This window comes from Enterobacter cloacae complex sp. IR53030 (genome assembly GCF_049238365.1).
GTDB classification, from domain to species: Bacteria; Pseudomonadota; Gammaproteobacteria; order Enterobacterales; family Enterobacteriaceae; genus Enterobacter; species Enterobacter kobei.
The window spans coordinates 1-230,686 of record NZ_JBMKHA010000002.1 but is presented as its reverse complement, the minus strand read 5'-3'; the positions used below and the strand labels follow the sequence as shown (position 1 = coordinate 230,686).

Sequence of the window (230,686 nt, the reverse complement as noted above, 5' to 3'; positions counted from 1 at the left end):
GCGCGTGATCCGACACGGTAGCACCGGCGAACACCACGCTGTTCTCGTCATAGATCCAGCAATCCCCATTCTGTGACAGGGCGCGCGCGTCATCAATCCAGCCACCTTTCGTACCGGCCGTGACATCGTTAAAATCTGCCGTGGCGATGATCTGCCGTAAGGTTGTCGTGTGGGTTGTTTCGCCGCTTTTCCATTGCCAGAGGCGGGTTTCATCGCTGAGCCGGTACTTTTTCATCGTGTGATCCCTGATAAGCGTCTTCACTAAACGTAGCAAACTTTTGGTTTTTCGTTGTGCTGGCATCCGTTGCGGAAACCCCTTAAAATGGCATTTAAAATACATTTTAAAAATTAAAATTAATGGATAAATTCAATCCCCCACAGAAAGTGCTTAACTTGCCCGCTGGGTATTTTGGCATGGTGCTTGGCATCATTGGCATGGGTTTCGCTTGGCGATACGCCAGCACGCTCTGGCCGGTGACACAGTGGCCGGGTGATGCGCTGGTGGCCCTTGCCGTTACGTGCTGGTTTTTGCTGACGGTGGCCTTTATCATCCGCGCGATCCGTTTCCCGCGCAGCGTGCTGGCAGAGATGAGGCATCCGGTGATGAGTAGCTTTGTCAGTCTTTTTCCGGCGACGACGATGCTGGTCGCCATCGGTTTTGTGCCCTGGTGCCGCCCGATTTCAGTCGTGCTTTTTGGCGTGGGGGTGGTGACACAGCTGTCTTATTCCGCCTGGCAAAGCGCGGGACTCTGGCGCGGCAACCATCCGCAAGAAGCTACGACGCCGGGTTTATATTTGCCAACCGTGGCGAATAATTTTATTAGCGCCATGGCGTGCGGCGCCCTGGGGTTTAACGACGCCGGTTTCGTGTTCCTGGGGGCGGGTGTCTTCTCCTGGCTCAGCCTGGAGCCGGTTATACTTCAGCGCCTTCGCAGTGCCGGAGAACTTCCGACCGCGCAGCGCACCTCTTTGGGGATTCAGCTTGCGCCCGCGCTGGTGGCCTGTAGCGCCTGGTTTAGCGTTAACGGCGGTGAAGCCGACACCTTTGCCAAAATGTTGTTCGGTTATGGCCTGTTGCAACTGCTGTTTATGCTGCGTCTGTTGCCCTGGTACGTATCCCAGCCGTTTAATGCTTCTTTCTGGAGTTTCTCCTTTGGTATATCCGCACTGGCAACCACCGGGCTGCATCTGGGGCACAGCAGCCCGTCGGGCTTTTTCCACGTGATTGCCGTACCGCTTTTTATCTTCACCAACGTCATCATTGGGATCCTGTTGGTCCGTACTTTTATTCTGCTGCTTCAGGGCAAACTTCTGCTGCGCACTGAAAAAGCACTGCTTATGCAATCTGAGGAAAAATAATGTCCGTCGATGAAAATTACTTCACAGAGAAATATGGTTTAACCCGTACACACTCAGAGGTGGTGTACAGCGCGGGGATCGTGAAACCGGGTAAAACCCTGGATCTGGGCTGTGGCAATGGCCGTAACAGCCTTTATCTGGCGGCCAACGGGTACGAGGTCACTGCCTGGGATAAAAATCCGATGAGCATCGATAATATCGAGCGCATCAAAGCGGCAGAAGGCATTGAGAATCTTCACTCGGCCATCAAGGATCTCAACAACCTGAGCATTGACGGCGAGTATGACTTTATTCTGTCCACCGTGGTGCTGATGTTCCTGGAGGCAAAAACCATTCCGGGTCTTATCGCCAATATGCAGCGTTGCACCAAACCTGGCGGTTATAACCTGATCGTTGCCGCGATGGACACGGCGGATTATCCGTGCACCGTCGGCTTCCCGTTTGCGTTTAAAAGCGGTGAACTGAGCAACTACTATGAAGGCTGGGAGTTGCTCAAATACAACGAAGAGGTTGGCGAACTGCACCGCACCGATGAACACGGCAACCGCATCAAGCTGCGCTTTGCTACGATGCTGGCGCGCAAGCCTGCTTAACGCGCGGCCAGCAGGCAGAGTTGCAGGGCAGTGTGGTAAGACGCCTCGAACGACGACAGCGGCAAGAATTCAAACTTCGAATGGAAGTTATGCGCGCCGGTGAAGAAGTTCGGGGTGAGCAACCCTTTTGCCGAGAGCGCTGCGCCGTCTGTACCGCCGCGCATCGGCGTCGGTTTTGGGGTGATACCCAGTGATTCCATCGCCGCAAACATCAGATCGATGGCACGCCTGTCTTCGCCAATTGCATTGCTGATATTGCTGTAAGTCTCTTCAATGTGATAGTCCACTTTTGCCGTCGGATACCGGGCGGCGATCCGTGCGGTGACATCAGCAATCTGCTGCTTGCGGGAAGCAAAGTTGTCCTTGTCAAAGTCCCGAATATTGGCCTTCAGAACGGCCTCGTTCTGCCCGGCCTGAATGCCGTTAAACCAGATGTAGCCTTCACGGCCCTCCGTGCACTCTGGCGTTTGCTGGCGGTCAAACTGGCTGATAAAGTCGGTCGCCATTAATAACGGGTTTACCAGCACCCCTTTAGCAGACATCGGGTGCGCCGTTACGCCGGTAAAGCGGATCTCAGCGGCTGCCGCATTAAAATTCTCATAGACAATCTCCCCCAGCTCGCAGCAGTCGATGGTCCAGGCAAAGTCGACGTCAAAGCGTTTCAGATCTAACGCTTTTGCCCCCTTAAGGCCAGTCTCTTCGTCGGGTACAAACGCGACCACAATGTCGCCATGTTTATGCTCAGAGGTCAGGTTTTCCAGCACGGTCATGACCACGGTCACCGCTGCTTTATTATCTGCGCCTAATACGCTGGTACCGTCGCTGAAAATAATCTCTTCATTCGGGTAAGACAGAATTTCCGGATGCTCACTTACCCGTAGCCAGATCCCTTTCTCTTTATTCAGACAGAGATCTTCACCGGTAAAAGTTAATATTTGTGGATGAATATCCGGCGATAATCCCACGTCCACGGTATCAATGTGAGTAATAAATCCAATGCGCGGTGCGCCGGGTACATTACCTTTTTTAACCGCCGTTACCGTGGCGAATTCGTCGATCACAATGTCGTCTAAACCCAGCTGTGCCAGCTCCTGCGCCAGCTCTCGTGCCATCTCGTGCTGCCCCGGTGTTGAGGGTAAGGTTTTGACGCTGGGATCGCTCTGACTGGTGATGGCGAGATAACGGAAAAAGCGATGTGTTAATTGTCTGGAAAGCGGCGTGCCCATAGTGTTTTCTTCCTTATTTATTTTGCGGGTGTTTGCCACATCACTTTAATGTTATTTATGAAATGGCAAAAGAATTAATTAGCCGTCGAATTAAAAAGACAGGAATAAATGATGACAAGCAAACGCACAACATTAATGCTGGCACTTGCTGCGCTTACGGTCAGTTCCTCCGTTGCCGCGAAAACGCTGGTGTATTGCTCCGAAGGGTCACCGGAAAATTTTAATCCTCAGTTATATACCTCAGGCACCAGCGTGGATGCCAGCGCCGTACCGGTCTATAACCGGCTGGTCGATTTCAAACCCGGCACCACAGAACTGGTGCCGAGCCTGGCAGAGCGCTGGGAGGTGAGCGATGACGGTAAGGTTTACACCTTCCATCTGCGCCAGGGCGTGAAATTTCAGAGCAATAAATCCTTCACGCCGACCCGGGATTTTAACGCCGATGACGTGATCTTCTCGTTTATGCGCCAGAAAGACGTCAATCATCCTTATCACAACGTCTCTAACGGCAGCTACTCCAACTTTGAAAGCCTGGAGTTTGGCAGCCTGATAACCGCCATTGATAAAGTCGATGACCACACCGTGCGCTTTACCCTGGCACACCCGGAAGCGCCGTTTGTCGCCGATCTGGCCTGGTATTTTGCCTCGATTCTCTCTGCCGAGTATGCCGATGCGATGCTGAAAGCAGGCACGCCGGAGAAGGTGGATATGGAGCCGATCGGCACCGGGCCGTTTAAGCTGGCGCAGTATCAAAAAGATTCCCGCATCCTGTTCACGGCGTTTGCCGACTACTGGCAGGGCAAATCAAAGCTGGACCGGCTGGTGTTTACCATCACGCCGGATGCCTCCGTACGTTCTGCCAAAATTGAAAAGAACGAGTGTCAGGTAATGCCGTTCCCGAACCCGGCGGACCTGCCGCGCATGAAAGCCAATAAAAATATTAACCTGATGAGCAAAGCCGGGTTGAATACCGGTTTCCTGGCGTTTAATACGCAAAAACCGCCGCTGGATAATGTGAACGTCCGCCGGGCGCTGGCGATGGCCATCAATAAGCCCGCCATTATCGACGCGGTGTTCCACGGCACCGGAACCGTCGCGAAAAATCTGTTGCCGCCCGGCGTCTGGAGCGCCAACAGCGAGCTAAAGGATTACGCGTACGATCCTGAAAAAGCAAAAGCGTTGCTGAAAGAGGCGGGTCTTGCTAACGGCGTGAGCATTGACCTGTGGGCGATGCCGGTGCAGCGGCCCTATAACCCGAATGCGAAACGTATGGCCGAGATGATTCAGGCTGACTGGGCGAAAATCGGCGTACAAACCCACATTGTCACTTACGAATGGGGAGAATACCTCAAGCGGGTGAAGGGCGGGGAGCATCAGGCTGCGCTGATGGGCTGGACGACCGCAACGGGCGATCCTGACAACTTCTTTGGTCCGCTGTTTACCTGTACGTCGGCAAATGGCGGCTCCAATTCGGCGAAATGGTGCTATAAACCGTTTGATAACCTCATCGCCGAAGCAAAATCGATAACCGATCACGATAAACGTGTGGCGCTGTATCAAGAGGCCCAGCAGATGATGCATGACCAGATGCCGGCGGTCATGATTGCCCACTCAACGATTTTCGAGCCGGTGCGCAAGGAGGTGAAAGGCTACGAAATCGATCCGTTTGGCAAACATATCTTCTGGCAGGTGGATATCAATCCGTAATTTTTCGCTGCCCGGTATGAAGCCGGGCCTTCTTTTTGCAATTTGTGCTACTTACATCATTTTTTGTCACAACAAACCCGCCTGACTTTTGCTATAACTTCAAATGCATACTTGCAGATAACATGGAAAACTATCATGCGTACTCAAACTTTTTTTTATAGTTGCAGTGCTTACTGGTTTATTGGCCCTGGCAGGCTGTTCTTCAAAAGTCGCCGCCCCCGAACAATATTCAGGCTTTTTAAAAGATTACTCCGGCTTGCAACAGACGACATCTGCGACGGGCAAACCGACGCTGCGCTGGGTCGATCCTAATTATAACGAAGCGAATTACGACAGTATTATCTGGACGCCGATTACCTATTACCCTACGCCTAAACCGACCACTCAGATTGGGCAGAAAACCCTTGATGAGCTGTTGAACTACACCAATACCAAAATGAAAACGGCTATTGGTACTCGTAAGCCTATAGTGGCGACACCAGGTAAACATAGCCTGATTTTCCGGGGTGCCATTACAGGGGTGAGTTCGCAGAAAGAAGGCCTGCAGTTCTACGAAGTGGTGCCTGTCGCGCTGGTGGTGGCGGGGACGCAGATGGCAACCGGCCATCGCACCATGGATACCCATCTCTTCTTTGAAGGTGAGCTGATCGACGCAGCCACCAACAAACCGGTGATGAAGGTGGTTCGTAAGGGCGAAGGTAAAGAGCTGAGCAACGAAAGTACGCCAATGACCTTTGCGACGCTGAAGCAGGTTGTGGATGATATGGCGACAGATGCCACCATGTTTGATGTGCATAAAACAGCAAAATAAATCATGCACGGCCTGCAGATTGCAGGCCGTTTTTTTACGCCGTCCGTAAACGCCTGAACCAGGTTTCGGGTTTAGTGAACATCACCATATTCCCACCCAGAATCAGCAGTAAACCGACGATACCGTTGAGATGCCAGACGTAGCCCTCATACACCGTTGAGATGGAGAGCGCCACCAGCGGGAAGAGTAGCGTGCTGTACGCCGCTTTCCCGGGGCCAATACGCCCGACCAGCGTGAAGTAAGCGCCGAAAGCAATCACCGAACCAAACAGAGCCAGATAGAGCAGTGCGCCGATGTAGGTTACCGTCCATTCCGGGGTAAAGCTGTCCCCTCTGAAGAGGGCAATGCAGCCCATCACCAGCGTACCGTAAAGCATCGCCCAGGCGTTGGTGGTCATGGTTTCCAGGCCTCTGCGCTGATGGCGCATGCTGATCATGTTGCCCAGCGAGAAACCATAGGTTCCGAGCGCAGAAAGGCCAATGCCCGTCAGAAGCGATACGCTCCAGCCGCTGGCAAGCAGATCGTCCCAGAAAAGGGTAATAATCCCGACCAGACCCAATGCCGCCGCCGTCCAGAAACGCGCGGGCGGGCGCTGCCCAAAGAAAATAAAGCTATTAATGGCGTTATAGAGCACCGCCATGGAGAAGATGACGGATTCCAGCCCGGTATTGATGTGCGCGGCCGCGGTATAAAAGCACCAGAAGTTAAAGCAGAAAACGCAGCATCCCTGAAGCATGCAAAAAAGGTGATCCCGTAGCGCCAGCTTACGCAGTCGACGCAGGGCAAGTAACACCACTATCATCGTGGCGCTGGCCACGGCGAAACGCCAGAAAATCGACACCGGGGCCGCCACGGGACCTTGCTGCAGGAAAATGGCAATCCAGGTGGTTCCCCAGATGACCACGACCAGTCCGTATAATAATGCGTTCATATCATTTCTCTTCTCAAACCACGAAAGCCCGCAGTATGGCGCTGAAATGCGCCGTGGGCTTTCACCGGCTTGCGGCAGACTTGCAAAATCTTGCGCTTTTTTCTCTCCGGGGGACTGGCAACGGGGAACAACAATTCTTAGACTGACAGTTCGATCACTCACGCGCTAACGGTTATGTCTCACGCTTACGATACCTTTGAAACGCTTAGTCAGCAGAATGCCGTCCTGCGGGAGACGGTCTCGCTGAACTCGGGTATTCAACTGGCGGCGTGGTACAACAAGCACGATACGATAACGGTTAAAAGCAATCATCACACCCTGAGCCTGTACGTGGCCGACGGTTATGAGAGCTATCAAAAAACGCCGGGCGGCTGGAAGAACGGCGGGGGACCGGACCGTTTCTGCCTGATGCCGAAAGAGAGTGAATCGACGTGGGATATCCGTGATGACCTGTCGTTTGTCCATCTCTACTGCACCGATGAACACCTGCGCGACGTGGGCGAAAAAATCTGGGATAAGCGGCCGCTGTCGCTGACGCTGGACGAACGCATTTTTGGCAGTGACCCGAAGATCACCGCGCTGTATCGCCAGTTTTTACTTGGCTGCGACTGGCAGCAGCAGGCCAATCAGCTCACCCTGAGTACAGCATCCACGTTGCTGATGACCCATCTGCTGCAAAACTACTCCAACGTTCAGTGGAAGCTGCCGGTCGTCACCGGCGGGTTATCGCCTTTCGTTCTTCGCAACGTGCTGGCTTTCATAGAAGAGCATCTTGGCCAGCCGTTAACCCTGGCCGAGCTGGCGGCGCAGGCAGCCCTCAGCGAATACCATTTTGCCCGCATGTTCCGCCAGTCGACGGGGCTGGCACCGCATCAGTACGTGATGCAGCGACGCATGGAAAAAGCAAAAAACCTGGTGCAGCATAGCGCAATGCCACTAACGGACATCGCGCTGGCCTGTGGATTTAACTCCGCCAGCCACTTCAGTAACCGTTTCCGCAGCGTGATGGGTATGACGCCGTCCCAGCTGCGCGCGGCGAGCGCGTGAAAACAGGGCATAGCATATCCCGCCCAGCACCAGCCCCCAGAATGCCGAACCGATGCCCAGAAGGGTGACGCCGCTCGCGGTCATCAGAAACGTGACGATGGCTGCGTCACGTTCGGCTTCATGATTCAGGGCCTGAAATAAACTCCCGCTGAGGGTTCCAAGCAACGCCAGCCCCGCCAGGGTCTGGATCCAGCTCAGCGGCAGTGCAGCCATGATCCCGGTAATAGACCCGCCGAAAACTCCAGCCAGCAGATAAAACCCACCGGCTGCAATGGCCGCCAGCCAGCGTTTGGTGATATCCGGGTGGGCATCAGCGCTTTGACAGATGGCGGCGGTAATGGCCGCGATGCAGATGGAGAAGACGCCAAAGGGGGAAAGCAGCAGCGCCAGGCCACCGGTAACGATGATGAGCGGTGAGACCGCCAGCGAGTAGCCGGAGGCTTTCATCGTGGCGAAGCCCGGCGCATTCTGCGAGGCCATGGTCACCAGGAAGAAGGGCAAACCGATACTCACTAGGCTGGTGAAAGTAAAGTCGGGGGCAATAAACTCAGGCATCACAACGGAGAGGCTGATTTTATCAGTGACAACGTCACCACTTATCCATGCCACGAGACCACCTGCCAGCAGCGTCACCACGATGGCATAGCGCGGCGCCAGCGCTTTTGCCAGCAGCCACGCGGCAATCATGCTACCGCACAGCAGAAAGTGGCTGTCAAGATGTGCAAACGCGTGCAGGCCAAACTGCAGAAGCACGCCTGCCAGCATGGCGGCCGCGAGCGAATGGGGGATCAGCGTCATCAGACGAGCGAAAAGCCCCGTTATACCGCAGAGTAAAATAAGCGCGTTAGCGAAGATAAACACACCGATGGTTTCAGACAGCGTCACCCCCTGCAGGCTGGTGGCGAGCAGGGCGGCTCCGGGGGTTGACCAGGCCGTCAGTACCGGCGCTTTAAACCACCAGGAGAGCGCCAGCGTGCTGACCCCCATCCCAATCCCCAGCGCGGTCATCCAGCCCGCGATTTGCTGCGCGCTGGCACCTGCCGCGGCGGCGGCTTGCCAGATAATGGCGGCCGAACTGGCATAACCCACCAGGACGGCGACAAATCCAGCCAGCGTGACTGGAATAAGATGAGAGGAAGGGCGCATGGCAACTCCGTTGTGCGTTATAACGTCCGTATTACGGTAGCACTGTGCGTTATAGCGTACAAGTGGTATGATCATCGGCACCAGGAGGGAACATGGACATCACACAACATCTTGCAGCAACACTGAAAACACTGCGTCAGGCCCGCGGCTGGAGCCTGTCAAAGCTGGCGGACGAGGCCGGCGTGTCGAAAGCGATGCTCGGCCAAATTGAGCGCAATGAATCCAGCCCGACGGTATCGACCCTGTGGAAAATCGCCACCGGGCTGAACGTTCCGTTTTCCGCGTTCATCACGCCAGAGGCAGACAGGCAGGCTGTGTTTGATCCGCAGCAGCAGGCGATGGTCGTCAAACCGCTCTTTCCGTGGGATGAGACCCTGAGGTTCGATCATTTCTCTATTACGCTGGCGGCGGGTGCCCTGAGCGAATCCACGCCCCATGAGGCGGGCGTGATTGAACATGTGGTGGTCATTAGCGGAGAACTGGAGATGAAAATCGACGGCGAATGGCGGACGGTTTATGCCGACTCGGGCGTCCGTTTTGCCGGTGATAAACCGCATGCCTACCGCAACAGCAGCGACCGGCCGGTGCATTTTCACTCTCTGATCCATTATCCCCGCTGAGGCTACGCAAAACTGTTTCGCTGTCGTAGACTTCTGACTACAATAGCCGCCATTTTGACCATAACGGATAACGACGAAGTATGCGCCTGCAATCCCATCATCTTGAACTTTTAAGCCCGGCCCGTGACGCCGCCATTGCCCGCGAAGCGATCCTTCACGGCGCGGACGCCGTCTACATTGGCGGCCCTGGCTTTGGTGCCCGCCATAACGCCAGCAACAGCCTGCGCGATATTGCCGACCTGGTGCCGTTCGCCCACCGTTTCGGGGCGAAAGTGTTCGTGACCCTGAACACCATTCTTCATGATGATGAGCTGGAGCTTGCGCAACGACTGATCGCCGATCTCTATCAGACCGGCGTCGATGCCCTGATTGTTCAGGACATGGGGGTTCTGGAGCTGGATATTCCGCCGATTGAACTGCACGCCAGTACCCAGTGTGATATCCGCACGGTGGAGAAGGCGAAGTTCCTCTCCGACGTCGGCTTTTCGCAGATCGTTCTGGCCCGTGAGCTGAACCTGAATCAGATCCGTGATATCCACCAGGCGACAGACGCGACGATCGAGTTCTTTATCCACGGCGCGCTGTGCGTGGCCTATTCCGGTCAGTGCAACATTTCCCACGCCCAGACGGGCCGTAGCGCCAACCGTGGCGACTGTTCGCAGGCCTGCCGTCTGCCGTATACCCTGAAAGACGATCAGGGCCGCGTAGTGGCGTTCGAAAAACACCTCCTCTCCATGAAGGATAACGATCAGACCGCCAACCTGGGCGCGCTGATTGATGCGGGCGTCCGTTCCTTCAAGATTGAAGGGCGTTATAAAGACATGAGCTACGTGAAGAATATCACCGCGCACTACCGTCAGATGCTGGATGCCATCATCGAAGACCGCGGCGATCTGGCGCGCGCGTCGGCAGGTCGTACCGAGCATTTCTTTATTCCGTCGACGGACAAAACCTTCCACCGCGGCAGCACGGACTATTTCGTGAACGCCCGTAAAGGCGATATCGGCGCGTTCGACTCACCGAAGTTCATCGGTTTACCGGTCGGTGAAGTGCTGAAGGTGGCGAAAGATCATCTTGATGTTGAAGTGACGGAGCCGCTGGCGAATGGCGATGGCCTGAACGTGATGATTAAGCGTGAAGTGGTGGGCTTCAGGGCTAATACGGTCGAAAAAACCGGTGAAAATCGCTATCGTGTATGGCCGAATGAAATGCCTGCCGATCTCTACAAGGCGCGTCCGAACGCGCCACTTAACCGTAACCTCGATCATAACTGGCAGCAGGCGCTGCTGAAAACCTCCAGCGAGCGTCGTATCGCGGTGGATATCGAGCTTGGCGGCTGGGAAGAACAGCTGATTCTGACCATGACCTGTGAAGACGGTATCAGCGTGACGCATACGCTGGATGGCCTGTTCGAGGTGGCAAACAACGCGGAAAAAGCGCTTAACAGCCTGAAGGATGGCGTGGCGAAGCTGGGGCAGACGATTTACTACGCGCGCGCTATCGAGGTTAACCTGCCGGACGCGCTGTTTGTGCCGAACAGCCTCCTTAACCAGTTCCGCCGTGAAACGGCAGAGCTGCTGGATGAAGCGCGTCTGGCCCAGTATCCACGCGGTAGCCGTAAAGCGGAAGTTGTTCCGGCCCCGGTATACCCGGACACGCATTTATCTTTCCTGGCGAACGTCTACAACCATAAGGCGCGTGAATTCTATCATCGCCACGGTGTGCAGCTGATCGACGCGGCCTATGAAGCGCATGAAGAGAAGGGCGACGTGCCGGTGATGATCACCAAGCACTGTCTCCGCTTCGCCTTCAATCTGTGCCCGAAACAGGCAAAAGGCAATATTAAGAGCTGGAAAGCGACGCCCATGCAGCTGGTCAACGGTGATGAAGTCCTTACCCTGAAGTTTGACTGCCGTCCCTGCGAAATGCATGTTATTGGCAAGATGAAAAACCATATTTTCAAAATGCCGCAGCCGGGCAGCATTGTCGCTTCCGTCAGTCCTGACGATCTGATGAAAACCCTGCCAAAACGTAAGGGGAGCTAACTACCTTACGTGCGTCTCCGGTTTGCGCGATTTCTGCCACAGGTGGTGTTCGCGCAAACCCTCCGCTGACTCTTCCGCTGCGCTGCGTAATTCATCGCTGTCGGCCTCGTGCCGCAGCTGATGCCCCACATTCTTTACCCATACATATTCATGCCCTTTGTGCCCGGCCATAAGCTGCCCTGAAAACAGCGCACAAATAAGCATGACGAGAGATAACCCTTTTTTAATCATGGTTTCACCGCTGAGTGACGTTGCGGGGATAATCATTGCAATTATTTCTTAGTGTTATTATTCAATAATTCAAAGTACGGCAAAGAAAATGTCAAATAGTGTTGGCTCAGAATTGTTTTTAAGAAATATCCTAAATGCGCCTAAAGCACTGTCAACTACCACTTCTGGACCATAAACAGGCGTTTGAATTAGGGATAATCCTATATAATAGGGATTCTCTGGCTAAGGAATGAGTCTTAATAAATGAAAAAAATAATCGCGTTTGCGATCCTCGTGGCTGCCGTGGGTGCTACGGCAGGGGTTCGCTATATCGGGAATGACGAACCAGAATATATTCAGTCCGCAGAAACTCGTGTTGGTTCATATTTAACCAGCGATTACGGGCGTGTAGCCTGCAATAGCAAAAAAGTAGACGATCAACGCTGGGAATTAGATTGCCTGCATCAGGCAAGAGGAAAAGTATTCCAGTTTGCGGTGTATCCTTCTGAAAAAGCCCCCTATGGTGTTTCGCGTTCGTTTTATCTCGAAGCGATTAATGATGAAGCAAAACAGAGCGCCGAACAGGGTCTGATGCGTTATTTGCAAATCAACACGAAGGCGAGTTAATAGAGCTGTTTAGCTTTCGTTAAGTTAATCAGTGTTAGTTTGTAAGGGATCCGCAGCCCGACCATGGAGCGTCGGGGACGTAGAGACCAAAATACAAATCTATCCATGCAAGCATTTACCGCCAGATAATGGCGGTTTTTTTTTGCCATTTCGCGTATGTGCCCCTCATCCCAGCCCTCTCCCTCAGGGAGAGGGGTGTATGTGTCGGTATTATGTTGTGGGGATCCCTCAGCGGGCAGGACCTGGACGCGAAAATTGCTTGCGGTACTGGGCCGGCGAAAGGGCAAATTGCTGACGAAAGTGGTGGCGCAACGTCGCCGCCTGTCCAAAACCGGTCTGTTCAGCGATGCTGTCGATGCTCAACCGACTGCTTTCCAGGTAATCTTTTGCTCTCAACAGACGCTCATTGATCAGCCAGCGCGACGGTGTCGTTCCCGTTGCCGCCTCGAAGCGACGAAGGAAGGTACGCTGGCTCATGCCCACCCGACGCGCCAGCGAGTCGACGCTGTGCGGTTCAACGAGATGGTTGTGCAGGAAATCAAACAGCTGTCCCAGACGCTGGCTCTCCCGTAGCTGTGCCACCGGGCGGCTCAGCTGTTGCGGCTGCGAACCATCCCGGTGGGGAGGAATAACCAGCCGACGCGCCACGCTGTTGGCGGTTTCCATGCCATAATCCCGGCGGACGACGTGCAGACAGAGATCGATGCCCGCCGCGCTACCAGCAGAAGTCAGAATATCCCCCTCATCCTGGTAAAGTACGTCTTCAACCACGTCGATGTCAGGGTGGCGGACTTTAAGCGCCTCGATGTAGCGCCAGTGGGTTGTGGCTTTGCGCCCGCTCAACAGTCCCGTTGCGGCCAGCACAAACACACCCGAGCAGATGGACAGCAGCTGGCATCCACGTGCGCTGGCCTGGCGCAATGCGTCGCACAGGGCCCTGGGAACCGGCGCGTCCAGCCCCCGCCAGCCGGGAACCACGATCAGATCCGCAGACTCAAGCAGGCTCAAATCACCATCAGTCACCATGCGGATCCCGCCCGTCGCCCGCATTTCTCCGCTATCCACACCTGCCACAGCAAAGCGATACCAGGCGTCGCCCAGCTCAGGACGTGGCAGGCCAAAAATCTCAACCGCCACGCCAAACTCGAAGGTACAGAGGCCGTCATACGCCAGCACCACCACCTGAGGGCGGGTAACCTGTCTTAAGTTTGTCATCTTTTTGCTGTTTTCTGGCATAAGCAAGCGCATTCATGGGCTGAATTTGTGGATAGAGTAGTGTTAACACAAACGCCAAAGATGAGGAAGGATCATGAGCTATGTTACTGAATTTCCGGCTGCCGAGCCGCAGGAAGCCGTTACCCATTTTCTGCGTCGCCTGAGTGTCGAAACCGACTGTGCCGATGTGCATCATGCCATCGCCAGTCATGAGCAGGACTTCGTGCTGCTGCATGTGGTAGGGAGTGCGGAACAATTTGCCCGTCGTCATGTCCCCGGGGCACTGCACATGCCGTGGAGCCAGATTACTGCTGAACGCATGGCCCGGTGGCCGGACGGCACGCTGTTTGTCGTTTACTGCGCGGGGCCGCACTGTAACGGTGCGGACAGGGCTGCGCTGAAGCTGGCGCGACTCGGGTTGCCGGTCAAAATCATGCTGGGCGGGATCACCGGCTGGGAAGATGAACGCTACGCGTTTGCCAGTCAGGGATCCGTTTCCGTCCTGTGAAGATGAATTTTTTTCAACACCCGTGAAATTTTCTCGTTTGCCGGAGCCGGTGAGGTATGACATCTTTTTTGGACATTTAGACATCCAGAAGTCTAAAGATTCAAATGATGAATTATCACTGCCGGCAATTATTACCGTCAGACAGAGGAGATTTCCATGCAACGACAGCACGCCCCATACCGCGCCGATGTAGTAGGCAGTTTTTTACGTCCGGATGCCATTAAACAGGCCCGCCTGAAGTTCGCCAGCGGTGAGATAGATGCCGGACAGCTTCGCGCGGTGGAGGACGATGCCATTTGCCACGTCGTCGAGCAGCAGTGTGCGTGCGGTCTGCATGTGGTGACCGACGGTGAATTTCGCCGTGCCTGGTGGCACTTCGATTTCTTCGATGGCCTGCAGGGGGTTGAGCGTTACGATTCGCAGCAGGGTATTCAGTTCAACGGGGTACAGACCAAAGCCCACGGCGTGCGCGTCACCGGCAAGCTGGGCTTTGGCGATCATCCGATGCTGGACGATTTCCGCTATCTGAAAAGCATCAGCGGTAATGCGCAGCCGAAGATGACCATTCCCAGCCCAAGCGTGCTTCATTTCCGCGGCGGCCGCAAAGATATCGACGCGACGGTTTACCCGGACCTGAACGTCTATTTTGACGATCTGGCGACCACCTGGCGCGACGCTATCCGGGCCTTCTATGATGCAGGCTGCCGTTACCTGCAACTTGACGACACCGTCTGGGCCTACCTCTGTTCGGACGATCAGCGTCGTCAGATCCGCGAGCGCGGCGATGATGCCGATGAGCTGGCGCAGATCTACGCCCGCGTGCTGAACAAGGCGCTGGAAGGTAAACCGGACGATCTGACCATCGGGCTGCATGTCTGCCGCGGCAACTTCCGTTCAACCTGGATTTCGGAAGGGGGATACGAGCCGGTGGCGGAAGTGCTGTTCGGTACGGTGAACGTAGATGCCTTCTTCCTGGAATATGATAACGACCGCAGCGGTGATTTTGCGCCACTGCGCTTTATTCGCCCAGGTAAGCAGCAGGTGGTGCTGGGTCTGATAACCACCAAAAACGGAGAGCTGGAGAACCCGGAAGGGGTTAAAGCCCGTCTGGAAGAGGCGGCAAAATACGTGGCCAAAGAGCAGATCTGCCTCAGCCCGCAGTGCGGCTTTGCCTCGACCGAAGAGGGCAACAGCCTGAGTGAAACTCAGCAGTGGGACAAAGTCCGTCTGGTGACACAGATCGCCAGTGAAGTCTGGTAAAAACACCGCCCCAGCGCTGCATTATAAAAGTGCAGCGCTGTGCCATTCTGAGTCGTTCTCTTTACATCCCGCGTTCAATCTCCCGCCATAGCGCAATGTTCATTCTGGCATCCTTTTTGCTCCTGCTTCGCTGACACATTTTTTTCCGCGTCCATGCCGTAACGGACGTTTTTGCACAGCGTTCTTTTTCAGGAGTGAAAATATGCAGCGTCGTACCTTATTAAAAGCCTTTGCGTTATCCGCGTCCGTCGTGGCGATGGGAATGAGTTTTGGTGTGCAGGCGGCCGATACCATCAAAGTGGGGATCATGCATTCTTTGTCCGGCACGATGGCCATCTCCGAAACCCCGCTTAAAGATGTCGCGCTGATGACCATTGACGAGATCAACGCCAAAGGGGGCGTACTGGGGAAAAAACTGGAGCCGGTGGTGGTGGATCCCGCTTCAAACTGGCCGCTGTTTGCCGAGAAAGCGCGTCAGCTGCTGAGCCAGGATAAAGTCGCGGTGGTGTTTGGCTGCTGGACCTCCGTTTCGCGTAAATCGGTGCTGCCTGTCTTTGAGGAACTGAACGGCCTGCTGTTCTATCCGGTGCAGTATGAGGGTGAAGAAATGTCACCCAACGTCTTTTATACCGGTGCCGCACCGAACCAGCAGGCCATCCCGGCGGTGGAATACCTGATGAGCGAAGACGGCGGCGCGGCGAAACGCTTCTTCCTCTTGGGCACCGACTACGTCTACCCGCGCACCACCAACAAGATCCTGCGTGCGTTCCTGCATTCGAAAGGCGTTGAGGATAAGGACATCGAAGAGGTTTACACCCCATTTGGTCATAGCGACTACCAGACGATTGTCGCCAACATCAAGAAATTCTCCGCAGGCGGCAAAACTGCCGTGGTCTCGACCATCAATGGCGATTCCAACGTGCCGTTCTATAAAGAGCTGGCAAACCAGGGGCTGAAAGCAACCGACGTGCCGGTAGTGGCGTTCTCCGTCGGTGAAGAAGAGCTGCGCGGTATCGACACCAAACCGCTGGTGGGTAACCTGGCGGCGTGGAACTATTTTGAGTCCGTGGACAACCCAACTAACCAGGCCTTCGTGGCGGATTACAAAGCCTATGCGAAAGCGCACAAACTGCCGAATGCCGACACTGTAGTCACCAACGACCCAATGGAAGCCACTTACGTAGGGATCCATATGTGGGCGCAGGCGGTGGAAAAAGCGGGCACGACCGACGTAGATAAAGTACGTGCCGCAATGGCCGGCCAATCGTTTAAAGCGCCTTCCGGCTTTACGCTCACCATGGATGCTACCAACCATCATCTGCATAAGCCGGTCATGATCGGTGAAATTGAAGGCAACGGCCAGTTCAACGTGGTGTGGCAGACGGAACAGCCGGTCCGCGCGCAACCGTGGAGTCCGTTCATCGCCGGGAATGACAAAAAGCCCGACCAGCCGATGAAAACCGCCAGCAACTAAGCCATCACCACAGGGAGACAAGCCATGAACGTCATGCGCACGATCGTCGCTCTTATATGGCTTACCGGACTGCTGCCAGGGATGGCGCAGGCATCGGATGCCGATCGTTTCGTTGCCGCCAGCCGCACCCAGCAGGCGGAATTACTGACGCAGTGGGCCGCCGCGCCGGATGCCGCCAGGCTGCCGCTGCTTCGGGCGTTGCAAAAGGAAAACCTGTATACCGACAGCCAAAAGCACGCTTTTGCGCAGCGTAATGGCGGAATGGTTCCCCTTGGTGAAGCAAAGGCGACTGAAGGGCAGACCAAAGCGATACGGCTGACGAACCGACTGCGCGTACTTGCTGCCACGGCTATCGCAACGCATCAGCTGGTAAGTGACAGTGTCACGGAAAGGCGGGCGGCGGCCCGTCAACTGCAGCGAGATGCGCAACCTGCGATGCTCGCTTTTCTGGAAAATCGGGTAAACCGTGAAACGGATGCGGTAGCGCGTCAGACGCTGCTGCTGGCGGCGGCGAATCTCCAGCTGGCAAGCCCGCAGGCGGAGGTGCGTCGCCACGCTGCTGAACTGTTAGGCCAGTCCGACGATCCGGACGTGGTGTCCCGACTCACCCCGTATACCCAGGCGCAGACCGAGCCGGACGCCGGCGTTCGCGCCGCTGCCGAAGAGAGCCTTAACCAGATAACGCACCGCCTGATGTGGGGCGATCTGCTGGGTCAGGCGTTTATGGGGCTTTCCCTCGGTTCGGTGCTGCTGCTGGCTGCGCTGGGGCTGGCTATCACCTACGGCCTGCTGGGCGTCATCAATATGGCGCACGGTGAAATGCTGATGCTGGGCGCGTATGCCACCTGGATGGTGCAGCAGGCCATGACCAGCCTCGCGCCACAGTGGCTGGCGCTCTATCCGGTTATCGCCTTACCGGTCGCGTTCTGCCTGACGGCGGCAATCGGAATGGTGCTGGAGCGCACCGTGATCCGTCATCTGTACGGTCGTCCGCTGGAAACGCTGCTGGCAACGTGGGGCATCAGCCTGATGCTTATCCAGCTGGTGCGCATGACGTTTGGCGCCCAGAACCTGGAGGTGGCGAACCCGGCATGGCTTTCCGGCGGGGTACAGGTTTTCGCCAACCTGACGCTGCCGTGGAACCGTATTGTGGTGCTGGGTTTTGTGCTGCTGGTACTGTTCTTTACCTGGCTGATTCTGAATAAAACCCGTCTGGGGCTCAACGTGCGCGCGGTGACGCAAAACCGCAGCATGGCTGCCTGCTGTGGGGTGCCGACAGGGCGTGTCGATATGCTCGCATTCGGGCTGGGCTCCGGCATTGCCGGGTTAGGCGGCGTGGCATTATCGCAGCTGGGTAACGTCGGACCGGAGCTGGGCCAGGGATACATCATCGACTCGTTCCTGGTGGTGGTGCTCGGTGGCGTGGGCCAGCTGGCAGGGAGCGTGGCCGCGGCCTTTGGTCTGGGCATTTTCAATAAAATCCTTGAACCACAGATGGGCGCTGTGCTGGGCAAGATCGTGATTCTGGTGGCGATCGTGCTGTTTATTCAGAAGCGTCCTCAGGGGTTATTTGCGCTGAAAGGGAGGGTTATTGACTGATGAGCCAGCCGCTTACCTTAACGCTGGCGCGCAAAGCGCCACGCACAACGCAGATCGCAGGCAGCCTGCTGGTGGCGTGTCTGCTGATCTTACCGTTTTTCGCCTTACTGCCTGCAACGCATCCGCTGGCGTTATCGACCTGGATGCTGACGCTGACGGGTAAGATCCTCTGCTATGCCATCGTTGCGGTGGCGCTCGATCTGGTGTGGGGCTATGCCGGCATGCTGTCTCTTGGGCACGGTATCTTTTTCGCACTCGGCGGTTATGCGATGGGCATGTATCTGATGCGCCAGGCGGCGGGTGACGGTCTGCCCGCGTTTATGTCATTTCTCTCCTGGAGTGAGCTGCCGTGGTTCTGGTGGGGCACCCAACACTTCGCCTGGGCGCTGGTGCTGATTGTCATGGTGCCGGGGCTGCTGGCGCTGGTGTTTGGCTGGTTTGCCTTCCGCTCGAAGATCAAAGGGGTCTATTTCTCGATTATGACCCAGGCGCTGACCTATGCAGGGATGTTGCTGTTCTTTCGCAACGAGACCGGTTTTGGCGGCAATAACGGCTTCACCGGCTTTACCACGCTGCTCGGATTTTCGGTGACGGAAACCTCCACGCGTATTGCACTGTTTCTGGCGACCGTACTGTTGCTGCTCCTGGCGTTGGGGACGGGATTTGCGCTGGCAAAAAGCAAATTTGGCCGAATCCTGACCGCCGTTCGTGACGCAGAAAACCGTCTGACGTTCTGTGGTTACGACCCGCGCGGGTTCAAACTGCTGGTCTGGACGCTGTCCGCGGTGCTGTGTGGCCTGGCGGGGGCGCTCTATGTCCCGCAGGTGGGCATTATCAACCCCGGTGAAATGTCACCGACGAACTCGATAGAAGCCGCCATTTGGGTGGCGCTGGGCGGGCGCGGCACGCTGGTGGGGCCGGTGATTGGCGCGGCGCTGGTGAACGGGGCGAAGAGCTTTTTCACCGTCGCCATGCCGGAGTACTGGCAGCTGTTCCTGGGGCTGATTTTTATCGCCGTCACGCTGTTCTTACCACGCGGTGTCTACGGTCTGTTTCGTAAGGGAGAGAAATAATGCAGCCAACGGAAGGATTATTTACCCGCCAGTTGCCCGGCGACCGCTACCGTGACCAGACGGATCCGGTGCTTCAGCTTGAGGCCATTAACGTCAATTTCGAAGGTTTCCAGGCGCTGACCGATCTCTCGCTGAATATCGGCGTGGGCGAGTTGCGCTGCGTGATTGGCCCCAACGGAGCCGGTAAAACCACGTTGATGGATGTGATCACCGGCAAAACGAGACCAAAAAGCGGGAGGGCTATTTACGATCAATCGATCGACCTGACCGCGCTGGAGCCTGCGGCCATAGCCCGTCAGGGGATTGGGCGAAAGTTCCAGAAACCCACGGTCTTTGAGGCGCTGACGGTGTGGGAAAACCTTGAGATCGCTATGAAAACCGATAAATCCGTCTGGGCGAGCCTGCGGGCAAAACTCAATGGTGAGCAACGCGATCGCATCGATGAGATGCTGGTTTTACTGCGTCTTGGCAACGAACGCGATCGCCGTGCCGGGCTGCTGTCGCACGGGCAAAAGCAGTTTCTGGAGATAGGTATGCTGCTGGTCCAGGATCCGCATCTGTTGCTGCTGGACGAACCCGCTGCCGGGATGACCGACGCAGAGACGGAATACACCGCCGAGTTGTTCAAAACCCTGGCGGGTAAGCACTCCCTGATGGTGGTGGAGCACGACATGGGCTTTGTCGAAACCATTGCCGACCACGTGACGGTATTGCATCAGGGACGCGTGCTGGCCGAAGGCTCGCTTCGCGAGGTGCAGGCCAACGAGCAGGTGATTGAGGTCTATCTGGGGCGCTAAGGAGAGAAGATGTTACAGGTTAACGAACTGAATCAGTATTACGGTGGCAGCCATATCCTGCGCGGCGTCAGTTTTGAGGCCGCCACCGGAGAAGTCACCTGCCTGCTGGGGCGCAACGGCGTAGGGAAAACGACGTTGCTGAAGTGTCTGATGGGGCTGATCCCGGCGAAAACCGGGGAGGTCATCTGGCAGGGTAAGACGATCACCCACAGCAAACCGCACCAGCGGGTACAGTCTGGCGTGGCGTATGTCCCGCAGGGGCGCGAGATTTTTCCGCGCCTGACCGTGGAAGAAAATCTTCTGCTGGGGCTGTCGCGCTTTTCCGCCCGCGAGGCGAAGCAGGTACCGGAGGAGATCTGGCAGCTTTTCCCGGTGCTCAAAGAGATGAAGCACCGCCGCGGAGGCGATCTCTCCGGCGGACAACAGCAGCAACTGGCGATTGGCCGTGCGCTGGCAAGCCGCCCGCAGCTGCTGATTCTGGATGAACCGACGGAAGGCATTCAGCCTTCGGTGATAAAAGAGATTGGCCAGGTGATCCGCACGCTGGCGAACAGAGGCGATATGGCGATCCTGCTGGTCGAGCAGTTTTACGACTTTGCCGCCGAGCTGGCCGACAGCTATCTCCTGATGTCGCGCGGCACCATAATCCAGCGTGGACGGGGTGAAAACATGGCGCAGGAGGGCGTTCGCGGGCTGGTTGCGATTTGAAATGTTATAATATAGCATTCTCATTCTTATAAAACGGAATGAGGGGGTTATTTTGGCTGCACATGCTGGTAAATGGATCATGACTCTGGGGGCGCTGCTGGTCAGCGGCCAGCTGTTAGCGCACTCGCACGGTCATCAGATGACCGAAGCGGAGCAGAAAGCGGCGAACGGCGTGTTTGAGGATAAAGACGTGAAGGACAGAGCGCTGTCTGACTGGGACGGTACCTGGCAGTCCGTTTATCCTTTCCTGTTGGATGGATCGCTGGATCCGGTCTTCAAACAGAAAGCGCAGAAGGATAAAAGCAAAACCTTCGACGAGGTGAAAGCCTATTATCGTAAAGGCTATGCGACGGACGTGGATGCCATTGGCATTGAAAATAACGTGATGGAGTTCCACAAGGGCAAAGCGGTTAGCCGTTGCCATTATAATTACAGCGGCTACAAAATTCTGACCTATGCGTCAGGCAAAAAAGGCGTTCGCTATCTGTTTGAGTGTCAGGATGCCAGCAGCACGGCGCCGAAGTTTGTGCAGTTCAGCGACCATACCATCGGGCCGAAAGCGTCCTCGCACTTCCATATTTTTATGGGCAACACCTCCCACGAGGCGCTGCTGAAAGAGATGGATAACTGGCCGACCTATTATCCGAATGAGATGTACAAAGAGCAGGTGGTAGAAGAGATGTTGCACCACTGATGCTTTATTGCCGGGTGGCGGCTACGGCTTACCCGGCCTACAAGTTGCTACGCTACCTTGGGTGACTCGCACCACGCCTTCACGCTCATCCCACGCAAAATCATCAGCCACGCAATCACGATGGCGACCATCATAATCACAAACAGCGACCAGTGCGGCAGGTTGGTCAGGATAATCCCGGTGATCATCGGGTTTGCGGCCGCGCCCAGCCAGCCCAGCGCCTGTGCGGAGAAATAGCTTGCCTTCATCCCCGGCGGGGCGATGTTGTCGATCAGCATGTATTCACCCGGCGCATAAATAATCTCACCCAGCGTAAAGATCGCGGCAGCGATACCCCAGTAAATCAGATTCTCCCCGGAGAGCATAAAGCCCCCCAGCCCCAGGATAAAAAACAGCGTCGCGGCGGTCATCAGGGGGCGAATATTGCTGGCGGAAATCTTGCGCCCAAGCGCGTATTGCAGCGTCACCACCACGGCGGCGTTAACGGGCAGCACCACGGCGACGACCTTCTGCGCGAAATCGCTGTCGGCGTGGGCGGCCAGAACATACTGCGAAATGCAGCTGGCGAACGATCCGCCCACGTACGACGCGAGCAGGCCGGAGAGGGTGAACCAGAACAGGGCGCGGTCTTTCAGCAACACCGACGGCTGCCAGGGCATTTTTTCCTCGGCGGTATCCAGCGCGACGCTTTTTTGCACAAAGAAATGGATAAACGCGAGCGGCAGCGCGGCGCAAAAAGCGGCCAGCCAGAAGGGCAGCTGTAAGCTGTACATCACCAGCAGGGTGCCGATGGGCGGGCCGACCGTCCAGCCAATGTTCAGGAAGCTATAGTTGAGCGAGAAAACACGCGCTTTTTGGCTTGAGGTGAGCACGTCGGAGAACCAGGCTTTCAGCACCGTCGAAAATACGGAGTAGGCGCAGTTGATCAGGGAAAAGAACAGCACCACCAGCGTGACGTTATCCACCAGCGGGATCGCGACAAATCCGGCAATAAACGCCACGATCGCAATCAGCATGTAGCGTTTTTTATCAAATTTATCCGCCAGAATGCCAAATCCCAGGCTGAACACCACGCCGATGGTCAGCGCAATCGTCAGGGCATAACCAATATTCTCGACGCTCATGTTGTAGACGCGCGTGAGATAAATGGTCATGAACGGCAGCGTCGCTCCCCGACCGATGGTTAACAACAATGACGATGCCAGCAGCGCTGCGGTTGAGCGCCTGAGAGATGGTTTCATATTTCTGCCCGACAGTTGCTTATGCTTTTATTAGAGGTGTGTTAACAGGATTACCATGACATAAGGGGCTTGTATAGCACCTGGTTTATCCGTAAGTGCTTCAGCTGCCTGCCAGAATTAATGATCTTCTCGCAGCGTCCTTTTTTCTGTTACCTTGAAGTGTTAACAAATTATTAATAATTCAGGGGCAGGGTATGACGCGTAAAGACGGACTGCTGGCGTTGCTGGTGGTCGTAGTATGGGGGCTCAATTTTGTCGTCATTAAGCTGGGATTGCACAATATGCCCCCGCTTATGCTGGCCGGTTTGCGTTTCATGTTAGTGGCGTTCCCGGCGATCTTTTTTGTTGCGCGTCCAAAAATCCCGTTCAAATTACTGCTGGGCTATGGCCTGACCATCAGCTTTGGCCAGTTTGCGTTTCTCTTCTGCGCCATTAAGTTTGGTATGCCTGCCGGTCTTGCCTCGCTGGTTTTGCAGGCGCAGGCGTTCTTTACCATCATTCTCGGTGCGTTCGTATTTGGCGAACGTTTGCAGGGCAAACAGCTGGCGGGGATTACGCTGGCGGTGTTTGGCGTACTGGTGCTGATTGAAGCCAGCCTGAATGGTCAGGATGTGGCGCTGCTGGGCTTTATGCTTACGCTGGCGGCGGGGCTGAGCTGGGCGTGCGGGAATATCTTCAACAAGCTGATTATGCAGCACGCGGCGCGGCCGCAGGTGATGTCGCTGGTGGTCTGGAGCGCGTTAATTCCGGTCATCCCGTTTCTGGCGGCGTCGTTTATTCTGGATGGTCCGGATGTGATGCTGAGAAGCCTGGTCGATATCGATTTGACCACGATCCTTTCTCTGATTTATCTGGCCTTTGTCGCCACGATTGTGGGCTATGGGATCTGGGGTTCGCTGCTGGGGCGTTATGAAACCTGGCGCGTGGCGCCCCTGTCTCTGCTGGTGCCGGTGGTTGGGCTCGCCAGTGCGGCGCTATTGCTGGATGAAACGCTGAGCGCGCTGCAGTTGCTGGGGGCCGTGCTGATTATGGCGGGGCTGTATATCAACGTGTTTGGCTTGCGGGTACGGCGGGCGGCGCGCGTCAGAGGCTAGAGCATAAAAAAGCCCCGCAGTGGCGGGGCAAAAACGAATCAGAAGCCGTGCTGATTATAATAAGGCACGCCTAATTCGTCGGATTTGTCGCTACCAGTCCCCATGTGGTTGAAATCATAGGGTGACTGGTCATGTGCTGACGGCAAAATCATCGTGCCACGATTATTTTGCTGCGTTGCACCTGGGGTTTGCTCCGCGAAGGTCTGGCTGGAAAACAGCACCAGCAAGGCGAGGGCGGCGGAGGCGATAACTTTCATGATTTCCTCGGTTACGTCTTTTACAGGCGATGATTAACTACAATGTTTTAACGGATACAGGTATCGGGATTCTCCGGGTACGCTGGTGATTCGGTACTTATGAGGCGGCACGTCAAAATAGTTCTTAAACGTACGCGTCAGGGTTTGCTGTGATTCAAATCCGTAACGCTCTGCCAGATAAAGGATCGGCTCATTGCTTTCTTTCAGTTTCTGGGCAATTTCCGTCAGCTTGCGACTGCGAATATATTGACCTAGTGAATGGCCGGTCTCTTTTTTGAACATCCGTTGCAGGTGCCATTTGGAGTAACCTGAACGCTCTGACACTTTTTCAAGGGAGAGCGGCGATTCCAGGTTATCTTCGATCCAGTCCAAAATGCTATGAATGGTGATAGCGTCAGTATTGCGTCTGGACATCGTCATACCTCTTTTCTGTTTACGGCAGTATTTTCTTCAGCAAAAGCTCAAGGGTTGCCACTTCATCTGCCGTTAAGTTTTTTGTTAGTTCCTGATGCAGTGTTTGTCCTACTAATTGATGACATTGCTCGCACATGGCCGCGCCATCGCAGGTGAGCTTGACCAGCACGCCGCGTTTGTCATTCGGGTTAGGGCTTCGTTCTACCCATCCTTTGCAGACGAGACGATCCAGCATGCGGGTTAACGCACCCAGATCGACAGAGAGCACCTTTTTCAGCTCAACCGGCGTGATACACACTTCGCAGCGAATGGAACACAGCACTTTGAACTGTGTTGCGGTGATATCCAGCGGTGACAGATAGTCATTGAGCAGGCGATCTTTTTTCTGGTTAACCATATGAATAAGACGACCCAGCGGAACAACGTCGTTAAAGATATCACTGGTGCTTTTCACAATGGTTGCCCTGGCAAGTAGTTTAGTCACGGCAGATATTATTGCTCAGGCAAGTATAAGTCAACTGAATGAATCAGCCGATGCCACGAATTGCTAAAACGTTTCATGAACTTTTTTTGAACGCTTTCAAATCATATAGATAACTCAGGGTTATCCTTACTTACGGAAAATAATCGTTACGTTGCGCAGATGGCTTAACGTCACACTTTCCCCCTATACTTGCGGGGATGAATATGGATAAGGACGACGATGCATTATGTTGGATTTAATTAAAGCAGTGAGTCTTGGGCTGGTGGTGCTGCTGCCGTTGGCAAACCCGTTAACGACGGTGGCGCTTTTCCTCGGGCTGGCAGGGAATATGAACAGCGCCGAGCGTAACCATCAGTCAATGATGGCTTCCGTCTATGTGTTTGCCATCATGATGGTGGCTTACTATGCGGGGCAGGTGGTGATGAACACCTTCGGGATTTCCATCCCTGGCCTGCGCATCGCCGGGGGACTCATTGTCGCCTTTATCGGTTTCCGCATGCTGTTCCCGGCGCAGAAAGCGCATGAGTCGCCGGAGGCCAAAAGCAAATCCGAAGAGCTGGAAAGCGAACCGAGTGCAAATATTGCCTTTGTGCCGCTGGCTATGCCGAGCACGGCGGGGCCGGGTACCATCGCGATGATCATCAGTTCCGCCTCTACGGTACGTGATAGCGCCACCTTCCCGGACTGGGTCCTGACGGTTGCGCCACCGCTGATTTTTGCGATTATCGGGATCATTGTGTGGGGGTCACTGCGCAGTTCCGGTGCGATTATGCGCTGGGTAGGCAAGGGCGGTATCGAAGCTATTTCACGTCTGATGGGCTTCTTACTGGTCTGTATGGGCGTGCAGTTTATTATTAACGGCGTGCTGGAGATTATTAAAACTTACCACTGAGGTGATTGCCGGGTGGCGGTTTCGCCTTACCCGGCCTGGGTTATTACAGGCTTGTAGGCCGGGTAAGCGCAGCGCCACCCGGCACAAACAAACGTCACCCGTGCTGACCTTGTTCCTCCAGCGCCACCGGCCATTTGCGGAAGATGAGCACTGACCAGATAAGCGCGACCAGGGCCGGAATAGCGCCCAGATACCCAATCGCCGACATCGAGACATGAAGGCTAATCTGATTTCCCACCAGCGCGCCCGCGCCGATGCCCAGATTAAATATCCCCGAGAACAGTGACATGGCAACGTCCGTCGCGTCCGGTGCCAGCGCCAGCACTTTTACCTGCATGCCAAGGCCTATGATCATGATCGCCACGCCCCAGAACAGGCTCAGGATCGCCAGATGGCTTTCGCTGCCCGCGGCGGGCATCAGCAACAGCAGGCAGGCGAGCAGCAGGCCAATGGCGCCGCTCACAAGCAAGGAAGCATGCTGATTACCCAGCTTGCCAAACAGCACGCTGCCGATAATGCCCGCACCGCCGAGGATGAGCAGTAACAGGGTGGCAAAATTGGCGCTAAAGCCTGCCACCACCTGAACAAACGGTTCAATGTAGCTGTATGCCGTGTAATGGGCGGTCACCACGATTACGGTAAGCAGATAGATACTCAGCAGCGCAGGGCGGCGCATCAACAGCGGCAGGCTTTTCAGCGAGCCAGAGTGTTCGCTCGGCAGCGCGGGCAGCAGCTTAATCAGACACACCAGCGTAACCAATGCCCCCATGCCGATGGCGAAGAAGGTCGTACGCCAGCCGAAGTATTGCCCCACGATACGGCCAATCGGCAGACCCAGCACCATCGCCAGCGCGGTGCCGGTGGCAATCAGGCTCAGCGCCTGGGCGCGTTTACCCGCCGGGGCCAGGCGTATAGCCAGCGACGCGGTGATCGACCAGAACACCGCATGGGCGAATGCAATGCCAATCCTGCTCATGACCAGCACCGTAAAATTCCACGCCATAAACGACAGAACATGGCTGGCGATGAACAACACGAAGAGACCGATCAGCAGTTTGCGCCGCTCCATCTGGCTGGTCAGCAGCATAAACGGCAATGACATCAGCGCCACCACCCAGGCGTAGATGGTCAACATAATGCCGACCTGAGCCGTTTCCATCTGGAAACTGTCGGCAATGTCAGACAACAGCCCAACCGGAACAAACTCTGTGGTGTTGAAAATAAACGCGGCAATGGCCAGCGTGACCACGCGTAGCCACGCAACCCTGCGGGAAACTGTGTTCGTTGTCATAGGGATGTCGGAGATTCGTTGCTGGAAAGAAGAGGAGACGATCTTAAAACGTCAAACGGCGAAAACTCAACCATTATGTGACGCAGATCTCAACATTTACCTTGTGAAAGCGGTAGCCGGGGAGGGTGTTTTCATTGAATATAAAAGAACAACACAACAAAAACAGGCGGTAAGACAATGCAGGAGATTGATTTTTATCTGGTAGATGCGTTCAGCGATACTTCGTTTGGTGGCAATCCGGCGGCGGTTTGTCCGCTGAAAGAATGGTTACCCGATGAAACGCTACTGAAAATGGCGCAACAGCATAATCAATCGGAAACGGCCTTTTTCGTCTGCAGCAAAGGGGGCATTGAGCTACGCTGGTTTACAACGCTCACCGAAGTCAATCTCTGCGGGCATGCCACTTTGGCCGCCGCGTACGTCCTGTTTCATGAACTGGATTACCCCGACTCGCGGATCCACTTCGACACCGCATCTGGCCGCCTGACGGTCAGCCGGGAGGGAGAGTGGATGACGCTGGATTTCCCGGCGTGTCCGACACATAAAGAGACGCCACCGCCAGAGATGATCGCGGCGCTGGGTATCCGCCACTACGTTGACGCCCGTAAAGGACGCGCGTGGGTGATCGTACTGGAAAACCGCCAGCAGGTTGAAGCCCTTATGCCGAACCTGTCTGCGATGACACCGGGTGAGCACAAAGTTAGCGTGACGGCACCGGGCGATGGGGAATATGACTTTGTCAGCCGCTTCTTCTCACCGGGCGTTTCCGTCCCGGAAGATCCGGTCACCGGGTCCGCGCACACGATGCTGATCCCCTACTGGAGTGAAACACTGGTCAACACGACCCTGTTTGCCCGTCAGGTGTCGGCGCGGGGCGGTGACGTGCGTTGTGAACTGAGAGGGGAACGGGTGCTGATGAGCGGTCAGGCGTCGTGCTACCTGAAAGGCACGGTGTATCTGCGCTAAAAACTGATAACAAGAGAGGGAGAGACAATGCAGGAAATTGATTTTTATCTGGTGGATGCCTTCAGCGACAGGGCGTTTGGCGGTAATGCGGCGGCGGTTTGCCCGCTGGAGGAGTGGCTGCCCGATGAGACGCTGCTTAAAATGGCGCAGCAGCATAATCAGTCTGAGACCGCCTTTTTTGTGCGAACCGACGACGGGTTTGAACTGCGCTGGTTTACCACGCTGCACGAAATTAACCTGTGCGGACACGCGACCCTCGCGGCGTCACACGTGATTTTTGAATATCTGGATTATCCGCATACCGAAATTCACTTTACCACGCGCTTCGTGGGCGAGCTGACGGTCAAGCGCAGCGGCGACTGGCTGACGCTGAATTTCCCTGCGTGGCCGACGGAGGCCGTCGATAATCCCCCGGCAGCGTTGTTCTCCGCGCTGGGCATTACAAAGGCGAAAGAGGTACGCGCCGGACGAGACTATATCGTGGTGCTGGAGAGCCAGCAGCAGGTGGAGGCGCTCACGCCGGATATCGCGGCAATGGTTCCGCTGGGGAAAATGGTCTGCGTAACGGCGCCTGGAGAAGACTATGACTTCGTCAGCCGCTTTTTCTGCCCGGGCGAAGGGGTGCCGGAAGATCCGGTTACCGGATCCACACACAGCATGCTGATCCCCTACTGGAGCGAAAAGCTGGGTAAAACGTCACTGAACGCACGTCAGGTGTCGTATCGTGGCGGCGATCTGCGCTGTGAACTGAAGGGCGATCGCGTGTTGATCGCCGGTCAGGCCACGTTGTATCTGAAAGGCCGTATCTTTTTGCGCTAGCCGGGCAGCGCGATAAGTTAATACTATGAAGCACCATGGCAGAGCTGCGCTATTTTAAAATAAAAACAGCAAGGAGCCTGCCATGTATTCCATTACCTCTGAATCCGCTCGTCATCCGGACATCCTCACACTGATTGCAGCCCTTGACCGCTATCAGAGCGAACTCTATCCCGCAGAGAGCAATCATCTGCTCGATCTTTCTGCGCTGCCCGACGCATCGCTTATCCTGATGATCATTCGCGACCAGCAGCTTCAGGCCGTTGGCTGTGGAGCCATCGTGCTTAACGGGGATGGAACCGGTGAGATGAAACGGGTCTATATTGACCCGACCCACCGGGGACAGCATCTGGGAGAGAGGCTGCTGGCTGCTCTGGAAGATGAGGCCCTGAGCCGTCATTGCCACACGGTACGGCTGGAGACAGGGATAAAACAACACGCCGCGGTTCGTCTGTACGAACAGTGCGGGTACGAACTGCGCCCGGCATTTGCCCCCTATGTTGACGACCCGCTTAGCCTGTTTATGGAGAAGGCGCTGGTTGAAGACGTTCGTTTAGCAGCGCTATAAACGCTTCCAGCTGGCGGGTCATCGCCCCCCGTCGCCACACCAGCCAGGTGGTGAGCCAGCGCCAGTTTTCAGCCAGCGGCCAGGCCTCAATCTGATGATGTCCTGGCATACTTTCCAGCATGGAGCGCGGCATCAGCGCGATGCCCGCGCCCGCAATGACGCAGGCGAGCATGCCGTGATAGGACTCCATCTCGTGAATGCGGCCAGGCGTCGCACCGTCTGCATGAAACCAGCTCTCCAGATGTCGGCGATATGAGCAGTTGGCGCGAAAGGCATAAACGTCACTGCCGCTCACCTGCGTGGCGCGTGTGACCTCCGTATGCCCGGCAGGCGTGACCAGCATCATCTCTTCCCTGTAGACCGGCATCCCCTCCAGTTCCGGGTGTGACAGCGGCCCGTCAACAAAGGCGGCGCTCAGCGTTCCCTCCAGTACACCCTCTATCATCGTTCCGGAAGGGCCGGTAGAGAGGGCAAACTGGATGCGCGGATAACGCTGGTTAAACTGCGCCAGCGATTCAGGGATGCGCACGGCGGCGGTGCTTTCCAGCGCGCCAAGAGCAAATAACCCCTGTGGTTCATCCCCCGCGACGACCATACGCGCTTCATCCACCAGCGCCAGAATCTGTCTGCTGTAGCGCAGGAAGTTATGCCCGGCGGGAGATAACCGCAAACGCTGGTTCTCACGAATAAACAGCTCAACGCCGAGATCGGCTTCCAGCTGGCGGATGCGTGTTGTCAGGTTCGAGGGAACGCGATGCACCTTCTGCGCCGCCTGGGTGATGCTCCCCGTCAGCGCGACGGCGTTAAACATTTCAAGCTGGGTTAAATCCATAGCATTCTCGTTTCGTGAATAAGGTGGTTATTATTATTCATTTCTAAGAAATAGCAGAGTGAGCCACAATTAATCAACCGAAATGCGTGGAGAACATCATGACTTATTCATCTGCTACACATGCCCTGTCTGTTAACCCGGCTACGGGTGAAACGATCGCCGCGTATCCGTGGGCGACACAGGAAGAGGTTGAACAGGCTATCGCCCGGGCTGATGCCGGTTTTCGTCAGTGGCGGAGCGAAAGCGTCGCCCGGCGGGCGCAGAAGCTGCGCGATCTCGGTGCTGCGCTGCGTCATCGTGCGGAAGAGATGGCCCGGATGATGTCCCGGGAGATGGGCAAACCGGTTCTGCAGGCGCGGGCGGAAGTGGCAAAATCTGCGGGTCTGTGTGACTGGTATGCGGAACACGGCCCGGCCATGCTGAATGCAGAGCCAACCCAGGTGGAAAACCACAACGCGGTTATTGAATACCGCCCGCTGGGGCCGATTCTGGCGGTGATGCCGTGGAACTTCCCGCTCTGGCAGGTACTGCGCGGGGCGATGCCGATCCTGCTGGCAGGTAACAGCTATCTGCTTAAGCACGCGCCAAACGTGCTTGGCTCGGCGGATCTTATCGCACAGATTTTTGCGGATGCCGGTTTCCCGGAAGGCGTTTTTGGCTGGGTTAATGCCACCAATGACGGCGTAAGCCAGGCGATTAACGACCGTCGCATTGCGGCGGTGACCGTTACCGGCAGCGTGCGTGCCGGGGCCGCAATTGGTGCCCAGGCAGGTGCTGCGCTGAAAAAATGCGTGCTTGAGCTGGGCGGCTCTGACCCGTTCATCGTGCTCAACGATGCTGACCTGGATCTCGCCGTGAAAGCGGCGGTGGCGGGTCGCTATCAGAATACCGGGCAGGTGTGCGCGGCCGCCAAACGCTTTATTGTTGAAGAGGGTATTGCGGATATCTTTACCCAACGCTTCGTCGCGGGCGTAGCCGCCCTGAAGATGGGCACACCCGATGAAGAAGAGAACTACATTGGCCCGATGGCGCGTTTTGACCTGCGCGATGAACTGCATCAGCAGGTTCAGGCCACCCTGGCTGAGGGGGCCACGCTGCTGCTGGGCGGAGAGAAAATCAGCGGCGAGGGGAATTATTACGCGCCTACCGTGCTGGCGAACGTTACGCCATCGATGACGGCCTTCCGCCAGGAGCTGTTTGGTCCGGTAGCGGCTATTACCGTCGCGAAAGATGCTGAGCACGCCCTGACGCTGGCAAACGACAGCGACTTTGGCCTCTCTGCTACGGTCTTCACCGCCGACGCCGCGCTTGCGGATAAATTCTCTCGCGAGCTGGAGTGCGGTGGGGTGTTTATCAATGGTTACAGCGCCAGCGATGCGCGCGTGGCCTTTGGCGGTGTGAAGAAGAGTGGTTTTGGCCGCGAGCTTTCCCATTTCGGCCTGCATGAATTCTGTAACGTGCAGACGGTGTGGAAGAACAGAGTGTAATTCGTTTGTAACGGCCCTCAATTTGAGGGCCACTGTCATTTCTCTGCAATGGTTCTGTCATTTTCGTTTCGTAGACTCGCACGCGTCTAACGTCTTGTTACTGAAGAAAATTATGAACCTAACGCAAATTTTTCGTCGTATTGCGCAGCGCTGTATCCCACGTCAATTTGGCCTGCTGACGGGTATCTTTTGTATTATTGGCCTTTTCTCCGCACTGCAACTCTCCTCATCTTTTCTGCTTAACGCCTCCCTGAAGGACGCTCAGCGCAACGAGCGGCAAAATCTGCTGGCGTATCAGCAACAGAGCAAGCTTGATCTGGCGCGTGTCTCCCTGCTGGCGGCAAGCGATCTGCTTAACCGCTCCGGCGTCTGGTTTATGCAGGATAAAGAGACCGGTTCAGAAGGAAGCTGGCACAGTCTGATGGATGAGGCGCAAGCGTCGCTGGCGGTTTCTCAGCAGGCGTGGCAAGCCTGGCGGGCACTCAATCCGCCGGAAGATGAGGCCCTGGTGAACAGCTATCAGCTTTTCTACGGTGCCATTAAAGAGCAATCGGAAGCGCTTGTCAGAACCCACACCATTGATGCCTTTTTTGCTGTCCCGGCCCAGGCGTTTCAGAGCGACTTCAACGATAACTACGCCCGTTATCAGCAGGCCAGCGAGAAGCAGGCCATGCAGGGGCGTCAGGGACTTATGACGCAGCTTTCAAGGCTGCAAACGTTGTTCCTGTTTGCGCCGGTTTTACTGCTCGCCATCGCCGTTGCCGTCTGGTTCGGCATGTCCAGGTGGGTGATCACGCCGTTACGTCGACTTATTGCGCATATTAACCAGCTGGCAGCCGGAGATCTTTCCGGTACGCCGCCTGCCGTCAGGCGTTTTAATCGTGAGACGGGGCAGCTTAGCGACAGTATCGCCACCATGCAGCACGGTCTGCAGCAGCTGGTGACCCAGGTCAGCCATGCCACGACCGCAATAGTTGAAAATATCGGCTCCCTGGCGCAGGGGAATCAGAAGCTGTATCAGCAATCGGCGCGTCAGGCAAAAGAGCTGGAAGAGGTCACGACCCATATCGCGACGCTGGAAACGCATGTGGAAGGGAATACCGGCTACGCCAGACTCGCCAGCTCGCGCGCGGACGAAGCGCGTCAGGCCGCGGTAAGCGGTGACCAGATGATGTCGACCGTGAATGCGTCCATGCAGGCGATCGTCGAGCGATCTTCTGAAATGCGCGGGATCGTGGCGATGATCGACAGCGTGGCGTTTCAGACCAATATTCTGGCGTTAAACGCCGCCATTGAAGCCGCCCATGCCGGTAACCATGGACGCGGGTTTGCCGTTGTCGCCCGGGAAGTCGGCCTGCTTGCCAGAAAGAGTAGCCACTCAACGCAGACCATCCAGGAACTTATCAATCGCTCTTTGCAGGGCATTGAAGATGGATCCCGGGCGGTGAATTTAATGGAAGACAATTTGCAGCAGGTCACCGGTCTGGTCGGTAACTTAAGCAGTTTGCTGAATGAAATCTCAACCGCTACGCTCAGTCAGGGGGAGAGTATTCACCAGATGACGCGTCAGCTTCAGGCGCTGAATCAGGTTTCCCGCCAGACGGATCTGCTGGTTTCTGACGCCTCAGAGGCCTCTGAGCGACTGCAAAAGCAATCCGATCTTTTATTGCAGGCCGTTTCGCGTTTTCGTCTTAGCGCCTGACGCAATACATAAGCCTCTGTTATACTCGCAGCCCGTTTTAGCCTGAGGGCAAGGAGCAAAGAGTGGCTGCGGTCATCCATAATGAGATGCTGGACGAGATTCTGGCGCAGGTTCGTCCGTTATTGGGAAAGGGTAAGGTTGCCGACTATATTCCGGCTCTTGCCTCGGTCAGCGGGAATAAGCTGGGGATTGCTATCTGTACCATCGACGGACAGCGATACCAGGCAGGGGATGCCACTGAACGTTTTTCGATTCAGTCAATTTCGAAAGTGCTGAGCCTGGTTGCGGCGATGCGCCAGTACGAGGAAGACGAGATCTGGCAGCGTGTCGGTAAAGATCCGTCCGGCCAGCCTTTTAACTCACTGCTTCAGCTTGAAATCGAGCAGGGTAAACCGCGTAACCCTTTTATCAATGCCGGGGCGCTGGTGGTCTGCGATATGCTGCAAAGCCGTCTCAGCGCACCGCGTCAGCGGATGCTGGAGATTGTTCGTCAGCTCTCGGGCGTTGACGATCTTGCCTATGATTCGGTAGTGGCCCGCTCGGAGTTTGAGCACTCCGCCCGTAACGCGGCCATCGCCTGGCTGATGAAATCCTTCGGCAACTTTCATAACGACGTGGCGACCGTACTGCAAAACTACTTCCACTACTGTGCGTTGAAAATGAGCTGCGTTGAGCTGGCCCAGACGTTCCTGTTTCTGGCGCATCAGGGACACGCGCCGCATCTCGATCAGGACGTCGTTTCCCCACTGCAGGCGCGGCAGGTCAACGCCCTGATGGCGACCAGCGGCATGTATCAAAACGCGGGCGAGTTTGCCTGGCGGGTTGGGCTTCCGGCCAAATCCGGCGTTGGCGGCGGGGTCGTGGCGATTGTGCCGCATGAAATGGCGATTGCCGTCTGGAGCCCGGAGCTGGATGAAACGGGAAATTCACTTGCCGGTGTGGCGGTGCTGGAGAAACTGACCCAACGTCTGGGACGTTCCGTATACTGATGTCCGATCTGGATCCGCTTTTTTCCCGCCTGGCGCGATCGACGTTTCGCTCGCGCTTTCGTTTAGGCAATAAAGAACGGCAGTACTGCTGGGACAAAGGACCCGACACCATTGACCAGCATGCCGCGGATTTCGTTAAAAAACGCCTTGCACCGGCGCAACCTGCCAACGACGGTAAACAGACGCCCATGCGCGGTCACCCGGTATTTATCGCCCAGCATGCCACGGCGACCTGCTGTCGGGGCTGTCTGGCAAAATGGCATAATATTCCCCAGGGCGTGCAACTGACTGCGCAGCAACAACATTATATCGTCAGCGTGATCCACCACTGGCTGGTGATACAGATGAACAGCCAAATTTGACGAGTTATGATCCTGTTGTAATTGTGTTATAGATGCAGGTTAAGTTAGTCCCGATCATGCTGACGACCGCAATATTTGCCATAAGCATTCATATGGAATGATATTTAATGCGTTCTGCTCTCACCGCCTTCAGGTTGTTCCAACCCGACACGCCGCTGCGTAATGCCTCGGCGATATTTATTCTCACCACTCTCTTTTATTTTGTGGGCGCGGAATTGCGGCTGGTCGAGGCCTTATCCCTGTTCTGGCCACTGAATGGCGTTATGGCAGGGATCTTTGCCCGTTATGTGTTTCTGCATCGCCTGCATTACTACGCGGTATGTTATGTCGCGATGCTGATGTACGACGCGGTGACGACTAACTGGGGAATGGCCTCGGTGGTCATAAACCTGTCTAACATGATCTTTATCGTCGTTGTCGCCGTGCTGGTTCAGCGTGACAGACGGTTGATGAAGAAAACCCCCGATCCGCTCAACGCATTACGGCTGTTTAACTACTGCCTGATTGCTGCGCTGCTGTGTGCCTTGCTCGGTGCGTTCGGGTCCGTGGGGATAGACAGTCATACCTTCTGGCCGCTGTTTGCCGACTGGTTTAGCGAACAATTCTCCACTGGCGTACTCGTTGTGCCGTGCATACTTACCCTCGGTTTGCCGGTGCGGGAACTCAGGGTAAATCTGGAGAAACTGTTACCGATCGTCGCGCTGGTTGTTTCGGTGGCTGCCTCGGTGGTGATTGGCGGAGCGGGAAGCCTCGCATTTCCGCTGCCTGCGCTTATCTGGTGTGCGGTACGCTACTCGCTGCCTGCGACCTGCCTGCTGACGTTTATTACAGGGGCGATAGAAATCATTCTGGTCGCCAACTCCATCATTAATATCGCCGTGGCGACACCGCTCTCGACCTCTATGATGTTTTCTGCGCGGCTGGGTATTGCCACGATGGCGATCTGCCCGGTGATGGTCTCCGTCAGCATGGCGGCGATTAATTCCCTGATCCGTCAGGTATCCCTGCGGGCGGATTATGACTTTCTGACCCACGTCTACTCGCGTTCCGGGCTTTACGAGGCGCTAAAACGCGAAGAAACGCACCGTCATCCACGTTTTCTGACCGTCATGCTGCTCGATATTGATTACTTCAAAAGCATCAATGATAACTACGGTCATGAGTGCGGCGACCGCGTGCTGGCATCCTTTGCCCGCCAGGTTCAGCAGGTCGTTGGTGAAGACGGGATGGTGGCCCGCATGGGGGGAGAGGAGTTTGCTGTGGTCGTTAATTCGGGCGATGAACAACACGGCTATGCACTGGCGGAACGTATCAGGAGTACCGTGGCCAGCCATCCTTTCACCTGGCGTCAGCAGACGCTTTATCTGACGGTCAGTATTGGCCTCGGAAGCGGAAAGGCGGAGTCATGGCAGTTGACGGAGGTCTTCAACAAGCTGATGGCCGAGGCGGACGATCATCTTTATCGTTCAAAAAAGGCGGGTCGAAATCGTACCAGCGCCCGGCTGGCGGATGAGCAACTTGCCGCCAGTGCCGGGAGTGAAACTGAGCTGCGTTAATCGTTATAAGGCATTGACGTGAATTAGATAGCGGCTTAACAGGATATTCGCACACTGACAATGTCTCTGTTTAAGCTACGCTTTGAGTAACGCTTTACGTCAGGAGACATTATGAAAGCACCTGCAACACCTGAAAATGAAACAGACCGACTTCACTCGCTGCGCGAATCGGGTCTGCTTGAGATCGACAGTTCCCCGGCGTTTGACCGCTTAACGCGCCTGGCGAAACGCTTTTTCCAGGTGCCACTGGCGATGGTCAATCTTATTGATGAGCACTCGCTGATCGTGAAATCGGCGGATGGACAGGCACCCGGTTCCGTTCCGCGTAACATCTCTTTCTGTGGCCATACGATCCTCACTGAAGCTCCGCTGGTGGTAGGGGATATGCTTCAGGATGACCGGTTCGCGGATAACCCGCTGGTGGCCGGTGAGCCCGGCGTGCGTTTTTACGCGGGCTTCCCGCTGCGCTTACGAGACGGCGCAAGCGTTGGCTCGCTCTGCCTGATTGATTACGCTCCTCGCGAGTTTTCAGCGGCCGATCTCGCCGTACTGGGTGACCTGGGCGCGCTGGCTGAGGATGAGTTTGCCGCCATCAGCGCGGCGACCACGGATGAGTTGACCGGGTTATTCAACCGACGCGGCTTTAATCAGCTTGTGCGGTTCACGCTTTCCATTGCCCGACGCCGTGCTGAGCCGTTGACGCTCGGATGGCTGGATCTGGATCGGTTCAAGGAGATTAACGATCGTTACGGGCATGAGGAGGGGGATAAAGCGCTTAAAGTCATGGCGCAACTGATGCGTACCTCTTTCCGTGAAGCGGATCTGCTGGTTCGTTTCGGTGGCGATGAGTTTGCGGTGCTGTTTGCCGACACGGATGAGCAGGGGGCGTGGATTGCCATGCAGTATCTCGCCGAGCAGGTCGAAAACTACAATGCGCGCAAGTTACACCCATGGTCGCTGAAGTTCTCCTGGGGACTGAGTGAATTTGATCACAACAGTAACGACCTGCAAAAGTGGCTCAACGATGCCGATGCAAAAATGTATGCCATGAAGCAGCAGCGGCAACGCGGGCGGTGATATAACAAAAGCGTATGACTGACCCGATTGTGTTAAGAAAATGTTAAATGCAAAGTGTGGGTATTCAACGTAAGGACAAACAATGAATACCTCGCTGCATATCCAAAACTTCACCCGTGACGACATTCTCACTCATCTTGATGCGCTGGCCGGGATCCTCGAAAACTGCGTGACCGGCGGCGCATCCGTCAGCTTCATGTTGCCGTTTAGCCTCGAGAAGGCCCGTTCATTCTGGCTCGGTATTGCTGAAAGCGTAGGGCGTCATGAGCGCGTTGTGCTTGCCAGCATTGATCCCCAGTTGGGGGTTATCGGAACGGTGCAACTGATTACCGACCAGCCTGAGAATCAACCTCATCGTGCCGATGTGGCAAAACTTCTGGTACATGAAAAAGCGCGTCGCAAAGGGGCCGCGATGGCGCTGATGGAAGCGCTTGAGGCTGAAGCCCGCGCCAGAAATATTTCGGTTCTGGTACTCGATACCTCCACCGGCAGCGGCGCTGAGACGTTTTATCAGCGTGCCGGCTGGCAAAAGGTCGGTGAGATCCCGCGCTACGCCCTGATGCCGGACGGTGCCATGACGGCGACGTCCGTGTTCTACAAATTCTTATAATTTTCGTCACAACCACGCCGTGAATTGATCGAAACAGGGTTCCTGGTCGGAAAGTTTTGATAAGTTATCGTACCAATCTTATCAGGCTGTATGACTAATCATAAAAGGAACCCATTGTGAACACGCTCAACCGTCGTGATTTTCCCGGTGCTCAATACCCTGAACGCATCATCCAGTTTGGTGAAGGCAACTTCCTGCGTGCGTTTGTCGACTGGCAAATTGACCTGCTAAATGAACATACCGATCTCAATGCCGGTGTGGTTATCGTTCGCCCCATTCAGAGTACTTTCCCGCCCTCGCTGAGCACCCAGGATGGCCTCTATACCACCATCATTCGCGGCCTGAATGAGCAGGGCGAAACGGTAAGTGAGAGCCGTCTTATCCGCTCGGTTAACCGGGAGATCGACGTCTACAGCCAGTATGATGCGTTCCTGAAACTGGCCCACAACCCCGATATGCGTTTTGTTTTCTCGAACACCACGGAGGCCGGGATCGGCTATCACGCGGGTGACAAATTCGACGATGCGCCTGCCGTGAGCTATCCGGCGAAACTGACGCGCCTGCTGTTTGAGCGCTTCAGCCACTTCAATGGTGCGACCGATAAGGGTTGGATCATCATTCCGTGTGAGCTTATAGACTACAACGGAGACGCCTTGCGTGAACTGGTCTTGCGTTATGCGCAGGAGTGGGCGCTGCCTGCCGCTTTCATCCAGTGGCTAAATGAAGCAAACCATTTCTGCTCAACGCTGGTTGACCGTATCGTGACCGGCTACCCGCGCGATGAAGCGGCCGCGCTGGAAGCTGAGCTGGGATATCACGATGCATTCCTGGATACGGCAGAACACTTCTACCTGTTTGTTATTCAGGGGCCAGCATTCCTTGCCCGAGAACTGCGTCTGGATAAGTATCCGCTTAATGTGCTGATTGTGGATGACATCAAACCCTACAAAGAGCGTAAAGTCGCCATCCTGAATGGTGCGCATACGGCACTGGTGCCGGTCGCGTTCCTGGCGGGGCTGGATACGGTCGGTGAGGCGATGAATGATGCAGATATCTGTGCCTTCGTCGAAAAAGCGATTTATCAGGAAATTATTCCGGTCCTCGATCTGCCACGTGATGAACTGGAATCGTTCGCCAGCGCGGTAACAGGGCGTTTTCGGAACCCTTACATCAGACACCAGTTGCTCTCGATTGCGCTCAACGGCATGACTAAATACCGCACCCGCATTCTGCCGCAATTGCTGGCCGGGCAGAAGGTCAGGGGGCAGTTACCATCCCGTCTGACGTTTGCGTTAGCGGCCCTGATTGCGTTTTATCGCGCGGAGCGTAACGGGGAGGGCTATCCGGTACAGGATGATGCGAACTGGCTGGAATGTTATCAGCAGTTTTGGGCGCGGCACCGCGATAATCAGATAAGTACCCGTGAACTGGTGCAGGCTGTGTTGAGCGAGAGAGAGCACTGGGAGCTGGACCTGACGCAGGTGAACGGCCTGGTGGACCAAGTGACGCTGGATCTTGATGCCATTCTGCTGAAGGGAATGCGCGCAGCGGTGAAACCACTTTGCTAATCACGTCACCCGGCTGCGGCCGGGTTTAAATAGAATCTATTTTAGTTACAACATACTATTGACTCCTTTTTTAAAAATGAAAATCAGCACCGTGCATGTTTCGCTTTGCAGATGGGAAAATGCAATGTCCCGTTAACATGCTTGCAACCGTGAGGGGGATCACGTTTAATAGCCACGCTCTTTTCTTGCCTGAAACTCACTATGATTGTTCGTCCTAAACAGCACTGGCTACAACTGATTTTTGTCTGGCACGGTTCGGTACTTCCCAAAATCTATACCCGACTGCTGCTCAACTTCCTGCTTTCTATCGCCGTGATCCTGATGCTGCCGTGGTACACCTCGCTGGGCATCAAATTTACCGTCGCGCCCTTCAGCATTCTCGGCGTGGCGATCGCTATATTTCTGGGTTTCAGAAACAACGCCTGTTATTCACGTTACGTCGAGGCTCGACTGCTCTGGGGGCAGTTGATGATAGCGGCACGCTCGCTGTTTCGCGAGGTAAAAAACACCTTGCCTGACGATAAACATCTGGGTGAGTTTGTCCGCCTGCAGATTGCCTTTGCCAACTGCCTGCGTATGACCTTGCGCCGGGAACTGAACGCTGAAGAACTCGCTCGTTATCTTGCTGCGGATGATTTACGGCACGTGATGGCTGCCAACTCGCCGGCCAACCGTATTCTACTGATCATGGGGGAGTGGCTTGCCGTGCGGCGGCGTAACGGTCAGCTTTCGGACATTCTTTTCCATAGCCTGAACAACCGCTTGAACGACATGTCCATCGTCCTTTCCGGCTGCGAGCGTATCGCGACGACGCCAGTGCCGTTTGCCTATACGCTGATTTTGCACCGCACGGTATATCTGTTCTGCATCATGCTGCCGTTCGCGCTGGTTGTGGACCTGCATTACATGACACCGTTTGTCTCCGCGCTGATCTCTTACACCTTTATCTCGCTGGATACCCTGGCAGAAGAGCTGGAAGATCCGTTTGGTACGGAAGATAACGATCTGCCGCTGGACGCCATCTGCAACAATATGGAACGCGATCTGCTGCAGATGAACGATGAAGAGAACATTCCTGAAAGGCTGATGCCAGATAAGCATTATCAGCTGACCTGACGGGCGTTCCACTCGTCGCGGGTGATCTCCCACAGTTCGGAGTCAAGCATACCGCTGACGTAGGCTTTCTTTTCCGTTCTGACAAGCCGCATGCCGCTGCTGTCTGAAATACGACGTGAGCGGCTGTTGGCGGCGGCCTTCGGCGCACGCAACACCGCTTTGTTCAGCGTATTGAACCAGTAATCCGTCGCCGCAATGCTCGCCTCCCGCATATAGCCTTTACCCTGAAACTCCGGTGCCAGCCAGAATCCGCGGTTGTTATCTTCAATATCGTACAGGCAGATAATACCCATGAGTTCATCCGGTACTTCGCGACGTCGGATGCTCCAGAACCAGGCAATCCCTTTTGCCATATCGGGCAGCGCCACGTTGTTAACATAATTTTCCGCACCGTTATCCGGGTAAGGCCAGGGCACCGAAGAGACCATATAACGCACGATCTCCCACCGCGGATATAGCTTCTGTATCTGGACAGCATCTTCGGCAACCAGCGGTTTTAACAGTAAGCGTTCAGTCGTGAGCGTAGGTATTGTCATCCGCGGATCTCCGTATTTAAGCGTTATGTTTTTGTTTGGGTTCTGGTATTTTTATCTCTATCACATTCCAGTGCGCTGCGCTGTGGTTATTGACCACCAAAATCGTTTCCTTTTATTTGATGGTGATATTTTTGATGAGATTGCTGCCACTTTTAAACGGACGCGTTTTCTGTGATCTCCTGCATCATGGCTGGGAGATTGAGAAGACTATCGCCCGAGGCGAGGCTCATCTATTGAACCATTCCACTCCCGAGCTTGAACGTTATTTTTCCCGGCCGCTCAATGAGCTTCCACGTCAAAACCCTTATCCGGTCGCGGTGCTGCTTCCTCTGTTTTTAGTGGCTTTTGCATTTAATCTTCTACCGTTTCTCCATGCGTTTCCGGGCTTATCACCTTTACACCATGCACTGAGCTTTTTCTTACCGTCATTGGTCATGATTGGCGCGCTCATCATCACAAGCGTACTTCTGGCTCGGGGATTAACGTCAGGGTTAGCGTGATTTCTGGCGCTGTTCTTTATTTTGCTGATAATAACCGTCGTTCAGGCGGTATATCTCTTGCTTGCCCATCACGGAAGTAGTTGGCCACTGGTCATTGCCTTCTTCGCGTTGGTACTTTGCAGATTGGTGATGAATGGAAGAGGGTTCGTGCTCTTTACGCTCTACTGCCGTACGCAGCGTCTTGCCCGTCTGGCCCGCAAAATGCGATTAAAAAGGTGATAAGACCCTACGCTGTTTCGATATGGCAATTAACAGGTATTGCGAGGAACACATGGCAGTTAAGGTAAGACCGCTACGCGAAGATGATTATTCTCAATGGCGACCGCTGTGGGATGGCTATACCCATTTCTATGAGTGCTATCTTGAGGAATCCGTTACCGCATCAACCTGGGAGAGGGCGCTCTCAGCGCAATCGTCGATGTTCTGCCGCGTGGTAGAGAAGGACGAAAAAGTGATCGGTTTCGCAATGTGTATTCTGCACGAAGGAACCTGGTCAACAGCGCCCATTTGCTACCTGGAAGATCTGTTTGTTGATGCTGCTGAACGCGGCGCGGGGGCGGGCAAAGCGCTTATAGATGCCCTGATTGCAGAAGGTAAGCGTGAAGGGTGGTCAAAACTGTACTGGGCCACCCGGGAGAATAACCCGGCGCGTAAACTCTACGATCAATACGGTGAGGCCGACGATTACGTTCGCTATCGCCTCTCCCTGTAAAGCTAAAACGCCTGTGTTTGTATCACACTGTATCTGTTTTCCTGATACATACACAGGCTTGCAATAAACCCGCTTTCGCACATATCCGCTATACATAGAGGTGTTGTTATATCCCCGTGAATTGTACTCAATCGGAGATACCAAATATGTTCAGCAAACTCGCTTACTCGACCCTTGCTCTGACCGTTTCTCTTGGCACCGTGATGTCCTGTCAGGCCGAAGTCACCGGCACCAGCTTCACGGCAGCCTTTGACCACCCGCAGCAAATTAACGCCGGCGACCTTAACGTCGGGTATGTCGACATCGGCCCGAAAGACGGTCAACCGGTCATTTTATTACACGGCTGGCCCTACGATATTCACAGCTATGCTGAAGTCGCTCCCGCACTCGCGGCAAAAGGTTACCGTGTCATTGTACCTTCTCTGCGCGGCTACGGCACCACTCGCTTCCTGTCAGCTAAAACCCCGCGCAACGGCCAGCCGTCTGCGATGGCGAAAGATATTGTTAATCTGATGGACGCCCTGAATATTAAACAGGCCGTATTTGCAGGCTACGACTGGGGTGCCCGCACCGCGGATATCGTTGCGGCGCTGTGGCCAGAACGCGTTAAGTCGCTCGTTTCGGTGAGCGGGTATCTCATCAGCAGCCAGCAGATTGGCAAACAACCGTTGCCGCCAAAAGCAGAGCAGCAGTGGTGGTATCAGTTTTACTTCGCCACCGAGCGCGGTGCGGAAGGCTACGCTAAAAACACGCATGACTTCGCCCGTTTGATCTGGTCGCAGGCCTCACCGGACTGGAAATTTAGCGATGCAACCTTCAACGCCAGCGCCAAATCGCTCGATAATCCGGATCACGTCGCGGTGACGCTCAGCAATTACCGCTGGCGCTTAGGGCTAGAAAAAGGTGAGCGCAAATACGACAGCTACGAGCAAAAACTGGCCACGTTGCCGAATATCACCGTACCAACGATCACCATCGAAGGCGGAAACAACGGGGCACCGCATCCGGCACCACAGGCCTACGCGGGTAAATTTACCGGTAAGTATGAACACCGCACCTTTGGGGCGACTGTGGGTCACAATCCACCTCAGGAAGATCCGCAAGATTTCGTTAACGCTGTGGTCGACGCAGATAAACTCTGAAATGTGCTATTTTCAATACGTTACCCTTCAGTCTGGAGATTTCGGTGGAGCATATTGACCATATCCTTGTCGTCGATGACGACAGGGATATTCGTGAACTGATTGTCGACTATCTCGTTAAGTCCGGTTATCGCGCCTCCGGCGCGGCCAACGGCAAGGAGATGCGCGCCGTGCTGGATAAACAGCATATCGACCTGGTGGTGCTGGACGTCATGATGCCCGGCGATGACGGTCTTACGCTGTGTCGGCAACTGCGTGTCGGCAAACATAAAGATCTGCCTATCCTGATGCTGACGGCGCGTAATGAGGAGACGGACAGGATCCTGGGGCTGGAGATGGGGGCGGATGATTACGTTGTGAAGCCTTTTGTTGCGCGCGAATTGCTGGCGCGAATCAAAGCGATTTTACGCCGTTTTCGTACAATGCCGCCCAATTTACAGGTAACAGAAGCAGGGCGACTGGTGACGTTTGGTGAATGGGAGCTCGATACCGTTGCCCGCCACCTGATAGACCCGGAAGGGGTGATTGTGGCGCTCAGCGGGGCGGAGTATCGCCTGCTGCGCGTTTTCCTCGATCATCCTCAGCGCGTGTTGACTCGCGATCAGCTGCTCAACCTGACGCAGGGGCGCGACGCCGAACTGTTTGAACGTTCTATCGATCTGCTGGTCAGCCGGGTACGTCAACGCCTGAATGAAGATGCGCGTACACCCGCCTATATTAAAACCGTGCGCAGCGAGGGCTATGTGTTTACCATGCCGGTCACGATCAAAGAGGCGAACGAATGAGGTTCTGGCCACGCTCACTGTTGGCCCGTTTGCTGATCATTGTGCTTCCCGGCCTGTTGCTGGCCAACGCCCTGAGCCTGACGCTGGTCATGATAGAACGAATGCACAGCGCCCGCACGGTGATGCTCGGTAACCTGGAATACGATGTCGCGACCAGCGTGGCCATTTTAGACCGCTTGCCGGCCACTGAACGGGCGGCCTGGCTGCCGCGCCTTGAGCGGGGTAACTATCGTTATATCCTCGGTCCGGGTGAGCCGGGCAACGCACCGACGGATAAGCGTTCCCGGGATGCCATCCGTACCCTAAAAGCGACACTGGCAGCACAATACCCGCTCAGCTTTACGGCTGTTCCTGGCGCCATTTCACATATCCAGGCGCATCTTACGTTACACGACGGCGCGCCGTTGACCATTGATCTGATCCCGCGCATGCCACCGGTCGCCAGCTGGCTGCCCGTTGTTCTCATCCTGCAACTGTTGCTGCTCGCGGCCTGCTCCTGGTTTGCCGTGCGGCAGGTAGTGCGGCCTTTTTCACAGTTTACCCGCGCGGTTGACGCCCTGGATCCGGCGGCCAATACGCCAATGACCGAGAAAGGGCCGCTTGAGGTACAACGGGCTGCCCATGCCTTCAACGCCATGCAGGCACGTATTCAGTCTTATCTCCGGGAACGTGCGCAGATTCTGGCCTCCATTTCGCACGATCTCCAGACGCCGATTACCCGCATGAAGCTGCGGGTCGAAATGGCGGAACACCCTGAACTGCGCGACAAGCTCATGGATGACCTTGATAATATGTCGCGTCTGGTGCGCGAGGGAATTGCCTATGCCCGGTCATCAGAATCACTGGAAGAGACATCGCTGAAGCTGGAACTTAATGCCTGGATAAACAGCATCGCCTGTGATTATCAGGACATCGGTAAAAACGTGCAATTTCAGGCGGGCGAATCCCGTTTGCCGATTGTCACGCGTCCGCAGGCGCTTCGCCGGGTGATGACCAACCTGCTGGATAACGCCCTGAAATTTGGCGAGCGCGCCAACATTGTCATTGATGATTCATCCGCCAGTGAGGTGGTGATCCACATTATTGATGGCGGCCCGGGAATACCCGATGCCGAACTGGAGGCCGTATTGCAGCCGTTTTATCGGGTTGAAACATCGCGCAACCGTGATACCGGTGGAACCGGACTGGGTCTGGCAATTGCTGCGCAACTGACCGCACAGCTGGACGGCAAGCTGAAGCTGGTGAACCGCGCCGAGGGCGGGCTGGATGTCTCCGTTACGCTCCCACGACGTTAATTGTATGGCTTTGTATCTGCCTTCCGGGAAGATACAGAGCCAGACAAAACCCGCGCTTTTACACATATCCTGAACACATCCGCACGATGAAATAGCCTCACTGCAGCGTCGCAGGACTTGTATCGTGAGGTCTCTATGTTTTTGATAATTGCTTTTCTGGGCGGGATGATAAGCCTGCTCAGTCCATGTACACTCCCGGTTATTCCCCTCCTGTTTGCCGGTTTTCAGGGGCAAAGACGACATATTATGGCACTGCTCGCGGGGATGATCGTGATGTTCACCCTGGTTGCGATGGTTGTCACCGTCGCCAGCGAGTGGATAGCTGAAGCCACCGTCGTTGGACGCTGGATCGCGCTTATCATTCTGGCTACGGCCGCGCTGGCGTTAATTTTTCCCTCCTTTGCCCAGCGAATTGCCGGGCCAGCAGTCAGCGCGGGAAACGTCCTGAACACCCGAAGCGGACAAACACGCGGCATGGCATCTGCTTTTCTGGCCGGGCTGGCGGTCGGGTTGCTCTGGTCCCCCTGCGCAGGTCCCATTCTGGGGGCGATATTCAGCCTTAATATTGCGGGACATTCAGCCATCGCGACAGGGGCGTTACTTGCCGCCTACGGCAGTGGATGCGCGTTAATGCTGGGTTTACTCGTTCTCGGAGGCCGCACGCTGATGGCACCACTGAGAGCAAAATCGGCGCTGATGGCGAAGCTTCGCCAGGGGGCTGGCGTGGTGATGTTAGCGGCTGTCGTCTTTAACGCGACCGGAATGACGTCTGTTCTGAAAGGCGCAAATGGGGTGGCGGACCGTCTTGAAACCACGCTGCTGAATCTGGCAAAACCCGCTACACAAGCGGTGAAGCTCCAGCCGGTGGTGATGACCGAGCCGAGTAGCCAGCTGCCGTCGTTGAGCGGTGGAACAGGGTGGATAAACGGTGACACTGTCACGTCTGAATCACTGCGCGGGAAGGTGGTCCTGATTGATTTCTGGACCTGGGACTGCATTAATTGCCAGCATACGCTTCCGCATGTGCGCGACTGGGCCACAAAGTATCAGTCGCAAGGTCTGGTCGTGATTGGGGTTCATACCCCGGAATATCCGTGGGAGAAACCGATTTCGTCGGTAAAAAATGCGGTGAATAAATGGCAGCTGCCGTATCGGGTTGTGACGGATAATAATTACCAAATCTGGAATGCTTTCGGCAACCAGTACTGGCCAGCGCATTATTACTTTGATGCTAAAGGGCAGCTGCGCTACACCTCCTTTGGGGAGGGAAATTACGATGAACAGGAACAGGTGATCCATCAACTGCTGAAAGAAGCCCGTTCCTGACTACCACCTCAGGGTTGACGCTGAGCAACCATAAACAACCGAGGAAAAGCCAGCAGTATCTGCCCGTTTTCCTGGAGCGGATACTGCTCTTCCAGTAGTTCATGGTAGCGTTTCAGGAAACGTTTCTGTTCGTGCTCGTTCAGTTCCTGGAGCCATGGGCGTAACCCGGTGGCGCTGACCCAGTCAATGATGGCCTGATGCGAGCGCATTTTATGGAAATAGGTCGTCCGCCAGATATCCACCTCACACCCGGCTTCGGACAAAATGTCATAGTAGGCATGGACCCCAGGCAGCGGTTCTCTACCGCGGTCAGGATAGTCTTGCTCCAGGGCCACTTCGCGCATGGCTACGTGAGTAGGCTCAAGCCAGTTGTCCGGCATCTGGATCGCCAGGACGCCATTAAGCGCGAGGAGAGAAACAAGGTGAGGCAGAAGATCGTAATGGTCTGGAACCCATTGCAATGAGGCATTGGCATAAATCAAATTCAGCGCCTGGTCCGGCTTATACTGGCGGATATCGGACTCAACAAAGCGGCAGCCCGGCAGCGCACTGCGCGCCTCTTCCAGCATGGCAGGCGAGTTATCGACCCCGGTAATCTGTGCGTTCGGCCAGCGATGGCGCAACAGCGCCGTGCTGTTTCCCGGACCACAGCCCAAATCGGCGAGGGTGGCGACGTCATCCAGTGGGATTCTGGCGAGTAGCTCAGCGGCAGGACGCGTGCGTTCAGCACCGTATTGCAGATAAAGAGAAGGGTTCCAGTCGGCCATCTTTAGATCTCCTTTTTGCGTGTACCAGCAAGGATAGCACAGGCCGGCACCTGCACCGGGACAGGTGCCGCAACAAGGTCAGATTACAGAATGCCTTTCAGTGCAACATGATAGAGCAGCATGATGGTTTTCCCGTCAACAATCATGCCCGTTTCAATGCCCCGCAAAGCGTCCTCAAAGGGGAGCTCCAGCACGTCGATATCCTCACCCTCCGCTTTGATACCGCCGCCTGCGCTGGTTTTATCCTTTGGCTGATATTCGGCAAGGTAGAAGTAGAGTTTCTCCGTAACGGAACCCGGGCTCATATAGGCTTCAAAGATTTTCTGCACGCTCGACACCTTAAACCCGGTCTCTTCTTCCGCTTCTGCCTTTATTCGGCTCTCTGGATCCATATTGTCGAGCAGGCCCGCAGCAGCCTCGATCAGATCACCCTGATGACCATTGATAAAGACAGGAAAACGGAACTGGCGAGTCAGAATCACCGTTTTTTTATCACGGTTGTAGAGCAGAATAGTCGCGCCATTCCCCCGGTCATAGACTTCACGGGTTTGTCGCTGCCATTCGCCATCGCGTCGTTGATGGTCAAAGGTATATTTTTTGAGTAAGTACCAGTTATCTGACAATATTTCATCGTTAATGATGCGCACATCTGCACGTTTCGATTGCACGTTTTGTCCTCCTTACGTAGAGTAACGATCAATAACAGCATTAACGTGCAGTTTCAAGATTTATCATGCAATATCAGGAATCCAGAATGCTCACCAGTCAGCGAAAACAATTGATACTTGAGAAGCTCGGCGCCGAAGGCCAGGTCCAGTCTAAAGCGCTCAGCATTCTCTTTGATGTCTCTGAGGACACCATCCGGCGTGATTTACGCGAGCTGGCGGCAGAAGGGCGTTTACAGCGTGTTCACGGCGGTGCGCTGCCGTCGTCTTCCGCTATTGTGCCTTTTGCAGAGCGTCAGGCCGTTAAAATGGATGCCAAAAGAAAGGTGGCGCAGAAGGGCGCGCAGCTGATTTCTTCGGGCCAGGTAGTGATCATTGACGGTGGAACGACCACCTCTGAACTGATTACTTTCTTACCGCCTGATTTGCGTATTACCGTGGTGACGCACAGTCCGAGCATTGCTCTGGGGCTGGTTAATCATCCCGCTATTGAAGTGATTCTGATTGGCGGCCGTTTGTATAAACACTCAATTGTTGCAGTCGGCGCGGCGGCCATCGAAGGTATCGAAAACATTCATGCCGATCTGTTCTTTATGGGCGTGACCGGGATCCATCCGGAAGCAGGGCTGACCACGGGCGATTTCGAAGAGGCGTGCATCAAACGTGCATTTTCCGGCAGAGCGGCCGAGACGGTTGTTCTGGCTTCACCGGAAAAAATCAATACGGCGTCATCGTTTGTGATTGGGGACGTGTCCTTAGCGAATACCCTTGTCGTCGAAGACGATACCGATCGTGGTTGGGTGCATACGCTATCCGAAAAAGGGGTATCGGTCGTACTGGCTTCCTCATGAGCCAGTCAGATGACTGACTGGCACGGTCATCGTTAAGCCTGAGGAATGCTCTCCAGCGTAGTATAAATCGTGAGGCCAAGTTCCCTGGCCACTTCAATGTCCATATCCGCCCCCTTAGACACACCGGCAATCCGATAAATCGCATCGCATTTTGCGATGAGCCGTTGAGCTACGGGGTAAAGCATTGATTCTGCGATGTCATCTCCCAACGATGTCGAGCCCGCGGCCTTCGCCAGCGGCAGAGCCAGCCATTCGCCAATGACCGGAACGTGACCACGCTGGTATACGGCTAATGCGGCGTTTTCGAGACGCGCAAGATTCTCATCAATGCGCGCCTGAAGGCCATCGGTGCCGCTTCGATAGGGGCCGGCAATTAAAATGAGCTGTTGTGTCATAGATACCTCTGTCAGTGTGATTGCATGAAGTTGCACGTTTGCAGACAATATCTTACGAGATTACCGCCGCGTTATGAAATGTTTTCGTGCATTCTCGTGCAAAAACATGCATGGCAAAGCATGTAATCACTTAGGCAGAAGGGCTATTGCTACGAAGCCGAACGCCTCCGTCCAACGAACATCCAACGCAGGTAATCGTATAGCCAGTTAAACAGCATTGTGTATGGCAGGAAAAACAGCACCAGTCCAATCTCAACGAAAAATGCCTCAGTGATGGGTAAATCCAGCATAACCATCGCAACGGGCATTAAGGTGATGATCAGTCCTGTTTCAAAACCCACCGCATGGATAGCACGAACAAGGAAGGTTCGTTGAAAGCGGTATTTTTTCTGCAGCGAGTCAAAGAGTTTATTAAAAACAAAATTCCATGCCGTCGCGGTCAGTGCAGATATCACGGACAGCGAGCCAGACTGGAGTATCGAAACGTTCATCAACCAGGCAAGCGACAGCGCGATGATAACGTTAGCTATGACTTCAAAAATGACAGCATGGAAGATTCGTTCTTTAACGCTTTTATTTAATTCAATTTCCATTTGCTCAGGGCTGCGTTTTCCAAAAGCTGAAGTATATCAGGCATCGTTTAACTTTTTCTAAACATGCAGGATTGAAACTCTGAGCAAAAGCGGAAGGCACTGTGAGATGGTCAACGGAGACGCTTTCAGAGGGTATCAGCATTCAGGTCAACGTAGCCATGAAACGCCAGATTTCGCCTTACTTAATGCAAGTGCGCATAATGTATATTATGTTAAATTGGATGTGAGGCCCGTAATGATACCAACTAAACCTTCATAGTTGCCTTCCCTTCTACTATCGCTTATCGAGATACTTATTAAAAAATGCCGTGATGCTCTTGAACGGAATCTTTTCCATACGATCATATAAATCAACATGTGTGCCTAATCGCTGAGTATTCAAATGTTTAATGTTTTATCCCGTCGACTGCAACACTGTAATAAGGTGGCCGTCAACATAAACAATGCCGCCCCGACGCAGCTGCAACAGATCAAGACGCAGCTGGCCGAAGAAATGGGTAAGCCTGTAGGCCTACATACCATGGGTATTCCGGCGGCGGTCAGTACGCTCGGGGTGATTGTCAGTTTCGCCATTCCGCAGCTGTGGCTGGGTTACGGCATACTCACCGCACTCGACCAGCCAGCCGAGCGCGTATTCGTGTGGGTTGTGCTGGTCGCCCTGCTGTTCGCTGGCCTTAACGGTGTGACGATGTTTATGATTGGCAAAGGCAGCATGCGCGCTGTGCGGTTACATTTTACGCTGGCGGTGATAAGCCTTTTGTTAACAGCAGCTTATCTGCTTGCCGCGCTGAGCGAGAGTACTTCTCCGGGCGTCAGTCTGACCGCGGCGCTAGTGAGTATCGTCATGTTACTGCTTAGCGGCAGCTGTATTCTTTCCACCGCCTTTTATAAGATGCTGCTGTTTACTCTGCATAACAGAGCCTGGCGAAAGCTTATCAGCCAGGCGCGTTAAGCATTCATCTCGCAAAAATCCCGCCATTACAGCGGGATTTTTTTATGGCTTTTTATGCCTGCGCAACCAAATCAACTTGTAAGCCGCAGGAATGATAAACAGCGATAACAGCGGCGCTGTGATCATCCCGCCGATCATGGGTGCCGCTATCCGGCTCATGACTTCCGAACCGGCACCAGTCCCCCAGAGTATTGGCAGGAGGCCCGCAATGATCACCGCGACGGTCATGGCCTTTGGCCGCACACGGAGCACGGCACCATGATAAAGTTCTTCATCAAGCCCTTGTTCTGTGAACGTTTCCCGATGGGACAGTTCCGGTTGCGCTTCAATGGCATGACGTAAATACATCAGCATAACGACCCCAAATTCCGCTGCGACCCCGGCCAGGGCGATAAATCCGGTTCCGGTTGCGACTGACATATGGAAACCCTGCCAGTAGAGAAACCATATTCCACCGACCAGGGCGAACGGCAAACTCATCAGGATCAGCATTGCTTCATCCACGCGACGGAACGCCAGGTACAGTAAAATGAAGATGATCATCACCGTCATCGGTACCATCAGTTTCAGCTTCTTATTGGCATGTTCGAGAAGCTCAAATTGTCCGGAGAAAGACACGCTGGTACCTGGCATCAGCTTCACGTTCTGACTGATGGCCGTCTTAATGTCGTTCACCACCGATACCATATCCCTGCCCCGTGCATCAATGTAAATCCAGCTGGCTGGCCGGGCATTCTCCGTTTTCAACATCGTGGGGCCGGAAACAACCTTAATATCAGCCACATCGCCCAGCGTGATCTGCTGTTTCATCTGCGTCAGGATAGGCATCTGTTTTAACGCATTCGGGCTGTTCCGGTAGTCCTGAGGATAACGAACATTGATCGGGTAGCGGGCGACGCCTTCCACCGTTTCACCTACCGTTGCGCCGCCAATGGCCGAAGAGACAAACAGCTGCACATCGCCCACCGTCATTCCGTAGCGGGCGGCTTTTTCCCGGTTAATATCCACATCTATGTAACGCCCGCCCTCCAGACGTTCCGCCAGAGCAGACACCACGCCGGGCACCGTTTTGGCGACCGCCTCGATGCGCTGCGCCGTGGTGTCGATATCAGACAAAACGGTACCGGACACTTTGATACCTATCGGGCTTTTGATCCCGGTGGAGAGCATATCAATGCGGTTACGAATAGGCGGAACCCACAGGTTAGCCAGGCCAGGCAAACGAACGGTGTTATCCAGTTCGTCAATAATCTTGTCAATCGTCATGCCGGGCCGCCACTGATCCTCTGGTTTGAGCTGAATCGTGGTTTCCACCATTTCAAGCGGTGCGGAATCCGTTGCCGTTTCTGCCTTACCTGTCTTGCCGAAAACAGACGCCACTTCAGGCACCGTTTTGATGAGTTTGTCCGTGGTTTGCAGGAGCGCCGCCGCTTCTGCCGGAGACACACCGGGCAAGGTCGAGGGCATATACAGCAGGTCGCCTTCGTTGATCTTCGGTAAAAATTCACCGCCAACCTGGCTCAGCGGCCAGATAACCGTGAAGATAGATAAGGCTGCAACCAACAGGGTGGCTTTTGGCCAGTGGAGAACCCTGATCAGCAGCGGATGATAGGCGTTAATCAGCAGCCGGTTCAGCGGGTTACTGTTCTCTGCGGGGATTTTTCCGCGGATCCAGAAGCCCATCAGGATGGGGATAACGATGATGGCGAGCATGGCCGCCCCCGCCATGGAGTACGTTTTCGTGAAGGCCAGTGGACCAAACAGTCGCCCTTCCTGTCCCTCAAGGGTAAAGATGGGAATAAACGATAAGGTGATGATCAGCAGGCTGATAAACAGTGCGGGCCCCACTTCCACAGAGGCATTGGTGATCACCTTCCAGCGGGTGGCGTTGTCGATCTGCTCTTCCGGATGCTGATGATCCCACTCTTCCAGCCGTTTGTGCGCGTTTTCAATCATCACAATGGCCGCATCCACCATCGCACCGACGGCAATGGCAATTCCCCCCAGCGACATGATGTTGGCGTTCAGTCCCTGAAAATGCATCACAATAAAGGCAATACACAGGCCGAGCGGCAGAGAGACAATCGCCACCAGTGCAGAGCGGACATGCCAGAGGAACAGCGCACAGACGATGGCCACCACGATAAATTCTTCAATCAGCTTGCCGCTCAGGTTATCGATAGCTCTGTCGATTAACTGGCTGCGATCGTAGGTCGTCACAATCTCGACGCCTTCCGGCAGGCTGGCCTTCAGCGTCTCCAGCTTATCCTTCACCGCCGTAATGACTTCACGCGCATTTTTGCCCGAGCGCAGGATCACCACGCCACCCGCCACTTCCCCCTGCCCGTTCAGCTCAGCAATACCGCGGCGCATTTCCGGCCCCGTTTGTACGCGAGCAACATCGCGCAGGTAAATCGGGACACCGTTCGCACCGGTTTTCAGCACGATATTATTGAAATCGTCTATCGTCTGTAGGTAGCCGCTGGCCCGGACCATATACTCTGCTTCCGCCATTTCAACCGACGATCCCCCTGCTTCCTGGTTCGACGACGCAAGGGCCTGCTTAACCTCCGGCAGGCTTATGCCGTACTGGGCCAGTTTTAACGGATTGACCTGGATCTGATACTGCTTAACCACGCCGCCAACCGATGCCACTTCAGCCACGTTGGGGATGGTTTTTAACTCAAATTTCAGGAACCAGTCCTGCAAAGAGCGCAATTCTGCGAGATCGTGCTTACCGGAACGATCGACCAGCGCATATTCAAATATCCAGCCCACCCCCGTGGCATCCGGGCCAATTTCTGAACTCACGCCAGCAGGCAGTTTGCCCTGAACCTGGTTCAGGTACTCCAGTACGCGCGACCGGGCCCAGTACAAATCAGTACCGTCTTCAAAAATGACATACACATACGAATCACCAAACTGAGAAAAACCGCGCACGGTTTTGGCACCGGGTACCGACAGCATGGTGGTAGTGAGCGGATAGGTCACCTGATTTTCAACTATCTGCGGGGCCTGGCCAGGATAACTGGTTTTGATAATCACCTGAACGTCAGACAGGTCGGGCAAGGCATCGACCGGTGTGTTGATGATGGTCCATGCGCCCCAGATGCTAAGAAACAGCGCCCCCATCATCACCAGGAAACGGTTGGCGACGGACCGCCGGATAATCCATTCAATCATCATCGTCCCCTTAATGACCTGAATGCGTGTTGTCTGCTGTTTCAGCGTGACGCATGCGCTCCAGCGCGCCGGTAATATTGGCCTCGGAGTCAATCAGGAACAGACCGCTAACCACCACCGTCTCCCCTTCGTTGAGGCCTGAACCAATACCGGACTGCTGCTGAGATTCATGCAGAACGTGGATCGGTTTCGGCACAAAATGCCCCTCTGCATCGACGGTAATCACGCGCTGTTCCTTTCCGGTATCAATAACGGCCTGGGACGGGATCAACAGCATCTCCGGACTTTGCGTATTCAGTTTGAGATACGCATTCATGCCCGGTTTCAGACGCTCGTCTTTGTTGGAGACCTGCAGGCGCACCTGCAGCGTACGGGTGCTGGGATCCACGCTCGGCAGAAGGTTCCATTTTTCAATCGGGAAGGATTTATCGGGGTAAGCCGGTACTGAAATCTCAAACTGCGACGTGTCTTTCAGCAGATAAGCAATAGACTCAGGGACCGCCGCGCCGATCCAGACCGGATCCATCCCCTGAATTTGAGCGACCACCTTATCTTTTGAAATATTCATGCCGGTGCGCAGGTCAAACGCCGTGATCACCCCGTCAATGGGAGCCTTGATGGTAAATCGGGTCTGGATAGTTCGGGTCGCCCGTAGCTTCTGAATATCTTCATCCGGCATCCCGGCCAGCCGAAGACGTTCAAGTACGCCTTTGATTTGCACAGGCGTTCCACCGGTACCGGATAACAGCAAAAACTCACTCTGCGCCTCTACCCAGTCCGGAATGGTGATATCAATCAGCGGCGTGCCTTTCCTGACATGGTCGCCGATCGTCAACGGGTATACTTTCTCAACGAAACCTTCCGCGCGCGCCTGCACAATAACAAACTGATAGTCGTTATAACTGACATTGGCTGGGATCGTCTGGCTATAATTCAGCGTTCCGCGGGTGACTTTTTGCGTTTTTAACCCCAGGTTCTGGACCTGCGTGGGGTCAATGCGTATTCCGGCACCGCTTTTATCATCATTTTCATCCGCATATTTTGGCACCAGATCCATATCCATAAACGGTGATTTTCCAGGTTTATCGAATTTAACGTCTGGCTTCATCGGGTCATACCAGAAAAGTACCTTTCTTTCAGAAACCTGATTTTCTGGTTTTGCAGAGGCGTGAATATGCTGCCATGCCGTGACGGATATCAGCCCTCCTGCAATAAGGCTGCTGACTATCATGGCAGCGTATTTTATTTTTAAAGATGCCATGCTACTTCTCGCTATTTAATGCTCTTCAGTAAAGAGATATTGCCCTGCTGGACAAACGAAAAATCAACGTGGCTACCGACTTTCAGGGCCGAAATACTCTCGTCAGCCTGAAGAAAGGTGAAGCGCATCGTCATCGCGGGCCAGCCCACCGCCGGGATAGCATCATGGGCAATAGTGACTTTTTTACTCGTGAGATCAATATCCTTGATAATGCCGGTCCCCTTAATAATCTGCTCTGAGGTTCCGTCACTGGCAACATTCATTCCTGCGTGCTGATGAACCTCGGCCTGAAGGCTGGCAGAAAACATTACGGCGATCGCACCGAGGACAACGGTTTTAAGTGAATTACGCATTTTTACTTTCCTGTTTAATTAAATGAATTTATTCGACCCAACCGCCACCCAGTGCGGTGAAGAGCGTTATTTCATTCACCTGACGGGCATAAATAAGGTCGAGAAGAGTTTGCTGCGTGGAGAACAGAGAACGTTCTGCATCAAGCACTTCGATATAGCTCACCGCACCGCTGGAATATAACCCTCTGGCACGTTGCAGGGTGATATTTAGCGAATCAAGATACCGCTGCTGGGCATTAATTTGCTGGTTAATACTTTCCCGCAGCGCGAGCGCGTCAGCAACCTGTTTAAAGGCGGACTGAATTTTTTGTTCGTAATTCACAACCGACTGCTGCTGGCGAATTTCAGCCAGCTTCAGGTTGGCTTTATTTCTGCCTGCATTAAACAGGGGGATATCAATTTTAGGGATAAAATTCCACATCCCACTGCCCGTTGTGAAAAGGCTGGAGAGTTCCGTGCTGCCCGTTGAAAGTCCGCTGGTCAGTGAAATGGACGGGAAAAAGGCAGCACGTGCCGCACCGATATTCGCATCGGCCGCTTTAAGCTGATACTCCGCCTCCATAATATCCGGGCGCTGCAGCAGTATCGCTTATGAAAGATGAGGCGGCAGCCTGACCGGCGCAATATCGCTGGCGTTCATGCCGCTGTTGCCCGGCAGTGCGCGATACGTTCCGAGGACCAGCTGCAGGGCATTATTGGCCTGCGCCAGCTCACCCTCTCTTTTGGCTATCTCTGCCTGAGTGCTTTCAATCTGCCCCCGGGCCTGCTCCAGCGCCAGGACGTTTGTGCTGCCGGTCACCAGCTGTTGCTCAACGAACGCGTAAGACTGCTGGTAATTCTTCAGCGTCTCCTGCGCAATACGGCGTTGTTTATAGGCCAGCTGCTGGTTGAAATAGCTCTGCGACACGTTAGAGATGAGCAGAATATGCACCGCACGACGGGCTTCTTCGCTGGCAAAAAAGTTTTGTCTCTCAGCCTCGCTCATGTTCCTGAGTTTGCCGAAGAAATCGAGTTCATAGCTTACTGCAAGACCTGCGTCGTACTGCTGCGAGGCAGGTTTGTCACTTTTCAGACTGCCGCTATAGGTGATACCCGAGGAGGCATTCAGCTGAGGATAACGATCCGCATCCGTCACCGTGAACTGCGCCCGGGCTTCCTCAACCTTCAGGGCGGCCATTTTTAAATCGCGGTTGTTTTCCAGGGCTTCGCTGATCAACCCAACGACCTGGGGGTCGACAAAAAAGTGACGCCAGCCGGTATCCTGATACCCCGCCACCGCAGGTGTCAGGCCATTTCGGGATAACGAAAACTGCTGGGGCACCGGTGACGCGGGTCGCTGGTACTCAGGCGCCAGCGAGACGCAGCCTGTCAGGAAAAATACCGTACTGATGCTAAGTCGTTTTAACAGGAACATAATGGTTCAAATGAAGTCCAGAGTATTTTTAGGGTCACTCTACTGAACGCATCCTGTTTGACGGGTGACAGGATAATGACAATGTTGTCATTTTTAACGTAAGTCATTGTTAACGGCCGCGAGCACAATAGAATGTCGTCAGCAGCCAGTCAGGGGAGCAAGATGAAGATACTGATCGTCGAAGACGAAATGAAAACCGGTGAATACCTCAGCAAGGGACTGACTGAAGCGGGGTTTATCGTCGACCACGCTGACAATGGCCTCAACGGTTACCATCTCGCCATGACTGCGGAATACGATCTGCTGGTTCTGGATATTATGCTTCCCGACGTGAACGGCTGGGATATTGTCCGCATGCTGCGTTCGGCCGGGAAAGGAATGCCCATACTGCTCCTCACGGCGCTCGGCACCATTGAACACCGGGTCAAAGGGCTTGAGCTGGGTGCGGATGATTATCTGATTAAGCCTTTTGCCTTTGCTGAACTTCTCGCCCGGGTAAGAACGCTGCTGAGGCGCGGAAATACGGTGATTGCGGAAAGCCAGCTTCAGGTGGCTGACCTGACGGTTGACCTCGTGTCGAGAAAAGTGAGCCGGGCGGGGAATCGCATCCTGTTAACCAGTAAGGAGTTCAGCCTGCTGGAGTTTTTCCTTCGTCATCAGGGAGAAGTGCTGCCCCGCTCCCTGATTGCCTCTCAGGTGTGGGACATGAACTTTGACAGCGATACGAACGCCATTGATGTGGCGGTAAAACGGCTTCGGGCAAAAATCGATAACGATTATGAACACAAGCTGATCCAGACGGTGCGCGGTGTGGGCTATATGCTGGAGGCGCCGGATGCGCATTAAGCCTTTCCGGCGCCCTTTTTCGCTGGCTCTTCGGCTGACCTTTTTTATCAGTCTCTCCACGATCCTGGCGTTTTTCGCCTTCACGTGGTTTATGGTGCATTCCGTTGAAAAGCATTTTGCTGAGCAGGACATCAGCGATCTGCAGCAAATCAGCATCGCGATGCACCGTATCCTACAGTCACCTGCCGAACCCGAGCGGAAGAAAATCAGTAAACTCAACGAGTCGATCGCCAGTTACCGCAACGTTGCCGTTCTGCTTGTGGATCCGTAGGGAAATACCCTGTTCAGCTCGGCACACGGGGCAGCATTACGCCCTGCGATGAATACACCGGATTTTAACGTGCACCGTCGCACCCAGGATGTCTTTCTGTGGACGGTGGAGGACTCTTCTGCTTCCATGCACGCGGGGCCCGACATGAAAATGGACACGTACCGGATTATCGCCTCGTCAGGCACGGCGACATTGCAGGGCAAATCGCAGGACTACGTGATGCTGATTGGCCTCTCCATTAATTTTCATCTGCACTACCTGGATGCCCTGAAGAAGAATCTCTTCGCGATTGCCGCGGCAATCAGTCTGCTGATTATTGTTGTCATTCGTATTGCGGTACGCCAGGGCCATCTGCCTCTGCGTAACGTCAGCACCGCCATTAAAAATATCACCTCAGAGAATCTCGACGCGCGACTTGAACCGTCCCGCGTGCCCGTTGAGCTGGAACAGCTGGTGATCTCTTTCAACCATATGATTGAAAAAATTGAAGATGTCTTTACCCGCCAGGCCAATTTTTCCGCCGATATCGCGCATGAGATCAGAACGCCTGTTACCAATCTGGTGACGCAAACGGAAATTGCGCTGAGCCAGAACCGTTCTCAGAAGGAGCTGGAAGATGTGCTGTATTCCAGTCTCGAAGAGTACAACCGAATGACCCGGATGGTCAGCGACATGCTGTTCCTGGCGCAGGCGGATAATAATCAGCTCATCCCGGACCGGGCGATCTTTGATTTGCGCGCTGAAGTCATGAAAGTGTTCGATTTCTTCGAAGCCTGGGCGGAAGAACGTAACGTCACGCTGAAATTTAACGGAATGCCCTGCCTGACAGAAGGCGATCCGCAGATGTTCAGAAGGGCGATTAACAATCTGTTATCCAATGCCCTGCGCTATACGCCGGAAGGAAAAGCGGTGACCGTCTCACTCCGAGAGCAGGAAAACAATGTTGAACTGGTGGTTGCCAACCCCGGCGTGCCGATCCCGGAAGAACATCTGCCAAGGCTGTTTGACCGATTTTACCGGGTGGATCCATCAAGACAGCGTAAAGGCGAAGGCAGCGGCATCGGCCTTGCCATCGTGAAATCCATCGTCAGCGCCCATCACGGAAAAATCCGTGTGGAATCCGATGCGGTATCGACGCGCTTTATACTTTCCGTGCCGAAGAAAACCGTTTAAGCGGTCAGCGAACCGGCCGACACACTTCCAGCACCTTCTCCCTGAGCCACCGGTGCGCGGGATCCTTTTCCATGCGCGGATGCCACATCTGTGAGACGGTAATGCTCCGGGTTTTAAACGGCAGTTCAAAGACGTGTACGCGTTCTGACATGGGCTGATTGAGCAAATACAGCGCCGGGACCATGGCAATCAGATCGGAGGCCAACGCCACGGATAACGCCGTCGGGAAACCGGGCACAACGCTGGCGACGTTACGTTTCATCCCGCGTTCCGCCAGCGCGTCATCGACAAAACCGTGTAACGATCCGTCGGGCGAGGCCACCACATGCCCCCAGGAGATATAATCCTGCAGGCTAACTGACGGGCGCGAAGCCAGTGGATGCCCCTGGCGCACTGCGCCAACAAACCTGTCCTGAAACAGCCGTTGCAGACGTATTTCAGGCCCCATATTGCTCTGCACGCCGATTTCCAGATCGACAAGCCCCTCTCGCAGATAGCGCGATGTTTTTTCAGGTTTCGGGGAGAAACGGATACAAACGTCGGGGGCAACACTCGCGACTGCGGCAATAAGCAGTGGCCCAAACGCCACCACAAAACCGTCGTTGGCTCTGATGGTGAACAGGCGCGCCAGATTCTCGACCTTCAGCGTATCGCTGGAGGGCTGGAGCACCGCCCTCGCCTCGTGTACGGCGTTGCGGGCGCGATCCCGTGTGGCTTCCGCCCAGGGGGTCAGCACCATCTGACGACCCGCCCGAACCAGAATAGGATCGCCGGTGACCTCCCGCAGCCTGCTCAGGGTTCGGCTCATGGCGGAGGTGCTCAGGTTTAAGCGTCGCGCCGCGCCCGCCACGCTGGCTTCGGCCAGCAGGACATCGAGCGCGACAAGCAGATTAAAGTCAGGATCGGTCACGAGGAATCCTCAGATAAGGCGTTATATGCAACGATTAAGTGCAAATGCTGCGTCTTCCGCCCTGTATACCTGATGATTATAGTTTCGTCATTACTATTCTTTTTTTGGAGTAACGACGATGACGCTATTTTCAAACCTGCCCGGCGATGAAGGTTTATCCGGGCATGAGCGCGCCCGGGTCCTGGCCGCCGTGATGACCACCACGCTGATGGGGGTCTTTGACGGAACGATGATCAACATCGCGCTCCCCTCCATGGCAAGCGCAATGCAGGTTCCTGCCAATGTTGCTGTCTGGTTCGCCAACGGTTATTTGCTGTCAGCGGCCATGACCCTCGCCATCTTTGCCGCGCTGGCGGCGCGCGTGGGCTATCGCCCGGTGTTTCTGGCCGGGCTTGCCACCTTTACGCTTACCTCTCTCGGCTGCGCGCTGGCGAAGACCCCGGATGTGCTGATCGGAATGCGTATTCTGCAGGGCATCGGCGGCGCGGCCACCCTGAGCATCGCCCCGGCAATCCTGCGATCCGTTTTCCCCGGCAGACTGCTTGGCCGCGTTCTGGGGCTGCACGCCCTGCTTATCGCCTCCAGCACGGCCATAGCCCCGGTGCTGGGCGGAACGATTCTGAACGCGCTGAGCTGGCAGTGGCTGTTCGCCATTAACCTTATTCCAGGCTGCATCGCCCTGCTGCTGGCATGGCGCGCTTTACCGAAGGAATCAGCGGGTGATAAATCCTCCTTTGATGCGCCAGGCGCGGTGCTCTCCGCAACATTTCTGGGAGCCACGATCATGACGGCCAACAGTCTTCAGTGCGTCACGCAGCACATTAATCACGAAGCCATCGGCTGGGAACTTCTCGCGCTGATGAGCGCCCTCGCCTTTATCTGGCGGATTCGGCGGGCAAGTCACCCTTTATTGCCGCCCGTCATATTCAAAAACGGACGCTTTACCCTCGCTGCGCTAACCTCGCTGGCCTCGTTTGTGAGCCAGGGCATCACCTTTGTCGCGCTGCCGTTCCTGTTTCAGAGCGTGTATGGCTACAGTCCCGTGGTTTCTGCGCTGCTCTTTACCCCGTGGCCGATAGGTATTGTGCTGATTGCGCCGCACGCGGGGCGTTGGGCTGATACGATTTCCGCGCCGCTGATTTCGACCCTCGGGCTGATGATATTTGTCGGTGGGTTGGTTCTGCTGGCGACCCTGCCTGAAAGCCCATCCGTATGGAATATCTGCCTACGCAGCCTGGTTTGCGGGATAGGGTTTGGCTGCTTCCAGAGCCCCAATAACCGGGAAATGCTCGCTAACGTGGTGCGGGACTATGCCAGCTATGCCTCCGGCGTGTTGTCTATCGTCAGGACATTCGGCCAGTGTCTCGGCGCCGCTACGGTGGGCGTGCTGCTGGCGGCAACACCCGGCCAAACCCTTGATGACCGGATCGTGCATGTTGCGCTGTGGATCGCCGTCATAGCCTCGACGGGCGCCGTGTTGTTTAGCGCGAGCAGGCTGCGCCCGGCGGCGCTACGCTTGCACGGGCCTACAAGATAATATGCAATATATTGATTTTAATGAACAATGTAGGCCGGGTAAGCGCAGCGCCACCCGGCAAGAAAGGCGTATCGTTTATTTACTCCAGCGCCAGCAGCGCAAAGCTCGCCAGCCAGTGCCCGCCGCTGTAGTGGCTGCCGACAACATGCTCTACGCTTGCCATCAGGTGTTTCGCCACCGAATCACGCAGCGCCTGCTGCGCCGGATGGTTTGCGGGAAGCGCTTTTGCGATATGCTTCATACACCAGGCGCGGCTTAGGTTTAACCCGTCCAGATGGGCAATTTTCGGGTCGGTACGGTCACTCACTTGCGCCGGGCTCATCAGGGCTGCAACGGCGCCCACCTCCGGCAGAAACGCGTCGAACCAGGCCGGGAAGTCCTCTGCCACCTTGCTCATCAGCAACGCTTCTGTCAGAGCACCGGAAATATACTCATCACCGCCGGGCTCGTAGTGCGCCGGGTAGCGCGTGTCGGCGAGATAAAACCGTTCCGCTGATGCCAGAATAGCCTGCTCAAGCCCGCTGTCACTCACTGTACGCGCATAGTCGAGCGCCAGCGCCAGAGCAAACGCCGTGTTGTAATGCGTCCCGACGCGGATCGGATAGGTGAGCTTGCCGAGGTAATCCACCAGACGATTGCGAATATCCTGCGTTAACGGTTCAAGCGTCTGATACCAGCCTGCGGCCTGCGGCAGCGACGACTGTTTCAGTTCCTGGGCCAGCGCCAGCAGCCAGCCGTAGCCATACGGGCGCTCAAACGAGGCGCGGAACGGCGCAGTAAAATAGGCCAGTTCCTTAGCCACGTTCTCTTCGGTCAGGTGCTCGTCGAATAGCGCGACGATTTCATTCCGGCACGGCAATTCGGGATAGAGACGCACGCAGCGCAGCAGCAACCAGTAGCCGTGCACGGCCGAATGCCAGTCAAAACAGCCGTAGAAAATCGGGTGCAGTTCGCGAGGCGGCAGAACATCACCATCATCATTCAGCAGGTGCATGATGTGGTTCGGGTATTCCTGGCGCAAATAGGTTAAAGGCATTCGGGCAAACGCGTCAGCCTGTTGTTGCGTTAATTCCATAACCGCTCCTTAGCGAAAAACGAGGAAATACATTAAGAACACGTTCACCACCAGCAAGGTTAACGCGGTCGGGATCTGGATCTTGATTACCTGATATTTGTCCTTCAGCTCCAGCAGCGCGGCGGGCACGATATTGAAGTTCGCGGCCATCGGCGTCATCAGCGTGCCGCAATACCCTGCGTACATGCCAATCGCCAGCAGCGGTGCCGGGTTACCGTGATGCACGTTAATCAGGAACGGCAAGGCGATACCGGCACTCAATACCGGGAAAGCGGCAAAGGCGTTACCCATGATCATGGTAAACAGCGCCATCCCCACGCAGTAAATCACCACCAGCATAAAGCGGTTATCCGGGTTCACAAACAGGCTCACCACCTTTTGCACGGAGTCACCGGTATTGGCCGCCACGAATACCCCACCCAGCATGGCCAGCATCTGCGGCAGGATCACCGCCCAGCCGATGGTATCGACAAGACGGCGAGACTGGCGAATCGCGTGCAGCGGCGTGCCCTTCGTCAGCCACCAGCCGGTGAGGATCGCCGCGACGCAGGCCACGCACAGCGCCGCAAGGGTGAGCTGTTTCTGGTCGAGAAGATAAACGCCGCCAATCGACACGCCCTTCAGGAACAGCGTCCCGATCACCGTCACCACGGGGATCATCAGCGCAGGCAGGAACAGCCAGTTTTTGAGGCGGTTTGACGAGGCAACCCGTTCCTCATCGGAGGCCATTTTGTAGTGCCCCTTTCCGACGAGACCAAAGCCCGCCAGCAGCGCGATAACGATAACGCTGCCGCCGATGATTCGGTACGCCAGCGATTTGCCGAGCTCCTGAACCATCAGATCACCGAACAGGAAAATCCCACCAAATAAAAACCAGAAAAGCGCGGTGGTGAAACGCTTCGGATTCGCACGATCGCGCAGGGTCATAACCACCAGCAACATTACGACGAAGCCAATCAGGTAGTACACGCGGTTAATGGTGATAAGCGTCATCATTGCGCGGCCCCCTGCGTTGCCTGCTCTGCACGCCAGGCCATCACGTCACGACGGATACTGGCATCCAGGCGCAGCAGGCGTGTCATATGAATAATCAATGCCGCAATGGCCGTCGGAATGGCCCACAGGCCGATATGCAGCGGTTCAATCCCCTGAATGCCGTTCTCTTTCAGGAACGCGTCAATCAGCAGCACTGCACCAAAGGCGATAAAGATGTCTTCCCCAAAGAAGACCGCGATATTGTCACACGCGGCGGCATGGGCTTTGATTTTGTCGCGGATATGCTGCGGCAGTTCACCATACTCGTTCAGAGCGGCCCCTTCAGCCATCGGCGCCAGCAGCGGGCGTACCGTCTGGGCATGCCCGCCCAGCGACATCAGCCCTAACGCGGCCGTGCCTTCACGGGCGACAAAGTAGAGCATCAAAATACGCGCCGAGGTGGCGCTGGCGATCTTCGCGACCCAGGCCTGGGCGCGCTCTTTTAGCCCGTAATATTCCAGCAGACCAATGACCGGCAGGATCAGAATGAAGGTCGCGAGCGATCGGCTATTGACGAACTTCTCGCCAAAGGTCTCAAGCAGCATGCCGAAATCCATACCGACCAGCAGACCCGTCGCCAGCCCCGCCACCACGACCACCAGTAGCGGGTTGAAGCGCAAAGCAAAACCAATAACCACGATCGGTATCCCGATCAGCGGCAACAGCGTAGAACCGTCCATAACGTTTACCCTATCGAAAGTGAGCGTTGCGCGCCGACGGCTATTTTTTTAATTTGCGGCGAGCGATGTTGTGTTTTCGTCAGGCTTTGCAAAACCTGCGCTAAAAAGCTATATCTGAACCTCAAAAACATGTAAACAATTTATCAATAAAATGTTCTTATTTTATCGATGAGTTTACATTTCTGACTAAGGAACGTTATGACCTCAGAAAAGCGTGCTTCACCCCATCACGACGACATCAACGATGGCCGGATCGTCTCGTCCCGCCATCTGGTGTCCGAGCGCTGCGCGGAACTGTCAGAGCTGGAATACGCGCTGATCATGACCAGCAACGCGTTCAACAAATGGATGGTGCGCTGCATGACGGCTGCCGGCGAACCCGATATGGGCGCCTTTGATGTCTCACTTCTGCACCATGTGAACCACCGCGACCGCAAGAAAAAGCTGGCTGATATCTGTTTTGTTCTCAACGTGGAAGATACGCATGTGGTGACTTATGCCCTGAAAAAGCTGGTTAAAGCAGGCTACGTGACAAGTGAGAAAGCGGGAAAAGAGCTCTTTTTCTCCACCACGGAGGAAGGGAAAGCGTTATGTATGAAATACCGCGACGTGCGGGAGGCGTGTCTGATCGCGATACATGCGGAGAGCGGCATTGCAGGAAAATCCATTGGCGAAACCGCGCAGCTGTTACGCACGATTTCCTCTCTGTACGACACCGCCGCCAGGGCGGCGGCATCACTGTAAACTCAGGGCCGTCGGAAAAGAGTAATGCTGCGTCCGGCCAGCTCGAATTCTACCGCTTCGGTGATCGCCTTCCCGGTCACGGCGTCATCGGCTGTAGACAGCTCCAGCACCCATCCCCCTTCACCAAACTGTGGGATCTGGAATGCCACGCTGCCTTCAAACGGGTTGAACAGCATGAGCACATCGTGCCAGATGCCCTCTTCCTGTTTGAGATCGGGCCTGCTGATGGACACCCCGAGCGTCGAGCCCTCATCCCACTGCTCTGCCTGCTGCGGGCCGCCGCCGGCGTTAAACCAGCGGATCTCCAGCCCGTCGCGCCAGCTTTCACGACGCAATAACGGTTGCGCGGCACGAAGCGCAATCAAACGTCGGGTAAACTCGCGCAGCGCGGCGTCGTTCTCGGAGAGTCCTTTCCAGTCGATCCACGAGATCTCACTGTCCTGGCAGTAGCCGTTGTTGTTGCCCTTCTGCGTGCGGCCAAACTCATCGCCGGCCAGCAGCATTGGCGTACCATGGGAAAACAGCAGCGTGGTCAGGAAATTACGCTTCTGCCTTTCGCGGGTAGCAATAATATCCGGGTTCTCCGTCGGCCCTTCTTCGCCATAGTTGTATGAACGGTTATCGTTATGGCCATCATTATTGTCTTCCCCGTTGTCGGCGTTATGCTTCTCGTTGTACGACACCAGGTCATTCAGCGTAAAGCCGTCATGGGCGGTGATGAAATTAACGCTGGCCCAGGGGCGACGCCCGCGCAGATCGTACAAGTCACCGGATCCCAGCAGACGGGCGGCAAAGTCGTTAGAGACGTTGTCCCCCTTCCAGTACTCGCGTACGGTGTCTCGGTATTTGTCGTTCCATTCACCCCAGCCAGGCGGAAAACCGCCCACCTGATAGCCGCCGGGGCCGATATCCCAGGGTTCACCAATCAGCTTCAGTCGGGATAAAACCGGATCCTGGGTCATGGCGTCGAAAAAGCCGCCGCGCGGATCAAACCCTTCCGGCTCGCGGCCCAGTATTGTTCCCAGGTCGAAACGGAAACCGTCAATATGCATCGACTCCGCCCAGTAGCGCAGCGAATCCATCACCATCTGCAGCACACGCGGGTGAGAGGTATTGACCGTGTTCCCCGTTCCGGTGTCGTTGATGTAATACCGATGCTGGTCAGGCAGCGTGCGGTAATAACTGTAGTTATCAATGCCTTTAAACGAGAGCGTGGGGCCAAGCTCATTGCCTTCCGCCGTGTGGTTATACACCACGTCGAGAATCACTTCGATGCCCGCATCATGATAAGCGCGCACCATATCGCGAAAGCCCTGGATCCCCGCCGGGCCGAAGTAGCGCGACGCCGGCGCAAAAAAGCCCAGCGTGTTATAGCCCCAGAAGTTTTTCAGACCGCGGTCGAGAAGATGTTGATCGTCCGGGAACCAGTGAACCGGGAGCAGCTCCACCGAGGTGATGCCGAGGCTTTTGATGTAGTCCACGGAGGCTTTATGCCCCATTCCCTCAAAGGTGCCCCGCAGTTCGGGAGGAATTGCCGGGTTCATCTGGGTAAACCCTTTTACGTGGCTTTCATACACCACGGTGTTCGGCCAGGGGATAGTGGGTCGGTTAGTGTCCTGCCAGTCACAGGCGTTCGGGTCGATAACCTTACATTTTGGCGTGAACGGGGCGCTGTCACGGGTATCAAAGCTCAAATCTAATTCGTCATGCCCCAGCGCATAGCCGAAATGGGCCTCGTTCCAGTCGATATCACCCACCAGTTCGCGGGCATAGGGGTCGATAAGCAGTTTATGCGGGTTGAAGCGATGACCGTTTTCCGGGTCATAGGGGCCGTAGACGCGATAGCCGTAAAGCGTACCGGGCTTCAGATCCGGCACATAGCCGTGCCAGACTTCGTGGGTATATTCAGGAAGCTCGAGCCGGGCGATTTCCGTTTTCCCGGAGGGGTCAAACAGACAGAGCTCCACCCGCTCAGCGTGAGCGGAGAACAGCGCGAAGTTGACCCCCTTCCCATCATAATTTGCACCCAACTGCTGGCCATGACCGGCCCGAATTTCAAACGTTGTATCCTTTGCCATTTTCGTTCTCCACGATTATTCGCAGGTAAGCAGAACCAGTACACATCCCTTTTCTGACGTTAAATCCAGCGTCTCTTGCAGCATGCGGCTTTCACCGCTGAACAGATCCCGATAGCGTTTTCCTGCCAGCGCCTCGGGTATCGCCACCGTGGTATTGCCCCACAGCGTGCGGTTATCGGTGACGCCAAAAACCAGTCGCGGCACGGCAACAATCAGCACCTCGCCGTCTTTCACCCGCGCATAGACAATCAGATGCTCCTCCCGCTCGCCGGACACTTTAAGCGGCAGCCAGTCGCCATAGCGGAACAGCCCGGGATAGTGTGGACGCAGACGCAGGAGCGTAGCGGTGACAAACTGCTTCACCCTGCCGTCCTGCCAGCACGCCGGGTTTTTAAACATACCGGCATTCGCCACGCTGAGGTTTTGCACCAGCGTCGGAAAATCCGGCTCGCGGCGGTTATCCGGATCGACAAGGCTAACGTTAAGCGCCTCGCTGCCCTGATAGATATCCGGCACGCCGGGCGCCGTCAGCTTAATCACCGTCTGGCTAAGGCTGTTCATCAGTCCGGCGCGGATAAAAGGCCGCATGGACTCGCTGAAATCATGCAGAAACAGCGTGTTGTCCGGTGAAAGCAGGTGCCGGGCATAGCGCAGCACCACGCTCTCATAGCTCTCGTTGCTGTCGATCCAGTCGGTGCGCTGTTTCGCCTCGCGCAGCGCTTTTTCGAGGAAAGCGATAAAACGCGCCTCCAGCGAGGCAAGCCCGTCGGCGTCGTCCGGCGACAGCGTGGCGGGCCAGACGCCTGCCAGCGCCTGATAGATCATCCACGTGTCGGCGGCGTTTGGCGCGGTACCGTCATTGAGAAACCGCACCTGGGTCTGGTTCATCTGGCGCCATCGGGCCAGATTTTCGCCCCACTGTTCCGGGGCCTCCGTCAGGGTGTAAAGCCGGGCCCGGGCATCCTCCCCGCGCTTGGTATCGTGCGTGGAGGTGCCCAGCAGCGCATCGGGCTGACGGGCCAGACGAATGCGCATCTCCTGATGAAAGCGGGACAGCGAGAACGCGCGCGGCGTCGGGTCGGCGCCCACTTCATTAAGCGCCAGCTCCAGGTTATGACGAAAGAACAGCGTGTCTTCAACGGACTTCGCCATCAGCGGCCCGGTCAACTGCTGAAAGCGGGTTCTGAAAAGCGCGGCGGACTCGCGGCACTCTTCCGGCAAATCGCCGGTAAGAATGCGGACTATCAGGCTCAGGGCGGCTTCGGATGTCTCTACGCTGGCGACCACGCGGTTAAGCAGCGCGACATCTGGCGGGGTTAACCCCTCCCGGGTGCCGTAGGTGCGGTACACCGGAAAGGCGATAAGCAGCTCGCGTAACGCGTGGCGAATATCATCGCGCTGAAGCGCAACGTCATTGCGGCGGGCCAGATCGTCTGCAAGATTAAGCAGCGTGGTGAACTCGCCCTCAAAATTACGATCGGTCATCAGGCCTTTCGCATCGCGCAGTTCCGCGTGGCGATCGACCGTTACCCCCAGCGTCTCGTCGTGAATTTTTTCCAGACGCGACAGGTTATCGTCGTCGACCAGCACTTCCGCCAGCGAAGCGATAAATTCGTACCCGGTAGTACCGGAGACGGGCCACTCGGCGGGAAGTTGTTCTCCTTTAGCGAGAATTTTCTCGACCGTGATATAACAGTCCGGTCCGGTTGCCTGCCGCAGGCGCTGCAGATAGCCCAGCGGATCGGCCAGACCGTCGATATGGTCGATCCGCAGACCATCCACCACACCCGCGTGAACCAGTTCAAGGATGAGGCGATGCGTATCGTCGAATACCGCGTCATCTTCAACACGCACGCCCACCAGACCGGTAATCTCAAAGAAACGTCGCCACGAAAGCTGTTTCGGCGCTTCCCGCCAGGACATCAATCGCCAGCTTTGTGCTTCGTGCAGTTCCGCAAGGCTCTTATCCTCGCTGAACGTGCCCGGGTTGAGCGGATATGCGGTGTCGTAATAGATCAGAGCGGCTTTGTTTGTGACAGGGTCACGTTTTAAAGTAATGGCTCCCTTCTCCAGCTCCGCCTCAAAGGTGTCCCCGAGAAACGGCAGCGTCAGCGGGCGAGACCCGTCGATATCGAAATAGCGGAAATAGCGGCTCTGCTGTCCGTACTCAATCACGTCCCGCCACCAGGTGTTTTCCAGAGAAGTCGACATATGGTTAGGGACAATATCCAGTATCAGCCCCATGCCGGCCTGCTTAAGCGCCGCGGACATGCGGTCGAAACCTTCGCGTCCGCCGATCGCAGGGTCTATTTCATTCGGGTTGGTGACGTCATAGCCGTGCGTGGAATCCATTGTGGCAGTAAACACCGGGGAGGCATAAAGGTGGCTGATGCCGAGGTCTTTCAGATAGGGTACCAGCCCGACAACGCGATCGAAGGTCATGCCATTACGGAACTGTATACGGTACGTAGCGGAAGGGATCATAACGATGCTTCTCCATCAGCAAATCGAACGACAATACTGTTCGGCGGCAAAATGTCGGTTACCTCCGGCCAGGCGAAGCGCGTCTCCCCCGGGAGAGCGGGCGGTTTGACAGATTTATTGCCGATATTAAGCGCCAGCGAAAGCGTTCCGGACGGGAAGCGCCAGCTTACGGCCACCATACCGGGTGCCGTCCCGATCACCTTGCCCTCGACGCGACTTCCCTCATGCAGAAGCGGAACGATATAACGATGACGCAGCGTAAGCAGATGGCGCGTGAAGCGGAGCCACGTTTTGCCGTCGTCGGTGGCAATTTTATTCCAGTCAAGCTTTGAGCGGACAAAGGTGTTCACGTCATTCGGGTCCGGGACAGCGTCATCGTGCCCGGCATGGCCAGTAAACTCTTTTGCGCGCCCTTCCCGCACCGCGTCGGCCAGATCGCCGTGAAAATCGGTGAAGAACAGGAACGGATGTGATTCACCAAACTCCTCGCCCATAAACAGCAGCGGGATATGGGGGGAAAGCAGCAGTGCAGCAAGCAGCACACGGGTTTTATTGGCACCTGCGAGGGTGATAAGCCGCTCACCCTGGGCGCGATTCCCGGTCTGATCGTGGTTCTGAATAAAATCAACGAAGAACTGCGGTTGCTGCGTGTGACACTCCACCCCGCGGGACTGGCCTGTTTGCAGCGAAACCTCGCCCTGGTAGACAAACCCTTCTGCCAGCGCCCGGGCGAATTTTTTCTCTGGTTCAAACGCAAAATCCTGGTAGTACGCGTGCGTCTCACCGGTGGCAAACACGTGAGCCGCGTTGTGGAAATCATCATTCCACTCAGCGGTAAACAGCGGCGTATTGCCGTGCTCATCATGCGGATGCAGGAAAATGACGTTGCGGCTGTCTTCCGTGGTCAGGTGAACATGACGGTTCGGGATCGCCTCACGGATCTTCTCTGCAATTTCCTGGAGAATATGCGTCTTCGAGCTGTCTTTAATCTGGTCGATGGCATCAAAACGCAGGCCGTCCAGGCGGTACTCGGTCAGCCAGTAGAGCGGTGCATCGGTAATGTAATGTCTTACCGGCTCGCGCTCGTAGGCGATTCCGTTGCCCCAGGGCGTCATCCGCTCTGCATCGAAAAAGGCAGGCGACAGCAACGGGAGATAGTTGCCTTCCGGGCCGAAGTGGTTGAGTACGATATCCAGCACCACGGAAAGCCCAAGACCGTGCGCGGCATCGATTAACGCGTGGAAATCCTCTGGCGTACCGTATGCGGCGTGCGGAGCATAAAGCAACACACCGTCGTACCCCCAGCCGCGGGATCCGCCAAACTGAGACACGGGCATAACTTCAAGCTGGGTAATACCCAGTTCTGCCAGGTAAGGGAGTTTTTCAATGGCGGCCCGGAAGGTCCCCTCCGGGGTAAACGTGCCGATGTGCAGTTCATAGATAACCGTCTCTTCCCACGGCCGCCCTGACCAGTCCCGGTTAACCGGCTGATAACGTCGGGGATCGATAACGATGGAGGGGCCGTTAACGTCTCTCGCCTGTGCGCGAGACGCGGGATCGGGCACCGTCATGCCGTCCTGCAGGACAAACTGATACTCTGTGCCGTGCGTAACGCCCGGAACGTCTGCCTGAAACCAACCGTTACCCACTGCCGTCATCGGCACGTCGGTGACGGCCAGACGTAGCGTCAGCGCTTTCTGTCCTTCTGCCCAGACGCGAAAACGTACAACGTCATCGGAAATAAACTCAGCACCCCACTGCTTTTGAAATGTCCTGAATTCCATTCATTGTCCTCGAATGACCCACATTTTACGCGGAACGAAGTACAAGCTTAGTTCAGGATTAAAAGTGTGTTGGCTCAGCGGATTTAACCGCTTCGTCTATTCTTTATGAACTCACTCACTACCGGGAATACTATGCAGATTCGAAAAGGATTAAATAACGACCTCGTACGCCTCGAATGTTGTGACTTCTCTTTCACCGTTAACCACATTGCACGAGAACCTTTTCTCCATTGTGATTTGCATATTGAAGCTATCGCCGAGCCCTGGATAAAAACCTACGAGCTCGATATCCAGACACTTGAAAATCATTGTGTTAACCCGGACGCCATATTTCTTGTCGCAGAAACGAACGAGGGTGAAATAGCCGGCTTTATTACTGCATCAATTGGCTGGAATAAGTTTATCTCGGTGGATTACATAGCCGTAGATCGTACGAAACGCAGAACCGGCGCAGCACAAAAATTGATGGCCGCCGCGCACGTGTGGGCGCGAAGCGTAAACGCGCCGGGACTGCGGCTTGAAACCCAAAATGTGAACGTCTCGGCCTGTCTGTTTTACCGAAACTACGGTTTCACCCTGGGCGGATACGACCGTTATCTGTACAACGCTTTACCGGAAAAAGACGAAGTTGCCCTGTTCTGGTATTACATGCTGGTGTAGCGGAAACTCGCTGCTCTACGGCCGCTATGAGTAAGATGAGCACTTTCAAAGGAGACGCGTATGCTTACCATGAAAAAACTTGCTCTTTCCACGCTGATGTCCAGTTCACTGCTTTTCTACCCTGTGCTGCAGGCTTCGGCAGAAACGCCCCAGCACGTCGTTAAACAACCGGCGGGCGGTTACCGCGTGCAGGTCGGCGATGTCATTGTCACGTCTTTTACCGACGGAACCGTTGCGCAGGATCTGCATAAGCTGCTGCGCCGCACAACGCCGCAAAAGATTGATGCGCTGCTCGCGAAAAATGTCCAGACCAACCCGGCCGAGGTCTCCATTAACGCGTTCCTGATTGCGATCCCCGGACATAAAATTCTGGTGGATACTGGCTCGGGCCAGCTCTTTGGTCCTGATGCGGGTGGACGCCTGGTTGAAAGCCTCGCCACGCAAGGGGTTAAACCCGAGGACATTACTGAAGTCCTGCTGACCCACGCCCACTCCGATCACGCGGGCGGTCTGGTCAAAGACGGCAAGGTGGTATTCAGCAACGCACGCGTTTTCGTTGGCAAACCCGACGTCGACTTTTTCTTTAACGACGATAATCAAAAGAAAACCGGCTACGGCAAGAACTACTTTGACGTCGCGCAGAAGACCTTAAAGCCCTATCTTGACGCCGGTAAAGTGGTGCCTTTTAGCGGCACGGCTGAGATTCTTCCGGGGCTGACCGGCACGGTTCATCCCGGCCATACGCCGGGTTCAGCCTTCTACACGCTGACAAGCAAAGGCGAGAAGATCACCTTTGTCGGCGACATCATTCATGCCGGGGCGGTCCAGTTCCCGCAGCCTGGTGTGACCATCACCTACGATGAAGATCAGAACAAAGCGGCAAGCGTGCGCGAACAGGCGTTTGCGGACTTTGTGAAAAACAGAGACCTGATTGCCGCGCCCCATCTGCCGTTCCCGGGTATCGGCTATGTCACCAAAGGTGAAAACGGTGGCTATGCCTGGGTTCCCGTCACCTATGCCAACCGGGACGCCAGCAGCGTGAAATAAGCGGATGACGCCGTCAGGTGTGCTCGAGGGTCACCAGAAATTTTTTAAGCACTTCTGAGCGAATAATTCGGTGGCACACCAGCGTCAGTTCGCTTTCCCTGAGACGGTCGAGAATGTCCACGTAAACGACATTCTCGACGCTCACTGCCTTTGCTGACGCAGGCAGCAACGCCAGACCAAATCCCGCGGAGACCAGGCTTATCACCGTGGGAACATCCGTCGCATTCTGCACTACGTCCGGCTGGAAACCCGCCCCGCTACAGACGTCATAAAAGTACTGCTCCAGCCCCATGCCCTCCGGATCGCGCAGCGAGATCCATTTTTCATCCTTCACTGACGCGAGCGTCAGAGCGGAAGAGTCGGCCAGAGGATGCTGGCGATACAGCGCCAGCACCGTTTTTTCTGAGGTGAACGGCCGGCTTTGCAGATCGTCAGGCAGCGATGGCAGCGGTGCCCGAATAATCGCCACATCCAGCTGGTTACTTTGCACGGCGGCATAGAGCGTCTGCACATTGCCCGTCATCAAAGACATGGTTATCGCCGGCCAGCGGCTGTGCATCTGGCGCAGTGCAGCGGGCAGCTTACCGTCGAACATCGCACTCGACACGCATCCCAGGTTTAACACCCCCTGCTCGCCTCTCGCCGTTTGCCTGGCGTCCAGTACCGCCTGCTCAGTCAGGGAGATGGCGAGCCTGGCCTTCACCAGAAACGCGTCGCCCGCGGGCGTCAGGGTTAAGCGACGGTTCGCCCGGCTAAAGAGCGTGACGCCTAAACGTTCTTCCAGCGCCTTTATCTGCTGGCTCAGCGCCGGTTGCGCCATGTTTAAACGCTCGGCGGCCCGGTGCATGTGGAGTTCTTCGGCAACGACAATGAAATGGCGCATCTGACGAAACTGCACGGGAGACTTCCTTTTTTGATAATAAATTCATTATCAATTTAGCAGTAATGATGCAATTGATGCTATGGGTCATTGTCGTAAAAATGGAGGTATTCAACCGAGGGAGGAAAATATGGAAAACCCAGTCAACGATCTCAGAAGTGCCATCGCCTTACTGAAGCGCCACGAAGGCCAGTATATTGAAACCGATCATCCCGTCGATCCTAACGCAGAGCTGGCAGGTGTGTATCGTCATATTGGCGCGGGCGGTACGGTAAAACGCCCGACCCGCACGGGGCCGGCCATGATGTTCAACAGCGTGAAGGGCTATCCGGGCTCGCGCATTCTGGTAGGCATGCACGCCAGCCGTGAACGCGCGGCACTTTTGTTAGGCTGTGCGCCTTCTGAACTGGCAAAACATGTCGGTCAGGCGGTGAAAAAACCGGTCGCACCCGTTGTCGTCCCGGCCTCGCAGGCCCCTTGTCAGGAGCAGGTCTTCTACGCTGACGATCCGGACTTCGATCTGCGCAAACTGCTGCCAGCACCAACCAATACGCCGATTGATGCAGGCCCGTTCTTCTGCCTGGGACTGGTGCTGGCAAGCGATCCGGAAGACAGCTCGCTAACGGATGTCACCATCCACCGCCTTTGCGTGCAGGAGCGCGATGAGCTATCCATGTTCCTGGCCGCCGGTCGCCATATTGAAGTCTTTCGCAAAAAAGCGGAAGCGGCCGGAAAACCGCTGCCGGTGACGATCAACATGGGGCTCGATCCCGCTATCTATATCGGCGCGTGTTTTGAGGCCCCCACCACACCGTTTGGTTACAATGAGCTGGGCGTCGCCGGGGCGTTGCGCCAGCAGCCGGTCGAGCTGGTACAGGGCGTGGCGGTAAAAGAGAAAGCCATCGCGCGGGCGGAAATTATCATTGAAGGCGAACTGCTTCCCGGCGTGCGCGTAAGAGAAGATCAGCATACCAATACCGGCCACGCGATGCCGGAATTCCCGGGCTACTGCGGTGAGGCGAACCCGTCTCTGCCAGTGATCAAAGTGAAAGCGGTGACCATGCGCCATCAGGCTATCCTGCAAACGCTGGTGGGCCCCGGAGAAGAACATACCACCCTGGCCGGTTTGCCGACGGAGGCCAGCATCCGCAATGCGGTTGAGGAGGCGATTCCGGGCTTCCTGCAAAACGTCTATGCGCATACCGCGGGTGGCGGTAAATTCCTGGGTATTTTGCAGGTGAAAAAACGCCAGCCGTCAGACGAAGGACGCCAGGGCCAGGCAGCACTTATCGCGTTAGCCACCTATTCGGAGCTGAAAAACATTATCCTTGTCGATGAAGACGTGGATATTTTCGACAGCGACGACATCCTGTGGGCTATGACCACCCGTATGCAGGGCGATGTCAGCATCACGAATATTCCGGGGATCCGCGGCCACCAGCTGGATCCGTCTCAGTCGCCGGATTACAGCAACTCAATTCGCGGAAACGGCATCTCCTGCAAGACCATCTTTGATTGCACGGTGCCGTGGGCGCTGAAGGATCGCTTCGAGCGCGCGCCGTTTATGGAGGTGGATCCGACACCGTGGGCACCTGAACTGTTTAAAGACAAAAAGTAAACGAACGTTCCTCTTTCTTCACCCCTCGGGGGTGAAGAATTTCACGCTTAAATTGCCGCTTCCCCTGCTTTCTTGTACCCTTTCATCGGTAACTCCACCCCCACAAAAATTGAGACATCCGGACACCTATGACTGCACACATTTCTAACGATCCTTTGCATGGCGTCACGCTGGAGATGATGGTCAACGCCCTGGTGGCGAAATATGGCTGGAGCGAGTTGGGTGACCGCATCAAAATTAACTGTTTCAGAAAAGACCCCAGCGTTAAATCGAGCCTGAAATTTCTGCGCCGTACCCCGTGGGCACGCGCGGAGGTCGAAGCCCTGTATCTGGATTCCCTCCACGACGAGGGACATAAAGAACAGGAGGCGCCCGCCTTTAATCCCTGGGCTAACAGTCGGATTATCAAGAGCTAATACGCAAATGACGCGACACGTAAAACGGATCGGTGCGCTGGCTGGCTGCGCACTTTTACTTGTAAGCTGCTCCTCAAAACCACCAAAATCATTAGTTACCCCGCTCCCCACCGTCAGCAAACCGACCCAACAGGCAAACGAGCCGATGCGCGGGATCTGGCTTGCGACCGTCTCTCGCCTCGACTGGCCGCCGGTGGCCTCGGTGAATGGCTCCAGCGCTGACCAGCGCATCGCAATGCAAAAGCAGGCGCTTATCGCCAAGCTCGATAACCTTAAGCACCTTGGGATTAACACGGTATTTTTCCAGGTAAAGCCTGACAGCACGGCACTCTGGTCATCAAAAATATTACCGTGGTCAGATATGCTGACGGGCAACATCGGCGAATATCCGGGATACGATCCGCTTCAGTTTATGCTGGATGAAGCGCACAAGCGCGGTATGAAAGTCCATGCCTGGTTCAACCCGTACCGCGTGTCGACTAACACGAAGCCGTCAACCATCGCTGCCCTGAACCGGACGGCGTATCAGACCCCGTCGAGCGTCTATGTCCAGCACCCGGAGTGGGTACGCGTCTCGGGCGATCGCTTCGTACTCGATCCCGGCATTCCGGAAGTGCGCGACTGGATAACCCGTGTCGTCACGGAAGTCGTGGCGAACTACCCGATAGACGGCGTGCAGTTTGATGATTACTTTTATGCTGAATCACCGGGATCCGCGCTGGATGATTCTCAGACTTACCGGCAGTACGGACAGGGATTTGCCTCTAAGGCCGACTGGCGAAGACACAACACGCATCAGCTGATCGTCCAGGTTTCCCGCGCGATAAAACAAACCAAACCCGACGTTGAGTTTGGCGTCAGCCCGGCTGGCGTGTGGCGTAACCGCTCCTTTGACCCGGCAGGCTCCGACACCCGGGGTGCCGCCGCCTACGATGAATCCTACGCCGATACGCGTCAATGGGTGCAGCAGGGCCTGCTGGACTACATCGCCCCGCAGATTTACTGGCCCTTCTCCCGGGATGCCGCGCGCTATGACGTGCTGACCAAATGGTGGGCCGACGTCGTGAAGCCGACCCACACGCGTCTGTACATCGGCATCGCGTTCTACAAAGTGGGCGAACCGTCGAAAAATGAGCCGGACTGGACGGTTCAGGGCGGCGTGCCGGAACTGAAAAAACAGCTCGATCTCAATGATTCACTGCCCAACGTCAACGGCACCATCCTGTTCCGGGAAGATTACCTGAACAAGCCGCAGACGCAGCAGGCGGTCAACTATCTCAAAGGACGCTGGGGTAGCTAACCGGACGGCCGAGCAGAAACGTCCTGTTTCTGCCTGCGTTCTTTACGGCTTCGGCCCGAACATCGCTTCAAGCTGCTGCGCGTCCGGCATCCCGACAACCTGCTGCAGCTCGTTTTCCGCGTTCATATAGTAAATGGCCGGGGTGGCGTTGGCCCCCAGACTGTCCATCAGCGCCTGGTGTTTCTGCAGGATCGCTACCGTTTCGCGAGACCCTTCCCCCTCAGGTTTCGGTAACTTTTTGCCACCGGAGAGCTCGTACTCGCGCCAGGCCGAGACCGGATCTTTCGCATTCAGGATCGCGGCAGCGTTACGTCCGCTGTTAGGGTTAAGAAACGCCACCAGCAGCGTATTCAGCTGGACCTTGCCCGCCTTGACCCACGGCTGCGCCTCTGACCAGAACTGCTTGCAGTACGGACAGAACGGATCGGCGAAGACGAAGACTTTGCGCGGCGCGTTATCCGCCCCTTCCTTCAGGGGATGCGCCGCGTTGAGCGTCTTCCACATTTCGCGTCCCATCGGGGCATAGATCTCTTTCTGGAAATACCCCTCGCTGAGGTTTTTCCCTTTGTCATCGTACAGATAGCCCGAAATCACGTGCTTGCCGTCCGGGGTTAAAAAGAGCGTCACCCCCATGTCCTGATATTGCCCCAGCCAGGCCGGCGCGCCGCCGGGAGCATCCAGCTTCTTGATGATTGTAATGTTCTGCTGCTCACTGAAGTGCTTAACCACATCCGGTATAGCGTCAGCAGCCTGGACCAGCCCTGAGGTCGCCAGTGCCGAAAGTAACAGTAATTTTTTCATATCCCTCTCCGGTTTATCGGGGGCATCACGCCCCCTTCAGGTTAGCGGTTTTTCAGCGCGTCGCTGACGATTTCATCGAACTGTTCAAAAGGCACCCAGCCGGGCAGCAATCCCTCACCAATCAGCGTGGCGGGCGTACCCTGAATGCCCATTTTTTCCGCGACAAGCAGGCTGCGCTTGATCGTCATCAGACTCTCCTCATCAGGCGTGGTAACGCTGACCCCTGCCCGTTTTTGCGCTTCCTGAATGCTGGCGTCATCGTGGTACCCCTTTTTGGCCATCAGGGTATGGTTCAGTTTCATAAACGCCCCGGGATCCTGACGCCAGAGCGTGAGCGCATCGCGCGCGGCGGTCAGCGAACTTTCCGAGCGGTAAGGTAAAAACTTAAACACCACGGCGACATCGGGATGTTTTTCTACGATCTTCTCCAGATAGGGGTCGAATTTCTTGCAGTACGGGCAGTTGTAGTCGGTAAACACCACAAGGGTGAGCTTTGGATTTTTCGCGCCGATACGCGGGGAATTCGGATCGTTAAACAGAAAATCCGCGATCATCTTCTGCGCACGTTGCTCCTGGTCTGGCGTCAGCGGCTGAGCGGCCATCGCCTGAGCCGAGGCCAGCAGGAGCATCAGCGTGATAAGGAATTTTTTCATAATACGTTTAGCCTTTTGCGTTGTTCAGGGTGGTGACCAGGGTGCGTTTATCCAGCAGCGGCGAGAGGATTTCGCCCTCCGGCAGACCAGGGCCATATACCGCATTAAACGGAATAGCGTAGCGGTTTCGCTTCGCCAGAAAATCCGCGATAAAGGCGGACGGCTGGCTCCAGTCACCGCGCAGCGCCACTACGTCCGGCTGACTCAGCGCGGCAATGATGTCTGGCTGATTCAGGACCCGATGCTCGTTAACTTTGCAGGTCACACACCAGTCCGCCGAAATATCCACAAACACCCGTTTCCCCTGAGAAAGCGCCTGCTGGATGGCGTCTTCACTCAGTGGCTGCCACGGGATGGCCTCAGCGATATGTTGCGCCGGAGCGTCCGGCGGCGAGGTAAACACTCCGCGCAGCTGATACCCGCCAAACGCCGACAGCGCGATGACCACGATCCAGAACAACGGCGAGGAGGTTTGCCCCTTCAACGCGAACAGCACCAGCGCGACAACAATCAGCACCAGCACCACGATCTGACTCACCATTGCCCCCAGATGCAGGCTCAGCAGCGTCGCCAGCCAGAGGCTGGAGGCCAGCATCATCAGGCCCAGGATCGCTTTAAGCGTGTTCATCCAGCGGCCAGGCTTCGGCAGCAGCATGGCCGTTTTGGGTACCAGGGCGACAAACAGCCACGGCAGGCTCATGCCCACGCCGAGCATCAGGAAGATGAGCCACAGGGCGTGCAGCGGCGCGCCAAGGGCAAAGGCAACTGCGGTACCGAGGAACGGTGCGGAGCACGGCGTGGCCAGCAGCGTAGCAAAAATCCCTTCGCAGAAACTGCCGCCAAGCCCAGCCCCGCCTGCCGTAGCCAGTCGCCCGGTAGCGGCAGAAGGCAGCAGCATCTCAAACGTTCCAAACAGGTTCAGCGCAAAGAGGAAGGTCACGGTAACCATCAGCCCGATAAACCACGGGTTTTGGAACTGAATGCCCCAGCCCAGGGACGCCCCGGCCAGCTTCAGCCCGGTGACCATGGCTGCCAGCAGCATAAAGGAGGTGAGGATCCCGGCGCTGGTTGCCAGGAAGCGTAGCCTGATGACGCGTCTGTCCGAACCCGCCTGCAGAATGCTGTTAAGCTTCATCCCCATCACCGGCAGTACGCACGGCATCAGGTTGAGGATCAGCCCGCCCAGCAGGGCAAAGAGCACCATTTTGCCCGTCCCGCCTGGGGCGGAAGTCTCGGCGGGCGTAGCGCCAACGGTCATCGTGGTTTGCTGTGCGTCACTGCCATTGGTCAGCACAAATGACAGCCTCTTGCCTTCCAGCGACGTGGGCTTATCGCCCCATTCGTCGGTGACGGGCACCGTGACCCGAAGCGTATTGCCATCGTGCTTAATGGCCGGCTCGCCGGGCAGAATATCCCCCTCCAGCGGGTCAAAGTAGATCCCCGGATTATCCCATTTCCCGTCGGTCGTTCCCGTCACCACCAGGTTGCCGTCAGAGAGCCAGGCCGACAGGTCGGCGGAAACGCCAGACGTGCCCGGCACGGCCTGCATCGCGCGGTCAAAGGCGTGACGGAAACCGTCATCCACCGGCTGTGTAAAATCGAGGTGCAGCGGGTAGTCCGTCAGCAGACAAACGTTACTGCACGTGGAGAGCGTGAGCGTGCCGTCGAGCGTGTCGCCCTTCACGCCGTCGAGCACGATGGGGATCGTGACCTTATCGTGATAGCCCTGCGTGGTCATACCGGAGATATCGAATCGCGACGGTACCGGCCAGGACCAGCTATCCGTAACGCCCTGCGGCCAGCTGATTTTTGGCGCGACGCCACCCTCGCCCGGCGACCGCCAGTAGGTTTTCCAGCCGGGCTTTAGCTCAACGGTGAGCAGGCCTTTAATGTGCGTTTGTTCCCTTTCCGCCTGAAAGCGGATGCGGGCGTGATCGTTTTGTGGGGAGACCAGCCAGCCTGTGTCCGCCGCATGGACAATTCCGATGCAGGACAGCCACAGGAAGACGAATCCCCTGAAGAGGTTAACCATGTTTTACTCCGTGAACAGTGAAAAATTATCGTGTGATGACGATGATTTTCATTCACGGAAAACGCAGTTTTTAAGGTGTATTCGGGGAGGCGGTGCCTGAACGGGCTGTTCCACGGGCGCAAATGCCCGCCCTTGCGTAAACAGCTGCAGCAGCGCGAAGAAGATAATAATGGCCGGCAGCGCGCCGTCGAAGAACAGTGGCTGCGCGCAAAGCAGGGAGTGCGCGCCTAGCTGACAGGGTGAAGGCCCAGACTCCCCGGCGTTGCTTTGCGACGGGGCGTCTGCACTCAGGGCGATCTGCGGCTCCAGTCCCTGTAAAAAATGGTTGAGCATGACCGCACGCTGCACGAGGCAAAGCGCCATCGCGAGACAGGTAACGATCAAAAGCCATTTTCCGAGGAGCTGACGGTTGCGCATAACATTCCAGAGTGACAAGACGCCCCGATCATAAACGATAGTGATGAATCTACAAGTACCGGAAGTGTAAGGTTTTGTCTGAGGCCGCTATTCGCCCGTCAGGGCATCATAGATATCCCGCAACCGCGTGCGCAGAAACAGCACCGCCTTGTGCTTGCGGGATAACAGCGCCTGTTCGCTGGCCCCCGTCTCCTCTGCCAGCATTTTAATGCTGTAGCCGTGAAGCTCGGTCTTTTCAAACACCTCGCGCTGCGGCGGCGGCAGTTCAGACAGGGCCTGCCCCAGCTCTTCCCACAGCAGCGTTTTGAGATACTCCTCTTCCGGCGTCTGCGGGACACCGAACAGGGTTTCGGCCAGCTCGTCCTCCGGGAAGCCCTCCTCCTCTTCATCCGTAAAATAGCCGGAGAGCGACACCTCGCGTTTCTTACGCGCCCGGTCGGTCATCTCGTTACGCGCCGCGCGGAACAGCCAGGCGGCGACGTTTTCGACCGGCTGCTCCACCTTCATCAGCTGATAGGTCACTTCCTGCAAAATGTCGTCGGCGTCGTCGCGCACGGACGTTCGTCCGCGAATGAAGGCCTTCAGCCGGGCACGGCAGGCGTTGAGCGGCGACATCAACAGGGATCCGCCCACCTCTCCGGCTTTCATCTCGCTCACTCTGCGTCCGGCGCTTTTGGCGTAGCGTCATCGCGCTTATCGTCACGATGACCGTGCCAGCCGCAGTGGCCGCGCCCGTGGCGACCAAAGCCTTCGCGGCGCTGCTGAATAAACGCCTCGCGCTGCTCGGGCGTCATGTTCATCCAGCGCTCGTGCATCCGGCGGTGTGCGCCAAACATGCCGGGACGGAAGCCCAGTCCGCCAAACAGAATGCGGCTCAGCACCAGAATGCCCAACGCCTGCCAGAAACCAATGGCTTTCACGCCAAGGATTGCCGGGAGCAAGGCGTTCCACAGGGACATCACCAGCAGGCCGAGCACGATGAAAATCACCGCGCCGATGACTAAGCCCTTGCCCATACGGTGACGACCAAATCCGCGCCCGTGACCTCTGCCGTGCAGTTCAAAATCTCTCATGGTGTTTACCTCGTTTATTGTAACTGATTATGGCTTGTGATGAGGTAGACGGATAAGGGAGGGAAATATTGCTGAGGGGAATGAAATAATTTTACGGATGCGCAATCGCAGCGAGTGCCCGGCGGCGCTAACGCTTGCACGGGCCTACAGATTTCGTAGGCCGGGTAAGCGTCAGCGCCACCCGGCAGATTCAAAGAATTACGCCTGCACCGGCAACCTAAAACTCGAAATACTCCGTGAAAGCTGCTGCGCCTGCTCTTCCAGCGAGGCAGCCGCCGCAGCGGACTGCTGCACCAGCGCGGCGTTCTGCTGGGTCACGCCGTCCATTTCGGTCACCGCCTGCCCGACCTGGCCGATCCCACGGCTCTGCTCTTCCGAAGCCACGGAGATCTGCTCCATCAGCGTATTCACTTTGTTCACCGATGAAATAATCGAGTCAATCACCTCGCCCGAGCGGTTGACCAGCTCCGCACCGTTTTTCACGCTGGAAACCGACTGCGCAATCAGGCTTTCAATGTCTTTGGCCGCCACCGCGCTTTTCTGCGCGAGGGTGCGCACTTTTCACTGGCCACTACCGCAAAACCGCGGCCCTGCGTACCGGCGCGCGCCGCTTCCACCGCTGCGTTCAGCGCCAGAATGTTGGTCTGGAAGGCAATGCTGTTAATCACGCTGGTAATGTCTTCGATGCGCTTCGAATTCGCCGCGATGGTATTCATCGTGTCGATCACCTCGCGGGTCACCGCTTCGCCGGTATGGGCATTGTGCACCGCGTCCTGCACCAGTTTTCCGGCCTGATACACGTTATCGGTATTGTTCGCCACCGTCGCGCTCAGCTCTTCCATGCTTGCCGCCGTCTGGGTCAACGCGGAAGCCTGCTGCTCGGTACGTGATGCGAGGTCGATATTGCCGGAGGCAATCTCCTGCGCCGCGTGCGTCACGGTGTGGCTCGCATCGCGCACCTGAGCAATAGTGGCCAGCAGTGCCTGACGCATCTGCTCCATCGAGCCCATCAGGTGGTCGATTTCATTATGCGAACTCCCCTTCACCGGCACCGGAATGTCGAGCTTGCCCGCGGCGATCTGGCTGCAGTGCTCGCGCGCCAGGTTGACCGGCGCAAAGACGAAGCGCTTCATGAAGAGGCTGACGGCAACAATCACCAGCACAAACAGGCAGGCGATAACGGCAATCATCACCAGGCCGGAGACGAAATTACTGCTCGCGTCTTCGTTCAGGCTTTTGGCGTATTTCTGGTGGACGGAAAGTACCTGGTCGAGAACGATTTCGTACTGGCGGTCGAGGCGGGAAACTTCCGGGATCAGCGCGTTAAATTTAGCAACATCGTGTGCCTCAGCGGCATCGATCAGCGGCGCCAGCCCCTGGTTGCGGTAGTTTTGCCAGGCATCCTGATAGGCACTCACCAGTGGCGCTTCATCCGTAAGTCGCGGCGAAGCCATAAAGGCCGCAAAGGCGTGGTCCGCTTTGGTCAGAGCCTCTTTCACGGCGGCAAGCTTCGCCGCCCCGTCTGCCGAGTTGCCCGCTTCCACCATCTTCACATACTCCATCACGCGAACGCGCAGCGTACGGCTATGGTTGATGGGGTCAATAATCGACAGCACAACCTGGATCTCTTTGTTGACGTTATCCAGGGAATTATTACTTTTAATGATGAGGCCAACGCTGGTGACGGTGCTGACCACAAAGAACAAAAGCAGTGAGAACAGGACAATCAGGGATGACTTTTTCAACGACATAAACCAATACCTCAAGGAGAATTATTCCTTATGGTTATCGGCGCATCCAAAACTTAAATTAATTAAAGTTATTGATGTATCGAACGAGGCTATACCGCTGACTTATAGCGCCGCTGCAGGGTGGCATCTAGCTTCCGCTGCAACGGCTGCGGCGTCTCCCCTTCGATCAATTTGCCAATCAGATCAAAGCAATGCCACGCCAGCTGGCGATTGTCCTGGCGAATGGTATCCACGGGGATCGTCAGCGAATCGTAGAGATAGTGATCGTCAAAGCTGGCTAATCTGATATCACTTTGCATCAGGTTATGTTGACCCATATAGCGCAGTACCCCTTCCAGCAGCCCGCAGGCGGCGGTGAACAGGGCTTTCGGTGGGCGCCCCAGACGGGCGCAGAGTTCGGCGAACATTTCGTAGCCGGAGCTCGGGTGGTAGTTGCCGTGAATGATCCACTCGGGGCGCAGTTCCACACCGGCCGCTCGCAGACCTTGCTTAAACCCTTCCAGACGGTCGCGAGTCGGAGAAAGGCGCGGCTGTCCGCCCAGAAAATAGAATTCATCCGGATGCTGGCGGGCAATATCCGCCACCAGTTCCGTCGTTGGGGTGATGGAATCGGTGATCACCAGCGGCAACGTGCTGTCGTTCATATGGCGATCAAAAAGCACCACGGGCAGCTGCTCGCTGAGTTTCAGGTAGTCCGCATCATTAAGCATGCTGGAGGCGACAATCAGTCCGTCGACCTGACGCGCCACCATGTTATTGACGACCACCGTCTCCTGCCCCGGATTTTCATCGCTACAGGAGATCAGCAGCTGGACACCCGCCTCGCGGCACAGCGTTTCAAGCTCGTGAGAAAAGACGGCAAAGCCGTAGTTGGTGATCTCCGGCACCACCAGACCAATGGTGTGGCTACGGTTATCGCGCAGTGACCGGGCGTGAATGCTGGGCTGATAGTGGTGCTCTTTCGCAATCGCCAGCACGCGTTCACGCGTCTCTTCCGCCACGCGAAGCTCTTTGCTGCGCCCGTTCAGGACCAGGCTGGCGGTGGCTTTTGACACACCCGCCAGCTCCGCGATGTCTTTAATGGTGACGCGTTTTGTTTTTCTCACAACGACTTAGATCCGGCTGCCAAAACCCTCATTCTATCATGCAGGCGCGCAGCGACCAGTAGCGTAATGTGATATCGGACGCACCTTCGAAGCGCACCCAGGCCGTATGGTCAGGAAAATAGCGGCTGCTCATCACCCCTTCGCCATGATTGATGAAAATTTCAACGCTGGAGCGGTCGCACAGGACGCGTAAATGGTGGACGTCCCCCAGCCAGTAGCGGGTCAACGTCTCACCAGTTTTCAGGCTCGCGCGTTCCAGCCGCACGCCCTGCTCATCAACCGTGAGGCGCAGCGCGCCCGCAAAATCGACGTTCACCTGCGAGGCGCTTAACTCAAACTCCAGTCGCGCGGCATCCAGAACGGGCGCATCGCTGGCACGTCCCTGCCAGTGCTGCTCCTCTTCACGCAGCGCCGCCAGCTCACGCACCGGAGTCTGCCAGAGCTTGCCGTCGCGATACTGCAATTCGCGCGGGCAGGTCATCTGGTGCATCCAGCCGTGCGACCGCGTCGGCTGAAGCATCTCTTCCCCGTCCGGTACGCCCATCCAGCCAATCAGAATGCGTCGTCCATCTTCCGCCAGCGTCGTTTGCGGGGCGTAAAACTCAAAGCCCGCGTCAAGCTCGTGCAGCTCGCCGTGCGCAAACGTGCCGCGTTCATAGCTAAACGCCCCACTCATCCAGGCGGCCGGATAGGTGTTGAGATAGCGATACGGCTCGCGCGCCAGCCCCTGCGGACAGCAAATCAACACGTGCGTACCGTCGAGCGCGAACAGATCCGGGCACTCCCACATATAACCTGCGTCCTTCAGGCCGTTGACCCCGTGACCAGCGATTTCACCGCAGGAAGCCCAGGCATGTAAATCAGCGGATTTAAACAGCAGCACTTTGCCGCGCTTTTGCAGATCCTGCGCGCCCAGCACCATGTACCACAGCCCGTCGTGTTGCCACACTTTCGGGTCACGCACGTGACCGGTGTAGCCCTCCGGCAGCGCCAGCACCGGCCCCTGCTTTTTAAAGGTGCCGTCCGGCTGTTCCTCGGCCAGGCACTGCCAGGCGGTACGGCTGCCGTCATCGAACTTCACGTTGCCGGTATAGCACAGCGTCAGCACGCCCTGGTTATCCACGGCGCTACCGGAGTAGCAGCCGTTGCGGTCATACTCTTCGTCGGGCATCAGCGCCAGCGGCTCATGCTGCCAGTGGACCAGGTCCGCAGAACTCCAGTGCCCCCAGCATTTATAACGATGCTCACAGTCCAGCGGATTCCACTGATAGAACAGATGGTAGCGACCGGCAAACCAGATAAACCCGTTGGGATCGTTCATCAGCCCCGTCACCGGCGCGGCGTGCCATTGCGGATAATGGCTGTCAGCCTGCGCGCGCGGCTGCCCTTTCATAACGGCCTGCAGAATCGCAGGCCAGCGGGAAGGTAACGTCATTATTCAGAGTCCGTTTTATATTTCAGCAGCAGCGAGACGGTAAACGCCACGCCGAAGGCAATTACCATGCCGATAATATAGTTGAGCAGCGAGCTGGCCTGCACGATGGCCATACCCGGGATGGCGGTTAACCCGACGGCAGTCATGTAGACATGCACAGAGACCACCCAGGCGCCCCCCACCGCGCCACCAATCAACGCGGCAATAAACGGCTTAACGAAACGCAGGTTGATACCAAAAATAGCCGCCTCGGTGATGCCCAGCATCGCAGAGAACGCCGACGGTAACGTAATGGCTTTGATTTTGGCATCGTTGGTTTTGAACCACACCGCCAGACAGGCTCCGCCCTGCGCCACGTTCGCCATGGCCCAGATCGGCAGCAGGAAGTTTACGCCAATCGACGGGTTGCCCAGCAGCCCCGCTTCAATCGCGTGGAAGCTGTGGTGAATACCGGTGATCACAATCACCGAATACAGTCCGCCAAACAGCAGCCCGGCCAGCCAGCCCGCGTGGGCGATAAGCGTGCTCAGGATAAAGGAGATACCATCCCCTAAGGCGCGTCCCGCCGGACCAATAATCAGCAAGGCGATAAAGCCAGAGATCACAACGGTGAGGAACGGCGTCAGGATCAGGTCCAGCGCATCCGGAATCACGCGGCGCAGGTTTTTCTCCACGATGCTCATAAACCAGACGGCCAGCAGCACCGGAAATACCGTGCCCTGGTAGCCAATCATCGCGATCTCCAGGCCGAAGAAGTTCATGGTGTGGAAACCGGACGCCACGCCCCAGGCGTTAGTCAGCGCCGGATGGGTCAGGATGCCGCCCAGCGTCGCGCCCAGGTACGGGTTACCGCCAAACTCCCGCGCGGCGGTAAAGCCGATCAGGATCGGCAGAATGATAAACGCCGCCGAACTGCACATGTCCAGCATGATATAGATAGCGTTGTCCGCATTGACCCAGCCGTAGGTTTTCACCATGCCGAGCAGACCCATCAGCAGGCCGGACGCCACAATCGCAGGAATGATCGGCACAAAGATATTGGAGAGCAGACGCGCTATGCGCTGGAACGGGTTCAGCTTGCGCGCCGCCAGGTCCGCCGCCTCAGACTTGCTGGACTCGCTAATCCCCGCCGCCTGAATAAACGCGGCGTAGACTTTATTCACCACGCCCGTACCAAAAATCACCTGCATCTGCCCGGCGTTACGGAAACAGCCTTTAACGCCGTCGACCTTGCCGATCGCCTGTTGATCGGCCAGCGCGTCATCAACCAGCACCAGACGAAGACGCGTTGCGCAGTGCGCCGCGCTGGCGATATTTTCCTTGCCACCCAGCAGCGGAATAAGCTCGCGGGCGATTTGATTAAAATCCATAGATACCTCTGCCTGACTTCTTTTTTATGATGTGCGAAACGCCCCCGCCAGGCGGGAGCGTGATGGGTTAAAACCAGGTTTCCATCTGGACCCCAAAGTTCCATTCCCCGCCGGCGTTGAAACCGCTGCTGCCAAAGGCATCATCGCTGGCGTAATTATCCAGTTTGCTGCTCCAGTCCATCCAGGTGGCGAACAGGCGAAGCTCCGGGCGGCTGAAGAAATCGCCGATTTTGCTCGCTTTTAACGTCGGAGCAAAGGTCAGCTTGTAGAAACTGCCGTTGACGGCGTTTCGGTCTTTATAACCTTCCGGGTTTAAGTCCATATACTGATAGCTTCCCTCAAACGCCAGCGCGAAATTCTGGGTCACCTCTTTAATCAGGCGGGTGTTGAGCGTGACCCACTCATAGCTGTCGCCTTTGACGTAGCGATCTTTACTGCTCTGCGCCAGAACGGCAGGCGCAACGCTCCAGCCACCGCCAATTGGCGTGACACCGTAACTTGCAAAGCGCCAGGTATCCGCCTCGGACAGCAGTGCGCCATCGGAGCCGATGCTTTTCACTTCCGCCCCCAGCCCGTGACCATACAGCAGCGCGGTTTTGGCCGTGCCTTCCCGCAGGCCGTAGAAGCTCTCGTTGTGCAAGCCCACCAGGGCATGAACGCCCGTGTTAGCGGCATCCGTTTTGATGAGATCGCCGTTCGCGTCTTTACGATCGTCATTATCTTTAGCCCGCAGGCCGCTCACCATCAGCTGGAGCGGTCCGGCGAAGTGGTTCATGCTGAGGATATAGTTCTGAACGTTATTGTCGGTCTGCTCCACGCTGCCGAAGTTGCGGCCATAGAGGGAGAAGTTACTGCGCAGCGAATCGTTCCATTTCACGTCGTAGACGCCACCACCGGTACCGGCCAGGAACACCACGTCGGAATCCAGCCAGTGAATATCAAAGTTATCGCGGTCGAAGCGTTTACCTGCCCAGAATGTACTGCCCTTCAGCGCGCCGGTGAAATCAGGGAGATTGCCCAGCTCCGCAAAGGCCTGACGAATATTGAGATCGCTGGTATCAGCTGACCAGTCGTTATAGGTTCTCTGGCCGTCGGCCAGCATCGCTTTAAAGCGCGTCGTCGCCCCGTTATCCAGGGTCTGTTTGTGCTCCAGGTTCAGCTCAACGTAGGTGTCGGCTTCATTACCCAGACGCCCTACCGCACCACCGGTTTCGCCGGCTGGGGTCAGATACGGACCGCTTTTGCTGCTGGAGGCCGCGTCATTCATCAGCAGGCCGGAACGAGCGTAGCCGTGGAACTCAAACCCGCTGCTTTGATCCGCTTTCTTCTCCAGCGCAGTGGTGCGCTGCGCCACCGCCTGGGTTGTCGACTGCGTCTGCTGCTGCGCGGCAACGAGCTGCTGCGTTTTTTGTTCTGCTTCCGCGGCGCGTTTCTCCGCCCTCTGCGCGCGCGTCTCTGCGTCCTGAAGGCGTTGTTCCATTGCGGCAAGCCGCGCTTCGATACTTGTCATATCCGTTTGGGCAAAAACAGAGGTACTTCCGGCCAGCATGCCTATCATCACGGCAAGTCTGCGTTTTTTATACATTTTGTCGCATCCCTCAAAGAAGTCATTAAACGTGCTAAATTGCTAAACCGGTTTAGGTTGCTGATACTAAACTGGTGAATTTTGGATCGGCAATCTTTTTTGCTAAACCGTTTTAGTAAGTGTGATCGGGGCGACAATTCAGGCCGTCGACCGACGGCCTGTAAAGGGAGAAATTAAAGGTCGTGCTGCCAGGGCAAGGCGGTCATCGCCCCTTTCGCAGTGGTGGCTAGCGCGCCGCAGCGCTGGGCTAAGGTGATGGCGGGAACCAGTTCAAGACCGGCGGCCAGCCCGTAGAGCAGTCCGGCGACGAAGGCATCCCCCGCGCCGGTGGTATCGACACACTTAACCGGGGTTGCCGGATAGTGGTTCACGGTGCCTTCATGCCAGGCAATAACGCCATCTTTACCTTGCGTGACGAGCACCCGCCGCGCCGGACAGCGGCGCATGAGTGCAGCCAGACCGGCGTGCACCTGCTCCTCGCCGGTTAAAAATGCCAGTTCCTCGACGGAGAGTTTCACCACATCAGCACGTTGCAGCGCCTCTTCAAGGCTGCGACGAAGTGCGGTTTCATCCGGCCAGAGATCCGGGCGTATATTGGGGTCAAAACTGACGTAACCGCCCGCCTTCCTGATGGCATCCATCGCCTGAAAGGCCGCACTGCGGCTGGGTTCAGCGCTTAGCGCGATGGAGCAGACGTGCAGCCATTCACCCTGACTGAAGGTAGGCAGATCGGCAGGTTCCAGAAACAGATCGGCGCTCGGGCGCACCATAAAGGTAAACGAACGTTCGCCCTGTTCGTCGAGATCGACCACCACCGTTGAGGTGCGGTGTGCCGGGTCAAGGCGCATCCACTGCACATCGACCCGCTCGTCAGCCAGTGTGTGAGCCATAAAGCGCCCGAAAGGATCGTCTCCAACTCTGCCAATAAACGCGCTACGCCCCCCCAGGCGGGCAATACCGACCGCAACGTTTGCCGGGGCGCCACCCGGACATTGCAGTAATCTCCCTTCTCCATCAGGCAGCAGATCCACCACCGCATCACCCAGTACCCAGATTTTTTCCATGTGAACCTCGAAGCTAAACTATGTTAAACCGTTTTAGCTATTTAAGCACAGGCAGGACGACGGGGAAATAACGCGAGTGGAAAATTGCCTTAACGCACCAGGTGCGGCCAGTGAATATCACCGACGCCGTTAAGCAGCGGGCGGGCAAACAGGAAGCCCTGGAAGCGGCGGATCCCGGCAGATTCGAGCCAGCACCACTCCTCTATTTTCTCGATACCTTCCGCCACCAGGGTGATTTCGAGATCGGAGCAGCAGCTAATAATCGAGCGTACAATCGCCTGTTTCGGACCGCTCAGGTGAATATCGCTGATAATCTCCCGGTCAATCTTAATTTTATCCGGCTGGAAGCGCGTCAGCAGAGAGAGACCGGCATAGCCGGAACCAAAATCATCAATCGCCATGCCAACCCCCTCACCGCGAAGTTGTTTAATGGCGCTGTTGAACTGATTCAGTCCGGATATCATCTCGTTTTCAGTGATTTCCAGCACCACCTGCTCTGGCTGAAGCCCGTGTTTTTTAATCTCACCGACCAGAAATTCCACTGCGCCAGGGACATTCACCAGCGACATCGGCAACAGGTTGACCGCAATTTTGTGGCTGCCAATCCCCAGCTTTTCCGCCAGCGCAAAGGCATAGGCTTTCGTCTGGAGATCGACCTGATAGAGGGTGTCCGGGTCAAGGGCGCGGAAGAACTGCTCCGGACTGCCGCCGTCATTGCTGCGGATAAGGGCTTCAAGGGAGCTGATCTTGCCTTCCGAAGGCTCAACAATCGGTTGAAGCGCAAATTGACAGGTTTGCGCGGCAATCAGGCCCAGAGACTCGCCAAAGGGTAAGGTTTCGGGTTCGAGCGCCCACTTTGCCGGATCGTAACGTCCACCCGACGGGTTCGGACGCTTATCTGTAATAAACGTCTGAATAAATTTGAATACGCGGTCATCGGAGGCCAGGTAACTGTCGAGTTTGCTGTAACGCAGCACCGATTGCAGCACCTCTTTCGGCGACTGCGTCTGAAGATCGAACAGCAGCATCCCGACGTTTTCAAATCGTCTGCGCGGGCCATAATCCCGCATCAGTTCAACCACTCCGCTGTGCCGCTTGTCATCACGGATTTTATTGAACAGCCTGACCACGCCCTCTTCGGAACCTTCAAGAATTTGCAGTACGTCATCCCCTTTAGAGAGGAGCACACCGGTTATATTCAGCTTCGCGTTACGGCGTCTGGCGCGCTCCACCACCTCCCGGAGTTCGGTTGACGGGTGGGATAAATTCAACTGGCTTCGGTAAATGAGAGTCGTCAGCACAAAACGGGTTCCGATGAGAGAGGTGCCTTGAAGGTATTATTTAACATACTTAATCATTGCGACCTAACATATTCACACAACAGAAGAACGTTACTTTTTCTCATCCCCGATTCGGCTGTTGATCCTCTCCTCCATGTAGCCGTAGAACGGGTTTGAGGTGACCCGCATAAGCGCCTCTTTCCCGACGCTCAATACAGAGGTTTCCCCCCAGAGCGCTATCGTCCCCAGGCTAATGCCGTAGCGGTTTTTCACGTCAGGCTCCCGGCCATAGAGATCGTCATTCGGCGGGAACGGCACCGCAACGTGCGACAGGGAATAGACATCCTGCGGCCAGGACTGCCCAAGCGGCACGACCGTCTCGTGAGTGCTTCCTGCCGGGGTGATTTTCGCTACCGTTGAGAAACTGTGTTCATTCGCATTGGCAATAATCGTGACAGTGTAACGTCTATCGGCAGTAGGCAGCAGCGCTGAGGTGGCCGTCCAGGACGAGGGCTTGAACAGCGGACGGAAGCTCGCCGCCTGGTTGATATCAAATACCACCAGCTCGCTGCCATTTGCCGGAAGCTGATCAAACAAGCCGTTCACCACCGCGCGGGTGCTGACGGTGGAATCCATCACCGACTGGAATGCCAGAACCGGCGGCAGCGTTGCCAGCCTGTTTTCCCGCGCCTCCCGGCCAATCTGCTCCTGCAGCGCCTTCGTCAACAGCCACGACTGGCGGGCGGCGTTCACCGGGAACGAGTTGTATTTATACGGGTTATATTCCGGGGAAATATTCAGCCACGCCGCTTTGGCAAACGCCGGGAGCAGCGCCGGTAACCCGGCGAAACCGGCGAATCGTGCGAATGCCGTCACGCCGATCATCGGCGACAGCAGCACCAGCTGCTGCGGCTTACGCAGCGCTGGCGCGTCAAGTGCATCGAGGGCATATTTCATCGCCAGCGCCCCGCCGTTGGAATAGCCCACCAGATGCAGGGGCACATTTTCTCCCGCCAGACGCGTCGCTTCCCGAACGGCAAGGCGCGTCGCCGCCAGCCACATCTCCCAGTCAACGTCCGTCAGCGCGCCAGGCGCGGTGCCGTGTCCGGGCAGGCGCGGAACCACGGCCACAAAGCCGTGGGCCTGATAATTCTGAGCAAGATGTCTGACGCTATAGGGTGAATCCGTCAGTCCATGGAGCAACACCACCGCGCCGCGCGGCTTTCCGGCTGGCATGAGTACAAAAGAGCGGTTGGCATCCGGTGAAAACTGACCCGGCCAGACCAGGCTCTGGCGGTAATAGCGGTTTAGCGGCGATTGTTCCTCATGCTCTGTTTTTGCCGTCACCGCGGTATTAAGATCGGCGAAAATGGCATTTTCGCGGGCAACATACCCGGCAAAGTCGGCGCCATCGAGCTCGCGTACGGACATCTCATCTGCCCGCCAGGTATGCCAGAGATGCAGTTCAGGCCCCTGCTGCGAGAGATAGACCCGCACTGCCAGCAGGACGACCAGTACGATCCCCACCACCATCGCTATTTTCTTAACAAGCACCATCAGATGCTCGCTGACTCGCCAGGGCCAATTCGCCATGCCGGGATCCCTTTCATGTCTACTGTGTTTCTATCTTATCAAAAATGTGAACGGGCTGACGTATTCACCAAATTCATACGTGCAGATTCTGTCACTGCACCAAAAGTGAACTACGCTGCACAAATGTTGATCATCCGTTAACTAAATATTGCATGAAGTTTACAGCAGAGCAGGCATTCCCTCGCCTGTGTTCCTGGCACGCGTCATGCATTGTTAACGAGGTAACACAAGATCGGCTTTTGACAGCGTGTTAACAGCGAGGCGGTATGACGACGAAACCTGAGATGTTGAGCCGTATCGAAACGATGTTTAGCCAGTTCACGCCCAGCGAAAAACGGGTCGGAAGCTGGTTGCTTGCCCACGCCGCGCAGATACCGTTTGAAACGGCTGAAAGCGTCGGTCAGGCGAGCGGGACGAGCGGGATCACCGTGGGACGCTTTCTGCGCAAGCTGGGCTACCGCAACCTGGAGGATGTCAAAAAGAGCCTGCGCGATCCGTATCAGCCCTGGGGTATGAACGAACGTCTGGACTCCTGGCAACAGCAGCGCCCCCTGCCCAACCGCCTTCAGCACGCCCTTTCGCTGGAAGTGGACGCCATCACGCAGGTGTATCAGCTCGCGCAAACGGACGTCTTCCGCCAGGTCGTACACAACCTGGCCCATGCGGATGCGGTGTTTGTGCTGGGGATCCAGTCCACCCGCGGGATTGCCAACGCCTTCTTCAGCCACCTTGAGTACCTGCGCCCGCGCGTGAGCTATTCGGAGGGGGCATCCGGAAGCTGGGTGGAATCCCTCAACTCGGGGTTTTCGCACCCTTATGTCGTGCTGACCGATACGCGCGCCTACTCCGCGATGGCCCGCCAGTACTGCCGCGTCGCGAGCGAAAAAGGCATTCCGCTGGCCTTAATCACCGACATCTGGTGTCCGTGGGCGCGGGATTATCCGATGGACTTACTGCAGGTGAAAACCGATACCGGTCATTTCTGGGATTCACTTGCCCCCGTGAGCTGTTTGTTCAACCTGCTGCTGTCGGGCGTGGTGGAAGCGTTGGGTGATGCGCTCCCGGCACGTCTGGCGGTAAACCGGCAATTACAACAAGAGTTTGGTCAATTCGAACGCTAAAGGAGCGGAGCTATGCCCGAAGAGAGTGAACTGATTGATGTGGCGAAGACATTTCCCACGCTGCATATCGATCTGAAGTACGCCACTGCCGACAACATCACCGGTCGCCCGATCTACCAAGAGGCGCTGTGCCTGCTGCATACCGACGCCGCCACCGCGCTGGCAAAAGCCATCAGCATTGCCACGCTGGCCGGGCTGAAGCTGGTGGTGTACGACGCCTACCGACCGCAGCAGGCGCAGGCCCAGCTGTGGGATGCCTGCCCGAACCCGGAGTATGTGGTCGACGTTGCGATTGGCTCCAATCACAGTCGCGGCACGGCCATCGACGTCACGCTGATGGACGAACACAATACCGTGCTGGATATGGGCGCCGGTTTTGACGAAATGCACGACCGCTCGCATCCGTATCACCCTTCCGTACCGCCGCACGCCCAGCGCAACCGTCTGCTGCTGAATGCCATCATGTTCGGTGGCGGTTTTGTCGGTATCAGCAGCGAATGGTGGCACTTTGAACTGCCGAACGCCGCCAGCTACCCGCTGCTTGATGACCGTTTTGCCTGTTTTCCCCTGACGCACACCCCTCTTTAAACCTGGAGCACTGCCATGAAAACATCGCTTCTCACGACCCTGATCGCCGCCACGCTGGTAATGAACGCTCCGCTGGCGCTGGCTGCCGTCCCGAAAGACATGCTGGTGATTGGTAAAGCCGCCGACCCGCAAACGCTCGACCCTGCCATCACCATTGATAACAACGACTGGACCGTCACCTATCCGTCCTATCAGCGTCTGGTCAAGTACAAGCCAGGCTCTACCGAGGTGGAGGGCGATCTCTCGACAGGCTGGAAAGCGTCCGACGACCAGAAAGAGTGGACCTTTACCCTGGCGGATAACGCGAAATTCTCCGACGGCACGCCGGTCACCGCCGAAGCGGTAAAACGCTCTTTTGAACGCCTGCTGAAGCTCGGCCAGGGGCCGTCTGAAGCCTTCCCGAAAGATCTGAAAATTGATGCGGTAGATGACCATACGGTGAAATTCACCCTCAGCCAGCCGTTTGCCCCCTTCCTTTACACGCTGGCAAATGACGGGGCATCCATCATTAACCCGGCAGTGCTGAAGGCAAATGCCGCGGACGATGCGCGCGGTTTCCTGGCGCAAAACACCGCCGGTTCCGGGCCGTTTATGCTCAAAAGCTGGCAGAAAGGCCAGCAGCTGGTGCTGGTGCCTAACCCACACTGGCAGGGTGAAAAACCGCACTTTAAGCGTGTATCGGTAAAAATTATCGGAGAGAGCGCCTCCCGCCGATTGCAGCTTTCCCGCGGCGATCTGGACATTGCCGACTCCCTGCCGGTCGATCAGCTCTCGGCCCTGAAGCAGGAAGGAAAAGTCGCCGTCGCGGAATACCCGTCCCTGCGCGTGACCTATCTCTACCTCAACAACAGCAAAGCGCCGCTCAATCAGGTGGATTTACGTCGAGCCATTTCATGGGCGACGGACTACCAGGGCATGGTGAAAGGCATTCTGAGCGGCAACGGCAAGCAGATGCGCGGCCCGATCCCGGAAGGCATGTGGGGCTTTGACGCCACGGCAATGCAGTACAGCTATGATGAGGCCAAAGCGAAAGCGGCGCTGGAGAAGGTCAAAGACAAGCCCGCCAGCCTGACCTTCCTTTACTCGGATAACGATCCGAACTGGGAACCTATCGCCCTCTCAACCCAGGCCAGCCTCGGCAAGATCGGCATTAACGTCAAGCTGGAGAAACTGGCGAACGCCACCATGCGCGACCGCGTCGGTAAAGGCGATTACGACATTGCAATCGGTAACTGGAGCCCGGACTTTGCCGACCCCTATATGTTCATGAACTACTGGTTCGAATCAGACAAAAAAGGGCTGCCGGGCAACCGTTCATTCTATGAAAACAAAGAGGTCGACTCGCTGCTGCAGGCCGCGCTGAAAACCACCGATCAGGCAGAACGCACCAAAGATTACCAGCAGGCGCAAAAAGTGGTGATTGACGAGGCGGCCTACGTTTATCTGTTCCAGAAGAACTATCAGCTGGCGATGAACAAAGAGGTTAAAGGCTTCACCTTTAATCCGATGCTTGAGCAGGTGTTCAACATCGCCACCATGAGTAAATAACGAATTCGCCGGGGGAAAGTGTATGACGTTCTGGAGCATTGTGCGCCAGCGCTGCTGGGGATTACTCCTGGTGGTGGCCGGTGTCTGTATCATTACCTTTATTATTTCACACATGATCCCCGGCGATCCGGCCCGTCTGCTGGCCGGAGACCGTGCCAGCGACGACATCGTGCAAAACATCCGCCAGCAACTGGGGCTGGATCAGCCGCTGTATATCCAGTTTGGTCGCTACGTCGATGCTCTCGCCCATGGCGATCTCGGCACGTCCATTCGTACCGGACGTCCGGTTGCACAAGACCTGAAGGCCTTTTTCCCTGCCACGCTGGAGCTGGCCTTTTGCTCCCTGCTACTGGCGCTGGTCATCGGCGTGCCGTTGGGGATTTTGTCGGCGGTCTATCGCAACCGCTGGCTGGACCATCTGGTGCGATTAATGGCGATGACCGGCATTTCCACACCAGCCTTCTGGCTCGGTCTGGGCGTTATTGTGCTTTTCTACGGGCACCTGCAGATCCTGCCGGGCGGCGGCAGACTGGAAGACTGGCTCGATCCGCCGACGCACGTCACCGGGTTTTACCTGCTGGATGCCCTGCTGGAGGGCAACGTCGAGGTCTTTCTCAATGCGCTTCAGCATCTGATTTTACCCTCGCTGACGCTGGCGTTTGTTCACCTGGGCATCGTGGCGCGTCAGGTGCGTTCCGCGATGCTGGAGCAGCTTAGCGAGGACTACATCCGCACGGCGCGCGCCAGCGGCCTGCCTGGCTGGTATATCGTCCTGCGTTACGCTCTGCCCAATGCGATGATCCCGTCGATTACCGTGCTCGGGCTGGCGCTGGGCGATTTGCTGTACGGTGCAGTACTGACCGAAACCGTCTTTGCCTGGCCGGGGATGGGTGCCTGGGTGGTGACGTCCATTCAGGCGCTCGATTTCCCTGCCGTGATGGGCTTCGCTGTCGTCGTCTCTCTGGCCTACGTATTGGTGAATCTGGTGGTCGATCTGCTTTATCTATGGATTGACCCGCGAATTGGGCGCGGAGGTGCCGAATGATGTTAACGCAGGAAACGCCCGTCCCGGTTAAAACTGCCAGACAACGTATCAACTGGGCAAAACTGTTCTGGATGCTGCGACAAAGCCCACTCACGATAGTTGGCGGCGTGATTATGATTGCGATGCTCCTGGTGATGGTGACCTCACCGTGGATTGTGCCGCATGACCCGAACGCGCTGGATCTGACCGCCCGTCTGCAGGCACCGTCCGCACAACACTGGTTTGGTACCGATGAAGTGGGACGCGATCTGTTCAGCCGCGTCCTGGCAGGCAGCCAGCAGTCGATCGCCGCCGGGCTGGCGGTGGTGGTGATTGCAGGCGGCATTGGCTCGCTGCTGGGCTGTTTGTCCGGCGTACTGGGTGGGCGCGGTGACGCCATCATCATGCGGGTGATGGACATCATGCTCTCTATACCCTCTCTGGTGCTGACCATGGCGCTGGCTGCCGCGCTCGGCCCGAGCCTGTTTAACGCCATGCTGGCGATCGCCATTGTCCGCATTCCGTTTTACGTCCGTCTGGCGCGCGGCCAGACGCTGGTGGTCCGCCAGTTTACCTACGTGCAGGCCGCCCGCACGTTTGGCGCATCGCGCTGGCATTTGATCCGCTGGCATATTCTGCGTAATGCCCTGCCGCCGCTGATTGTGCAGGCTTCGCTGGACATTGGTAGCGCTATTCTGATGGCCGCGACGCTGGGGTTTATTGGTCTGGGTGCACAGCAGCCGACCGCCGAATGGGGGGCGATGGTGGCCGTTGGCCGTAACTACGTTCTCGACCAGTGGTGGTATTGCGCCTTTCCCGGTGCGGCCATTTTGATTACCGCCGTGGGTTTTAACCTGTTCGGTGACGGTATCCGCGACCTGCTGGATCCGAAGTCAGGAGGGAAACAGTCATGACCGAATCGGTATTACGCATTGAAGACCTGCACCTGAGCTTCCCGATTTTTCGCGGTGAGGTCCACGCGCTGAATAACGTCTCGCTGGAGATCAAAAGGGGTGAGATCGTCGGCGTGGTGGGCGAATCGGGATCGGGGAAATCCGTGACCGCAATGCTCGCCATGCGGCTGCTGCCGGAAGGCAGCTACCGGATCCATCAGGGCCAGGTGATGCTACTGGGTGAAAATGTCCTCGCGGCATCTGAGAAACAGCTCCGCCAGTGGCGCGGCGCCAGAGTGGCGATGATTTTTCAGGAGCCGATGACCGCCCTCAATCCGACGCGACAGATTGGCAAACAGATGGTGGAGGTGATCCGCCAGCATCGACCACTTTCCCGGCGGGAGGCGCAACAAAAGGCGATTACCCTGCTGGAAGAGATGCAAATCCCGGACGCGCACCAGGTGATGGCGCGTTATCCGTTCGAACTCTCCGGCGGCATGCGCCAGCGGGTGATGATCGCCCTTGCCTTCTCCTGCGAGCCGGAGCTGATCATTGCCGACGAACCGACCACCGCACTGGACGTTACCGTCCAGCTGCAGGTGCTGCGCTTGCTGAAGCATAAGGCGCGGGCCAGCGGCACCTCTGTGCTGTTTATCAGCCATGATATGGCCGTGGTATCCCAGCTCTGCGACAGAATGTATGTGATGTATGCCGGTAGCGTGATAGAGAGCGGCGCCACGCAAACGCTGATCCATGCCCCAGTTCATCCCTACTCCATTGGCCTGCTGAAGTGTGCGCCGGAGAACGGTCAGCCGCGCGATCTGCTCCCGGCCATCCCCGGCACCGTCCCCAACCTCAGCCAGCTTCCGCAGGGATGCGCATTCCGCGATCGCTGCTTTGCCGCCGGGGCGAAATGCAGCGAAACCCCGCGCTTACACCCCCATGGCGCAGAAGGCCAACAGGCCGCCTGCTGGTATCCGCAACAGGAGAAACCCCATGTCTGATGTGCTGCTGGAACTGGATAGCGTGCACGTAAACTTTGCGGCACGTAAAAACTGGCTGGGCCGCGTCACCGAGCAGGTGCATGCGCTCAACGGACTCGATCTGCAGATCCGCCGGGGAGAAACGCTGGGCATTGTCGGGGAATCCGGCTGCGGTAAAAGCACGCTGGCCCAGCTGCTGATGGGCATGCTTAAGCCCAGCGCCGGGGCATACCAGCGGGTAAACCACGCGGGCGGCATGCAGATGGTGTTTCAGGACCCGCTCTCGTCGCTCGATCCGCGCTTGCCGGTCTGGCGCATCATCACCGAGCCGGTGTGGGTGCAAAAACGCAGCCCCGAACGGGAACGCCGACAGATGGCGGAAAACCTGGCGTTGCAGGTTGGCATTCGTCCGGAATATCTCGACCGGCTACCGCACGCCTTTTCCGGCGGCCAGCGCCAGCGCATCGCCATCGCCCGGGCTCTCTCGTCCGATCCGGACATCATCGTGCTCGACGAACCGACCAGCGCGCTGGATATCTCCGTGCAGGCGCAAATCCTCAATCTGCTGGTGACCCTGCAACAGCAGCGTAATCTGACTTATGTGTTAATTTCGCATAACGTCTCGGTGGTCCGACACATGAGTGACCGCGTGGCGGTAATGTACCTCGGGCAGATTGTGGAGCTGGGCAGTGCCGCCCAGGTGCTGGGGGAACCGCGCCATCCTTATACCCGTCTGTTGCTCGATTCGGTTCCCCGCACCGGTGAACCGCTGGACGAAACGCTGGCGTTACGCAAAACGGAGCTTCCCGGAAACCGTCACCTGCCCAAAGGCTGCTTTTTCCGCGACCGTTGCCCGCTGGCCACGCAGGGGTGTGAAGATCCCCAGGCTTTACAGCCCTCTCACGAGGGCCGTCACGTTCGCTGCTGGCTCAGCCTGGGTTAGATTTGCGCCATCCCGCCGTCCACAAACAGCTCGGTGGCGTTAATAAAGCTGGCCGCATCGGAGGCCAGGAACGCCACCGCTTTCCCTACTTCACCCGGCGCGCCTAAACGTCCGAGCGGGACCTGCGCGGCCAGCGCATCGTACAGCCCCTGACGGTGTTCTTCCGGCACCAAATCACCGAGACCCGGGGTTTTGATTGGGCCCGGACTCACCACGTTGACGCGGATCCCGCGGCCCTGCAAATCCAGCGCCCAGGAGCGGGCAAAGTTGCGAACGGCGGCCTTACTGGCGCTGTAGACGCTAAAGTTTGCCGTCCCCTTAATGGAGACCGTCGAGCCGGTCAGAATAATCGACGATCCGGCGGATAAGAGCGGCAGCGCCTTCTGCACCGTAAAGAGCACGCCGCGGACGTTAGTCCCGAAAATACGGTCAAACTGCTCTTCGGTGATCGCGCCCAGCGGCAGCATATTACCGCCCCCCGCATTGGCGAACAGGATATCCAGACGGCCTTCCTCTTTTGCAATCCGGGCATAAACCTCATCCAGATCGCCGAGTTTAGAGACATCCGCACGAATGCCCACTGCCGTTGAAGCAATTTCAGCCACCGCCGCGTCCAGCTCGGCCTGACGACGTCCGGTGATGTACACCTTCGCCCCCTGAGCCGCCAGCTCCTGCGCCGTGGCAAGACCAATACCGGTACTGCCGCCGGTTACCAGTGCAATTTTTCCTGAAAGAGTCGTGTTCATGTCATTTACCTTTTGTTGGGCTTGATTTGCGCGCTTTCGCTCGCGTTGAACAAACTTTAGCCCTTGCAGCATTAATAAAAAATGGGCAAAAATGAAAATGACTATTCACATACAGAAATAATCAGAGGGCCTGATGGACCAGTTAATGGCAATGCGTGCCTTTACGCGGGTGGTGGAATCCGGCAGTTTTACGCGCGCGGCGGATTCGCTGAATATGCCGATAGCCACCCTGAGCAAACTGGTGAAATCTCTCGAAACGCATCTTGAGATCCGCCTCCTGCACCGCACCACCCGCCGGGTCGTCACCACGCCTGAGGGGGCGGAATACTATGAAAAAGCACTCAGGGTGCTGATTGATATCGAAGATATTGACACCTCTTTTCGCGTTTCTCGCGCGACGCCAAAGGGGCATCTGCGCGTCGACATCGGCGGCTCCACCGCCCGCGACGTGCTCATCCCCCTGCTACCAGATTTCATGCAGCGCTACCCGGATATCCGGATCGATCTTGGGGTGGCCGACCGGCCCGTAGACTTAATCAGCGGTAACGTAGACTGTGTTATTCGCGGCGGCCCGCTGAACGACTCAACACTTATTGCCCGACATCTTGGCAATGCTGAAATGGTTACCTGCGCGACGCCGGGTTATCTGAAGAATCATGGCGTCCCGGCCTATCCGCAGGAGCTGCGCAACGGCCACAAATTGATAAGCTATCTCTCTCCGGTCACCGGGCGGGCCTTTCCGTTTCGCTTCAGACAGGATGGCGAGGCGCTGGAAATCAGCATTCCACACTATCTCGGCGTCAATGAAAGCAATGCCCATCTCGCGGCTGCCGCGGCGGGACTTGGGATTGTTCAGACTTTTGAGTATTCGGCAAACCACTATTTGCAGACGGGAACATTGACGGCAATCCTGAGCGACTGGCGCCCTGCGGCCTATCCGTTTCATGTGGTTTACCCCCAAAACCGGCATTTAACGCACCGCCTGAAGGTATTTATTGCCTGGCTGGCGGAGGTATTCCCCGCCGCGCTGAAGGGATAGCCGGGCGCGAACCCGGCTGGGGCTTAGTTGAGTTTGTAATCGAGCGTGATGTCGGCTTTCAGCAGCTGCGACACCGGGCAGCCTGCTTTCGCTTTCTGAATGATGCCGTCAAACTGCTGAGGCGCGATGCCGGGAACAGTCACCTTGCTTTTCAGCGCAACCTTTGTGATGGCAAAACCGCCGTCGGTTTTATCCAGCGAGACGTCTGCAGTGGTATCAATGGAATCGGCGGTATAGCCCGCCTCACCCAGCATCAGCGAAAGCGCCATCGAGAAACAGGCGGCGTGTGCCGCGCCAATCAGCTCCTCAGGGTTGGTCCCCTTTTCACCCTCAAAGCGGGTGTTAAAGCCATAAGGCTGCTGATTGAGAACGCCGCTCTCGGTAGAAACCGTTCCTTTCCCGCGTTTAATGTCGCCAGACCAGTGTGCTGAACCGTGCTTATGAATAGTCATTCTTGCTCTCCTTTTGGCTTACAAAGGATTAAGTATAGAAGGCTACTCAGATTCTGCGGCGAAGATAGAAGAGTCTTAGCCACTGAACACATGTTGCGCCAGTGCATCAAGGAATGCGCGCAGTGCGGCAGGTTGATATTCCCGGGACTGGTAAATGCCATGGATGGCAAGCGGTTTCGGCTCCAGCACGCTCAGAACCGGCACCAGTAATCCCTGCGCCAGCGCGTCAGATGCCTCACGCTCCGGCAACATGGCGATACCGCAGTGGTTAATCGCGGCGTCCATCAACAGCGATGAGATGCTGGCGCTCAGGTTGCCGCTGACGGCCACGCTCAGGCTTTCACCTTCCGGTGTAAGAAAATGCCAGGACTGCCCGGCGAAAAAGCTGTAGTGCAGGCAATTATGCTGCGCTAAATCTTCTGGACTGACGGGCGTTCCGTGCTGAGCAAGATAGTCCGGCGAGGCGCAAAGGACTGAACGACACTCCCCGAGTCGGCGGGCGATCATGCCCGGTTCGGGGGTGTCGGTAATGCGTACGGCGACATCAATACGCTCCCCTACCAGGCTCACCGGGTGGTTGTTCACATCCAGCTCGATGCGCAGCTGCGGGTAGCGCGCGAGCAGCCCGGGGAGCACCGGCGCAATCAGGTGCATGGCGGTAAAGTGTGCACAGGCGACCCGCAGCGTGCCTGACGGCAAATCTTTCTCCGACTGGCCCTCAATCTCCTGCGAGAGCTGCGAAAGCGTCCGCGTTTTCTGCAACACTTTTTCGCCGGCTGCGGTCAGCGTCAGCTTGCGCGTGGAGCGGTTAACCAGCCGTGTTCCCGCCCACTTTTCCATTTGTTCCAGGTAGCGGCTCACCATCGGTCGCGAGATCCCCAATGCGCGGGCCGCCGCGCTCAAACTTCCCAGCTCGCATATCCGGTTGTAGACCTGAGCGGCAATAACGCGATCCATATACGCTCCATTTGCTCGATTTATGAAACTAAGCATGTCTTGTTTCAGGAATTCTGGCAAATACAAATATCCGTACAATAGAGACTTTCCTGAACCACAGAGACATGATGATGAAGCTTACTCGCCTTGCACTGCTTTGCGCCCTTTTCACACCGGCTGTTTTTGCCGCGCCGTTGACCATTGACACGTATAACCCGCAGGAAAAAGGCATTTTCGCGGTCTCTTCCACGCTGGTCTCTGGCCCGAAAGAAGCCGTTCTGTTTGACGCTCAGTTCAGCGTGAAAGATGGCGAAGCGCTGGTGGAGAAAATTCGCCGCAGCGGTAAAACGCTGAACAAGATTGTGATCACTTCCGGCGATCCGGATTTCTATTTTGGTCTGCAACCGCTGGTAAAAGCCTTCCCGAATGCCAAAGTGGTGGCCACGCAGCAGGTGGTTGACCATATTAAGGCCACCAAAGACGCCAAACTCGCCTTCTGGGGCCCGCAGATGAAAGACGGCGCGCCAACGACGCTGGTCGTTCCGCAGGTGCTCGCCTCAACCACGTTTATGGTTGACGGGGAAAAGATCGACATTGAACAACCAGACAGTTACGCGGCTTACGTGTGGATCCCGTCTGCGAAAACGATCCTCGGTGGCACCGGTGTCTCCTGGGGTATTCACGTCTGGACGGCAGATACCCAGACGCCTGCTCGCCGCCAGCAGTGGCAGCAAACCCTGGACAATATGGCTGCGCACAAACCTGAACGCGTGATCCCGGGTCACTATCTTGGGACTCCGCCTGCCGGAACGGGCGCGATTGATTTTACGCGTGGCTACCTGCAGCATTTTGAACAGGCTTTATCCGCACACAAAGACTCCGCGGGCGTTATCGGCGCGATGAAAAAACAGTACCCGGATCTTGCCGAAGAGAGCTCCCTGGAATTAAGCGCCAAAGTAAATACCGGCGAAATGAAGTGGTAAGTTAAAAACGGCTCCTGCTATATTTCCCCCATAGCAGGAGCACCGCCAAAATATCCTCGTTGCCCAACGTCCATTTATCCCCACGTTTTAAAAGTGCATAAAAGCATGCACTTATGACATTTTCGTTTCTAAGATGAATCTTAGCCACAACGGGTAAAATATTTGCCATTCTGTTTATGAATTACATTTTTTGCGAGCCGTACCATTAAACAGACAACGACACGGAGGCAGCATGTTTACTTATTACCCGGCTAATACTGCAGCAGCACAACCTGAGCTCGTTAACGCGATTGCGCAGGGTCTTCACGCCGAACACGGTGCTGTGACTGAAGATGACATTTTGATGGAACTGACCAGGTGGGTGGAATCCACGGATAATGACATCCTCAGTGACATCTACCAGCAGACCATTAACTACGTCGTCAGCGGGCGAAACGCAACTTTGTAAAAACCTGCTAAGCTGGATCTGCAACCTAAGGGGTTACATTTCGTTTGCGTAAGCAAACTGGTCCTTAAAACTATCAACAGGATTGAGGAGTTAACATGAAATCGAACCGTCAGGCACGCCACATTCTGGGACTGAACTACAAGCTTTCTAATCAGCGTAAAGTGGTGATTGAAGGCGACCACGAGACGCAAGTCACTCACGCCACCGGCAGAAAACGCCACGCAGGCAAGTAAGTTCCAGACTGAGACAGAGAACACCATCGGCAAAACCGATGGTGTTTTTGTTTATGTGTTGCGGTAATTAATATTCAGCTCCTTTATAATACCGCCCGACCGCACCCCATCGCACAGGCCAGAAAGATGACAAACAGCAGTGTCAGGGACGGATCTTCAAAAAAAGAGTGAGTGACATGGACAACAAACTGAAAAAACATCGTTCCTTATATATCCCTTATGCCGGACCGGTTTTACTCGAATTCCCCCTGCTCAACAAAGGTAGCGCCTTCAGCATGGAAGAGCGCAGCAGCTTCAACCTGCTGGGTTTACTGCCCGAAGTGGTTGAAACCATCGAAGAACAGGCAGAGCGCGCGTGGATCCAGTATCAGGGCTTCAAAACCGAAATCGACAAGCACATCTACCTACGCAACATTCAGGACACCAATGAAACCCTCTTCTACCGCCTGGTGCAGAACCATCTGGAAGAGATGATGCCGGTGATCTATACCCCGACCGTGGGTGCTGCCTGCGAGCGTTTCTCTGAGATCTACCGTCGCTCCCGCGGGGTATTCATTTCTTACCAGAACCGTCACAACATGGACGATATTCTGCAGAACGTGCCTAACCACAACATCAAAGTCATTGTGGTCACTGACGGCGAGCGCATTTTGGGTCTGGGTGACCAGGGCATCGGCGGGATGGGTATTCCGATCGGTAAGCTGTCACTGTACACCGCCTGTGGCGGCATCAGCCCGGCGTATACCCTGCCGGTGGTGCTGGATGTGGGTACCAATAACCAGCAGCTGTTGAACGATCCCCTGTATATGGGCTGGCGTCATCCGCGTATTACCGACGAAGAGTATTACCAGTTTGTTGACGATTTCATCCAGGCCGTGAAACACCGCTGGCCGGACGTGCTGCTGCAGTTCGAAGACTTTGCGCAGAAGAACGCGATGCCGCTGCTGAACCGCTATCGCGATGAGATCTGCTCCTTTAACGACGATATCCAGGGCACCGCAGCCGTGACCGTGGGTACGCTTATCGCCGCCAGCCGCGCAGCCGGCAGCCAGCTGAGCTACCAGAAAATCGTCTTCCTCGGGGCAGGCTCCGCAGGCTGCGGTATCGCCGAACAGATTATTGCCCAGACGCAGCGTGAAGGCCTGAGTGAAGAGCTGGCCCGCTCCCGCGTGTTTATGGTTGACCGTTTCGGCCTGCTGACCGACGGTATGCCGAACCTGCTGCCGTTCCAGACCAAACTGGTGCAGAAACGCGAGAACCTGAAAAACTGGGATACTGACAACGAAGTCCTCTCCCTGCTGGACGTGGTGCGCAACGTGAAGCCGGATATTCTGATCGGCGTTTCCGGACAAACCGGCCTCTTCACGGAAGAGATTATTCGTGAGATGCACAAGCACTGCGAGCGCCCTATCGTGATGCCGCTTTCCAACCCGACCTCCCGCGTGGAAGCGACGCCGCAGGACATCATCGCCTGGACCGAAGGTAACGCGCTGGTTGCGACCGGCAGCCCGTTCGATCCGGTGGTATGGAAGGATAAAACCTATCCGATTGCCCAGTGCAACAACTCCTATATCTTCCCGGGTATTGGTCTGGGCGTGATCGCCTCCGGCGCGTCTCGCATTACCGATGAGATGCTGATGTCCGCGAGCGAAACCCTCGCGGGCCACTCGCCGCTGGTCAATGATGGTGAAGGGCTGGTACTGCCTGAGCTGAAGGACATCCACAAGGTGTCGCGCGCTATCGCGTTTGCGGTAGGTAAAATGGCGCAGCAGCAGGGCGTGGCGGTGAAAACCTCTGCCGACGCGCTGCAGCAGGCTATTGACGATAACTTCTGGAAGCCTGAATACCGCAGCTATCGCCGTACCTCGATTTAATTTGCTCCGACCGTTCCCTCTCCCCGTGGGAGAGGGTTAGGGTGAGGGCATCAGACCGCATCATCGAATCCCACTAGCCAAACCCCCTTTCCCCCGCTACACTCCTTTCATCCATTAACCTACTGAATATATAAGGAGGCAAATTATGCTGTACTGTGAAATTTTCAATGTTTCACATACATTTGGTGATCGCACCCGCTCAAGCGTTATCGGTATCGTGCTGCGATAACTTCTGCTTGAGCGAAGACACCAACCCCTGAAATCCCTTCTCTCGGGCTTACTGAGTTATCGTCAGCGATGTTTGACGAGGCATAAACATGCCTGTAACTCTTGGGTAAGCAACAATGAGCACTTTACTCACTGCACAATCTTTACGTGTTGATACGGCGTTTGGCACGCTCTTCGACTCCCTTTCTTTTACGCTGAAAAAAGGCGCCCGCATTGGCCTGCTGGGCGATAACGGCTGCGGAAAAAGTACGCTTTTAAAGGTGCTTGACGGCACAGACTCCCCCGCCGCCGGTACGGTAGCGCTGGCCGGGCACTGCCTGATGGCGCGCATTGAGCAACATCTTCCGGACGCTATTTTCCCGCTGACCATGCTGGATGCCGTACTCGCACAGCTGCCTTTAGCTGAGCGCGATAGCCTGCGCTGGAAAGCCGAAACGCTGCTGGCCGGCATGGGCTTTACCCCGCAGGATATGACGCTGCGCTCCGCCACGCTGAGCGGCGGGCAACACACCCGGCTGCTGCTGGCGCGGGCGTTGATTCACGAGCCGGATCTGCTCCTGCTGGATGAACCCAGTAACCACCTCGATTTGCCGACCATGCTCTGGCTGGAACATTTTTTACAGAACTGGTCAGGCAGCTTCGTGCTGGTCTCGCACGACCGACAGTTGCTGGATGCCGTCACAAACGGCAGCTGGATCCTGCGCGATAAAACGCTGCACTACTTTGCCCTTCCCTGCACGGCCGCACGCAAGGCGCTTGAAGCAAAAGATGAAAGCGACGCGCAGCGCCACAAGGCGGAGCAAAAGGAGATCGACCGCGTGACCGCCAGCGCGAAGCGGCTGGCGACCTGGGGCAAGGTTTACGATAACGAAGACCTGGCCCGGAAAGCCAAACAGATGGAAAAACAGGTCGAACGGCTGAAGGAGAGCCAGACGGCGCTTACGGCTGGCAGCCAGTGGACGTTAACCCTGCGCGGCGATGCGCTTCGCGCCGACCGTCTGCTGGAGATAGAAAACCTCGGCGTGCCGCCTGCGCCGGGGCTTTCTGAGTTGTTTAACATCGACATCGCGCGTCTGAAAAGCGGCGATCGCGTGGCGATTGTGGGTCGTAACGGCTGCGGAAAATCGTCCCTGATGAAGCTTATCTGGCGCTGTTTTAGCAATGAGCAGAGCGATACGGGGCTGAAACTTCATCCACGCGTGTCAGCTGGTTATTACGATCAGACGCTGAACCAGCTGCCAGATGACGCCACGCTGTTTGACGCGCTGGAGCCGTTCGCGCCCGACCCGCAACACAGAAAAATGGCGCTCATCAGCGCCGGATTTCCGTGGGCGCGTCACGGACAAAACGTCAGTACGCTCAGCGGTGGCGAACGCTCTCGACTGCTGTTTGTCGGCCTGACGCTTGCCCGCTATAGCCTGCTGATGCTCGATGAGCCGACCAACCATCTCGACATGGAGGGCAAAGAGGCGCTGGCGCAAACCCTGCAGCAGTTTGAGGGCGGCGTCCTGCTGGTCAGCCACGACCGTCAGTTAATTAGCCAAAGCTGCAACCGTTTCTGGTTAATTGAAGAGGGAAAGCTGAGCGAATGGCATGATGCAGAAGCGGTATTCGAGCGGCTGCGTGAAAGCGCGGGACTGGTAACATCCCCAGCTCCCGTCGACGCCACGACCATGCCTGTATCCCCCTCTGACGATCTGCTTGAACGGCTGGTCGCACTGGAAACATTGCTGGAAGACGATCTGGCGCGGAAGCCAAAGCATCAGAAACCACAGCTGCAGGCTCAATGGCGTAAAGAAATTAAGGAGATAGAAGCACAGCTGTAACGCTGCGCCCGGCGAGCCTCTCGTCGGGCCAGTATTTTCCCCCTTAATTATTAGAGGAACGCCGTATTCTTATTCTGAAATCGCATTAAATGATGACATTATGTTGCGGGTGCCTTGCATTACAGCGCTTAAGCATTAATCCTTGAGGAGTATTACACCTGCTATGCAGATACTCATCATGAACAAGGAGATACACATGAAGGCTGCTGTTGTTACTCAGGATCATCAGGTTAACGTTACCGAAAAAACCTTGCGCCCGCTCAAGCACGGGGAAGCCCTGCTGAAGATGGAATGCTGTGGCGTATGCCATACCGATCTTCACGTAAAGAACGGTGACTTTGGCGATAAAACCGGGGTGATCCTGGGCCATGAAGGGATTGGCATCGTCAAAGAAATCGGCCCTGGCGTGACGTCGCTGAAGGTCGGCGATCGCGCAAGCGTAGCCTGGTTCTTTGAGGGCTGTGGTCACTGTGAATACTGTAATACCGGCAACGAAACCCTGTGCCGCGATGTAAAAAATGCCGGTTACTCCGTTGATGGCGGCATGGCGGAAGAGTGCATCGTCACCGCCGATTACGCGGTAAAAGTACCGGACGGCCTGGATTCTGCTGCCGCCAGCAGCATCACCTGCGCCGGTGTCACCACTTACAAAGCGGTGAAGATCTCAGGTATTAAACCGGGCCAGTGGATTGCCATTTATGGTCTGGGTGGACTGGGCAACCTTGCGCTGCAGTATGCTAAAAACGTCTTTAACGCCAAGGTCATCGCGTTGGATGTTAATGACGAACAGCTGAAGCTTGCCGCCAGCATGGGTGCGGATTTGACCATCAACTCCCGCAGTGAAGATGCCGCTAAAATTGTGCAGGAAAAAACCGGCGGCGCACATGCTGCTGTCGTCACTGCCGTCGCAAAAGCGGCCTTCAACTCCGCGGTGGATGCCGTGCGCGCCGGTGGTCGCGTGGTCGCGGTTGGTCTGCCACCGGAAGCGATGAGCCTGGATATTCCGCGCCTGGTGCTGGACGGCATTCAGGTGGTGGGTTCACTGGTTGGTACCCGTCAGGATCTGCAGGAAGCGTTCCAGTTTGCGGCGGAAGGTAAAGTGGTACCGAAGGTGACAATGCGTCCAATCGAAGACATCAACGCCATCTTCAAAGAGATGGAACAGGGTCAGATCCGTGGCCGTATGGTGATTGATTTACGCTCATAAGCGCTCATCATTTATCACCGCTCCCGAAAGGGAGCGGTTTTCATACAGCCGTACGAGCCTTAACGTGTGACTGTCTTGTCCGCAGATATCCGTACAACAGCAATGCGCTCATGGCCGAGAATGAGAGTATCGCCGCTGGTAGCGTGACGTAACGCCAGCTAAAGCCAAGGGTAATCATCATCCCGCCAAAGTACGCGCCAATCGCACTGCCGAGATTAAATGCCATCTGTCCCCCTGCCGCCCCCAGCATCTCACCGCCCTTCGCATTTTGCAGAAGGAGGATTTGCAGCGGCGCAGAGAGCGCAAACAGCCCGGCACAGCAGATAAAGCCCATGACCAGCGAGGCCGTTTTCTGTTCGCCAGTGGCAAAAAGCAGCAGCAGTGAGGCGACAATCACCATATCGGTGGTGGCGGCAATGCGCAGTGGGCTAAAGCGACCAGAGAGTTTACCGCTTAACAGATTGCCCAACACCATCCCAAGACCCATCAGCATCATGATGGCGGTCATCACCCCTTCCGAAAAACCGGAGACGTTAACCATAAAGGGCTTAACGAAGCTGAACCACGCAAATACACCGGCGTTACCAAACATAGTGGCGGCAAAAATCAGCCACGGTTCTGGTCTTTTCAGAAACTGGAACTGCTCGGTCAATTTGATTTCTGATTTGTCATGGAGGTGTGGCACCCAAAGGATAACCGACAGGATCACCAGCGCATCGAACACCGCAATCAGGAAAAAGGTATAGCGCCAGTTAAATGCGTGCCCCAGCCAGGTACCCAGCGGGACACCGACCAGGTTAGCCACGGTCATACCGGCGATCATCCCGGCCACGGCAACCGTTACCTTCCCCGGTGGCGCTATTTTAGAGAGGATAATCGCCCCGACGCCAAAAATGGCCCCGTGCGGAAAACCAGAAATTAAACGCCCCAGCGCCAGCCAGAAATAGGACGTGGAGAAAGTAAACAGCGCATTGCCGACAGCGCACATCGCCACCAGGAACAACAGCGTGGTTTTTAACGAGAACTTGCCCGAAAAGAGCGCCACAATCGGGGCACCAATCACCACGCCGAAAGCATAAAACGAAATCATATTCCCGGCCGAGGGAATAGAAATGCCGGTATCGTGCGCCAGTTCGGTGAGCACACCCATAATGCCAAATTCAGCCATCCCCAGGCCAAACGTGCCAAGCGCCAACGAAAAAATTGTCTTTTTCATACCACGACCACAGGTTAAAAACTCGCGACGGGCATTATTGAACAAACTTGTATGGTGAGCCAGTTCAAATCAGCTGGCTGACACGTTAATCCATTAATTCAGGTGGATTACACTTCATAGTGCGGCCTCGCTTTTTCCCGCGCCGGACAACCTGAGGATGACAATCATGGGAAGCAAGAAGAAAACCAGTGTCGCTGTTGATGTCGAAAAAAATGCCCCGCTGAAAACCAAAGAGTACGAAAAAGAGCTTCGTCGCCTCCACGTTGAACTGGTGAAGCTCCAGCAGTGGGTCGTCGCCAAAGGGTTAAAAGTGTGTATTGTTTTTGAAGGGCGCGATGGCGCCGGTAAAGGGGGCACCATAAAAGCGATCACCGAGCGCGTCAGCCCGCGCGTTTTCCGCGTTGTTGCCCTTCCCGCCCCCACCGAGAAAGAGAAAACCCAGCTCTATTTTCAGCGTTATGTTCCCCATCTGCCCGCTGCCGGGGAGATCGTGATATTCGACCGAAGCTGGTACAACCGCGCGGGCGTCGAGCGGGTCATGGGGTTCTGCACGCCGGAACAGGTGGAGAAGTTTCTCGACGGTACGCCGGTGATGGAAAAAGCGATGGTTGACGCCGGGATTATTCTGCTGAAGTACTGGCTCGAGGTGACACCGAAAGAGCAGGAGCGCCGTTTACGTGACCGTATTAACGACGGTCGTAAAATATGGAAGCTCTCGCCGATGGATATTAAATCGTTTAACCTGTGGGATGAATATACCGTAGCGCGCGATGCCATGTTTGCGGCAACCGATACCGCCTGGGCACCGTGGTATGTGGCCCGTTCGGAAGATAAAAAACGCGTGCGGCTGAATATTATTTCGCATCTCCTGACGCAGATCCCGTATAAAGAAATTCACGTTGAAAAGGTGGAATTACCGAAACGTAAAATTGGCAAAGTGAAACCGACGAAATACCCGTTCCGTTATGTGGAAGAGCGGTTCTAAGATTACTGGAAGACGGCTCGCAGAATGTAGATTACCAGGGGAAAAGGTATTGTTTTTTGTTGGCTGCGGTTGATAATGGCCGCACCAACAAAGGAGATACGAATGAAACACACAGTTGACCACACCCTCTCGCGAAGCATTAAACCAACAGTACCGTCGAGCCATACCTCACCAGACTCCGTTGCGCCGTGTCAGTCATCAGATGCGGATCGTTCATTCATTCACTCAATGAATGAGTTTGTGGAAAAACATGGAACTATTACTGATGATGAGTTTTTCAGGGTGCTTTAATGCTGAGACAATTTAATGTTTACCGGAATACCTCTACAGCAACTAGGGATAAGCTGCCTTACTATATGCTCATTCAGGATGATTATTATGATGATCTTGCCACGCGCGTAATTGTGCCACTTGCGAGAGTGAATAAATTACCGTTATGGCAGAGTCAGCTGGCACCAGCCGTAAATATCGATTTTGAAACGTTTCTAATTTATTCACCCATGATAACCAACCTTAACAACAATAAAATTAACCCCAAAGATTTTGTTTGTAATTTACGTAACACACGTCATGATGTTATAGCCGCAATTGATCGTTTATTAACTAATACATGACGCCAGTCGGCCAGGCATTTGTCCTGCCCGCGCAAGCGCAGCGCCGCCGGGCAAAGCCGACGGCGCAGGTCTTACTTCATCCCTTCCGTACTTTCCTGTTTCGCTTCCAGTCGTTCCACATCGCGATACCAGCGCGGGTGATGTTTCTGCGCCCAGCGACGACTCACCTTCCCTTCAATCATTCCTTTAATCGACCCCTTCACCCAGAACGCCATATACATATGGATCAAAATGGCATGGATCAGAATAATGGCTGAGGTGGCGTGGATCAGCAGCGCGTAGCGCACCACCTGAATCGGGAAATACGAGGCAAAATACGGACGCCAGATAATGACGCCCGTCACCAGCAGCACAAAAATCATGCTCATGATGGTCCAGAACATCATCTTTTGTCCGGCATTATATTTGCCTACTTTCGCCACTTTATGCTCGTTGCCCTTCAGCACTTCGACAATTCCTTTTAGCCACGGAATGTCCTGCTTATCCGGGATATTGTGATGGACGAAGCGCACGAACATAAACATCAGCACCACGAAAATCAGCACGCCGAAGAACGGGTGCAGAATGCGTCCCATCTGCGGGGTGCCGAAAGTTTCCGTCAGCCACTGGAGCGTAGGAAAGAAGAACGAGATGCCGGAGACCGCCACCAGGAAGAAGCAAATGACCACCGTCCAGTGACAGGCGCGGTCGACAAACTTCGTGCGCACGATCATTTTCGACTTACTCATGATGCTCCTCCTCGTCGTCATCCACCTCTTTATTTGGCCCGATACCAATGTAGTGATAAATCAGCCCGGCAAAGGTGGCGATAAAGCCCGCTGCAGAGAGCGGTTTGAGCGCCCCTTTCCACAGGTTGATTGAGGTGTCGATCGCCGGATCTTTCGGCAGATTGTGATACAGCTCCGGCTGGTCGTTATGGTGCAGCACGTACATAACGTGCGTACCGCCCACGCCCTGCGGGTTATAAATACCCGCCTTGTCGTAGCCGCGCGCTTTGAGTTTGTCCACCCGCGCCTGCGCCACATCAAGCATCTCTTTCTTGGTGCCGAAGTGAATCGCCCCGGTCGGACAGGTTTTCACACAGGCAGGCTCCTGCCCGACGCTCACGCGGTCCACGCACAGTGTGCATTTATAGACCCGGTTATCCTCTTTATTGAGGCGCGGAATATTAAACGGACAGCCCGCGATGCAGTACCCACAGCCGATGCAGTTGTCCTGCTGGAAGTCGACGATCCCATTGGCATACTGAATAATCGCCCCCGCGGACGGGCATGCCTTCAGACAGCCCGGATCCTCACAGTGCATGCAGCCGTCTTTACGGATTAACCACTCCAGCTTGCCGTTCTGCTCGGTCTCGCTAAAGCGCATCACCGTCCAGGATTTGGCGCTCAGATCCGCCGGATTATCGTAGACCCCGACGCAGTGCCCCACCTCGTCGCGGATATCATTCCACTCCGAACAGGCCACCTGGCAGGCTTTACAGCCCACGCAGGAAGAGACATCGATAAGCTTAGCGACTTCTGCCTTATAGTCCCGCGCACGAGGCGCGGGGGTAATCGGGTTGGTCGCGGAGCGTTTAATAATGTCTTGTGTTTCCATCGCCATTTAATCGCTCCTTACGCTTTCTCGATGTTGACCAGAAACGCTTTGTACTCCGGCGTTTGCGAGTTGGAATCGCCAACGTTTGGCGTCAGGGTATTGGCGATGTAGCCTTTCTGCGCCACCCCTTCAAAGCCCCAGTGCAGCGGAATACCGACCGTCTCCACCTGCTGACCATGAACGTTCAGGCTCTGCAGACGACGGGTCACCACCGCCACCGCACGGATAAAGCCACGCTTGCTGCTCACCTTCACGCAGTCACCGTTGGCAATCCCCTTCGCTTTCGCCAGCGTTTCGCTTATCTCCACAAACTGTTCCGGCTGGGCGATGGCGTTAAGCCGCGCGTGCTTGGTCCAGGTATGGAAATGCTCGGTCAGGCGATAGGTTGTACCCACATACGGGAATTTGTCCTTTTTGCCTAAGCGCAATTCGTCGTCTTCATAGATCCGCACCACCGGGCTGGAGACCACGTTCGGGTGCAGCGGGTTAGTGCCGAGCGGCGTTTCCATCGGCTCGTAGTGTTCCGGGAATGGCCCTTCTGCCAGCTTGTTGAGCGCAAACAGGCGACCCAGCCCTTCCGGCTGCATGATAAACGGCCCGGTGTTGCTGCCCGGCGCGGCGGTGTTGTAGTCCGGGATATCATTCCCTGCCCACTTCGAGCCGTTCCACTGGATCAGCATGCGTTTTGGATCCCACGGCTTGCCGTTCACGTCGGCGGAGGCGCGGTTATACAGCACGCGGCGGTTCAGCGGCCACGCCCAGGCCCAGCCCAGCGTATTGCCCAGCCCGGACGGGTCGGCGTTATCGCGGTTCGCCATCTGGTTACCCTGCTCCGTCCAGCTGCCGGTGTAGATCCAGCAGGAAGATGCCGTGGTACCGTCATTACGCAACAGCGCGAAGCTGTTCAGCAGCTGGCCTTTTTTCGCCACCAGGCTGCCGTTTGCATCATAAATATCCGCCAGCGCAACGCCGTTGTTCTCTTTCGCCACTTCTTCTGACTCTGGACGATCCGGCTGCTTATAGTTCCAGCGCATTTTCAGCAGCGGCTCAGCGCCTTTACCGCCCTCGGAGCGATACATTTCGCGCAGACGATGGTAAATCCCGGCCAGGATCTCACCGTCATTCCGCGCTTCACCCGGCGCCTCCTGGCCTTTCCAGTGCCACTGCAGCCAGCGACCGGAGTTCGCAATGGAGCCATCTTCCTCCGCAAAGCAGGTGGACGGCAGGCGGAACACCTCGGTCTGAATCGACGCCGGATCGACATCGTTCGCTTCACCGTGGTTCTGCCAGAAGGTTGAGGTTTCGGTCACCAGCGGGTCGATGACGACCATGTACTTCAGCTTGCTCAGGCTGCGAACGACTTTGTTCTTGTCCGGGAAGGACGCTACCGGGTTAAAGCCCTGGCAGATATACCCTGTGACGTTCCCCTTATCCATCATGTTGAAATACTTAATGACGTCGTACGCCTGGTCCCACTTCGGCAGCCACTCGAAGCCCCAGTCGTTCTCTTTCTGCGCCGCGTCGCCGTAGAAGGATTTCATCAGGCTGACGTAGAACTTCGGATAGTTGCTCCAGTAGTTCACCTGATCCGGCAGCGTCGCTTTTGGCGTGTTGGCCTCAAGATACGTTTGCAGATTTGCCTGCTTTTCCGACGGCAGCGTCAGGTATCCCGGCAGGCTGGTGGAGAGCAGGCCGAGGTCGGTGAGCCCCTGAATATTGGAGTGACCGCGCAGCGCATTCACGCCGCCCCCTGCCATCCCCATGTTGCCGAGCAGCAGCTGGATCATCGCCATGGTGCGGATGTTCTGCGCACCCACGGTGTGCTGCGTCCAGCCCAGCGCATACAGGAAGGTCGTTGTTCTGTCTGCCGCACTGGTGGAGGCCAGCACTTCGCACACTTTCAGGAAGTCCGCTTTCGGCGTACCGCAGATGTTCTCCACCACGTCCGGCGTATAGCGGGAAACATGCTGCTTCAGCAGGTTCCACACGCAGCGCGGGTGCGTCAGTGTTTCATCGCGCATCGCATAGCCGTTTTCGTCGAACTGATAGTTCCACGAGGACTTGTCATACTGGCGTTTTTCCGCGTCATAGCCGCTGAACAGCCCGTCGTCGAAGGCAAAGTCATCCCGCACCAGCAGGTTTGCGTTGGTGTAGTGCTTAACGTATTCCGCGTTAATTTTGTTGTTTTCGATCAAGTACAGCAGTACGCCGGACAGGAACGTAATGTCCGTACCGGAGCGGATCGGCGCATAGATATCGGCCACCGAAGCCGTGCGCGTAAAGCGCGGATCGACGACGATCAGCGTCGCATCGTTGTTGTTTTTCGCTTCCATCGCCCAGCGGAATCCCACCGGATGGGCTTCAGCGGCGTTACCGCCCATTACCACCACGACGTTAGCGTTTTTGATATCAACCCAGTGGTTGGTCATCGCACCGCGACCAAATGTTGGAGCAAGACTTGCTACCGTTGGTCCGTGTCAGACGCGCGCCTGGTTATCAACCGCCAGCATGCCGAGAGAGCGCACAAATTTTTGCGTCAGCATGCCGGTTTCATTACTGGCCGCAGAGGCACATAACATACCGGTGGAAAGCCAGCGGTTGACCGTCACCCCCTCTGCATTCTTTTCAACAAAGTTGGCGTCGCGGTCGGCTTTCATTAATTTTGCAATACGGGAGAAGGCCTCATCCCAGGAAATACGCTGCCATTTGTCCGAACCTGGCGCACGATATTCCGGATAACGCAGGCGGTTTTCGCTGTGAACGTAGTCCAGCAGACCCGCGCCTTTCGGGCATAACGCCCCGCGGCTCACCGGATGATCCGGGTCCCCTTCAATATGATAAATCGCTTCTCTGGCGTTCTTCGCGCCATCACCCAGGCTGTACATCAAAAGCCCACAACCCACGGAGCAGTATGTGCAGGTGTTACGGATCTCTTTCGCGCGCAGCAGTTTATAGTTGCGTGCCTGAGCCAGCGCCATTTTAGGAGCGAATCCCAGCATAGCGGCTGTTGTTCCGGCCATACCGCCCGCGCAGATTTTAAAAAATTGTCTGCGGCTGACGTCCATTGTTGTCCTCGTGTTCAAATAAGACTTCGCGCCGCAAACTAACAGCAAAACCCCTTTTTTTTTTGCGTCAAATCAAGGTCGCGTGACTTCGCCCTCTTAATGGTCACCGCTCGCGCCTTCAAATAATCCTTTAGGGTTAAACACATGCGAGAATAATTCGCAACAGCGTCTGGATTAATGCTATATCTTTTTCCTTTAATTTTTTTAGCGATGAAGACGTAATGGACAGAAAGAGAGCAACGCTTATCGGGCTGGCAGCGATTCTGTTGTGGAGCACAATGGTGGGCCTGATTCGTAGCGTGAGTGAGGGGCTGGGACCCGTCGGCGGTGCGGCGATGATATACACCCTCAGCGGATTATTGTGTCTGGTAACGGTGGGATTTCCTGATATTAAACGCTTTTCACCCAGGTATCTTATTGCTGGCAGCGTACTTTTTGTCAGTTACGAAATTTGCCTTGCCCTGTCGTTAGGCTATGCCGCCACGCGAGCGCAGGCCATTGAAGTGGGGATGGTCAATTATCTCTGGCCGAGCCTGACGATCGTCTTTGCTATTTTGTTCAACGGACAGAAATCAACTCTGTGGGTTATCCCCGGCTTAGTCCTTGCACTGCTCGGTGTATGTTGGGTATTAGGGGGTGAGCAAGGATTACACCCCGATGAAATAATACGCAATATTGTATCGAATCCACTCAGCTATGCGCTGGCTTTTGCCGGGGCATTTATCTGGGCGGCCTACTGCACGGTAACCCGTAAATTTGCTAACGGGCAAAACGGCATTACCCTGTTTGTTTTGCTGACGGCACTGAGCCTGTGGGTGAAATATGCGCTGAGCGATCAGCCGGAAATGGTCTTCACTGTTCCGGTTGTCGTGAAACTCGTTATGTGTGGTGTGGCGCTAGGGTTAGGTTATGCCGCCTGGAATGTTGGCATTCTGCACGGTAACGTCACGGTGCTGGCCGCCGTATCCTATTTTACTCCCGTACTCTCTGCCGCGCTTGCCGCCGTGCTGCTGAGTTCCCCCCTCTCTTTCTCGTTCTGGCAAGGCGCGCTGATGGTCTGCGTCGGGTCATTGCTTTGCTGGTACGCCACCAAAAAATAATTCCGGGTCAGCTGTCGGGTAATATTCATCCCGACAGCAAAAAATTAACATAAATTTAATATTTGGGCGCGCGTTTAACTTCTGTTTATATTACCTTCTTTTCGTAAATTTGCGTCTCTTAATATTGACGCAAACTGACACCGCTATGTGATTAATTGCCGTCAAATACTCACAATATTAATAGCACAAAGTGCAATAGTATGTTTCTGTGTGTTTCTGTCTAAGCAACGGAATTTCCGTGCAATTAAGGGCGCAAGGCCGCCACTTTCGGTTAAATACACTCTACCACCCCAACCAAAAGAACGGCATTACCGATAATTAACATATTTTATAACAACCCAATGAAACTATATTGACGGAAATAAACCCCACCCAAAATTGATTAAATACTCATCATTTCAGGCTATTTTTAGGCCATTTATCCGATCTCGATCACACTAAATGAAATTATTATTAATATTTTGAAACTTATTATTGAAAGAGGACTACAAGATTTTTAAAAATAACGTGCCATTGACGAGCAGCCTCGTTTAAAACTCGTTCAAAGTGGCTCAGGAAATACCTAAGAAAATTATAAGGAATATTTAAGATGAAACTTAAATTAGTTGCAGTGGCAGTGACTTCCATGTTGGCAGCAGGCGTTGTAAACGCGGCTGAAGTTTATAACAAAGACGGTAACAAGCTGGATCTGTACGGTAAAGTAACAGGTCTGCATTATTTCTCTGATGACGCTGGCAACGACGGCGACAAAACTTACGTTCGTCTGGGCTTCAAAGGTGAAACTCAGATCAACGATCAGCTGACCGGTTACGGCCAGTGGGAATATGAGTTCAAAGGCAACCGTTCTGAATCCCAGGGCACTGACGGCAGCAAAACGCGTCTGGCCTTCGCAGGTCTGAAATTCAACGAATTCGGTTCTTTCGACTACGGTCGTAACTACGGTGTTGCTTACGACATCGGCGCATGGACTGACGTTCTGCCAGAGTTCGGTGGTGATACCTGGACGCAGACTGATGGCTTTATGACTGGCCGTACGACTGGCGTTGCAACCTACCGTAACACCGACTTCTTCGGTCTGGTTGACGGTCTGAACTTCGCTGCTCAGTACCAGGGTAAAAACGATGACCGTAACATCACCGAAGCGAACGGTGACGGCTGGGGTCTGTCTTCTACCTATGAAATGGACGGCTTCGCTGTTGGTGCCACCTACGCGAAATCTGACCGTATTGACCGTCAGGTTGCTGCAGGTCGCGTAGCCAATACCGTTAACGCTGGCGGTGAAAACGCAGAAGTTTGGGCTGCTGGTCTGAAATACGATGCGAACAACATCTACCTGGCAACCACCTACTCTGAAACCCGCAACATGACCAACTTCGGTGACGGTTATATCGCGAACAGAGCTCAGAACTTCGAAGTTGTTGCTCAGTATCAGTTCGACTTCGGTCTGCGTCCATCCATCGCTTACCTGAAATCCAAAGGTAAAGATCTGGGTTCATACGGCGACCAGGATCTGGTTGAATACGTTGACGTTGGCGCGAGCTACTACTTCAACAAAAACATGTCTACCTATGTTGATTACAAAATCAACCTGGTTGACGACAACAGCTTCACCAAAGCAACTGGCGTTGCTACCGACAACATCGTTGCTGTCGGCCTGACCTACCAGTTCTAAGATTTGTCACGCTAAAAAGCCAGCCCATGTGGCTGGCTTTTTTTATACGGATTTCTGGCGTCAAAAAGGAGAACGCCATGCACCTGTTCAAAGGACGCTGCTTATGCGGAATGAGTCAGTTCAGCGTGAGCCTCAACCATTTTGATGTATATGCCTGTCACTGTAAGCAATGCCAGAAGTGGTCAGGCGGCATTGCCATGTATCTTGAGACGCAGGGCGAGCCGCTTGTGGAGCAAGATTCCATTGCTCCGTCTCATTTCGCCTCATCCGCACGCGGAGAACGCTGGTTTTGTCCAGGCTGCGGCTGCCCGCTGTGGTTCAAACTGACCGCAACGGCGCGCTATTTTATTCCCTGGACGCTGCTTGAGATGAGCGAAGATGAACGACGTCGGCTGGTACTTGCAGCAGAAATCTACACTGAAACGCAACCCGCGTTTTTTGGCCTGACCGGGCAATACGCACGCTACAGCGGTTCGGAAATTGAAGCACGAGATGAACACTGCCTGCTAACGCCGTAAACTGCTGCCCGGCCAGCCTGCGCACCAGGCTTGTTTACTGCTTTGGCACCTTCGCCAGGCTAAACCACATTCCTGCCGCCAGCAGCAACAGCATGACCCCCGCACTCCCCAGCGCCACGCTGTGGGAGGTAATAAACGCACTTTTCGCCGCCTCCGTCACCGAAGCCGCCAGTGCTGGCGTGAGATCCTGCGCCACCTTCATCGCCTCGCCGATGGATGATGAGGCTTTGTCGACGAGAGACGCATTCAGCCCCTGCGGCAAATCAATCGACGCAGAGAAACTGCGGGTCAGCAGCAGACCAAAAATAGCGATCCCAAGCCCGGCCCCCAGTTCATAAGACATGGTTTCAATCGCCCCGGCAGCGGCGGCCTTTTCTTTCGGCGCGGCGGCCATGATTGCAGAGGTCGAGGCCAGCAGCGCGCTGGCGGCGCTGAAGCCCAACAGCACCATCAGGCTCCACGCCTGCCACTGCTGCGTGCTGAAATCGAGCATCGAGAGGCCGATGAAACTGACCGCGCTGAGCCCCATGCCACCCGCAGCGACAATGCGTAGCCCCAGACGCCCCACCAGTACTCCGGCGATCGGCCCGCTAAACCCGCTCGCCACCATGACCGGAAGCATAAACATGCCGGCTTCGAATGGCGTAAAGCCGTGAACGAATTGCAATTCCTGCGCCATCAGCAGCTCAAAGCCCACCAGCGCGATCATCGCCGTCATCGCCATCACCACACCGCTGAGAATGATGCGGTGACAAAACAGGCGCATGTCGATCATTGGCACGCGGGCGCGCAGTTGAATACGCACGAAAATCAACAGCATCACAGCCCCGGTAAGCAACGTACAGGCTACCAGCCACGGCGACAGCACGCCTTTCAACGCGGTTTTGGCGCTGTAGACCAGCAGCAGGATCGCCACAATCAGCATGATGGCATGGCTGATATTCAGCGGCTGCTCAGGACGCCCCTGTTGACGGGGTACAAAACGCGCGGCCAGCAACACCACCACCAGCACGATCGGGACGTTGATCAAAAACACCGATCCCCAGTAGAAATGCTCAAGCAGGATACCGCCAATCAGCGGACCAAATGCCGCCCCACCTGAACCCACGGCCGCCCAGACGCCAAGCGCGATATTACGATCCCGCGCGTCGGTAAACAGCGTGCGGATCCCGGCCAGCGTGGCCGGAATGATCATCGCCGCACCGATTGCAAGCGAGGCGCGCGCCGCAATCAGCCACCCGGCTGACGGTGCAAAGGCTGCCGCCAGGGACGACACCCCGAACAGCATGCTGCCGATCATTAACAATCGTTTAAACCCCATGCGGTCACCGAGTGCGCCCATCGGCAGCACCATACCCGCCATCACCAGCGAGTAGATGTCGATAATCCACAGTAATTCGTTACCGCTGGCGCCCAGCGTCATGCTCAATGTCGGCGCCGCCACGTGCAGCACCGTCGCGTCGATCGCGACCGGGATATAAACCAGCACGATAATCACTAACGCTAACCACTGACGAAACATAAATTTCCTTTTCATTTTAAACATGGACACATGTCCAGAATGCGATCCTACGTAAAGTTGAACGAGTGTCCAGCTTTTTGTTACACTCGTTTCATTCCCATTGAGAGTGAGTAAACATGCGATATCTGAGCAAGGATGAACGGCGGGAAGCAATCTTACAGGCCGCCATGCGCGTGGCGCTCGCCGAGGGGCTGGCGGCGATGACGGTGCGGCGCATTGCGACTGAAGCGGGCGTCGCTACCGGGCAGGTGCATCACCACTTTGCCTCCGGCGGTGAGTTGAAATCGCTGGCATTCGTTCGCCTGATCCGCGAGCTATTAGATGCCGACGTAGCGGATGAACGTGCCACCTGGCGGGAACGGTTGCACAGCATGCTCGGCAGCGACGACGGTAAGTTTGAGCCTTATATCCGCCTGTGGCGGGAAGCGCAAATTCTCGCCAGCCGGGATCCCGAGATCAAAGCGGCTTATGTCCTGACCATGGAGATGTGGCATCACGAGACGGTGGTTATTATCCGTGCCGGGGCGGAAGCAAGGGCATTCACACTCACCGATCGGGCGGAAAATATTGCCTGGCGTTTGATAGGGCTGGTTTGCGGCCTGGATGGGATCACCGTATTAAATATGCCGGAAATGGACGATGCGGCGCTAAATAAACATCTCGACAAACTTATCACGCTGGAATTGTGTTAATACTCCTTCTGGAGTATTAATTCCCGCAACACTTACAATTGGTAACATATTAAGCGCTCCGCAATTTCCATTCTCACCTCAGGGGCGCGCTTTTTTATCTATCCTTTCAGATGTATCCCATAACATCCAATAAATCCAACAGCAAATTCTCACTCATCTTTTTGTTTTTACTTCTTTTTTCTTTCCATTAAGGTAAGCAAGAGGGCGCTATGTCGCAACAAAGTGAAAAGAATAATCCGCATCTGTTGAGTAACTGGAAACCTGAAAACGCGCAATTCTGGGAGAATAAAGGAAAACATATCGCACGAAGAAATCTATGGATTTCTGTGGCTTGCCTGCTATTAGCGTTTTGCGTCTGGATGTTATTTAGCGCCATCGCCGTCAACCTGAATAAAGTCGGATTTAATTTCACCACCGATCAGCTTTTTATGCTAACAGCATTACCTTCTCTCTCCGGTGCGATATTGCGCGTCCCCTACTCATTTATGGTACCGATATTCGGTGGGCGTTACTGGACGGTATTGAGTACCGTCATCCTGATTATCCCCTGCGTGTGGCTGGGAATTGCCATTCAAAACCCCGCGACGCCGTACTGGATCTTTATCATCATCGCCCTGCTCTGCGGATTTGCTGGCGCTAACTTCGCATCGAGCATGGGCAACATCAGCTTTTTCTTCCCGAAATCCAGACAGGGCAGTGCGCTGGGCATCAACGGCGGGCTGGGCAACCTGGGCGTCAGCGTGATGCAGCTGGTTGCGCCGCTGGTCATTTTCCTCCCGATGTTCACCTTCCTCGGGGTGCACGGCGTGCCACAGGAGGATGGCTCGACGATGTGGCTGGCAAACGCGGCCTGGATCTGGGCCCCCCTCCTGCTGCTGGCAACCATTGCGGCGTTTTTTGGCATGAACGATATTGCCAGCTCAAAGGCCTCCATCGCCAGCCAGCTTCCGGTCCTGAAACGCTTTCACCTCTGGCTGCTAAGCCTGCTCTATCTGGCGACCTTCGGCTCATTTATCGGTTTCTCGGCGGGCTTTGCCATGCTGTCGAAAACCCAGTTTCCGGACGTGAACATCCTGCACCTCGCCTTCTTTGGTCCCCTGATCGGCGCGCTGGCCCGCTCGGCGGGCGGGATGATCTCCGACAAACTGGGCGGCGTGCGGGTGACGCTGATCAACTTCGTCTTTATGGCGATTTTTAGCGCCCTGATTTTCCTGACGCTTCCGGGCTCAGGTTCAGGCAGTTTCTTCGCCTTCTATCTGGTGTTTATGGGGCTGTTCCTCACTGCCGGACTGGGCAGCGGCTCCACCTTCCAGATGATCGCGATTATTTTCCGCCAAATTACCCTCGACCGCGTCAAAAAGCAGGGCGGCACGGACGAGCAGGCGCAGCATGAAGCGGTGACCGAAACAGCGGCCGCGCTGGGCTTTATCTCTGCCATCGGCGCCGTGGGCGGCTTCTTCATTCCCAAAGCGTTTGGCACCTCGCTGGCGATGACCGGATCGCCGGTCGGGGCCATGAAAGTGTTCCTCGTGTTTTACATCGTCTGTGTCCTTGTCACCTGGCTAGTGTACGGCCGCAAATCGTCACAAAAATAATAAAGACCTCTTTGCCGGAGCGGGATGCACCCCCCTCCGGCCATGCTATCGAAGCAGGAGAAATGTCATGAGCAAACTGTTGGACCGCTTTCGTTACTTCAAAACTAAAGGCGACAGTTTCGCCGATGGGCACGGGCAGGTGTATCACACCAACCGCGACTGGGAAGACAGCTATCGTCAGCGCTGGCAGTTCGACAAGATTGTGCGCTCCACCCACGGCGTGAACTGTACCGGCTCCTGTAGCTGGAAGATTTATGTCAAAAATGGCCTGGTGACCTGGGAAACCCAGCAAACCGACTATCCACGCACCCGCCCTGACCTGCCCAACCACGAACCGCGCGGCTGCCCGCGTGGCGCAAGCTATTCCTGGTATCTCTACAGCGCCAACCGTCTCAAATACCCGCTGGTGCGCCGCAGGTTAATTGAACTCTGGCGAGAAGCGCTGGCGCAGCATACCGATCCGGTGCTGGCCTGGGATGCCATTCAGAACGATCCGCAGAAAGCGCAGAGCTACAGGAAAGCGCGCGGAAAAGGCGGTTTTATCCGCTCAAACTGGAAAGAGCTGAACCAGCTGATTGCCGCCGCCAACGTCTGGACCATCAAAAATTATGGCCCCGATCGCGTCGCCGGTTTTTCCCCTATCCCGGCGATGTCGATGGTCTCTTACGCCGCCGGGACCCGCTATCTCTCGCTGCTGGGCGGCACCTGCCTGAGCTTTTATGACTGGTACTGCGATCTGCCTCCGGCCTCCCCAATGACCTGGGGTGAGCAGACCGATGTGCCGGAATCAGCAGACTGGTATAACTCCAGCTACATCATTGCCTGGGGCTCGAACGTGCCGCAGACGCGTACCCCGGACGCCCACTTTTTCACTGAGGTGCGCTACAAAGGCACCAAAACCGTCGCCATTACGCCGGACTTCTCGGAAGTCGCGAAGCTGAGCGACCAGTGGCTGGCGCCTAAACAGGGCACCGACAGCGCTCTCGCCATGGCAATGGGCCATGTGATCCTTAAAGAGTTCCACCTCGATAACCCGAGCGACTACTTCCTCAACTACTGCCGCCGCTACACCGACATGCCGATGCTGGTCCTGCTGGACGAACAGGCCGATGGTCGCGTCGTACCGGGGCGGATGCTGCGGGCCTCAGACCTTGTCGACGGGCTGGGTGAAGCCAATAATCCTGAATGGAAAACGGTCGCCTTTGATATTGCAGGGAACCTGGTGGTGCCAAACGGTTCCATCGGCTTCCGCTGGGGAGAAAAAGGCAAATGGAACCTGGAGCCCCGGGCGGCAGGCCATGAAAGCGAGCTGACCCTCTCCCTGCTGATTACGCACGATAGCGTCGCAGATGTCGCCTTCCCCTACTTTGGCGGTAATGAGAACCCGCATTTTCGCAGCGTGAAGCAGGAGCCGGTGCTGACGCGCCGCGTGCCGAGCAAAACCCTGACGCTCGCCGACGGTCGCGAGAAACGGGTGGTCAGCGTTTACGATCTGGTGCTGGCGAACTACGGCCTCGATCGTGGTCTGCAGGACAGTAACGCCGCAGACAGCTATGACCAGATCAAAGCCTACACTCCCGCCTGGGGAGAGCAGATCACCGGCGTACCCGCGTATCTGATTGAAAAAATCGCCCGCGAGTTTGCCGACACGGCGCACAAAACGCACGGGCGGTCGATGATTATCCTCGGTGCCGGGGTGAATCACTGGTACCACATGGACATGAACTACCGCGGGATGATCAACATGCTGGTCTTCTGCGGCTGCGTCGGGCAGAGCGGTGGCGGCTGGTCGCACTATGTGGGCCAGGAGAAACTGCGTCCGCAAACCGGCTGGCTGCCGCTGGCCTTTGCGCTGGACTGGAACCGCCCGCCACGTCAGATGAACAGCACGTCATTCTTTTACAACCACGCCAGCCAGTGGCGCTATGAGAAGCTGACCGCGCAGGAGCTCCTCTCCCCGCTGGCCGATGCCACCCAATTTACCGGGCACCTGATCGACTTCAACGTTCGCGCCGAGCGCATGGGCTGGTTGCCCTCGGCGCCGCAGCTCAACCTGAACCCTTTGCACATTAAGGCACGTGCCGATGCGGCGGGCATGACGCCGCAGGACTACACCGTTCAGGGGCTAAAATCGGGTGACGTTCGCTTCGCCTGCGAGCAACCCGATAACGGCAAGAACCACCCGCGTAACCTGTTTGTCTGGCGCTCTAACCTGCTTGGCTCGTCCGGGAAAGGTCACGAGTACATGCTGAAATACCTGCTCGGCACCGAGAGCGGCATTCAGGGTGAAGATTTGGGTTCCACAGACGACGTGAAGCCTGAAGAGGTCGAATGGCAAACCGCAGCCATCGAGGGCAAGCTCGATCTGCTGGTGACGCTCGACTTCCGCATGTCCAGCACCTGTCTGTTCTCCGATATCGTCCTGCCGACTGCCACCTGGTACGAAAAAGACGATATGAATACCTCGGACATGCACCCGTTTATTCACCCGCTCTCAGCCGCCGTCGATCCGGCGTGGGAATCGCGCAGCGACTGGGAGATCTACAAAGGCATCGCCAGGGTCTTCTCCGAGGTGTGCGTCGGTCACCTGGGCACCGAAACCGACGTGGTTCTGCAACCGTTGCAGCACGACTCTCCGGCGGAACTCTCTCAGCCGTTTGATATCCAGGACTGGCGCAAAGGTGAATGCGATTTGATCCCCGGCAAAACCGCGCCAAACATTGCGGTCGTTGAGCGAAACTACCCGGAAACTTACGAGCGCTTTACGTCTCTTGGCCCTCTGATGGACAAGCTCGGTAACGGCGGAAAAGGCATATCGTGGAATACTCAGAACGAGGTCGATTTCCTCGGCAAGCTCAATTACGTCAAGCCCGACGGCCCGGCAAAAGGTCGTCCGCGGATTGAAACCGCCATTGACGCTTCAGAGGTGATCCTCGCCCTCGCGCCGGAAACCAACGGTCAGGTGGCGGTGAAGGCCTGGCAAGCGCTTGGGGAGTTGACCGGACGTGACCATACGCATCTGGCGCTGAACAAAGAAGACGAGAAAATTCGCTTCCGCGACATCCAGGCGCAGCCGCGCAAAATCATCTCCAGCCCAACCTGGTCCGGTCTTGAGAGCGAGCATGTCTCCTATAACGCGGGTTATACCAACGTTCATGAGCTAATCCCCTGGCGCACCCTTTCCGGTCGTCAGCAGTTGTATCAGGATCACACGTGGATGCGTGCTTTCGGGGAGAGTCTGGTGGCCTACCGTCCGCCGATTGATACCCGTAGCGTGAGCCATATGCGCGAGATCCCGCCGAACGGCTTCCCGGAAAAAGCGCTTAACTTCCTGACGCCGCATCAGAAATGGGGCATTCACTCCACCTACAGCGAAAACCTCCTGATGCAGACCCTGTCGCGCGGCGGGCCGATTGTCTGGATAAGCGAGACCGACGCGCGTGAGCTGGGCATTGAGGACAACGACTGGATCGAAGCCTTTAACGCTAACGGCGCCCTCACCGCCCGCGCGGTAGTCAGCCAGCGCGTGCCGCCGGGCATGACCATGATGTACCACGCTCAGGAGCGCATTCTGAACATTCCGGGCTCTGAAGTGACCGGCCGGCGCGGGGGGATCCACAACTCCGTTACCCGCGTCTGCCCGAAACCGACGCACATGATCGGCGGCTATGCGCAGCTGGCGTACAGCTTTAACTATTACGGCACCGTCGGCTCGAACCGCGACGAATTCATCATGATCCGCAAAATGAAAAACATTAACTGGCTGGATGGCGAAGGTCGGGATCAGGTACAGGAGACGAAAAAATGAAAATACGCTCACAGGTTGGCATGGTTCTGAATCTCGATAAATGCATCGGCTGCCACACCTGCTCGGTCACCTGTAAGAACGTCTGGACCGGGCGTGAAGGCATGGAATATGCGTGGTTCAACAACGTCGAAACCAAGCCGGGCATTGGCTATCCAAAAAACTGGGAAGACCAGGATGAGTGGCAAGGCGGCTGGATCCGCGGGATCCACGGCAAACTGACCCCGCGTCTCGGCGGCAAAATGGGCGTTCTGTCGAAAATTTTCGCTAACCCTGTTCTGCCGCAAATTGACGATTACTATGAACCCTTCACCTTTGATTATCAGGACCTGCATCGCGCCCCGGAGGGGGATCATCTCCCTACCGCTCGCCCTCGCTCGCTGATTGACGGCAAGCGGATGGATAAAATCGGTTGGGGGCCTAACTGGGAGGAGCTGCTGGGCGGTGAGTTCGAAAAGCGCGCCCGCGACCGCAACTTTCAGAAGATCCAGAAGGAGATGTACGGCCAGTTTGAAAATACCTTCATGATGTACCTGCCGCGCCTGTGCGAGCACTGTCTGAACCCGAGCTGCGTCGCCACCTGCCCGAGCGGTGCCATCTACAAGCGCGAAGAGGACGGCATTGTGCTGATCGATCAGGACAAATGCCGCGGCTGGCGTCTGTGTATCAGCGGTTGTCCGTACAAGAAAATCTACTTCAACTGGAAGAGCGGTAAATCCGAGAAATGCATCTTCTGCTACCCGCGCATTGAGTCCGGCCAGCCGACCGTTTGCTCAGAAACCTGCGTCGGGCGTATTCGCTATCTCGGCGTGCTGCTGTACGACGCGGACCGCATTGAAGAAGCGGCCAGCACCGAGCACGAAACCGATCTGTACGAACGTCAGTGCGACGTGTTCTTGAACCCGCACGATCCGGCGGTCATCGAAGAAGCGCTGAAACAGGGCATTCCGGCGAACGTCATTGAGGCAGCGCAAAAATCGCCTGTTTATAAAATGGCGATGGACTGGAAGCTGGCTCTGCCGCTGCACCCGGAATACCGCACCCTGCCGATGGTCTGGTACGTGCCACCGCTGTCACCGATTCAGTCCTACGCGGATGCCGGCGGCCTGCCGCAGAGTGATGGCGTGCTGCCTGCTGTCGAAAGCCTGCGCATCCCGGTGCAGTATCTGGCAAATATGCTTAGCGCAGGTGACCCAGGCCCGGTGCTGCGTGCTCTGAAACGCATGATGGCGATGCGCCACTACAAACGCTCCCAGACCGTGGAAGGCGTGACCGATACTCGCGCCATCGAAGAAGTCGGGCTGACCGAAGCGCAGGTTGAGGAGATGTACCGCTATCTGGCTATTGCGAATTACGAAGATCGCTTCGTGATCCCCACCAGCCACCGTGAAATGGCGCGCGACGCGTTCCCGGAGAAAAACGGCTGCGGCTTCACCTTTGGTGACGGTTGCCACGGCTCCGACACCAAATTCAACCTCTTCAACAGCAGCCGCATCGATGCCATCAACATTACCGAGGTGCGCGAACATGGGGAGGGAGAATAATGCAGATCCTCAAGATCGTCGCGCTGCTGATTGAGTATCCCGATGACACGCTGTGGGAGAACCGTGAAGAAGCGCTCTCGTTGATTGCGCAGGACGCGCCCATGCTGCTGCCGTTTGCCCGACAGCACCTGAGCGCCCCGCTGCTGGATAAACAGGCCGAGTGGTGTGAAGTGTTCGAACGCGGGCGCGCGACCTCGCTGCTGCTGTTCGAGCACGTTCACGCCGAATCCCGCGATCGCGGTCAGGCGATGGTTGACCTGATGAGTCAGTATGAAAAAGCGGGCCTGGTGCTGGACTGCCGTGAACTGCCGGATTACCTGCCGCTCTATCTGGAATATCTCAGCATCGTAACCGACGACGAAGCGCGTGAGGGATTGCAGAACGTCGCGCCAATCCTCGCCCTGGTTGGCGGTCGTCTGAAACAGCGCGGCGTGGCGCATTATCAGCTGTTTGACGCCCTGCTCGCCCTCGCCGGAAGCCGCCTTTCAAGTGACAGTGTCACTCAACAGGTGTCAGGCGAGAAACGCGACGACACCCGCCAGGCGCTGGATGCCGTGTGGGAAGAGGAACAGGTGAAGTTTATCGAAGACAACGCCACTTCGTGCGACAGCTCGCCGATGCAGCACTATCAACGACGCTTTAGCCAGGACGTCGCGCCGCAGTACGTGGACGTCAGTGCCGGAGGCCCAAAATGACACATTACCTGAACGTGTTTTTCTATGACATTTATCCCTACATCTGCGCCACCGTTTTTTTCCTCGGCAGCTGGTTGCGTTACGACTACGGGCAGTACACCTGGCGCGCCTCGTCGAGCCAGATGCTCAGCAAACGCGGTATGAACTGGGCCTCTAACCTGTTTCACATCGGGATCCTGGGGATTTTCTTCGGCCACCTGTTCGGCATGTTAACCCCGCACTGGATGTATGCCTGGTTTTTGCCCGTCGCGGTTAAACAGCAGTTGGCCATGATTGCGGGCGGGATTTGCGGCGTGCTGACACTCATCGGTGGGTCAATCCTACTGATCCGCCGCCTGTTCAACCAGCGCGTGCGTGCAACGTCCACCACGCCGGATATCATCATCATGAGTATCCTGCTGATCCAGTGCATTCTTGGGCTGTCGACCATTCCGTTCTCCGCTCAGTATCCGGACGGAAGCGAGATGATGAAGCTGGTCGGCTGGGCACAGGGGATCGTGACGTTTAAGGGCGGCTCGTCGGAGATGTTAAGCGGCGTGGCACCGATCTTCCGCGTACATCTGGTGCTGGGAATGACGATCTTCCTTATCTTCCCGTTCACCCGCCTGGTCCACGTCTGGAGCGCGCCGTTTGAGTATTTTACCCGGCGGTATCAGGTGGTGAGATCGCGCCGCTGAATGTGTCGGGTGGCGGCTACGCCTTACCCGACCTACGTTCGAACCCTTCCAGGCCCGGTAAGGCGTAGCCGCCACCGGGCTATAAGGTCAGAACGGAGTGCTTCCGCTTATGATTGAAACAACTAACATCAGAACTAAAACCGCAATGATGAGACCAAAAGCCAGTAACGCCGCATGAAAAGCGATCGTGGCCCCGGAAAAAAAGAGTGCCCCACTCACGGTCCATTTGTTCTCTTTACGCAGGCCACTAATGAAAGCAAGTCCAAGCGACACGACAGACAACACTATTCCGCTGGCGATCAGTAACCGGTCGATATCTACTGGTTTCTTTTTCGTCTCAACGATCGGCTGCTCTCCTTTTAAACCAGCCATTATTCCTTTTTTTACTGCCGAAACCTTTTCAGCCACAACAACTTCAAGTGCTGTCGACTTTGAAGAAAACGGACCGAGGGTGAACTGAGCTAAGGAGAGAAGCAGCGCAATAACACCGAGCAACATTCCCACAGAACTAAATTTATTCCGAATCAAGATTTCCATATCAGTATGCCTTTTATGTTGTCGGGTGGCGGCGCCTCACCCGACCTACGTTCGAACCCATGTAGGCCCGGTAAGGCGTAGCCGCCACCGGGCTATTTTCCTGCCTGCGGATGCGTATCAAACCCCGCCATCACCGCCGTCAATTCTGCTAGTGTAAAGCCGTGCTTCGGATCGTCAACCCCAAGACCAAACCGCGACTGCATCAGCTGATACAGCGCCTCTGCATCCGGCAAATGGATCTGCTCCTCCACATGGCCATTCTGCCAGTGGGTGAAGTTGAAGTTGGTCAGCGTCAGCTTGCAGCCGTCCGGCAGATGGCGGCACATCAACAGATGATGGCGGAAATGCGATTGCGGCCAGTGCGCCGACCAGAAGTTCCCCATCACATAATCACTGAAATATTGCGTCGTCAGGTCAAAGTGATACATCGACTGCCAGTGTTCATGATGGCGGAACTGCAGCACCCAGTCGTTCCCCTCGCTCAGCAGACGATACTGCCCGTGCGGCGTTTCCTGTTCTTCGTTAGCCAGCAGACGAATCGGCGCCGTCAGCGTCTGGCCGCCAAACCCAACGTCAGCAATCCAGCGTTCACCGTTAAGCTCGACCAGCAGCAGGCGGTGCGTACGCGGCGGCATCTGCGACGGATTCGCCAGGACCACGCGTCCGAGCACGCTGCGCACCGTAAACCCGACGTCACGCAAGACTCGCTCAAACAGGCCGTTTTGCTCAAAGCAATATCCCCCACGGCGCGCGGTCACCAGTTTGTCCTCCAGGCATTGATCTTCAAGATGAATTTCGCGCGGCAGGACGACATCAATATTTTCGAATGGAATGGCGCAGTTGTGGTGTAAATGCAGCGCGCGCAGGGTTTCGATATCTACCCGTGTGGGTTGCGTCCAGCCGATACGCGCGAAATAGCCAGTCAGAAATGGGGACATGCATCAGTTTCCTTTGAGGGTGATGTTCTGTTTATAAACTAATTTTGCGCATTCATTTTGATTTACGTGCTTTTTCGCCATACTCATCGTGTAGATGAGGAGATCCTATGAGCCACTTTCGCCCTGTTGAATTACGTCATGCCAGCCGCCTGCTGAACCACGGTCCTACCGTACTGATTACCAGTCGGGATGAATCTCTCGGCAGACGGAACGTGATGGCCGCCGCATGGTCAATGCCCGTGGAGTTTGAACCGCCGCGCATCGCTATCGTGGTGGACAAAAGTACCTGGTCGCGCGAGCTGATTGAGCGCAGCGGGAAGTTTGGGATTGTCATTCCCGGCGTAGCGGCGGCCAACTGGACTTACGCGGTCGGCAGCGTCAGCGGGCGCGACGAGGACAAATTCAACTGCTACGGCATTCCGGTCGTAAACGGCCCTGAACTCGGCCTGCCGGTTATCGAAGAAAAATGTCTGGCGTGGATGGAGTGCCGGTTATTACCCGTTACCTCCGCGGCGGAAAAATATGACACATTGTTTGGCGAAGTGGTTTCGGCGGCAGCAGATGAGCGCGCGTTCGTCGCCGGACGCTGGCAGTTTGACGGGGATAAACTGAATACGCTGCATCATCTTGGGGCCGGGACGTTTGTGACGAGCGGGAAGATGGTGAAGGCTCTGGATTGAAAAACCCTCTCCCCATAAGAGAGAGGGTTGACGTACTACTTCGCGCGCTTCGAAATAATCTCATCCGCAACATTCCGCGGTGCTTCCGCAAAATGATGGAACTCCATCGTATACGTCGCGCGTCCCTGGGACATCGAGCGTAATGTCGTGGCGTAGCCAAACATCTCGGCCAGCGGCACGTCAGCGCGGATAATCTGGCTGCCGTACTGCTCTTCCATGCCCTGCACCATGCCGCGTCGGGAGGAGAGATCGCCCATGATGTTACCGGCGTACTCTTCCGGTGTTTCCACCTCCACGTGCATGATCGGCTCAAGAATCACCGGATCCGCCCTGCGAGCGCCCTCTTTGAAACCAAGGATTGCCGCCATGCGGAACGCCATCTCAGACGAGTCGACATCGTGGTACGAGCCAAACGTCAGCGTCGCTTTAACATCGACAACCGGATAGCCCGCCAGCACACCGCTGTTCATGGCCTCCCGCAGCCCTTTCTCAACGGACGGGATATACTCGCGTGGCACCACGCCGCCCTTGGTCGCATCCTCAAACGTAAAGCCACTGCCAGGTTCTGTCGGCTCCAGGCTCAGGACAACATGGCCATACTGCCCTTTACCACCGGACTGACGGACAAACTTACCTTCGATATCCTTCACCGCCTTACGCAGGGTTTCACGGTAGGTCACCTGTGGACGACCAATGTTCGCCTCGACGCCAAACTCACGCTTCATACGGTCGACGATAATCTCCAGGTGTAACTCACCCATTCCGGAAATAATGGTCTGACCGGACTCTTCGTCAGTATGCAGACGGAACGATGGATCTTCCGCTGCCAGACGCTGCAGCGCGATCCCCATTTTCTCCTGATCGCCTTTGGTTTTCGGCTCGATTGCCAGCGAGATAACCGGATCCGGGAACTCCATGCGTTCAAGCGTGATAACGGCGTTCGGGTCGGTGAGCGTATCACCCGTGGTCACGTCTTTCAGCCCAACGCAGGCCGCGATGTCCCCGGCGCGCAGTTCATCCACCTCGTGACGGTCGTTGGCGTGCATCAGCACGATACGCCCGATGCGCTCTTTTTTTCCTTTCACCGGGTTATAGACCGCATCACCTTTACGCAGCACGCCAGAGTAAACGCGGATAAAGGTCAGTTGCCCGACATACGGGTCGCTCATCAGCTTGAATGCCAGGGCGGAGAACGGCTCATCATCGCTAGGATGACGCTCCGCGTGCTGCCCTTTTTCATCCACGCCATCAATGGCCGGCACGTCCAGCGGGGACGGCATCAGCTCAATCACCGCATCAAGCATACGCTGCACGCCTTTGTTTTTGAACGCGCTGCCGCACAGCATCGGTTGGATTTCGCCAGAAATGGTGCGGATACGCAGGCCTTTAATCATGTCCGCTTCCGTCAGATCTCCCGTTTCAAGGTACTTATCCATCAGCTCATCGCTGGCTTCCGCCGCGGCTGAGACCATTTTTTCCCGCCATTCCTGGGCAGTACTGACGAGATCGTCCGGCACGGGTGCATAGGTAAACACCATGCCCTGAGTGGCATCGTCCCACAAAATGGTGCGCATCTTGATGAGGTCCACCACGCCGGTGAAGTGCTCTTCCGCGCCAACCGGAATCACAATCGGTACCGGGTTGGCCTTCAGGCGTTCCTGCATCATCCGCACCACGCGGAAGAAATCGGCCCCCGGGCGGTCCATTTTGTTAACAAACGCAATGCGAGGAACTTTGTATTTGTTCGCCTGACGCCAGACGGTTTCCGACTGTGGCTGCACGCCACCCACGGAGTCATACACCATGACCGCGCCGTCGAGCACGCGCATGGAACGTTCGACCTCAATGGTGAAATCCACGTGCCCCGGGGTGTCGATGATGTTGATCCGGTGCGGTTCAAACCCTCTGTCCATGCCTGGCCAGAAGCAGCTGACCGCCGCGGAGGTAATCGTGATCCCGCGCTCTTGCTCCTGCGCCATCCAGTCAGTGGTTGCCGCGCCATCGTGTACTTCACCCAGCTTATGGCTCATCCCGGTATAAAACAGGATGCGCTCAGTGGTGGTTGTTTTACCGGCATCGATATGCGCGGAGATACCGATGTTGCGATAACGTTCGAGAGGGATGGGTCGGGGCATACTATTTCCTTAAGTCTTTCTGACTTGTCTGTGACGACCGGGATGGTCGTGTATTCGTTCGTTTGCTATAATAGTCCTATTGTACGAGTATTATCGAACTATTTTTTACGGGTTGACCTATTGTTGATATAGCTCAATCTGACGCCATACGCAGGAAAACGATGATCCCAAACCACCCTGAAACAGAACAAATACTGCTGGAAAATGTGCTGTTTGCCCTCGGCAACCCGCTCCGGCTGTCAATTATCCGCCGACTTGCTGACGGCGGCGAACTCAGCTGTAACGCGCTGCGCCCGGAAGATGTGGTGAAATCCACCATGACCCACCACTGGCGCGTATTGCGGGACAGCGGCGTCATCTGGCAGCGTCCGCAGGGACGAGAAAACATGATTTCTTTGCGAAGAGACGATCTGGATACCCGTTTTCCAGGGTTGATGGAGATACTTTTGCAGGCTAAATGATAAGAGTACGTCTGGTTTAATGCCCCTTAAAGTTTTTAAGGGGCACACGGACAGCGAAGGGATTTATCTTACGTGCATACGATATTCAATCATCCCGCTTTTTTTCGCAATCCAGTCGTACAATCGTTGCGCGCGATAATTGGCTTCATGCGTATGCCAGTAAAGATGGCTGGCGTGATGTTTTCTTGCTTCTCTCTGCACATATTCTATTAACTGTTTGCCCGTGTGTTTGCCCCTTGCTGCATCGCTGACATATAAATCTTCGAGGTAGCAATAATCGCTCTCGGACCAGGTCGAACGGTGAAAAAGATAATGCGCAAACCCCACCACCTCTCCATTGCATCGTGCCACTACGCAGAATACTGGCTCAACGGGGCTGAAAAATCGTTGCCAGGTTCGTTCTGTCACTGCCCCGGATAGATCGACGTTGTAAAATTCCTGATATTTTCTCCATAGTGGCATCCAGCTTTCAAAATCACGTTCTTTAACTGCCTCAATGGTCACGCTCGTATTATTCATATTGCCTCTGTGCTTATCCCGTATTTGTTTCAGGAAGAGTGTATTCGCTGAATGGCCCGTTTTGCCCCGCCAATTCTCATCATAAAGGCAGACCAATTTTTCATCCTGCTACATGCACTATTGCTTTAGAATCAAGGGACACAGAGGGAAAAGTGGACAACATAATGTTTAAGCACGCGCAGCTTGAAACGGTTAAGGCATGGATTTCCGACCCTGCAAACGGTTCACTACCGCTTCATGAAAGGATCCAGAGAGCGATACGCACATTGATACTTGAAGGGACCTTATCGCACGGTAAGGCGCTTCCTGCTTCACGTGCGCTGGCTACCTCATTGAATGTTTCGCGGGATACGGTTGAAGCAGCCTATTCCAGCCTGCATGCAGAAGGTTTTATTGAGCGGCAAACAGGCAGAGGGAGCTTCGTCTCTTCCAGCGCCCGGTTTTTAAAACCACGTATCCGACAGCATCCGCCAACCGCGGAAACACGAAAAGCAAAACTTAGCGCCCGTGGAAAGGTCATCTATGAAAGTGGCGGGATCCGCGAGTTTTCTTCGCCACGTCCGCTGGCGCCCGGTATCCCCGAAACCCGCCTGTTCCCCATTCCAACCTGGGAGCGTCTTCAGCGGCAGGTCCTGAAGGAATATCAGCACAAAATACTGGAGCAAAGTCCACCGCAGGGCATGGAGCGCTTACGGCGGGCCATCGCGGAATATGTCAATCTTGAGCGCGGGACACGTGCGAGTGCAGAACAGGTGATCGTTCTGACAAGTTCTCAACAGGCGCTAGCGCTCTGTTCACACGTGCTGCTGGACAACGGGGAGAGTATTGTCATTGAAGATCCCACCTATCAAGGGGCACACAAAGCGTTTAAGGCTGCCGGACTGCATCCTGTCCCGGTTCCTCTTGATGAAAAAGGCATATCCGTTGACGCACTTAATTCGCTAACCGAACCTGTCAGAGCTATCTACCTTACGCCTTCTCATCAGTATCCAACCGGGGTGACGCTCTCTCTTGACCGACGACTGGCCGTCATTGACTGGGCAAACCGTCACGCCGCCTGGATCATTGAGGATGACTATGACAGTGAGTTTCACTATGAAGGAAAGCCTATGGCCTGCCTTCAGGGGCTGGATGCTTACAACCGGACAATTTATATCGGCACGTTCACCAAGTCGCTGTTCCCCGGGCTACGTATTGCGTACATGATCGTCCCCTCAGAACTGACCGAACCCTTTACCATGGCCAGGACATTAATGGACGGCCATACTGCATCAATAACTCAACTGACGCTGGCTAAATTTTTGGAGGGTGGCCATTTTGGTGCCTATATTCGCAAGATGAGGAACGTTTATGTTGCTCGTCGCGACAAACTGGCCAGCCTGATGGACGAGTATCTTTCTGATTATGTTGTGTACACAACGCCAGCGGGTGGCATGCAGATGCCTTGCCACCTGAGGCACGGGCTATCCGAGAAGGACATTGCCGCCGCGGCCCGTCGCGCTGATATTGATATATTAGGACTTACCGACTTATATGCAGGCAGCCCGGTATCCACCGGTTTTTTAATGGGATTTGCCGCTTACACCGAAAGGGAAATAGAAGACGCGGTAAAAAAGCTGGCCGCAATTTTCCGGTCATGTTGTTATCTCTCGCCACTGTAGATACTCGACAGCAGCCCTGGTGGCCTGCGGACTATGCGCCGTACCGCAGGCCCTCACCGCATGGTGAGGGCAGGATGCTCCCTTAGTGCTGGACGCCCGAGCGGTCAGTAAGCTCGTCGGCGGAGAGAATATCCGCTCGCGATGCCACGCTCTTGCGGCGGGCGTACCTGTCCGGCTGGCCTTCCGGGCGCGTTTTGAAGCGTCGGTGGAGCCACATATACTGCTCCGGTGCCATCAGCACGGCTCGCTCGATAGCCCTGTTAATCTGCGTTGCAACCGTCTCTTTGTCAGCACCCTGCAACGACGCGCTGATATCCTCAAGAATAATCAGTTCGTAACCGGTTCCGTCCGCCCTGCGACGCGGCACGAAAGGAATCACGGCGGGCTGAGCGCTTTTTACCAGCATATAGCTTCCTGCCGTAGTTGCGGCATCCGGGACAGCAAAGAAGGGTGCAAACACGCTGTTAGTCTTGCCATAGTCGTGATCCGGGGCGTACCACAGAATCTCATTCTGCTTCAGGGCGCGGATCATGCCTTTTAAATCATGACGGTCCAGCATGGTTTTATTAGAACGCAGACGCCCGCGCGTCTGAAGCCAGTCCAGCAACGCATTATTATTCGGACGATAAACCCCAATGCCCGGGTTGAGCATGCCAAAAATCCGCGCGCCCAGTTCAAGGGTGAGAAAATGCATGCCAACCAGCACCACGCCCTTTCCTTGCGCCCTGGCCTGCTCCATATGCTCATACCCGCGCACGGTAAAGCATTTACGCACCCGCCATTCGGGCCAGAACCACGCCATGCCGGTTTCAATTACCCCCATCCCCACGGATTCAAAGTTACGCTGCAGCAAGGCTTCACGCTCCTCTGCTTTCATCTGCGGGAAGCATAGCTCAAGGTTGCGGCGGGCAATCGCCACGCGGCGAGGGAGAAGGCGCATAGCCAGCCGCCCGAGGCGATGTCCAATTCTGAATAACAGCGGATAAGGCAGTAGCATAATGAGCCATAGCGCGGCGATGCCTGTCCAGCTTAGCCAGTATCGAGGATGGAAAAAGGCAGGTGAAAACCGGGGTAATTTTGTCATGAGAAAATTATCCTTTAACGTTGCTGTCCTTAATTGATTCTGTTGTCGATCTTTCCTAAGGATTTATAAAATGTCAGTCAGGAACGTAAAGTGTACCGGATAAGATTAAACTTATTTTTATCGTTTTTTGCGGAAAGAAGGCTGGAGAGGCAGACAAAGCCGGGAAAGACGAAGCGGCCACCCGGCATAAAACTTACATTGAATATCCCGGTTTCTTAATCAGGTCATCCATCTTCGGGGCGATCTCGGTATCCCAGACCTGGGCTTTCCAGTCTGCTTCCTGAACTTCATTCAGCGCTACCGAAATGGAACGATCTTTACTGTTAAGATGGCGCGTAATCACTTCGGCAATATCGGCCGCCAGCGCGGTTTTTTGTTCGTCGTTGAGATCGCGGGGAAAGTATTTGATATCTACGTGTGGCATATGCAGGTTTCCTGTTGTGGTTGAGCGCTTCACGTTATCAGATAATAGTATTTGCCTTTAACACCTTGTGCAGTTCTGGCAGCTGACAGACGGTATCGGCGATCGCCGTAAATTTCGGGGTATTGGCAGCAAACCAGTCGTGACGAGGCCCCCAGGTGCGCGCCACGGCAATATACACATCCAGCAGCGTCAGCCGTTCTCCCAATGCAAACGGCGCGGCTTTAAGCTGACTTTCGAACCATAAATAGAGGGATTTCCGGTACGCAATGCAGTTTTTCTGCAACTGTTCCGGTGCGTCGGGCGCCCAGCGTTCGGGATAATCTGCAAACGTAAAAGTGGGATAGACGTTAGCCACAAACCAGATAAGCAAACGCTGAAACTGCTGGCGTTCGGCCTGCCCCACGGGCGGCGCAAGATCGGGACAACGGTCGAGTACCATCAGGGCAATCGCCGCCGTTTCGGTCATGATGGCGCCATTTTCCAGCGCCAGCGTGGGCACCTGACACAGCGGATTGAGCTTTTGCAGCAACTCACGCTGCGGACCAGGCTGGTCAAACCCGTCCACGTTCACAAACTGATAAGGGATATCGGCCAGGGTCAGCATCACTTCACTGATTGCCGAGCCCCAGCCGGGTACGCCATAAAGTTTCATCATGTTGCCCCCTCAGGGATGAAAACCCTAAGTGTAGAGCACCATTAGTAGGTTATCCCAGGCGGGTTGACCTCCGATTGCGTGACCGCTTCGCCCTGTTCACCCCAGCGCGCCAGCACCTTCTGGTACTCTCCCCGCGCAATCGCCCCGTCCAGCGCGGCCTGCAGGGCGTACACCAGCCCATTCCCCTTTTTCGTGGTCGTGGCGACAAAGGCTTTCTTTGGGCCTAACCCCACGACGCGCGTTTTTCCGGTGAGCGCCGCTTTCCAGGACGAAACCGACTGCGGACCAAATAACACATCCGCCCGGCCAGACTGAATATAGAGATTGCCCGAGGCATCGTCGTGGAGATAGACCGGCAGCGCAGGTTCGCGTCCCGCCTTTTTGTTCTCCTCGTTCCAGCCCAGCAGGATGCGCTCCTGATTGGTGCCCGAGCCGACAATCACCTTTTTCCCGGCCAGATCTTCCGGACTGTTGATCGACTGAATCTCGCTGGTGGATTTCACCGAGAACGCCAGCGAATCGACGCGGTAAGTTGCAAAATCAAACTTCTCTTTACGCTGTTCGGTCACCGCAATGTTCACCAGCGCCACGTCGTAGCGCCCGGAGGCGATCCCCAGCGGCCAGTCTTCCCACGCCGTCGGTATCAGCTTCAGCTTGAGCCCCAGGCTGCCCGCCAGCAGGCGGGCGATATCCGGATCGCTGCCGATGCGCGTGCGATTGTCGCTGGCCAGCAGCGCCAGCGGTGGAGAGTTCAGCATGGAAACGGCAACCGTCAGCGTTCCCGGCTCAACGAACCTGTAGTTCGCGGGGATCTTCGCCACCGCCTGCCGATCCACCGTCACCGGCAGCGGCTGCTCGTTGGCCTGCACATCAATCCCGGCGTGGCTCACCGTCGTGAAGAACAACCCAACCAGACATCCATATTTCATCTGCGCTCCTTACAGCACTTTAGAGAGGAACTGGCGCGTGCGCGGGTGCGACGGACGGTTTAAAACGTCGTCGCTGTTGCCCTGCTCCACAATTTTCCCGTCGACCATAAATACCACCTGATCCGCCACTTCCCGGGCAAAGCCGATCTCATGCGTGACTACCACCAGCGTGGTGCCTGAGCGGGCCAGCTTTTTGATGACGTCCAGGACTTCCCCCACCAGCTCCGGATCCAGCGCCGAGGTAGGCTCGTCAAACAGCATTACGCGCGGACGCAGCGCCAGCGCACGGGCAATGGCAATGCGCTGCTGCTGGCCGCCGGAGAGATGGCGGGACCAGGCGTCCGCTTTATCCCTCAGACCCACCACATCCAGCAGGCTATATGCCCTTTCCACCGCCTCTTTCTTGCTGAGCTTTTTATGCGCGATGGGCGCCTCAATCAGATTTTCCAGCACCGTGAGATGCGGAAAGAGATTGAAGTTCTGAAACACGTAGCCCACGTTGACGCGCTGCTTGAGGATCTCGTTCTCTTTCAGTTCGTAAAGCCTGTCACCCTGACGACGGTAGCCAATGTAGTCCCCGTCGATCTGGATGAAGCCTTCGTCGACGCGCTCCAGGTGGTTAATGGTGCGTAGCAGCGTCGATTTACCCGAGCCGGACGGCCCGAGGATCACCGTTACGGAGCCCGGCGGAATCTCAAGCGTGACGTTGTCGAGCGCTTTATGGCGGCCAAAATATTTGCTGACGCCGGTAATTGAAATATGTCCTTCAGGAGAGGCTTGCATGGACGGGCTCCTGTGCAGGCGTGGTGGTGACAGCGCGGCTACGACGGGTGGCGCTGTTCTGGTTCACGGCGGAGCGGCGTTCGCTGCGGGCGAGCCCGCGCTCAACACCATACTGGATAGCGGACAGAACGGTGGTGATCGCCAGGTACCACGCGGCACCGACCATCAGCAGCGGGATCACCTCCTGCGTGCGGTTGTAGATCATCTGGATGGTATAGAACAGCTCCGGCATCGCCAGGACATACACCATCGCCGTACCCTTGGCGAGACTGATAATTTCATTGAACCCCGAGGGCAATATGGTACGCAGCGCCTGGGGCAGAATGATCCGCACCGTGCGACGCCATGCGGGCAGGCCGAGCGCGGCGGCAGCCTCATACTGGCCGTGATCGACCCCGAGGAATCCGCCACGAATGATCTCGGCGGTATAGGCACTCTGAACGAGGGTTAACCCCACCACCGCGGTAGAAAATTGCCCGAGCACGTTGATGGTTTCTAAACTGCCCCAGGTGATGCGGGTGAACGGTACGCCGATCGAGAGCGTGTCGTAGAGATAGGAGAAGTTGTAAAGGATGATCAGCACGACTATGAGCGGCAGCGAGCGGAACAACCAGATGTATCCCCACGCCAGGCTGCTTAACAGCCAGGAGGAAGAGAGTCTCGCCAGGGCCAGCAGGCCGCCAATCACCACGCTCAGCGCAGTGCCGATCAGGGTCAGCAGCAGGGTCTGCCCGACACCTGCGAGGATCACCGGGTCAAAGAACCAGCGGGCAAACACCGCCCACTCCCAGCGCGGGTTAAAGGCCACGGACTGGATCACAACGGCCAGGATAAACAGGGCCACCACGGCGCCGACGGTCCGCAGCGGATAACGCGCCGGGACCACCTTAATGGTTTCAACGTTGCTCATCGTCGTTCCTCATACGGTTTTACTGAACGCTTCACGTACCAGCGTTTTGGTGAAACGCAGCCGACCGTCAAACGGCGGCTGGCTGTACTCTTCCGGGTCACGGGTGAGATCGAACTGCGGCTGGTATCCCTGGCTGAGATAGAGCCGCACCGCTTCCGGCTGACGAAAACCGGTCGTCAGGTAGATCTGGCTGTAACCCGCCAGCACCGCCCTGCGCTCCAGTTCCTGCACCACGCGGGCAGCAAGCCCCTGCTGACGCAGGGATTTGTCCGTCCAGATGCGTTTAATTTCGGCGGTCCGTTCATCAAAGGGTTTGTACGCACCGGTGGCGATAATCTTCTCGTCACGTTCCAGCACGATAAACAGCCCCTGTGGCGCTAAATACCACGCCGTGAGCTCCACTTCCGCGTCCTTAGAGAAGTAGTCGCCGTAGCGGGCGGCATATTCACCGAACAGCCCCTCGATAATCGGCTGCAGTTCGGCATCTTCCGGCGAAACATCACGAAATTGTTCACGCATAGCGCCTCCTTAATCTCCCAGACCTGCCGGGTTTACCTCGGAATGAGCAATGCGCTCAACCCCTTCTCCCCAGCGGTTTAGTACTTTGTCGTAATCGCCGTTTTTGATTACGCCATTAAGCGCGGTTTGCACCGGCTCGACCAGGCCGCTGCCTTTTCTCAGCGTGACCGCGATATGCGCCGCTTTCGGCCAGCCGCCGTCCACGCTGCCGACGAGTTTGGTTTTGCCGTTGAGCGCCGCTTTCCACGCGCCAATCACGTTCGGGCCAAAGTAGGCATCCGCGCGCCCGGACTGCAGCGCCAGCGTTTGCGCCGCATCGTCTTTGGTGTAGATCGGAGTAAAGGGTTTCAGCCCTTTCCTGAGGTTCTCGGCATTCCATGCCAGCAGAATGGCTTCCTGATTGGTACCGGAGCCCACAATAATCCTGAGCCCGGCGATGTCCTCTGCTTTTTTAAGCGAGGTAATCGGGCTGGTCGATTTCACGTAGAAACCGAGGGAGTCCTTACGGTAGGTGGCGAAATCAAACTTCTCTTTGCGCGCTTTGGTGACGGTAATATTGCTGATGGCGGCATCGTATTTTCCGGACGCCACGCCCAGCGGCCAGTCTTCCCACGAGGTCGGCACCACGTTCAGCTCCAGCCCGAGGCTGTCAGCCACCAGGCGAGCGACGTCGACCTCGCTTCCCAACAGCGTTTTGTTGTCATCGGAGAAAACCGTAAGCGGCGGTTGATTCAGCCCCGCCACCGCCACGGTAAATTTCCCGGGTACGGCAAAGCGATAATCCTTCGGTAGCTGCGCCACCGCATCACCGTTTTTGACGGTGTTGATCGGCGTTTTATTGGCCTCGATGCTCACGCCGGTGCCGTTAATATTCACATTCTCTGCCCAGACGGCAGGGGTAAAGGCCAGCGCGAGCGCCAGAATAAGCGATGTTTTCTGCATAGCGGTGTTCTCTTTTATTGTTGTGTGAACGTGTTTTTCGGTTGATCCAGACCTAAGCTGTCGCGCAGCGTGGTGCCGGGATAGTCGGTACGGAAAAGGCCTCGGGCCTGCAAAACGGGCACTACCTGGTCAACAAAGCGCGGGAAGGTATCTGGCGTGCCGCCCTGAATGATGAAGCCGTCTGCGGCATAGCCTTCAAACCAGGCCTGCAGACCGTCTGCGACCTCTTCCGGTGTGCCGGAAAAACGCGGGCGCGGCGACGCGGCTTCCAGCGCCACCTGGCGCAGGGTTAAGCTGCGCTCGCGGGCGTGACGCTTGATTTCATCGGTGGTGCTGCGGAAGCTGTTTTTGCCTAGATCGCCGATATCCGGGAACGGCTCGTCGAGCGGATACTGGCTGAAATCGTGATGCTCAAAATAACGTCCGAGGTAGTTAAGGGCGTCGTTAATCGACACCAGCGCCGCCGTAGTCTGGTACTGGTTTTCAGCGTCTTCTGCATCGTTGCCAACGATGACGCTGACGCCCTGGAAAATATGCAAATCTGACGCGCGACGACCGTTCGTTTCCAGCTGCTGCTTCACATCACGATAAAACGCTTTCGCTTCTTCAAAGGTGTCATGGTGGGTAAAAATGGCGTCGGCATGCTTCGCCGCCAGTTTTTTCCCGTCATCCGACGCACCGGCCTGAAAGACAATCGGACGCCCTTGCGGCGTGCGACCAATATTGAGCGGCCCGGCGACCTGGAAGAAATCCCCGTAATGATTCAGGGTGTGCAGTTTACCCGGGTCAAAAAACTGACCGCTCTCTTTATTACGGATAAAGGCATCCTCTTCCCAGGAGTCCCATAGCCCTTTCACCACGTCGAGATACTCATCGGCAATGCGATAGCGCAGCGCATGTTCCGGGTGTTTTTCGCGGGAAAAGTTCTTCGCTGAACCTTCCAGCGGCGAAGTCACCACGTTCCAGCCCGCACGTCCGTTGCTCAGGTGGTCGAGGCTGGCGAACTGCCGCGCCGTGGTAAAGGGCTCGCTGTAGGAGGTGGATAAGGTTCCCACCAGCCCCAGGCGCGAGGTAATGCTTGCCAGCGCGGATAATACCGTTAAGGGTTCAAAGCGGTTTAAAAAATGCGGGATCGATTTTTCATTAATATAAAGACCGTCGGCAACGAATAAGAAATCGAGTTTGCCCTCTTCCGCTTTTAATGCCGTCTCTTTAACGAAATCAAAATTGATACTGGCATCCGCGACGGCCGCCGGATGACGCCAGGCGGACATATTTCCGGATGCGCCATGCAAAATGGTCCCGAGCCGCAGTTGACGATGTGCAGACATATTTACCTCATGATTAATCAGACGTGTTGCAGGGCGTGTTCCGCAAGCTGGGCAAAATAGCGGGCAGCGGGTTCAATTAAGGCTTCATCCGGATTAAATGCCGGGTGGTGTAAACCAAACGGACTGTTGCTGCCGATGCTGACAAACGCGCCGGGAACAGACTGGAGATAGACTGCGAAATCTTCTCCGCCCATATGTAGCTCTGCGTGATGGGTTTCATACCCCGCTTCACGGGCGACCGAGGTGGCGAAATCGGCCCAGCGTTGGTCATTGACCAGCGCAGTGGGCCCGGCAAACCAGGTGATATCAATCTGCGCGCTAAAGGCACTGGCAAAACCGGCCGCAATTTCCCTCACGCGGGCTTTCACGTTTTGCTGCACTTCCGTGCGGTGAGTGCGTAGCGTACCTTCCAGCTCAACGCTTTCCGGCAGCACGTTCCAGGTGTTGCCCCCGGCGATGCGCGTCACGCTCAGCACTACCGAATCCAGCGTATTCACATTGCGGCTGGCGACGCTTTGCAGCGCCGTCACCAGCTGACTGGCCAGAAGAATAGCGTCGTTGCCTTCATGCGGGCGCGCGGCGTGTGCGCCTTTACCGGTAATGCGGATCACGAAGCGGTCGACGTTGGCATAGAACGGCCCGCCGCGGGTGGCGAATTCACCGACCGGCAGGCCTGGCTCGTTGTGCATCCCAAAAATCGCGCTGACATCCTGCAGGGCACCGGCCCGCACCATGCTCTTCGCCCCCCCAAAGTTCTCTTCGGCTGGCTGAAACAGGATACGCACCCGCCCCTTAAGCGAGGCTTCCCGCGCTTTCAGTTTTAACGCTGCACCGAGGATCACGCTGGTATGGATATCGTGTCCGCAGGCATGCATCACGCCGGGCTGCTGCGAGCTAAACGGCACGCCGCTGCGCTCCTCAATGGGCAGGGCATCAATGTCTGCCCGCAGCGCGATCAGTTTGTTACCGGTCCCGATCTCCGCCACCACACCGGTCGGCAGGTCGTAAGGCAGCGGCGTGATGCCCGCGGCTGACAGCCACCGGCGCAGGCGCGCCGTCGTTTCCACTTCCTGGCCGGACAGCTCCGGGTTCTGATGCAGCTCGCGACGCCAGGCAATAAGTTGTTCACCAAAGCTCATACGGTAACCTCCCTGTTCAGACGCGCCTCGGCCAGCAAACGCAGGGACTGCACGCGCGTTGCCCCCTCCGCAACCGGCGTGTCGATGATAAATTCGTCGATCCCCCACTGCGCGTGTAGCGCGTTCAGCTGTTCCAGCACCGACTCCGCCGTCCCCACCAGCAGCGACTGGGCGCGACGGGCGATGCGCACCGGCTCACTCCCGGCCTGACGCGCAAAGGCATAGGCCTGATCCTCGCTGGCGACGGTCACGCGCTGGCCGTTTGCCAGCTCAACACCCCACACTTCGACCTTCTGCGCCAGGGCTTCGGCCTCAACCTGGGTCGGCGCGATAATCGCCTGCACCGCCACTATCACCTCCCGCGCGCTGTTCTTACGCCAGGTCGAAACCACCTCGCGTAACAGTTCCGGATCTCCGTTCAGATGCGCGGCAAAGACAAAGTGCCAGTCGAGTGATGCGGCGAGCAGCGCGCTTTCCGTGCTGGCGCCCAGCAGAAAACCCTGTGCAGGTACCGGCGGCTGCGGCGTGGCGCGAACGGCTTCCTCCGCAGAGTGGTTTTCAGGGCGGATCCAGCGATCGAGCTGGGCCAGCTGTTCGGCAAAGCTGCCCTTTTCCTGCTGATCCAGCCCCTGCTGCAGCGCGCGGGTCGAGAGCGGTAATCCCCCAGGCGCTTTTCCGACGCCAAGATCCACGCGGCCGGGCGCCAGCGCGGCCAACACGTTGAAATTCTCGGCGACTTTATACGGGCTGTAGTGCTGGAGCATGACGCCCCCGGAACCGACCCGGATGCGCGTTGTTTGCCCGAGGATCCAGGCAATCAGCAGCTCCGGCGAGGGACTGGCAAGCTGAGGGGTATTGTGGTGTTCGGCAATCCAGAAGCGGTGATAGCCCAGATTTTCTGCCTGCTGCGCCAGCGCTAACGTACGCGCCAGTGCATCGGCAGCCGTTTCGTTTTCAGCGATGGGGCTTTTGTCCAGAATGCTGATTCGCCATGACATGTTGCGTTCTCGTTTGACTTAACATGTCGACATTATTAAAGGCGTATTTCACCACTGAGAAACAATTAATTTACATTTAGTTTTCTGGAAATCAGATATACAGCGCCCTGCTAGGGATGAGTTTTCAGCGAAGCAATCAGCGCATCCGCCTCCTGGCGACGGGTGATGCGAACAAACTGAATGTGGGCGTATTGCGGGTTTTTCATATCAGCGTCGTAACGCTCGCGGTTAATGCGCCAGGTTTTAAGGGTCCAGATGATGATGGATTCCCGGCTGAAAAATGAGCGGCGGAAGCTTTCGCAGTTTCCGGTGCCAGGCCACAGTTCCTGTTGGTGCCATGCGCGTTTAAACGCGCGCGTCACCGCCTGCCAGAGCGTACGGATAAAACCGCAGTCCACCCACACGACCAGATCAACCTCACGCCATTTCACCGGGCGCGTGCGGTTGTAGTTGCCATCAAGCACCCAGCCGGGTGTGGCAGCAAGCGTATTTGCCAGCGTCTCCAGTAGCTCCTCATCGGGCGTTCCCTTCCATTCAGGGCGCCAGTAGAGCCTGTCCATCTCAATATAAGGGAGCGACAGTTCCGTCGCGATGCGCCGGGCAAGCGTACTCTTTCCGCTCCCGCTGGTACCGATAATATTGATTTTCACCGTTCCGCCTGGCCATGCTGAAGAAAACATTTCGGATCATATCGTTTTATTTTTGTTAATGAAATGCCCGTGACGCGCTGCCTCATTGCGCGCTACCTCAACGTAATTATTAAGGATTTCTGATGATTAAAGCAGCACTTCACTATTAGTTCTGTCTAAAAACTCGCCACGATTCAGCGTGTTGTAATCCTCATCTGCTCTGACCACACGATTTCCTTCGACCTGCATCACTTTCGACACGGTTATATTTTGCGTCGCTTATGAATTGTAGGTAGGATGCCTCGCCATGTTTCGCCTTATCCATACGCAGAATGACTGGGAAGGCGACATGTGTTTGCGCAGAAGCAATCGTTTGTATCGCTCTCTGCCAGGCAGGACTATCACGATAATGGTTCAGACAGGCAAACAGGTAACTCAATGAAAACAAGCAATAAAAGCGCAGCCGATCATCACGCTGCTAAACGTCGCTGGTTGAACTCCCATGAAGAGGGCTACCACAAAGCGATGGGCAACCGTCAGGTGCAAATGATCGCCATCGGCGGCGCTATCGGAACAGGTCTGTTTTTAGGTGCTGGTGCGCGTCTGCAAATGGCTGGCCCGGCTCTCGCCCTGGTGTATCTGGTGTGCGGGATCTTCTCTTTCTTCATTCTTCGCGCACTGGGTGAACTGGTGCTGCATCGTCCGTCCAGCGGGAGTTTTGTTTCCTACGCCCGTGAATTCCTCGGTGAAAAAGCGGCCTACGTGGCAGGCTGGATGTACTTCGTCAACTGGGCGATGACCGGTATCGTCGATATCACCGCCGTTGCGCTCTACATGCACTACTGGGGCGCGTTCGGTGACGTGCCGCAGTGGGTCTTTGCCCTTGGTGCGCTGGCGATTGTCGGCACCATGAACATGATCGGCGTGAAGTGGTTCGCCGAAATGGAGTTCTGGTTTGCGCTGGTAAAAGTGCTGGCGATTGTGATTTTCCTGGTCGTCGGGACCGTGTTCCTCGGCAGCGGTAAGCCGCTGGATGGCAATGCCACCGGCTTCCACCTGATAACCGATAACGGCGGTTTCTTCCCGCACGGTCTGCTGCCTGCGCTGGTTCTGGTTCAGGGCGTCGTGTTTGCCTTTGCCTCTATCGAACTGGTCGGTACCGCAGCGGGTGAATGTAAAGACCCGCAGACCATGGTGCCGAAAGCCATTAACAGCGTGATCTGGCGTATCGGTCTGTTCTACGTTGGTTCCGTGGTGCTGCTGGTTCTGCTGCTGCCGTGGAATGCCTATCAGGCTGGTCAGAGCCCGTTTGTCACCTTCTTCTCCAAGCTCGGCGTGCCTTACGTTGGCAGTATCATGAACATCGTGGTACTGACGGCGGCACTCTCCAGCCTCAACTCCGGCCTTTATTCTACCGGTCGTATCCTGCGCTCTATGTCGATGGGCGGTTCTGCGCCGAAGTTCATGTCGAAGATGAGCAAGCAGCACGTACCGTATGCCGGTATTCTGGCGACCCTGGTGGTGTATGTCTTCGGTGTATTCCTGAACTATCTGGTGCCGTCTCAGGTCTTCGAGATCGTTCTTAACGTGGCCGCACTTGGGATTATCGCCTCCTGGGCCTTTATCGTGGTTTGCCAGATGCGCCTGCGTAAAGCCATTAAAGAAGGCAAAGCCGCTGACGTCAGCTTTAAGCTGCCGGGCGCACCGGTGACCTCATGGCTCACCCTGCTCTTCCTGTTTAGTGTGCTGGTACTGATGGCGTTCGACTACCCGAACGGTACCTATACCATCGCCACCATTCCGCTGCTGGCCGTATTGCTGATCGCAGGCTGGTTCGGCGTACGTAAACGCGTTCACGAAATTCACAGCACCGCGCCGGTTCATCCTGATGATGAAAAACACGACGCACCGCTGGTGGAAGAGACCTCGCGTTAATAAAAAAGCCGGGTGGCGGCTTCGCCTTACCCGGCCTACATCTTATCGTTTTTGCAGGCCCGGTAAGCGCAGCGCCACCGGGCAATTCCCACATTAGAGTGCAATACGAATCACATCGTCAGGCTGAGTGGCTTCCTGCTGGCGAGTTGATTTTTGTTTCACCGTCACGTACAGGATTTTGCCATCGGCAGACAGCGCCAGGCTGTTCGGGTAGACAGGCGTGTCGAAGGTTTTTGTCACCTTATAAGACTTCGCGTCAATCACGCTCACTTTACCGGCTTCACGGTGCGTCACGTAGGCTTCATTGCGAGCCGGGTTAAACAGAACCGCCAGTGATTCAGGCGCCGCAATTTTCTCCATCATGCTGCCGTCTTTCAGGCTCACCACCAGCACTTCCGGTTGTTTTGAGTCGGTCAGGAAGGCACGCTGACCGGCGGTGTCCAGGCTCAAATTCAGGTAGAAGTGTTCTTTGCCGTCGTCCTGCACTTTTTTGCGGCTGAGGATGGTGTTGGTGGCGGTATCAATGGTGACCAGCTCGCCGTCCGCATTCGTTGTATACAGGCGTTTTGCCCTGGCATCAAGTGCCAGCCCGGTGCTGTAGGTACCCGTATTTGCGATGGTTCCTTTCAGCTTCAGCGTGGCGCCATCCACCACCCAAATCACGCTCTCTTTGCCCACCCCGGTGATGTAAATCGTGTTGCTCGCGTCATCCGCCACCAGCTGTCGCGGCTGCAGCGGTTTCACCGTTTCGCTGCGCTGGCGACTATCGAGCACCAGACGCCCTTTCACGTCGCCCGTTTTCGCATCAATGGCCGTCACCGCGCCGTTGATCGTGTTACCCAACCACAGGGTTTGCGTCGCGCCGTCGAGGGTTGCACCAAAAGGTTTGAGATCGCTATGAATGGCCTGCGTGACCTCCAGCGTGGCAGGATCAAGACGATAGATAATCCCACCCTTGTCAGTTTTACGGCTTTGCGACGTCGCAACCCACAGCGCATTCTCCTGCTGGCTGACCGCCATTTCATAGGCACCTTTACCCACTGCTTTACGCAGCATCTCTTCGGCGGCATGCACCTGGAAGGTTCCGGCAAACAGTAAAGCGGCAGACAGCAGAGAGGTGCTCAGTCGCGGTGAGCACAGATGGCGTAAAGACATAACAATTCCTTTTTTGAAAAATGGGAGTACGGCTGACATCGCTTCCGGCTGGCAACGTCATGGCGTCGCCGTTATGATAATGAGAATAGTAATCATTAATGAGTTAAAAGTGGAGTTTTTCTTTCCCTTCCCGCCTTTCATTAACGCAATGTGCGGTTATAGTTTTCAAAACATTTACAAAACCTTTAACATGTATGGACATGTTCCATTTGGTTCGTTTACACACCACAACCGGTTTTACTCATGAAAATCATTTCTGCCCGTAAGGCATCTCTCCCGCTGCTGCTGGTCCCCGTTGTTTTTGTGCCGCTTAGTGCGATCGGCGCAGAGGAACAAACCATGATCGTCAGCGCCACGCCGCAAACCGTATCAGAGCTTGATACCCCGGCGGCGGTCAGCGTCGTGAATGGCGATGATATGCGTCATGCCACGCCACGCATTAACCTCTCTGAATCGCTTGGCAGCGTTCCCGGGCTGCAAATCCAGAACCGGCAGAACTATGCCCAGGATCTCCAGCTTTCAGTGCGTGGGTTTGGTGCCCGATCAACGTTTGGCGTGCGCGGCATTCGCATGTATGTCGACGGTATCCCTGCCACCATGCCGGACGGACAGGGCCAGACGTCTAACATCGATCTCTCCAGCATTGACAGCGTTGAAGTGCTGCGTGGCCCCTTCTCTGCCCTGTTCGGTAACGCCTCTGGCGGCGTGATTAACATGACTACCCAGACCGGGCAGCAGCCACCGACCCTTGAGGCGAGCAGCTATTACGGCAGTTACGGTACATGGCGCTATGGAATGAAAGCCACCGGCGCCATGGGGGACGGAACGCATGCGGGAGACGTGGATTACACGGTTTCGACTACCCGCTTCACCACCAAAGGCTTCCGCGACCACAGCGGCGCGCGGAAGAATCTGGCTAACGCCAAACTGGGTGTACGCATTGACGACGCCAGCAAGCTGACGCTGATTTTCAACAGCGTGGACATGAAAGCCAACGATCCGGGCGGGCTGAGCTATCAGGAGTGGCAAAACAACCCACGTCAGTCTCCGCGCGGCGATCAGTACAACACGCGCAAGACCATCAAGCAGACCCAGGCCGGTCTGCGCTATGACCGCCAGCTTAGCGCTCAGGACGATCTGAGCGTGATGATGTATGCCGGTGAGCGTGAAATGACGCAGTATCAGTCGATTCCTTATCAGCCGCAGCTGCGACCTTCTCACTCCGGCGGCGTGATTGATATGCAGCGCCACTATCAGGGCGTTGATACCCGCTGGACGCACCGTGGTGAGCTGCTGGTGCCGGTCACCTTCACCACCGGTCTGAACTATGAAAACATGAGCGAAGATCGTCGCGGGTACGAAAACTTCGTGATGAACAACGGCGTGCCGGATTACGGCGTTAAAGGCGATAAGCGTCGTGATGAACGCAATCTGATGTGGAACGTTGATCCTTATCTGCAAACCAGCTGGCAGTTAACGCAGAAACTTTCCGTCGACGCGGGCGTGCGTTACAGCTCGGTCTGGTTCGATTCCAACGACCACTACGTTACGCCTGGGAACGGCGATGACAGCGGTGACGCGAGCTATCACAAATGGCTCCCGGCAGGCTCGGTGAAATATGCGGTGACGGACGCGTGGAACCTCTATGCGGCCGCAGGACGTGGATTCGAAACGCCGACCATCAACGAACTTTCTTATCGCGCCGATAATCAGGGCGGCCTGAACATCGGCCTGAAACCTTCCACGAACAACACCTATGAAGTGGGCAGCAAAACCCGCATCGGTAATGGTCTGCTGACGGCAGCGCTGTTCCGCACAGACACAGATGATGAGATCGTGGTAGATGCCAGCGCTGGCGGTCGTACAAGCTATAAAAATGCCGGGAAAACCCGCCGTCAGGGGGTAGAAGTCTCTCTCGATCAGCAGTTTGCTGAGAACTGGAAACTGAAAATGGCGTGGACGTACCTGGACGCCACCTACCGCACCAACGTCTGCGGCGATGCCGACTGTAATGGCAACCGTATGCCGGGCATTGCCCGCAATATGGGCTTCGCGTCGTTTGGCTGGCAGCCAGAAGAAGGCTGGTACGCGGGTTCTGACGTGCGCTATATGAGCGACATCATGGCTGATGACGAAAACACGGCGAAAGCGCCGTCGTACACGGTGGTTGGGCTCAATACCGGGTATAAATTTAACTATGGCAACTGGGGGATGGACGTCTTTGGTCGCGTAGATAACCTGTTCGACAAAGAGTATGTCGGCTCCGTTATTGTTAACGAATCGAACGGGCGTTATTACGAGCCCGCACCTGGCCGTAACTACGGTGTTGGTCTGTCGGTCTCTTATCGCTTCGAGTGAGAAAAAAAGTAAAGTTTATTTTATAAATGAAATAATGCTCCTGATGGCAATAAGCCATCAGGAGTTATTCACCAGATAAATAATTAGGTGCGGGATATAGTCGCTCTGCTAAATAATCTCTTAGTTAAAATATTGTCGCTGTAAAAGCGTATTCGCTTCATCAATCAACTTATCAATCGCCTTCTGGCTGGCATCAACATCTCTTCTCTCAAGGGCTGAAAGCAGCTCGTCATAGTGATAAGTCGACACTTTGATGTCATCAAGCTCACGGTGAAGATAGTTAATACACGGGCCGATGCGCACCCATAGCTGTTCAATCAACGCATTCAGCGTCGGCATTTCGGCATACTGATAAAGCGTAAACCGGAAGACACGATTCGCATGGAGCGCCTGCTGGACGTTCCCGTTGCGCATGGCCTCATGAAATACGTCCGACAATTTGCGCAACGTCTCCAGCTTTTGCTCAGACATATTCTGACAGGCTGCGGCGACTGCCATGGGCTCAAGCTGTTTGCGAATGGCGTTAATTTCGTTATAACGATCCAGCGTGACCTCTGGCACCAGAAAGGCCTGCGCGGGCGTAGCGTGTAACGCCCCTGCCGACACCAGACGCAGCAGCGCTTCGCGGACCGGCGTAATACTGGTTCCCAATTTATCGGCAATCTCTTTCGTAATCAGCCGTGCGCCAGGTTTGAGGGAGCCTGTAATTAATGCTCCTTTCAAACTGAGTTCAACTTGCATGGTAAGACTGATCCTTTGGGCTTTTTCTAAGGAAGGTGCGAATAAGTCACCAAACGCAAAAAAACGCCTATGTAAGTGATTGAATTTAATTGACTAAAAGTTTCATTTTCGTTGCGGAGGGTACTTATTCGCACCCTCCCTAAGTGATCCAAATCAAGCATGTTCAATTCCTGTAGCTAAAACTTAATGCTATTTTTAAGCGTCGGTTTAATAAAACGACGCTGCTTCGATATATCCTGTATCGTCATGCTTGGTGGTGGGAAGTACGTAAAAACAGCAAAAAAAGCAAACTGTGATTTTTTATCGGCTTCGGGCGCATCCGGGATGATGGCGCGAAAAACCATGTCCGTTAATTAAAGACAATATATCGAATCTTCACAAATAAATATGGCGGGAAACCCCGCCATCATGCTTTTTATTTATTGTCACCCGCGACGCGAATCACGACTTTGCCGAAATTTCGACCTTCGAGCAGGCCAATCAGCGCCTCGGGCGCGTTCTCCAGCCCATCCGTGACCTGTTCACGATAGTGAATTTTACCTTCCTGCACCCAGCGCCCCATCTCGTCCTGGAACGCCTTAATGTGGTGGCCATAGTCCTGAGCGATAATGAACCCCTGCATCCGAATACGTTTCTTCAGAATGGTGCCCATCAGCAGCGGCAAGCGATCCGGTCCTTCAGGCAAGCCCGTCGCATTGTAGCCACTCACCAGGCCGCAAACCGGCACGCGCGCAGAGGTATTCAGTAGCGGCAGTACGGCGTCAAAGACTTTCCCCCCGACGTTTTCATAATAGACATCAATCCCTTTCGGGCAGGCGTGCTTCAGCTGGTCAGCAAAATCCGCCGCGTGGTGATCGAGACACTGATCAAACCCAAGAACATCAACGGCATGACGGCACTTTTCTGCCCCACCGGCAACGCCCACTACCCGGCAACCTTTGATTTTGCCAATCTGCCCAACGGTGGCGCCAACCGGACCTGTCGCCGCAGCGACCACCAGCGTTTCACCCGCTTTCGGTTGTCCGATATCCAGTAACCCCATATAGGCGGTAAAACCAGGCATACCCAGAATACCCAGCGACCAGGAAGGATGAGACGGATTGTCGCCCAGCTTGACCAGGCCGCTGCCGTCCGAAAGTTCATATTCCTGCCAGCCGCTGTAGCCCAGCACCCATTCACCGGGTTTGAAATCGGGATGGTTTGACTGCTCAACGCGGCTGACCGTTCCCCCGACCATCACGGCACCCACCTCTACCGGAGGGGAATAGGATGGCGCATCGCTCATGCGACCCCGCATATACGGATCCAGCGACAGCCAGACGGTACGAAGCAACAGCTGCCCCTCAACGGGCGCGGGAACAGGTTGTGTTTCCAGACGAAAATTTTCCGCGACCGGCGCGCCCTGTGGACGAGAAGCCAGCACCCAGCGGCGATTTTGCGAAACAGCGTGATTCATCAGGATCTCCTTCTGCTACAAATGTCATTACAGCCTGGCTCATGAACGGCGTTATCGCTTCCTTTACGAGCCCGACTGGTTAAGCCGTACAACCAGATAGACACAGCTTTCATTCGTTTCGTTGATGAAACGGCAGTCATTTGGCGGCCCAAGTTCAAGACAATCACCGGCCTGCATCTCGTGGCGTGTGTCGCCTTCCTGAAACACCAGCTCGCCGGACTGCAGCCAGATGAGCTGACGAGCCAGCGCGTAAGACGATGCGGGCATCGGCACATCGCTCCCGGCAGGCAGTTCTACCTGAACAAGGTCGATGGGCAGATCGGTACGGGGAGAAACATGACGGCGGAGATAGTGCGTTTGCGGGTCGCGCCAGACAGGCTGATTGGCAAGGCGCAGGAGTTTACCTTCCTGCATCTCCGCGCGTGCAATCAGCGTGGACATGCTGATGCCAAACGCGCCGGACAGGCGGGCAAGAAGAGTCGCTGTCGGGCTGCTGTCTCCCCGCTCAATTTTGTGGATCATCGCGCGCGAGACCCCTGCCCGGTCAGCCAGCTCGCTCAGGGACCATCCGCGGGACTCGCGTTCAAGACGAATTCTTGCACTAATTCGTTGATTCATTGTGTCTGTTATTGTGTTCATGACGTCATACTATAGTGTATGAAAGGCATTTCAATGGGGTTCTGATAACAAAAAAATAGGGCTCCTGGCGTAGCGCCCTGACGATGCAGTTGTGTAATATCGTATTTACAACGTAATACTATAGTGAACAACACACAGAGGGAACATCATGATCGTTCGTCATGCCTGCAAAGAAGACTGCGCTGCGATAGGAGAGATCTATAACCACGCGGTGCTGCACACTGCCGCGATCTGGAACGATAAAACCGTCGACACCGATAACCGTATCGCGTGGTTTGAGGCTCGTACACTTGCAGGCTATCCGGTTCTGGTGAGCGAGGAAAACGGTGTTATTACCGGATACGCCTCTTTCGGTGACTGGCGAGCCTTTGATGGTTTCCGCCATACGGTAGAACATTCGGTCTATGTCCATCCGGATCATCAGGGCAAGGGGATTGGCCGCACGTTGATGAAAGCGCTGATTAACGAGGCCCGCACCCTCGGTAAACATGTTATGGTGGCCGGTATTGAAGCGCAAAATCAGGCCTCCATTCACCTTCATGAAACCCTCGGTTTCGTGACTACCGGACAAATGCCGCAGGTGGGAACCAAATTTGGCCGGTGGCTGGACTTAATCTTTATGCAGCTGCAGCTTGACGAGCGCAGCGACCCGGACGCTATTCCATGAATCAATCACTGACGCTGGCATTTCTGGTGGCGGCGGGAATCGGTCTGGTGGTGCAGAATACCTTAATGGTGCGCATCACCCAGTCCTCCTCCACCATTCTGATCGCGATGCTGCTCAACTCGCTGGTCGGCATCGTGCTGTTTGTCAGCATTCTGCTGCTGAAACAGGGCGTCGCCGGGTTTAGCGAGCTGGCCGCAACGGTGCGCTGGTGGACGCTTATTCCGGGACTGCTGGGGTCGTTTTTCGTATTTGCCAGTATCAGCGGATATCAGAACGTTGGCGCGGCGACCACCATCGCCGTACTGGTGGCCAGCCAGCTAATCGGTGGGCTGGTGATGGACGTTCTGAGAAGCCATGGCGTTCCACTCCGCGCGCTGATCGGCCCGGTGTGCGGTGCGGTGATGCTGGTTGTCGGGGCCTGGCTGGTCGCACGACGCCAGTTTTGAGGCTACAGAATCGTGCCGCCTTTGGTCAGCTGTTCCTGCCGCGCGTCCATTTCTTCTTTATGCTGCTTACCGTGATGCGAAATCGCGGTACGCAGACACTGCTGCTGGGTATAGCGATCTTCCCGGGTGAGCTCTGCATCATCGCTCAGTTGAATCAGCAGTTCGTTCATATGGGCAATCACGCTCTCGTCGATGGCGGCATCCACGCGGGCGATCACTTCGTTTAAATGTGACATTGTCACTTCTCCTCATGTGCCCGGTGGCGCTACGCTTACCGGGCCTACGGGTGCAATATGTAGGCCGGGTAAGGCGTAGCCGCCACCCGGCAATAAAATGCTTAGTTCAGCTTCGCTTTTGAAAAATCACTGCCCATCAGGCTCACGCTGTACCCGGTCACGTTGCTGCGGGTCGCATAGAACGTTTTGCCGTTTGCCAGTGCGATCCACGGCGCCTGCTGGTAGAAAATCTCCTGCGCCTGGCCATAGAGCTTCGCACGCTCAGCCGGATTGCTGGTCAGCTTCGCTTTTTGTACCAGGGAATCATAATCTTTATCGCACCAGCGTGCGGCATTTGACCCGGTTTTAATGCTGTTGCAGCCCAGCAGCACATCGGCAAAGTTGTCCGGGTCGCCGTTATCGGACATCCAGCCAAACAGTGCGGAATCATGTTCGCCTTTACGCATTCCGGAGAGATATTCGCCCCACTCGTAAGAGACGATTTTTGCCTTCACGCCCACCTTCGCCCAGTCGCTCTGGATCATCTCCGCAATGCGACGCGAGTTTGGGTTATACGGACGCTGAACCGGCATTGACCACAGCGTGACTTCCGCCCCCTTCTCCAGCCCCGCCTGCTTCAGCAGCGCTTTCGCTTTTTCTGGATCGTAGCTGTAGTCCTTCATATCGTTATTAAAGCCCATCATATTGGGTGGGATCGGCGATTTTGCCACCGTCCCCGACCCCATAAAGACCGCGTTAACGATAGCCTTTTTGTCGGTCGCGTAGTTCAGCGCCTGGCGCACCAGCACGTTATCAAATGGTTTTTTCTCGGTGTTAAACGCCAGATAGCCGACGTTCAGCGCATCAACCGAGTGCAGCGTCAGGTCTTTGTTCTTCTTAATCACCTCAAACTGCACCGGAGACGGCGCGGGTATAATCTGACATTCGTTGGTCTGCAGTTTCGCCAGACGCGTCTCCACATTTGGCGTGATGGAGAAGATCAGATGTTTGGTCGGCACCTCGCCATCCCAGTAGTTCGGATTAGCGACGTAGCGGATCAGTGAATCCACTTTGTACTGCTGCAGCACATAAGGACCGGTACCGATCGGCCAGGTGTCCACGTTTTCAGGCGTACCTTTTTTCAGCATCGCATCGGCGTATTCTGCGGAGAGAATCGAGGCAAAATCCATCCCCCAGTCGGCCAGGAACGCGGCGTTGGGTTCACTCAGGGTGAACTGAACGTGGTAATCGTCGACCTTTTTGACGTCCTGAATCAGCTTATCAAGACCCACGTCGTTAAAGTATTCATAGTTACCCTGGGACACGTTGTGGTAAAGATGCTTAGGGTCTTTCTGACGCATAACCGAGAAAATAACGTCATCGGCGTTAAAGTCGCGGGTCGGCTTGAAGTATTTGTTGCTGTTGAACTTCACCCCTTTGCGCAGGGTAAAGGTATAGGTCTTACCGTCCGGTGAAATCGTCCAGGATTCCGCCAGCGACGGTACCGGCGTGTTTTTCACCGGGTCGAAATTGATCAGGCGGTTGTACAGTACCTGAGAACTGGCAACAAAAGAGGGGCCGGAACTGGCGATTTGCGGGTTGAACGACTCGGGTGATGCTTCAGAACAGTAAATTAAGGTGTCGTTATTTGCCGCCCACGCGGCACCGGCTGGTAAAAGCGCGCTCAGCGCAAGGGCGAGCAGTGTTTTCCCTGTAGACATGGTTATAACCCTGACAGTTTTATTATATAGGACAGTAATAACAGCACAGCCGTTATTACCTGGCAAATAACGAAACACTATCAGGTTATTCTAAAGCCGCGTTTTTTGCTGGTTTTGCAATCAGCCTCCGAAAAAGCTGATTTGCCTTAAGTGACGTTATTCGTCAAGCACAACCGTTACGATCTATGCCACAAGAAATCGTCGCTTTTAGCGTCTCTTCCTCCGTTTGTTTGCTTCCTCGTTTCGTTAAAGTAATGGCGTGAAGAAGTATATGGGATCAAATCGTGGCAAAAACTCTTTTACGCAGCGGTAATCTGGATGATTTTCAGGCCGTTGGCGGCGGCGGACAAGCCGTTTTTGAATCAGCGTTACAAATCCGGGAAGCGCTCCGGTTGCGCAAACAACAGGCTATCGTTGACTGTCTGGCGATTCCGCAGGTCAACGACAGCGGCGACCGCGTGGACTGGTACTCCCCGGTGGAGGGAAACGTCACCAGCTGGAAAGCGGCTGATGAGAACGACCGCTATCGCGCCCTGCGCTATCTGGAAAACACCCTTGCGAGCGTAGAGTCGTTAAGCAAGAAATGCCTTCAGTCGCCGAAAACAGCGCAACAGCTCTTCGGCTCGCTGCTGTCGAAAGCATTTCAGTTCCCTGGGGAAAATTTCGTTTTTCTCGTCGACGGAAAACCGATCCTGTGCTTCTGGGGTTTTGTAAACCTGAATGAAAATGCGCGTGACGATGTCCTCGACTGCCTGCGTGAATCGCTGATCCCTGAGCCCGCCCCTGTTGTGATTGAAGATCCTGAGCCCGAGCCCGAGCGGGTGCCCGAACCGGCCATCACCTTTGAAAAAGCTGACGAGCCGCTGATTGCCCCGGTCGCCGCGATACGGATTACGCCGGAAGACCTGTATGCGCCCGAGCCCGCACCGGTTGTTGCGCAACCTGCGCCTGAACCCGCACCTGTCGTCATCACGAAGAAGCGTCGCGTTCCCCTTTGGACGCTGCCGGTCGCGGCGGTGATCGTTGCCGCTATTGCCGCCCCGCTGATGTGGCCAAAACCGGCCCCTTCTGCAGAGCCCGCGCCTGCGCCGGTCCCTGAGCCCGTGGCTATCGCCCCAAAACCGATCAAAGCCGTTGAGCCACTGGCGATGAATTTACCCCTGCATCAGGCTGAGGTGGTGGCGAGCAAAGAAAAAGAGCCTGAACCCGCTCCCGTGGTGATTGTCGCGATCCCGAAAGATGCCATGGTGATGGAGGCCGGTCAGGTGAAAGCCGGATCGACACGCTTCCTGAACGGTACCTGGCGCGCGATTCTCGACGTGAAAGACCCGGTCACCGGCAAGCCACCGTCAATGCGCTATCAAATCCAGAACAATAAAGGTTTCGCCCGCATAGTCCATGGCGACAATATTGTCTGCCGCGCGGAGATCTTCTCCGGGCTACACAGCAATGGTGAGCTGATGATCAAGAGTCGCGGCACGGCCCGCTGTACCGACGGTTCCCGCTACCCGATGCCGGAAGTCGCCTGTAAAGCCGGCACCAGCGATATCGCAGAATGTCGCGCCCGTTATGATGCCAACACCGTCGTCCCCCTGACGTTCAAGAAAGCAGGTGCCTGATCCTATGCTGGTAAATCTTTGCGACTATAAACAAAGCGTTACGCTTATTGCCAACAGCGGCGTGCAATTCCTCGATTTCGGGCTGACGCCGCAGGACACCGCCAGCCACGGGCGCTTCGTACGTAAGACCGCCAACGGCCCTCTTCTACGCCTCGATTTCGATCTGGTTAACGGGCGCTATACCGTGCCGGGAACGCACGGCGGCCAGCCTGAAGTGGTTAAACCGGAAGCGACTATCCCGCTGCAGCAGTCCCTTGCGGTGCTGGACGGCGTCTGGCTTCCCGTCCCGTTCCTGCGTTTCAACCCGCCGCGCACCTTTGTGGAGGGGCCGGATAACTGGGCCCGCGTGCAGGTCCGCAAGCTCGACACCCCCGACACCGCAGGCAATACGCACCGCGTGACCCTCGCCCTCGACAGCCAGATTGCGGAACATGCCACCTCCGCGCTATCGCCGGTTGAAAACGATATTCTGAACGGCACCCGTTTCGCGCTGTCCTGGCGCGATAGCGAGGTTGAAAGCTTCCTCGACCAGACCTGGATTGACGGCTGGCTGCGTGAAGCATTTACCCAGTATGCTGACGGCGTTGAAAATCGTTCTGAACGTGACCTGAATCAGGCGATGCGCAGCTTTGAATATCAGGCCCACTGGCTTAACCTGCTGACCATGCTCGGTGAACAGCTCACCGTGCCGGAAGTGAAATTTGTTACCCATACCCTCAGTACGCCAGCGATTCCGGTCGACCTGATCCTCGACGTCGGTAACACTCACACCTGCGGCGTCATTATTGAAGACCACGGCGATGCGAACGATGGACTGCGGCAGACCGCCGAGTTACAGGTTCGTTCATTGAGCGAGCCGCAATTCCTCAATGAGCCTCTGTTTACCAGCCGTCTCGAGTTCTCCGAAGCACGCTTTGGCAAACAGCACTTCTCGGTTGAAAGTGGCCGCGAAGATGCGTTTGTCTGGCCGTCGATCGTTCGCGTGGGTGATGAAGCCCGCAAGCTGGCGATGCAGCGTCTGGGAACCGAAGGGAACAGCGGCATCTCCAGCCCGCGTCGCTATTTGTGGGATGAAACACCGGTGGTGCAGGACTGGCGCTTTAGTCAGATGAACGGCAAAACCCAGCGTGAGCCGCTTGCCACGGCGTTCCCGCTGATGAACCTGATGAACGATGACGGTGAACCGCTGTTTACGTTACCGCAGGACGAGCGACTGCCGGTCTTCTCGCCTCAGTACAGCCGCAGCACCCTGATGACGCATATGCTGTGCGAGCTGCTGGCGCAGGCGCTGGGTCAGATCAACAGCGTCGCCACCCGCCTGCGTCTGGGCTTCCCTGCCTCGCCACGCCAGCTGCGCACCCTGATCCTGACCCTGCCCTCGGCAATGCCAAAGCAGGAGCGCGAGATTTTCCGTCGCCGCATGTTCGAAGCCATCGCCATCGTCTGGAAAGCGATGGGCTGGCACCCGCAGGATGAGGATTTTGCCACCCGCAAACAGCAGGAAAAAAGCGTGGTGCCGGTCCCTGAAATCCAGATGGAGTGGGATGAGGCCAGCTGTGGTCAACTGGTCTGGCTGTATAACGAAGCGATCTCCCATTTTGGCGGCCAGACGGAAGCCTTCTTTGCCTCCCTCGCCCGCACGGATCGTGAGCCTGAGCCGGGTGTGCAGCCCGGCCGCGCATTGCGCGTCGCGTCTATCGACATCGGTGGCGGCACCACGGATATGGCGATCACCCATTATCAACTGGATGACGGCTCCGGTAATAACGTCAAAATCACGCCGCAGCTGCTGTTCCGCGAAGGGTTTAAAGTGGCGGGCGATGATACCCTTCTGGACGTGATTCAGCGCTACGTGCTGCCCGCCCTGCAAACGCAGCTGCAGAAATCCGGGATTGCGGACGCCTCGCTGCTCATGGCGTCGCTGTTCGGCGACTCCGGGCGTATTGATACCCAGGCCGTGCTGCGCCAGCAAACGGCGCTACAGCTCTTTATGCCGATTGGCCACGCCATTCTTGCGGCGTGGGAATCCAGTGACGTTGACGATCCGCTGGCTGGCCTGCATGCCACCTTTGGCGATCTTCTGCCGCAGAAACCAACCCGCAACGTCATGAATTATCTGCAGCAGGCGATTGATCATGCCCTGCCTGCGGGCTCAGAAGCGTTCGACCTGTTCGCCGTACCGCTGCACGTCAATTTCCGCGGGATGCAGGATGCGATGCTGGCCGGTCAGTTTACGCTGACCTCTCCGCTTCACGCAGTCTGTGAAGCGATTTCCCACTACAGCTGCGATATTCTGCTGATTACCGGTCGCCCTGGCTGCCTGCCAGGCGTTCAGGCGCTGATCCGTCACCTGCAGCCGGTGCCGGTCAATCGCATCGTCTGGCTGGATAAATACCAGGTACATGAGTGGTATCCGTTCAGTCAGCAGGGGCGCATTGGTAACCCTAAATCAACCGCCGCCGTGGGTGCCATGCTGTGCAGCCTGGCGCTCGACCTGCGTCTGCCGCGCTTCAACTTTAAAGCCGCGGACATTGGCGCGTATTCTACCGTGCGTTATCTCGGCGTGCTGGATAACACCGTTAATACCCTGCGTGAGGAAAACGTCTGGTATCAGGATATCGACCTCGATAAGCCGGGCGCAAAACTCGACGCACGCCTGCACTTCCCGCTACGCGGCAACGTCACCCTCGGCTTCCGCCAGCTGGCGAACGCACGCTGGCCTGCCACGCCGCTTTATACGCTCAGCATCAATTCGGCTGAACTGGCGAAAGCGATTGCCGGTGACGGCGTGCTGAACGTGCGGCTTAAGCTCTGCGGCGGCAGCAAGCAGGAAGGTCCTGAGTCCTTTGAACTGAGCGATGCCTGGCTACAGGACGGCACACCGGTAGCGCCTGACGCCTTGACCTTCAAACTGAATACTCTGGCCGATCGCCGACACAGCGGTAGCCACTACTGGATCGACAGCGGGAGCGTATACCTGAAATGACAGCGACGACCACCACCACTCAGGCGTTAATCGGGTGGATTAATGAGACGCGCATGAATGCCCCTGTGCTGGACAACGATGCTGACGCCCTGCTTGCCCGCATCAACGCGGCGCAGGCGCGAGAGCAGGCTATTGAACGTGCCCTGACCCGCCAGAGCAGCATTGGACTTTACGGTCATTCGCAGAGCGCAAAAGCACACCTGCTGCTGTCGCTGTGCGGCAGCGGTAATGGACGGCTAAACGTTACGCCAGGCCAGCGCACCTTTGACTATTTTTCGCATATCAATCCGGGTCATGCCCTGACCAACATGGCCATCCGCTTTACCCGGGAAAACCGGGAGGTGGTCGATGAGGCGTTTCCGCTACGTCTGAGTCTGATCACCGAGGCCGAGCTGGTACAGCTGTTTATTGCCCGCACGACGCTGCATCCGCAGATGCGCGCAGTGGATAAGGCGGTCATTGAGACCCGTCTTGAGAAATGGCGTGGCCTGCGTCAGCCGCAGGGCGTACCGGGTATCACGGCGCAGGAAGTGGGTGCCATCGCCCGCTTCTGGCAGTGCACAATACCCGCTGCGAAACAGCAAATTGATGATACCCTGTGGTATGAGCTTGCCCAACTGGTGCCTTCACTTGATCTCAGCACCCGGGCAAGCGTCTGGTCGCTGCTGTGGGGTGAGCAACAGGAATTCACCCAACAGTGGCTGAAGCTCGCCCATGTTCTGCATCAGACCAGCCATGCCAGCGAGCTTGCTGCTCCGCTGAGTCTGCTGGTAGATAGCTTTGGCTTGCCGGGTGAAGGGTTCCTGACGCATGGCACCTTAACCCAGCAGGACGCACAGGAGACGCTGCTGCATCCGCTGAATAACGGCGACATGCTCAACGCCATCAGCCTCCCGGTTGACGTGCTGGCCTTCCTGACCCGCGAGCTGGTCCTGCCGGTTGAGAGTGGTGCGCTGGATAACGTTGATATCATTGATATTCCGGTCTTTGAAGACAGCAGTGCCGATCCGTTAGCGCAGGCAAAATGTCAGTGGCTGCTCGACCATTACCGCCAGCAGCTACAGCCTGACGTGCTGGTTATCTGCAATGCGACAGCGCAGCACGAGCAGACGGCCAAAAAAGCAAAAGTGTTAATGAACTGGGTCAAAGAGACGCAGCCTGCTGAAGAGTCTGCCCTGCCGGGGCTGGTGTGGGCGATTACCCCGCATGACGCCCGCTTTACCACCCGCCAGAATCTTGATGAAGCCGTACAGCATCTGCTCGGTAAACCGGGTTTACGCTGGGGCACGCTGCAGGCGCTGGATAGCCACAGCATGCAGCGCGTCATTGAGTGGTTGTCTCAGGCCACGCTCCCTGCGCAGCGGCAGAAGCGCCTTGGAACGCTGAAAAGCTTGCTTCGCCAGGAGCTTTCGGCGCTAATGCGCAGCTATCTCGCCCCGCTGGTTGAGGAACCGGCTACCCGACGCGCACAGGCCGAAAACATGGTGCGCACCCTGCAAAGCAGTGCCGCCCGTCACGGCGAGCTTCTTGAAGGATTGATGCCGCCGATGAAAGCGTTTGAAACGCTGCTCGCCGTCCAGCAACCGCGCGAGGAGCAGGTCAATGGGCTGTTTACGGATACCATTGATCTGTTTACCGATAACGCCCAGGAAAGTGCTGGTCAGTTCCAGACGAAGGACAAGGCGCGTCTGGCGCACAGAGTATGGATAAATCATCTGCATCAGTGGAGCCGTAATGAGGCCACGGCCGCCCGTCTCGGTCTGGAACCCGCAGTATTACAGCAAATCGTGGATGTTCTGGTGGTCACCAGCTACCGGCTTAATCTGGCGCAACAGCTTCAGCGTATTGTTGAAGCGGATAAGAGCAGCGCCGCGCAACTGCACGCCGTGATGGGCAATTTCGTTGGCTGGCTGGGGTATGACCAAACGCCTTCAGCAGAGCGTCCGGCAAGCCGCATCCGCAAGGGACAGGCTATCTTCGTTACGCCCGTCGTCAGCAGCGCCGCGCCACGTCTGACGCGTCTGGCGGAACAGCCAGTCCATGCGGCCACCGCGTACGTTTACGACTGGCTGGTTGCCCTCTATAGCCGGGCGATAGAGAACATTGATTACCAGCATCCGCATGATATTCAACCTGACGCACGTCAGGCATTACGGGCTTTAATCATGTAGTTGCCATTCTTGCCGGGTGGCGCTGCGCTTACCCGGCCTACATTCCGCCATAATATCAATACCTTGCAAAATTCATCGTAGGCCCGTGCAAGCGTCGCGCCGCCGGGCGAAACTTTTGCGCACATCACTCCGTCATACACCCGGCTAACGTCTGAGCCAGTGCTGACGGATTTTCCCACGACATAGAATGCCCCGCCGCAGGGATAATTTTTACCTCAACGCCTTTCTGCTTCAGATTATCAACATCGTCGTCAGGCAGAGAATGTTCGCCGAAGATCAGCGTCACCGGGCACGTGAGCGACAGGAATTGCGTTTCCCATACCGGCACAACCCCCTCAACCAGGCTCTTTGCTCCGCGCCAGACTGCATACGGCGCATTGCTTTGCAGACACCCCGCCCACGCTGAGGTTTCTGCGCTGAGCATGGCGTCATAACCCTGTTTCAGAAACTGCTGTTCGGTTTGCGCCGCAATCGAGCGGCTGAACATCCCACCACCCGCGTGAAAATTAGGTTCCGACACCATCAGTCCTTTAACACGCGTTCCCAGCACTGCCGCCGTTTCAATCGCGATACTGCCGCCCATGCTGTGGCCGTATAACCAGAAGGCATCCAATTCAAGGTGGTCAATCAGCTCTGCCACCACGCGGGCCTGGTCAGTCGTGCGGTAGCTGTAGTGCTCGGGTTTATCACTGTAACCGCTGCCGGGCAAATCAATGAGAATGGCCCGGCGTGCGCCAAACTTAAGGTCACGGACAACGCGGGGATATTCATAGGAAGAGGCACACCCCAGCCCGTGGATGAAGACCACGGGCTCGCCTGAGCCGGGCAAATCATGCCAGCGCACGGTGCAACCCGCCTGCTGCGAGTAAAAACTGTTCATAAGCACTCCTTTTACGATGCACTGTGTATTTATACAGTTATCGAATCAGGAATGCCATGTTCATCTGGAAAAAGTGGAAGCGTGCTTCAGAAAAGCGAGATCAGGAGCGCAACGGGGAAGCTCATCGGCCAGGTCGACCCCACCAGAAACGCGCTGAGCAGGCGGATGCGTTTGCGATCTTTTGAAAGGAACCAGGTAATTAATGCACAGATGGAAGCCATCACTGCGTAAAAAACCAACATCTTTTGATACAACGTCATTCTGTATACCAGAGCCGAAAAAATAACCGCACGCAATATGCGTCATATGTTGATACAGATCAAGTTTTTTCGTTACAGAATAACCACTTAAACATTATGGCTAATAACAATGGAGTAGCTTGCTTAACACGCAGGGCGAAGAAGGAGAATGCCCGGCCGCGCAAGCGGCCAGGCAGGATGGCTTAGTGTTTGATCATCACATGCCGGACGACCGTATAATCCTCAAGCCCGTACACCGACATATCTTTGCCGTAGCCGGATAACTTCATGCCGCCGTGCGGCATTTCGCTCACCAGCATAAAGTGGGTATTCACCCAGGTACAGCCGTACTGCAACCGCGCACTCAGACGATGAGCACGGCCCACGTCTTTGGTCCAGACCGATGACGCCAGGCCATACTGTGAATCATTCGCCCAGGCCAGCACCTGCGCTTCATCGTCAAATTCAGTGACGCTCACCACCGGCCCAAACACTTCGCGCTGAACAATGGCATCGTCCTGTTTTGCCCCCGCCAGCAGGGTCGGCTGGAAGTAGTAGCCAGCCCCCTCCTTTTTGCTTCCGCCCGTCACAACGCTGATATGACCGAGCGCTTTCGCCTGATCGACAGCCTGACAGACGCGTGAAAGGTGAGCGGCCGAGCTGAGCGGCCCCAGTTCAGTAGCGGCATCTTCCGGCGCCCCCATTTTGAGGCTGGCGACCGCAGCACCCAGCTTTTCAACCAGCGCAGGATATATGCCTTTCTGGGCATAAATGCGGCAGGCCGCCGTACAGTCCTGCCCGGCATTGTAGAAACCAAACGTTCGCACCCCTTCGACAACCGCGTCCAGGTCAGCATCATCAAAAACGATCACCGGAGCCTTACCGCCCAGCTCCATGTGGGTGCGCTTAATGGAGGACGCCGTATGGCCGATGATATGCTCGCCGGTGGCAATTGAACCGGTCAGCGACACCATGCGGACTTTGTCATGCCCTGTGAGCGGATCGCCAACCGTCTTACCGCGACCAAATAACACGTTCACAACGCCTGCCGGGAAGATATCTTTCGCCAGTTCTCCCAGTTTTAACGCCGTCAGCGGCGTGATTTCAGAGGGTTTTATCACCACGCAGTTACCGGCAGCCAGCGCGGGTGCCAGCTTCCATGCTGCCATCATCAGCGGGTAGTTCCACGGCGCAATCGATGCAACTACCCCCACCGGATCACGGCGGATCATCGAGGTGTGCCCCTCAAGGTATTCACCTGCGGCCAGACCGTTCAGGCAGCGGGCCGCCCCGGCGAAGAAACGAAACACGTCGACCACCGCCGGAATTTCATCCCCCAGAGCACAGTGGAGCGGCTTCCCGCAGTTGAGCGATTCAAGCCTGGCAAATTCTTCACCCTGCGCCTCAATGGCGTCAGCCAGTTTCAGCAGACATTCCGCACGCGCTTTGGGCGTGGTCTGCCCCCAGTCGATAAAAGCCCCATCGGCGGCCTGAACAGCCGCGTCAACTTGCGCGACAGAGGCTTCAGCAATCTCCAGCAGTACTTCTCCGGTGGCCGGGTTGTATACCGGCTGCTTTTCGCCTTGTCCGGCGACCAGTTCACCCTTTATCAGCAGATGTGTTTGCATAGCATTGTCCTGTTCAAATCAATGTTATTTCCCGCTGCCGGCGATGTTCTCGCCATCGCGGGTTAGCCACCAGGCACCCAGAATGGGGAAAGTTGTCACCAGCATGACCAACAGTGCAACAACGTTGGTGACCGGCACGTCGCGAGGACGGCCGAGCTGATTGAGCAACCACAGCGGTAACGTGCGCTCGTGTCCCGCCGTAAAGGTTGTGACGATGATTTCGTCAAACGACAGGGCAAAGGCCAGCATTCCGCCCGCCAGAAGTGCTGAACCCAGATTGGGCAACACCACATAGCGGAAGGTTTGCCACCCGTCGGCCCCGAGATCCATTGACGCCTCCACCAGACTCCAGGAGGTGCGTCTGAACCGGGCAATGACGTTGTTGAACACCACCACCACGCAGAATGTGGCGTGCCCGACAACGATGGTGAAAAAACCCGGTTCAAGGTTGATCGTTTTAAATGCGGTCAGCAGCGCCAGACCGGTAATGATTCCCGGTAAGGCAATGGGCAACAGCAGCAACAGTGAAATGGCGTTTTTGCCAAAAAAGTCGCTTCGCCACAGTGCCGCTGCAGCAAGCGTGCCAAGCACCAGGGCAATGGCGGTGGAGAGCGCGGCAATCTGAAGTGACAACGTCACGGATTCAATGATATCGCCACGCCCCGCCGCCACGCTAAACCACTTGAACGTCAGCCCCTGCGGCGGGAAGCTGAAGGCAGCATCTTCAGTGTTAAAGGCGTAGATCGCGATAATCAGCAGCGGGAAGTGCAGGAAGATGACGCCTCCCCATGCCGCCACTTTCAGGAACAACGGTGCGCGTTCAGAGTGCATCGAATGCTCCCAGACGTTTCACGAACGCCAGATAAAGCGAAATCAGCACAATGGGAACCAGCGTAAACGCAGCCGCCATGGGCATATTGCCGATAGCGCCCTGCTGAGCGTAGACCATGTTACCGATGAAATAGCCCGGCGGCCCCACCAGCTGCGGGACGATGAAATCCCCCAGCGTCAGGGAAAAGGTAAATATCGAACCCGCGGCAATTCCCGGGATCGCCAGCGGCAATACAACATAGCTAAAGGTCTGGCGGGGGCGCGCGCCGAGGTCGGCTGAAGCCTGCAGTAACGACGCTGGCAGACGTTCCAGCGCGGCCTGCACGGGCAGGATCATAAACGGCAGCCAGATATAGACAAAGACCAGAAAGCGCCCCAGCCCGGAGGTGGATAACGTGTTACCGCCTATCGCCGGGAGCGTAAGAAGTGAGGTGAGGATCGGTTCCAGCCCCATATGACTGAGAAACCATTGCGCTACACCATCCTTCGCCAGCAGCAACGTCCAGGCGTAGGCTTTGACAATGTAGCTCGCCCACATCGGCAGCATCACGGCGATATAGAAGAACGCTTTCCACTTGCCGCGGGTGTAACGCGCCATATACCAGGCCATCGGGAATGCCAGAATGGCGCTGGCCAAAGTGACCGCGATCGCCATCGTTAAGGTGCGCAGGATGATGTCGTAGTTTGCCGGATTGAAGAGCGCCTGAATATTCGCCAGCGTCAGGTCCGGCGTGACCGCCATGGTGAAGTCGTCAAAGGTGTAAAATCCCTGCCACAGCAGGGTCAGCAACGATCCGAAATAGACGATGCCAAACCACATCAGCGGGGCAAGCAGCAGCAGGAACAGGCCGAGCGACGGCTTACGCCAGAACAGTGCCGTCATGCGGCTCAAGCGGCCGTGCGGTGCGGGAGGATGAGCGACACTCATATCCATTTCACCTTTCCTCATGCAGGCGAATCATCGCCTCGCGTGACCACGAGGCCATCACCGCCTGCCCCGGCGCAATGCCGCTCAGCAGCGAGACATCGCTGAGGTTGGCCTGGCTGACCAGCAGTTTGGCCCCCTCGGCAAGCTTCAGTTCCAGGCGCGTGGCGGCTCCCTGATACTGAACGGCCTGCACGATACCCTGAACCTGAACCTCACCGCCCTCGTTCAGGCGAATATGTTCCGGGCGCAGGGAATAGATACCTTCCATGCCGCAAATTTTCTGCGCAAGCGCTGCATTAAAGACGTTGGACGTGCCCACAAAACCGGCGACAAACGGCGTGCGCGGACGCATATAGAGATCGCGCGGGGTATCCACCTGCTCGATGCGTCCGTTATTGAATACCGCCACCCGGTCCGACATGGAGAGCGCTTCGCCCTGATCGTGGGTGACGAAAATAAAGGTAATGCCGAGTTCCTGCTGAAGTTTCTTCAGCTCGAATTGCATCTGTTCGCGCAGTTTGAGATCGAGCGCGCCCAGCGGTTCGTCCAGCAGCAGGACGCGCGGTTCATTGACCAGCGCCCGGGCGATGGCGACACGCTGGCGCTGGCCGCCGGAAAGTTGCGAAGGTTTGCGGGCGATGGCAAAGCTCAGCCCTACTTTTTCCAGGGCATCACGCGCCTGGGCATGGCGTTTCTTCTTGTCGACGCCTTTCACCATCAGCCCGTAGGCGACATTATCGAGGATCGACATATGCGGGAATAGCGCATAATCCTGAAAGACGGTATTTACATCCCGCTCCCATGGCGGTAGCGCGCTCGCCTCTTTGCCGAAAATAGAAATCGTGCCGCCTGACAGCTGTTCAAAACCCGCTATCAGGCGCAGGCAGGTAGTTTTGCCGGAGCCCGAAGGCCCCAGCATGGAGAAAAACTCCCCGTCGCGAATGGCAATGGTCACCCCGTCCACCGCCCGCACGTCGCCATACAGCCGGGAAACATTGTTAAATTCTACTGCGTACGTCATGATCTGCTCCCGGGCGATTATCGTCCACCCATGATGGCGATGTAATCCTGCGTCCAGCGGCTGTACGGCACGAATTTGCCACCTTGAGCGGTCGGGGTTTTCCAGAAAAGGATTTTGTCGAACTCGTTATAACCGTTTGTTTCACAACCTTTATCACCCAGCAGCGTACTGGCTTTACACCCTTCAGGCACGACGGGCAGTGAGCCGAACCATGCCGCCAGATCGCCCTGCACTTTTGGCGTCAGCGACCAGTTCATCCATTTGTAGGCGCACATCGGGTGTTTTGCCTGGGCGTGGAGCATGGTGGTATCCGCCCAGCCGGTTACCCCTTCTTTCGGGAAGACGGTGGCGATGGGCTGGTTCTCAGCCTTAAGCGCATTTGCCTGATATGGCCAGGCGCTGGAAGCCACAACGCCTTCATTTTTGAAGTCGCTCATCTGGACGGTGGTGTCATGCCAGTAGCGGTGGATCAGGGCATGCTGGTCGCGAAGCACTTTCAGCACCGCGGCATATTGTTCTTCGGTGAGCTGGTAGGGATCGCTGATGCCCAGCTGTGGCTGGGTGGCTTTGACGAACAGCGCCGCATCGGCGATATAAATTGGCCCGTCATATGCCTGCACGCGACCCTGATTGGTTTTACCGTCCGGCAGATCCTGTTTGGTAAAGACCACACTCCAGCTGTCCGGTGGCGTCGGGAAGGTTTTGGTGTTGTACATCAGCAGGTTTGGCCCCCACTGATAGGGCGTACCGTAGACCTTGCCGCCCACGTTAAACCATTCCCCCTTCACAATGCGCGTGTCGAGGGTTTTCCAGTTCGGGATGAGTTCGGGATTTATCGGCTGAACGCGTTTGCCCATGATCAGGCGAAGCGATGCATCGCCTGACGCGGTGACCAGATCGTATCCCCCTTTCGCCATCAGGCTGACCATTTCATCTGACGTGGCCGCCGTTTTCACGTTAACGGCACAACCGGTCTCTTTTTCAAACTGGGTGACCCAGTCATAGTTTTTATCGGTCTGCCCACGCTCGATATAGCCCGGCCAGGCAATAATATCCAGACGACCTTCCCCGTCACCCATCGCCTTAGGTGGTTCTGCGGCGTGCGCTGTCATGATAGTCATGCCGAGCGCGCACAGGCTGCTGCGGGCAAATTTTTTGCTCATAAGAATTACTCCTGTCGCAATGAAATTTAGCGGCAGCCGTGCCGTAAAAATATCTCCCTTATTAAACGTAGACCGCGCAATTGCGCCGCACCGTTTGGCTTCAGGAAATTTCATCAAGGTGTGACCGAGGGCGCATTCCCCGTTAACTGGATTATAGACAAGGGGTTAGCGGCGCGAGGCAGTATGCAGATTTCCTATGACCGGGCACTGCGAAATATTCGTAGCGCCGTCATCAGGATAAGAAATGTTTATTTAAATAAGGGGAAAAAGATTATTTCAACATCGTGCTAATTAATTTTCCTAACTGAATCACCGCCTGCTCTTCTCGCTCTCCCCACGCCCAGGAGGTATTAAAACGGAAGAACGGTGTCCATGCGTCAGAGGTGGAAAACATTTTTCCTGGCGCAATGCTGATATGGTGCGTTAAGGCCTTTTCACTTAGCAGCCCGGCATCCAGCTGTGCCGGAAGCTCCAGCCATAAAAAGTAGCCGCTGTCGTTATGGTGAATTTTGACCCCGACGGGCATATGGCGCAGCAGTGACTGCCAGGCTTGCTGTTTTCGCTCAGCGAGCGTTCGTCGCAGGCGGCGAAGATGGGCGTCGTAGCGTTTAGTCGCCAGGTAGTCCACCAGTGCCAGCTGCATAGGGGAGCTGGTCGATAACGTGCTCATCAGTTGCAACTGCTGAATGCGTCGCGCATGTTTTCCGGCCGCCACCCAGCCGATACGGAATCCTGCCACCAGACATTTTGAAAAAGAGGAGCAGTGAAGCGTCATGTCGTCCCGATCCCAGGCTTTTGCCGGAAGCGGTTTTTCGCGGCCGAAATAGAGCTCACTATAAACATCGTCCTCAATCAGGGTGACGTTATGCTTCGTCAGGAGGGCGACCAGACGGGCTTTTTTCTCTGCACTTAGCGTAAAACCAAGCGGATTCTGGCCGTTGGTCATCAGCCAGCAGGCTTTTACCGGATAGTCATTCAGCGCCTGTTCAAGGGCGTTCAGGTCTATCCCCTCCCGGACGTCCGTGGCGACCGACAACGCTTTGAGCTTCAGGCGTTCCAGCGCCTGCAGCGCGCCATAAAAGCAGGGGTTTTCGACAATCACCCAGTCGCCAGGCTCCGTCACCGCCTGCAAACTCAGGTTCAGCGCTTCGAGCGCGCCTGCGGTAATGACAATTTCGTCCGGCGAGATGTTCATCCCCTGCTGCGCATAGCGGCGCGCAATGGCGTGGCGGAGTTCAGCGTTACCCGGCGGCAGGTTTTCAATCACGCTCATCGCAGTCGCCGTTTTGCTGACGTTAGCCAGCGAGCGGTTGAGCTGCTGAAGCGGGAAAAGCCGGGGATCGGGAAAGGCGGATGCGAAAGGAACGACAGACGGATCGCGGCTGGCCTGAAGGACATCGAAGATATAGGTGTTGATATCCACCGCTTCGTCACGCATCACCTGGGCAGGCGGCACAGGCTGGTGCGTGGTCGGGCGCGAGGCAACGTAATAGCCCGATTGTGGCCTGGCGACAATGCGTCCCTGACTTTCCAGCATCTGATACGCGTGGCCAACGGTCATGAAACTCATGCCGCTGCTCGCCACCTGCTCTCGCAGGGAAGGCAGTTTATCGCCCGGCAGCCATACGCCAAGCTCAATTTGCGAGATAATTTGTTGCGCCAGACGCTGGTATTTTTTCATCAGATTCTCCTTATTGCCGACAGTGTATATCAGCAGGAGAAAAAGAGAAGATTTTGCTAACTGTTATGAAAAACCGGGTAGATTACTTACGGTACTCGGTGGTGTGATTCATCGCGGAACGCGCAGCAGCGAGGTGGTCGAGCGTGATCATCGACGATTTGCAAAAAATGCATTTTGCGCCGAATGGGTTTTTCTCAGACACATCAAAGACTGAAGTGCGGTACTGCGAGCCATGACAGCATGGGCAGCGGAAATGGATATAAGAAGTCATAGGATTCTCCTGTTAACGTAAAAACGTAAATTACTAATGGGCCGATTGGGCAATATTGGTTTTAAACAAAACGAATCGGAATGTAGATAAAGACCCAAGAGAGGCTGCGGAGAGGCACAACGTGATGAGAACTGCTTTATAAAACTACGTCAGATATTTTTTTGGACTCAAAACCAGAAATCCATTAACGCATGTTGCTGACGGCAAAGCAAGCGGATTGATGCGTAAAATTCATAAAAATAATTTTTTTATTCCGTAACGGTAATCTATATCAGTTTGTAAAAGCGGGAGTCTGAATCAAACTGTTATGGTTAAAATTCGCTGTTCTGCGTCTGATAGTCCGATCTCTGCGCCTATACCATAACAACACACCGTTTGACATTGAGGCTGTGCATGTTTGGTTTGGATGCTTTTCACCTTGCGCGGATACAGTTTGCCTTTACCGTATCCTTTCACATTATTTTCCCGGCAATCACCATCGGCCTGGCAAGCTATCTTGCCGTGCTCGAAGGATTATGGCTGAAAACAAAAAATCCGGTCTGGCGCTCGCTTTACCATTTCTGGTCGAAGATTTTTGCCGTTAACTTTGGCATGGGCGTAGTCTCCGGCCTGGTCATGGCCTACCAGTTTGGCACCAACTGGAGCGGCTTTTCACAGTTTGCGGGCAGTATTACCGGCCCGCTCCTGACCTACGAAGTGCTTACCGCCTTCTTCCTTGAGGCCGGTTTCCTCGGCGTGATGCTGTTCGGCTGGAAGAAAGTCGGACCGGGACTGCACTTCTTCTCCACCTGCATGGTGGCGCTGGGGACTATTATCTCCACCTTCTGGATCCTCTCTTCGAATAGCTGGATGCAGACCCCGCAGGGCTATGAGATTGTCAACGGCCAGGTGGTGCCGGTGGACTGGTTCGCTGTGGTGTTCAACCCCTCCTTCCCTTACCGCCTGCTGCATATGTCGATCGCCGCGTTCCTCAGTAGCGCCCTGTTTGTTGGTGCATCCGCAGCATGGCATTTGCTGCGCGGGAATAATAATCCTGCCATACGGGCAATGTTTTCAATGGCACTGTGGATGACGCTGATTGTCGCTCCCCTCCAGGCTATGGTTGGTGATATGCATGGGTTGAATACTTTAAAGCATCAACCCGCCAAAATTGCCGCCATTGAGGGCCACTGGGAAAACCCACCGGGTGAGCCGACCCCGTTGCTGCTGTTTGGCTGGCCTGACATGGAGCAAGAGCGCACCCGCTTTGGTCTGGAGATCCCGGCGCTGGGAAGTCTTATCCTGACGCACAGCCTGGATAAACAGGTCCCAGCCCTTAAGGAGTTCCCGAAAGAAGATCGCCCAAACTCGACCATCGTCTTCTGGTCATTCCGCATCATGGCGGGCTTAGGCATGCTGATGTTGCTGCTTGGGGTGATGGCGCTCTGGTTGCGCTACAAAAAGCGCGTTTATTCATCCCGCCCGTTCCTGTGGTTTGCCCTGTTAATGGGCCCATCCGGCCTGATTGCGATTCTGGCAGGCTGGGTCACCACCGAAGTGGGCCGCCAGCCGTGGGTGGTCTATGGACTCCAGCGAACGAAGGATGCGGTATCAGCCCACGGCGATCTGCATATGAGCGTGAGTTTGCTGGCCTTCTTCATCGTCTACACCTCGGTGTTTGGCGTCGGCTACAGCTATATGGTTCGCCTCATCAAAAAAGGCCCGCAGCCACACGAATCTTTCGCCACCGCGTCCGATGGACGTCCTGCACGCCCGCTTTCAGCCGTCACTACTGAACATAAGGAGCAGCCGTAATGGGTATCGATCTTTCCATTATCTGGTTTGTGATCATCGTCTTTGCCACGCTGATGTATATCGTCATGGACGGCTTTGATCTGGGGATCGGGATGTTGTTCCCCGCAACGCCAAACGCTGACGATCGTGATGTGATGGTCAACAGCGTCGCGCCGGTATGGGACGGCAATGAGACCTGGCTGGTGCTTGGCGGCGCCGCCCTGTTCGGCGCATTCCCGCTGGCGTATGCGGTGATCGTTGATGCTCTCACCATTCCGCTGACATTAATGCTGATCGGACTTATTTTCCGCGGGGTGGCATTCGAGTTTCGTTTTAAAGCCACGCCCGCCCACCGCCCCTTCTGGGATAAAGCGTTTATTGGCGGTTCCATTCTGGCAACGTTTACCCAGGGCGTGACGGTGGGCGCCGTCATTAACGGTTTTACCGTGACAGGCCGAACGTATACGGGTGGTCCGTTTGACTGGTTTACCGCATTTAACCTGTTCTGCGGTGCGGGTCTGATGGTGGCCTACGCGTTACTGGGATCGACGTGGCTGGTAATGAAAAGCGAAAATGCGCTGCAGCAAAGGATGCGGGCGTTATCCAAAACGTTACTGATTATCCTGCTGGCATTTATTGCGGCGATCAGCCTCTGGACGCCGCTTGCCCACCCGGCCATTGCCGCACGCTGGTTTACGCTGCCGAATCTGTTTTATCTGCTGCCGGTTCCTGCGCTGGTCGTGATTTTTAGCCTGTGTCAGTGGCGCTGCCTGAATAATCCTGACAGCCATAACCGTCCGTTTATCCTGACGTTAGGGCTGATATTCCTTGGTTTTAGCGGGCTTGGGATCAGCATCTGGCCGCATATTATTCCGCCATCCATCACCTTGTGGCAGGCCGCTGCGCCAACGCAAAGCCAGGGCTTTATGCTGGTGGGTGCACTGTTGATCATCCCCGTCATTCTGGTCTACACCTTCTGGAGTTACTACGTATTTCGCGGCAAAGTTCAGCATGGGGAGGGTTATCACTGATGCAACAACCGGTCTGGAAAAGAGTGTTGTGGCTGGCCATTATCTGGGGCGGCAGCGTACTGGCGCTGGCTGCGGTCAGTATGCTCTTTCGCATATTGATGACGGCAGCCGGGTTTAAATCTCATTAATCGTCATTCCGGGCAACCGCTGCGTTGCCCGGCTCTCCCCGCACTTTCAGATAAACCCCATTAACGCACGTCAGCGTATCGTTACACTTGTAAAAGATTCACAGTATTTATTATTTGAGAACAAAAATGAAAAAGCTCATTGCGTTAAGTGTTATCAGTCTTGTCCTGACCGGCTGCGTTAATCCGGGCAAAGCGTCCGTTCAGCCAGAGCAGCTGAAGAACCATCGTTTTGTACTGGAAAATGTGGATGGCAAAGCCGTGAAGGGCATGACAACACCACCTGAGATCAGTTTTAACGCGCTGCCCGCTCTGAACCTGGTAGATAACATCAGCGTGTCTGGCACGATGTGTAACCGCTTCAACGGACAGGGGAAATTGTCCGAAGGTGAGCTGACAGTGAAAACGCTGGCAATGACGCGCAAACTCTGTACTGAACCGCAGCTTAACGAACTGGATCACACCCTCGGCGACATGCTGCGCAAAGGGGCGCAGGTCGACCTGACGGAAGACCAGTTAACGCTGGCGACCGCCGACAAAACGCTGATGTTTAAACGTGTTGACTGATCAGTAATTACCGCAGCTGCCAACGGCAAGCGACTGTTCACTGCAGCGTTTGCCGTTTGGCAACGCGCACATCCCAATAGCTGAACCATCAAGCTGGCGGGCAACCGACAGCGAGCCGCCAATCATGGCACAGTTGGCTTGTCCTGAGCTGGACATTGACGCTCTCATTCCCGGCGCTACGTGAGCCGCCGTCGCCTGCTGAACAGGCTCACTGCTACATGCCGACAATAATAATGCGGCACACCCAATCAAAAATGCTGAACGCATGCTCTCTCCCCCGTAAATAATGCGAAACCTATGCATAATAGGCATCACCTCCCGTGTCGTCGAGAGCGGAAGTGCGTATTTATGCGCTACTGAAACAATTTCTCGCAATTTTTTTACCCTTTAGTTGATCTACTCATTGATGACGAGAATATCGAGGACACAAAAGCGAAAATCGTAAAACCCCCTGTTTGCTAGACTAAAGAGATAATATTCAAGGCTTGTCGTCTTATGACAGGCCCTCTTTTTTTTGCGCAATGTAAGGGTGTCGTCCTATGCAAACTATTGACGGTAATGGTGCAGTTGCCTCAGTCGCGTTTCGCACCAGCGAAGTTATCGCCATCTACCCGATTACGCCAAGCTCGACCATGGCGGAACAGGCGGATGCCTGGGCGGGAAACGGGGTAAAAAACGTCTGGGGTGATGTCCCGAGAGTGGTTGAAATGCAGTCTGAAGCGGGAGCGATCGCTACGGTTCATGGTGCGCTGCAGACAGGCGCGCTCTCCACGTCGTTTACCTCCTCACAGGGATTGTTGTTGATGATCCCGACGCTGTACAAACTCGCCGGCCAGCTGACCCCCTTCGTCCTGCACGTCGCCGCACGTACCGTTGCGACCCATGCGCTCTCCATCTTTGGCGATCACTCCGACGTGATGGCCGTGCGTCAGACAGGCTGCGCCATGCTCTGCGCCAGCAGCGTTCAGGAAGCACAAGATTTTGCGTTGATTTCTCATATCGCCACGCTTAAAAGCCGCGTTCCGTTTATCCATTTCTTTGATGGTTTCCGCACGTCTCACGAAATCAACAAAATCGTCCCGCTGGCGGACGATACGATCCTTACTCTTTTGCCGCAGGCGGAAATCGACGCGCATCGCGCCCGTGCCCTTAACCCGGAACACCCGGTAATTCGCGGGACATCAGCCAATCCGGACACCTATTTCCAGTCCCGTGAAGCCACGAATCCGTGGTACAACGCGGTTTATGACCACGTCGAGCAGGCAATGAATGATTTTGCCGCCGCGACCGGTCGCACGTACAAGCCGTTCGAATACTACGGCCATCCGCAGGCTGAACGCGTGATTGTGCTAATGGGTTCCGCCATCGGCACCTGTGAAGAGGTGGTTGACGAGCTGCTGACCCGTGGAGAAAAGGTCGGCGTACTTAAAGTGCGTCTGTATCGCCCGTTCTCGGCCAAACATCTGCTCTCTGCCCTGCCGGAAAGCGCGCGTACGGTGGCGGTGCTCGACCGAACCAAAGAGCCTGGGGCGCACGCTGAACCGCTTTACCTGGACGTCATGACCGCCCTGGCAGAAGCCTTTAACCAGGGCGAGCGTGAAACACTTCCGCGGGTGATCGGCGGTCGCTATGGCTTATCCTCCAAAGAGTTCGGGCCGGATTGCGTGCTGGCGGTATTTAATGAACTGCGGGAAGCAAAACCCAAACCGCGCTTCACGGTGGGTATCTATGATGATGTCACGAACCTGTCCCTGCCCTTGCCGGAAAATACGCTGCCTTCAACCGCCAAACTTGAGGCACTGTTTTACGGCCTGGGCAGCGATGGCAGCGTCTCGGCGACCAAAAATAACATCAAGATCATCGGTAACTCGACCCCGTGGTACGCACAAGGCTACTTCGTTTACGACTCCAAAAAAGCGGGTGGCCTGACTGTTTCCCACCTGCGCGTCAGCGAGCACCCTATCCGCTCGGCCTACCTGATTTCTCAGGCCGACTTTGTTGGCTGCCACCAGCTGCAGTTTATCGACAAATACCAGATGGCGGAGCGCCTGAAGCCAGGCGGTATTTTCCTCCTCAATACGCCGTATAGCGCGGATGAGGTCTGGGCGCGTCTGCCGCAGGAAGTGCAGACGGTCCTGAACCAGAAAAAAGCCCGATTCTATGTGGTCAACGCGGCAAAAATTGCCCGCGAATGTGGCCTGGCTGCACGTATCAATACCGTGATGCAGATGGCCTTCTTCCATCTGACCCAAATCCTGCCGGGCGACAGCGCACTGGTAGAGTTGCAGGGCGCGATCGCCAAAAGCTACAGCAGCAAGGGACAGGAGCTGGTAGAGCGTAACTGGCAGGCGCTGGCGCTGGCGCGCGAGTCTCTGTCCGAGGTGCCGCTGCAGCCGGTGAATGACGCCAGTCCGAACCGTCCTCCGGTGGTCTCTGATGCGGCGCCTGATTTCGTTAAGACCGTAACGGCAGCCATGCTGGCCGGGCTGGGTGACGCCCTGCCCGTCTCCGCGCTGCCGCCGGATGGAACCTGGCCGATGGGTACCACGCGCTGGGAAAAGCGCAATATCGCCGAAGAAATCCCGATCTGGAAAGAAGAGCTGTGCACGCAATGCAACCACTGCGTCGCGGCCTGCCCGCACTCGGCCATTCGTGCCAAGGTCGTGTCACCGGAAGCGATGGAAGACGCACCGGCCAGCCTGCACTCGCTGGATGTAAAATCCCGCGATATGCGCGGACAGAAATACGTTCTCCAGGTCGCGCCGGAAGATTGCACCGGCTGTAACCTCTGCGTTGAGGTCTGCCCGGCGAAAGACAGGCAGAACCCGGACATTAAAGCAATCAACATGATGTCGCGCCTGGAGCACGTTGAAGAAGAGAAAGAGAACTATGACTTCTTCCTGAATCTGCCGGAAATCGATCGCAGCAAACTGGAACGGATTGATATTCGGACTTCGCAGCTCATCACGCCGCTGTTCGAATACTCTGGTGCCTGTTCCGGCTGCGGTGAAACGCCGTATATCAAGCTGCTTACTCAGTTGTACGGCGACCGGATGTTGATTGCTAACGCCACCGGCTGCTCGTCCATCTACGGCGGTAATTTGCCCTCGACGCCTTATACCACCGATGAAAAGGGTCGCGGTCCGGCCTGGGCAAACTCGCTGTTTGAGGATAACGCCGAGTTTGGCCTGGGCTTCCGCCTCACCGTTGATCAACACCGCGCGCGAGTGATGCGCTTGCTGGAGCAGTTCGCCGGGCAAATTCCTGCCGAACTGAATGCCGCGCTTCACGCCGAAGCGACACCCGACGTGCGTCGCGAGCAGGTAGCAGCGTTGCGTCATGCCCTTCAGGGGGTCGCGGGTGCAGAGCAGTTGCTGACCGACGCTGACGCGCTGGTCGAAAAATCCATCTGGTTGATTGGCGGCGACGGCTGGGCATACGACATCGGCTTTGGCGGGCTGGATCACGTCCTGAGCCTTACCGAAAACGTCAACATCCTGGTGCTGGATACGCAGTGTTATTCCAATACCGGAGGCCAGGCATCGAAAGCCACACCGCTGGGCGCCGTCACGAAATTTGGTGAACACGGTAAGCGCAAAGCACGCAAGGATCTCGGCGTGAGTATGATGATGTACGGCCACGTTTACGTCGCGCAAATCTCGCTCGGCGCGCAGCTTAACCAGACGGTGAAAGCGATTCAGGAAGCAGAAGCCTATCCCGGCCCATCGCTAATCATTGCCTACAGCCCGTGCGAAGAGCATGGCTACGATCTGGCGCTCAGCCACGATCAGATGCGTCAACTGACGGCGACCGGCTTCTGGCCGCTGTACCGGTTCGATCCGCGCCGTGCGGACGAGGGGAAATTACCGCTGGCGCTGGATTCGCGTCCGCCGTCAGATGCGCTGGCAGAGACGCTGATGCAGGAGCAGCGCTTCCGTCGCCTCAATGCGCAACAGCCTGAGGTGGCGGAACAACTCTGGAAAGACGCCGCCGCCGATCTGCAAAAACGGTATGACTTCCTGGCACAGCTGGCCGGGAAGGCCGAGAAATCAGCCAGCGACTAACGCCACTGCCCGGCTCGTCCGGGCATTTTTTTGTCATAAAAAAAGCCCGATGCTTTCACATCGGGCTAATCCAGATAATCAATGAATATCGTTCTAGTTACCTAAATAACATTCATGTGAATTATGGATAAATAATCTTAAAGGCATATAACGACGCAAAGACTACCTGAACTGGCGACTCATTAAAAATTTTTATTTGTTATGGTACAACCTTAATTATTCACCAAACAAATGATCATTACCGTGGTTTAATTCAGTTTAGATTTAACTCAATTCGTAACAATTATATTTTATTACTCTTCTGTGGAGTGTTTTAGCATGAGACCACTTTCTTATTTGGAAAGTTCAACAGGTAATTAAATAAAAACAACCGCAAAGGAATACCAAAATGCAAAGAAAAGTACTGGCTCTGATGATTCCGGCTCTGTTAATGGCTGGCGCAGCACATGCGGCAGAAATTTATAATAAAGATGGCAACAAATTAGACCTGTACGGAAAAGTAGACGGCCTGCACTACTTCTCTGATGACGCCTCTAAAGATGGCGACCAAACCTACATGCGTCTGGGTTTCAAGGGTGAGACGCAGATCAACGACATGATGACCGGCTACGCCCAGTGGGAGTACAACATTCAGGCTAATAACACTGAAGGGTCTGATAACCAGTCCTGGACGCGTCTGGCCTTCGCCGGTGTAAAAGTGGGTGACTACGGCTCGTTCGATTATGGCCGTAACTATGGCGTGCTGTACGACGTGGAAGGCTGGACCGATATGCTCCCTGAATTCGGCGGCGACTCTTACACCAATGCGGATAATTTTATGACTGGCCGTGCGAACGGCGTCGCAACCTATCGTAACACCGACTTCTACGGTCTGGTGCCGGGTCTGAACTTAGCGCTGCAGTATCAGGGCAACAATGAAGATGCCAGCAACAACCAGGAAGGCACCAATAATGGCCGCGACACGCGTCATGAGAACGGTGACGGCTTCGGTATTTCGACCACCTACGACCTTGGCATGGGCATCAGCGCCGGTGCTGCCTACACCTCTTCTGACCGTACCAACGACCAGGTGACGAATACCACTGCGGGCGGTGATAAAGCAGATGCCTGGACGGCAGGCCTGAAATATGACGCCAATAATATCTATCTGGCGGCGATGTATTCTGAAACCCGCAACATGACCCCGTATGGTGATAATACCGACGCCGTGGCGAACAAAACCCAGAACTTTGAAGTGACTGCGCAGTACCAGTTCGATTTCGGTCTGCGTCCGGCCATTTCTTATTTGCAGTCTAAAGGTAAAGACCTGGCCAACGGTCAGGGCGATCAGGACCTGGTTAAATATGCGGATGTAGGCGCTACCTACTATTTCAACAAGAACATGTCCACCTACGTTGATTACAAAATCAACCTGCTGGATGAAGATGATAACTTCTACAAAGACAACGGCATCAGCACCGATGATGTCGTCGCGTTAGGTCTGGTTTACCAGTTCTGATTGTCAGAGCCCGCAGACAATGCGGGCTCACCATTTTTGACGTTCTTAGCTTTTATGGGTCTCTCTTTTGCGAAACGAGAGATAACCAAACACCCCACTTTCGCCGTCCTTCGGATGGTTGACGCCGTCCATTACCGTCACTTCGGGGAAATCAAACGGCGAGACATTTTCAATACAGGACACATTCACGCCGTATTCATTAGGGTTAGAGCGACGCTGATGGAACGTATATATTCCGCAGACTGAGCAAAAGAAATGCCGCGCCGTCCCGGTGTGAAAACGGTACTCCGTCAGCTTGTCCTCGCCTTTGGTTACGGTAATTCCCGATAACGGAGCAGAAACCGCGACTGCGCCCCGCATACGACAAAAAGAGCAGCTGCAGCGCCGCGCGGTGTTAAAGCCATCAGTGAGTTCAACCGTAAAGGCTACCGCGCCACAATGGCACTGCGCATGACGTACTTCAGCCATCGTTATACCCCTTTTCTCACCAGCTGGGCGGCTTTAACGAAAACCTCATCTTCGACACCATCACCTTTCTGCCTGCCCAGCCTGACCAGTTCATCCACTATGCTGTCGCGATCGATCGGTCTCTGTGCGGAAACCAGTCCAATAACAGCGGCGCCGATCGCCAGCCCCACTAATCCTGTTTGTTCGTCTTTGTTCTTCATCTTCATGCTCCTGATACAACAAACAAGCGTAGCAGGATTTTAAAAACGCGGCGTCAGACCGTATTTGGGCGTTTTGATATTTGCCGCCCAAATCTTGATATCATTTTGCAGGAGTAGCGTGAAATCGGATTTTAGATAGGTCACCAGGCTATTGACGCTGTTCGCATCCACCACGGAGAAATGGTCTATTCTGTTCTGTCCTACCTGAACACAGCGATATTTTGCGGCCAGCACTTTGCCATTCACATTAAGCTGCTGGTTATTATCATCGCAGCGGCCTTCAGTGATATACGACACCACCAGATTTGCGGATTTACGCTCAGGCTGGAATATGCTCACCATGACAGGAAAACCGTCCGAGGTCTGCGTCATGTCATAGAGAACGGCATTTTTTATATACCAGGTATTATATTCCCGCTCCTGAAACGCTGACCAGCCAGGCGCAGAGAAAAACACCAGTGCTGCCAGTGCAATAGATTTTCTATTCATGGGATGCTGTCGTCCGTGTTGTTGCACGTATTATTCAGATTGTGCAAAAAACAGCAACCCACCAGGAATTGGCCTACTACTTTTGGCAGTAGGCCCGTTTCACGTTATTCAGATGCGTTCTCACCCGTCGCTGTCAGCCCGACACGCTGACCATATGAGAGCTCTAAGGTATTTCCGTCAGGATCGGCAAAGAATACGTAATACCCGACGGGATCACCCAGATCCTCCGGTGCTTTACGTAATACCCCTTCCTCAGTGGCCATCGCCGTTTTTCTGTCAATTTCTTCACGCGTGGCGCAGGCAATCCCAAGGTGGCCAAAATTCCCCAGCGGCGTATCGGTCACGTTGTCTGCCTGCACCAGAACCAGCGCAAAAGGTCGGGTGTGGTCAGTCAACCATGCCACTTTTCGGGCATCAGGAAGGCCGGGTTCACGCGAATGAATAACGTCCATCCCGGCGTATCGGCGATAGAACGTGATGCTTTTTTCCAGGTCCCTGACCATAAACGCAACATGCGTGAAGCCTGCATCGATGTCTTTCATTTTAAGTTGTTACTCCTGTATCAACATGTCGAAGACATCTTAAAAGCTCAAGTTAACATGAGGTCAACGGGAATGTGTGCGGTCCTGACAACGCTCAATAAGGGGTAAAAGGAGAGAAATAAAACAGCGCCATCATGGCTGAGAGACTCACCACAACACTGATCCAAAACCAGGTTTTGAACGGCTGCTTTTGCGTTTTATGGCGAAAGAGTTGTTGACCCAAAATCGCGCCAGGCCATCCTCCCACAACACCGTACAGGAGTAACGTAGTTTCCGGCACCCTGCGCATCCCTTTCCGTGCTGCCGTTTTATCGGCGCCATAAATGGCCATCGTCAGCACATTGATCAGCAGGAACCACACGGCAAAGGAAGACGAGGAGAAAAAGCTGCCGATCGCAGCGACAAGCAGGAGCAAAAAACAAAAACGATTGAGCGTCATAGGAACAGTCACTGGATTGGCGGGCGGATCTGGAAAGCCATTATACGCTATCTTAAGATAGTGTCAGGTTAAGGTGATTATTCCGTAAAACATGCTGGCATTCGTCGCAGCAATCCGTACCATACACGGCACACTTTCGCAGGCTGGTTTTCACTGCAGGCGCGAACCCGTCTTTTATTACCCGTCGGATGGGCACACAAATGCGCAGAGGGTGTTTGAAATCATGCTATCCCGCTGGTGCCCATTTGAGGTTTGAGTTAAGAATAAATGCAAGCTAATCAAGAAATTAACAAGAAAGAGCAATACAACCTGAACAAACTGCAAAAGCGTCTGCGCCGTAACGTGGGCGAAGCCATTGCAGACTTCAACATGATTGAAGAAGGCGACCGCATCATGGTTTGCCTGTCAGGCGGTAAAGACAGCTACACCATGCTGGAGATCCTGCGCAATCTTCAGCAAAGCGCGCCGGTTAATTTTTCGCTGGTAGCGGTCAACCTTGACCAGAAACAGCCGGGCTTTCCGGAACACATTCTGCCGGAATACCTGGAAAATCTGGGCGTTGAGTACAAGATCGTCGAAGAAAATACCTACGGCATTGTGAAAGAGAAGATCCCGGAAGGGAAAACGACCTGCTCGCTTTGCTCCCGTCTGCGCCGTGGCATTCTCTATCGTACCGCGACGGAACTGGGTGCGACCAAAATTGCGCTGGGCCATCACCGCGATGATATCCTGCAGACGCTGTTCCTGAATATGTTCTACGGTGGCAAGATGAAAGGCATGCCGCCTAAGCTGATGAGCGATGACGGCAAGCACATTGTGATCCGCCCTCTTGCCTACTGCCGCGAAAAAGACATTGAGCGCTTTTCACAGGCGAAAGGGTTCCCGATCATTCCATGTAACCTGTGCGGCTCTCAGCCAAACCTGCAGCGTCAGGTGATTGGCGACATGCTGCGCGACTGGGACAAACGTTACCCGGGTCGCATCGAAACCATGTTCAGCGCGATGCAAAACGTGGTCCCTTCACACCTCGCTGACGTTGAGCTCTTCGACTTCAAAGGCATCAACCATGATTCAGAGGTGGTGAATGGCGGTGACCTGGCATTTGACCGGGAAGAGCTCCCCATGCAGCCTGCGCGCTGGCAGCCGGAAGACGATGATAACCAACTGGACGAACTGCGTCTGAACGTGCTGGAAGTGAAGTAATCGGTTAGCGTCTCAGAAAGATCTTCTGAGACGCTTTATGCCTTATTTCAGTAGACGTACGCGGCAGGTTTTACCTTTAATCTTGCCATTTTGCAGCTGCTTCCATGCCTTATGGGCAACTGCCTGACGCACGGCCACATAAACATGCGCCGGATGAACCGCAATCTTACCGATATCCGCCCCTTCCAGACCGATATCGCCAGTTAATGCCCCTAACACATCACCCGGACGCATCTTGGCTTTTTTGCCGCCATCAATACACAGCGTCGCCATTTCGGCCTCCAGCGGCACGAGTTTAACGCTGCCCGGTGCATTCACCCAGTTCAGCGTGATCTGCAGCATTTCAGCGAGAATATTAGCGCGCTGCGCCTCTTCCGGCGCACAGAAGCTGATGGCAAGACCGCTGTTTCCTGCACGTGCGGTACGGCCAATACGGTGGACGTGGACTTCGGGATCCCATGCCAGCTCAAAGTTCACTACCAGCTCAAGGGATTTGATATCCAGACCGCGCGCCGCCACGTCGGTCGCCACCAGAACACGGGCGCTACCGTTGGCGAAACGCACCAGGGTCTGATCGCGATCGCGCTGTTCCAGATCGCCATGCAAAGATAAGGCGCTCTGCCCCGCCGCATTCAGCGCATCACACACCGCCTGACAGTCTTTTTTAGTATTACAAAACACCACGCACGACGCAGGCTGATGCTGGCTCAGCAATTTCTGCAGGAGCGGGATTTTTCCCTGCTGTGAGGTTTCAAAGAACTGCTGTTCGATGGCCGGGAGCGCGTCGACGCTGTCTATCTCGATAGTGAGCGGATTTTTCTGCACGCGACCGCTGATTGCGGCGATGGCTTCAGGCCAGGTCGCAGAGAATAGCAACGTCTGGCGATCGTCCGGCGCGAAGCGGATCACTTCATCAATGGCATCACTGAAGCCCATATCCAGCATTCTGTCCGCCTCATCCATCACCAGCGTGCTTAATGCATCCAGCGAAACGGTGCCTTTTTGCAGGTGATCAAGCAGGCGGCCAGGCGTCGCGACAATAATGTGTGGCGCATGCTGGAGCGAATCACGCTGTGCGCCGAACGGCTGTCCACCACAGAGCGTCAGGATCTTGGTATTGGGCATAAAGCGCGCCAGGCGACGCAGTTCACCCGCGACCTGGTCTGCCAGCTCGCGGGTCGGGCACAATATCAGCGACTGAGTCTGGAACAGCGACGCGTCAATATGCTGCAGCAGACCAAGACCGAATGCGGCCGTTTTCCCACTGCCGGTTTTCGCCTGCACGCGTACGTCGCGGCCCTCAAGGATAGCGGGCAGCGCGGCCGCCTGAACAGGCGTCATCGTGAGATATCCCAACTCGTTGAGGTTGTCGAGTTGGGCGGCAGGCAGAACATTCAGGGTAGAAAAAGCGGTCACAGTAGTCTCTCGTGGTGATCTTTACGGTCAGATGGCGCGTATCCTCGCAGATCTCAGGGTTCGATGCGACAATTTAATCGGTTCTTCATCCGGCGGCGGATCGGGCATCGGTTGCGGACGCGGTATGGGATCGGGCATCGGCACGGGATCGGTGGGAACAGGGTCGGACTGACGCGATTGTTGCACGAGCAGAGCGAGTAAAATGCTCATCTTTCCCTCCAGGCTTGGTTGTCGTCCCTTTTAGGGTAGACGCTGAGAAACAGGAGGCAAAAAAAAGCCGACTATTAAAGTCGGCGTCGTACGAATCAATTGTGCTATGCAGTAATTCAAAAAAAGGAAGTAAGACAATATGGAGCGCAACGCCCATCGCTTGACGTTGCATTCACCTGCGGGAGTAATATTGCACCTTGCCGGGCTGATGTTTATTGACTTCGCTCAATTAAAAGAGCGTTTTAATCTCTGCAAAAGGGCAAAAAAACGTAAATTTACAGCCATTTACTACGATGCAACCACCATGCAACACCACCAATCAAAACAACTAACATGACGCAAAACGCGGTGAAGCCGTAATGGTAAGCACCACCGGGGATCCCCCCAAGATTGACGCCAAACAGCCCTGTCAGGAAGGTACTGGGTAAGAAGACCATCGCCATCAGAGACATCGTATAGGTTCTTCTCGCCAGTGACTCCTGCATCACCTGAGCAATTTCATCCGCCATCACCGCCGTTCGCGCGATACAGGAGTCGATCTCATCGAGTCCCCTGCCGAGTCTGTCAGCTATGTCCTGCATTCTGCGGCGCTGATCGTCATTCATCCAGTTGAGTCTTTCGCTGGCCAGACGGGCATACACATCCCGCTGCGGTGTCATATAGCGACGCATCACGATCAATTGCTTACGCAATAACGCCAGAAAGCCGCGCGGTGGGATCTGTTGATCGAGCAGGTTATCTTCCAGGTCGATGATTTTATCGTGCAGCTCTTCAATAAACTCGCTCGCATGATCGGTCAGGGCGTCACAGACGTCCACCAGCCAGCTTCCGCAGTCGACCGGTCCGGTTCCCTCTTTGAGATCGTTCACAATGTCGTCCAGCGCCAGGACCTTCCGCTGGCGGGTGGACACAATCAGCCCGTCGTCCATATAGACGCGCATCGCCACCAGTTGATCGGGACGTTCATCCGTACTGCCGTTTATGCAGCGCAGGGTGATAAGCGTTCCGTCACCCATTCTGCTCACACGTGGGCGCAGGCTTTCTCCTGCCAGGGCGTCGCGCACGTTGTTGGGCAACAACGGGGTCGTGGCCAGCCAGTCAGCACTTTCCGGATGGGTATAGTTGAGATGTAGCCAGCAGGGATGCTCTTTATCAATGACATCATTATCTTCCAGCGGCCGGGCACCGCCGCGACCGTCCAGCACCCACGCAAAAACTGCGTCAGGAACGTTAAGTTCTGATCCTTTAATGCTCTCCACTGCGCCTCCCCCCTGTTTAGCTCTTTCGATGTCAGTCTAGCTTCCGTCGGGGGTTAAGCAACAACTATGTCTCGCATGGCGCTGAAATCGCTCAGGAATTGTACATACTGTGTTTCAGGAGAAGAAAAGCCTGGCATGCCAGGCTTTGAAGTGCTGTCAGAGCGAGTGCTCGGGCCGCTGGAGGAAAGGTGCAGGGCCGGTCAACGATGACGGCGAGTATCCCTGCTCAAGCCTGAAATTGCGTGTCCGCGTTTGCAGTTCAATCACCTGATTACGCAGGACATCAGAGGAACCATTGAGTTCCTCCGCCATCGCGACGTTACTTTGCGTGACCCGCTCCAGTTCAGACAGCGCCAGGGTGATCTGGTAAATGCCTTTCTCCTGCTCAGCGGTCGAGGTAGAAATCTCATCCATCAACCGGCTGACATTGCCGGAACCGGTCACGATTTCATGCATATTCTTTTCCGCTTCCGACACGACGCTGGCACCCTGGGTAACATTACTGCTGGTGACGTCAATCAGCGTCTTGATGTTTTTCGCGGCCTCCGCACTGCGGTGTGCCAGGTTTCTCACCTCTTCCGCGACGACGGAGAACCCTTTGCCGTGATCGCCCGCCCGCGCCGCCTCAACCGCCGCGTTAAGCGCCAGGATATTTGTCTGGAATGCAATCCCGTCGATTAGGGAGATAATTTCCGTCATCTGCTGCGCGCACTCGGTTATGGATTGCATATTGCTGGCAACCTGCTCCATCAGCTCTCCTCCCTTACGCGCCTGCAATGTCGCGACGTTTGCCTGCTCGCTCGCCAGACGGGTGTTATCGGCATTGTTTCGGGTGCTTGCCGCCATCTGCTCCATACTGGCAGCGGTTTGCACCAGAGAGGCAGACTGCTGCTCGGTTTTCACCGAGAGCTGAGCGCTACGGGCAGAGAGTTGATCCGACAAGGTCATGGCGTTTTGAGATGACGCCCTGATCTCACGCACCAGCGTCGCAATGTTGCTGGAAAGACTATTAATTCCGGGGATTAATCGTCCCGCGCAGTTATTGCCAAACTCAGGGATTGAGACACCAAGATTACCTGCGGTCACTTCTTCAATACTTTTTTTCACAGTATTGATCGGCGTCACAAGAAACTTCGTCATATAACTCCAGAGCAAAAACAGCGCAACGAAATTAACCAGATTAATCGAAATGAAGAGAGAGAAATTGCTGGAAAATAGAGCAACGATACCTGCATTTACCAAAAAAAGGCATAACAGGAACCAGGCAATGAAGGTCCTGACACTAATATTTCTTAGCATGATTTTACCCACAACTTATATTTTGGTCGGCATTAAGACTTATAGCATTCACTTTTGCGTTTGTCCTCACCTAACGCGCTGGTTTCTCGTTTCGCCGTTACGCACCCGATATTTAGCTTAAGTCAGGTAAAAAAAGCGTATTAGTAAAAATGTGCTGCGCCGAATGCTGTGATACTGGTTCACAACCACGTTAAGCGATACCATCACCTGCGACGAGACGATTCGTTCGTCCACGTATTTAAGGCGCTTTGCTAGTGATAGTGGTCTATGTTTAGCAATGCTTAATAAGTTAAAAACGAGAATATATTTTATATTCCCGGTGAGTATAGAGTTGTTATATGACTGGTCATTTTTCACGATAAATAACTAATATGGTTTGAATGCGCATTTTCGTTGCCCGATAAAAATGTGCCGGCAGGCGAAATCGGTAACCCTCTCAGGCGTGGGATTGCATAATGCTCAATATATCGTGGGACCCTGTGTTGATTGCTGTCTCTTATCTGGTGGCGTTTATCGCCTCCTTTGTAGCTCTGGACAGCGCCGGGAAAATTCCCCTTTCCAGCCGAAAAGCGGCTTTGTTCTGGCGGATTGCCGGAGGCGTAACGCTGGGCATCGGGATCTGGTCAATGCATTTCATCGGCATGCTGTCGATGCAAATGCCCATGATGATGAGCTACGACCTCTGGATAACCCTGGCCTCACTTGGTGCGGCGGTTATAGCCTCCACAACGGCCATTAATATTGCCGTTACGGGCAAACACCTCTCCCTGTTTAGACTGACAGTCGCCACGATCATTCTCAGCGCTGGCGTGGTCTCGATGCACTATATCGGTATGGCCGCATTGATGCTGGAGGGAAGCATCCTCTGGGATCAGCGGATTGTCGGTTTGTCCGTGGTAATTGCGGTTGTCGCCTCCGGTGTGGCGTTGTGGCTGGCTTTTCGTCTCCGGGATAAGCACAAAGGGGTCTTTGTAAATCGCATTCTCGCGGCCTTAGTCATGGGTGCCGCCATCTGCGCAATGCATTATACGGGCATGAGTGCCGCGCATTTCCATGAGATGGCACGCACGCTTCCCGGCGGGATCGGCGAGCTGGGATTATCCATATGGGTTTCCGTCACCACGCTCTCACTTCTTGGCGTGATGTTAATTATTTCACTAATCGATTCGCACTGGCGCACCACCCGGCTGACGGACAATTTGCGACAACTCAATCGCCAGCTTGAGCTTCAGGCTCGCTTCGATGCCCTCACCGGGCTCGCAAACCATCATCAGATGGATATCCGAATGCAGGACTGTCTTCGCAGCGCCTTGCTGAGCAAGAAACAGTTTGCCGTGATCTTCCTGAATGTCGATCACTTCAAACGCGTGAATGATACCTGGGGCCACAGCGTGGGTGATGAGTTACTAATCACTATTGCCCAGCGCATTACGTCCCGGCTTACCCGTGAGATGACGCTGGCCAGACTGGGCGGGGATGCTTTTATCCTGCTGGTTCCCGAATGTGATGATGAAAAGCTTAATACCCTGCTCACCACCCTCCTCGCGGATATGCGCCGCCCGCTTTCACTCTGCGGTCACACGCTAAACACCACCATCAGCGCGGGGGTCAGCCTCTATCCGAAAGATGGCGAAACGCTACATGAACTGAAGTTTAAGGCTGATGCAGCCTTACAACATATTAAAGAGGATGGACGTAACGGCTGGGCAATTTACCGTCCGGAGATGTCAACAACAGTACCGGCGCAACCGGGTTTTCTGCAGGCGCTTTCTCAGGCCCTGGAACGCGATCAGTTTGAGCTCTGGTATCAGCCAACCTGGCACGCGGAAGATAAGACGATCCACGGTTTTGAAGCTCTTCTCCGCTGGCGTCATCCGGAGCAAGGCGTTTTGCTGCCGGGACTGTTTTTACCCACGCTGGAACAAACGGGTTTGATTATTCCGGTTGGCAACTGGGCGATTGAGGCCGCGTGTCGGCAGCTTCATTTCTGGACGGAACAGGGTTTCAGTCAGTGGACATTGTCGCTCAATTTATCCCCCGTTCAGTTCGAACAGCCGGATATCTTTCACATCGTCTCGTCGATGCTGGAAAAATATAATCTGTCTCCCTCCCGGCTGATTCTGGAGGTAACAGAGAGTACTGCGCTTAAAAATCTCGACCGCAGTATCGAGCTCCTGAACGCCTTTAACCATGCGGGTGTCACCGTCTCTATTGATGATTTTGGTACTGGCTATTCTAACCTGCTGATGTTAAGCGTTCTCCCGGCAAAAGAGCTAAAAATTGATAAGAGTTTTGTGACCTCTATGCTGGAAAACGAGAAAAGCCGCAAGCTGGTGGAAACCATTATTAATATCGCCCGGACCATGGAGATGAATGTCGTTGCTGAGGGCATTGAAACGGACGAACAGCAGGCGATACTGACCAGCCTTGGCTGTGACTATCTGCAGGGGTTCCTTTTCTCCCGCCCATTGCCTGCGGAACAGGTTCCGTGGCTGCTGCTACAGAAAAACTCAGATAAACAAATTATACCCATGAGTAAAATTCATACGGATCCCGCATTTATTTCACAAAAAAATCATGCCTGACAGGATTGAATAGCGTATGTTTCAGAAGAGTGGACGCGAGTTAATCTGACGTGATTGTCAGGCATAAGATGCCGATGAACAGGAAATGCCTATGTCGCAAAATGGTTTTGATGCGCTGAATGCAATTAAAACGCCCGTGTGGCTCATATCTCCTGTTTCAGAACAGATCATTTTTGCCAATGTGGCCGCAACACAGCTGATGGGTAATAAAACACTGGATGGCTTGCGTAAAGGCACCTGTTCCGCAAGTGCGCAAAGCGTGTTGTCGATGTATGTTCCTGAACTGAAAAACGATCACGATATTGTCGAGATCTGGACGATTAGCCGTGCCGGGCAAGATACACCGTTAAGCTGCCGCCTCTCTCTCTCCCACTTCACGCCTTATGGCGATGTTATCGTTTTTGAAGGGATTTCTTCTCAGGCCCCATCAGGCCTGAAAGCCAGCCGTTCCACAACCTATCAGCGTAAAAAACAGGGTTTTTACGCCCGTTTTTTCCTGACCAACAGTGCGCCAATGCTGTTAATCGACCCAGCTCGCGACGGGCAAATTGTCGATGCAAACCTGGCCGCGCTCAGCTTTTATGGCTATTCGCATGATGAAATGTGCAATAAACACACCTGGGAGATAAATACCCTGGGGAGAGGTGTCATGCCCATTATGACGGAGATTGCCGCACTGCCCGGCGGACATAAGCCGTTTAATTTTGTTCACCGTCTTGCCGATGGCACCACCCGCCATGTCCAGACCTACGCGGGGCCCATTGAGATTTACGGTGACAAACTGATGTTGTGCATCATCCATGATATCACCGAACAAAAAAGGCTCGAGCTGGAGCTGGAAAATGCTGCGTTACGTGACTCAATGACAGGCTTACTTAACCGACGCCAGTTCTACAATATTATCGATCAAACCAACCTGAGCCACCTTTCCGCGCAACAGCAATTTAGCCTGCTGCTGGTGGATACCGATCATTTTAAAAACATCAACGACCTCTTCGGCCATCTGAAAGGTGATGAGGTGCTTATCGCCCTTTCCCGCACGCTGGAAGCCTGCAGCAGGCAGGATGACCTCGTATTTCGCTGGGGAGGGGAAGAGTTTGTCATCCTCCTGCCGCGCACCTCTCTCGACACTGCCCTGAAGATTGCCGAATCCGTCCGCGCGGCGGTAACCCGTATCACCATACCCGGCTTACCCCGTTTTACCGTCAGCATTGGTGTGGCAAGGCATGAACCGGAAGAGAGTATTGATGAGCTGTTTAAACGCGTAGACGACGCGCTCTATCGCGCCAAAAACGATGGACGTAATAAAGTCCTTGCGGCATGAGACTGGAGTATACGGGAAAGCGTCATTACAATGCCCCACTTATGTAAATCACTGACAGGTGGGTAGTCGCTACAATGGGAAAGACTGAAATAATACTCACCTTAATCATTTTCATCCTTATTATATTTGGCTTGTGGTTTATTTTTAGCGGTGAGATCTGGTATTTCGTTGAATATCTGGAAAATACCCTGTACCCGACCTTCGATGCGCTGTAGTGCAATAATTCATTTGCTTATATTGCCTGTGCTCTGACGGGCTTTTTTATTTCCGGCAATTGAGCCATACCAGGCTATATCTTAATCATCTCTATAAATAAAGGTGAGGAAAGATGAGCAAGAAAATCCTGATGTTGGTGGGCGATTACGCCGAAGATTATGAAACCATGGTCCCGTTTCAGGCATTACAGATGATTGGTCATCAGGTGGATGCCGTTTGCCCCGACAAACCGAAGGGGGACTACATCATGACGGCAATCCATGACTTCGACGGTGCCCAGACCTACAGCGAAAAGCCCGGCCACCGTTTTGTCCTCAATGCTGACTTTTCCGCCGCACGGGAGCAGGATTATGACGCACTGCTTATCCCGGGCGGTAGAGCGCCAGAATATTTGCGGTTAAATGACGATGTACTCAAGCTGGTGCAGGCATTTGACGCGGCACGTAAGCCAATCGCCGCCGTGTGCCATGGTCCGCAACTGCTTGCTGCTGCCGGCATACTTAAAGGCCGAACCTGCAGCGCCTACCCGGCGTGTGCGCCTGAAGTGCGTCTTAGCGGTGGACACTACGCCAGTATCGGCATCGACCAGGCACATGTAGACGGTAATCTGGTCACCGCCCCCGCCTGGCCCGCTCATCCACAGTGGCTGGCGAAGTTTAGCGCTTTGCTGGAGTAACAGTGGTGCTGCCCATCAGCGGCACGCGCGGGCATAAGTAAAAACTGGCGCCAGAATGCGCCAGTTTTCAGTGCGACAAGGTCATTCTCTCCCGTCAGTGCTTCTCAATATACATCGTCCGGCTATACGCCACGTCTTCCGGGTTATTAATAGGATAGCCTTTCACCCACGGCTTAATCAGGCGGCCATTGGTGTACTGATAAATCGGCGCGATAGGCGCTTTCTCCGTGAGGATTTTTTCCGCCATGTTGTAGTCCGTATTGCGCGCTTTCGCCGTGGTTTCCAGCGTCGCCTGGTGGATAATTTTATCGTAGGCCGGGTCGTTGAAACGCGAGATGTTACCGCTGTGGGTTGAGGTCAGCAGTGAAAGGAAGGTCGATGGCTCGTTGTAATCGCCCACCCAGGAGGCGCGGATCACATCAAAGTTACCGGTATTACGGCTGTCAATATACGTTTTCCACTCCTGGTTTTGCAGTTTGACATCCACACCGAGATTTTTCTTCCACATGGACGCCACCGCGATGGCAATCTTCTGATGATTTTCTGAAGTATTGTACAGCAGGGTCAGCTTCAGCGGACGCTGAGGGCCATACCCCGCGGCCTGCAGCAAGGTTTTCGCCTGGGCGTTCAGCTCCTGCTGCGACATCTGCTCAAATGGCGAGGCCTCCGGGGTGAACCCGGCCGTCACGTCAGGCGTGAAGTGCCATGCGGGCTTCTCTCCCGTGCCTAACACTTTTTCCGCCATAATGCGGCGATCGATGGTCATGCTCAGCGCCAGGCGAACGCGGGAGTCGGCCGTTGGGCCCTTTTGCGTATTGAACGCATAGTAATACGTGCCCAGCTGAGGCGGCGTGTAAACCTGTCCCGGAATATCCTTCAGGAGCTTCTGATACATGTTTTTTGGGAACGATTCGGTAATATCAATATCACCTGCCAGATAACGTTTGGTGGCCGATGATTCCTGGTTAATCGGTACGAAGGTGACCTTTTGCAGGACGGTTTTTGCATTGTCCCAGTAGTGGGTATTGGGGACGACAACCAGTTTTTCATTCACCACGCGGTCATTCAGGACATAGGCACCATTGCCGACCAGAGATCCCGGACGGGTCCACTCTTTACCACTTTCTACGTTGGCTTTTTGCACCGGGTAGAAGGCAAAGTTAGCCGTCAGATTACTGAACCACGGCAGCGGTTTGTCCAACTGGACGCGTAATGTTCTGGCATCGACCGCCGTTACGCCAAGCGTATCGGGTGCAGCTTTACCATCAATAATGGCCTGCGCGTTGTTGATACCCGCCAGGGCAGCAAACCAGGCAAATGGAGAGGTCGTTTTCGGATCAACCAGACGCTGCCAGCTGTAGACAAAATCCTGGGCGGTGACAGGCGAACCGTCGGACCACTTCGCGTTATCGCGTAGGGTAAATGTCCAGATGCGGTTATCGTTGCTCTGCCAGCGCGTTGCCACTCCCGGCGTCAACTCCCCTTTCTCATTCTGATTCACCAGACCTTCGAAGAGATCGCGAATCACCTGAATCTCTGGCAGCCCCACCGCTTTTGCCGGATCGAGTGAAGCCGGTTCGTCTTTAATGTGTCTGACCAGCTCCTGTTTTTGCGCCAGTGCCGTACCCTGTGGCACATCCGTAGCGAAAGAGAGTGAAGAGAGTCCGCACAGGCACAGTGCGGCAAAAAGACGCGAAACAGGATGCTTCATAAGATCCCCTTTAATGAATTCAGGTAACAAGCAGATGCGTAATTATTTGTTTCGACAAAAAGAAATGCAAATAACTTACTCCCGAATAGTGATTTAAGGCAATTCTCAACCATTTCGGAAACTATTTGATTAACCGCGTGTTTTGCACAACACTGCGAGTAGTGATCTTTTTATCAGGATTTCGTATGACAACCACCCGACCGAGAGCGGAACGCGGCGCCTTTCCGCCGGGCGCTGAGCAATATGGCCGCTCATTTTTAGGCGCATCGTTGATCTGGTTCCCCGCCCCCGATGCCGACCGCGACAGCGGCTTGATTCTTGCCGGCACGCACGGTGACGAAAACTCCTCCATCGTGACGCTTTCATGCGCGCTGCGGACACTAACGCCCTCATTGCGGCGTCATCACGTGATTCTGGCGGTTAACCCGGACGGCTGTCAGCTCGGTCTACGCGCCAATGCGAGAGGCGTGGACTTAAATCGTAATTTCCCGGCAGCAAACTGGCGCGCCGGAGAAACCGTTTATCGCTGGAACAGCTCCGCCGAGGAGCGTGATGTGGTTCTGCTGACGGGAGATAAACCGGGCTCGGAGCCTGAAACCCAGGCGCTGTGCCAGCTCATCCATAAGATCCACCCTGCATGGATTGTCTCTTTCCACGATCCGCTGGCGTGTATTGAAGATCCGCGTCACTCCGAGCTGGGCGCCTGGCTGGCGGAAGCATTTGCCCTGCCACTCGTCACCAGCGTCGGCTATGAAACGCCAGGATCATTCGGTAGCTGGTGCGCCGATTTGAGCCTGCCCTGCATTACCGCTGAATTCCCGGCGATCTCGTCCGACGAAGCCAGCGAAAAGTACTTAAAAGCCATGATGGATCTTTTACGCTGGCAGCCTCAGAGATGAAGCACGCCGCTGGTAAAATTAAGCGCGGGTGACACATCAACCGCCAGCCACGTCGGGCCATCCAGATCGGCGAAACGGACCTGATTAACCAGCGGTAGCGCCGCACCGATCGCCCGGGACGTGCAGAGCATGCAGCCCAGCATCAGCGCAAATCCCTGCGCCCGGGCCTCTTCCGCCAGGGCCAGCGCCTCTGTCAGGCCGCCGGTCTTGTCGAGCTTAATATTGACCATCTCATAGCGCCCCTGAAGGTCGCTCAAACGTTCCCGGGTATGGCAGCTTTCATCCGCGCAGACGGGCAATGGATGGATAAAATTATTCAGCGCCACATCATCTTCTGCTGGCAGAGGCTGCTCCAGCATGGCGACCCCCAGGTCGGCCAGCAGCTGACATCGTGCGGCCAGCCCTTCCGGGTGCCAGGATTCGTTGGCGTCAACAATGAGCGTGGCGGCGGGAACCGCTGAGCGAATAGCGACCATTCGCTCGCTGATCAGGCGATCGTCGAGTTTCACTTTCAATAGCTTTGCACCGGCGTCATAGAGCGCTTTTGCGCTGGCGGCCATCTGTTCCGGCTCACCGATTACCACCGTTTGCGCGGTAACCACCGATTCCGGCAGCACCACGCCCAGCAATGACGTCAGCGATGTTTGCTGTTTCGCCGCTTCCAGGTTCCAGAGCGCACAATCAATGGCGTTGCGCGCGGCCCCGGCGGGTAAACGGTGCTGGAGCGCCTCGCGAGAAAGTCCGGTTTGCAGGTCCGGAACCAGCGTCATGATATGCGCCATGACCGACGCGAGGCTTTCCCCATAGCGCGGATAAGGCGTGCATTCGCCCACGCCTTTAAAACCGTCCTCTTCGATTTCAACGACCACCACGCTGGCTTCGCTTCGGCTGCCGCGAGAGATCACAAACGGGGTATGCAATGGCCAGGCTTCTTCATAGGCCTTAACGCTTCTCATCACTGACTCCTTGCGGCCCGGAAAGGCGAAAAAATTGGTTTGCCGTGTTATCTGCTGATGGCATACACTAGCCCCGACGTTAACTATATGTAAACAGGAAGATATCTATGTCACAACTCGTTCATTTCCAGGGCAACCCGGTTGCTGTTGCAGGTTCCATTCCGCAGGCTGGCAGCAAAGCGCAGGCTTTTACTCTGGTGGCTAAAGATCTGTCTGACGTCACACTGGCTCAGTTTGCGGGTAAACGCAAAGTGCTGAACATTTTCCCAAGCATTGATACCGGCGTTTGCGCTGCCTCCGTGCGTAAATTCAACCAGCTGGCCACCGAAATGGACAACACCGTGGTGCTGTGCATTTCCGCTGACCTGCCGTTCGCCCAGTCCCGCTTCTGCGGCGCTGAAGGCCTGAGCAACGTTATCACCCTCTCCACCCTGCGAAGCCCGGATTTCCTCGAAAAATACGGTGTTAGCATCGCGGAAGGTCCACTGAAAGGTCTGGCTGCACGCGCTGTACTGGTTATTGATGAAAACGACACTGTCCTTTTCAGCGAACTGGTTAACGAAATTACGACCGAGCCGGATTACACCGCCGCACTGGACACGCTTAAAGCATAACAGTGACTTAGCAATTTATACTGCGTTTTCAAAACCTCGCGATGGCGGGGTTTTTTATTACCCACACGCTGAATCGTTAAAGCATAAATATGATAACTTCACAGTATTTATGCAAATAAATATCAGCAACTCAACAATAACGCGATCTTTCCCACATAATACTGGTTAATATTTATCATCTTCGCCCTCAGTGAAGCCCATCACATTTCCCTTTACGGCAAAACATTAGATTTGCTTACGAAATCAAATAATCGTTTCAGCAAAAAGGGATCAAAATGAAAATAAAACTGGCTTTAACGCTCCTTGCGGTAATGGTTTCGGGTCACGCCGCCGCAAAAACCTGGGTGCTGACCAGCGCTGAAAGCAGCGTAGAAAAAGGAAACTGGAAGATTTCCAGCGATGAGCTGAAAATTAACGACCAAACGTTCAGCATTGAGCAGAAAGTGTTGCACGGCGGAAAGCAGGAAGGCAGTAAAGTTATCATTATCAGCAGTAAAAACGGTCTGACAATTACCCTGAGCCCGACGCGCGGAATGAATCTTCTGCATGTGGAAGGTTTTGGTACCCGACTGGGGTGGAATTCTCCCGTTAAAGAGGTCGTTAACCCGGCGTATATAAATCTGGAAAGCCGAAACGGCCTCGGCTGGCTGGAAGGATTCAATGAGATGATGGTCCGCTGTGGTTATGAGTGGACGGGACATCCGGTCACGGCTGACGGCCAGATTTATACGCTTCACGGCAAGGCCGGTAATACCCCGGCTTCTCAGGTCGAAGTTGACGTTGCGGATACCGCCCCGTATGAAATTCGTATTCGCGGGTTAATCAAAGAGAGCACGTTTAAAAAAGCGGATCTGCAAACCATGACCGAACTGCGTTACGTTCCAGGCACTAACCAGTTCAGCCTGCATGATGTCCTGACAAACCATGCCGATTACCCTCATGACTATCAAATCATCTATCACAGTAACTTCGGGACGCCGATCCTCGAAGAAGGCGCACGCTTCCTTGCTCCGGCGGTAAGCGTGAGCCCCTTCAACGATTACGCTAAAGCGGGCGTAGACAACTGGCAAACCTATGCCGGGCCGACAAAAGGCTTTGATGAGATGGTCTTTAACATCAAACCGCTTGCGGACAACAACCACGAAACCCTCGCGGCGGTGGTCAACAAAGCCGGCGATAAAGGCGCGTCAATTCAGTTTGATACACGCCAGCTACCCGTGCTGACCTTATGGAAAAATACCGATACGCCAAAGCAGGGGTATGTTACGGGGATTGAGCCGGGTACGAGCTACGCCTACCCCGTGACCATAGAACGTGAGCAGAAACGGGTTAAGCAATTACAGCCAGGGGCCAGCGCGCAGTTTGATCTCACCTATACCCTGCTTCATAGCCCGCAACAGGTGAAAGAGGTTGAAAACAGGATTGCGGCCATTCAGGGAGAGACAAAAACAGAAATCGTGACCACACCGCTGGCGAAAGAATAAACATTAAAAAAGCCTCTTTACAGAGGCTTTTTGCTATTCGTCACCCTTCTTATGATTCAAACCATACTCACGCAGCTTATTCGCAATCGCGGTATGCGATACGCCAAGCCGTTTTGCCAGTTTGCGAGTACTTGGATAGCTGCGATAAAGCTGCGTCAGGACGGAGCGTTCAAAGCGACTGGTAATATCATCCAGCGACCCTTCCATCGCCTCTTCACCTACCGATACCGTTCCGGCGTCGTAATCAGGCAGCAGAATATCCTGCGGACGCAGTTCATACCCTTCAAGCTGGGTGAGTGCACGATAAACGGCATTTTTAAGCTGACGGATGTTGCCCGGCCAACCGTAGCGCATTAACACCGTGCCGAGATCGGCAGAAAGCTTCGGACGCGGGACGCCCTGCTCGTCGGCAAAGCGGGCGACAAACAGTTCCGTTAACGGCATGATGTCCTGCGGACAATCGCGCAGCGGTGGAATGTTCAGCGTAAGGACGTTAAGGCGGTAATAGAGATCCTCGCGGAATATCCCCTTTTGCACCAGTTCCACCAGGTTTTTCTGGGTGGCACAGATGACGCGCACGTCCACATGCACCTCATGATCTTCACCGACGCGGCGGAAGGTTCCGTCGTTCAGGAAACGCAGCAGCTTGGCCTGCATGCGCGGCGACATTTCACCGATCTCATCCAGCAGCACGGAGCCGCCGTTAGCCTGCTCGAAGAACCCTTTCTTGCCTTCCGGCGCGTGTCCAAACAGTTCGCTTTCGACAGCATCTTCCGGGATAGAGGCGCAATTAAGTGCCAGATACGGTTTTGCCGCACGCGGGCTTGCCAGATGCACAGCGTGAGCCAGCAGATCTTTCCCGGTACCGGTATCACCAGTAATCAGCAGCGGCGCGGTCAGGCTGGCGAGCTTGCGCGCCTGGTCAACCACATGACGCATTTTCGGGCTGACGGCAATAATCTGGCTGAATGCGCCGACATCCTGGCTGGAGAGGTTTTGCAGCTGGCGGCCCATACGTAACGTCGAGCGCAGCATGATCACGGCACCGGTCAGTACGCGGGTGTCGCTTTCCCCTTTCAGATAAACCGGTGTGATCTCCATCAGGAAATTCTGCCCGTTTATCACTACATGCTCGCTGTGGGTATTCTGCGGGTTGCTGTCCAGCCAGCGCTGGAAGTTAAAACCCGGGACCAGCTGTGCGGCATGTTGATTGCTGAGCTTCTCCTGGCTCTGTGCAAATAGCTGACAGCTTGCGTGGTTAACGCGCTCGACTTTACTTTTCAGATCCAGAGAGAGGAACGGTTCAGGCATGGCTTCCAGCAGCGCGCTCAGTGCCAGGTGCTCTCGCTCGGAGGGCATCCAGGGGATAGTGCGCACATCCGTAACGCCAGCGATACGGCGGATTTCCGCCATCAGACTGCTAAAGGTATTGAATTCAATTTCGGCAAAATTGAGGTAAATTCGCCCGACAGGATCGATCTCAATGCCACGTAAATCAATGCTACGTAAAACAAGAAGATCGAGTAACTCGCGGGTCAGACCGAGACGGTCTTCACAGAAGACTTCAAGACGCATGGGAAATTCACCGTTTTAAGCCAGTAACGTTAAAATGATATGTCAGAACACGGTGAACCGGAAGATGGCTGTCAACAAATATTGACAGCCAGCACGATAAGTGAACAAAACCTCACGGAGCAGGTTTTTTATTGAGCGTCTCTTTAAGCTGGCCGATCAGTTCGCGTCGGAAATCCCCCAGCCGTGGCTTATCGCCATCGATCCACGGCAGCGGTCGGCACACTTCCATCGCCTTGATACCCAGACGCGCCGTCAGTAAGCCCGCGCCAATACCCTGCGCAGCGCGAGCCGAAAGACGCGCAGCCAGATCCTGCGACATCCAGTCCATGCCCACTTCACGCACCAGTTCGCTCGCACCAGCAAAGGCGATATTGAGTAACACCAGCTTGAACAGTCTGAGTCGACTGTAGTAACCCAGCTCGATACCGTAGAGATGAGCGATACGGTTAATCAAACGCAGGTTACGCCAGGCGATAAACGCCATATCCACCAGCGCCAGCGGGCTGACGGCAATCATCAGCGTGGACTCTGCCGCAGAACGGCTAATCTCGCGTCGCGCCTGGGCATCCAGTACCGGCTGAACCATATGGGAATAGAGCGTTACCACTTCCCGGTCATTCTGCGTTTCATGGATGGCGGCATACCAGCGCTGAAGCGCCGGATGCGACTGATCGATACCGGCCTGGCTGGCCAGTTTCTCACAAAACGCGCGGCCTTTGCCGGTTCCGTGGCTGTGGAGGAGATCCCGCGCTTCATCACGCTCATGCGCGCGCTGTCGCAGACGCCAGAGACGTCGCCACTCGGTCGCAACAGACCCCACGCCCGCGCCAACAATCAGCGCACCTGCGGCACATCCGCCCAGTGCGACCCAGTCCTGCGTTTGCCAGGCGTTCATCGCCCACTGGACGCCCTGCCCGACCACGCTGACGCCGAACAGTGCCAGACCGGCGGTGACCATTCTGCGCCACACACTGCGTTTTGGACGCAAAGCGGCCTCCACGACCGCCTCCGCTGGCCCCTCCTCAACCGCGGGATCGTCCGGCAGTGCCGGGGCAAAGTTCTCTGCCTGCGTACCGCTGAACGTCTGCGCCGTTTTAAACGCTTCGCGATCCGCATGCTCAAGCGTTCCGGTAAAATCTATGCGTGGTTTTAACGGTTCCGTCATCGCAATTTATCTCCAATCAAAAACTCCAGCGCCGCATCCAGACGGATGTGTGGTAACGGCCGATCGACGCTCATGGCCTGAGGGCGGAAGGCTTCAAACTGGAAACCCTGGCTCTGCCAGAAGGCCTGGCCCGGCAGCCTGGCAGGCACTTCGCCCGGATAGACCGTAAGCGGCTCACCGTCGCTGAGGCGATTCCCGCGCAATGCCGGTATTTTCTCGCCGTTGAGATCAATCAGCCCGCTCTGCGTCGCCTGGACGGAGGCCAGCCCAAGACAATCCATGCTAATCCCTTCAAACGCGGCATTTTGCCACGCATCCTGCACCAGCTGCTGCAGCAGAGAAACCATGTTGGCATGCTGATCGACCGTCACGTGATCGGCTTTCGTGGCCGCGAACAGCAGCTTGTCGATCACCGGCGAGAAAAGACGACGGAACAGCGTCCGCTGCCCGTAGTGAAAACTCTGCATCAGCTGGGTCAGCGCGAGGCGCATATCGTTAAATGCCTGCGGCCCGCTGTTAAGCGGCTGCAGGCAATCTACCAGCACAATCTGGCGGTCGAAACGCAAGAAGTGGTTTTTATAAAATCCTTTGACCACTTTTTCGCAGTAGTAATTGTACCGCTCGCGCAGCATCCCGGCGTTCGTGTGTTTACCGGCCTGGGCCAGCTTCGATTCACCGGCGCCGTCCACATCTGGCCAGGGGAAGAACTGCAGCGCGGGCGCTCCGGCTAAGTCCCCCGGCAAGACAAAACGACCCGGCTGGATGAAGTGCAGCCCTTCCTGTTTGCACTGATGAAGATAGTCCGTCCAGGCCTCGGCAATCGCCGCCAGACGGTTTTCATCCGCTGGTGCCAGCGGATCCAGGCCTTCACACAGCGCTCGCCATTTCGTTGACCACGCAGCGCGTTGTCCCTGCAGCAACCCTGTCATCTGACGGGACCAGCTGAGGTAGTCCTGCGCCAGCATCGGCAAATCGAGCAGCCATTCGCCCGGGTAATCGACGATTTCCAGATACAGGGTGGAGGTATCCTTGAAGTGGCGCATCAGGGATTCATTTGAGCGGAAACGCAGCGCAAGGCGAATTTCACTCACCCCTCGCGTCGGCGTCGGCCACGTGGGCGGATCCCCGTAGAGCTGTGCCAACCCTTCGTCATAGGTAAAACGAGGAATACCAAAATCGCGCTGAGGGACGCGCTTAACGCCCAGCAGACGCTCTTCTCTTACGGCGCTGAGCAACGGCAGGCGCGCTCCGGCGTGCAGGTTCAGGAGCTGGTTTACCATCGCCGTTATGAATGCCGTCTTGCCGCTGCGGCTTAGCCCGGTGACGGCCAGGCGCAGATGTCGGTCAACGCCACGGTTCACCAGTGAATTGAGTTCGTTCTTAAGTCGCTTCATCGCCATCCTTCATTGCCCGGAAGCCTGGAATGCATGGCTTCAGAATACAATAAATGGGGGCAGATCGTTGATTATCAATTCTTATTTATTGCTATTGCCGTTTTCTCTCCAGTAAGATGAGCGGCATTGCTGTCAGTCCGGAGTGAGTAAGGTGTATGTCACCCACCATCTATGATATCGCACGGGTTGCGGGCGTATCGAAATCAACCGTATCCCGCGTTCTGAATAAACAAACGAATATATCCCCCGAAGCACGTGATAAAGTGCTGAAGGCGATAGACGAATTAAATTATCAGCCCAACAAACTGGCCCGCGCACTGACCTCTTCTGGCTTCGATGCCATTATGGTTATTTCGACCCGCTCGACCAAAACCACAGCCGGTAACCCTTTTTTCTCTGATGTTCTTCATGCGATTACAACAAAAGCGGAAGAAGAAGGTTTTGACGTTATTTTGCAAACATCCAAAAGCAGCGAAGACGATCTGCTGAAATGTGTGAGCAAAATAAAGCAGAAAATGATCAAAGGCGTCATCATGCTGAGTTCACCGGCAAATGAATCTTTTTTCAGCACGCTGGATGCGTATGGCGTACCCGTCGTCGTCATTGGCAAAGTGGAAGGTGATTATCAGAATATCTATTCCGTCGATACGGATAATTTTAATGACAGCGCCACGCTGACGGATAACTTCATTAAAAATGGGCGACGGAAAATTGCCTGTCTGCATGCACCGCTTGATTACCACGTTTCAATTGATCGTCTGGCGGGCTATAAAGCCAGTCTGGCAAAACATAATATTGCTATTCATTCCGACTGGATCATGGATGGTGGTTATACCCACGAGAGTGCACTCGCTGCGGCGATTACATTATTATCCTCGCCAGTTCCTCCTGATGCGGTATTCGCCACCGACAGCATGAAGTTGCTAAGCCTCTATCGTGCTGCGGATGAGTTAAATCTGATGATCCCTGAGCAGGTCGTGATAGCCGGATACAGCGACCCGATGCTCTCTCTCATTCTTACGCCAGCGCCAGGTGGGTTTGACATCCCCACTCGCAAGCTGGGTGAAGAGAGTTGCGATCTGCTCTTCAGGCGCATTGGTGGTCAACCTGCCCCGCAAAAAGTGCTTGTCGACACCCACTTTGTGTTAGCGGCTTCTCTGCGCTAACACCAGGGGCGAATAGCCCCTGGTGAGTGATGTATCAGAACGCGTAATTCACACCCACGCCCGCATAGTGGAAGCGGTCGTTCTCGCCCTCGTCGTGGTTTTCCCATTCATACGCATATTCCAGCGTCATGGATAAACCGTTGTTGAAGTCGTAGGCATACAGCATGCCCAGGCGGTTGAAATCATGCCCTTCACGCTCAGGATCGTCCTGCCAGTCCCAGTTTGACCAGCGATCGAGCCCCAGGCGGGTGTAAGGCGTTAAGGTTGTCTGGCCCAACGAAACAGGCAGATAGGCGCGAATTTCCTGCGTGGAAAACTCGCCGTTATTACGTGAGCTGTCCATATTGAAACCGCGCTCTAAATAGTAATTTACTTTTGCGGAGACGGTTTCATTGATAGTCCAGGTAAAGCCCGTTTCGGTCTCAACACGGCTGTCAGCATAACCGGTTTTTTCCAGATCGTTAGCAAACTGATACATGGCAAGCCAGCCACTAAAGCGCCAGTCATCGGTTAATTTAATATCCCAGTCTGGCTGGACTTTGTAGCGCTGCATATTTGCGCTGCCGTCTTTGGCACCGTGCTCATCTTTAAAGTGATAACCATAATTACGGAAGCCGCCGGTCAGACCAAAAGTAAAATCATCGGTTCCAATAAAGCGATAGCGTAATTCAAATTCCGGACGGTCAAAATAGGTTCCGCGCGTCATGCTGCTGTAATCAACGGGCCCTTCCTGATACATCGCCAGAGAAATTGTCCAGGCATCCCAGGTCGCATTAAGGAGGGTGCGAATAAGTACCCTCCGCAACGAAAATGAAACTTTTAGTCAATTAAATTCAATCACTTACATAGGCGTTTTTTTGCGTTTGGTGACTTATTCGCACCTTCCTTAGTAGAGTACTCATGAGATATTCCCTTTCTAATTAACCAACAAAAAAACCGGAAATTTGCATTTCCGGCAAACATCTTTCTTATCTAATAGCCGCTTCTGTATCAGCGTCGAAGAAATGGCACTTATTCATATCGAACTGGATGCCAATATTATCTCCGGCGACGTAGTCATTCGCTGCACCTGCACGGACAACCAGTTCATGCCCCCCTACGGTGGCATAAAGCATAAATTCAGCGCCGGTCAGTTCAGCCACGCTGACTTTCGCCGTGATGTCTTCTCCGCTGCTCTGCAGGGTAAGAATGTCTTCCGGACGGATACCGAAGACGACCGCTTTACGCTGGTAACCTTGCGCATTCAGTTCGGCCAGCTTGTCTTCAGGGATCTCCAGACGCAACGTTTCCGTTACGAAATAACGATCGTCGATAGCACCCCGAATGAAGTTCATCGCCGGTGAGCCAATGAACCCTGCGACAAACATATTGGCCGGCTCGTTGTACACCTGCTTCGGCGCCCCGACCTGCTGAATAATGCCGTCTTTTAAGATCACGATGCGGATGGCCATCGTCATGGCTTCCGTCTGGTCGTGGGTAACATAAATCATGGTGGTATTAAGCTTCTGGTGCAGCTTGCTGATTTCAGCACGCATCTGCACGCGAAGCTTGGCATCAAGGTTGGACAGCGGTTCATCCATCAGGAAGACACCGGCTTCACGCACGATCGCCCGGCCTAACGCCACGCGCTGGCGCTGGCCACCGGACAGTGCGCCTGGCTTACGCTTGAGATAATCACGTAACCCCAAAATCTGCGCCGCCCAGTTAACACGCTCCTCAATCACCGCAGGCGCTATTTTTTGCATTTTCAGGCCAAACGCCATGTTGTCGTAGACCGTCATATGCGGGTAAAGCGCGTAGTTCTGGAAGACCATCGCGATATCGCGAGATTTAGCGGGGACATCATTCATGCAGACCCCGTCAATGATCAGCTCACCGGCGCTGATCTCCTCCAGCCCGGCAATCATGCGCAGGGTCGTGGATTTACCACATCCCGATGGACCAACGAACACAATGAATTCTTTGTCTTCTATTTCGAGGTTGAAATCTTTAACCACATGGACCTGGTTATCGTAGATTTTCTGAATATGTTTTAGAGACAGTTGAGCCATAATTTATTCCTTATCAATACGCCGGGTTGCCCAGAATTCAGTCAGGCATGTCCAGGTCAGTTCCTGCGTTGAATGAAGTTGTAATCCTGCATGGTTAAGGCCAGGCCCAATCCCTACCGACAACATCCCTGCGGCGTTGATTGCCTGAACGCCCGCAGCGGCATCTTCAATGCCGATAGCCTCTTCAGGACGTACATCCAGACCGGCACAGGCGGCGAGAAAGATCTCCGGGTCTGGCTTTGAGTGACGAATGCGGGAAGCATCCGCGCAAAAATCAAATGCCTGATGAATGCCCAGCGCGTGCAAAATCCCCGGGGCATTGAGCGATACGGACGCGAGCCCAATTTTGACTTTCGCTGCACGGATATCCGCCAGCACGTCTCGAATCCCCGGAAGCAGCGAATCCTGCGTCAGCGATGCCAGCGACTGGACATAACGCGCGTTTTTTTTCGTCGCAAGCGCAAGGCACTGCTCATCGCTAAACATCCCCTCTTTTCCGCCATGCTTCAGAATGCGCAGAAGAGAATCCATACGGCTTATTCCCTTCAGCTGTTCGTTAAAGACTTCGTCGAAGGTGATGCCAATTTCCTCCGCCACGGCTCGCCAGGCCAGAAAGTGGAGGTGTGCGGTATCGGTGATCACACCGTCCAGATCGAATACAACAGCCTTAAGCACCATGGTGCCCCTCCGTGGTAGCGGTCCCATCTTCAGATGCAAGAAAGTCCTTACGGGTGATAACTTTTCGCGCCGACACATGTAGCGTTTTGCCCCACAGCGTTAGCGTGGCAGGTGCGGTCGTTTCAATGGTTAACACCTCGTTTTCATAGGTGAAATGCAGGGTTGCGTTGCGCCACCGCAGTGGGAATGCCAGTTTCTGCCAGTGAGCAGGCAGTTTCGGCGCAAGATGCAGTTCCCCTTCGATAATTTGTAGGCCAGCAAACCCCTGAACCGCGCCAGACCAAATCGCTCCGGTGGCGGCAGCATGTATCCCTTCATCACTGCTGTGCGGATCGTCACCCAAATCAATGCCGATGCCATCACGCCAGAAGGCATAGGCCCCCTGCGTGTCACCGCATCGCGCGAGAACAATCCCGTGAATGGCTTTGCTCAATGACGAATCATGGATCGTGCGTGGCTCATAGAACGCCAGATTGGCGGCACACTGCTGCGGCGTAAACCGTTCCGGCAGCAGGTAGTTAAGCATTACCACATCGGCCTGCTTCAGGATCTGCATCTCGTTCACTTCCGCACGGGAATAATCGAGCAGAATCGTCTGCTTACCCGCTTTGGCTTTATAGCGGGTCAGATCAATGGCAGGTTTTGACATAAAGGAGTCATCCTGCGGGATCACACCCTCTGCATCGGCCTCTGGCAGCCATAAGCGCGCCAGGAACTGCGTGGCATTCTCCGTAAAACGCGCATCTTCACGCCCAAACATCGCCATAAACTGACGGGCACAGGCAACGTTGTGCCAGGCCAGATAGTTGGTGTAGGCATTGTTATTCACATGCTCGGTGTATTCGTCCGGCCCTATTACGTCATGGATTTCGAGACGACCATTGATTTCCGTTGCGCGTCCCATCCAGAACGAGGCGGTTTCCATCAGCAGCGTCAGACCCTCATTACGCATAAAGGCATCATCATGTGTCGCCTGCCAGTAAGCGACGACGGCCCAGGCGATATCTGCCACGATGTGATGCTCAGCAAGCGCGGAGGCCACCTTCTGGCGTATCCCGGTACGGATGTTGATCGCCGCGAACTCTGGCGTTTCTTCCTCCCCACTCGCCGCGCTTTCCCATGGGAACAACGCGCCGGGCCAGCCGTTACGACGGGCTTTCTCCCGGGCGCCAGCGAGATTAAGCCAGCGATAACGCAGCAGGCTGCGGGCAATCTGCGGGTGGGTAAAGAGATGGAAAGGCAGCAGGAATATTTCGGTATCCCAGAATACGTGGCCTTTATACCCCTCTCCCGTCAGCCCTTTCGCGGCGATACTGCTTCGCTCGTCATGGGCAGGCGTCATCGTGGTCAGGTGCCAGACCGCATAATCCAGCGCCATCTGATCCTGAGGTTCCGCCGACGTCACTTCCACCCGAGCGTCGCGCCACAGGGCTTTCCAGGCATACGCTGAACTCTCGAGCAAGGCGTCGTAACCCCTTGCCGCACAGACTTTGAGATCGGCCAGCGCGTTGCGAGCGAAAGACTCCTGCGACAGCGCTTTGTCACTGCGATGTGTCACCCAGACGATTTTTTCAAGCGTGACAGTGTCACCCTGCGCAATTGTCAGGGAATGGTGCACACTGAGACGACGATTTTTGGCGGTGAAACAGCTGTCGCTCTTCGTTGAGAGCTGACAAAACGCCGAAACGACGACGTCTGACGTCCGGTCCTGCGTTTCATACACGCCCTGCATGTAATGCTGGTCAAAAACTCTGACCGAGATTTCATCCAGATGCTGTCTGCCGCTGTTCGTTTGCGTTGCATCAATACCGGTTTTCAGCACGGCCTGCGTGGCAGCATCAAGAGGCGTGATCGAAAGCTGCATGGCCACCAGAGGCAATTGGTCCAGCGACACAAAACGACGGCTTTCCAGCCGATAGCGGTTCCCGTCGGGTGAACGCCAGATAACGCGACGATGCAGCTCGCCGTTGGCAAAGGCCAGCTCGCGCTGCCACTCCAGAATCTCTCCTGCAAGGAGGGTGAAATTGACGCCATCCAGCTCAACATCAATGCCCGTGATATCGGGCAGATTGACGAGCTCGGTGGTTTCGTTGCGTCCCGCACGGTGATACAGACCCGCAAGGTACATGCCTCTGGTTTGCAGGGTGTAATCTTCTTCATGCGCAGCGCGAATGCCCATGTAGCCATTGCCGCAGGCCATAACAGAGGCGTATTTATTCAGGCTGTGAGGACAAAAGCCCGGATCGGTTAAGACAGACACGTTCAGCATAATGTCACGCATTCCCCTGTTTCTGCTGATTCATAAAGCGCGGCGACAAGCTGCTGAATAACCAGGCCCTGTTCTGCATCCGCGATCATGACGGGCTCTCCCTGCACATGGCGTACGAAGGCATCCATACTGCGTAAATGTCGCTGGTCATCAGCCTCTTCACGCTGCGCGAGGGTGACTAACGCCCCGGCTTCGTCGTTATAGATGTGCGCCGGGAACAGCGTTGCTCCCGCTTTTTCGCCGCAGAAAGCGACATTCATGATGGACTGCTCGCGGATGTTAAGCGCAAAGGAGGTGTCCAGACGCAGAATGCCGCCGTTACAGAATTCAATCGTGCCAAACAGGGCATCCTCAACGGTATATTGCGTAGGATCCCACTCGCCAAACTGGCCGGTGCTTTTGCGGTTTCCCAGCCTCTGAAAGCTGTGCGCGGTCACACGCTTTACCGCAGGGAAACCCAGGACATACATGGCGGCATCAAGCATATGAATGCCGATATCAATCAGCGGTCCACCACCCTGTAATGATTTATTGGTAAACACGCCCCACCCCGGCACACCGCACCGCCGCACCGCCTGCGCCGATGTGAAGTAAACTTCACCGAGCGTGCCATTCATTACCGCCTCTCGCAGTTGCTGGGTATCCAGGGCAAAGCGGTGGTGAAAATCATAGGCCAGCACTTTGCCTGCTTTACGCGCCGCGATGCGCATCTGGTCGGCCTGTTGCGGCGTCATCGCCGGGGGTTTTTCACACATCACATGACACCCCGCTTCGAGGGCCGCCATCACATGTTCAAAATGGAACCGGTTAGGCGAACAGACGCTCACCACGTCCGGCTTCACCGTTTGCAACATCTCGTGAGCGTCCTGCCATGCCGATGGAATAGCATAACGTTCCGCGAACGCCTGTGCCTGCTCAAGGCGGCTGTCCATGACAGCCACCATGTGAACATCACTGCGCGTGGCGTAATACGAGGCATGCACTTTGTCCGCGACCTGCCCGGCGCCAATAATGGCGACGCGCAGAGGCGAAGGTGTAGTAGCACTCATCACGCTCGTCATCCTTAGCATTCACGCAAATAAGTGAGTGAGTCCTGATAAGCCTGAGCCGGATTGTCGGCGCGAACGCGGCACTCATACACCACATAACCCTGGTAGTTATCGGCACGCAGCTGATCGAACAGGCTTGCGAAATCGAGGCTGCCGCTGCCCGGTTGATAGCGGTGGTTATCAGCAATATGCACATGCCCCAGCAGATCGCGGTTCTGATGCAACGCATCCGTCAGCGAGTCTTCTTCAATGTTCATATGATAGAAATCACCGATGATCTGCACGTGCTTGAGATCGTTCTCTTCGATATAACGACGCGCGTCTGCCAGGGTATTGATCATATGATCCTGATAACGGTTCAGCGGTTCCAGGTAGACGGTCGTACCGGTGCGTGCAGCAACCTCATCCAGCCAGCGCAGCGACGCGCTTACCGCTTTGCGGTCGCCGTCCAGGCTGCGTGGGGAGGTCATTGGCGGCAAACGGAAGGTAAACATTCCCCAGGCCGCAGGCACGATAATGCCCTTTCCACCCACTTCAGCCAGGGCTTGCAGAATGCGTTCGATCTGCTGCAGCCCGTTGAGACGACGCTCTTCGATAAAGTCACCGATCCAGCCATCGTATCCGCCACATGCCGTCGTCACCGACAGACCCGTGGCTTTGATAGCCGCTTTCACTTCGTCGAGGTTTTCGACCAGCAGTTTGCCGTCAATTTCGTAGCCATCAAAACCCATCGCTTTGATGTACTCGAACTTTTCCATGATGTTAGTTGGGAAAAAGGCCTGGTTTTGCGTTGCGATTTTCATGATTTGCTGTCCTTAGCTTAAAAAGTGACGCCCATTTTGATACTGAGTTCCGGATGCTGATCGACATACTTCATGTAGCTTTCCGGGCTGGTGGTGAAGGTCACGACCGGGTCAATCAGATCGTCGCAGTTGAGATAACCGTTCATCAGCAATTCCCAGCAGGTCTCTTCGATACGCTTGCGGCTCCAGCGCGGGTAGTCCGGGTTGGGTTCGCTGCAGGCGCGGGAGAAAACAATCTTCGCGTTATTGAAGTGTGCTTCGCGGCCGAGGTTGAAACCCGCGGCAAATGGCTTAGCGAACGCAACGTAGGAGATGGTGCCGCCGTAGGCAAGTCCACGCAGCGCAGACTGCAGTGCATCCGCAAAACCGCTGGTCTCGATGATCACGTCCGCGCCCTGCTTGCCGGTCAGCTTTTTAATTTCCAGACCCACATCGGTACCGATTGGGTTCAGACAGTGATCTGCGCCATGACGGCGAGCGATCTCACAGCGGTGCTCGATAGGATCGACACCGATGACCACTGACGCACCGGCTTTTTTTGCCAGCTGAATGGCAATCTGTCCGATGGCACCCAGACCGACCACCACCACAAAGTCGCCTACACGGACATTGGCATCACGCACGCCGCTCATGGCGAACTGCGCCGGATCGTAGCAAACAGCGTTTTTCCAGGATGCGCCCTGCGGCATTTTGCGCAGCTTGTAGTTGTTAACCGCATTGACAATGACCGTCTCCTGCAGCGGACCATAGCAACAGACGCTGTCGCCTGGCCGGTATTCCGTTACGTCAGCACCGCATTCAATAATGTCGCCGACGATCATATTCCCCAGCTGGAACTTACCGAATTCGATTCCGCGCGCAGCGCCCTCTTCACGCGGCGTAAACATCTGCCACTCCGCGTTGAACTCTTCATCAATAAACGGGCTTGCCGCACGGAAATCCACAACTTCGGTACCGTGTTTTGGTGCACCAAAACGGGCACGAATTTTCAATTCATGTGCTTCCACAGCACGATCTTCATATTCCACGAGCGCCGCCACGCGAGGCGCTGTCGCAACTAACTTTTTCATAACTTGCTCCTGATAAAAAATTGGCCGCCTCAGCCCTTAACGCCACCGGCGGTCAAACCACTTTTAATAAAACGTTCAGAAAGTGCGTACATGATGACCACCGGAAGCGCCGTCACCAGCGATGCCGCCATCATGCGACCCCAGATATAATCTGGTGTGCTAAAGAGCGTGTTCAGCCCGACCGGCAGCGTAAAGTTGCTGGCGCTGGACAGGAAAATGGAGGCAAACAGGTAGTCGTTCCATGCCACCATGAAGCAGTAAACAAACACCGACACGAGTCCGGAAATCGCCAGCGGCACGGTAATGCGGAAGATAATTTGCAGGCGGTTCAGGCCATCCATCATCGCGGCCTCTTCTATTTCGTCCGGGATGGTGTCGAAATAGCTGCGCAGCATGAATACCGCCGTAGGCAATGTCTGGGTCACCATGGTGATGATCAGCGCCAGTTCCGTGTCATAAATGCCGAGCGCGGTGATGATCTTGAACAGCGGCACCACCAGCAAAATCCCGGAGAACATATAGACGGTGTAGAAGCTCGCATTGATCGTCGTGCGTCCTTTAAAACGCAGTTTCGACAAGGCGTAAGCCCCCAGCGTGCCAAGGAACACCGCAATCACCGACGAGGTCAGCGATACCACCATGCTGTTGCGGAAGTAATCCACAAACGGGAAGATCAGCGGGTTAAAGATGTCGACATAATGCTGAAGCGTCCACGCCTGCGGCAAAATAGTCGGGTGCAGCGATATAGCCTCTTTCGCGCTCTTAAACGACGTCATCAGCATCACGAAGAACGGGAACAGCGTGATGATCAGAAATACCGCCAGCCCCAGATAAAAACCAATACGGCTAAGTACGCGTTTATTTGTTGCCATTGAGGTTTACCCTTTTTCTGGTCAGCAGAATCACAGCGAAGATGATCACAAACAGCACTACAGAAATCGCTGCTGCTTTACCCAAGTCATTGAATGCGAATGCGGTTTTATAGAGATAGACGCCTAAAATATCGACCTTCGTGGTCAGCAGGTAGACATCCGCAAACATGTAGAACATCCAGATGGTTCGCAGCGTCACCACCGTTGCCAGCACTGGCATGATGGCGGGCAACGTCACGATACGAAAACGCTGCCAGGCGTTAGCCCCGTCCATCTCAGCCGCTTCGTACAACGATTTGTCGATGGTCTGCAAAATCGCCAGGAATGAAATGAAGGCGTACGGGAAGTAGCGCCAGATGGCGAACAGCACGACCAACACAAAGCTACTGCCGGGGTTGTCGAACCACAGCGGCGCCTGGTCATAAAGATGCAGCAGATCAACGCCCAGGTAGTTCACAATGCCGTAGCCGTTGTTGAACATATATTTCCAGGCAAACACCAGGGAAATAGACGGCGTCACGTAGGATAAAATCACCAGTGAACGTGCCGTTTTGCGCATCCGAAATTCGCGATTAAAGAAGATCGCCACGGCCAGCCCCAGCCCGGTGCTGCCCATCACCACCAGCGCCGTGTACCAGAACGTCATCCACAGCGAGTGCCAGAATGCCGCATCACTGAGGATGCGAATATAATTGTCCAGCCCAACAAACACAGCGCTAATGCGCGGGTTAAGCGGCAGTCGTAAGAAACTGATTTCAATATTGGAAATCATTGGCCAGGCCACCAGGCCCCCCAGCAAAATCAGGCTGGGGGCCAACAGCAGCATGGCGAAAGGCATATCTGATCGACCAGAAAACAACGTCTTCATAATTTCCTTCCGCAAAGCGCTCCTATCGTTGTGAAATCAGGTCAGCCAGTCGCTTCTGGCTATTGCTGAGCGTGGCGCTGAGATCTTGTTTACCCACCGTGACGTTATGCACCATGGAACTGATAATGCCGGACCCGGTGACATCGCCCATGCGGGTAAAGTTCTTGTCGCCCACAGCGCCAAACACCTGCACATTTGGGAACTGAGCAATCAGCTCATAAGGCAGTTGCCCAAACGCTTTAATGACCTCGTTGTTTTTCCAGGTATCCGTACCGACCACCAGCTTGTTCACCGTTAGCGCCGCACCAGGTGACATCATGACCCAGTCGGTTGCGTTTTGAGCCTGCTCCATCCACGTCACAAACTTTTCAGCCGCCTGCGTTTCACCTTCAGATTGCCCCGTGGTGATCGTCAGCGATGTGATCATGCCGTAGACTGCCGAGGTCTTTTCCGTAGGGACCACGAAGCCAAGATTGGCAGGGTTTCCATCATGGAATACCGCAGGCAGGATGTAGGTGGAATAAACCGCCATCGGTGCGGAACCGTTCATGAAGGCATCTTTGATCTCCATGACGTCGTTCGAGCCCGGCATGGTGGTCGCGGCCAGCGCTTTATAAAAAGAGAGCGCTTTCGCCATCTCAGGGGTATCGATTTCGACGTTCCCGTTGGCATCAAAAACGTTCGCGCCGCCGGAAAGTGCAAACTGGGAGAATGCCTGCTCGGTCATGACGCTTTCCGCGGTAGGCAGCGCAATGCCGTAATGTTTTTTGGCCGGGTCGTTAAGTTTCTCACTGGCCTTCAGCAGTTGTTCCCAGTTGTGGGGCTCCTCAATACCCGCAGCAGCCAGCACATCTTTGTGATACCAGACGCCGGACAGCCAGGCACTCATTGGCACGCCCGTCCAGGCGGTACCGTCTTCGGTACGGACTACGCGCAGGATCCCGTCATAGAATGTGTTTTCGCCTACCGCTTTAATGGCTTCGCCAATCGCCTTGCGATCCAGCAGCTGTTCCTTATCCATGACTTTTGCGTAATCATGGCTGACTTCAATCACCTCAGGCAGCGCCCCGGTTCTCGCGAGCGTAATCACCTTGGTGTTGTAGGCGTCTTCTTCCACCGGCACCTGTTTCACCGTGATGCCAGGGTTCTCTTTTTCAAATTTCTCGATCAGTTTCGTAATAACCGCCTGACGCTCCTGCTCTACTGAAGAGTGCATAAACTCAATGGTCACAGCAGACGTTTTATCATCCTTACAGCCTGATAACAGGGCGCACGAAACCAGTGCTGATAACAGCACAATTTTGGGCATTTTCATTTAAGGGTCCTTTTTTAGTTTTCTTTAATCCACATAACCTGCCATGGATTGAGGGTCAGTTCCGTACCGTCAATAGCCTGTCCTGATAGCAATTCCACACCGGAAAGTACTTTCTCGTAAACGGTATGAACGTTATGACTAAAATTAAATAGCGCGGTAATTCTTTCACCATTATCAGCCACGCGAACAATTTTAAGAATCTGTTCATCAAGTGATTCAAACATTGCCTGAGCATCAGGATGAAATGCGCGTTCCCCACGACGAATAGCAATAAACTCGCTTAAACGGGAATAGATTTTATGGCGAATACTTTGTTTATTATTGAGCTCAAGGTCAACCTGACCGGCGGTGTATTTCTTGCGGTTTATCGCGCGGTTATAGCCGAGGCGTTCAACGCCTTCATAATCGTTACGCGAGCCAAGAATGCTTTGAATATATACGGCAGGTACACCCGGGAAACTCAGCAGTACAGCATGCGCCAGAATAAACCGCGCAATACGTTCATCATCCGGGCTGTCTTGCGAGCTTAATGCGTCCAGATAGGTCACATTGATTTCGTAAGGACTGCGCGTTCCGTCAGGATTATTTTTCCAGTTAACCAGCGCCCCTTCCTGCTGAAGTTTTTCAACCAGTGACAGTATTTCTGACTCCGGAAGAATGCCGCGTAACGGGTTCAGGCCGATACCGTCATGAGACGCCAGGAAGTTGAACCAGGTCGTTTTTGTTGAAGGCAGCGCCAGCGACCCCGCCCACTGGCAAAGCGCTTTTACATCCTGACGATGAACAGCATGCAGCACCAGCGGTGGCAAGGAGAACTGATAGACCATCTGGGCTTCATTTTCACCATCACCGAAGTACGAGATATTGTCTTTATGCGGGACGTTTGTCTCGGTAATGATCACCGTGCCGGGTGCCACAGCGTCGGTAATCGCACGGAAAAGCTGGATAAGGCAGTGTGTCTGCTCAATATGGATGCAGCTGGTTCCTGGAATCTTCCACATAAACCCAACGGCGTCGAGGCGAATGTAACGCGCCCCTTCCGCCAGGTAATGGAGCAGTACGTCAACCATCGCAATCAGTACCTGAGGCGAGGCGAAGTTGAGATCGATCTGGTCATCACTGAACGTGGTCCAAAGATGACGCACGCTTCCATCATGCAGCTTAAATGGCGTCAGCAGCGGTAATGCACGAGGCCGCGTCACGGCAGATAAATCAGTTTCAGGATCGACAGAAATAAAGAAATCGTCAAAGCCCGGCTTCTGCGCAAGATAATTAGCAAACCATTCACTTTTTGCTGACATATGGTTGCACACGAAGTCAAACATTAAGCTGGCAGACTGTTTTAATGCAGCAACATCCTGCCAGCTTCCGGTTTCAGGCGCGACGCTGTGGTAATCAATAACGGAAAATCCGTCATCAGAGGACCACGGATAAAAAGGCAAAAGATGGACATGGGAAAACGTGCGGGCAAGCCATTCATTATAAAAGCGGGTAAACACCGGCAACGCTTTCTCCCCTTTCGCGGAGAACTGATCGGCGTAAGTAATCAGGACAACATCTTTTTCATCCCAGCCTGATTTGCGCTTTTCTGTAATATCAATAGCGGCTTGCTCAAGCTTTGATAATAACACGTCTAAATGTGCGTCAGAAAATGATTCACCGTAGATATGATTGATAAGTTTTTTAATTTTTGCGTTCACTTTATTTTCCATGGTAGCGGTCCCACAAGGGGCAATCTACTCCCATGAAAAATATCTGTCAACGAAGCGGGAGGCTGAAAAACGCAATTCCAAAGCGGCTCTGCTCAGTATTGTGAGCTGCCGCAAAGAAAGCACATTAAAGGGAGGGAAATGTTTGAGACGGCGCCAGCCCTTCTCTGGGAAAGTAGGGGCTGACGCGCGTGTGAATTAGCGAGATAAGTAACGGCGCGATAGCCGTTTTGCCACTTTTTGCAGCATTGGTTCGAGCGCTACGGCCAGCAACATTCTGACCGGCTTACGGGCAACAGATTTGATCGCCCAACCCGCCACACCTGCCGGGCCGTAACGTAATGCCGTCATCAGAACCAGCTTACCTGCGATTTTCAGGCCGGGTTTTACCTTATGACCGGCCTGTTGCCAGTTTTGCTTCATATAAATTCTCTCTTAAAGCTGACGAAAACGACTTCTCAGCGTAAAGGTATCCGACGTGACATAACGTTCCATTTCACGTAACCGCTTCTCCCCTGCGGCCAGTTGCTCGTCAACCGCGTTCAGAAGATCGTTACTGGTTGGCGCACTTTCCGCGGCCAGTTCTCCGTCGGGCATGGGATCAAGGACAAACGACAGTACGATGTATGCCACGAACGTGATAAACGCCAGACCGAAGAAAATAGACAGTACCGTCACCACACGAACCAGTTTTACCGGAACGTCAAGATAGTGTGCCAGCCCGGCACAAACGCCGCGCACCATTCCCTGCTGTGGGATTCGCCACAACTTTTTGTTCAGATTCAGTCCGGTCATTAACGATCCCTCCAGTTTGGATGTTCTGCATCCAGGATCGCTTCCAGCGCCTGAATGCGGTCACGCATCTTATTCGCCTGTTCGGTAAGCTGCGCAAGACGTTGCTGTTCACTCTGGGAAAGATCGCCTTGTGAAGAACGGTTGCTGTAGTGCAGCCATAGCCAAATCGGCAAAACAAACAGCACGAAAATCGTCAGGGGAATGGCCAGAAAAAGCGCGCTCATGTGTACTCCTTGTCTTAGGATGCATAGCGGCACGCTCAGGTGCCGCAACAGTATTATTGGTTATCTTGCTTCATTTTGGCTTTCAATGCCGCCAGCTGCTCGCTGATTTCATCGTCCGCTTTCAGGTCGGCAAACTGTTGATCCAGTGACTTTTGCTTCCCGATGCTGTGGCTTTCTGCTTCCGCTTCCATCTGATCGATGCGACGCTCAAAAGACTCAAATCGCGCCATGGCCTCATCCAGCTTGCCGCTGTCCATCTGACGGCGTACGTCGCGGGAAGAGCTTGCCGCCTGATGACGCAGCGACAGCGCCTGCTGACGTGCGCGGGTTTCGCTCAGTTTGTTTTCGAGCTCACCAATCTCTTTTTTCATGCGGGTGAGGGTGTCATCCACCAGCGTAACTTCATGCTCAAGCGTCGCGACCATGTCCGTCAGCTTCTGTTTTTCAATCAGCGCCGCACGAGCCAGATCTTCTTTATCTTTACGCAGCGCGAGTTCCGCTTTTTCCTGCCATTCATTGAGCTGGGCGGTAGCCTGCTCAATCCGGCGCGTTAACTGTTTTTTCTCAGCAAGCGCGCGAGCAGAGGTAGAACGCACTTCAACCAGCGTGTCTTCCATCTCCTGAATCATCAGACGCACCAGCTTCTGCGGGTCTTCCGCCTTTTCCAGCAGTGAGTTGATGTTGGCGTTCACGATGTCGGCAAAACGAGAAAAAATACCCATAATAAAAATCCTCTTATTTCTGTGGTCGGGCAATGCCCTGCTGTTGAGATAATACAATTCCCGTGCCAGTTTTTTATCCTATTGATTTTTCTTGATGTGTTTGATTTATACGCAATGAAGAACTATGCTGACCTGGTGAATATCGCTAAGGAGTGGTTAATTTCATCATGGCTGGATACAAAGACAATTTACTCGGGGAAGCAAACAGCTTTCTGGAGGTGCTGGAACAGGTGTCTCGTCTTGCACCGCTCAACAAGCCGGTGCTGATTATCGGCGAGCGCGGCACGGGTAAGGAACTGATTGCCAACCGCCTGCACTATTTATCCGGACGCTGGGACGGCCCCTTTATCTCGTTAAACTGCGCGGCGCTGAATGAAAACCTGCTCGATACAGAGCTTTTCGGCCACGAAGCAGGCGCCTTTACCGGCGCCCAGAAGCGCCATCCGGGACGGTTTGAGCGCGCCGACGGCGGTACGCTGTTTCTTGATGAACTCGCCACCGCGCCCATGCTGGTGCAGGAAAAACTGCTGCGCGTCATTGAGTATGGCGAACTGGAGCGCGTCGGCGGTAGCCAGCCGCTGCAGGTTAACGTGCGTCTGGTGTGCGCCACCAACGCCAATTTGCCGGAGAGGGTCGCGGAGGAGAAATTCAGGGCCGATCTGCTTGACCGCCTGGCCTTTGACGTTGTTCAGCTTCCCCCCCTGCGCGAGCGAAGAAGTGACATTATGCTGCTCGCAGACCAGTTTGCGATTCAGATGTGCCGCGAGCTCGGCCTGCCTCTGTTCCCCGGCTTCAGCGATTATGCAAAGGAGACGCTACTGGCCTATCACTGGCCGGGAAATATTCGCGAACTGAAAAACGTCGTGGAGCGCTCTGTCTACCGCCACGGCAGCAGCGAGGCGGAACTGGATAACATCATTATCGATCCTTTTCAGCGTCATGCGCCGCCGGTCACCGCCCCCTCATCGTCTGACCACGCCCCCGCCCTCCCTCTTGATTTACGTCAGTTCCAGCACGACCAGGAACAACAATTGCTGGAGCAAAGCCTGAAGACGGCGAAATATAACCAGAAACGGGCGGCTGAACTCCTGGGTCTGACCTACCATCAGTTACGGGCATTGCTCAAAAAGCATCAAATGCGCTGACAATATCGGCACTTACCCGCAGACATTTTTACGAAGCAGGCGTAAGTGCGATACACTTTGCAGATCGAACCTAAAAACCTTAAAAATTATGCGTCTGGTTTTATCGTCCTTTTTTGCACTCGGTCTGTTCAGCAGCATGGCTTTTGCCGCGCCGGGGCAGACTTCGCAGCCTGACATCCGTGACAGTGGCTTCGTCTATTGCGTGAGCGGCCAGGTGGATACCTTCAACCCGCAAAAAGCGGGCAGCGGCCTGATTGTCGATACGCTTGCCGCGCAATTGTATGACCGTCTACTTGATGTCGACCCGTACACCTACCGTCTGGTCCCTGAGCTTGCGGAAAGCTGGGAAGTGCTGGACAACGGTGCAACCTACCGCTTCCACCTGCGCAATGATGTCGCGTTTCAGCGCACGCCGTGGTTTACCCCCACGCGCAAGCTGAATGCGGACGATGTGGTCTTTACCTTCCAGCGGATCTTTAATCGCAATCATCCGTGGCATAACGTCAATGGAGATCATTTCCCTTACTTCGACAGTCTGCAGTTTGCCGACACGGTTAAGAGCGTGCGTAAGCTGGATAACCGAACGGTTGAATTTACGCTAACGCGCCCGGATGCCTCCTTCCTCTGGCATCTGGCGACCCACTATGCGTCCGTCATGTCTGCTGAATATGCGTCGCAGCTTGCGAAAAAAGATCGCCAGGAGTTGCTCGATCGCCAGCCGGTGGGCACCGGTCCGTTCCAGCTGGCGGAATACCGTGCGGGGCAATATATCCGCCTGCAGCGTCATGAACATTTCTGGCGCGGCACGCCGCTGATGCCGCAGGTGGTGGTTGACCTTGGCTCCGGCGGAACGGGACGTCTCTCAAAACTGCTCACCGGGGAATGTGATGTGCTCGCCTGGCCTGCCGCCAGCCAGCTCACTATTTTGCGTGACGATCCGCGTCTGCGTCTGACGCTACGCCCGGGAATGAACATCGCTTATCTGGCCTTTAACACGGATAAGCCGCCGTTGAACAACCCTGCCGTCCGTCATGCCCTGGCGCTGGCGATTAACAACCAGCGTCTGATGCAGTCGATCTACTACGGCACGGCGGAAACCGCGGCCTCTATTTTACCGCGCGCCTCGTGGGCCTACGACGGTGAAGCTAAAATTACGGAATACAATCCGGCAAAAGCACGCGAACAACTGAAAGCGCTGGGCGCGGAAAACCTCACCCTCCAGCTTTGGGTGCCGACCAGTTCCCAGGCATGGAACCCGAGCCCGCTGAAAACGGCCGAACTGTTGCAGGCAGATATGGCACAGGTGGGCGTCAAGGTGATCATCGTGCCGGTTGAGGGCCGTTTCCAGGAGGCGCGCCTGATGGATATGAATCACGATCTCACGCTGACCGGCTGGGCTACCGACAGTAACGACCCGGACAGTTTTTTCCGGCCGCTGCTGAGCTGTGCGGCGATCAACTCGCAGACCAACTACGCTCACTGGTGTAACCGGGAGTTTGACGCCGTGCTGCAAAAAGCGCTCTCTTCCCAACAGTTGGCCTCACGCATCGATGCTTATGATGAAGCGCAGAAAATCCTCGCCGAGGAGTTGCCCGTGCTGCCGCTGGCCTCTTCCCTGCGTCTCCAGGCCTATCGCTATGATATTAAAGGTCTGGTGCTGAGTCCGTTCGGCAATGCCTCGTTCGCGGGCGTCTCGCGCGAAAAAGAACAAGAGGTGAAAAAACCATGATTATTTTTACCTTGCGCCGACTCCTGCTGCTGCTGGTGACGCTCTTTCTGCTGACCTTTGTCGGTTTCAGCCTGAGCTATTTTACGCCGCACGCCCCGCTTCAGGGCTCATCGTTGTGGGATGCCTGGCTGTTCTGGTTTAACGGTCTGCTGCACTGGGATTTCGGGGTGTCCAGCATCAACGGGCAGCTTATCTCCGACCAGTTGAAAGAGGTTTTTCCGGCCACGATGGAGCTGTGCATTCTGGCCTTCGGTTTTGCCCTGATGGTGGGGATCCCCGTGGGTATGCTGGCCGGGATCTATCGCAACAAATGGCAGGATAAGTTCATCAGCGCCCTCGCCCTGTTAGGCTTCTCCATCCCGGTATTCTGGCTGGCGCTGCTGTTAACGCTCTTCTTCTCGCTGACGATGGGCTGGCTACCGGTCTCGGGTCGCTTCGACCTGCTCTATACGGTGAAATCGGTGACGGGTTTTGCCATTATTGACGCCTGGCTGTCCGATTCAGTGTGGCGTCATGAGATGATCGTCAGCGCCGTGCGCCATATGGTGTTGCCGGTACTGACGCTGGCCGTCGCCCCGACCACGGAAGTGATTCGCCTGATGCGCCTGAGCACCATCGAGGTGTTTGACCAGAACTATGTCAAAGCCGCCGCCACGCGGGGTTTGTCACGCCTGACCATTCTGCGCCGCAACGTTCTCCATAACGCGCTACCGCCGGTGATTCCGCGTCTGGGGCTGCAGTTCTCCACCATGCTCACTCTGGCGATGATCACCGAGATGGTCTTTAGCTGGCCAGGGCTGGGACGATGGATGATCAACGCGATTCGCCAGCAGGACTACGCCGCTATTTCAGCGGGTGTGATGGTGATTGGTTCGCTGGTGATTATTGTTAACGTGTTGTCCGATATTTTGGGTGCGATGGCTAACCCGTTGAAGCATAAGGAATGGTATGCCTTACGATAACGTATACAGTGAAAAGCGCACACCCGGTGCGCTGCGTACCGTGTGGCGTAAGTTCTATGGTGACACCACGGCGATGATCGGCCTTTATGGCTGCGCCGGGCTGGTATTACTCTGCCTCTTTGGCTCGTGGTTTGCCCCGTATGGCATTGACCAGCAGTTCCTCGGCTATCAGCTTCTGCCGCCTTCCTGGTCACGCTACGGCGAAGTCTCTTTCTTCCTCGGCACTGACGACCTCGGACGTGACGTATTGAGTCGCCTGTTAAGCGGCGCTGCCCCGACGGTGGGTGGCGCATTTGTGGTCACGCTTGCGGCGACAGTCTGTGGACTGGCGCTCGGTATTTTTGCGGGATCCACGCATGGCCTGCGTTCGGCGGTACTGAACCACATTCTGGACACCCTGCTGTCGATTCCGTCTCTGCTGCTGGCGATCATTGTGGTTGCTTTTGCCGGACCGCATCTGTCGCATGCGATGTTTGCCGTCTGGCTGGCAATCCTGCCCCGCATCGTGCGCTCGGTTTACAGCATGGTGCATGACGAGCTGGAAAAAGAGTATGTCGTCGCCGCCCGTCTGGACGGCGCGACCACCTTCAACATCCTGTGGTTTGCCGTTCTGCCGAATATCGCCGCCGGGCTGGTCACCGAGATCACCCGTGCGCTGTCGATGGCGATTCTCGATATTGCTGCGCTCGGCTTCCTCGACCTTGGCGCCCAGTTGCCGTCACCTGAATGGGGCGCAATGCTCGGTGACGCGCTGGAGTTAATCTACGTGGCACCGTGGACAGTCATGCTGCCGGGGGCGGCGATTATGGTGAGCGTGTTGCTGATCAACCTGCTGGGCGACGGTATTCGCCGTGCAATTAACGCGGGGGTGCAATAATGCCACTTCTTGATATCCGCAACCTCACCATCGAATTCAAAACCGGTGAAGGCTGGGTTAAGGCCGTCGATCGCATCAGTATCACGCTTGCAGAGGGTGAAATTCGCGGGCTGGTGGGTGAATCTGGCTCAGGGAAAAGCCTGATCGCCAAAGCTATCTGCGGCGTGGCGAAAGACAACTGGCGCGTGACCGCCGACCGTATGCGCTTCGACGACATTGACCTGCTGCGCCTCTCCCCGCGCGAGCGGCGTAAGCTGGTTGGCCACAACGTCTCGATGATCTTCCAGGAGCCGCAATCCTGTCTCGATCCGTCCGAGCGCGTGGGTAAACAGCTCATGCAGAACATCCCCGGCTGGACCTATAAAGGCCGCTGGTGGCAGCGTTTCGGCTGGCGTAAACGTCGCGCCATCGAACTGTTGCACCGCGTCGGGATCAAAGATCATAAAGACGCGATGCGCAGCTTCCCGTATGAGCTTACCGACGGTGAATGTCAGAAAGTGATGATTGCTATCGCGCTGGCTAATCAGCCGCGCTTGCTGATTGCGGATGAACCCACTAACGCGATGGAGCCGACCACGCAGGCGCAAATTTTCCGCCTGCTGTCACGTCTGAACCAGAACAACAACACCACCATTTTGCTGATCAGCCATGACCTGCAGATGTTAAGCAAATGGGCGGACAAAATTGATGTGATGTACTGCGGGCAAACGGTCGAAACCGCCCCCAGCGAAGACCTGATCAACGCCCCGCATCATCCGTATACGCAGGCGCTTATCCGGGCTATTCCTGATTTTGGCAGTGCCATGCCGCACAAGAGCCGCCTGAATACCTTGCCAGGGGCGATTCCGCTGCTGGAATCCTTACCGATAGGCTGCCGTCTTGGGCCTCGTTGCCCGTATGCTCAGCGTAAATGTATTGAGACACCACGCCTGACCGGCGCCAAAAATCATCTTTACGCCTGTCATTTCCCGCTGAACATGGAGAGAGAGTGAAATGGTCGAAACCTTACTGGAAGTCCGCAACTTGAGTAAGACCTTTCGCTATCGTACGGGGCTGTTTCATCGTCAGACTGTCGAGGCGGTAAAGCCGCTAAGTTTTACCCTGCGTGAAAAACAGACGCTGGCGATTATTGGCGAAAACGGTTCCGGGAAATCGACGCTGGCGAAAATGCTTGCCGGCATGGTAGAGCCTACCGCTGGAGAAGTGTTGATTGACGATCATCCTCTGGCGTTTGGGGATTACTCTTTCCGCAGCCAGCGTATCCGCATGATCTTCCAGGATCCGTCAACCTCGCTCAATCCTCGCCAGCGTATTTCGCAGATTCTGGATTTTCCTCTGCGTTTGAACACCGAGCTGGAGCCCGAGGCGCGACGAAAGCGCGTCTTTGAAACCCTGCGCATGGTGGGACTGTTACCGGATCACGAAAGCTACTATCCGCATATGCTGGCCCCCGGCCAGAAACAGCGCCTGGGTCTGGCGCGCGCATTGATTTTGCGCCCGAAGGTAATCATTGCCGACGAAGCGCTTGCCTCGCTGGATATGTCGATGCGTTCGCAACTGATTAACCTGATGCTGGAGTTGCAGGAAAAACAAGGTATCTCCTATATCTACGTTACCCAACATCTCGGAATGATGAAGCACATCAGCGACCAGGTGATGGTGATGCACCAGGGGGAAGTTGTCGAACGTGGCAGCACAGCGGATGTCATGGCCTCTCCGCTTCATGAGCTGACGAAACGACTGATTGCCGGTCATTTCGGTGAAGCGCTGACCGCCGATGCGTGGAGAAAGGACCGCTAAGCACAACGGTAACCCCCCCGCTAAATCAAGGATTAAATAACCTGCGTACGTTATTTAATCCTTTTAAATTTCGTCTCCATCCTTGCTCCATATTTTACGCAATATCCATCAACAGTTCTTCTCCAGAATATCAGGACATTACGGAGGAGAAAAAATGATCACCGCCACTTATGTTCTAAAATACACAGAGTATCTCATCAGAAAATGTCGTTCATTTTTAATGACGGACCTGCACTTCCATACTGTGAGGCTCAGGAGAACAACCGGGAAAACCCCTGACATTAAATCACCCTCGACGTTGAGTGAAAAAATATGCCATCGTCTGGTCTATGGAAGGTGCGAATAAGTCACCAAACGCAAAAAAACGCCTATGTAAGTGATTGAATTTAATTGACTAAAAGTTTCATTTTCGTTGCGGAGGGTACTTATTCGCACCCTCCCTAAGCTAGGACAAATATGGCATTTATCGCCAGCAAGCACATTTAATCTGCCGCTGAAACTCACGGGTCGGGCCAGGTGAGTTTAAATATTGAGGGCACTGTTGCAAATAGTCGGTGGTGATAAACTTATCATCCCCTTTTGCTGATGGAGCTGCACATGAACC

At 55.4% G+C, this 230,686-nt stretch carries 208 protein-coding genes and 8 pseudogenes (1 of these 216 cut by a window edge); 105 read left to right on the top strand and 111 right to left on the bottom strand.

Annotated features, from left to right (window positions below):
* Nucleotides 1-235 carry the start of a YdcK family protein gene (gene ydcK, locus ACOTXR_RS02925; protein WP_047027945.1) on the bottom strand. 746 nt of this gene lie to the left of the window's left edge, so 235 of the gene's 981 nt are visible here — the first part of the coding sequence; it begins with the start codon at nt 233-235; the stop codon falls past the left edge of the window.
* A 122-nt stretch (nt 236-357) separates the two neighbouring features.
* Between ydcK and tehA the strand changes: the two genes are divergently transcribed.
* The gene (gene tehA / locus ACOTXR_RS02920) at nt 358-1,359 is read left to right on the top strand and encodes a dicarboxylate transporter/tellurite-resistance protein TehA (RefSeq protein WP_058690698.1); all 1,002 of its coding nucleotides are present in this window, start codon (nt 358-360) and stop codon (nt 1,357-1,359) included.
* Nucleotides 1,359-1,952: a tellurite resistance methyltransferase TehB gene (tehB, locus tag ACOTXR_RS02915; RefSeq protein ID WP_014883802.1), complete on the top strand. Its 594-nt coding sequence runs from the start codon at nt 1,359-1,361 to the stop codon at nt 1,950-1,952. The genes tehA and tehB overlap by 1 nt, the downstream gene beginning before the upstream one ends.
* On the opposite strand, the gene pepT is transcribed toward tehB, so the two are convergent.
* Nucleotides 1,949-3,178 carry a peptidase T gene (pepT, locus tag ACOTXR_RS02910; RefSeq protein WP_058690699.1) on the bottom strand — a complete coding sequence of 410 codons (1,230 nt, stop codon included), beginning with the start codon at nt 3,176-3,178 and terminating at the stop codon, nt 1,949-1,951. The two genes, tehB and pepT, sit on opposite strands and share 4 nt — an antisense overlap.
* A gap of 111 nt (nt 3,179-3,289) precedes the next feature.
* Between pepT and ACOTXR_RS02905 the strand changes: the two genes are divergently transcribed.
* Both ACOTXR_RS02905 and ACOTXR_RS02900 read left to right on the top strand, forming a co-directional pair.
* Nucleotides 3,290-4,885: an ABC transporter substrate-binding protein gene (locus tag ACOTXR_RS02905; RefSeq protein ID WP_023338317.1), complete on the top strand. Its 1,596-nt coding sequence runs from the start codon at nt 3,290-3,292 to the stop codon at nt 4,883-4,885.
* A 135-nt stretch (nt 4,886-5,020) separates the two neighbouring features.
* A pseudogene (locus tag ACOTXR_RS02900) lies at nt 5,021-5,696 on the top strand (DUF3313 domain-containing protein).
* A gap of 34 nt (nt 5,697-5,730) precedes the next feature.
* Here ACOTXR_RS02900 and ACOTXR_RS02895 read toward each other — a convergent pair.
* Nucleotides 5,731-6,627 carry a DMT family transporter gene (locus tag ACOTXR_RS02895; protein WP_058690700.1) on the bottom strand — a complete coding sequence of 299 codons (897 nt, stop codon included), beginning with the start codon at nt 6,625-6,627 and terminating at the stop codon, nt 5,731-5,733.
* A 174-nt stretch (nt 6,628-6,801) separates the two neighbouring features.
* Here ACOTXR_RS02895 and ACOTXR_RS02890 point away from each other — a divergent pair, with 174 nt between their 5' ends.
* Nucleotides 6,802-7,674, top strand: coding sequence for a helix-turn-helix transcriptional regulator (locus ACOTXR_RS02890; RefSeq protein ID WP_014883807.1), 873 nt, complete (start codon nt 6,802-6,804; stop codon nt 7,672-7,674).
* On the opposite strand, the gene ACOTXR_RS02885 is transcribed toward ACOTXR_RS02890, so the two are convergent.
* The gene (locus ACOTXR_RS02885; RefSeq protein ID WP_058690701.1) at nt 7,564-8,820 is read right to left on the bottom strand and encodes a benzoate/H(+) symporter BenE family transporter; all 1,257 of its coding nucleotides are present in this window, start codon (nt 8,818-8,820) and stop codon (nt 7,564-7,566) included. The genes ACOTXR_RS02890 and ACOTXR_RS02885 overlap by 111 nt on opposite strands.
* A gap of 92 nt (nt 8,821-8,912) precedes the next feature.
* Here ACOTXR_RS02885 and ACOTXR_RS02880 point away from each other — a divergent pair, with 92 nt between their 5' ends.
* Together ACOTXR_RS02880 and ACOTXR_RS02875 are read left to right on the top strand one after the other, a co-directional pair.
* Nucleotides 8,913-9,440, top strand: a complete 528-nt coding sequence (locus ACOTXR_RS02880) for a helix-turn-helix domain-containing protein (protein WP_058690702.1) — start codon at nt 8,913-8,915, stop codon at nt 9,438-9,440.
* A gap of 80 nt (nt 9,441-9,520) precedes the next feature.
* Entirely contained in the window at nt 9,521-11,485 is a 1,965-nt protein-coding gene (locus tag ACOTXR_RS02875; RefSeq protein WP_058690703.1) for a peptidase U32 family protein, read from the top strand.
* Here ACOTXR_RS02875 and ACOTXR_RS02870 read toward each other — a convergent pair whose 3' ends face one another.
* Entirely contained in the window at nt 11,486-11,716 is a 231-nt protein-coding gene (locus ACOTXR_RS02870; protein WP_014883811.1) for a DUF2554 family protein, read from the bottom strand.
* Between the two features lie 243 nt (nt 11,717-11,959).
* Here ACOTXR_RS02870 and ACOTXR_RS02865 point away from each other — a divergent pair, with 243 nt between their 5' ends.
* Entirely contained in the window at nt 11,960-12,322 is a 363-nt protein-coding gene (locus ACOTXR_RS02865; RefSeq protein WP_058690704.1) for a hypothetical protein, read from the top strand.
* Between the two features lie 228 nt (nt 12,323-12,550).
* Here the strand turns inward: ACOTXR_RS02865 and ftrA are convergent, their stop codons facing one another.
* The gene (ftrA, locus tag ACOTXR_RS02860) at nt 12,551-13,558 is read right to left on the bottom strand and encodes a transcriptional regulator FtrA (protein WP_058690758.1); all 1,008 of its coding nucleotides are present in this window, start codon (nt 13,556-13,558) and stop codon (nt 12,551-12,553) included.
* Nucleotides 13,559-13,631: 73 nt separating this feature from the next.
* Between ftrA and ACOTXR_RS02855 the strand changes: the two genes are divergently transcribed.
* From ACOTXR_RS02855 to zinT, 8 genes are all read left to right on the top strand, one after another.
* Nucleotides 13,632-14,045, top strand: coding sequence for a rhodanese-like domain-containing protein (locus ACOTXR_RS02855; protein ID WP_058690759.1), 414 nt, complete (start codon nt 13,632-13,634; stop codon nt 14,043-14,045).
* 156 nt (nt 14,046-14,201) lie between these two features.
* The gene (locus tag ACOTXR_RS02850) at nt 14,202-15,305 is read left to right on the top strand and encodes a cobalamin-independent methionine synthase II family protein (RefSeq protein WP_058690760.1); all 1,104 of its coding nucleotides are present in this window, start codon (nt 14,202-14,204) and stop codon (nt 15,303-15,305) included.
* 202 nt (nt 15,306-15,507) lie between these two features.
* Nucleotides 15,508-16,779: an urea ABC transporter substrate-binding protein gene (urtA, locus tag ACOTXR_RS02845; protein WP_014883816.1), complete on the top strand. Its 1,272-nt coding sequence runs from the start codon at nt 15,508-15,510 to the stop codon at nt 16,777-16,779.
* Between the two features lie 24 nt (nt 16,780-16,803).
* A complete protein-coding gene (gene urtB / locus ACOTXR_RS02840; protein WP_058690761.1) occupies nt 16,804-18,378 on the top strand; it encodes an urea ABC transporter permease subunit UrtB in 1,575 nt (524 codons plus the stop codon).
* The gene (gene urtC, locus ACOTXR_RS02835; RefSeq protein WP_023330406.1) at nt 18,378-19,451 is read left to right on the top strand and encodes an urea ABC transporter permease subunit UrtC; all 1,074 of its coding nucleotides are present in this window, start codon (nt 18,378-18,380) and stop codon (nt 19,449-19,451) included. Before urtB ends, urtC begins: the two co-directional genes overlap by 1 nt.
* Nucleotides 19,451-20,248 (top strand): urea ABC transporter ATP-binding protein UrtD, encoded by a 798-nt coding sequence (gene urtD / locus ACOTXR_RS02830; protein ID WP_058690762.1) that lies wholly within the window; start codon nt 19,451-19,453, stop codon nt 20,246-20,248. Before urtC ends, urtD begins: the two co-directional genes overlap by 1 nt.
* Before the next feature lie 9 nt (nt 20,249-20,257).
* A complete protein-coding gene (gene urtE, locus ACOTXR_RS02825; protein ID WP_014883820.1) occupies nt 20,258-20,956 on the top strand; it encodes an urea ABC transporter ATP-binding subunit UrtE in 699 nt (232 codons plus the stop codon).
* A 52-nt stretch (nt 20,957-21,008) separates the two neighbouring features.
* Entirely contained in the window at nt 21,009-21,650 is a 642-nt protein-coding gene (zinT, locus tag ACOTXR_RS02820) for a metal-binding protein ZinT (RefSeq protein WP_014883821.1), read from the top strand.
* 47 nt (nt 21,651-21,697) lie between these two features.
* Here zinT and ydeE read toward each other — a convergent pair whose 3' ends face one another.
* Nucleotides 21,698-22,891, bottom strand: coding sequence for an efflux MFS transporter YdeE (ydeE, locus tag ACOTXR_RS02815; RefSeq protein WP_014883822.1), 1,194 nt, complete (start codon nt 22,889-22,891; stop codon nt 21,698-21,700).
* Nucleotides 22,892-23,085: 194 nt separating this feature from the next.
* Between ydeE and eamA the strand changes: the two genes are divergently transcribed.
* Nucleotides 23,086-23,985, top strand: coding sequence for an O-acetylserine/cysteine exporter (gene eamA, locus ACOTXR_RS02810; RefSeq protein ID WP_014883823.1), 900 nt, complete (start codon nt 23,086-23,088; stop codon nt 23,983-23,985).
* A gap of 38 nt (nt 23,986-24,023) precedes the next feature.
* On the opposite strand, the gene marB is transcribed toward eamA, so the two are convergent.
* The 3 genes from marB to marR are packed head-to-tail and all read right to left on the bottom strand — an operon-like array spanning nt 24,024 to nt 25,110.
* On the bottom strand, nt 24,024-24,242 hold the full coding sequence (gene marB / locus ACOTXR_RS02805) for a multiple antibiotic resistance protein MarB (RefSeq protein WP_014883824.1): 219 nt from the start codon (nt 24,240-24,242) through the stop codon (nt 24,024-24,026).
* 33 nt (nt 24,243-24,275) lie between these two features.
* Nucleotides 24,276-24,656, bottom strand: coding sequence for an MDR efflux pump AcrAB transcriptional activator MarA (marA, locus tag ACOTXR_RS02800; protein ID WP_008502237.1), 381 nt, complete (start codon nt 24,654-24,656; stop codon nt 24,276-24,278).
* Nucleotides 24,657-24,675: 19 nt separating this feature from the next.
* The gene (marR, locus tag ACOTXR_RS02795) at nt 24,676-25,110 is read right to left on the bottom strand and encodes a multiple antibiotic resistance transcriptional regulator MarR (protein WP_014883825.1); all 435 of its coding nucleotides are present in this window, start codon (nt 25,108-25,110) and stop codon (nt 24,676-24,678) included.
* A gap of 256 nt (nt 25,111-25,366) precedes the next feature.
* On the opposite strand from marR, the gene ACOTXR_RS02790 reads away from it, so the two are divergent.
* Nucleotides 25,367-26,032 (top strand): MarC family NAAT transporter, encoded by a 666-nt coding sequence (locus ACOTXR_RS02790; protein ID WP_014883826.1) that lies wholly within the window; start codon nt 25,367-25,369, stop codon nt 26,030-26,032.
* Nucleotides 26,033-26,126: 94 nt separating this feature from the next.
* Here the strand turns inward: ACOTXR_RS02790 and ACOTXR_RS02785 are convergent, their stop codons facing one another.
* Nucleotides 26,127-27,323: a sugar transporter gene (locus ACOTXR_RS02785; protein WP_058690763.1), complete on the bottom strand. Its 1,197-nt coding sequence runs from the start codon at nt 27,321-27,323 to the stop codon at nt 26,127-26,129.
* Nucleotides 27,324-27,500: 177 nt separating this feature from the next.
* Between ACOTXR_RS02785 and ACOTXR_RS02780 the strand changes: the two genes are divergently transcribed.
* The 3 genes from ACOTXR_RS02780 (at nt 27,501) to ACOTXR_RS02770 (ending at nt 29,673) form a co-directional block, all read left to right on the top strand.
* Entirely contained in the window at nt 27,501-28,289 is a 789-nt protein-coding gene (locus ACOTXR_RS02780; protein ID WP_421766977.1) for a PhzF family phenazine biosynthesis protein, read from the top strand.
* A gap of 27 nt (nt 28,290-28,316) precedes the next feature.
* Complete coding sequence (locus ACOTXR_RS02775; protein WP_023330414.1) at nt 28,317-29,108, top strand: PhzF family phenazine biosynthesis protein; 792 nt, start codon at nt 28,317-28,319, stop codon at nt 29,106-29,108.
* An 82-nt stretch (nt 29,109-29,190) separates the two neighbouring features.
* Entirely contained in the window at nt 29,191-29,673 is a 483-nt protein-coding gene (locus ACOTXR_RS02770) for a GNAT family N-acetyltransferase (RefSeq protein WP_023330415.1), read from the top strand.
* On the opposite strand, the gene ptrR is transcribed toward ACOTXR_RS02770, so the two are convergent.
* On the bottom strand, nt 29,627-30,505 hold the full coding sequence (gene ptrR, locus ACOTXR_RS02765) for a putrescine utilization regulator PtrR (protein ID WP_014883831.1): 879 nt from the start codon (nt 30,503-30,505) through the stop codon (nt 29,627-29,629). The genes ACOTXR_RS02770 and ptrR overlap by 47 nt on opposite strands.
* Before the next feature lie 98 nt (nt 30,506-30,603).
* Here ptrR and sad point away from each other — a divergent pair, with 98 nt between their 5' ends.
* From sad to ACOTXR_RS02720, 9 genes are all read left to right on the top strand, one after another.
* Complete coding sequence (gene sad / locus ACOTXR_RS02760; RefSeq protein WP_058690765.1) at nt 30,604-31,992, top strand: succinate-semialdehyde dehydrogenase; 1,389 nt, start codon at nt 30,604-30,606, stop codon at nt 31,990-31,992.
* A 112-nt stretch (nt 31,993-32,104) separates the two neighbouring features.
* Nucleotides 32,105-33,694, top strand: coding sequence for a methyl-accepting chemotaxis protein (locus tag ACOTXR_RS02755; RefSeq protein WP_058690766.1), 1,590 nt, complete (start codon nt 32,105-32,107; stop codon nt 33,692-33,694).
* Nucleotides 33,695-33,756: 62 nt separating this feature from the next.
* On the top strand, nt 33,757-34,683 hold the full coding sequence (gene glsB / locus ACOTXR_RS02750; RefSeq protein ID WP_014883834.1) for a glutaminase B: 927 nt from the start codon (nt 33,757-33,759) through the stop codon (nt 34,681-34,683).
* A complete protein-coding gene (locus tag ACOTXR_RS02745) occupies nt 34,683-35,045 on the top strand; it encodes a DUF4186 domain-containing protein (RefSeq protein WP_023337293.1) in 363 nt (120 codons plus the stop codon). Before glsB ends, ACOTXR_RS02745 begins: the two co-directional genes overlap by 1 nt.
* Nucleotides 35,046-35,152: 107 nt before the next feature.
* Nucleotides 35,153-36,601 (top strand): sensor domain-containing diguanylate cyclase, encoded by a 1,449-nt coding sequence (locus ACOTXR_RS02740; RefSeq protein WP_058690767.1) that lies wholly within the window; start codon nt 35,153-35,155, stop codon nt 36,599-36,601.
* 111 nt (nt 36,602-36,712) lie between these two features.
* Nucleotides 36,713-37,678, top strand: coding sequence for a sensor domain-containing diguanylate cyclase (locus ACOTXR_RS02735; protein WP_058690768.1), 966 nt, complete (start codon nt 36,713-36,715; stop codon nt 37,676-37,678).
* An 82-nt stretch (nt 37,679-37,760) separates the two neighbouring features.
* The gene (locus ACOTXR_RS02730; protein ID WP_058690769.1) at nt 37,761-38,288 is read left to right on the top strand and encodes a GNAT family N-acetyltransferase; all 528 of its coding nucleotides are present in this window, start codon (nt 37,761-37,763) and stop codon (nt 38,286-38,288) included.
* 116 nt (nt 38,289-38,404) lie between these two features.
* Complete coding sequence (locus ACOTXR_RS02725) at nt 38,405-39,856, top strand: tagaturonate reductase (protein ID WP_058690770.1); 1,452 nt, start codon at nt 38,405-38,407, stop codon at nt 39,854-39,856.
* Between the two features lie 201 nt (nt 39,857-40,057).
* A complete protein-coding gene (locus ACOTXR_RS02720; RefSeq protein WP_014883840.1) occupies nt 40,058-40,972 on the top strand; it encodes a bestrophin family protein in 915 nt (304 codons plus the stop codon).
* Here ACOTXR_RS02720 and ACOTXR_RS02715 read toward each other — a convergent pair.
* Nucleotides 40,960-41,508 carry a GNAT family N-acetyltransferase gene (locus ACOTXR_RS02715; RefSeq protein ID WP_014883841.1) on the bottom strand — a complete coding sequence of 183 codons (549 nt, stop codon included), beginning with the start codon at nt 41,506-41,508 and terminating at the stop codon, nt 40,960-40,962. The two genes, ACOTXR_RS02720 and ACOTXR_RS02715, sit on opposite strands and share 13 nt — an antisense overlap.
* 134 nt (nt 41,509-41,642) lie before the next feature.
* Between ACOTXR_RS02715 and ACOTXR_RS02710 the strand changes: the two are divergent.
* The 6 genes and pseudogenes from ACOTXR_RS02710 (at nt 41,643) to ACOTXR_RS02685 (ending at nt 47,268) form a co-directional block, all read left to right on the top strand.
* Nucleotides 41,643-42,227 (top strand): annotated as a pseudogene (locus ACOTXR_RS02710) (hypothetical protein).
* A gap of 52 nt (nt 42,228-42,279) precedes the next feature.
* Nucleotides 42,280-42,720, top strand: a complete 441-nt coding sequence (locus tag ACOTXR_RS02705; protein WP_023337300.1) for a GNAT family N-acetyltransferase — start codon at nt 42,280-42,282, stop codon at nt 42,718-42,720.
* Nucleotides 42,721-42,866: 146 nt separating this feature from the next.
* Nucleotides 42,867-43,862: an alpha/beta fold hydrolase gene (locus ACOTXR_RS02700; protein WP_023337301.1), complete on the top strand. Its 996-nt coding sequence runs from the start codon at nt 42,867-42,869 to the stop codon at nt 43,860-43,862.
* A gap of 44 nt (nt 43,863-43,906) precedes the next feature.
* A complete protein-coding gene (locus tag ACOTXR_RS02695; protein WP_014883845.1) occupies nt 43,907-44,647 on the top strand; it encodes a response regulator in 741 nt (246 codons plus the stop codon).
* The gene (locus ACOTXR_RS02690) at nt 44,644-45,942 is read left to right on the top strand and encodes an ATP-binding protein (protein WP_014883846.1); all 1,299 of its coding nucleotides are present in this window, start codon (nt 44,644-44,646) and stop codon (nt 45,940-45,942) included. The genes ACOTXR_RS02695 and ACOTXR_RS02690 overlap by 4 nt, the downstream gene beginning before the upstream one ends.
* A gap of 135 nt (nt 45,943-46,077) precedes the next feature.
* Complete coding sequence (locus ACOTXR_RS02685) at nt 46,078-47,268, top strand: cytochrome c biogenesis protein/redoxin (RefSeq protein ID WP_058690771.1); 1,191 nt, start codon at nt 46,078-46,080, stop codon at nt 47,266-47,268.
* Nucleotides 47,269-47,276: 8 nt separating this feature from the next.
* Here the strand turns inward: ACOTXR_RS02685 and tam are convergent, their stop codons facing one another.
* On the bottom strand, nt 47,277-48,035 hold the full coding sequence (gene tam / locus ACOTXR_RS02680; protein ID WP_014883848.1) for a trans-aconitate 2-methyltransferase: 759 nt from the start codon (nt 48,033-48,035) through the stop codon (nt 47,277-47,279).
* 83 nt (nt 48,036-48,118) lie between these two features.
* Nucleotides 48,119-48,703, bottom strand: a complete 585-nt coding sequence (locus ACOTXR_RS02675; RefSeq protein ID WP_014883849.1) for a GDP-mannose pyrophosphatase nudK — start codon at nt 48,701-48,703, stop codon at nt 48,119-48,121.
* Between the two features lie 86 nt (nt 48,704-48,789).
* Between ACOTXR_RS02675 and ACOTXR_RS02670 the strand changes: the two genes are divergently transcribed.
* Nucleotides 48,790-49,551, top strand: coding sequence for a DeoR/GlpR family DNA-binding transcription regulator (locus tag ACOTXR_RS02670; protein ID WP_058690772.1), 762 nt, complete (start codon nt 48,790-48,792; stop codon nt 49,549-49,551).
* A gap of 32 nt (nt 49,552-49,583) precedes the next feature.
* On the opposite strand, the gene ACOTXR_RS02665 is transcribed toward ACOTXR_RS02670, so the two are convergent.
* Nucleotides 49,584-49,946 carry a DUF4406 domain-containing protein gene (locus ACOTXR_RS02665; RefSeq protein ID WP_058690773.1) on the bottom strand — a complete coding sequence of 121 codons (363 nt, stop codon included), beginning with the start codon at nt 49,944-49,946 and terminating at the stop codon, nt 49,584-49,586.
* Nucleotides 49,947-50,095: 149 nt separating this feature from the next.
* Nucleotides 50,096-50,539: a PACE efflux transporter gene (locus ACOTXR_RS02660; protein WP_058690774.1), complete on the bottom strand. Its 444-nt coding sequence runs from the start codon at nt 50,537-50,539 to the stop codon at nt 50,096-50,098.
* A gap of 382 nt (nt 50,540-50,921) precedes the next feature.
* On the opposite strand from ACOTXR_RS02660, the gene ACOTXR_RS02655 reads away from it, so the two are divergent.
* The gene (locus ACOTXR_RS02655) at nt 50,922-51,491 is read left to right on the top strand and encodes a hypothetical protein (protein WP_058689964.1); all 570 of its coding nucleotides are present in this window, start codon (nt 50,922-50,924) and stop codon (nt 51,489-51,491) included.
* A 42-nt stretch (nt 51,492-51,533) separates the two neighbouring features.
* Here the strand turns inward: ACOTXR_RS02655 and silA are convergent, their stop codons facing one another.
* The 4 genes and pseudogenes from silA to ACOTXR_RS02635 all read right to left on the bottom strand — a co-directional run bounded on the left by silA (nt 51,534) and on the right by ACOTXR_RS02635 (nt 57,702).
* Nucleotides 51,534-54,674 (bottom strand): Cu(+)/Ag(+) efflux RND transporter permease subunit SilA, encoded by a 3,141-nt coding sequence (silA, locus tag ACOTXR_RS02650; protein ID WP_222834856.1) that lies wholly within the window; start codon nt 54,672-54,674, stop codon nt 51,534-51,536.
* Nucleotides 54,675-54,684: 10 nt separating this feature from the next.
* Entirely contained in the window at nt 54,685-55,935 is a 1,251-nt protein-coding gene (locus ACOTXR_RS02645; RefSeq protein WP_058689962.1) for an efflux RND transporter periplasmic adaptor subunit, read from the bottom strand.
* A gap of 11 nt (nt 55,936-55,946) precedes the next feature.
* Entirely contained in the window at nt 55,947-56,288 is a 342-nt protein-coding gene (cusF, locus tag ACOTXR_RS02640; protein ID WP_045134022.1) for a cation efflux system protein CusF, read from the bottom strand.
* Between the two features lie 28 nt (nt 56,289-56,316).
* Nucleotides 56,317-57,702: pseudogene (locus ACOTXR_RS02635) on the bottom strand (efflux transporter outer membrane subunit).
* A 162-nt stretch (nt 57,703-57,864) separates the two neighbouring features.
* On the opposite strand from ACOTXR_RS02635, the gene ACOTXR_RS02630 reads away from it, so the two are divergent.
* Nucleotides 57,865-58,548 (top strand): copper/silver response regulator transcription factor, encoded by a 684-nt coding sequence (locus tag ACOTXR_RS02630; protein ID WP_045134020.1) that lies wholly within the window; start codon nt 57,865-57,867, stop codon nt 58,546-58,548.
* A pseudogene (locus tag ACOTXR_RS02625) lies at nt 58,538-59,992 on the top strand (Cu(+)/Ag(+) sensor histidine kinase). The gene ACOTXR_RS02630 and the pseudogene ACOTXR_RS02625 overlap by 11 nt, the downstream one beginning before the upstream one ends.
* Nucleotides 59,993-59,996: 4 nt before the next feature.
* Here the strand turns inward: ACOTXR_RS02625 and ACOTXR_RS02620 are convergent.
* Entirely contained in the window at nt 59,997-60,902 is a 906-nt protein-coding gene (locus ACOTXR_RS02620) for a LysR family transcriptional regulator (protein ID WP_014883862.1), read from the bottom strand.
* 118 nt (nt 60,903-61,020) lie between these two features.
* Here ACOTXR_RS02620 and ACOTXR_RS02615 point away from each other — a divergent pair, with 118 nt between their 5' ends.
* Nucleotides 61,021-62,439: an MFS transporter gene (locus ACOTXR_RS02615; RefSeq protein WP_058689959.1), complete on the top strand. Its 1,419-nt coding sequence runs from the start codon at nt 61,021-61,023 to the stop codon at nt 62,437-62,439.
* A 79-nt stretch (nt 62,440-62,518) separates the two neighbouring features.
* Here the strand turns inward: ACOTXR_RS02615 and ACOTXR_RS02610 are convergent, their stop codons facing one another.
* From ACOTXR_RS02610 to ACOTXR_RS02600, 3 genes are read right to left on the bottom strand one after another with little or no spacing between them, the layout of a single operon-like run.
* Nucleotides 62,519-63,514, bottom strand: a complete 996-nt coding sequence (locus ACOTXR_RS02610; RefSeq protein ID WP_058689958.1) for a DUF2891 domain-containing protein — start codon at nt 63,512-63,514, stop codon at nt 62,519-62,521.
* Nucleotides 63,515-63,523: 9 nt separating this feature from the next.
* Nucleotides 63,524-64,510 carry a DUF979 domain-containing protein gene (locus ACOTXR_RS02605; protein ID WP_023330441.1) on the bottom strand — a complete coding sequence of 329 codons (987 nt, stop codon included), beginning with the start codon at nt 64,508-64,510 and terminating at the stop codon, nt 63,524-63,526.
* Complete coding sequence (locus ACOTXR_RS02600; RefSeq protein ID WP_014883866.1) at nt 64,507-65,229, bottom strand: DUF969 domain-containing protein; 723 nt, start codon at nt 65,227-65,229, stop codon at nt 64,507-64,509. Before ACOTXR_RS02600 ends, ACOTXR_RS02605 begins: the two co-directional genes overlap by 4 nt.
* A 198-nt stretch (nt 65,230-65,427) precedes the next feature.
* On the opposite strand from ACOTXR_RS02600, the gene ACOTXR_RS02595 reads away from it, so the two are divergent.
* Nucleotides 65,428-65,973: a winged helix DNA-binding protein gene (locus ACOTXR_RS02595; protein WP_014883867.1), complete on the top strand. Its 546-nt coding sequence runs from the start codon at nt 65,428-65,430 to the stop codon at nt 65,971-65,973.
* 2 nt (nt 65,974-65,975) lie between these two features.
* Here ACOTXR_RS02595 and glgX read toward each other — a convergent pair whose 3' ends face one another.
* From glgX to treZ, 3 genes are read right to left on the bottom strand one after another with little or no spacing between them, the layout of a single operon-like run.
* Nucleotides 65,976-68,051: a glycogen debranching protein GlgX gene (gene glgX, locus ACOTXR_RS02590; RefSeq protein WP_023330442.1), complete on the bottom strand. Its 2,076-nt coding sequence runs from the start codon at nt 68,049-68,051 to the stop codon at nt 65,976-65,978.
* 15 nt (nt 68,052-68,066) lie between these two features.
* The gene (treY, locus tag ACOTXR_RS02585) at nt 68,067-70,535 is read right to left on the bottom strand and encodes a malto-oligosyltrehalose synthase (protein WP_058689957.1); all 2,469 of its coding nucleotides are present in this window, start codon (nt 70,533-70,535) and stop codon (nt 68,067-68,069) included.
* Nucleotides 70,532-72,319 (bottom strand): malto-oligosyltrehalose trehalohydrolase, encoded by a 1,788-nt coding sequence (gene treZ, locus ACOTXR_RS02580; RefSeq protein ID WP_058689956.1) that lies wholly within the window; start codon nt 72,317-72,319, stop codon nt 70,532-70,534. Before treZ ends, treY begins: the two co-directional genes overlap by 4 nt.
* Before the next feature lie 132 nt (nt 72,320-72,451).
* On the opposite strand from treZ, the gene ACOTXR_RS02575 reads away from it, so the two are divergent.
* Both ACOTXR_RS02575 and ACOTXR_RS02570 read left to right on the top strand, forming a co-directional pair.
* Nucleotides 72,452-72,979, top strand: a complete 528-nt coding sequence (locus ACOTXR_RS02575; RefSeq protein WP_058689955.1) for a GNAT family N-acetyltransferase — start codon at nt 72,452-72,454, stop codon at nt 72,977-72,979.
* Nucleotides 72,980-73,039: 60 nt separating this feature from the next.
* Nucleotides 73,040-74,026 (top strand): MBL fold metallo-hydrolase, encoded by a 987-nt coding sequence (locus ACOTXR_RS02570; protein ID WP_058689954.1) that lies wholly within the window; start codon nt 73,040-73,042, stop codon nt 74,024-74,026.
* 13 nt (nt 74,027-74,039) lie between these two features.
* Here the strand turns inward: ACOTXR_RS02570 and ACOTXR_RS02565 are convergent, their stop codons facing one another.
* Nucleotides 74,040-74,924 (bottom strand): LysR substrate-binding domain-containing protein, encoded by an 885-nt coding sequence (locus ACOTXR_RS02565; RefSeq protein WP_023330447.1) that lies wholly within the window; start codon nt 74,922-74,924, stop codon nt 74,040-74,042.
* A 112-nt stretch (nt 74,925-75,036) separates the two neighbouring features.
* Between ACOTXR_RS02565 and ACOTXR_RS02560 the strand changes: the two genes are divergently transcribed.
* The 3 genes from ACOTXR_RS02560 to ACOTXR_RS02550 all read left to right on the top strand — a co-directional run bounded on the left by ACOTXR_RS02560 (nt 75,037) and on the right by ACOTXR_RS02550 (nt 78,240).
* Complete coding sequence (locus ACOTXR_RS02560) at nt 75,037-76,524, top strand: UbiD family decarboxylase (protein WP_063433807.1); 1,488 nt, start codon at nt 75,037-75,039, stop codon at nt 76,522-76,524.
* Between the two features lie 128 nt (nt 76,525-76,652).
* Entirely contained in the window at nt 76,653-76,940 is a 288-nt protein-coding gene (locus tag ACOTXR_RS02555) for a VF530 family DNA-binding protein (protein ID WP_014883875.1), read from the top strand.
* Between the two features lie 7 nt (nt 76,941-76,947).
* Nucleotides 76,948-78,240: a glycoside hydrolase family 10 protein gene (locus ACOTXR_RS02550; RefSeq protein WP_058689952.1), complete on the top strand. Its 1,293-nt coding sequence runs from the start codon at nt 76,948-76,950 to the stop codon at nt 78,238-78,240.
* A 42-nt stretch (nt 78,241-78,282) separates the two neighbouring features.
* Here ACOTXR_RS02550 and dsbG read toward each other — a convergent pair whose 3' ends face one another.
* The 14 genes and pseudogenes from dsbG to ACOTXR_RS02480 form a co-directional block, all read right to left on the bottom strand.
* Entirely contained in the window at nt 78,283-79,041 is a 759-nt protein-coding gene (gene dsbG, locus ACOTXR_RS02545; RefSeq protein ID WP_014883877.1) for a thiol:disulfide interchange protein DsbG, read from the bottom strand.
* A gap of 41 nt (nt 79,042-79,082) precedes the next feature.
* Nucleotides 79,083-79,694: a DsbA family protein gene (locus ACOTXR_RS02540; RefSeq protein WP_058689951.1), complete on the bottom strand. Its 612-nt coding sequence runs from the start codon at nt 79,692-79,694 to the stop codon at nt 79,083-79,085.
* Between the two features lie 7 nt (nt 79,695-79,701).
* Nucleotides 79,702-81,726 carry a protein-disulfide reductase DsbD family protein gene (locus ACOTXR_RS02535; protein ID WP_058689950.1) on the bottom strand — a complete coding sequence of 675 codons (2,025 nt, stop codon included), beginning with the start codon at nt 81,724-81,726 and terminating at the stop codon, nt 79,702-79,704.
* A 48-nt stretch (nt 81,727-81,774) separates the two neighbouring features.
* A complete protein-coding gene (locus ACOTXR_RS02530; protein WP_014883880.1) occupies nt 81,775-82,143 on the bottom strand; it encodes a hypothetical protein in 369 nt (122 codons plus the stop codon).
* Between the two features lie 87 nt (nt 82,144-82,230).
* Nucleotides 82,231-82,791, bottom strand: a complete 561-nt coding sequence (locus tag ACOTXR_RS02525) for an RNA polymerase sigma factor (protein ID WP_078309863.1) — start codon at nt 82,789-82,791, stop codon at nt 82,231-82,233.
* A gap of 5 nt (nt 82,792-82,796) precedes the next feature.
* Nucleotides 82,797-83,216 carry a hypothetical protein gene (locus ACOTXR_RS02520; protein ID WP_023292366.1) on the bottom strand — a complete coding sequence of 140 codons (420 nt, stop codon included), beginning with the start codon at nt 83,214-83,216 and terminating at the stop codon, nt 82,797-82,799.
* A gap of 198 nt (nt 83,217-83,414) precedes the next feature.
* A pseudogene (locus tag ACOTXR_RS02515) lies at nt 83,415-84,967 on the bottom strand (methyl-accepting chemotaxis protein).
* Nucleotides 84,968-85,056: 89 nt separating this feature from the next.
* On the bottom strand, nt 85,057-86,073 hold the full coding sequence (locus ACOTXR_RS02510) for a LacI family DNA-binding transcriptional regulator (protein WP_048996764.1): 1,017 nt from the start codon (nt 86,071-86,073) through the stop codon (nt 85,057-85,059).
* A gap of 28 nt (nt 86,074-86,101) precedes the next feature.
* Nucleotides 86,102-87,508, bottom strand: a complete 1,407-nt coding sequence (locus ACOTXR_RS02505; RefSeq protein WP_058689946.1) for a sucrose-6-phosphate hydrolase — start codon at nt 87,506-87,508, stop codon at nt 86,102-86,104.
* Nucleotides 87,508-88,878 carry a sucrose-specific PTS transporter subunit IIBC gene (locus ACOTXR_RS02500; RefSeq protein WP_014883886.1) on the bottom strand — a complete coding sequence of 457 codons (1,371 nt, stop codon included), beginning with the start codon at nt 88,876-88,878 and terminating at the stop codon, nt 87,508-87,510. Before ACOTXR_RS02500 ends, ACOTXR_RS02505 begins: the two co-directional genes overlap by 1 nt.
* A gap of 67 nt (nt 88,879-88,945) precedes the next feature.
* On the bottom strand, nt 88,946-90,463 hold the full coding sequence (locus ACOTXR_RS02495; protein WP_058689945.1) for a carbohydrate porin: 1,518 nt from the start codon (nt 90,461-90,463) through the stop codon (nt 88,946-88,948).
* Between the two features lie 173 nt (nt 90,464-90,636).
* Nucleotides 90,637-91,527, bottom strand: a complete 891-nt coding sequence (locus tag ACOTXR_RS02490; RefSeq protein WP_058689944.1) for an aminoimidazole riboside kinase — start codon at nt 91,525-91,527, stop codon at nt 90,637-90,639.
* An 89-nt stretch (nt 91,528-91,616) separates the two neighbouring features.
* Entirely contained in the window at nt 91,617-92,828 is a 1,212-nt protein-coding gene (locus tag ACOTXR_RS02485; protein ID WP_032636460.1) for a diguanylate phosphodiesterase, read from the bottom strand.
* Between the two features lie 90 nt (nt 92,829-92,918).
* Complete coding sequence (locus ACOTXR_RS02480) at nt 92,919-94,400, bottom strand: alpha/beta hydrolase (RefSeq protein WP_058689943.1); 1,482 nt, start codon at nt 94,398-94,400, stop codon at nt 92,919-92,921.
* 266 nt (nt 94,401-94,666) lie between these two features.
* On the opposite strand from ACOTXR_RS02480, the gene ACOTXR_RS02475 reads away from it, so the two are divergent.
* The 7 genes from ACOTXR_RS02475 to ACOTXR_RS02445 are packed head-to-tail and all read left to right on the top strand — an operon-like array spanning nt 94,667 to nt 101,500.
* Nucleotides 94,667-95,521: a MurR/RpiR family transcriptional regulator gene (locus ACOTXR_RS02475; RefSeq protein ID WP_014883891.1), complete on the top strand. Its 855-nt coding sequence runs from the start codon at nt 94,667-94,669 to the stop codon at nt 95,519-95,521.
* Nucleotides 95,522-95,533: 12 nt separating this feature from the next.
* Nucleotides 95,534-96,109, top strand: a complete 576-nt coding sequence (gene ddpX / locus ACOTXR_RS02470; RefSeq protein ID WP_014883892.1) for a D-alanyl-D-alanine dipeptidase — start codon at nt 95,534-95,536, stop codon at nt 96,107-96,109.
* Nucleotides 96,110-96,124: 15 nt separating this feature from the next.
* Entirely contained in the window at nt 96,125-97,657 is a 1,533-nt protein-coding gene (locus tag ACOTXR_RS02465; RefSeq protein ID WP_058689942.1) for an ABC transporter substrate-binding protein, read from the top strand.
* Nucleotides 97,658-97,679: 22 nt separating this feature from the next.
* Entirely contained in the window at nt 97,680-98,702 is a 1,023-nt protein-coding gene (locus ACOTXR_RS02460; RefSeq protein WP_421766976.1) for an ABC transporter permease, read from the top strand.
* Entirely contained in the window at nt 98,699-99,595 is an 897-nt protein-coding gene (ddpC, locus tag ACOTXR_RS02455) for a D,D-dipeptide ABC transporter permease (RefSeq protein WP_014883895.1), read from the top strand. Before ACOTXR_RS02460 ends, ddpC begins: the two co-directional genes overlap by 4 nt.
* A complete protein-coding gene (locus ACOTXR_RS02450; RefSeq protein ID WP_014883896.1) occupies nt 99,592-100,578 on the top strand; it encodes an ABC transporter ATP-binding protein in 987 nt (328 codons plus the stop codon). Before ddpC ends, ACOTXR_RS02450 begins: the two co-directional genes overlap by 4 nt.
* Nucleotides 100,571-101,500 carry an oligopeptide/dipeptide ABC transporter ATP-binding protein gene (locus ACOTXR_RS02445; RefSeq protein ID WP_058689941.1) on the top strand — a complete coding sequence of 310 codons (930 nt, stop codon included), beginning with the start codon at nt 100,571-100,573 and terminating at the stop codon, nt 101,498-101,500. Before ACOTXR_RS02450 ends, ACOTXR_RS02445 begins: the two co-directional genes overlap by 8 nt.
* Here ACOTXR_RS02445 and ACOTXR_RS02440 read toward each other — a convergent pair.
* The gene (locus ACOTXR_RS02440; RefSeq protein WP_058689940.1) at nt 101,497-102,246 is read right to left on the bottom strand and encodes an SDR family NAD(P)-dependent oxidoreductase; all 750 of its coding nucleotides are present in this window, start codon (nt 102,244-102,246) and stop codon (nt 101,497-101,499) included. The genes ACOTXR_RS02445 and ACOTXR_RS02440 overlap by 4 nt on opposite strands.
* Nucleotides 102,247-102,379: 133 nt before the next feature.
* Here ACOTXR_RS02440 and ACOTXR_RS02435 point away from each other — a divergent pair, with 133 nt between their 5' ends.
* Nucleotides 102,380-103,285, top strand: coding sequence for a LysR family transcriptional regulator (locus ACOTXR_RS02435; RefSeq protein WP_045282128.1), 906 nt, complete (start codon nt 102,380-102,382; stop codon nt 103,283-103,285).
* Nucleotides 103,286-103,308: 23 nt separating this feature from the next.
* On the opposite strand, the gene ACOTXR_RS02430 is transcribed toward ACOTXR_RS02435, so the two are convergent.
* Together ACOTXR_RS02430 and ACOTXR_RS02425 are read right to left on the bottom strand one after the other, a co-directional pair.
* Nucleotides 103,309-103,737, bottom strand: a complete 429-nt coding sequence (locus tag ACOTXR_RS02430) for an OsmC family protein (RefSeq protein WP_014883900.1) — start codon at nt 103,735-103,737, stop codon at nt 103,309-103,311.
* A 75-nt stretch (nt 103,738-103,812) separates the two neighbouring features.
* The gene (locus tag ACOTXR_RS02425) at nt 103,813-104,694 is read right to left on the bottom strand and encodes a LysR family transcriptional regulator (protein ID WP_014883901.1); all 882 of its coding nucleotides are present in this window, start codon (nt 104,692-104,694) and stop codon (nt 103,813-103,815) included.
* Nucleotides 104,695-104,804: 110 nt separating this feature from the next.
* Here ACOTXR_RS02425 and ACOTXR_RS02420 point away from each other — a divergent pair, with 110 nt between their 5' ends.
* The 6 genes from ACOTXR_RS02420 (at nt 104,805) to adhP (ending at nt 111,472) form a co-directional block, all read left to right on the top strand.
* Nucleotides 104,805-105,656: a Vmh family MBL fold metallo-hydrolase gene (locus ACOTXR_RS02420; protein ID WP_032628979.1), complete on the top strand. Its 852-nt coding sequence runs from the start codon at nt 104,805-104,807 to the stop codon at nt 105,654-105,656.
* A gap of 232 nt (nt 105,657-105,888) precedes the next feature.
* The gene (gene bdm / locus ACOTXR_RS02415; RefSeq protein ID WP_058689939.1) at nt 105,889-106,104 is read left to right on the top strand and encodes a biofilm-dependent modulation protein; all 216 of its coding nucleotides are present in this window, start codon (nt 105,889-105,891) and stop codon (nt 106,102-106,104) included.
* Nucleotides 106,105-106,199: 95 nt separating this feature from the next.
* Entirely contained in the window at nt 106,200-106,337 is a 138-nt protein-coding gene (gene sra, locus ACOTXR_RS02410) for a stationary-phase-induced ribosome-associated protein (RefSeq protein WP_008501714.1), read from the top strand.
* 176 nt (nt 106,338-106,513) lie between these two features.
* Complete coding sequence (locus ACOTXR_RS02405) at nt 106,514-108,211, top strand: NAD-dependent malic enzyme (protein WP_014883904.1); 1,698 nt, start codon at nt 106,514-106,516, stop codon at nt 108,209-108,211.
* A 344-nt stretch (nt 108,212-108,555) separates the two neighbouring features.
* Entirely contained in the window at nt 108,556-110,265 is a 1,710-nt protein-coding gene (locus ACOTXR_RS02400; RefSeq protein ID WP_058689938.1) for an ABC-F family ATP-binding cassette domain-containing protein, read from the top strand.
* Between the two features lie 196 nt (nt 110,266-110,461).
* Nucleotides 110,462-111,472 carry an alcohol dehydrogenase AdhP gene (adhP, locus tag ACOTXR_RS02395; protein WP_023330465.1) on the top strand — a complete coding sequence of 337 codons (1,011 nt, stop codon included), beginning with the start codon at nt 110,462-110,464 and terminating at the stop codon, nt 111,470-111,472.
* A 40-nt stretch (nt 111,473-111,512) separates the two neighbouring features.
* Here adhP and araJ read toward each other — a convergent pair whose 3' ends face one another.
* On the bottom strand, nt 111,513-112,688 hold the full coding sequence (gene araJ, locus ACOTXR_RS02390; RefSeq protein ID WP_023337333.1) for an MFS transporter AraJ: 1,176 nt from the start codon (nt 112,686-112,688) through the stop codon (nt 111,513-111,515).
* Nucleotides 112,689-112,854: 166 nt separating this feature from the next.
* Here araJ and ppk2 point away from each other — a divergent pair, with 166 nt between their 5' ends.
* The 3 genes from ppk2 (at nt 112,855) to ACOTXR_RS02375 (ending at nt 114,287) form a co-directional block, all read left to right on the top strand.
* Nucleotides 112,855-113,673, top strand: a complete 819-nt coding sequence (gene ppk2, locus ACOTXR_RS02385; protein WP_014883908.1) for a polyphosphate kinase 2 — start codon at nt 112,855-112,857, stop codon at nt 113,671-113,673.
* A gap of 102 nt (nt 113,674-113,775) precedes the next feature.
* The gene (locus tag ACOTXR_RS02380; RefSeq protein WP_023330470.1) at nt 113,776-113,964 is read left to right on the top strand and encodes a hypothetical protein; all 189 of its coding nucleotides are present in this window, start codon (nt 113,776-113,778) and stop codon (nt 113,962-113,964) included.
* Complete coding sequence (locus ACOTXR_RS02375; protein ID WP_023337335.1) at nt 113,964-114,287, top strand: CcdB family protein; 324 nt, start codon at nt 113,964-113,966, stop codon at nt 114,285-114,287. Before ACOTXR_RS02380 ends, ACOTXR_RS02375 begins: the two co-directional genes overlap by 1 nt.
* A 71-nt stretch (nt 114,288-114,358) precedes the next feature.
* Here ACOTXR_RS02375 and fdnI read toward each other — a convergent pair whose 3' ends face one another.
* From fdnI to fdnG, 3 genes are read right to left on the bottom strand one after another with little or no spacing between them, the layout of a single operon-like run.
* Nucleotides 114,359-115,015: a formate dehydrogenase-N subunit gamma gene (fdnI, locus tag ACOTXR_RS02370; RefSeq protein WP_014883910.1), complete on the bottom strand. Its 657-nt coding sequence runs from the start codon at nt 115,013-115,015 to the stop codon at nt 114,359-114,361.
* Complete coding sequence (gene fdxH / locus ACOTXR_RS02365) at nt 115,008-115,892, bottom strand: formate dehydrogenase subunit beta (RefSeq protein ID WP_023330472.1); 885 nt, start codon at nt 115,890-115,892, stop codon at nt 115,008-115,010. Before fdxH ends, fdnI begins: the two co-directional genes overlap by 8 nt.
* An 11-nt stretch (nt 115,893-115,903) precedes the next feature.
* Nucleotides 115,904-118,951 carry a formate dehydrogenase-N subunit alpha gene (gene fdnG, locus ACOTXR_RS02360; protein ID WP_139153084.1) on the bottom strand — a complete coding sequence of 1,016 codons (3,048 nt, stop codon included), beginning with the start codon at nt 118,949-118,951 and terminating at the stop codon, nt 115,904-115,906.
* A gap of 221 nt (nt 118,952-119,172) precedes the next feature.
* Here fdnG and yddG point away from each other — a divergent pair, with 221 nt between their 5' ends.
* The 3 genes from yddG to ACOTXR_RS02345 all read left to right on the top strand — a co-directional run bounded on the left by yddG (nt 119,173) and on the right by ACOTXR_RS02345 (nt 122,241).
* Nucleotides 119,173-120,051, top strand: coding sequence for an aromatic amino acid DMT transporter YddG (yddG, locus tag ACOTXR_RS02355; RefSeq protein WP_023337338.1), 879 nt, complete (start codon nt 119,173-119,175; stop codon nt 120,049-120,051).
* A gap of 589 nt (nt 120,052-120,640) precedes the next feature.
* Nucleotides 120,641-121,723 (top strand): porin OmpC, encoded by a 1,083-nt coding sequence (ompC, locus tag ACOTXR_RS02350; RefSeq protein ID WP_421766975.1) that lies wholly within the window; start codon nt 120,641-120,643, stop codon nt 121,721-121,723.
* A gap of 77 nt (nt 121,724-121,800) precedes the next feature.
* The gene (locus ACOTXR_RS02345; protein WP_058689936.1) at nt 121,801-122,241 is read left to right on the top strand and encodes a GFA family protein; all 441 of its coding nucleotides are present in this window, start codon (nt 121,801-121,803) and stop codon (nt 122,239-122,241) included.
* A gap of 34 nt (nt 122,242-122,275) precedes the next feature.
* Here the strand turns inward: ACOTXR_RS02345 and ACOTXR_RS02340 are convergent, their stop codons facing one another.
* Nucleotides 122,276-123,763: an MFS transporter gene (locus tag ACOTXR_RS02340; protein WP_058689935.1), complete on the bottom strand. Its 1,488-nt coding sequence runs from the start codon at nt 123,761-123,763 to the stop codon at nt 122,276-122,278.
* 116 nt (nt 123,764-123,879) lie between these two features.
* Here ACOTXR_RS02340 and ACOTXR_RS02335 point away from each other — a divergent pair, with 116 nt between their 5' ends.
* From ACOTXR_RS02335 to narI, 6 genes are all read left to right on the top strand, one after another.
* Nucleotides 123,880-124,455 (top strand): TetR family transcriptional regulator, encoded by a 576-nt coding sequence (locus ACOTXR_RS02335; protein WP_047027029.1) that lies wholly within the window; start codon nt 123,880-123,882, stop codon nt 124,453-124,455.
* Between the two features lie 209 nt (nt 124,456-124,664).
* Nucleotides 124,665-126,050, top strand: a complete 1,386-nt coding sequence (locus ACOTXR_RS02330; protein ID WP_014883919.1) for a NarK family nitrate/nitrite MFS transporter — start codon at nt 124,665-124,667, stop codon at nt 126,048-126,050.
* 67 nt (nt 126,051-126,117) lie between these two features.
* Complete coding sequence (locus tag ACOTXR_RS02325; protein ID WP_047626109.1) at nt 126,118-129,858, top strand: nitrate reductase subunit alpha; 3,741 nt, start codon at nt 126,118-126,120, stop codon at nt 129,856-129,858.
* The gene (gene narH, locus ACOTXR_RS02320) at nt 129,855-131,399 is read left to right on the top strand and encodes a nitrate reductase subunit beta (RefSeq protein WP_257410858.1); all 1,545 of its coding nucleotides are present in this window, start codon (nt 129,855-129,857) and stop codon (nt 131,397-131,399) included. Before ACOTXR_RS02325 ends, narH begins: the two co-directional genes overlap by 4 nt.
* Entirely contained in the window at nt 131,399-132,094 is a 696-nt protein-coding gene (gene narW / locus ACOTXR_RS02315) for a nitrate reductase molybdenum cofactor assembly chaperone (protein WP_048996748.1), read from the top strand. Before narH ends, narW begins: the two co-directional genes overlap by 1 nt.
* Entirely contained in the window at nt 132,091-132,771 is a 681-nt protein-coding gene (gene narI, locus ACOTXR_RS02310) for a respiratory nitrate reductase subunit gamma (RefSeq protein ID WP_058689934.1), read from the top strand. Before narW ends, narI begins: the two co-directional genes overlap by 4 nt.
* Nucleotides 132,772-132,858: 87 nt before the next feature.
* Here narI and ACOTXR_RS02305 read toward each other — a convergent pair whose 3' ends face one another.
* The gene (locus ACOTXR_RS02305; RefSeq protein WP_032636427.1) at nt 132,859-133,308 is read right to left on the bottom strand and encodes a hypothetical protein; all 450 of its coding nucleotides are present in this window, start codon (nt 133,306-133,308) and stop codon (nt 132,859-132,861) included.
* A gap of 92 nt (nt 133,309-133,400) precedes the next feature.
* A complete protein-coding gene (nhoA, locus tag ACOTXR_RS02300) occupies nt 133,401-134,246 on the bottom strand; it encodes an N-hydroxyarylamine O-acetyltransferase (RefSeq protein WP_058689933.1) in 846 nt (281 codons plus the stop codon).
* A 107-nt stretch (nt 134,247-134,353) separates the two neighbouring features.
* On the opposite strand from nhoA, the gene ACOTXR_RS02295 reads away from it, so the two are divergent.
* Entirely contained in the window at nt 134,354-134,926 is a 573-nt protein-coding gene (locus ACOTXR_RS02295; RefSeq protein ID WP_045133986.1) for a flavin reductase family protein, read from the top strand.
* A gap of 35 nt (nt 134,927-134,961) precedes the next feature.
* On the opposite strand, the gene fusA is transcribed toward ACOTXR_RS02295, so the two are convergent.
* Nucleotides 134,962-137,061 carry an elongation factor G gene (gene fusA, locus ACOTXR_RS02290; RefSeq protein ID WP_032636425.1) on the bottom strand — a complete coding sequence of 700 codons (2,100 nt, stop codon included), beginning with the start codon at nt 137,059-137,061 and terminating at the stop codon, nt 134,962-134,964.
* Between the two features lie 161 nt (nt 137,062-137,222).
* Between fusA and ACOTXR_RS02285 the strand changes: the two genes are divergently transcribed.
* Complete coding sequence (locus ACOTXR_RS02285; protein WP_023330483.1) at nt 137,223-137,522, top strand: ArsR/SmtB family transcription factor; 300 nt, start codon at nt 137,223-137,225, stop codon at nt 137,520-137,522.
* A gap of 63 nt (nt 137,523-137,585) precedes the next feature.
* Here ACOTXR_RS02285 and ACOTXR_RS02280 read toward each other — a convergent pair whose 3' ends face one another.
* On the bottom strand, nt 137,586-138,041 hold the full coding sequence (locus tag ACOTXR_RS02280) for a GNAT family N-acetyltransferase (protein ID WP_023337343.1): 456 nt from the start codon (nt 138,039-138,041) through the stop codon (nt 137,586-137,588).
* 164 nt (nt 138,042-138,205) lie between these two features.
* Between ACOTXR_RS02280 and ACOTXR_RS02275 the strand changes: the two genes are divergently transcribed.
* Complete coding sequence (locus tag ACOTXR_RS02275; protein WP_058689932.1) at nt 138,206-139,702, top strand: PLP-dependent aminotransferase family protein; 1,497 nt, start codon at nt 138,206-138,208, stop codon at nt 139,700-139,702.
* Between the two features lie 82 nt (nt 139,703-139,784).
* On the opposite strand, the gene ACOTXR_RS02270 is transcribed toward ACOTXR_RS02275, so the two are convergent.
* From ACOTXR_RS02270 to ACOTXR_RS02220, 11 genes and pseudogenes are all read right to left on the bottom strand, one after another.
* Complete coding sequence (locus ACOTXR_RS02270; RefSeq protein WP_058689931.1) at nt 139,785-140,786, bottom strand: Kdo(2)-lipid IV(A) acyltransferase; 1,002 nt, start codon at nt 140,784-140,786, stop codon at nt 139,785-139,787.
* Nucleotides 140,787-140,979: 193 nt separating this feature from the next.
* Complete coding sequence (gene pptA / locus ACOTXR_RS02265) at nt 140,980-141,210, bottom strand: tautomerase PptA (protein ID WP_014883932.1); 231 nt, start codon at nt 141,208-141,210, stop codon at nt 140,980-140,982.
* A gap of 37 nt (nt 141,211-141,247) precedes the next feature.
* Nucleotides 141,248-141,865, bottom strand: a complete 618-nt coding sequence (locus tag ACOTXR_RS02260) for a glutathione S-transferase family protein (protein WP_058689930.1) — start codon at nt 141,863-141,865, stop codon at nt 141,248-141,250.
* Between the two features lie 41 nt (nt 141,866-141,906).
* Nucleotides 141,907-142,794 carry a transporter substrate-binding domain-containing protein gene (locus ACOTXR_RS02255; RefSeq protein ID WP_045133982.1) on the bottom strand — a complete coding sequence of 296 codons (888 nt, stop codon included), beginning with the start codon at nt 142,792-142,794 and terminating at the stop codon, nt 141,907-141,909.
* A gap of 9 nt (nt 142,795-142,803) precedes the next feature.
* Nucleotides 142,804-143,577, bottom strand: coding sequence for an amino acid ABC transporter ATP-binding protein (locus tag ACOTXR_RS02250; RefSeq protein ID WP_050862006.1), 774 nt, complete (start codon nt 143,575-143,577; stop codon nt 142,804-142,806).
* Nucleotides 143,561-144,487 (bottom strand): amino acid ABC transporter permease, encoded by a 927-nt coding sequence (locus ACOTXR_RS02245; RefSeq protein ID WP_058689929.1) that lies wholly within the window; start codon nt 144,485-144,487, stop codon nt 143,561-143,563. The genes ACOTXR_RS02250 and ACOTXR_RS02245 overlap by 17 nt, the downstream gene beginning before the upstream one ends.
* Before the next feature lie 9 nt (nt 144,488-144,496).
* On the bottom strand, nt 144,497-145,006 hold the full coding sequence (locus ACOTXR_RS02240; RefSeq protein WP_421766974.1) for a GNAT family N-acetyltransferase: 510 nt from the start codon (nt 145,004-145,006) through the stop codon (nt 144,497-144,499).
* A 9-nt stretch (nt 145,007-145,015) separates the two neighbouring features.
* Nucleotides 145,016-147,279, bottom strand: a pseudogene (locus ACOTXR_RS02235) (NtaA/DmoA family FMN-dependent monooxygenase).
* Nucleotides 147,280-147,296: 17 nt separating this feature from the next.
* Nucleotides 147,297-148,418 carry an amidohydrolase gene (locus ACOTXR_RS02230; protein ID WP_058689926.1) on the bottom strand — a complete coding sequence of 374 codons (1,122 nt, stop codon included), beginning with the start codon at nt 148,416-148,418 and terminating at the stop codon, nt 147,297-147,299.
* Complete coding sequence (locus ACOTXR_RS02225) at nt 148,415-149,416, bottom strand: LLM class flavin-dependent oxidoreductase (protein WP_045282142.1); 1,002 nt, start codon at nt 149,414-149,416, stop codon at nt 148,415-148,417. Before ACOTXR_RS02225 ends, ACOTXR_RS02230 begins: the two co-directional genes overlap by 4 nt.
* A gap of 110 nt (nt 149,417-149,526) precedes the next feature.
* Nucleotides 149,527-150,066 (bottom strand): AAA family ATPase, encoded by a 540-nt coding sequence (locus ACOTXR_RS02220; RefSeq protein WP_058689925.1) that lies wholly within the window; start codon nt 150,064-150,066, stop codon nt 149,527-149,529.
* A gap of 417 nt (nt 150,067-150,483) precedes the next feature.
* On the opposite strand from ACOTXR_RS02220, the gene ansP reads away from it, so the two are divergent.
* Complete coding sequence (gene ansP / locus ACOTXR_RS02215) at nt 150,484-151,980, top strand: L-asparagine permease (RefSeq protein ID WP_014883943.1); 1,497 nt, start codon at nt 150,484-150,486, stop codon at nt 151,978-151,980.
* A 93-nt stretch (nt 151,981-152,073) separates the two neighbouring features.
* Here ansP and ACOTXR_RS02210 read toward each other — a convergent pair whose 3' ends face one another.
* Nucleotides 152,074-153,135 carry a YncE family protein gene (locus tag ACOTXR_RS02210; RefSeq protein WP_200923897.1) on the bottom strand — a complete coding sequence of 354 codons (1,062 nt, stop codon included), beginning with the start codon at nt 153,133-153,135 and terminating at the stop codon, nt 152,074-152,076.
* Nucleotides 153,136-153,378: 243 nt separating this feature from the next.
* Here ACOTXR_RS02210 and pqqU point away from each other — a divergent pair, with 243 nt between their 5' ends.
* Entirely contained in the window at nt 153,379-155,493 is a 2,115-nt protein-coding gene (gene pqqU, locus ACOTXR_RS02205) for a TonB-dependent receptor PqqU (protein ID WP_058689924.1), read from the top strand.
* A gap of 120 nt (nt 155,494-155,613) precedes the next feature.
* On the opposite strand, the gene ACOTXR_RS02200 is transcribed toward pqqU, so the two are convergent.
* The 3 genes from ACOTXR_RS02200 to ACOTXR_RS02190 all read right to left on the bottom strand — a co-directional run bounded on the left by ACOTXR_RS02200 (nt 155,614) and on the right by ACOTXR_RS02190 (nt 158,329).
* Nucleotides 155,614-156,324 (bottom strand): GntR family transcriptional regulator, encoded by a 711-nt coding sequence (locus tag ACOTXR_RS02200; RefSeq protein WP_421766992.1) that lies wholly within the window; start codon nt 156,322-156,324, stop codon nt 155,614-155,616.
* A gap of 325 nt (nt 156,325-156,649) precedes the next feature.
* Complete coding sequence (locus tag ACOTXR_RS02195; RefSeq protein WP_032636359.1) at nt 156,650-157,690, bottom strand: NADP-dependent oxidoreductase; 1,041 nt, start codon at nt 157,688-157,690, stop codon at nt 156,650-156,652.
* 63 nt (nt 157,691-157,753) lie between these two features.
* Complete coding sequence (locus tag ACOTXR_RS02190) at nt 157,754-158,329, bottom strand: helix-turn-helix domain-containing protein (RefSeq protein ID WP_014883947.1); 576 nt, start codon at nt 158,327-158,329, stop codon at nt 157,754-157,756.
* Between the two features lie 148 nt (nt 158,330-158,477).
* Between ACOTXR_RS02190 and ACOTXR_RS02185 the strand changes: the two genes are divergently transcribed.
* Together ACOTXR_RS02185 and ACOTXR_RS02180 are read left to right on the top strand one after the other, a co-directional pair.
* Nucleotides 158,478-158,996 carry a GNAT family N-acetyltransferase gene (locus ACOTXR_RS02185; protein WP_045268203.1) on the top strand — a complete coding sequence of 173 codons (519 nt, stop codon included), beginning with the start codon at nt 158,478-158,480 and terminating at the stop codon, nt 158,994-158,996.
* Nucleotides 158,993-159,442 carry a DMT family transporter gene (locus ACOTXR_RS02180; RefSeq protein WP_023335868.1) on the top strand — a complete coding sequence of 150 codons (450 nt, stop codon included), beginning with the start codon at nt 158,993-158,995 and terminating at the stop codon, nt 159,440-159,442. Before ACOTXR_RS02185 ends, ACOTXR_RS02180 begins: the two co-directional genes overlap by 4 nt.
* Before the next feature lie 2 nt (nt 159,443-159,444).
* Here the strand turns inward: ACOTXR_RS02180 and ACOTXR_RS02175 are convergent, their stop codons facing one another.
* Together ACOTXR_RS02175 and ACOTXR_RS02170 are read right to left on the bottom strand one after the other, a co-directional pair.
* Entirely contained in the window at nt 159,445-159,678 is a 234-nt protein-coding gene (locus ACOTXR_RS02175) for a YdcY family protein (RefSeq protein WP_058689923.1), read from the bottom strand.
* A 101-nt stretch (nt 159,679-159,779) separates the two neighbouring features.
* Nucleotides 159,780-161,378, bottom strand: a complete 1,599-nt coding sequence (locus ACOTXR_RS02170; protein WP_058689922.1) for an ABC transporter substrate-binding protein — start codon at nt 161,376-161,378, stop codon at nt 159,780-159,782.
* Nucleotides 161,379-161,662: 284 nt separating this feature from the next.
* On the opposite strand from ACOTXR_RS02170, the gene ACOTXR_RS02165 reads away from it, so the two are divergent.
* The 3 genes from ACOTXR_RS02165 to ACOTXR_RS02155 are packed head-to-tail and all read left to right on the top strand — an operon-like array spanning nt 161,663 to nt 168,154.
* Nucleotides 161,663-162,997, top strand: a complete 1,335-nt coding sequence (locus ACOTXR_RS02165) for an SrfA family protein (protein WP_058689921.1) — start codon at nt 161,663-161,665, stop codon at nt 162,995-162,997.
* A gap of 4 nt (nt 162,998-163,001) precedes the next feature.
* Nucleotides 163,002-165,983 carry a virulence factor SrfB gene (locus ACOTXR_RS02160; RefSeq protein ID WP_222834547.1) on the top strand — a complete coding sequence of 994 codons (2,982 nt, stop codon included), beginning with the start codon at nt 163,002-163,004 and terminating at the stop codon, nt 165,981-165,983.
* Nucleotides 165,980-168,154 (top strand): virulence factor SrfC family protein, encoded by a 2,175-nt coding sequence (locus ACOTXR_RS02155; RefSeq protein WP_222834548.1) that lies wholly within the window; start codon nt 165,980-165,982, stop codon nt 168,152-168,154. Before ACOTXR_RS02160 ends, ACOTXR_RS02155 begins: the two co-directional genes overlap by 4 nt.
* 124 nt (nt 168,155-168,278) lie before the next feature.
* Here ACOTXR_RS02155 and ACOTXR_RS02150 read toward each other — a convergent pair whose 3' ends face one another.
* From ACOTXR_RS02150 to ACOTXR_RS02110, 9 genes are all read right to left on the bottom strand, one after another.
* Nucleotides 168,279-169,034 carry an alpha/beta fold hydrolase gene (locus ACOTXR_RS02150; RefSeq protein ID WP_058689918.1) on the bottom strand — a complete coding sequence of 252 codons (756 nt, stop codon included), beginning with the start codon at nt 169,032-169,034 and terminating at the stop codon, nt 168,279-168,281.
* An 86-nt stretch (nt 169,035-169,120) separates the two neighbouring features.
* On the bottom strand, nt 169,121-169,294 hold the full coding sequence (locus ACOTXR_RS02145; protein WP_014883956.1) for a GhoT/OrtT family toxin: 174 nt from the start codon (nt 169,292-169,294) through the stop codon (nt 169,121-169,123).
* 182 nt (nt 169,295-169,476) lie between these two features.
* Nucleotides 169,477-170,901, bottom strand: a complete 1,425-nt coding sequence (gene patD, locus ACOTXR_RS02140; protein ID WP_047625853.1) for an aminobutyraldehyde dehydrogenase — start codon at nt 170,899-170,901, stop codon at nt 169,477-169,479.
* A 24-nt stretch (nt 170,902-170,925) separates the two neighbouring features.
* Nucleotides 170,926-171,732: an ABC transporter permease gene (locus tag ACOTXR_RS02135; RefSeq protein ID WP_045282151.1), complete on the bottom strand. Its 807-nt coding sequence runs from the start codon at nt 171,730-171,732 to the stop codon at nt 170,926-170,928.
* Nucleotides 171,722-172,666, bottom strand: coding sequence for an ABC transporter permease (locus ACOTXR_RS02130; RefSeq protein WP_058689917.1), 945 nt, complete (start codon nt 172,664-172,666; stop codon nt 171,722-171,724). The genes ACOTXR_RS02135 and ACOTXR_RS02130 overlap by 11 nt, the downstream gene beginning before the upstream one ends.
* Nucleotide 172,667: 1 nt before the next feature.
* Nucleotides 172,668-173,681, bottom strand: a complete 1,014-nt coding sequence (locus ACOTXR_RS02125; RefSeq protein ID WP_058689916.1) for an ABC transporter ATP-binding protein — start codon at nt 173,679-173,681, stop codon at nt 172,668-172,670.
* A 17-nt stretch (nt 173,682-173,698) separates the two neighbouring features.
* Nucleotides 173,699-174,844 carry a putative ABC transporter substrate-binding protein YdcS gene (gene ydcS / locus ACOTXR_RS02120; RefSeq protein WP_023330505.1) on the bottom strand — a complete coding sequence of 382 codons (1,146 nt, stop codon included), beginning with the start codon at nt 174,842-174,844 and terminating at the stop codon, nt 173,699-173,701.
* Between the two features lie 271 nt (nt 174,845-175,115).
* Nucleotides 175,116-176,525 (bottom strand): PLP-dependent aminotransferase family protein, encoded by a 1,410-nt coding sequence (locus ACOTXR_RS02115; RefSeq protein WP_023330506.1) that lies wholly within the window; start codon nt 176,523-176,525, stop codon nt 175,116-175,118.
* An 82-nt stretch (nt 176,526-176,607) separates the two neighbouring features.
* Nucleotides 176,608-176,796 carry a hypothetical protein gene (locus ACOTXR_RS02110; RefSeq protein WP_023330507.1) on the bottom strand — a complete coding sequence of 63 codons (189 nt, stop codon included), beginning with the start codon at nt 176,794-176,796 and terminating at the stop codon, nt 176,608-176,610.
* A 393-nt stretch (nt 176,797-177,189) separates the two neighbouring features.
* On the opposite strand from ACOTXR_RS02110, the gene ACOTXR_RS02105 reads away from it, so the two are divergent.
* The 4 genes from ACOTXR_RS02105 (at nt 177,190) to hslJ (ending at nt 180,292) form a co-directional block, all read left to right on the top strand.
* Nucleotides 177,190-178,590, top strand: coding sequence for a cytochrome ubiquinol oxidase subunit I (locus ACOTXR_RS02105; protein WP_050861988.1), 1,401 nt, complete (start codon nt 177,190-177,192; stop codon nt 178,588-178,590).
* Complete coding sequence (gene cydB / locus ACOTXR_RS02100) at nt 178,590-179,600, top strand: cytochrome d ubiquinol oxidase subunit II (protein ID WP_014883968.1); 1,011 nt, start codon at nt 178,590-178,592, stop codon at nt 179,598-179,600. The genes ACOTXR_RS02105 and cydB overlap by 1 nt, the downstream gene beginning before the upstream one ends.
* Complete coding sequence (locus ACOTXR_RS02095; RefSeq protein WP_023330509.1) at nt 179,600-179,728, top strand: DUF2474 domain-containing protein; 129 nt, start codon at nt 179,600-179,602, stop codon at nt 179,726-179,728. Before cydB ends, ACOTXR_RS02095 begins: the two co-directional genes overlap by 1 nt.
* Before the next feature lie 126 nt (nt 179,729-179,854).
* Nucleotides 179,855-180,292, top strand: a complete 438-nt coding sequence (hslJ, locus tag ACOTXR_RS02090) for a heat shock protein HslJ (protein ID WP_014883970.1) — start codon at nt 179,855-179,857, stop codon at nt 180,290-180,292.
* Here hslJ and ACOTXR_RS02085 read toward each other — a convergent pair whose 3' ends face one another.
* Nucleotides 180,293-180,559, bottom strand: a complete 267-nt coding sequence (locus tag ACOTXR_RS02085) for a DUF333 domain-containing protein (protein ID WP_023330510.1) — start codon at nt 180,557-180,559, stop codon at nt 180,293-180,295. It abuts the gene before it with no gap.
* Between the two features lie 272 nt (nt 180,560-180,831).
* Here ACOTXR_RS02085 and nifJ point away from each other — a divergent pair, with 272 nt between their 5' ends.
* Entirely contained in the window at nt 180,832-184,356 is a 3,525-nt protein-coding gene (gene nifJ / locus ACOTXR_RS02080; protein WP_058689915.1) for a pyruvate:ferredoxin (flavodoxin) oxidoreductase, read from the top strand.
* 388 nt (nt 184,357-184,744) lie between these two features.
* Complete coding sequence (ompC, locus tag ACOTXR_RS02075; RefSeq protein ID WP_058689914.1) at nt 184,745-185,854, top strand: porin OmpC; 1,110 nt, start codon at nt 184,745-184,747, stop codon at nt 185,852-185,854.
* 45 nt (nt 185,855-185,899) lie between these two features.
* Here the strand turns inward: ompC (ACOTXR_RS02075) and ACOTXR_RS02070 are convergent, their stop codons facing one another.
* The 5 genes from ACOTXR_RS02070 to ACOTXR_RS02050 form a co-directional block, all read right to left on the bottom strand.
* Nucleotides 185,900-186,322 carry a GFA family protein gene (locus ACOTXR_RS02070; protein ID WP_045135218.1) on the bottom strand — a complete coding sequence of 141 codons (423 nt, stop codon included), beginning with the start codon at nt 186,320-186,322 and terminating at the stop codon, nt 185,900-185,902.
* 2 nt (nt 186,323-186,324) lie between these two features.
* Nucleotides 186,325-186,522, bottom strand: a complete 198-nt coding sequence (locus ACOTXR_RS02065) for a hypothetical protein (RefSeq protein WP_014883975.1) — start codon at nt 186,520-186,522, stop codon at nt 186,325-186,327.
* Between the two features lie 39 nt (nt 186,523-186,561).
* Nucleotides 186,562-187,011 carry a hypothetical protein gene (locus ACOTXR_RS02060; RefSeq protein WP_014883976.1) on the bottom strand — a complete coding sequence of 150 codons (450 nt, stop codon included), beginning with the start codon at nt 187,009-187,011 and terminating at the stop codon, nt 186,562-186,564.
* Between the two features lie 104 nt (nt 187,012-187,115).
* A complete protein-coding gene (locus ACOTXR_RS02055) occupies nt 187,116-187,553 on the bottom strand; it encodes a VOC family protein (RefSeq protein ID WP_058689913.1) in 438 nt (145 codons plus the stop codon).
* A 94-nt stretch (nt 187,554-187,647) separates the two neighbouring features.
* Nucleotides 187,648-187,992, bottom strand: coding sequence for a DUF1294 domain-containing protein (locus tag ACOTXR_RS02050; protein ID WP_045135220.1), 345 nt, complete (start codon nt 187,990-187,992; stop codon nt 187,648-187,650).
* A gap of 81 nt (nt 187,993-188,073) precedes the next feature.
* On the opposite strand from ACOTXR_RS02050, the pseudogene ACOTXR_RS02045 reads away from it, so the two are divergent.
* Nucleotides 188,074-188,248 (top strand): annotated as a pseudogene (locus tag ACOTXR_RS02045) (hypothetical protein); the annotation flags it as partial.
* An 11-nt stretch (nt 188,249-188,259) separates the two neighbouring features.
* Nucleotides 188,260-189,195: a tRNA 2-thiocytidine(32) synthetase TtcA gene (gene ttcA, locus ACOTXR_RS02040; RefSeq protein WP_058689912.1), complete on the top strand. Its 936-nt coding sequence runs from the start codon at nt 188,260-188,262 to the stop codon at nt 189,193-189,195.
* 42 nt (nt 189,196-189,237) lie between these two features.
* On the opposite strand, the gene dbpA is transcribed toward ttcA, so the two are convergent.
* From dbpA to ACOTXR_RS02020, 4 genes are all read right to left on the bottom strand, one after another.
* A complete protein-coding gene (gene dbpA / locus ACOTXR_RS02035) occupies nt 189,238-190,611 on the bottom strand; it encodes an ATP-dependent RNA helicase DbpA (protein ID WP_014884033.1) in 1,374 nt (457 codons plus the stop codon).
* A 27-nt stretch (nt 190,612-190,638) separates the two neighbouring features.
* Entirely contained in the window at nt 190,639-190,821 is a 183-nt protein-coding gene (locus tag ACOTXR_RS02030; protein ID WP_000025608.1) for a hypothetical protein, read from the bottom strand.
* A 275-nt stretch (nt 190,822-191,096) separates the two neighbouring features.
* Nucleotides 191,097-192,080 (bottom strand): zinc transporter ZntB, encoded by a 984-nt coding sequence (gene zntB, locus ACOTXR_RS02025; RefSeq protein WP_014884034.1) that lies wholly within the window; start codon nt 192,078-192,080, stop codon nt 191,097-191,099.
* A 156-nt stretch (nt 192,081-192,236) separates the two neighbouring features.
* Entirely contained in the window at nt 192,237-193,379 is a 1,143-nt protein-coding gene (locus ACOTXR_RS02020) for a methyl-accepting chemotaxis protein (protein WP_078309852.1), read from the bottom strand.
* 455 nt (nt 193,380-193,834) lie between these two features.
* On the opposite strand from ACOTXR_RS02020, the gene ACOTXR_RS02015 reads away from it, so the two are divergent.
* The 4 genes from ACOTXR_RS02015 to ACOTXR_RS02000 all read left to right on the top strand — a co-directional run bounded on the left by ACOTXR_RS02015 (nt 193,835) and on the right by ACOTXR_RS02000 (nt 198,180).
* Nucleotides 193,835-195,964, top strand: coding sequence for a putative bifunctional diguanylate cyclase/phosphodiesterase (locus ACOTXR_RS02015; protein WP_032636332.1), 2,130 nt, complete (start codon nt 193,835-193,837; stop codon nt 195,962-195,964).
* Between the two features lie 91 nt (nt 195,965-196,055).
* A complete protein-coding gene (locus ACOTXR_RS02010) occupies nt 196,056-197,288 on the top strand; it encodes a sensor domain-containing diguanylate cyclase (RefSeq protein WP_058689910.1) in 1,233 nt (410 codons plus the stop codon).
* Nucleotides 197,289-197,362: 74 nt separating this feature from the next.
* The gene (locus tag ACOTXR_RS02005) at nt 197,363-197,503 is read left to right on the top strand and encodes an Ecr family regulatory small membrane protein (protein WP_014884038.1); all 141 of its coding nucleotides are present in this window, start codon (nt 197,363-197,365) and stop codon (nt 197,501-197,503) included.
* Nucleotides 197,504-197,616: 113 nt separating this feature from the next.
* Nucleotides 197,617-198,180: a DJ-1/PfpI family protein gene (locus ACOTXR_RS02000; protein WP_023330522.1), complete on the top strand. Its 564-nt coding sequence runs from the start codon at nt 197,617-197,619 to the stop codon at nt 198,178-198,180.
* Between the two features lie 94 nt (nt 198,181-198,274).
* Here ACOTXR_RS02000 and ACOTXR_RS01995 read toward each other — a convergent pair whose 3' ends face one another.
* Nucleotides 198,275-199,891 (bottom strand): peptide ABC transporter substrate-binding protein, encoded by a 1,617-nt coding sequence (locus ACOTXR_RS01995; RefSeq protein ID WP_058689909.1) that lies wholly within the window; start codon nt 199,889-199,891, stop codon nt 198,275-198,277.
* 185 nt (nt 199,892-200,076) lie between these two features.
* Between ACOTXR_RS01995 and mpaA the strand changes: the two genes are divergently transcribed.
* On the top strand, nt 200,077-200,790 hold the full coding sequence (gene mpaA, locus ACOTXR_RS01990; RefSeq protein ID WP_058689908.1) for a murein tripeptide amidase MpaA: 714 nt from the start codon (nt 200,077-200,079) through the stop codon (nt 200,788-200,790).
* On the opposite strand, the gene ycjG is transcribed toward mpaA, so the two are convergent.
* Nucleotides 200,781-201,746 carry an L-Ala-D/L-Glu epimerase gene (gene ycjG / locus ACOTXR_RS01985; protein ID WP_058689907.1) on the bottom strand — a complete coding sequence of 322 codons (966 nt, stop codon included), beginning with the start codon at nt 201,744-201,746 and terminating at the stop codon, nt 200,781-200,783. The genes mpaA and ycjG overlap by 10 nt on opposite strands.
* A gap of 107 nt (nt 201,747-201,853) precedes the next feature.
* Between ycjG and tpx the strand changes: the two genes are divergently transcribed.
* Nucleotides 201,854-202,360 (top strand): thiol peroxidase, encoded by a 507-nt coding sequence (gene tpx / locus ACOTXR_RS01980; RefSeq protein WP_045135272.1) that lies wholly within the window; start codon nt 201,854-201,856, stop codon nt 202,358-202,360.
* Between the two features lie 275 nt (nt 202,361-202,635).
* Complete coding sequence (locus tag ACOTXR_RS01975; RefSeq protein WP_023337357.1) at nt 202,636-203,844, top strand: aldose 1-epimerase family protein; 1,209 nt, start codon at nt 202,636-202,638, stop codon at nt 203,842-203,844.
* A gap of 33 nt (nt 203,845-203,877) precedes the next feature.
* Here the strand turns inward: ACOTXR_RS01975 and tyrR are convergent, their stop codons facing one another.
* The 3 genes from tyrR to ACOTXR_RS01960 all read right to left on the bottom strand — a co-directional run bounded on the left by tyrR (nt 203,878) and on the right by ACOTXR_RS01960 (nt 207,978).
* Nucleotides 203,878-205,419, bottom strand: a complete 1,542-nt coding sequence (gene tyrR, locus ACOTXR_RS01970; protein WP_014884045.1) for a transcriptional regulator TyrR — start codon at nt 205,417-205,419, stop codon at nt 203,878-203,880.
* Between the two features lie 112 nt (nt 205,420-205,531).
* Nucleotides 205,532-206,584, bottom strand: coding sequence for a YcjF family protein (locus ACOTXR_RS01965; protein WP_045268221.1), 1,053 nt, complete (start codon nt 206,582-206,584; stop codon nt 205,532-205,534).
* Entirely contained in the window at nt 206,581-207,978 is a 1,398-nt protein-coding gene (locus ACOTXR_RS01960) for a YcjX family protein (RefSeq protein ID WP_045282162.1), read from the bottom strand. The genes ACOTXR_RS01965 and ACOTXR_RS01960 overlap by 4 nt, the downstream gene beginning before the upstream one ends.
* 155 nt (nt 207,979-208,133) lie before the next feature.
* Between ACOTXR_RS01960 and ACOTXR_RS01955 the strand changes: the two genes are divergently transcribed.
* Nucleotides 208,134-209,144, top strand: coding sequence for a LacI family DNA-binding transcriptional regulator (locus ACOTXR_RS01955; RefSeq protein ID WP_014884048.1), 1,011 nt, complete (start codon nt 208,134-208,136; stop codon nt 209,142-209,144).
* A gap of 34 nt (nt 209,145-209,178) precedes the next feature.
* Here the strand turns inward: ACOTXR_RS01955 and ACOTXR_RS01950 are convergent.
* The 15 genes and pseudogenes from ACOTXR_RS01950 to pspA form a co-directional block, all read right to left on the bottom strand.
* Nucleotides 209,179-209,919 (bottom strand): annotated as a pseudogene (locus ACOTXR_RS01950) (OmpG family monomeric porin); the annotation flags it as partial.
* Between the two features lie 193 nt (nt 209,920-210,112).
* Nucleotides 210,113-211,195, bottom strand: a complete 1,083-nt coding sequence (locus tag ACOTXR_RS01945; protein ID WP_200923891.1) for an ABC transporter ATP-binding protein — start codon at nt 211,193-211,195, stop codon at nt 210,113-210,115.
* A gap of 3 nt (nt 211,196-211,198) precedes the next feature.
* Nucleotides 211,199-211,873: a beta-phosphoglucomutase gene (pgmB, locus tag ACOTXR_RS01940; protein WP_045268225.1), complete on the bottom strand. Its 675-nt coding sequence runs from the start codon at nt 211,871-211,873 to the stop codon at nt 211,199-211,201.
* Nucleotides 211,863-214,142, bottom strand: a complete 2,280-nt coding sequence (locus ACOTXR_RS01935) for a glycoside hydrolase family 65 protein (protein ID WP_058689967.1) — start codon at nt 214,140-214,142, stop codon at nt 211,863-211,865. The genes pgmB and ACOTXR_RS01935 overlap by 11 nt, the downstream gene beginning before the upstream one ends.
* The gene (locus ACOTXR_RS01930) at nt 214,136-215,194 is read right to left on the bottom strand and encodes a Gfo/Idh/MocA family protein (RefSeq protein ID WP_086527826.1); all 1,059 of its coding nucleotides are present in this window, start codon (nt 215,192-215,194) and stop codon (nt 214,136-214,138) included. Before ACOTXR_RS01930 ends, ACOTXR_RS01935 begins: the two co-directional genes overlap by 7 nt.
* An 11-nt stretch (nt 215,195-215,205) precedes the next feature.
* Complete coding sequence (locus ACOTXR_RS01925) at nt 215,206-215,994, bottom strand: sugar phosphate isomerase/epimerase family protein (protein WP_058689906.1); 789 nt, start codon at nt 215,992-215,994, stop codon at nt 215,206-215,208.
* 17 nt (nt 215,995-216,011) lie between these two features.
* Nucleotides 216,012-217,064 (bottom strand): zinc-dependent alcohol dehydrogenase, encoded by a 1,053-nt coding sequence (locus ACOTXR_RS01920; RefSeq protein ID WP_058689905.1) that lies wholly within the window; start codon nt 217,062-217,064, stop codon nt 216,012-216,014.
* A 29-nt stretch (nt 217,065-217,093) separates the two neighbouring features.
* The gene (locus tag ACOTXR_RS01915) at nt 217,094-217,936 is read right to left on the bottom strand and encodes a carbohydrate ABC transporter permease (RefSeq protein WP_014884056.1); all 843 of its coding nucleotides are present in this window, start codon (nt 217,934-217,936) and stop codon (nt 217,094-217,096) included.
* Nucleotides 217,923-218,804 carry a carbohydrate ABC transporter permease gene (locus ACOTXR_RS01910; RefSeq protein ID WP_014884057.1) on the bottom strand — a complete coding sequence of 294 codons (882 nt, stop codon included), beginning with the start codon at nt 218,802-218,804 and terminating at the stop codon, nt 217,923-217,925. Before ACOTXR_RS01910 ends, ACOTXR_RS01915 begins: the two co-directional genes overlap by 14 nt.
* 22 nt (nt 218,805-218,826) lie before the next feature.
* A complete protein-coding gene (locus ACOTXR_RS01905; protein WP_200923890.1) occupies nt 218,827-220,119 on the bottom strand; it encodes an ABC transporter substrate-binding protein in 1,293 nt (430 codons plus the stop codon).
* Between the two features lie 14 nt (nt 220,120-220,133).
* Nucleotides 220,134-221,831 (bottom strand): sugar phosphorylase, encoded by a 1,698-nt coding sequence (locus ACOTXR_RS01900; RefSeq protein ID WP_058689904.1) that lies wholly within the window; start codon nt 221,829-221,831, stop codon nt 220,134-220,136.
* A gap of 195 nt (nt 221,832-222,026) precedes the next feature.
* Nucleotides 222,027-222,251 (bottom strand): phage shock protein PspD, encoded by a 225-nt coding sequence (gene pspD, locus ACOTXR_RS01895; RefSeq protein WP_014884060.1) that lies wholly within the window; start codon nt 222,249-222,251, stop codon nt 222,027-222,029.
* Between the two features lie 12 nt (nt 222,252-222,263).
* A complete protein-coding gene (gene pspC / locus ACOTXR_RS01890) occupies nt 222,264-222,623 on the bottom strand; it encodes an envelope stress response membrane protein PspC (RefSeq protein ID WP_014884061.1) in 360 nt (119 codons plus the stop codon).
* Nucleotides 222,623-222,847: an envelope stress response membrane protein PspB gene (gene pspB, locus ACOTXR_RS01885; protein WP_014884062.1), complete on the bottom strand. Its 225-nt coding sequence runs from the start codon at nt 222,845-222,847 to the stop codon at nt 222,623-222,625. Before pspB ends, pspC begins: the two co-directional genes overlap by 1 nt.
* A gap of 53 nt (nt 222,848-222,900) precedes the next feature.
* Nucleotides 222,901-223,569, bottom strand: a complete 669-nt coding sequence (pspA, locus tag ACOTXR_RS01880; protein ID WP_058689903.1) for a phage shock protein PspA — start codon at nt 223,567-223,569, stop codon at nt 222,901-222,903.
* A gap of 167 nt (nt 223,570-223,736) precedes the next feature.
* Between pspA and pspF the strand changes: the two genes are divergently transcribed.
* The 6 genes from pspF to sapF all read left to right on the top strand — a co-directional run bounded on the left by pspF (nt 223,737) and on the right by sapF (nt 230,082).
* Nucleotides 223,737-224,714 (top strand): phage shock protein operon transcriptional activator, encoded by a 978-nt coding sequence (pspF, locus tag ACOTXR_RS01875; RefSeq protein WP_023330538.1) that lies wholly within the window; start codon nt 223,737-223,739, stop codon nt 224,712-224,714.
* Nucleotides 224,715-224,802: 88 nt separating this feature from the next.
* On the top strand, nt 224,803-226,443 hold the full coding sequence (gene sapA, locus ACOTXR_RS01870; protein ID WP_014884065.1) for an ABC transporter substrate-binding protein SapA: 1,641 nt from the start codon (nt 224,803-224,805) through the stop codon (nt 226,441-226,443).
* Nucleotides 226,440-227,405, top strand: a complete 966-nt coding sequence (gene sapB, locus ACOTXR_RS01865) for a putrescine export ABC transporter permease SapB (protein WP_014884066.1) — start codon at nt 226,440-226,442, stop codon at nt 227,403-227,405. The genes sapA and sapB overlap by 4 nt, the downstream gene beginning before the upstream one ends.
* Nucleotides 227,392-228,282, top strand: coding sequence for a putrescine export ABC transporter permease SapC (gene sapC / locus ACOTXR_RS01860; RefSeq protein ID WP_014884067.1), 891 nt, complete (start codon nt 227,392-227,394; stop codon nt 228,280-228,282). Before sapB ends, sapC begins: the two co-directional genes overlap by 14 nt.
* Nucleotides 228,282-229,274 (top strand): putrescine export ABC transporter ATP-binding protein SapD, encoded by a 993-nt coding sequence (sapD, locus tag ACOTXR_RS01855; protein ID WP_014884068.1) that lies wholly within the window; start codon nt 228,282-228,284, stop codon nt 229,272-229,274. The genes sapC and sapD overlap by 1 nt, the downstream gene beginning before the upstream one ends.
* 1 nt (nt 229,275) lies before the next feature.
* Nucleotides 229,276-230,082 (top strand): putrescine export ABC transporter ATP-binding protein SapF, encoded by an 807-nt coding sequence (sapF, locus tag ACOTXR_RS01850; protein ID WP_014884069.1) that lies wholly within the window; start codon nt 229,276-229,278, stop codon nt 230,080-230,082.
* Nucleotides 230,083-230,686: the final 604 nt, after the last annotated feature.

Coding starts and splice junctions, on each gene's coding strand:
- ydeE (WP_014883822.1), bottom strand. CDS start 22,891: ATGAAACCATCTCTCAGGCGCTCAACCGCAGCGCTGCTGGCATCGTCA.
- fusA (WP_032636425.1), bottom strand. CDS start 137,061: ATGCCCCGACCCATCCCTCTCGAACGTTATCGCAACATCGGTATCTCC.
- ACOTXR_RS02460 (WP_421766976.1), top strand. CDS start 97,680: ATGACGTTCTGGAGCATTGTGCGCCAGCGCTGCTGGGGATTACTCCTG.
- ACOTXR_RS02520 (WP_023292366.1), bottom strand. CDS start 83,216: ATGAGAGATTTTGAACTGCACGGCAGAGGTCACGGGCGCGGATTTGGT.
- ACOTXR_RS02340 (WP_058689935.1), bottom strand. CDS start 123,763: ATGTTTCGTCAGTGGTTAGCGTTAGTGATTATCGTGCTGGTTTATATC.
- ACOTXR_RS02665 (WP_058690773.1), bottom strand. CDS start 49,946: ATGACACAACAGCTCATTTTAATTGCCGGCCCCTATCGAAGCGGCACC.
- urtD (WP_058690762.1), top strand. CDS start 19,451: ATGCAGCCAACGGAAGGATTATTTACCCGCCAGTTGCCCGGCGACCGC.
- ACOTXR_RS02155 (WP_222834548.1), top strand. CDS start 165,980: ATGACAGCGACGACCACCACCACTCAGGCGTTAATCGGGTGGATTAAT.
- ACOTXR_RS02145 (WP_014883956.1), bottom strand. CDS start 169,294: ATGACGTTGTATCAAAAGATGTTGGTTTTTTACGCAGTGATGGCTTCC.
- ydcS (WP_023330505.1), bottom strand. CDS start 174,844: ATGAGCAAAAAATTTGCCCGCAGCAGCCTGTGCGCGCTCGGCATGACT.
- ACOTXR_RS02335 (WP_047027029.1), top strand. CDS start 123,880: ATGCGATATCTGAGCAAGGATGAACGGCGGGAAGCAATCTTACAGGCC.
- ACOTXR_RS02645 (WP_058689962.1), bottom strand. CDS start 55,935: ATGGCATCTTTAAAAATAAAATACGCTGCCATGATAGTCAGCAGCCTT.
- pgmB (WP_045268225.1), bottom strand. CDS start 211,873: ATGGTGCTTAAGGCTGTTGTATTCGATCTGGACGGTGTGATCACCGAT.
- ACOTXR_RS02400 (WP_058689938.1), top strand. CDS start 108,556: ATGAGCACTTTACTCACTGCACAATCTTTACGTGTTGATACGGCGTTT.
- ACOTXR_RS02440 (WP_058689940.1), bottom strand. CDS start 102,246: ATGAACACGACTCTTTCAGGAAAAATTGCACTGGTAACCGGCGGCAGT.
- ACOTXR_RS01905 (WP_200923890.1), bottom strand. CDS start 220,119: ATGAAAATGCCCAAAATTGTGCTGTTATCAGCACTGGTTTCGTGCGCC.
- ACOTXR_RS02870 (WP_014883811.1), bottom strand. CDS start 11,716: ATGATTAAAAAAGGGTTATCTCTCGTCATGCTTATTTGTGCGCTGTTT.
- ACOTXR_RS02660 (WP_058690774.1), bottom strand. CDS start 50,539: ATGGAAATTGAATTAAATAAAAGCGTTAAAGAACGAATCTTCCATGCT.
- ACOTXR_RS02610 (WP_058689958.1), bottom strand. CDS start 63,514: ATGGAATTAACGCAACAACAGGCTGACGCGTTTGCCCGAATGCCTTTA.
- ACOTXR_RS02780 (WP_421766977.1), top strand. CDS start 27,501: ATGCAGGAGATTGATTTTTATCTGGTAGATGCGTTCAGCGATACTTCG.
- ACOTXR_RS02450 (WP_014883896.1), top strand. CDS start 99,592: ATGACCGAATCGGTATTACGCATTGAAGACCTGCACCTGAGCTTCCCG.
- ACOTXR_RS02425 (WP_014883901.1), bottom strand. CDS start 104,694: ATGGATCGCGTTATTGCCGCTCAGGTCTACAACCGGATATGCGAGCTG.
- bdm (WP_058689939.1), top strand. CDS start 105,889: ATGTTTACTTATTACCCGGCTAATACTGCAGCAGCACAACCTGAGCTC.
- ACOTXR_RS02905 (WP_023338317.1), top strand. CDS start 3,290: ATGACAAGCAAACGCACAACATTAATGCTGGCACTTGCTGCGCTTACG.
- ACOTXR_RS02880 (WP_058690702.1), top strand. CDS start 8,913: ATGGACATCACACAACATCTTGCAGCAACACTGAAAACACTGCGTCAG.
- treY (WP_058689957.1), bottom strand. CDS start 70,535: ATGATCCCTTCCGCTACGTACCGTATACAGTTCCGTAATGGCATGACC.
- ACOTXR_RS02050 (WP_045135220.1), bottom strand. CDS start 187,992: ATGACGCTCAATCGTTTTTGTTTTTTGCTCCTGCTTGTCGCTGCGATC.
- ACOTXR_RS02525 (WP_078309863.1), bottom strand. CDS start 82,791: ATGAAAGCCGGAGAGGTGGGCGGATCCCTGTTGATGTCGCCGCTCAAC.
- ACOTXR_RS02540 (WP_058689951.1), bottom strand. CDS start 79,694: ATGAAAAAATTCCTTATCACGCTGATGCTCCTGCTGGCCTCGGCTCAG.
- ACOTXR_RS01945 (WP_200923891.1), bottom strand. CDS start 211,195: ATGGCTCAACTGTCTCTAAAACATATTCAGAAAATCTACGATAACCAG.
- ACOTXR_RS02505 (WP_058689946.1), bottom strand. CDS start 87,508: ATGACGTTACCTTCCCGCTGGCCTGCGATTCTGCAGGCCGTTATGAAA.
- ACOTXR_RS02260 (WP_058689930.1), bottom strand. CDS start 141,865: ATGATGAAACTTTATGGCGTACCCGGCTGGGGCTCGGCAATCAGTGAA.
- silA (WP_222834856.1), bottom strand. CDS start 54,674: ATGATTGAATGGATTATCCGGCGGTCCGTCGCCAACCGTTTCCTGGTG.
- ACOTXR_RS02605 (WP_023330441.1), bottom strand. CDS start 64,510: ATGATGACGCTTATCACCATTAACCGCGTGTACTACCTGATTGGCTTC.
- ACOTXR_RS02785 (WP_058690763.1), bottom strand. CDS start 27,323: ATGACAACGAACACAGTTTCCCGCAGGGTTGCGTGGCTACGCGTGGTC.
- ACOTXR_RS02730 (WP_058690769.1), top strand. CDS start 37,761: ATGAATACCTCGCTGCATATCCAAAACTTCACCCGTGACGACATTCTC.
- ACOTXR_RS02305 (WP_032636427.1), bottom strand. CDS start 133,308: ATGGAAATCTTGATTCGGAATAAATTTAGTTCTGTGGGAATGTTGCTC.
- ACOTXR_RS02475 (WP_014883891.1), top strand. CDS start 94,667: ATGACGACGAAACCTGAGATGTTGAGCCGTATCGAAACGATGTTTAGC.
- adhP (WP_023330465.1), top strand. CDS start 110,462: ATGAAGGCTGCTGTTGTTACTCAGGATCATCAGGTTAACGTTACCGAA.
- ACOTXR_RS02500 (WP_014883886.1), bottom strand. CDS start 88,878: ATGGATTTTAATCAAATCGCCCGCGAGCTTATTCCGCTGCTGGGTGGC.
- ACOTXR_RS02685 (WP_058690771.1), top strand. CDS start 46,078: ATGTTTTTGATAATTGCTTTTCTGGGCGGGATGATAAGCCTGCTCAGT.
- fdxH (WP_023330472.1), bottom strand. CDS start 115,892: ATGGCGATGGAAACACAAGACATTATTAAACGCTCCGCGACCAACCCG.
- ACOTXR_RS02740 (WP_058690767.1), top strand. CDS start 35,153: ATGCGTTCTGCTCTCACCGCCTTCAGGTTGTTCCAACCCGACACGCCG.
- ACOTXR_RS02085 (WP_023330510.1), bottom strand. CDS start 180,559: ATGCGTTCAGCATTTTTGATTGGGTGTGCCGCATTATTATTGTCGGCA.
- ACOTXR_RS02055 (WP_058689913.1), bottom strand. CDS start 187,553: ATGAAAGACATCGATGCAGGCTTCACGCATGTTGCGTTTATGGTCAGG.
- mpaA (WP_058689908.1), top strand. CDS start 200,077: ATGACAACCACCCGACCGAGAGCGGAACGCGGCGCCTTTCCGCCGGGC.
- ACOTXR_RS02010 (WP_058689910.1), top strand. CDS start 196,056: ATGTCGCAAAATGGTTTTGATGCGCTGAATGCAATTAAAACGCCCGTG.
- ACOTXR_RS02555 (WP_014883875.1), top strand. CDS start 76,653: ATGACTGCACACATTTCTAACGATCCTTTGCATGGCGTCACGCTGGAG.
- ACOTXR_RS01920 (WP_058689905.1), bottom strand. CDS start 217,064: ATGAAAAAGTTAGTTGCGACAGCGCCTCGCGTGGCGGCGCTCGTGGAA.
- ACOTXR_RS02225 (WP_045282142.1), bottom strand. CDS start 149,416: ATGTCATGGCGAATCAGCATTCTGGACAAAAGCCCCATCGCTGAAAAC.
- ACOTXR_RS01965 (WP_045268221.1), bottom strand. CDS start 206,584: ATGACGGAACCGTTAAAACCACGCATAGATTTTACCGGAACGCTTGAG.
- hslJ (WP_014883970.1), top strand. CDS start 179,855: ATGAAAAAGCTCATTGCGTTAAGTGTTATCAGTCTTGTCCTGACCGGC.
- ppk2 (WP_014883908.1), top strand. CDS start 112,855: ATGGGAAGCAAGAAGAAAACCAGTGTCGCTGTTGATGTCGAAAAAAAT.
- ACOTXR_RS02110 (WP_023330507.1), bottom strand. CDS start 176,796: ATGACTTCTTATATCCATTTCCGCTGCCCATGCTGTCATGGCTCGCAG.
- ACOTXR_RS02095 (WP_023330509.1), top strand. CDS start 179,600: ATGCAACAACCGGTCTGGAAAAGAGTGTTGTGGCTGGCCATTATCTGG.
- tehB (WP_014883802.1), top strand. CDS start 1,359: ATGTCCGTCGATGAAAATTACTTCACAGAGAAATATGGTTTAACCCGT.
- cusF (WP_045134022.1), bottom strand. CDS start 56,288: ATGCGTAATTCACTTAAAACCGTTGTCCTCGGTGCGATCGCCGTAATG.
- urtB (WP_058690761.1), top strand. CDS start 16,804: ATGAACGTCATGCGCACGATCGTCGCTCTTATATGGCTTACCGGACTG.
- ACOTXR_RS02250 (WP_050862006.1), bottom strand. CDS start 143,577: ATGCAAGCCTCTCCTGAAGGACATATTTCAATTACCGGCGTCAGCAAA.
- ACOTXR_RS02115 (WP_023330506.1), bottom strand. CDS start 176,525: ATGAAAAAATACCAGCGTCTGGCGCAACAAATTATCTCGCAAATTGAG.
- urtE (WP_014883820.1), top strand. CDS start 20,258: ATGTTACAGGTTAACGAACTGAATCAGTATTACGGTGGCAGCCATATC.
- ACOTXR_RS02020 (WP_078309852.1), bottom strand. CDS start 193,379: ATGCTAAGAAATATTAGTGTCAGGACCTTCATTGCCTGGTTCCTGTTA.
- narW (WP_048996748.1), top strand. CDS start 131,399: ATGCAGATCCTCAAGATCGTCGCGCTGCTGATTGAGTATCCCGATGAC.
- ACOTXR_RS02270 (WP_058689931.1), bottom strand. CDS start 140,786: ATGACAAAATTACCCCGGTTTTCACCTGCCTTTTTCCATCCTCGATAC.
- ACOTXR_RS02245 (WP_058689929.1), bottom strand. CDS start 144,487: ATGAGCAACGTTGAAACCATTAAGGTGGTCCCGGCGCGTTATCCGCTG.
- ACOTXR_RS02015 (WP_032636332.1), top strand. CDS start 193,835: ATGCTCAATATATCGTGGGACCCTGTGTTGATTGCTGTCTCTTATCTG.
- ACOTXR_RS01925 (WP_058689906.1), bottom strand. CDS start 215,994: ATGAAAATCGCAACGCAAAACCAGGCCTTTTTCCCAACTAACATCATG.
- ACOTXR_RS02615 (WP_058689959.1), top strand. CDS start 61,021: ATGACGCTATTTTCAAACCTGCCCGGCGATGAAGGTTTATCCGGGCAT.
- ACOTXR_RS02445 (WP_058689941.1), top strand. CDS start 100,571: ATGTCTGATGTGCTGCTGGAACTGGATAGCGTGCACGTAAACTTTGCG.
- ACOTXR_RS01955 (WP_014884048.1), top strand. CDS start 208,134: ATGTCACCCACCATCTATGATATCGCACGGGTTGCGGGCGTATCGAAA.
- ACOTXR_RS02185 (WP_045268203.1), top strand. CDS start 158,478: ATGATCGTTCGTCATGCCTGCAAAGAAGACTGCGCTGCGATAGGAGAG.
- ACOTXR_RS02405 (WP_014883904.1), top strand. CDS start 106,514: ATGGACAACAAACTGAAAAAACATCGTTCCTTATATATCCCTTATGCC.
- ACOTXR_RS02855 (WP_058690759.1), top strand. CDS start 13,632: ATGAGCTATGTTACTGAATTTCCGGCTGCCGAGCCGCAGGAAGCCGTT.
- glgX (WP_023330442.1), bottom strand. CDS start 68,051: ATGGCAAAGGATACAACGTTTGAAATTCGGGCCGGTCATGGCCAGCAG.
- ACOTXR_RS02495 (WP_058689945.1), bottom strand. CDS start 90,463: ATGTATAAAAAACGCAGACTTGCCGTGATGATAGGCATGCTGGCCGGA.
- ACOTXR_RS02715 (WP_014883841.1), bottom strand. CDS start 41,508: ATGACAATACCTACGCTCACGACTGAACGCTTACTGTTAAAACCGCTG.
- dsbG (WP_014883877.1), bottom strand. CDS start 79,041: ATGAAAAAATTACTGTTACTTTCGGCACTGGCGACCTCAGGGCTGGTC.
- ompC (WP_058689914.1), top strand. CDS start 184,745: ATGCAAAGAAAAGTACTGGCTCTGATGATTCCGGCTCTGTTAATGGCT.
- ACOTXR_RS02790 (WP_014883826.1), top strand. CDS start 25,367: ATGTTGGATTTAATTAAAGCAGTGAGTCTTGGGCTGGTGGTGCTGCTG.
- ACOTXR_RS02070 (WP_045135218.1), bottom strand. CDS start 186,322: ATGGCTGAAGTACGTCATGCGCAGTGCCATTGTGGCGCGGTAGCCTTT.
- treZ (WP_058689956.1), bottom strand. CDS start 72,319: ATGGAATTCAGGACATTTCAAAAGCAGTGGGGTGCTGAGTTTATTTCC.
- ttcA (WP_058689912.1), top strand. CDS start 188,260: ATGCAAGCTAATCAAGAAATTAACAAGAAAGAGCAATACAACCTGAAC.
- patD (WP_047625853.1), bottom strand. CDS start 170,901: ATGCAAACACATCTGCTGATAAAGGGTGAACTGGTCGCCGGACAAGGC.
- ACOTXR_RS02435 (WP_045282128.1), top strand. CDS start 102,380: ATGGACCAGTTAATGGCAATGCGTGCCTTTACGCGGGTGGTGGAATCC.
- ACOTXR_RS02755 (WP_058690766.1), top strand. CDS start 32,105: ATGAACCTAACGCAAATTTTTCGTCGTATTGCGCAGCGCTGTATCCCA.
- ACOTXR_RS01960 (WP_045282162.1), bottom strand. CDS start 207,978: ATGAAGCGACTTAAGAACGAACTCAATTCACTGGTGAACCGTGGCGTT.
- ACOTXR_RS02530 (WP_014883880.1), bottom strand. CDS start 82,143: ATGCGCAACCGTCAGCTCCTCGGAAAATGGCTTTTGATCGTTACCTGT.
- pspF (WP_023330538.1), top strand. CDS start 223,737: ATGGCTGGATACAAAGACAATTTACTCGGGGAAGCAAACAGCTTTCTG.
- ACOTXR_RS02230 (WP_058689926.1), bottom strand. CDS start 148,418: ATGAGCTTTGGTGAACAACTTATTGCCTGGCGTCGCGAGCTGCATCAG.
- ACOTXR_RS02575 (WP_058689955.1), top strand. CDS start 72,452: ATGCAGATTCGAAAAGGATTAAATAACGACCTCGTACGCCTCGAATGT.
- ACOTXR_RS02240 (WP_421766974.1), bottom strand. CDS start 145,006: ATGCGTGAACAATTTCGTGATGTTTCGCCGGAAGATGCCGAACTGCAG.
- ACOTXR_RS02850 (WP_058690760.1), top strand. CDS start 14,202: ATGCAACGACAGCACGCCCCATACCGCGCCGATGTAGTAGGCAGTTTT.
- ACOTXR_RS02065 (WP_014883975.1), bottom strand. CDS start 186,522: ATGAAGAACAAAGACGAACAAACAGGATTAGTGGGGCTGGCGATCGGC.
- ansP (WP_014883943.1), top strand. CDS start 150,484: ATGAAAACAAGCAATAAAAGCGCAGCCGATCATCACGCTGCTAAACGT.
- ACOTXR_RS02550 (WP_058689952.1), top strand. CDS start 76,948: ATGACGCGACACGTAAAACGGATCGGTGCGCTGGCTGGCTGCGCACTT.
- eamA (WP_014883823.1), top strand. CDS start 23,086: ATGACGCGTAAAGACGGACTGCTGGCGTTGCTGGTGGTCGTAGTATGG.
- ACOTXR_RS01915 (WP_014884056.1), bottom strand. CDS start 217,936: ATGGCAACAAATAAACGCGTACTTAGCCGTATTGGTTTTTATCTGGGG.
- pspC (WP_014884061.1), bottom strand. CDS start 222,623: ATGACCGGACTGAATCTGAACAAAAAGTTGTGGCGAATCCCACAGCAG.
- ACOTXR_RS02195 (WP_032636359.1), bottom strand. CDS start 157,690: ATGAATCACGCTGTTTCGCAAAATCGCCGCTGGGTGCTGGCTTCTCGT.
- ACOTXR_RS02745 (WP_023337293.1), top strand. CDS start 34,683: ATGTCCGATCTGGATCCGCTTTTTTCCCGCCTGGCGCGATCGACGTTT.
- sapF (WP_014884069.1), top strand. CDS start 229,276: ATGGTCGAAACCTTACTGGAAGTCCGCAACTTGAGTAAGACCTTTCGC.
- narH (WP_257410858.1), top strand. CDS start 129,855: ATGAAAATACGCTCACAGGTTGGCATGGTTCTGAATCTCGATAAATGC.
- ACOTXR_RS02330 (WP_014883919.1), top strand. CDS start 124,665: ATGTCGCAACAAAGTGAAAAGAATAATCCGCATCTGTTGAGTAACTGG.
- ACOTXR_RS02655 (WP_058689964.1), top strand. CDS start 50,922: ATGTTTAATGTTTTATCCCGTCGACTGCAACACTGTAATAAGGTGGCC.
- ACOTXR_RS02210 (WP_200923897.1), bottom strand. CDS start 153,135: ATGTCTTTACGCCATCTGTGCTCACCGCGACTGAGCACCTCTCTGCTG.
- sapD (WP_014884068.1), top strand. CDS start 228,282: ATGCCACTTCTTGATATCCGCAACCTCACCATCGAATTCAAAACCGGT.
- ACOTXR_RS01900 (WP_058689904.1), bottom strand. CDS start 221,831: ATGGAAAATAAAGTGAACGCAAAAATTAAAAAACTTATCAATCATATC.
- nifJ (WP_058689915.1), top strand. CDS start 180,832: ATGCAAACTATTGACGGTAATGGTGCAGTTGCCTCAGTCGCGTTTCGC.
- ACOTXR_RS02295 (WP_045133986.1), top strand. CDS start 134,354: ATGAGCCACTTTCGCCCTGTTGAATTACGTCATGCCAGCCGCCTGCTG.
- ACOTXR_RS02770 (WP_023330415.1), top strand. CDS start 29,191: ATGTATTCCATTACCTCTGAATCCGCTCGTCATCCGGACATCCTCACA.
- ACOTXR_RS02160 (WP_222834547.1), top strand. CDS start 163,002: ATGCTGGTAAATCTTTGCGACTATAAACAAAGCGTTACGCTTATTGCC.
- ACOTXR_RS02775 (WP_023330414.1), top strand. CDS start 28,317: ATGCAGGAAATTGATTTTTATCTGGTGGATGCCTTCAGCGACAGGGCG.
- ACOTXR_RS02895 (WP_058690700.1), bottom strand. CDS start 6,627: ATGAACGCATTATTATACGGACTGGTCGTGGTCATCTGGGGAACCACC.
- cydB (WP_014883968.1), top strand. CDS start 178,590: ATGGGTATCGATCTTTCCATTATCTGGTTTGTGATCATCGTCTTTGCC.
- ACOTXR_RS02890 (WP_014883807.1), top strand. CDS start 6,802: ATGTCTCACGCTTACGATACCTTTGAAACGCTTAGTCAGCAGAATGCC.
- ACOTXR_RS02885 (WP_058690701.1), bottom strand. CDS start 8,820: ATGCGCCCTTCCTCTCATCTTATTCCAGTCACGCTGGCTGGATTTGTC.
- ompC (WP_421766975.1), top strand. CDS start 120,641: ATGAAACTTAAATTAGTTGCAGTGGCAGTGACTTCCATGTTGGCAGCA.
- tyrR (WP_014884045.1), bottom strand. CDS start 205,419: ATGCGTCTTGAAGTCTTCTGTGAAGACCGTCTCGGTCTGACCCGCGAG.
- ACOTXR_RS01975 (WP_023337357.1), top strand. CDS start 202,636: ATGAAAATAAAACTGGCTTTAACGCTCCTTGCGGTAATGGTTTCGGGT.
- ACOTXR_RS02130 (WP_058689917.1), bottom strand. CDS start 172,666: ATGGATATGAGTGTCGCTCATCCTCCCGCACCGCACGGCCGCTTGAGC.
- narI (WP_058689934.1), top strand. CDS start 132,091: ATGACACATTACCTGAACGTGTTTTTCTATGACATTTATCCCTACATC.
- ftrA (WP_058690758.1), bottom strand. CDS start 13,558: ATGCCAGAAAACAGCAAAAAGATGACAAACTTAAGACAGGTTACCCGC.
- marB (WP_014883824.1), bottom strand. CDS start 24,242: ATGAAAGTTATCGCCTCCGCCGCCCTCGCCTTGCTGGTGCTGTTTTCC.
- sapA (WP_014884065.1), top strand. CDS start 224,803: ATGCGTCTGGTTTTATCGTCCTTTTTTGCACTCGGTCTGTTCAGCAGC.
- ACOTXR_RS02735 (WP_058690768.1), top strand. CDS start 36,713: ATGAAAGCACCTGCAACACCTGAAAATGAAACAGACCGACTTCACTCG.
- sra (WP_008501714.1), top strand. CDS start 106,200: ATGAAATCGAACCGTCAGGCACGCCACATTCTGGGACTGAACTACAAG.
- ACOTXR_RS02560 (WP_063433807.1), top strand. CDS start 75,037: ATGGAAAACCCAGTCAACGATCTCAGAAGTGCCATCGCCTTACTGAAG.
- ACOTXR_RS02480 (WP_058689943.1), bottom strand. CDS start 94,400: ATGGCGAATTGGCCCTGGCGAGTCAGCGAGCATCTGATGGTGCTTGTT.
- fdnI (WP_014883910.1), bottom strand. CDS start 115,015: ATGAGTAAGTCGAAAATGATCGTGCGCACGAAGTTTGTCGACCGCGCC.
- urtC (WP_023330406.1), top strand. CDS start 18,378: ATGAGCCAGCCGCTTACCTTAACGCTGGCGCGCAAAGCGCCACGCACA.
- ACOTXR_RS02600 (WP_014883866.1), bottom strand. CDS start 65,229: ATGGACGGTTCTACGCTGTTGCCGCTGATCGGGATACCGATCGTGGTT.
- ACOTXR_RS02275 (WP_058689932.1), top strand. CDS start 138,206: ATGTTTAAGCACGCGCAGCTTGAAACGGTTAAGGCATGGATTTCCGAC.
- tam (WP_014883848.1), bottom strand. CDS start 48,035: ATGGCCGACTGGAACCCTTCTCTTTATCTGCAATACGGTGCTGAACGC.
- ACOTXR_RS02255 (WP_045133982.1), bottom strand. CDS start 142,794: ATGAAATATGGATGTCTGGTTGGGTTGTTCTTCACGACGGTGAGCCAC.
- sad (WP_058690765.1), top strand. CDS start 30,604: ATGACTTATTCATCTGCTACACATGCCCTGTCTGTTAACCCGGCTACG.
- ACOTXR_RS02030 (WP_000025608.1), bottom strand. CDS start 190,821: ATGAGCATTTTACTCGCTCTGCTCGTGCAACAATCGCGTCAGTCCGAC.
- sapC (WP_014884067.1), top strand. CDS start 227,392: ATGCCTTACGATAACGTATACAGTGAAAAGCGCACACCCGGTGCGCTG.
- ACOTXR_RS02325 (WP_047626109.1), top strand. CDS start 126,118: ATGAGCAAACTGTTGGACCGCTTTCGTTACTTCAAAACTAAAGGCGAC.
- urtA (WP_014883816.1), top strand. CDS start 15,508: ATGCAGCGTCGTACCTTATTAAAAGCCTTTGCGTTATCCGCGTCCGTC.
- araJ (WP_023337333.1), bottom strand. CDS start 112,688: ATGAAAAAGACAATTTTTTCGTTGGCGCTTGGCACGTTTGGCCTGGGG.
- ACOTXR_RS02180 (WP_023335868.1), top strand. CDS start 158,993: ATGAATCAATCACTGACGCTGGCATTTCTGGTGGCGGCGGGAATCGGT.
- ptrR (WP_014883831.1), bottom strand. CDS start 30,505: ATGGATTTAACCCAGCTTGAAATGTTTAACGCCGTCGCGCTGACGGGG.
- ACOTXR_RS02865 (WP_058690704.1), top strand. CDS start 11,960: ATGAAAAAAATAATCGCGTTTGCGATCCTCGTGGCTGCCGTGGGTGCT.
- ACOTXR_RS02380 (WP_023330470.1), top strand. CDS start 113,776: ATGAAACACACAGTTGACCACACCCTCTCGCGAAGCATTAAACCAACA.
- ACOTXR_RS02690 (WP_014883846.1), top strand. CDS start 44,644: ATGAGGTTCTGGCCACGCTCACTGTTGGCCCGTTTGCTGATCATTGTG.
- ACOTXR_RS02170 (WP_058689922.1), bottom strand. CDS start 161,378: ATGTCTACAGGGAAAACACTGCTCGCCCTTGCGCTGAGCGCGCTTTTA.
- ACOTXR_RS02150 (WP_058689918.1), bottom strand. CDS start 169,034: ATGAACAGTTTTTACTCGCAGCAGGCGGGTTGCACCGTGCGCTGGCAT.
- ACOTXR_RS02175 (WP_058689923.1), bottom strand. CDS start 159,678: ATGTCACATTTAAACGAAGTGATCGCCCGCGTGGATGCCGCCATCGAC.
- pspD (WP_014884060.1), bottom strand. CDS start 222,251: ATGAAGCAAAACTGGCAACAGGCCGGTCATAAGGTAAAACCCGGCCTG.
- ACOTXR_RS02490 (WP_058689944.1), bottom strand. CDS start 91,527: ATGGAAAAAATCTGGGTACTGGGTGATGCGGTGGTGGATCTGCTGCCT.
- ACOTXR_RS02000 (WP_023330522.1), top strand. CDS start 197,617: ATGAGCAAGAAAATCCTGATGTTGGTGGGCGATTACGCCGAAGATTAT.
- ACOTXR_RS01935 (WP_058689967.1), bottom strand. CDS start 214,142: ATGCTGAACGTGTCTGTCTTAACCGATCCGGGCTTTTGTCCTCACAGC.
- ddpC (WP_014883895.1), top strand. CDS start 98,699: ATGATGTTAACGCAGGAAACGCCCGTCCCGGTTAAAACTGCCAGACAA.
- ACOTXR_RS02535 (WP_058689950.1), bottom strand. CDS start 81,726: ATGGTTAACCTCTTCAGGGGATTCGTCTTCCTGTGGCTGTCCTGCATC.
- ACOTXR_RS02875 (WP_058690703.1), top strand. CDS start 9,521: ATGCGCCTGCAATCCCATCATCTTGAACTTTTAAGCCCGGCCCGTGAC.
- sapB (WP_014884066.1), top strand. CDS start 226,440: ATGATTATTTTTACCTTGCGCCGACTCCTGCTGCTGCTGGTGACGCTC.
- ACOTXR_RS02190 (WP_014883947.1), bottom strand. CDS start 158,329: ATGAACACAATAACAGACACAATGAATCAACGAATTAGTGCAAGAATT.
- ACOTXR_RS01910 (WP_014884057.1), bottom strand. CDS start 218,804: ATGAAGACGTTGTTTTCTGGTCGATCAGATATGCCTTTCGCCATGCTG.
- ddpX (WP_014883892.1), top strand. CDS start 95,534: ATGCCCGAAGAGAGTGAACTGATTGATGTGGCGAAGACATTTCCCACG.
- pspA (WP_058689903.1), bottom strand. CDS start 223,569: ATGGGTATTTTTTCTCGTTTTGCCGACATCGTGAACGCCAACATCAAC.
- ACOTXR_RS02595 (WP_014883867.1), top strand. CDS start 65,428: ATGACCTCAGAAAAGCGTGCTTCACCCCATCACGACGACATCAACGAT.
- ACOTXR_RS02005 (WP_014884038.1), top strand. CDS start 197,363: ATGGGAAAGACTGAAATAATACTCACCTTAATCATTTTCATCCTTATT.
- ACOTXR_RS02345 (WP_058689936.1), top strand. CDS start 121,801: ATGCACCTGTTCAAAGGACGCTGCTTATGCGGAATGAGTCAGTTCAGC.
- ACOTXR_RS02670 (WP_058690772.1), top strand. CDS start 48,790: ATGCTCACCAGTCAGCGAAAACAATTGATACTTGAGAAGCTCGGCGCC.
- ACOTXR_RS02375 (WP_023337335.1), top strand. CDS start 113,964: ATGCTGAGACAATTTAATGTTTACCGGAATACCTCTACAGCAACTAGG.
- ACOTXR_RS02125 (WP_058689916.1), bottom strand. CDS start 173,681: ATGACGTACGCAGTAGAATTTAACAATGTTTCCCGGCTGTATGGCGAC.
- ACOTXR_RS02285 (WP_023330483.1), top strand. CDS start 137,223: ATGATCCCAAACCACCCTGAAACAGAACAAATACTGCTGGAAAATGTG.
- ACOTXR_RS01995 (WP_058689909.1), bottom strand. CDS start 199,891: ATGAAGCATCCTGTTTCGCGTCTTTTTGCCGCACTGTGCCTGTGCGGA.
- ACOTXR_RS02105 (WP_050861988.1), top strand. CDS start 177,190: ATGTTTGGTTTGGATGCTTTTCACCTTGCGCGGATACAGTTTGCCTTT.
- ACOTXR_RS02280 (WP_023337343.1), bottom strand. CDS start 138,041: ATGAATAATACGAGCGTGACCATTGAGGCAGTTAAAGAACGTGATTTT.
- ACOTXR_RS02430 (WP_014883900.1), bottom strand. CDS start 103,737: ATGACTATTCATAAGCACGGTTCAGCACACTGGTCTGGCGACATTAAA.
- tehA (WP_058690698.1), top strand. CDS start 358: ATGGATAAATTCAATCCCCCACAGAAAGTGCTTAACTTGCCCGCTGGG.
- ACOTXR_RS02705 (WP_023337300.1), top strand. CDS start 42,280: ATGGCAGTTAAGGTAAGACCGCTACGCGAAGATGATTATTCTCAATGG.
- pepT (WP_058690699.1), bottom strand. CDS start 3,178: ATGGGCACGCCGCTTTCCAGACAATTAACACATCGCTTTTTCCGTTAT.
- pptA (WP_014883932.1), bottom strand. CDS start 141,210: ATGCCACACGTAGATATCAAATACTTTCCCCGCGATCTCAACGACGAA.
- ACOTXR_RS02700 (WP_023337301.1), top strand. CDS start 42,867: ATGTTCAGCAAACTCGCTTACTCGACCCTTGCTCTGACCGTTTCTCTT.
- ACOTXR_RS02060 (WP_014883976.1), bottom strand. CDS start 187,011: ATGAATAGAAAATCTATTGCACTGGCAGCACTGGTGTTTTTCTCTGCG.
- tpx (WP_045135272.1), top strand. CDS start 201,854: ATGTCACAACTCGTTCATTTCCAGGGCAACCCGGTTGCTGTTGCAGGT.
- marA (WP_008502237.1), bottom strand. CDS start 24,656: ATGTCCAGACGCAATACTGACGCTATCACCATTCATAGCATTTTGGAC.
- ACOTXR_RS02570 (WP_058689954.1), top strand. CDS start 73,040: ATGCTTACCATGAAAAAACTTGCTCTTTCCACGCTGATGTCCAGTTCA.
- ACOTXR_RS02420 (WP_032628979.1), top strand. CDS start 104,805: ATGAAGCTTACTCGCCTTGCACTGCTTTGCGCCCTTTTCACACCGGCT.
- yddG (WP_023337338.1), top strand. CDS start 119,173: ATGGACAGAAAGAGAGCAACGCTTATCGGGCTGGCAGCGATTCTGTTG.
- nhoA (WP_058689933.1), bottom strand. CDS start 134,246: ATGTCCCCATTTCTGACTGGCTATTTCGCGCGTATCGGCTGGACGCAA.
- ACOTXR_RS02135 (WP_045282151.1), bottom strand. CDS start 171,732: ATGCACTCTGAACGCGCACCGTTGTTCCTGAAAGTGGCGGCATGGGGA.
- ACOTXR_RS02720 (WP_014883840.1), top strand. CDS start 40,058: ATGATTGTTCGTCCTAAACAGCACTGGCTACAACTGATTTTTGTCTGG.
- ycjG (WP_058689907.1), bottom strand. CDS start 201,746: ATGAGAAGCGTTAAGGCCTATGAAGAAGCCTGGCCATTGCATACCCCG.
- pspB (WP_014884062.1), bottom strand. CDS start 222,847: ATGAGCGCGCTTTTTCTGGCCATTCCCCTGACGATTTTCGTGCTGTTT.
- pqqU (WP_058689924.1), top strand. CDS start 153,379: ATGAAAATCATTTCTGCCCGTAAGGCATCTCTCCCGCTGCTGCTGGTC.
- ACOTXR_RS02630 (WP_045134020.1), top strand. CDS start 57,865: ATGAAGATACTGATCGTCGAAGACGAAATGAAAACCGGTGAATACCTC.
- ACOTXR_RS02465 (WP_058689942.1), top strand. CDS start 96,125: ATGAAAACATCGCTTCTCACGACCCTGATCGCCGCCACGCTGGTAATG.